Below are 230,686 nucleotides of genomic sequence, written 5' to 3'. Positions count from 1 at the left end.
GACGCTTGGTGTACGCAACATCGCATTCTGCGCAAGGATGCGACTGCAGAAGCAAAGATTTTGATCAACGAGTATAAGCGCGGTAATCGCTCGCAGATCAAACTCATCGATGCACTCATCAACAGCACTACGCACTAACGGGAAGGCGTCCCGGTTACGTCGAGAACCCGGCTTCACACCAGCCGGGTTTTTTAATGCCAGAAGTGCCGCTGTACCGAATATCGATGGCCTGAAACTGCGGCGTCGGTTCGAGACGGTTGGCCGCCGATAAAGATCTTCGTAACGCCCGGATATCGCAGAACAGATGTCGATGCTCTACCGGTAGAAGCACCCTTCATGCTGAAGTTCACGACCAGCAACAGGTTCACAAATTGAATAGTTGTTGTCAGCGGTAGGAGGGTCTGCATTCAGATCGCGTGGAAACCGGATCTTCTTACCAGCGTTATCGTCTCGTGTTTCCTCATGATGTCCAGATAGGTGGCGACGATATCGATAATATAGACAGTGCGGCGGCTCCTGGGGACCTCGTTTCGTTCCCTGATAACAGGCTCATTGTCGATCAGTTTCGCGCGATTCCGCGTGTGTACGCTGGGCGAAATGACGACCTTCGCTACGGAAGTTGAAGATCGGGCCCCTTCGCGTTCGGGCGGGGGGAGGGAGGCGGGGCTAGGCGTTCCACGCGATGCCTCGGGGAACGAAAAAAGCGATACGGTCAGTCGGGCTTGGCGTTTTATTGCTTCCACTGGCTCTTCCCTTCAAGCGTGCGATGTTTCCATCTGTAAGGCCGTCACAGCCTCTTCCAGATCATCGAAAATCATGGCGGGACCTATTCTGGCAAGGACGCCGGAGCGTTCGAGTATCGCAAGGGGCGCACTGTGGAGATCGACAAGTGCGAATTTCATGCCCCGTTCTCCTGCCATTGCCCGTATTTCGTCGAGTATAACGGCTGCGGTGCTGTCGATGAGGGGGGAGGCTCCCGCATCGAAGATGAATCCTGTCGTATCAGGCCCCAGTTTTGCAAAAATGTCCTCAATCCGCCGCTTGACGTAATCAGCATTGAAGAAAAGCAGACTGCCTTGGAGGAGATAAATCGCCAGACCGGGAACCGGCTTCGCCTGCGCATGCCGATGAAGCTTGTAGAAGCCGCCGCGTCCCGGAATACGCCCCAACATAGCATCTCGCGGCGTCATTCCCTGCATGACAAGGTAAAGCAGAGTGGCAACCACAGCGACGATCACACCCCTTAAAACACCCAGAGCGAGGACACCCATAATACTGATCAGCGCAAAGAAAAACTCTACACGGCTGACCCTCCATAAGGCTCTGAGCGCTTCAAGATCGATCAGGCCAATCGCTGCCGACGCAAGAACTGCTCCTAGTGCAGCAGTTGGGAGAACGGCCAGTGCATCGGACAGAAACAGGACCGTGAGCGCCAGGGCGGCGGCGGAGAACAGAGCCGCCAACTGCGTCCTGCCACCCATCATATCGTTGATTGCAGTGCGGGAATCCGACGCGGTGACAGGAAAGCCGCCGAACAATCCCGAGGCAAGATTGGCACCTCCAAACCCGAGAAGTTCACGATTTGCGTCGACGGGGTATTTGTTCTTCGTACCAAAACTGCGCGCCGTCAGAATACCCGATCCAAAGCTGACGATCAGCACGGCCCCGGCACCAAAGATGAGATCACCAATGGCGACGCGCTGCGGAATTGGTATCGACGGGAACGGTAGATGCGAGGGTACGACGCCGACAACACTGATCCCAAGGGCCGCAAAATCAAAGGCGGACGACAAGGCGGTGGCGAGCGCCACGACGACAAGGGGTCCAGGAATTGACGGCACCAGCGCGCCCAACAAGCGGAGCAGAACGAACAGTCCCAATCCCAAACCAAGGGTCGGCCAATGGATTAGATCTGATTTCGCAGCGATTTCAAACAGGGGAGGGAAGAGCCCATCGCTTTCGATCTTTACTCCGGTGAGGCGGCCTATCTGCCCGACCAGGATTGACAGCGAAATACCCGTCATGAAGCCGATCAGGATCGGACGCGAGAGAAGATTGGCGATGAAGCCGAGCCTGAGGAAGCTTGCCAGAACACAAAGCAGGCCAACAATTGCCGCGACGGCCGCAGAGGCTACTACGTTCTCTGCAACTGTTGAGAGGCCGAAGGAAACGAGCACCGCCGCAAGTACCGTTACCGTGGCTGCGTCCGGCCCGACGACGAGCTGCCGCGACGACCCAAGAAGAGCGTAGCCGAGCACCGCCATGATGCTCGCATAAATGCCGACTTCCGGCGGCAAACCCGCCAGTGCTGGGTAAGCGATCGCACTCGGGAGACCGACCGCCGCGATGGAAAGTCCTGACGTCAGATCATGCTTAAGCCAAGCGATCCGATATTCCCTTAGGCTGGCGATCAATGGAAACGTCGGCATGGCGGCGGTCGACTCCGGAGGTAACTCTGATGCTTTCGCTTAAGCGATTTCCGATCACCAACGACCGAAAGCCGGCGTCGTTCAGCCATTCAAAGCGGCCTGAACAGAATGTTGTCCATGCAGACCGGCTGACGGCCATCTCAGATGTTGATTTTTCGCCGCAGCACGGCCGGGAGCAGATTGGCTACGATCACAGCTCCTTCGGTTTGCTCCATCCAAGGAACATGCCGACATCGCCCGGCATTCCATGCGGCCATTCGACGATCGAGGCGGTGAGGCGGTAGCCCGCGGGCTTCAACCGGTCCCGCCATGCCTCATAGGCCTGCCGGGGAACACCCGTGAGCGTGTCGGGCCATTCGGGCTCGTTGTTGTTGATCGCGCGACCATCGTCAGTGCAGATTTCTACTGGAAACTGAAGCACCATCAGTTCGTTTTTGCCTTCGGCTGCTGCCGCCTTGACGCGGGAAAGAATGCTCGCCCGCATCTGGTCGGTGACCTCGATCGGTTTGGACATTCTCTCCATAACGATCTTTCGCGCATCCTCCGCGTTCTTCATTCCGTCGAAAGCCTTCGATGCACGCGCGGTGTCGATTGTGTCGGCATAGTCCCTAAGTTCGTCGGCCGTCATGAACAGATTCTTGTTTGAAACGTTGTCGCCTTGCTTACTCGAAATCGTCATTTTACCCCCCTCTTTTATGGCGCTTCGGCTGTCGAAGCCGAGCTGCACCACTCTCCAATTGGATAAAAGTCTATCTATGTAGTTGAATTAAAGGATCGTCTGGCTATTGTCGTATTTGATGATAGCATAATTTAGTAACAAGGAAAGAAGGTGGCTTTGCAAATCCGGGGCTGTTGACGGCCCCGTTTGTGAGAGGGAGAGAGCGCAATGAAACTCGACGTGGACTTTGACAAAAAGCGAAAGATACCGGTCGGCGAGAGCGGCCAGGTTAAGTTCCGATTCCGCGACATAGCAGTCGAACCCGGAAAGGCCGTGTCGCTGAAGAGGGACTTCGATCCCGATTTCACGGGCGGATACGACGACAAGGCCGGGGCCTTGCAAAAGGTCGCCTCGAACGTCCAGCGCCTCTCCGAAATGCAGCAGGTGCTCTACGCGCAGGACACATACGCCCTGCTGATCATCTTCCAAGCGATGGATGCCGCAGGCAAGGACGGCGCGATCCGCCACGTCATGTCCGGGATCAATCCGCAGGGCTGCCACGTCACGAGCTTCAAGTCCCCCTCGGCCGAAGAACTCGACCAGGGATATCTCTGGCGGGCATCTAAGGCGCTACCGGGCCGGGGAATGATCGGCATATTCAACCGCTCGTACTACGAGGAGGTTCTCGCCGTCAGGGTCCATCCAGAGTTCCTTGCAAAACAGAAGCTTCCCCCGGAGGCGATCAAAGGCAACATCTGGGAGAACCGTTTCAAGGAGATCAACAACTTCGAGAAGTACCTTCGTCAGAACGGCACAATCGTCCTGAAATTCTTTCTAAACATTTCCAAGGACGAGCAGAAAAAGCGGTTTCTCTCGCGCATCGACGAGCCCGACAAGAACTGGAAATTTTCCGCCGCGGACTATGAGGAACGGAAATACTGGGATGACTACCAGAAGGCCTTCGAGGACATGCTGGAGAACACCAGCACGGACTGGGCACCCTGGTTTGTGATTCCCGCCGACAATAAGTGGTTTGCCCGGCTGGCCGTCTCCGAGGTCGTCTCCTCGTCACTCGAACGCCTTGATCTGAAAATGCCCGTCGTGGACAACAAACAAAGGGAGCGTCTGCAGGGCATCCGCGGCCAGCTTCTTTCGGAATGACTAGTCGCTGACTGACGGGAAGGGCGGGTCCCGGCGGTGGCGTCGCGCTACGGCCGTGACCCTCTTTCTCGTTATACCTTCTCGGAGAACATCAAAAACGCCGAGCCTGAAGGGACAGGCAAATGATGCAAGGTACACTTTCAATTGGCATTCTATCATTTCTCATGCTCATCGACACTGCGCTTGCCGCAGAGCCGACGTTCGCAAACCTTCAATCCATGTGCCGAAACAAAACGGATCCATCGCAACAAGGATACTGTTTAGGGTTCGTCGAGGCGATCGCCCTGCGCATCGCCCGTGATGACAAAACGTGCGAATTCCTCCGGCAATACATCGATCAGGCAAACGCCGATCTCGCGCTCCCGGATCTGGTCGCCGACATCAATCCGAGCGGATACTCGAAGAAGGCGATCGAAGCAGTTGAAAAATTCTTATATAACCGGGGATGCACATAATCTGAACGGCAATTTCTGTGTGGTACCAAAGACCCGCGAACCTGTCGAAGTCGCACCCAGTTGTTACAGCGGCGAACGAACAGGCGATTGGACTTTCCGAAGTCAATAGCTGTCAATCAAATGGACCAGGTCACCCAGCAGAATGCAGCCATGGTGGAAAAAGCGACCGCTAGCACCAGCAAGTTGGCAAATGCGGTTGTCAAATTGTCCCGACTGATTCCCGCTTCAAGGTCGAACCCGGGGGCGCCGCACGCTCTCTGTAGTCAGTGCAGAAGACTATCACGCGCCCTTATCCTCTCCGGCGCGGGCACTCCACAAGACGGTAGAAAATGCCGTGGGACAAAGGATGCGTTAGCAAACTCCTGCCGAAGCGCCCAGTCCAAACCGCCTTTTCAGACATTTGGCTGTAAGGGGGCGTACAGGAATTCGGTGTCTCGAAAGCGGCCGCGCGACACAGTCTGATTGTTGCTGGCATAGTGCGTCCGCTTGATCTGATAAGCCCGCCCGCGACAGGGATGGAATAGGCAGCTCTCGACAATACGGGGCTTGAGGCTCGACTTGCCTCAAGACGAGCCAAGGTTTCTTTGTCGGTAAAAGCAGGCTCAATATTGGCCGAGTGCTTTGACCAACCGTATGAATTCTGCTTCGAAACCTTCCCGAGCGTAGAAATTGATTGCGCGCTTGTTGTCAGCGAATAGGCCGAGGCTGAGCAATCTTTACCGTTCCATCGCCGAAGACGTCACGGTCGCAGAAGATGGCGTCCACCTTAGAGCTTCCGTCCATCCACGGCTTGATGAAAGGCCGGATCGACGGCGAAGGGCAGGGGGCCGGCCTTGAACTGGGCAGATCGGTTGCGCCGATCATAAGGACGCCTTTAGCCCAATCGTCGACCTGCTTCATCGAAGAAGTGGAGGCTTTTGAAGTCGGCGTGAACCCTCATGAGATCATCGATCGCGATCCGGGAACGGCCGGCCACACGAAAAACCACGGGATGCCGGTCCGCCAAAAAGCCATGCACATAGCTCTCGGCGCCCACCAGCTCCACGGCCGCAACTGTGACATCGATACTAAAACCATTTCCGGATGTGCCAGGCTCCGGAAGATGCAAATCTTCCGGACGCACCCCGAGTGTTGCCGTGCCCACGGGCAGCACAGCGTTTTCAGCGAGAGACTGATGTCTCGTTATTTCAATTGGTAGGAGATTCATCGAAGGGGAACCGATAAAAGTTGCCACAAATGTCGTCGCGGGTTTCTCGTATAGCTCGATCGGAGTGCCGAGTTGTTCTATGCGACCGGCATTCAGCACGACGAGCCGATCCGCAAGCGTCATGGCTTCCATCTGGTCATGGGTGACGTAAACGCTGGTGGTGGCTAAGGCGCGTTGGAGGCGCTTGATCTCGACGCGCATCTGAACGCGCAGTTTCGCGTCCAGGTTCGACAGGGGCTCATCGAACAGGAAGGCGGCCGGTTCACGAACAATGGCGCGGCCCATGGCGACGCGTTGGCGCTGGCCGCCGGAGAGCTGTCGAGGCTTGCGCTCGAGGAAGGGCTCGATTTCCAGTGCCTTTGCGGCACCGGCAATCCGACGGTCGATCTCATCCTTTGGCGTATTGCGGTTTTTCAGCCCATAGGCGAGATTCTGGCGGACTGTCATGTGCGGATAGAGCGCATAGTTCTGAAACACCATTGCGATGTCGCGTTCCGAAGGCTCGAGATCGTTGACGATGCGCCCGGCGATTTCGATCGTCCCGGCGGTGATGCTCTCGAGGCCGGCAATCATCCGCAAAAGCGTTGATTTTCCGCAGCCCGAAGGGCCGACGAGGACCACTAGTTCACCATCCGATATATCGAGCGAAACGCCCTTTATGACCTCGACGGAACCATATTTCTTGCGAGCGTCTTTGAGTACAATATTAGCCATTATTTCTCCGTCTCCACGAGACCCTTGACGAACCACCGCTGCATCAGCACGACGACGACGATAGGGGGAATGATGGCGAGGATCGCCGTGACCATGACGTAGTTCCATGGCGTCGAGGCATCGGTGAAGTCAACCATTCGACGCAGCCCTATGATGATCGTGTTCATCTTTGCGTCGTTGGTCACCATCAGCGGCCAGAGATATTGCGTCCAGCCATAGATGAAGAGGATGACAAACAGGGCCGCAATATTGGTGCTCGACAGTGGTAACAGGATATCGCGCATGAAGCGGAAAGGGCCTGCATTGTCGATGCGTGCGGCTTCGACCAGTTCGCCGGGAATGGTAAGGAAGAATTGGCGAAACAGGAAGGTTGCGGTGGCTGATGCCATTAGCGGCAGCGTCAGCCCGGCGTAGGTATCGATCAGCCCGAGATCGACAATCACCTTATAGGTCGGCAGGATGCGGACCTCAACCGGCAGCATCAGCGTCACGAAAATCATCCAGAAGAACGCCATGCGAAAGGGAAAGCGGAAGAAGACGATGGCGAAGGCAGAGAGGAACGAAATGACGATCTTTCCGACTGCGATCGCGATGGCGACGAAGAAGGAATTGAACAGCAATCGCTCCAAACTGACGCCGACGACCCGCTCGACACCTCCGGACATGGCCTCCTTGTAGTTCTCCACCATGTGACTGCCCGGCAGAAGCGACATCGGCGGACGGATAATCGCCTCTGATGTCGTAGTCGAAGCGATGAAGGTATAGTAGATCGGGAAAGCTACGACGATTATGCCGATGATCAGGATAAAATGGCCAACCAAACTGGCGATAGGACGTTTTTCGATCATCTCTTGCCCTCAACCATAATGCACCCGTTTCTCGACGAAGCGAAACTGGAAGGCAGTCAGCGCGATGACGATGACCATGAGGATCACCGACTGCGCCGCTGACGAGCCGAGGTTGAGGTTTACGAAACCGTCATTGTAAACCTTGTAGACCAGCGTTTCAGTCGCCTTCGCCGGGCCACCGCCGGTTACGGAATGGATGATGCCGAACGTGTCGAAAAAGGCATAGACGGTGTTGACGACAAGCAGGAAAAACGTCGTGGGGGCTAGAAGCGGGAAGACGATGGTCCAGAAGCGCCGGCTGCCGCGCGCGCCGTCGATGGCGGCGGCTTCGATCAGCGATTTTGGAATGGCCTGCAGGCCCGCAACAAAGAACAGGAAATTGTAGCTGATTTGCTTCCAGGAAGCGGCAACGACGACGAGCGCCATTGCCTGATCGCCATTCAAAAGCGGATCCCAGGCAAAGCCGTTGCGACGCAGCAGATACGCAAGTGTGCCCATTGCCGGATTGAACATGAAAAGCCAGAGCATGCCGGCGACGGCGGGCGCCACCGCATAAGGCCAGATCAGAAGGGTGCGATAAAAACCTTGACCGCGAACCACCTTGTCGGCCGCGGTCGCCAGAAGCAAGGCGACGCCCATTGCGACCGCAGCCGTCAAAAGGGAGAAAACGACCGTGACCTGCAGCGCGTGTATATAGCTCGGATCGGACAAAACATTTTTGAAATTGGCGAAGCCGACGAAGCCGCTTTTCAGACCAAACGGATCTTGGCGCACCATCGACTGATAGAGCGCCTGACTGGCTGGCCAGAAAAAGAACACGACGGTGAGAATGATCTGGGGCGCAACAAGCAAATAGGGCAGAATCTTGTTTGGAAACGCGATGTTGTGCACTGGGTACTCCTGCCGGCGGTGGGAAAGCGGACGAGGTGGTCCGGACGTCGCCCCGCATACGGGATGCGAGCGACGTCCGATCAGGTATGCTAATTGCCCACGGCCTCGGCTATCGCCGCATTGCCCCGCTCGACGGCCTTGTCGAGTGCGGACTTCGCATCCTGCTGGCCCGCCAGCATGGCTTCGAATTCCTCATTCATGATGTCGCGAACCTGCGGCAGGTTGATGAGACGCACGCCCTTTGAGTTTTCTGTCGGGGCCTTGCCCATCATTTGCAGGATTGGCGTTTCACGGCCGGGGTTCTTGTCGTAAAAACCCGACTTTTTGGTTTCCTCGTAGGCCGCGTTCGTCACCGGCATATAACCCGAAACCTGATGCAGTTTGGCCTGTATCTTGGTCTGCGACAGGAAGTTGAAGAATTGCGCGACGCCCTTGTACTCCTCGTCGCTCTTGCCGGCGAACACCCAGAGGCTTGCACCACCGGGAATCGTGTTTTGCGGCCCATGTCCCTCATAATAAGGCAACTGGCCGATCCCATACTTCACGCCGGATTTGATGATGTCGCCGAGACCACCGGAGGATTCCGTGAGGATCGCACATTCGCCGGACATGAACAGTTGCTTGGCCTCGGAGGTACGGCCGCCATATCGGAACGTCCCATCCTTGGCGAGGTCGGCGATGGCTTGGAAATGCTGGACGAAAAGCGGTGCGTTGAATTCCAGCTTCACATCGTTTCCGCCAAGACCGTTTTCCTGGGTGCCGTAGGCTACGTTGTTCCAGGCGGCGAAGTTTTCGGTCTGGATCCAAGTCAGCCAGGTTGAGGTGAGGCCGCAAGCAGCGCCACCTGTTTTAATTTTCTTGGCGGCTTCGAACACTTCAGGCCATGTCTTTGGCGGGTTCTCGGTGTTGAGACCAGCCTTCGCGAACATGTCCTTGTTGTAATACATGATCGGCGAGGAGGAATTGTAGGGAAAGGACAGCATCGTTCCATCCGGCTTGGAGTAATAAGCGGCGATGCCTGCGAGATATTGCGACTTGTCGAAGGTAAACCCGCCCTTTTGCAGTACGTCCGCCGCCGGAACGATCGCACCTTCGGCGCCCATCATGACACCGCTGCCTGCGTCGAAAACCTGAATGATGGCAGGTGCTTGTTTCGAGCGAAAGGCCGCAATACCGGCGTTCAGTGTCTCTGGATAAGTCCCCTTGAAAACCGGCGTGATGGTGTAGGCATTCTGGCTCTCGTTGAATTCCTTCGCCAGTTGATTGATAACCTCGTTATTGGCGCCGGTCATCGCATGCCACCACTGCAGATCGAACGCGGCATAGGTATTTGCCGGTAGTGCCAGCGTTAGTGCGAAAAGCGCCGTCGATGCGGCCAAAGAACGTTTGAACATGGTTTTCCTCCCGGTGATAAAACAGAATGCATTGCTCTTTTTTCACGACCTGATTGCGGTCCTCCCGACCGTTACCAGTAGTCGTCGTATTGAAGCTCGCCCGGCGACGCCAAAATGCTTCCCTCTGCGCTTCGATATTGTCACATAGAAGCGAAATGGCATTTGTCCACATGTCCAACCGGAACCGACTGGCTTATATGTTAGCAATACCGTCCCGACAGGTTTCTCACGGCTCATCGGTATCACTCAGGGGGCTTCAACAGCGGCGTAGGATTTTACCACTTCATCAATGGCTTTCATTTGGCTTAGAAAAGGCTGGGAGCTTGTCTAGTGGTAAAGCGCTAGGTCCGCCGCGGCTGCGCTGACCGATTACGGCGACGCGCTCAGCGGAAAGATAATCATCGATATCACAAACCCGGTCGCTGCCGACCTTCAAGCCTTGTGACACCCAGCGGAAGCTCAAGTGCGCAGGAGCCGGCCAAGGCCCTTCCCGCAAGTTCGCATGTCGTGAAGGCCCTCAACACCATTTTCGGTCATGTCCTCGCGAAAGGCGGACGTCTCGATGCGTTCATCGCGGCCGACGATGCGGACGCGAAGGCACGCGTCTCGACCCTTCTTGAAGGCCTCGGCCTGCCTCCGCTCGACATTGGCGGAGCACGTGGCCCCGACGCTCGAGTCGCTCGGCCTGATGATGATCGGTTTGGCCAAAAGCGGTGCTGGCACCTGGGACCTTGCTCTGAACGTGGACATCGGTTGAGCCGTCGCCACCACATTCATACTGAGGTCTCCATACAGCGTGTCCGGCAGATCAGACACGCTGTAATCAAGAACGATGAAGAGATTTCGAGGAGCATCGAAGAGAATATCCAGACCGTGAAGGACTTCTTCGCAGCGATGGGCCGCGGCGACAAGCGAGCTTTCCTGGCCTTGTCTGCCGAGGATATCGAATGGATTATTCCAGGCGAGGACTGGCTCCTGGCGGGCACGCACCATGGGCGCAGTGGACTTGAGTTCTTGCTTCGGACATCCGCGGAGGCGATGGAAGCCGTTCTCAAAGCCTCCCGAGTTCGTGGCGCAGGGAGACAGGGTCATGGTCGTTGGGGTCGCCACCGGAAAGGTCAAGGCGACCAACAAGCCGTGGGAGGACGACTGGGTCTTCGCCATGACTGTCCAGATTGGCAAGCTGACGCACATTCGGAAGTAGGCCGATACACAGGCGCTGGCCCGGGCATCCACAATGGACCCGAGCCTGTCTTAATATTTTCAACCAGCGCGCAGGGACAAAGCAAATCGGCCAGGTCTGGCGTCAGTTGTGCGTTACCGATCCATTTAGAAGCGGAGCGTAAGCGGCGAGCCTTCGGGATACGAACTCCGTGAACAGCCGTACGCGCTTCGACTTTCGTGTCTCCCCCTGGGTAAGAAGCCAGACCGTTCCATACAGGTGCAGGTTTGTATCCGGTACCCTCACCAGCAGGGGATCGGCGTCACCCACGAAACACGGCAGCGTCGTAATGCCGATGCCCTGTCGTACCGCCGCGATCTGCGCCTCGAAGTCCGTGGTCCTGAACAGAGCGCCAGTGGCGCGAACTTCTCCCTCGCGAGCCCAGTCCGGAACTCCATGGCCGCTGATCGCGATCCATCTGAGCTCCGGCCCGCCCGCGCGCCGCGCGGCCAGCCGATCAACGGAGATGTAGATACCTCCGAATATCTCCGCTCCCTTTAGGCCGTGCAGATTGGGCGGCAGGGTCTTGCGGTCGTACACGACGCGGATCGCCACGTCAGCCTCGCGGTTGGTGAGGTTCGCCAGTTCCCCGGACGACACGATATCCATCTCGATGTCCGGATACAGGCGCGCGAACTCGGCGAAGTCGGGCATGAGCAGGTGTCCCGAGAGAGGCGATGGCAGTGTCACGCGAAGAAGCCCCCGCACGCTCTGATCACGACCAAGGACGCGCGTTTCCAGCTGGCGCGACGACGCTTGCATCTGGTCCGCGAACTCCAGGATTTCCTCGCCAGCGTCCGTCAGGCGGTATCCTGAAGGGAGCTTTTCGAACATCTGGGCGCCGAGGCCTGCCTCGAGTTGGGCGATACGTCTCAATACCGTCGTGTGGTTTACGCCAAGGCGCTCGGCCGCGGCCCGCACCGAGCCTTCGCGCGCCACGGCGAGAAAATAACGGATGTCATCCCAATCGATCATGGTGCAATCCAGCACCTCACGGTGCGCCTTTCCCTACATCAGCCTGGCCGGCATCATAGCTTATGTTGGGCCATCCGGTACTTTCTGCTTCGTGGAAGTAGCTTGTAGCGACTAGAGGGGCAACTCCCCCGGATAGATTTTGCACCACCCTTGTGCACGGAACCACACTCCAAGCGTCGCCTGATTGATCCTATCTCTAGGTTCTGGAAGGCGAGCCCGAAAGACTCACAGGCAAGCCCGGCAGAGAGATCACCGGGAAATCGAGGATGCCTATCTCCTCTACTCCCGCGAAGCAGCAAAGAAGGATGCACAAGATGACCAGACTGAATGGAAAGACCGCCGTGATAACTGGGGGCGCTACGGGTATCGGCCGCGCATCGGCGAAACGCTTCGTCGAAGAAGGAGCCTTCGTCTTCATCTTCGGACGGCGGCAGGATGCGCTCGATGCGGCTTTGGCCGAGCTTGGGCCGAATGCCCGCGCGGTGAAAGGCTCTGTCTCCGATGAGGCCGATCTTGATCGGCTCTACGCGACGGTCAAGGCCGAGCGCGGTGCGCTCGATATCGTATTCGCCAACGCCGGGGCCGGAAGCCAGCTCGCGCTCGGCAAGATCACCGCGGAGCACATCGACGAAACCTTCGACACCAATGTCAAGGGTACGATCTTCACAGTCCAAAAGGCGCTTCCGCTGATGGGCAAGGGCGGCTCGATCATACTGACCGGATCGAGCGCCGGCACCACGGGTGCTCCGGGGATGACCGCTTACAGCGCCAGCAAGGCAGCTGTGCGCAACCTGGCGCGGACCTGGGCGGAGGACCTCAAGAGCACTGGCATCCGCGTGAATGTCCTGTCGCCTGGAGCGACCGCGACCGAACTCGCCAAGGAAGCACTCGGCGAGGAAGGCCAGAAGGTCTTCGCCGCGATGACACCGCTCCAGCGTATGGCCGATCCATCGGAGATCGGGGCGGTTGCCGCCTTCCTCGCGTCTGATGACAGCAGTTTCATGACCGCCAGCGAAGTCGCCGTCGATGGCGGGCTGGCCCAACTCTAAGACCTCACGCCCTTTCCGCGCTCCACTCATCATCCGGGGGCGTGGGAGCAAGATGAAACAAAGGAGAATGGATATGAGCTACGCAATCATCGGCTTCGGCAAGATCGGTCAGGCCCTAGCCAAGGCATTCGCCCGCAACGGCATCCAAGTATCGGTCGCCACAACGCGCGATCCGGCAAGTTTCGCATCAGCCGCGGCCGCGATCGACCCCACGATCGTCGCCAAGACACTCGAGGAAGCCGTCAAGGCAGACATCATCTTCCTGGCCGTCCCCCTACGAGGCGCATCAGGACGTCGCGAAGGCGCTTTCTAACTGGGCAGGGAAAACGATCATAGACGTGACCAACGCATATGGCGTGCCACCCGAGGACTTGGGAGGACAGCCTTCTTCGAAGTTCGTTTCCCAGGCATTCACTGGCGGAAGGCTCGTCAAAGGCTTTAACCACTTGGGTGCGACGGTGCTTGGCCATGATCCGGCTGTGAATGGCGGCAGAAGGGTTGTGTTCCTGGCAAGCGACGACGACAGCGCGGCGGCTGAAATCGGTGCGCTCGCGGAGAAGCTCGGTTTTTCTGCCGTTGCACTCGGGGGGCTTTCCGAAGGTGGCCTGCTTGTCCAGGCGCGCGGAAAAAGCTGGGGCCGACTGATCTTCAAGGACTTGGTCAAGTTCGACTGATTGGTGGTGATCGCCATACCAATGTGGTCCGTCTCACCTCTGAAACCGCAGGGTGTCTCACGGTTTGGACACCCTGCGGCCTGGACAAAAAGGACAAATGACATGAACATCGAAGCGAACACTCAGATCGTGAAGGACTTTTCGTGGCGGTCGGGAAGCACGACGAGCAACATCTTCTGTCATTGGTCGCCGAGGATATCGAGTGGATCATATCGGGTGAGGGGTGGCCGTTAGCAGGCACGCACCGCGGGCACGAGGAGCTGGCTGCCGTGCTTCAAAGATTTCCCCGCTGCGGATCGCCGAGTTTGACATCGGGGTCGACACGACCTCCTGATAACGACCGGTATCAAGGTTCGCGGTCGTTGGACATATCTCTATCGGGCCATCGACAGCAACGGATGCACAGTCGAGTTCTGGCTCAGCGAGCATCGTGACCTTTCTGCCGCCAAACGCTTCTTCAAAAAGGCGTTCGCTCGGCATGGCCGGCCGGAACGCGTCGTTATCGACGGCAGCTAGACCAACCGTGAAGCGATCATTTCCTGTGACACCATCAGCCGCCTCCAGGATCGTTCGCGCCGCCGGCTTGAACCCGTCCGCATCCGACAAAGTCAGTATCTGAACAACGGCATCGAGCAGGATCACCGGCGGATCAAGCGACGCGTCAAACTGATGCTCGGCTTTAAGTCTTTCAGATCCGCAGTTGCAACATTGTCTGGCATCGAGATGATCCACATGCTGCGCAATCACACTGCCAGCTTGTCGATCGCCAAACAGTTCGAAACCCTCGTCGCCGCGATCTGAGCAGCCGCAGAAATCGCCAAGCCTCGCGGATAACTCAAATTTTGCAACAGAACCCATCGCGTCCCACGATCACACGGCGACCATTGGCGCTGACAACCTCCATAAGCCCACTTTGTGCCGTCGAAGAATTGGTCGGCGCAACAACCGGCACGCCTGGCTCCGGGACCAACAGTGCAGGAATAAACCCTTCACTCCCCCGGCCATTGCCGAGCCGTCCCTCAAGAGCTGCTTTACGCCAATCGTTCAACTGAAAGCGTGTGATCCCATGGCGACGTGCTGTTGCCGTGACCTGACGCGGGGCGGAATAACTCTCCGCCACGATCGCAAGTTTGGCCTCGTTGCTGAAACGGCGACGCCGCCCGCTATCGACAATCTCCATACGGCTAACTTGCGGCCGCTTCTCTATCGTTAAATCCACGGTTCTCACTCTGTCTATATTGACGTCCATATAGACAGAGCATCCAGTTCGCCTCACTTGTTAGCAAGGCGGCCCTCCTCGGATGCGTGCGGTAAGGAGATGCGGCGGGTGCCTAGAGCAGGTTATTCAGGAAACCGCGTATTCCCTCACCAGACAACCTGCAAACACTCTCCGCTGTGGTGGGCAATGCGATTTCCACTCCCTCTAAATTTTGCGTATCTGCAGCCCCATTTCACGATGGGATTCCATCGCCGACTGGTGAATGGCGATGATGTTGCGGGCGGGCCAAGGGCGGTGTCCAAGGACGGAATTCGCATCAAACGACGTGACCTCATACAGCGCAGTCTGAAGGGGGTGGTAATAGAAGAACCGATACCCGTATGTGGCAAGCTTCGCGTACCACGGTAGGGACCCCAGGCCGAGGAGCATGACCAGCACATCTGCGCCGCCGCCACGGAGAAAAGCATCTGCGCCCTCGATCACCTGTGGTTCGAATCCTGCAACATTAATCTTGAGAACGGAGACACGATTCAATCCGAGGCGCTGAAAGTCAGTGGTTAACGTGCGAACCGACACGGGTTCCGTGCCGCTTTCACTCAGCCCGCTCAACCAAGTGCTTGCTGTCGTTTGAAAATAAGCTTCAGATTCAGTGTTCGAATAGGCGACCCTGTGCACTTCCACCCTATCGCGCACGCCATTACGGTCGATGTTGCGCACCAATGCCGCCACGTTTGCCGAACTCGGCTCAAATGCATGGACCTTTGCGGACGGTAATGTTGCAGCAAACAGGGTAAACTGCCCAATTGCGGCACCAACGTCTGCAACGATCCAGCCCGGTCGATATGTTTTGCGGAGAAACGCAAACTCGGGATCGATGAAATCTCCAAACGTCAGGAGAGCTGTCGGAACTTGACTTGGGAACGCGAATTCAAGGATCTGGCCAGATCGCAACTGAACTTCACTTTTGCTAGGCCGGCGCGCGTACAGGTATCCCAGTCTGACTGCGCCTCTCGTGGTTGCGCCTACGCCCACCACTCTTGCCCCCCACAGCATCTTGTCACCAAAATTGTGGGCTTTGCGGAGAAGTGAGCGGACTGAGGTCATCGTGAGGGCACATCCATCAAAGGAGGTTTGTCTGAAGGATCCAAGTTAGCAGGTGTACGGCTACTTCAAAACTCGGGAGCAAGATGTAGCAGAGGCACATCAAACTGTTCGCCGTACATCTATCGGATTAGCTATCTCGCGTAGGCTACGCGGGGATCCGTCCAATGCACAAGAGGGGCAGCAATTCGACCAGTTTGACGCACGCAAGATTTTCCTGCTGGGTTACGTCATAGCGCCGGCGCGCGAGCGTGGATTTAACAGCCACATATTCGGACCGGCTAGACGGGTGGAGTGGCGCAGATGATGAGAGCCCCGGCTCGACCAAGGGTCAGTTCGTTTCACGTTCGCCCGACGGCAAACACCAGTCGTTCAAGGACGGTATCTCCACAGAAGGAGGTTGTTCCCACGACGCAGCGAACGAAGCTCCCCCTGTTTGCCTCGGCTTTCCTGGTGTGCGTGTTTATTCCTTGGCTATGGACTGTTGGGTCGCTGGTGCTCACCCCTTACCGTGTCGTCCTCCTGGTTGGCTTTGTGCCGTGCATGTACCTGTGGCTCTCTGGAAAAGCCGGCAAAGTTAGCGCTGCCGATATTCTGATTATTCTTTACTGCCTATGGTCTGCCCTCAGCCTGTGCATGGTGCATGGCGCGCAAACTGCAGTTCAATCGGGCGGAGTAATAATATTAGAAACTGCGGGCGCGTATTTTTTCGGACGTTGTTTTATTCGCGGGCCTGACCAATTTTACGGCATGGTGCGATTATTCCTGGTGATCGTCGCGATCATGTTTCCCTTTACGCTTTTTGAAACTCTATCGAACCAAAACATAACCCTCGAATTGTTTTCTAAGCTTTTTGCAGTTCCTCCGGAAGCCTTCAAGGAAGCAAGATGGGGGCTTCGGCGGGTCCAGGGCGTCTTCGAGCACCCGATACTTTTTGGCGTTTCCTGTGGCGCCATGCTTTCGCTCGTGCACATGGTCTACGGCTTTGAACAGACGACGGCGAGACGATGGTTTGCTTCCACCCTCGTATTTACAACGGCTTTCCTGTCTTTGTCGTCAGGTCCAATTACGGCGCTCATAGCCCAAACATCGCTTATTTTCTGGAACTGGTTCCTTGCTAAGGACCCACGGCGTTGGCAATATTTGTGGATCTTCTCCCTGTCGATTTATGCGTTCATTGCCCTTGCATCCAATCAATCTGTGTTTCAGTTTCTGCTTTCTCGCTTTTCGTTTGAACCGGTATCCGCCTATTACCGCGTTCTGATATGGGAATTTGGTACCCACTCCGTGGTGAATCATCCGCTTTTCGGAGTTGGCTATGGGAGGTGGGACCGGCCGGAGTGGATGCCCCCGAGCATCGATATGTTCTGGCTTTATCACGCGATACTGTTCGGACTGCCGGCTGCAATATTCATGATGGGCGGTTTTCTGACCATGTTTATGAAAATCGCTTTCAAAAAGGAAAGTGACACGCTGCGCCTCCGCTATCGGATCGCCTATCTTATTATGATGACGGGATATTTTCTCGTCGGATGGACAGTTCACTTTTGGAACGCGACATACGTACTTTTCCTGTTTCTACTCGGGAGCGGAAGTTGGCTGTTGGATGGTCGGGATAGCGAAACGCGATCAAAGCTGCGCGGCCTTGAGCCGTCTTTGCGAATACAAGCGAGAAAGACCATGGCGCGAACATTTTAACGACGTGCACGAAGGAAAGACATCGCAGCAGGCGTGCAAGTCTAGCTATGGGTTCCCATCAGCTATCTGCTCTCAAGCCGAATCTGGCAAACCTGGTCGATTCCTGGTCGCCCAGACCGATTTAGTTGCAGGTTCGGTATTGGTAAACCCCCGTCACTCCTTCTGAGTTTCAAAATGTTCATAGCGACACTTCAAAGATAGTTTGCGAACGGTTATTCGGTGCGCGGGTACGAGTGGTTGCTCATACGGCCACTTTCACTGATGCATGAGGCTCTGGAATAGACCGTGACTTCACATTTGCTATTGCAGATCGCGACACTTCTTGGGGCCAATGTGGTGACGCTGGTCGTCATGCAGCTCGTCACTTTCTTTCTAATGAACATAAAGAAACCTGATGACATCGCGCGCTCAGTGCTCCGCCGCGAAGCCTCCCACGATGAAATCTTGATGTTCGAAACCGGACCGAGGGTTCGTGACGCCACCGGCCCCATTCGGGGACTACTCATGCGGGCCTGGAAAATTCTGTCTCGGATCAAGAGGTGGGCATTACTGCGTCGATGAAGACCAGACGCTCAGGATCGGGGTCGAGTTGGCTCGCGAACCAAGCTTGGGTTAAATCCACTCTCGCTGCCCCCGGCGCTTTGGCGGCTGAGCGTATGTCTGCGGATGCATTGGGATCAATCTGAAGATGGCGTTGCCGTCGGGCAGCGTGGTGAATGGCTTTCCGTCAAACTTGGGAGGAACAGGGGGCAACATTGCCTTATGCGACAGTCATCCGCGGCCGTCACCCATCGCGCAAATGGAGTTCGGGGCGGTACATCAAAGTCCGTCGCTCCGCGACCGGACAACCGAGGTGGACGGGTTTCCCGTAGGACGATGATCGCTTTGAGCTGGTTTAATATCGATCACGCCGTTCGTCGCTATGTGACTGATAAGTAGCACGGTAAGTGGCACGGGCGAAAATAGCTCTTGCTCGAATGATAACGAATATCTCTATTGAGGTGGTTCCCACCTCTGAGAACCATAAATCGGCTATTTGACATATGAGGCGGCTTTGGCCAGTTCCATCAATCTGAGTGTGTACAGCGATGTAATGGTGGTTCTGGCGACCGCAGGCGTGATCGTACCGGTAGTCAGCAGGCTGGGCGCGAGTCCGATTATTAGCTATCTCGTGTTAGGTGCACTATTTGGCCCGTTGGGCCTTGGCTCAGCTATGGATCAGATACCGTTTCTCTATTGGATCACGATCGTAGAGCCGACGAACGTCGCTGGCATCGCCGAATTCGGCGTTGTGTTTCTGCTTTTTTTGATTGGGCTCCAACTGTCGTTCTCCCGGCTTCTAGCCTTGCGTCGGCTCGTATTCGGGCTTGGAGTCCTGCAGGTTGTGATCACGGCGGCAACCCTGACGTTCATAGCGGTTTTGTTAGGCGTCGATACACAGCAGGCATTGGTGGTCGGTTTAAGCTTGGCCCTTTCCTCGACCGCCACTGTGGTTGAATTGCTTTCTACCAAGCGGCGGATGTCAACGACGACAGGACGCGCCACTTTCTCGGTGCTTCTCGCTCAAGATCTAGCCGTGGTGCCGCTGCTGCTGCTCGTGGGAATCCTTGCTTCAGGCACCAGCGCTAATGTTGCCACCAATGTCGGAATAGCCTTACTGCAAGCCGCTGCAGCCCTCGGAACGATTGTTTTATTTGGCAGAGTCTTTCTGAGATCGCTTTTCCAACTCGTGGGGTCATTGGATTCTACAGAGGTTTTCTTGGCAGCAGTTTTGTTCATCGTCGTAGGTGCCAGCTTTGCGACCGCAATGTTTGGGCTGCCTATGGCATTGGGTGCTTTCGTTGCGGGGATACTCCTCTCGGAAACGGAGTATCGCAAGGCCGTCGAGGCAATCGTTGAACCTTTCAAAGGCCTGCTTCTCGGTGTCTTCTTCTTCACCGTCGGCATGTCAATCGACATCGTCGAATTCATTGTGACACCAGGCTTGATCCTTTTGCTCGTGTCCCTGCTGATAATAGTCAAGATTATCGTGCTGGCGCCATTGGCGCAGCTATTCGGATTTTCCCTGCCAAAGGCGATTGAAATGGCGATGCTATTGGCCGCCGGTGGAGAATTTGCCTTCGTCGGCATTGGAGCCGGTGTTGCCGCCGGAATCGTATCGCCTCGTGTGTCCGGTTTGATTTTAACGGTAGTGGCAATCAGCATGGCCCTAACGCCACTCTTAGCCATATTGGGTGAAAAATTGGCGAAAGTGATTTCCAAAACCGAGCATGGACCCGAGTTGGACGAAATACCTGATGCAATGACGGGGCATGCTGTTGTCATCGGCTACGGACGCGTCGGTAAAGTGGTAGCCGGTATGCTTGAACGCCACGGATTGGCGTATGTGACGGTTGATTCTGATCCGACACTGGTTTCCCGTGAAAGGCGCAAGGGCAACGCGGTGTTTTTTGGCGATGGGGCTAACAACAATTTCCTAAGGGCATGTGGCCTTTCTGAAGCCAGTTCGCTCATTATTACCATTCAAGATGATCATGCGACGGACCGGATGATCGAAATTGTACGGGCATCAAGACCCGACCTGCCAATCGTTGCCCGCGCCAGAGATGCCACCCATGCTCGGCATCTTTACGCCATGGGCGTATCAAACGCTGTACCTGAAACAATTGAGGCGAGTCTCCAATTGTCGGAAGCAACTTTGATCAGCATGGGCATCCCGATGGGTAAGGTTATTGCCAGCATCCACGAGCGGCGGGACGAGTTCCGGAAGGAGTTGAAATAGACGCCTGATTGTAATCGAGCAATCGGATCGACTCTGGCTCGCCCGGGTTGCTTCCTTGCAAAACACGCGACGACCCCATCAGGCCAAGTGGCCAAGCAGCGCTCCTCGCCCTGCTTCTTTGCTTGTGACGGCAGTTGAAAAGAGGCGGATTGTTGAGGAGCCAGGCTTCCTGGGAATGCTGTCGCAGACGTTGCCCGTTGACGTGGTGAAGTCGAAATCAACGGTGCAGGTCCACAAGACGACTTTCCGTGCGGCAGGCCAAGGCAATCCGCCACGCGCGCTATCTCCCAAGGGGTACTCGACGTCACGCTTATAACGCCCCGCTCACGTTCTACCTAGCGTACGATTTTCGAGCAAATCTTGTTCCGACTCCAGCACTGAAAGTAGGATCAGTGCCTCTGTTCCAGAGCGAGCGTCGCGCAGAGCCGAAAGCAACTTCTTGGAGCGAAACAGACGACACTGTTGGGCAAGTCCGGGCAAGAAACTCTCCTGTTGGTCGTGCGGCCATATAACCGCGAGGAAAACATCGACAGGCTGGTCATCCGGCGCGTTGAACTCAATAGCTGCGCGCAAGGTGACAAGAACCTTGGCTGGTGAAGCAAGGTTCGGCACAAGCGCATGCGGCAAGGCAAAACCAGCACCGAAACCTGTAGATCCGAGGGCCTCCCGGTCCATCAGGTCGGCGAAAATGGCCCTCGGGTCGAGTCCCGTCATGTCAGCCAGATGAGACGCGATTGCCTGAAAGACCGACCGTGTATCTTGGGCAGGTATTCCCAGGATCACATTCTTGTCCCAGCAGAGGTCATTGTCTTGCATTGCTCCCCTCCCATGTGTTGCTTGGCATCCGAAAAATGTTTTTTCGTCTCCTTTGCGTCTCAAACGAGTTAGTGTGTTTCCTGCCAGTGTGCATCGGAAAAGCGTTCCTTACAAAAAGTTCCTTGAATCGAACTGGCGTGTTCCGGCGGCGTTTCAAGCAACACGGCCAGCAATAGCTCGCTTGTTCGAAAAAATTCGCGGCGGTTCGCAGCAAGCAGGCCGCCTCCAAAAAGATCGCTCTCATTCGCGGGCGGATTTTCGTTGGAGCGAGAAACAGCGATGCCGCGCGTTAGTCGGGATTAAAAAGCGGGATCGGGTGGACCTTGCCGCCGCACGCTCTATGCCAAACAGTGAGAGCGACAACAGGCCGAACATATGCACGCAAGCGATCCGATCAAAATCACTGCCAAAACCTTGCGAGGAGGGGGTCGTCCACATATGCGCCACCGCGAAGCGGGGATCAATTACGAATCTTGTGGCGAGCCACAAGATGAGCGGTCGGTGCGCGCCGCAACCGAACTACAGGCTCTCTCCACTTTCCCTGTCGAACACATAGACAAGGTTGTGGTCGATGCCAGCGCGAAACGGCGTGCCGTGACGGGCGGGATGATCGCCGTCGACCACGGCGGTCATTGCTGCCCGGCGAATTCGAACAGCACATGCGTCTGCGCGCCCGTCGGTTCCACCAGCAGCGTCTGCCGCCGATGCTGTCGCTACCGCCGGCCGTCAGGTGCTCGGGGCGCAGCCCGATCTTGACGCTCTGGCCGCGGCGCACCTTGCGATCGGGCGAGATGGCGATGGCAGCGCCTTCAGCCAACCGCACCACGGGATTGTCGGTCTCGCCATCGACCGTTCCGTCGATCAGGTTCATTGCGGGCGAACCGATAAAGCCCGCGACGAACAGGTTGGCCGGGGTTCTGTAAAGCTCCATCGCGTGCCCGCCTGCTCAATGCGGCCGGCATTCAGGACGACGATGCGGTCGGCCAGCGTCATGGCCTCGATCTGGTCATGCGTCACGTAAATGGAGGTTGTGCCGACCTTTTGGTGCAGCGACTTGATTTCGGTGCGCATCTGCACCCGCAGCTTGGCATCGAGGTTAGACAGCGGTTCGTCGAACAGGAAGACGGCCGGATCGCGTATGATGGCGCGGCCCATGGCGACGCGCTGGCGCTGCCCGCCCGACAGCTGGCTGGGCTTGCGGTCAAGCAAGTCTTCGAGCGCCAGCATGCGGGCGGCTTCGCCGACACGGCTGGCGATCTCTGGCTTGGCGACGCCGGCGAGCTTCAGGTTGAAGCCCATATTCTCGCCAACCGTCATATGTGGATAGAGCGCGTAGGACTGGAAAACCATGGCAATGTTGCGCTCGCGCGGCGTCATGGCGTTGACCACTGTGCCGCCGATCGTCACCTTGCCGTCGGTGATGTCCTCCAGGCCGGCAATCATCCGCAGAAGCGTCGACTTGCCGCAGCCGGAAGGGCCGACCAGCGCGATGAATTCGCCGTCGTCGACGGAGAGCGACACGTCGTGTACCACTTGCAGTGCGCCGTAGCTTTTGCGGATGCGTCGAAGACCGACCGATGCCATGATGCTTGCTCATTGGAGATCAGGACTTGACGGTGCCAGCCGTCAAACCTGCAATGATATGTTTCTGAGCGAGGAAGAACACGATGACCGTCGGCAGTATGGTCAGCGTGATGAATGCCAGCACCAGCTGCCAGTCGGTGCCGAACTCGCCACGATAGACCATAATGCCGAGCGGCCAGGGTATTTGCTTTCGGTGTTCAGCATGATCAGCGGCAGGATGTAGCTGTTCCAGCTGCTGACGAATGTGACGATGCCAACGGGCGACGCAGACGTGTCTCGGCCTTCAGCGCGCAACTTCGCAGTTGCTGTCGACTTCGCGATCAGCTCGGCAATGCTTAGTTCGCTACGAAAGAAATAGATCGATTGTGCATCTACAGTTAGCCCTCGCAGGGTTAGAACTCCGTCAGCAACGAAGGTCTGCAACCGTTTGATATCTCAATCTCTTTCATCCCGCGGCGTGCACTTAAGCTCATTTTTTGTCTGTCTGCTGGTCGCGTATTGCTACCAGCAACAAGTAGGGATTCGCGGCCAAGCCTACGATTGCTTCTTTGCCCGATTTCCTGATATTGTTAGCTATTATCGGTATGGTTGGAAAGATGACTGGAAAAGTTCTCGTAATCGATCCCCTAGAGCGGCAGGACATCATCAGGGGACTGGCCAGCGAGGTCCGTGTCAATATTCTGAGGATTCTGCGTTCAGGCGCAAAGAACGTCAACACGATTGCCAGTGAACTGAACCTGCCGCAGTCGACGGTGTCGGCAAACCTTCAGATCCTTGAGGATGTCGGGCTCATCACCACCCAAGGTCAGAAAGCGAAAAAAGGTAGCCAGAAAGTCTGCCAATCCGCGTTCAAGGAAATCCTTGTGGCATTTCGCGAGGACGTTGCGGCAGCCAAAGATGATTCTATTGAGGTCTCGATGCCAATTGGTCTTTACGGCCAGTTCGAGATCATGGGGCCATGCGGTCTCTGTTCCAAGGAAGGGGTAATCGGCCTGCTCGACGTACCAGACACCTTTCTGGATCCGGACCGAATGAAGGCAGGTCTGTTATGGTTTACGTGCGGTTTCGTTGAATATCAGTTCCCGAACAATACGCTTCTGACTAAGGCAAAGCCTCGAGCTCTCGAATTCTCCATGGAACTCAGCTCCGAAGTCCCTGGCACGGCCGTAGACTGGCCGTCTGATATTTTTATGGAGGTCAACGGGGTGGAAATAGGCCGATGGACATCCCCTGGGGATTTCGGTGACAAGCGCGGCGTTTATACACCTGGTTGGTGGAAACTGGCCGGATCACAATACGGCAAGCTGAAGAATTGGCGCATCAACCAGGAGGGCAGCTTTATTGACGGCATCAAGATCTCCAACATCACTTTGGAGGACGTCGCACTCGAAAAGCATCGCTCGATCCGCTTGCGGATTGGTGTGAAGGAAAATGCCGAGCATCCAGGGGGGATTAACATCTTTGGTCGCGGCTTCGGGAATTACGACCAGGACATCGTCTTGCGCATCCTGGTGTAATGCCGTTTGCGATACCCTCTTGACGAATGCGACCTCTCGGCGCTTACTGTACCGTATTGACGGATAAGAACCGGATATTCTGGTACAAATAACCGATGGGGTGAGCATGGAGGCTCGGGTAACAGCGCACGCGCGCTATACGATCGCGGATATCGACAAAAGGCTCTACGGATCGTTCCTCGAACATCTGGGTCGCGCAGTCTATACGGGCATCTACGAGCCCGGCCATCCCACGGCCGATGAAAACGGCATGCGTCGCGACGTTCTCGATCTGGTTCGCGGACTGGACACGCCGGTCTGCCGCTATCCCGGCGGCAATTTCGTTTCCGCCTATAATTGGGAAGATGGGATCGGCCCAAAGAGCGAGCGGCCCACCCGTCTCGATCTGGCCTGGCGCACCGCCGAATCTAATCAAGTCGGCATCCATGAATTCGCGGACTGGGCGAAGGCTGCCGGCACGGAAATGATGCTCGCGGTCAATCTCGGCTCCCGTGGGTTGGATGCTGCCCGAAACTTCGTCGAATATGTCAACCATCCGGGTGGAAGCTACTGGTCGGACCTCCGCCGCAAGAACGGCCAAGCCGACCCGTGGAATGTCAAGCTCTGGTGCCTCGGCAATGAGATGGATGGGCCTTGGCAGGTCGGCCACAAGAGCGCGGGTGAATATGGCCATCTGGCGAACGAGACGGCCAAGGCATTGCGTGCCTTTGATGACAGTCTGGAACTCGTGGTATGCGGCTCGTCGCACTCCGACATGCCGACCTATCCGCAGTGGGAGGCGACGGTACCTCAGCTGCTGTCGGCGAGGCGCCCGATATCATGACTTACCACGCCAGTCGCATTCCGCTAGCGGTCAAGCAGGGCATTCTTCAAGAAATTGCCGCCGACGATTGGACTAAGATGGGTCTCTCAAAGGACTCCTATGCCGATGCCACCTGGGGCGCTGTATCCGTTGACAACAAGCAATATGCAGTTCCTTTCGATACCCACCCGATCGTTCTCTATTACAACAAGGATGCGCTCGCCAAAGCGGGACTGCTGACAGAGGATGGAAAGCCGAAAGGGCTAGACAGCCGCGAGAGTTTCGAGGCGACCCTGAAAGGACTAAAGGACGCAGGCGTGAAGTACCCGTTGGGATCGGTTACGGCCGACGGCAACTTCATGTTCCGGACGATCTACTCTTTCATGGGCCAGCAGGATGGGGAGCTTTTAACCGACGGTGAATTCCTCGCTGGCGACAACGGGGAAAAGCTGCAGAACGTGCTCGCGCTCCTCCAGGGATGGACCAAGGACGGGTTGCAATCCACCTACACCGATTATCCCGCGACAGTAGCACTGTTTACCTCCGGCGAAGCGGCCATGATGATCAACGGTGTCTGGGAAGTGCCGACCATGGTCGATCTTCACAAGCAGGGCAAACTCTTCGAGTGGGGTGCCGTGGAACTGCCAGTCCTCTTCGATCATGCCTCAACCTATGCGGACAGCCATGCCTTTGCCATTCCCGCAAACAAGGGCAAGGAAATGACCGCCGAGAAAAGAGCAGCCGTGCTGGAAGTCATTTCCTGGCTCTCAAAGAACTCGCTCAATTGGGCCAGTGCCGGTCACATTCCTGCCTATGGCCCGGTGACTGCCTCTGCCGAATACAAGGCCATGGAGCCTAACGCGACCTACTCCCCGCTGACGGCCAACATGATCTTCGATCCCAAGACGCCGCTAGCAGGCGTTGCCGGGCCGATCTTCGACATCATGTCTACCTATTTCGTACCCACGCTCAACAATGAGATGGAGCCGGCCAAAGCCGTCGAAGAGATCAAGGTGGAACTGAACGAGCTGTGATCTTTCCGTGACTGGCCGGGGCGAAATGCCGTAGCCAGTCGTGCCGCGCTATCGGAATGACGGGAGATTACGAACGCTATGCTCAGGAACAAGCGAAGTGAAGCCTGGATCGCCGCTACGCTGGTGGCGCCCTTTTTGGCGATATACGGTCTGGTCTTCATCTATCCGACGATAAAGCTCTTCATGATCAGCTTCACTGATGCGCCGCTGATCGGTAGCGGCGCCTTTGTCGGGTTTGAAAACTATGCCCGTCTTTGGGGGGAACGACGGTTCAATGTCGCTCTGTGGAACACTACCTATTTCGTCATCCTGACGGTCGTGCCGGGTACGTTCGCGGCCTTCGCAATGGCGCTCGGCATCAATCGCCTTGCCGGCCGGCTGCAGACTTTCGTGCTGGCGCTGTTCTTCCTGCCCTATATCCTGCCCGTGTCGGTCGTGTACCTTATCTGGGACTGGACACTCAATTTTCAGTTCGGCATCGCAATGCATTTCTTTGACACACTGGGTATAAACCGCGTGCCGGTGTTCAAGTCGACGACCTGGTTCATGCCGGCCGTCGCGTTCATCACGATTTGGTGGACTGCAGGCTTCTCCATCCTTCTCTTTCTTGCGGGCCTGCGTGCGATCCCCTTCGAGATCTATGAAGCCGCCGCACTCGACAGCGCAGGGCGCTGGGCCACGTTCCGGCGGATCACCTGGCCCTTGATGTGGCCGATCACGGCTCTAGTGTTGACCATCCAGTTGATCCTGCAACTGAAGATATTCGACCAGGTCTACCTGTTCTCGACTGGGGGAAGGCCCAATGACAACCTCGTTCTCGTCTACTATGTCTTTCAGCGCGCCTTTCAATCCGACCAGGGGGGCCGAGCGGCTGCAGCGGCAGTTGTGCTGTTCCTGATCGTAATTGTCGTTTCGGCGATTAACTTCCAGCTCACACGGCTGTCAAAAGGAGGTGCGCGATGACTCCAGCGACAGTCAAAGGGCTGAACCTGGCAGGCCTCGCCATTACGCTCACAACGGTTTTTGTCGCGGTACTTTGGGCATTTCCCCTTTACTGGGGCGTTGTCTCTTCGTTGAAGCCGGAAGACGAAGTGGTCCGTCCATATATCGAATTATGGCCTGACACTTTCACGATTTCTCACTATGTCTTTGCCCTGACGCAAACGCAGATCGGTACCTGGTACTTGAACTCGATCGTAACCGCACTCGCGATCACCGTGCTTACCGTCGCATCCTCGCTCCTTTGCGGCTATGCAATCTCGCAGCTCCAATTCCGATTCCGGCGACCACTCTGGTGGTTGATCCTGGCGAGCTTCATGGTCCCGATGCAGACCATGATTGTCAACCACTTTGAACTTGTCGCCAGCCTGGGGCTACTTAACACATGGGCCGGTATAGTGCTGCCGCAGTTGATCCATCCAGTGATCATCATCGTCTACAAGCAATTCTTCGACGGAGTTCCCAAAGACTTTCGCGAAGCCGCCGTAATGGACAATGCCTCGGAATGGCGCATTCTCACGCGAATTTACCTGCCGATGAACTGGGGAATTACCACAGCACTAGCGATCGTCACCTTCATCTGGTCCTGGAATGCCTTCCTCTGGCCATTCCTGGCCGTGACCCAGACCGACATGATGACGATCACAGTTGGCATCACCCAGGTCAACGATGCCTTCGGGGTCTACTACGCCCGCCAACTCTCCGCAGCCGTGCTCGCCGGCTTGCCGGTCGCTATAGCCTATCTCGTGTTCCAGAGGCGCGTTACCGAAGCGATTACATTGTCTGCCGGCATCAAAGGATGAAGTGGAGGGGCTTGCGGCAGGTTCTTACTTCTTCTTGACCTAGCCACTACAGCGTCACTGCACGTGATGCGCCTTACCCTCCTGATCGAATAGGTGGACAGCACTGGTGTCCAAGGCGATTGACACCGTTTCGCCTGGCTGGACCGCACAACGTCCGACATCCTGCGCGATCACCTCCGTGCCATCTTTCAAGGTGCAATAGAGCAGCGTACGGTCACCCAGCCGCTCGACCACACCGACCTTGGCCGGACTGCCCTGCGCGCTGGCGCCTTCACCTTCCAAGACTCTCACGGCTTCCGGCCTGATCCCAAGTTCGTAGCGTCCGGGGCCTGACGGCGGTGGAGCGATTTGCAATTCGGCCCCGTCTCCCAGTCGCAGGGTGCCCCCGGACAGCAGGTCTACGGGCAGGAAATTCATCGCCGGGCTGCCGACGAAACCGGCAACAAAACGCGAGGCTGGCTTGAGGTAGACCTCCATCGGCGTGCCGATCTGTTCTATCCTGCAGTTGTTGAGTACGACGATCCTGTCGGCGAGTGTCATCGCCTCAGTCTGGTCGTGGGTGACGTAGATCATCGTCGACTTCATTCGCTGGTGAAGCTCCGCCAGCTCGACGCGGGTGCGAACCCGAAGCGCCGCATCGAGATTGGAAAGGGGCTCATCAAAGAGAAACGCCTTGGGATCCTTGACGATGGCCCGGCCGATTGCAACGCGCTGGCGCTGCCCGCCCGAAAGTTGGGCAGGGCGCCGCGCAAGCAGTTCATCCATCTCCAGCATCTTCGCCGCTTCGGAAACGCGAGAGTCTATGTCCTTTTCCGGCATGCCGACATTTCGCAAGCCGAAAGCCATGTTCTCCTTGACCGTCATGTGCGGATAAAGGGCGTAGTTCTGGAAGACCATAGCCAAGCCGCGCTGACCCGGTGCGAGCGTTTCGCTGCGTACCCCGTCGATACTCAATGCGCCGCTGGTGATTTCCTCAAGCCCGGCAATCATCCGCAGCAGGGTCGATTTGCCGGAACCCGATGGGCCAAGAAAGACCATGAACTCACCGGATCTGACTGTCAGCGATATGTCCTCGATGACTTTGACGCTGCCAAAGTTTTTAAAAACGTTCTCAAGCTTGATCTCTGCCACGCAATCCTCCCCGACTTTTAAACCATTCTTTCTGGTATGTACCGGAAGTCAAGATACCAATGCACTGCGCTGTAGACGATAGCGCCGGAGCTCCAACTCCCTGAAAAGGAAATATCATGAAAACCATTACCTCCGCGGTCGCCTTCCGCCCTGAGCCTGGCGGTTGGTAACGCTTCTACAGCCGATCGGCCGGGCGTCGAACACAACATAGCAAAATTCTTGCAATCCCTTGAAGGCGGCAAGACGCTCGACACCATGACGCCTGTCGAGGCCCTGCGCCGCGTTGGCAGGTGCCCAGGCTGCGCCCGAAGTGGCCTTGCCGGACGCTGACGTCAGCGAGAAGACGATCCGCGTCAATGGCAGCGACTTGAAGCTGACGATTGCATTGCAGTCCTAGAGACGGCCACCCTTGGAATATCTTGGACTAGCTGGACAGGTCCACGATTGAAATCTGTTGGTGGGCCATAGCTCAGCCATTGCGACCGACATCAGCGTGGCGAGGTCAAGCCATCCAGTTTCCAGCCTTCCCCCCTCAGAGTCCTTGCAACATCCGGCTTCCTGCAAATGGGCAGTCAAGATGCAATTCGACCTAGGACCATCCGGCGAGGGCTAATCGATCAGAGCCCCGAGGTCGCGCAACGACCGCATCTGTTGTTCTGTATGCACACCATCGATGAACACGCGGAATGCTTTGCCTTGGGATCTCAGTTCTTGGGCCGTCTTCACCGCGTCAGGGTAAAGAAGCTTGGGTTCGTCACGGGTATCACGGCCATCAGGATCGAGCGAACTGAGTGAAATAACCTGGAATGTGGTAGCCATCATGCTTTTCCTTTGGGCGTCGTTCTGCAAAGAGGTTAGCCCTCGTTTCCATCTGATACGAAATTCTTCGGAACCGCTTCCCGCGCGTCTCGACGCGCATCTGCCGGATCCAGCCACTTCTTTTTGAGAACAGAGTAGATCGCGAAAGCAACGTCGTCTGTACTGAAGTCAGCATCTACCATGTCGAGTATGAGGGCCGTTAGTTTCTGGTCGACGATGTCATGCAGTTCCGCCACCTGAGGATTGTGTTCAATTTTCATTTGGAATGACCTTATCGCCTGAACGTCCGGATACCCGGATTGTGCCAAGTTGGCCGAATGGTATCGTGCCGGCGTCCGCCATCGATTTTCTCCTTGATGTTATCGCTCAGTGAAGAACGCCGCTAGCGCTGGAGAGTTTCATCGGAAGTGCGTGCGCTCGTGTTGACGCAAAGGTATCCCCACGGTGACGGCCGTCTTGTGATGTGAAGCACATTGGAAGTCCTAGGGTCGAGACTCAATCGGCCCACCATATGAAGATGGCGGCGATGTAGCATGTTGCCGTGAAGTTGGTAGCAAGCTTGGCGTATCGGGTTGCGACGCGTCTCCAATCCTTGAGGCGGCAGAAGGTTCGTTCGACGAAGTTTCTACGTTTGTACGCCACACGCTCGGACGCCACGACTGGAACTGAGCTTTCATATCGTCAGGATGCTGATCAACAACCTGTTGGTCGGCCCGCTCTGGCAACTGGTGGATCGCGTTTCCTCGTCGACTGAAGGTCGCCGTCCCTGCGATCAGGTATTCCTGATGGAGAGATGCGGTGGCGATGATCTGACATGCAGGCGCGCCGCGGATTCGGCCGCTTCGCTGTTGCGAGCCAGCAGCGTCGCGTTGACGATCTCCTTGTGTTCCTGGTTGGCGTCGGCGGCCCGCGTTCCCCGCGACAGCAGACTTGTCATTTCCCTGCCACCTCAGATTCGAAGACGGACAGGCGGTCTTGGTTCCTTCGTCATTCGATAAACGAGAGGGAACCAAACCGGTCGATAAACCTTTAGCGAAGGCGGCAATCCAAATGGAAGGTTGCAACTATTAGAGTTGAACTTCCACGGAAGAATTGTTGTGCCATGATTCTCGAATTGCAAAATGTCATTCTGGAAATGATCGCCAAGGGCGAGCCACTACAAGATACGATAGAGCGGCTGTGCCTGCATGTAGAGGCCATAGTCCCTTCCGCGGTATGCACCGTTGTCGCGATTGCAGGAAGCCGGCTCCATCCTCTGGCCGCCCCCTCTCTTCCGGACTATTATTCGGCAGCTCTCAACAATGTGAAAGTCGGTGCTTTAGCTGGCTCCTGTGGTACGGCGGCTCATTACGCGACCGCGGTCGCCGTAACCGATATCGAGCACGATCCACGATGGGCAGACTTCAAGCACTTAGCGATGCCCCTGGGTTTCAAAGCATGCTGGTCGACGCCGGTCTTTAGCGGAGATCGTGTTGTCGCAACATTCGCATTCTACTACCGGGAGAAAAGGGGTCCAAGCGCGCTCGAAAAGACGATCGTCGATGCCTGCGTCCATCTATGCGCGATCGCAATTGAGCGGGATGAACGTGTTCGCGAGCGCGAGCGCCTGACCTATACGGATGCGCTGACAGGCTTGCCGAACCGCGCCAAATTCAATCAGGCCCTCTCAAAATGCGCCTCCGGCGAGTATGATACCTGGGGTATCATACTCGCTGATATGGATAACCTGAAACTCGTCAACGACACATTTGGCCACTCTACGGGTGATGATCTCATCCAGATCGTAGCTCAGCGGATTGCGTCGGTAATGCCTCCTGAAAGAAGTTTCCGCATCGGCGGTGACGAGTTTGCGGTGTTGGTTCAAGATACATCATCGCTCAACATCTCTATCGAAGCTTGCAAGATAATCACGGCCTTGAAAGGGGCGGCACACTGTAATGGCCACGTCATTGTTCCCAGTATAACTCTTGGCGGATGTATTGCAGATCGCGGTGACAGCCCGGATCAGGTGCGCCAGTGCGCCGATGTTGCGCTCTATCACGCAAAAGATAGCCATCGAGGACAGTTTATTGAATACGCACCGGGGCTTGGCACGGTGTTTACCAGGCGATTTCGAGCGATCCGTGACGTCAGTCTGGCCTTGGCCGAAGACCGTATCGACGCATACTATCAGCCGATTATTCGGCTCGATACAGGCGAAGTGGTTGGCTTCGAGGCCCTTTGCCGCATGATGACCGCATCGGGAGACATCATCGCTGCTGCCAATTTCCACGAGGCGACCAAGGACGCGCATGTTGCGGCAGTTCTGACACAACGCATGCTCACAAGGGTCGCTGCCGACGCGCGCAGATGGCTCGATCTGGGGCTGCCTTTCCAACATGTCGGCATTAATCTGGCGGCCGCGGATTTTCATGCCGGCAATCTGCAAGAGCGGCTTTGCGGCGTGTTTTCGGATGCGGGAGTTCCTCTCAAACACATCATTCTTGAGGTGACTGAGTCCGTGTATCTCGGACAGCGTGATCATGTTGTGGCCGACGAAATCAAAGCGCTGAGAGAGCGGGGAATGCGTGTCGCCCTCGACGATTTCGGGACCGGATTCGCTTCACTGACTCACCTTCTGACCGTCCCGGTCGACATCATCAAGATTGACAAGTCGTTCGTCGAGCGGCTTGTACCGGGCGACGCCGCCGTAATCATCGTCGAAGGTGTGATGGGTATCGCAAATAAACTGGGGTTCCGTGTCGTAGCGGAAGGCATTGAAACCGGCGCGCAATTGGACCAGCTTCTGAAGTTTGGGTGTACGCTGGGGCAGGGCTACCTATTTTCTAAGGCTGTTGACCGAGACGCTGCCACATCTTTGTTAACGCGTTTTGGACAACGAACTGCAGGGGGTTACCAGCCTTTGCGCGCTTAAAACCAGACAGCCGACACCTGGACGCTCCACTCAGTCGCAAACACTACGCATTGCTTACTCCCGGCAATATAAGGCGTTTCAGAACGATCCAATTATTTTGGAGATTAGTAATACTTATGGGGGAAGGTCCGCCCATCCACGCTTGAGCACCCTGGGAGACAAGGATGAGGAAACGGATAAGGCTGCATCAAAGTCCGTATGGGCATGTACGTTGAGGAGCTTGAGGGCGCGGTAGTGGTGCCATCACGCATCGTTGGGCCCATCTTGTCTCCTGCTGATATCGACCTCATGATGAACAGCCGCGCGATGAGCGTCGTTATCGATACGCGGAAAGGGCTGGATGTCGATCAAGGTTCACGGGATGGCGTCGAGAGTGACTTTGTCAGCTATGCGTCCGATCTCAATTCAAGGTTCACTGCGGAGAAAATCCGGCTCGCAAGAGAGGCGATCCAGGATGTGCGACCTTGTATGAGAGATGTCCTCGTGGAGGCTCGCGCTCGAGGGAGCTTTCGTCTCGACGCGGCCGATAAGGCCGTAGAGCGGATCATGTTGGAGGCCATGACCAATGCCGGCGCAATGATCGCTGTGGCAAAACTCAGGGAGAAGGACGAGGGAACCTTTCTGCACTCCTTGGCCGTGAGTGCGCTCATGGTCACCTTTGGGCGAACTCTCGGGATGAGTGAGCAGGCGGTGCGGCTACTTGGCATAGGTGGGCTGGTTCACGATCTAGGTAAAACGGTGTTGCCAATCGAATTGTTGCGTATGGCTGGGAAGCTGACGGCCGACGAACTCGAGGTTATTCGGACCCACCCTACTCGAGGATATGAATTGGTGAAACAGATCGATGGTATGCCAGAACCTGTTCTCGACATATGTCTGTATCACCATGAGAAATTCGATGGCACAGGTTACCCTCACCAATTAACGGGACCGGCAATACCCCCGGCTGCACGCATTGCGCCGATCTGCGACGCCTACGACGCCCTGACGTCGGTTCGGCCTTATAAACGCGCCTGGTCGCAGGCCGAAGCCATCAAGACTATGACGCGGTCCCGGGGTCATTTTGATCCCGACCTGCTGAACGCGTTTATTTCGAAGATGGTGATCAACGGGACAATCCATTGAAAGCTCGCTTGGGGGAGCCTAAGACGGTGAATTTAAAGCAGCATTGATGGTTTGAGGTCTAGTACCGGGAGCGCAGCGCCTGAGACCAGCGAGTTGACGGCTTTAATTTCGGCCTAAATATAATGGTGGCAATTGGGCCATTGCCCCCTGGAGAAAACATGAAAATTGACATTCTGATAAATGAAAAACCTTGTGAAGAGGAGGTCTTGAGGATTTATAAAGCCAACGGCTGGTCATCTGCACAGAAACCCCAAAGCTTACTGGCTGCCCTACACAATTCGCACACTCTGATAACGGCGCGTTCCAATAATCTGTTGATCGGACTGGCAAATGCCATTTCCGACGGGCACCTCGTCGTCTACTTCCCCCATTTGTTGGTGCATCCTGACTATCAGAGACGCGGCATCGGTCGTAAATTGATGGTCGCTCTGCTCGAGAAATATGCTGACTTTCATCAGATAATGCTCACTGCGGACGGGAACTCCGTTCGCTTCTACGAGGGCCTTGGGTTTGCCAAAGCGGGCAGCACCGTTCCAATGTGGATCTATGCCGGTACAGACCATTAATCTAGCGCCCCTCCTGTTCGCGACCACGTTCAGTCCGTTGGCTTATAGTGCACTCGGACCCTAGTATCGCGGCGAGGGTCCTCATGAGATTGGCGAGCTGGCGAAGCGTTCTGGGCTGTCGGCCCAAACCATCCGCTACTGTGAGTGGATTGGGCTGCTTCCTTATGCACACAGGGTCAAAGAACCATGACGCAGCACCACCAGAACACTGACGGAAGCCGGCTGGAACCCGATAAACGGGCACTCGCTGACGCCAGGTCAGCCGGAATCGCGCGCGCCCACCAAGGTTGATCTCCCGATCGTGCCGTGTTTTGTATCGACATCCCCGCGAATAGAAAGCCTGACAGGATACGAAGGAGTATTCCCGTTCTTGGACTTTCAGTCACGGGCTCGCTGACGTCATGAGTGGGATGTTACGCTGAGCTTTGGTGATTACGGCATCCCCGTAATTTCGTTGTGCCCGGCAAGGTAGGTGCACGCCATTACCGCACAAAGTGAATGTGCGGCTTCGAATGATATGGCGAGCTTTCAACCCGCGCATCGACTGAGAACACGTCATGCAGCAAGCCCTGTGTGATCACCTTCTCCGGCGCTCCCGATGCTACGATCTTCCCGGTCTGCATCACGATCAGATCGTCGCAGAACATCGCTGCGTGATTGAGGTCATGGAGAGCGATGATGCTTGTGATCGGCAAGGTCGATACCAGCCGCATCAGGTTGATCTGGTGGTGGATGTCGAGATGGTTCGTCGGCTCGTCGAGGATCAGCTCCTGAGGCGATTGCGCCAACGCCCGCGCAAGGTGGGTGCGCTGCCTTTCTCCTCCTGAAAGGCTCTGCCACCGGTCGTTTCGCTTTGCCGTCATTTCGGTCCGCATTGCTCATGTTTCGGCATGCTGCGCTTTGCTGCGTAGTCGTCTTGAACGCTGGCGTTCCCTCGTGCTCCCGACAATCAACGGTCGCTCACCAAGAATCGACCGAGCTCACGCGTCATGTCGGTCCTCCGGCTTTTGTTGCCGCCCCGAAAGCCTGCATCCCATCGCGGCGAGTTGTCTTGCCGCTGCGCAGGTCCTCGTGCTCCACTTTCTCGGAGGCACGAGCGGCTTCCCACGCTGATGCAAATCGACTGAAACCGAGAAAAAGGCTGGTCGTGGCGCATCATATTGCAGGATCTGGCGATGCAGCACTTTGGTTGACGCGGTCGGCTGTGTTTCCGTGGACAGACTCCAGCCATTCCGCGGAAGCCTGGTTTCTCGAAACCCAGGAAGCAGAAGAGGGACCGGATTGCCGTCAGCGGAAGGTTATAGGTCGCAGGGCTGGCGTGGCGCTCGGAGTCCAGATCATCAAGGAATGCAACAACAGGCTCCCCATCGAAAGCCTCCAGTCGAAGATCAGACGGAAATTTGCCGATCCGAGGATGTGCGAACTTCACGAAAAGCGTGAACTGTGAAGCGCTGTCTGAGGGAACTAAAGCAGCTCGTCGGCATTTTTCACCTTTGGCAGGAGAGATTGCAGATGGCACCACGCGCGAACTGGAAAGGGTTTCTGAAGATTGGTGAGCTCACGTGCGCTGTCGCCCTCTACACCGCAGCTTCGACATCAGAGCGAATTGCCTTCCACACCCTCAGTCGCAAGACCGGAAATCGCGTCCGACGAGAGTTCGTTGACAGCGAGACCGGAAAGGTCGTGGAGCGGGATGACCAGGTGAAGGGTTATGAAGACGCCAACGGGCACTACATCGTCTTCGAGCCGGATGAAGTTGCCGCAGCGGTTCCGGACGCCGACAAAATGCTGGACGCGGACATGTTTATCAGTTGCGATGACATCGATGATGTCTATTTCGACAAGCCTTACTACCTTACCCCGGCCGACAAGCAGAGCCTCGAAGTCTTCACCCTGATCCGTGACGGCCTTGAAAAGAAGAAGGTAGCAGCAATTGCTGAGACCGTGCTGTTTCGCCGTGTCCGCAAGCTTTTGATCAGACCGCATGGAAAAGGGCTGGTGGCATCAACTCTCAATTTCGAATACGAGGTCCGCTCGGCCGAGGATGCTTTCAGCGAAACGCCGAAACTAAAAATCGAAAAGGAACTGCTCGATTTGGCCGATCACATTATCGGTGGCAAGATGGGCGAATTCGATCCCAGCAAGTTTGACGACCGTTATGAAGAAGCGCTGACGGACGTGGTGAAGGCCAAGCTAGAGGGACGGGAGATCAAGCCTCGCCCGGCTCCGGAACCCACGAAGGTCGTGGATCTGATGGATGCCTTGCGGCAGAGTGCGGGCCTCAACACTGCAGCGAAAAAGACGAGCAAGAAATCGGCGAAGACTGTTGACAGTCAACCGAAGAAAAAGGCTCCGACCCGGAAGGCGGGCTAACGACATAGGAAGTCATTTTTTCTTGGAGGCCTCCAGGCTCTTTTTGAGCGCGTCCATGATGTTTATGACGTTACTCGGACCCTTGCTCTCGGCCTTCGGGGCGGCCTTCTTCGATTTCCCCTTTTTCTTGGCAGCGATCATGCCCAGGATCCGGTCCTGGACCGGGTCATCAACGATTGAAGGGTCCCAAGGCGTCGAGCGCGCCTCGATGAACTTTTCCATAAGCTGCATGTAGTCGGATTCAGATTTCTTGAGCCCGATCGCTTTGAAGTATTCGTTCGGATCACGCACTTCGTCACCATATCGCAGGGTCCATAGAACGATGCCATTGTCGCGTGGCTCGAGCATGACAGCCCGTTCGCGCCGATACATGACAAGGCGAGCAATTCCGACCACACTCTTTGTTGCCATTGCCTCGCGAATGACGGCGAACGCTTCCTCTCCGACCTTGTCACTCGGTGTCAGATAGTGTGGCGTGTCGTACCATATCCATTCGATCGAATCCTTCGGGACGAAGGTCTCGATATCTATCGTACGGGTGCTTTCGAGGGCGACGGCGTCAATCTCATCGTCTTCAAGCATCACGTATTCGTCTTCGCCGCGCTGGTAACCCTTGACCTCGTCGTCTTCATCAACCTCGCGTCCGGTTACGGAATCAACATAGCGGCTGACGACGCGGTTTTCTGTGGCACGGTTCAGGGTGTGGAACCGTACTTTTTCACTTTCGGTTGTCGCTGGGACCATGGAGACCGCACAATTGACCAAAGATAGCTTGAGATAGCCTTTCCAGAACGATCGAGGTGCCATGCCAAATACTCCGTGGGAATTCTTCGTGAACGGTATGACGACGGGTTTGTTCCTCATCTGTGGCGCCTTTGGCTGAAGGCAAGCGGAAATTATGCAAGCGAAGGGTTTTTGACGCATCTTTTGCTGACGCCGCGCGTTATGGCCATCATCATCGCAGGTCTTCCGAGGTTCCGATGTCAGACGACAAGCTTTCCAAATACAAGGCGAAACGTGATTTTAAGCTGACGAAGGAGCCGAGCGGAGCAGTCAAGTCAAACGCCTCCGGCCGTCTGCGCTTTGTCATCCAAAAGCATGACGCCACGCGTTTGCATTATGACCTCCGACTTGAACTGGACGGCGTCTTCAAATCCTGGGCGGTAACGCGCGGACCGTCGCTCGATCCCCAGGATAAACGTCTTGCCGTCGAGGTTGAAGACCATCCCCTCGATTATGGCGACTTCGAGGGAACGATCCCTAAAGGACAATACGGCGGCGGAACCGTGATGCTCTGGGATCGCGGCTACTGGGAGCTCGAGGGAAAGAAGACCCCACAGCAGGCGTTGGAAGACGGCGACTTCAAATTCACGCTGGAGGGAAAGCGCCTCCACGGCAGCTTCGTCCTTGTCCGGATGAAACATGATCGCAATGGCGGCAAGCGCACCAATTGGCTGCTTATCAAGCATCACGACGAGCATTCGGTGGAAAGCAAGGGCGAAGCTATCCTTGACGATGCCACCTCCGTCGCCTCCGGGCGCACCATGGATGTCATCACCAGTGGCAAAGGCCGCCAGCCCAAGCCGTTCATGGTAACGGGTGACGCCGCCCCAGCCGATGCGGTTTGGGACAGCAGCCATGGGCTCGCCGCTGACGAACGGAAAGGCCGAGTGTCGAAACCGAGTCGGACGACATCACCAAAAAAGCCGGCCTCGACAATGCCTGAGTTCATCCAACCGCAACTCTGCGAGAGCGTGGCTCGCCCGCCCTCGGCCGATGGTTGGATTCACGAGATCAAGTTCGACGGTTACGCATCCAAGCGCGGATGGTCGACGGCGAGGTAACTCTGAAGACCCGTAAGGGACTGGATTGGACGGTAAAATATCCAGCGATCGCGAAATCTCTTGCAGCACTGCCCGACACGATCATTGATGGTGAAATTTGCGCACTCGACGAGCATGGCGCGCCGGACTTTGCCGCACTCCAGGCGGCAATGTCCGAGGGAAAGACAGACGATCTCGTCTATTTCGCCTTTGATCTGCTTTTCGAAGGAAACAAGGACTGGCGCGACAAGCCGCTAATCGATCGGAAACAACGCCTGCAGGAGGTCATGAAGGAAAGCGGCGACGATCCTCGTTTGCGATTTGTCGATCATTTCGAGACGGGCGGCGATGCGGTTCTCAAGTCGGCTTGCAAACTGTCTCTTGAAGGCATTCTTTCCAAGCGGGTCGATGCCCCGTACCGATCTGGCCGGACGAAAACCTGGGCCAAATCCAAGTGCCGCGCGGGCCACGAGGTCGTTATCGGCGGTTGGGCCAAAACCAACGGAAGGTTCCGTTCTTTGCTCGTCGGCGTCAACCGAGGTGACAGCTTCGTATATGTCGGCCGGGTGGGAACGGGGTATGGAGAGGCCAAGGTCGCGACGCTGGTGGCGAAGTTGAATGAGATCGAGGCGAAATCCTCGCCGTTTACCGGGCTCGGAGCCCCGAAGCGGGAACCCGACGTCGTTTGGGTTAGACCGGAGCTCGTCGCCGAGATCGAGTTCGAGGGATGGACCGCAGACGGAATGGTCCGGCAGGCTGCTTTCAAGGGGCTGCGGCAAGACAAACCTGCATCGGAAGTGGAGGCTGAGCAGCCGGCGAACCCGGAAACGACCGATATTCCTGAGCCGCAGAAGGATGCCAAATCGCCCGGCCGCCGCGGCTCGGGTGCTAGGGCGAGCGTAATGGGAGTGATGATTTCAAATCCTGCCAAGCCGCTCTGGCCGGATGCCAACGATGGGAAGCCCGTCACCAAACAGGACCTCGCCGAATATTTTGAAGCGGTTGGCCCCTGGTTGATAGATCACATCAAAGGCCGACCGTGCTCGATCATCCGCGCCCCCGACGGCATCGATGGCGAGCAGTTCTTCCAACGACACGCGATGATGGGGACGTCCAACCTTCTCGAACTCATCACGGTGTTTGGCGACAAAAAGCCTTATCTCCAGATTGATCGCGTCGAAGGATTAGCGGCAGTGGCTCAGGTGGCCGCGCTTGAGCTCCATCCCTGGAACTGTGAGCCAAAAAAGCCGGAAGTCCCAGGCCGCCTCGTATTCGACCTTGATCCCGGCCCTGACGTTCCATTTTCCACTGTGGTGGAAGCAGCCAAGCAAATGCGCGATCGTTTGGATGCCCTGGGGCTCGTAAGTTTCTGCAAGACGACAGGCGGGAAGGGGCTTCACGTCGTGACGCCCCTTGAGGTTGGAAAACGCAGCAAGCTGACCTGGCCGGAAGCCAAGGCGTTTGCCCACGACGTCTGCCTCCAGATGGCGCGCGACGAGCCGGACAACTACCTTGTGAAAATGGCGAAGAAACTTCGCAGCGGCAGAATATTCCTCGACTACCTTCGTAACGACCGCATGGCGACCGCCGTAGCGCCCTTGTCGCCACGAGCACGGCCTGGCGCAACTGTGTCCATGCCTTTGACATGGTCCCAGGTAAAATCCGATCTTGACCCAAAGCGGTTCACGGTGCGCACCGTGCCCGCGCTACTGAAGAACACGAGGGCATGGGAGGACTACTGCGAAGGCGAACGGCCGTTGGAGAAAGCGATCAAGCTTCTGGCGAAGTCAAACCGGGTGGCCGCATAATGTCGAAAGCGAGTGCACAAACGACGTCTTCCGTAATATTCGGACTTCCTATCGATATCGAACCAATGGAAGCTCGGTCGGCCGCGGCCCTTCCCTTTGATGGAGGATGGCAATACGAGCCCAAATGGGACGGGTTCAGATGTCTTGCGTTCAAGGAAGGTCCCAACGTCGATCTGCGCGCCAAATCGGGGAAGCCTCTCGCCAGGTACTTTCCGGAGGTCGTTGCATTCTTGGCGGGGCTCTCAGTTGAGCGATTTGTCGTCGATGGCGAGCTGGTGGTCGAAGAGGCAGGAAAACTGTCCTTCGATGCATTGCAGATGCGCCTTCATCCCGCCGAAACCCGCATTCAAAAGCTGTCAACCGAAACGCCAGCAAAGCTTGTGCTGTTCGATATGCTGATGACGCCGAAAGGAGACGACGTTAGGAACGACGCACTCTCCCGGCGGCGTTCGGGACTGGTAGCATTTGTCGGACCCGACATTGACCAAAGACGTCTAGCGTTATCCCCTTGTACGGATGATATCGAGCAAGCAAAACTCTGGCTGTCAGACGCCGGGAGCGGATCGACTGATGGTGTGGTTTGTAAGAGGATCGATGGGCCATATATTCCTGGCGAACGCGCGATGATGAAAGTGAAGCGATTGCGAACTGCCGACTGCGTCGTTGGAGGTTTCCGTTATGAAGCCGACAGCAAAAATGTCGGGTCGCTCCTTCTTGGATTGTACAACAGTGCCGGAAAGCTCGATCACGTCGGTTTCACCTCCGCGATCAGCAACGACGAGCGGGGCGACTTAACAAGGAAGCTGGAGCGATTGCGCAAGCCTCCGGGCTTCAATGGCAAGGCTCCTGGAGGACCCAGTCGCTGGAGCACCGAGCGCAGCGCCGAATGGGTGCCCCTGAAGCCAGAGCTTGTCGTGGAAGTGAGGTTTGATCACGTCACTGGCCATCGCTTCCGCCACGGCACTAAGCTGATGCGATGGAGGCCCGACAAAAAACCGTTGCAATGCACGTTCGAGCAGATCGAGGCTTCCCAGCCCGACGACCTCACAATCTGACGATAAGGCGGAGGATGCTCACCGGAAACTGCCCGTCGCGACCGGATACCTTGAGGCTGATATTTCAAAACGAGCCTGAAACGCGTCTCGCGCGCCGAGGTGCTTCCGCACCCGCTATAAGTCGAATTCTCGGTCAAGGCTCCCTTGCACTCCAGACTTTCAGCGCGAGGCGCTAGCGAACGGCTGGCGCAACGAGCGCGCCGGAACCAATGCTGCACCCAATAGTTCATACCTTTCATCGCTAACAGGGGCATTTGTTAAAAATGGTGACGAGGGTCGGATTGGTCACAGGAGCGGGTTCCGGAATTGGGCGGGCATCCGCTCTTGCGCTTGCTGCAGACGGATATGCAGTTGGAGCCTTGGGCCATGGCAGAGCTGAACTGGCCGACGTCGTCCGGTTGATCGAGGATGAAGGACACGACGCGTTGCTGCTGAACGCCGACATCTCCGATCAGGTGCAAATGCGCGCGGCCGTTACCACCCTCATCGAGCGTTATGGCCGTCTGGACGTTGTCGTTGCCAACGCCGGCATCAACGGTGTTTGGGCGCCGATCGACAACCTCACTCTTGAGGAGTGGAATAAAACGATCCTGGTCAATCTCACCGGAACCTTCCTGACAATTAAAACAACGGTCCCGCATTTGAAGGCGTCCGGTGGCGGCTCCATTATCGTGGTGTCGTCGATCAATGGGACCCGAACGTTCACAACCCCTGGAGCGACTGCATACACGGCCACTAAGGCCGGGCAGGTGGCCATGGTTCAGCAGCTCGCACTGGAACTTGCGCGCTACCATATCCGCATCAATGCAGTTTGCCCCGGCGAGATCGATACTCACATTGAGGCCAGCACGTCTCTTCGCTTTGAAGAGGAAACGGCAATACCCGTGATCTGGCCGGAAGGGCAAGTTCCGATTACAGGAGGCAGGCCCGGCCGCAGTGAGGACGTCGCCGACGTTATCGCGTTTCTAGCGTCAGACAAAGCTCGGCACATTACCGGGTCTCCGATCTGGATCGACGGCGGACAGGGGTTGCTGCGATGAGTGCCGATGTCACAACGTTTGGGCATCTATGCATAGCCACCGTGCAGGTTGGCTGCAGATGACCCGTTGGGCATCATCTACTGTGCGGGTGTACGCACCAAAACCGGAGCGGTAGCTTGGTAGACCCCTCTCCCGAAGCCGTAGCCGAGCGACGTGCACGACGGGCCGAGCGTCGGCAAAAGCAACGTGATGCAAACATCGGCCGTGCCGACAAGATGAATCTTGTCAGGCTCGCCGCTCGTCATGGCGAAGTGGGTTCAGACGGCCTGCGGGCGTTATCAGGCCGGACACATATAGGCTGTTCAGGCTGGTACTATTGGCACTGGAAGGGGCATTTCTATCCAGCCGATACGCCCTCAAACCAAATGTTCGACATCTACCAATCTACCTTCAAGACCGTAGAGCTCAATGCGCCGTTTTACTCCTGGCCGACCATCGCTGCCGTCAAGACTTGGGTGCGGCAAGCGGCGCCAGACTTTGTCTATACCGTCAAGGTTTGTGAACTCATTACCCACGTAAAGCGTTTCGAAGACACTGAAACCCTGGTGGAGGACTTCGGTTATATCGCCGATCTGCTCGGTCAACAAATGGGATGCTTCCTTTTTCAACTGCCGCCCAGCGTTCGGTATAGTGCCGAGATGTTGCATCGAATCCTGTCGCAACTGGACCCCTCACATCGAAACGTTGTCGAGTTTCGTCACAGGAGTTGGTGGAGTGAGGAGGTCTTCAATGCATTCAGAGCTGCCGGAGCAATCTTTTGTTCCTGCAGCGGCCCGCGATTGCCGGATGAACTGGTCCGGACCGCGGATGATATCTACGTGCGTTTTCACGGAACAACGCAATGGTATCGCCATGACTATAGCGACGAGGAGCTGCTGGTCTGGGCCGATCGGATCCGCGCGAGCGGTGCTAAGACGACCTGGGTATATTTCAACAACGACCGTGACGGCTATTCTATAAAAAATGCAAAGCGACTGGCACACCTGTTGGAGGGTTGACGCTTCGACCAGATGTCGTCGGACGGACCAGCAAGCCACGGCCTAAAGTTCGCAGTCCGACCCTCAATCATTCGTGGGTTCGCAGACGAACGTCTTCGCCACCAACAACTTTATCCGGGCGATCTGCGATCGCCTATCGCTCACTCGAAGATCGCCGTTGAGCCAGCCAATCCGGTTGATTAAGTTAAGTCGAGCAGGGCGATAGCAAAGCCCAGCGCACACTGGGTCCGTTCGTAAATCAATCGGACCGCCGTCATTCCAGCGAGTTTGACGACCGTGTTGCCGTCTTCCATCGGCCGGTAGCACATGTCTCTAAAAGAAGCTGCCTCAGGTGGAGGGGTACTCGATATTGAGGGTCAAGCCGACCTTCGCCGACACAATACCCGCGGCATTAACGACCTCCACCGTCATTGAAGCGCCAGGCGCAGGCGGGATCCCGTCGAGCGCCATTTCTGCAAGAACCCGTTTGGCTTCTTCAATAGCTTCAAACAGATCTGGGAATTCATACACTTCGTCCGGGGCGACATCCCCCACACGATCGGAAAAGCGGAATTGAAAACCCGACATTGAACCCTCCTTACTCGACCTGAGAACCAAGCCCTCATGTGATGGTCCCGTCCTCATTGAGAAAATCATCGCGCCGACGCATCTTTTTGGAATCTCATGCGTTTTATGGCGACACGCACAAAGGATCGAAACCATGGCCAGACGTGGATCTATCAACCCCGGGGCCCATAAACGCGGGTTCGCCGCACGAAGATGCTTCAAGGAATTGGTTGTTGTCGGCAAGTCCCTAGCAACAGATCGCCGGACGACGTCCACAACGGCGAAACCCGGCCGGCCATCAAGGCGATGGTCACCCATCGAAAGAGGAGTTCTGCCATGTTGTTGAGAAGAGCGCACATCCCGCAGGAGGAGGTCTTCCTCGTCGGTATCGAAGATGTTGTCGTCATTGACGACAGTGTCGCCACAGCTGCAGACCGAGCACGCCTTCAGCACGAACTGCTGCAAAAGGAACTCGATCTCCTGCGCGCAAGGCTGGAAATTGTCCGATCGCAAGTTGGCGTTGTGGCGAAATCAGGCGTGACTTGGGTCAATGCGAGCGCACGGTCGCAACTCGGCTCCTATCCGTGGGCGAAATTTGCCGCGCTTGCCGCAAGCTCGTTCCTCGTGACAACGGCCGTGCGGAAGCTTTCGTTCGGGTCTATTACCGCAGCAGCCATTCCTCTAGTGACTGCGGCTATGAAGAAGAGCATGCGTTGAGGTGCTTACACCTGACGGGCGGAGAGAGGTATTTGGCGATCAGCCGCGACGGTTTGCCCCTGGACTACAGGACCGAGATCATCAATCGCCTACGCCATGTTTCCTGTCGAGGCCGGTGCCTATCGTGTGACCTAGGGCCGGCGCGAAATCAGCGACGCAAGTGACGTCCGGTGACCTAGAAGTGAAACGACAATCGGGTAAACAGCCCGTGCTGCGTGGCATCGTAGCGGAAACCGTCGTCGCTGTAGTCGGTATAGAGCGCCCGGTAGCCGAAGGACGATGAGATCGTGTTGGTCCACTTGTAGCCAACCGTTACCGCTCCCTGTGCGGTGAAGTCCGAGGCGACGCCGAAGCCACCGACGTCGGCCATCACATCGAGGAACCATCGGTCATTGATGTCGTAGTGCAACGCCATGCCGACGATCGGGTCGACCCAGCTCTGCGACCCGCTTCGACTGGTTCCCGGAAAGAAAACCGGGTCGATGGAGAGGTCGACGCTGTAGTGCTGATAGCGCAGGCCGCCTGTGGCGTAGAGTTGCAGGTTCTGCACGTTAACCGGAAGTTCGTAGCCGACGAGTGCGGTGAATAGTATTTGCTCCTGTTCGAAGTCCACGTTTCCGCCGAATGGGCCGACATCGGCGTCAGCCGAGATTTTCGCCCACATGAAATCGGAGTAGAGCAGCCAACTGTCCCCCGTCGCCTGGAAAGACCCCGCGAATACGCCTTCGAGGTGTTGGAGCGCGTCGAGTGCCGATACGTTCACATCCGCCGCGGGAAGACCGCGCAAGCCGATACTGCCGTCCAGCGCGGTGAACCAACCGTCGAGCGACACCTGGTAGTTCCAGCCGCTGTCAATCGGAGGAGGGCCGTAGGTATCGGACGGGTCGGCAGCGGCGGCGGGTCCTGCCGCGAGCGTCATTGCAATTCCAAGGATTCTAAAACTTTGGACGGTCATGCAAAATCGCTCCGTGCTCCTAACGCCTCGATTCAGACGTCCTAATACTGCCATGATAGCACCCCCCTGAGAAAATGCATGTGTGTTCGGGTATCAGCTAGTTTGAAGGGTTGGCGGCATCGTGGCGGTCCACAAGCGCCATGCACCTCACCCGCGAATTCAAACTGCGGTGGCAAAAGGATGTCGAGTTCTTAATTGAACAGCATATCCACGTGATCTCCGTCTTTGCGATGTCGATGAGGCATCGCGATACGTCCAATGGTAGTATTGGATGTCGATCGCTGCAATTCGATTCGAATGCGACCAGAGAGTCTTGCCGCGTCAATTTCCAAGAGGCATGGGAGGCAAGTCTGGGGTAGCCAAGAGTGTGGCTCCATCGTCGCGCGGCTTCCGCATGCATAATGATTTCAGATGCTTAGGGGTCCCTGAAAAAGGTATGGAATAAATAGGCGAAGTTCGAAAAGGGAAGACGACAAAATTGAAACAGGGAGTAAGTCCTTGAATACATTGAAACGGCCTGAAAAGGTACGTGACAGAGATCATGACTATCTGTCGGATGAAAGACCGGAACAAGATGGGGTGGCCGCCCTCTCCAGACGGCATCGCAGCCTGCCAGAGTTGTGATCTTTAGAGACCGCGCAGCGGAGCGGACGGTATGAAGTATACAATGATCGGGGTTGATCTGGCACAACTCAACGGCGTGCATCGATGACGGGCGAGGTGCTGTTTCGCAAGAAGCTGTCGCGCGGCGAGTTTCTAAAGTTCATCGGACGTCATCCCGCCGCTCTTGTCGCCGCACAGGCATGTGGCAGCGCCCATCGTTGGGTGCGTGGGTTGATTGCGCCGGCCCGCAATACGTGCGTCCCTTTTTGAAACGCCGAACGAACGATGTCGGCGCCTCGATATAGGCAGACAAGCGCCACAAGGCCGAACACGACGTCAAGCCGGGCAAGGGCGACAAGAACGACCGCACGTCTAAATTTAGAATTTTCGATCGCCCGCCATTGCCGCTCTGCCTGCGACTGCGCCTTAGGCGCTTTCCCCCTTCGCGCCCCGTCGAATGGACGGGAGACCCAGGCCAGCAAATGCGGTTGTACGGCGACATGTCAGACGTTGTCGGTCCGAGTCCAGGCCCGGTCGTTTCGCGCAACGTGCCCGATGGAGGATGAGGTGGTTGACCTATGATCGGGCGATCCAGATACTGCCGTTTTGCCTTTAAGCTTCATGAGAGAGCCTGCCATGACGGTGGCTGCAAAACAGAACGCGGATGACTTCGTCTCCACGCCTTCGGCGCGAACGCTGTTTGCCGAACTTTTGCTGCTGTGCGCTCGTATCGGATATTCACCGCACCGGTCCGTTTGATCCCGTTTCACGGCAATCAGATATTCAAGGACACGGATCATGACCTTATCCAATCATAAATATTCCCTGCAGCAGTTGCAGGCGCTGGACGCCGCCCATCATCTCCATCCCTTCACCGACCACAAGGAGCTGCGATCCACCGGTTCGCGCATGATCGTGCGGGGTGAGGGACCTTTCATCTACGATAGCGAAGGCTTCGAGATTCTCGATGCAATGGCTGGTCTCTGGTGCGTCAATATCGGCTACGGACGCGACGAGCTTGCAGATGTTGCCGCCCAGCAGATGCGGGAACTGCCATTCTACAATTCGTTCTTCAAATGCACGACACCATCCCCGGTGCAGCTTTCCGCCAAACTTGCCGAACTTGCGCCACCCAATATGAACCAGGTTTTTTACGGTTCCTCCGGCTCCGAGGCGAACGATACAGCACTTCGCCTCGTGCGCCATTACTGGTCGCTTGAGGGCAAGCCTGACAAGAATATCGTCATCTCGCGCGACAATGCCTATCACGGCTCGACGGTCGCAGGCGCATCGCTGGGCGGCATGACACATATGCACAAGCAGATGGGCGGCGTGGTCCCCAATATCGTGCATGTCATGGCGCCCTATGCGTATGGTTTGTCGTTGCCCGGTGAGAGCGAGCATGAATTCGGCCTGCGGGCGGCCCGTGCCATCGAGGACGCCATCCTTGCGGCAGGGGCCGACAAGGTTGCAGCCCTTATCGGCGAGCCGATCATGGGGGCAGGCGGCGTCAAGATACCACCGGCAAGCTATTGGCCGGAGGTTCAGCGTATCTGCAAGAAATATGACGTGTTGCTGATGCTTGACGAGGTAATTACCGGTTATGGCCGCACCGGTGAATGGTTCGCTGCCACCACATTCGGGATCGAGGCCGACACGATCACCACTGCCAAGGCTCTGACATCAGGCTATCAGCCCCTGTCAGCGCTGCTGGTCGGGGATCGGATTGCCAGCACGTTGGTCGAGAAGGGCGGCGAATTCTACCATGGCTACACCTATTCCGGTCATCCGGTGTGCTGCGCCGTTGCGCTGAAAAATCTGGAAATCATTGAGAACGAAGGCCTTGTCGAGCGCGTTCGCGACGACACCGGCCCCTACCTCGCCGACCAATTGGCCAGGCGTCTGAACGGTCATCCGCTTGTCGGTGAAAGGCGATCCGTCGGCATGATGGCAGCCATCGAGATCGTCAGCGATAAAGCAGCGCGCAGCCGCTTTTTGCCTGCCGGCTCCGCCGCCGGCAAGGTCCGCGATCACGCCATTCGCAATGGCCTGATGGCGCGCGCCACCGATGACACCATCATCATGTCGCCGCCGCTGATCTGGACCCGCCACATGATCGACCTTGCATGCGACCGCCTTCTTACTGCCCTTGATCTGGCCGAAGCCGATCTCGCATCCCAACGCGCGTGATCCGAAGCGGTCGCTGCCGGATGGGTGGCGACCGCTATGATCGGTGGGCATCATGATGTCGCATCCTAGCCCTGCGTGCCGGCCTGGCGGCGTATCCGGCATTGTTTCATCACCGCAATCCTATTGGAAACAGTCATTTATCAGTCGGCGCGGGACTAACTCTGGTTTCCCGCCGAATACCTGTTGACAGAAATTGAATACCTCATATTCTGTTATAAGAACACATATAACATAATAGTGGAACAATTGGGAGCTCCAACTTGAAAACGATCACAGCGCTATTACTTGGAACGGCACTGACAGTCCTTCCGTCCAGCCTGTTTGCGCAGGAAAAAGGCGGCATCGTCAACGTCGCCACGATCGGGGAGCCGCCAACGCTCGACCCGATGTCGTCGACCGCTGATCTTGTCGGCATCGTCACGCAGCACATTTTCGAAACGCTCTACACATTCGACAAGAACTGGAAGGTCACTCCGCTTCTGGCCGAAAGCCTGCCGGAAATCAGCGCCGATGGCAAAACCTATACGATCAAGCTGCGCACCGGCATCAAGTTTCACGACAATACAGACATGACGTCCGACGATGTCGTCGCGTCCCTTCATCGCTGGGAAAAGATCGCGTCGCGCGGCAAGCAGGTAGCCGGTTTCATCACCTCTATCGAAGCCGTCGATCCTGCCACCGTTAAGATCACACTGACACAACCCTATGCGCCGCTGGCCTCGTTGCTCGCCTTCAACAATTCCGCCGCGATCATCATCCCGTCCGAAAAGCAGGATGATGTGATGAAGGACTTCATCGGCACCGGTCCCTATCTGCTGAAAGAGCGCAAGGCCGACCAGTATATCCAGCTCACCCGTTTTGATGGCTACACCTCGCGCGACGGCGAAAGCGATGGTTACGGCGGCGCCCGCCACCAGTATCTCGACGAAATCCGGTTCGTGCCGGTTCCTGATCCAAACACGCGCGTCGAAGCCGCGGTTTCCGGCCAATATGACTATGTCGATTCCATCCCGGTGGAATCCTTCGACAAGATCAAGGCCGCCGCCGCAACGCAGCCGATGATGCTGAAGCCGTTCGGTTATCCGGTCTTCGTCTTCAATACAGCTGAGGGCGTGAGCAAGAACGTCGCCGTGCGCAAGGCCATCCGCCAGGCGCTCAGCATGGAAGATATGATGGCGGCCGCTTTCGGTAGCCCGGATTTCTTCTCGCTGGACGGTGCGATCTATCCGGAGGCCTATTCCTGGCACACGGAAGCAGGCACCGACGGCGCCTATAATGTGGCCGACCCGGAAGGGGCAGCGGCCGCGCTGAAGGCCGCCGGTTACAATGGCGAGCCCCTGCGCATTCTCACCAGCCGCCAGTATGAGTTCCACTACAAGATGGCTCAGGTTGCTGCCGAATATTTGAAACTTGCCGGCTTCACCGTCGATATGCAGGTTGTCGATTGGGCGACGCTGACCCAGCGCCGTGCAGATCCGAAGCTGTGGGACATCTACATTACCCATAGCCCCTTTCTGCCAGAACCAGCGCTGATCGGTTCGCTCTCCACCAGCTCGCCGGGCTGGTGGGACACGCCAGCCCGCAAGGCGGCAGTGGATGCCTTTACGGCTGAAGTCGATCCCGGCAAGCGCGTTGCGCTCTTCGCCGACGTCCAGAAGGCCATCTATGACGATGTTGCCTTCATGAAGATCGGCAACTTCAATGCGGTCGCCGCCAAGTCGACCAAGCTCGATGGCGTCGATCCGGCTCCGTGGCCATACTTCTGGAATGCATCGATCGCGAAATGATCATCCGATAATCGAAGACACCGGCTCATCAGGGCCGGTGTCCGTTCCGGGCCTTCAGGGCTCCGGAGCATAAGGATCAGGCTTTCATGATACGGTATATTTTCCAGCGCCTCTTTGGCATGATCGTCGTGATGTTTCTCGTCGTCACGATCGTCTTCGTGATCGTGCGTGTCACACCCGGCGACCCGGCTGCAGTCATGCTCGGGCCGGACGCCACCGCCCAGGATATCGCCGACCTGCGCACCCAGCTCGGTCTCGACCGCTCGCTCGGCGTTCAATACCTCTACTACATGGGGCAGTTGCTAAGGGGTGATCTCGGCCAGTCGATCTTCCTCAACATGCCTGTGACGTCGGCACTGCTCGACCGGGCCGAACCGACCTTTTTCCTGACGCTGTTTTCGTTGCTGATCGCCAGCGCCATTGCCCTGCCGATCGGTATCTATGCGGCCTACCGGCGTGGCTCGATTTTCGATCAGGCTGCGACCGCGCTCGCAATGCTGGCCGCCAGCATCCCGAGCTTCTGGCTCGGCCTGATCATGATGCAGGTCTTTGCCGTCCGCTTCGATCTGTTTCCTGTGTCCGGCTATGGCGGGCCTGGATCGACCTTTGCGGATCGGATGTATCATCTGGCTTTGCCGGCGTTTGCACTCGGGATCGTCTCCTCGGCGCTTGTCTTGCGGTTTACACGTGCCTCGATACTCGATGTGCTCGGCGATGATTATATCCGCACCGCCCGGGCCAAGGGCCTGATCGAGCGCCGCGTCATCCTCAAGCACGCTCTGAAAAACGCGCTGATCCCGATCCTGACCGTGATCGGCCTGACGGCTGCGGTTTTGGTCTCTGGCGCTGTCGTCACCGAGACCGTTTTCGGCCTGCCGGGCGTCGGCAATCTGGTGGTATCCGCCGTGCTCCGGCGCGACTATCCAGTGATCCAGGGAGCATTGCTGGTCATCGCTGCGCTCTACGTCCTGATCAATTTTGCCATCGACATGCTCTATCTGCTGGTCGATCCGAGGGTGCGTTACTGATGACAGCAATCGTCTCCAAACCGGCGCTCAGCGAGCGCAACAAATTCATCCGGCGGCTCTTGAAACGCAAGACGGTGGCATTCGGGCTGATCGTTTTGACGATCTTCGTGCTCTTGGCCATCTTCGCGCCGCTGATCGCACCCTATTCGCCGTCGAAACTGTCAATCATCAACCGGTTGAAGCCGCCCAGCGGCACCTTCATCTTCGGCACGGATGAATTCGGCCGCGACGTGTTTTCGCGCACCATCTATTCGGCACGGCTGTCCTTGCTGGTCGGCGTTGCGGTGGTGACCCTATCGGCTGCGATCGGTGTGACGCTGGGGCTGGTCGCCGGGTTCTTCAAACAATTCGATGCGCCGATTGCCCGGTTGATCGACGCCATGATGGCCTTTCCTGACATTCTGCTCGCCATCGCGCTGGTGGCAGCCCTCGGGCCGTCGCTGACCACCGTCATTATCGCGCTCAGCATCGTTTATGCGCCGCGTCTGGCGCGTATCGTGCGCGCCTCTACGCTGGTGATCCGCGAACTACCCTACATCGAGGCGTCCCGTGCACTCGGCATTTCGACCCGGCATATCATGACCCGGCATGTGCTGCGCAACCTGTTGTCGCCAATCCTGGTGCAAGGCACGTTCCTGTTTGCAAGCGCCATGCTGGCGGAAGCGGGCCTCTCTTTCCTCGGCCTTGGCGTCAGCCCGGAAATCCCCACCTGGGGCACGATGATTTCCGCCGGCCGGCAATATATCGGCCAGGCCGACTGGATGACGCTGTTTCCGGGCTTTGCCATCATTCTCTCCGTGCTGTCGCTGCAGATGGTTGGCGACGGACTGCGTGATCTTCTCGATCCAAGACTTCGAAAGGACTTATGAATCATGTCTTTTGGATATGAGGCGAAGGGGCCCGTGCTTCTCGCCAACGTCAAACCCATGGCTTTCGGTGCCGGTGCACCCAACGGCATGATCGATATTCTCATCAATGCGGATGGCCGCATCGCCGAAACCGGTCCGTCGCTTGCTGTGTCTGCAGATGTCCAGCGCGTTGATGGCAAGGGGGCGTGGATTTCGCCCGGCTGGATCGATCTGCACGTCCACATCTGGCACGGCGGCACGGATATTTCGCTGCGCCCATCCGAATGCGGCGCCGAACGTGGCGTCACAACACTGGTCGATGCGGGCTCCGCCGGTGAAGCCAATTTTCATGGTTTCCGCGAATACATCATCGAGTCGTCGCGCGAGCGTATCAAGGCGTTCATCAATCTTGGTTCCATCGGCCTTGTTGCCTGCAATCGCGTGCCCGAACTCAGAAGCATCCAGGACATCAATCTCGACCGCATTCTGGAGGTCTATGCCGAAAACAGCGAACATATCGTCGGCATCAAGGTGCGGGCGAGCCATGTGATCACCGGTTCCTGGGGCGTGACACCGGTCAAGCTCGGCAAGAAGATCGCCAAGATCCTCAAGATACCAATGATGGTGCATGTCGGCGAACCGCCGGCGCTCTACGATGAAGTGCTCGAAATCCTCGGCCCTGGCGACATCGTCACCCATTGTTTCAACGGCAAGGCCGGCTCGAGCATCATGGAAGACGAGGATCTGTTCGACCTGGCCGAGCGATGCGCCGGCGACGGTATCCGGCTCGACATCGGCCATGGCGGCGCTTCCTTCTCGTTCAGGGTTGCGGAAGCGGCGATCAAGCGCGGCCTTCTGCCATTCTCGATCTCGACCGATCTGCATGATCATTCGATGAATTTTCCGGTCTGGGATCTGGCAACGACGATGTCGAAACTGCTGGTGGTCGGAATGCCGTTCGACAAGGTGGTGGAAGCCGTCACCCAGGCGCCGGCATCCGTCATCAAGCTGCCGATGGAAAATCGCCTCACGGTCGGCGAACGGGCCGATTTCACCATCTTCGATCTCGTCGATTCCGATATCGAGGCAACAGATTCGAACGGTGATGTCTCGGTGCTCACTCGTATTTTCGAGCCGCGCTATGCCGTCATCGGTGCCGAGGCGATCTCTGCCAGCCGCTACAATCCCCGCGCCCGCAAGCTGGTGCGCCACAGCCATGGCTATTCCTACCGGTAGCCGTGCCATTTCTTAAAGTCTTTGCAGGACACAGGAGTTCGCGTGAACAGTTCCCCAGCAACCGCCGACAGGACAGGCTCGCCCGCCGAGCGGCTGGCCTCGCTCGGCCTCACGTTGCCGCCGCCGCCGCCGCCGATCGCCAATTTTGTCACGCATGTACGCGAAGGCAATCTGATCTATCTCTCGGGCCAAGGGCCGCGCGAGGCGAACGGCTTCATGCATACCGGCAAAGTGGGCAATGGCGGCGTCAGTGTTGCCGATGCCTATGGCCACGCAAGGCTGACCGGCATCAATTTGCTGGCCGTGCTGCAGGACGCGCTGGGAGACCTCGCGCGGGTGCGGCGGGTGGTCAAGCTGCTGGGTATGGTCAATGCGGAACCCGATTTCGAGGATCATCCAAGCGTGATCAATGGTTGCTCCGACCTCTTCATCGAGATCTTTGCAGATGCCGGACATCATGCGCGCTCGGCCGTCGGCTTTGGGTCATTGCCGGGCAACATCACCGTCGAGATCGAAGCGATCATCGCCCTTCACGGCTAAGGAGCAACCCGGCATGTCAATGGCTGCGCCAGCCCATCAAGGTTTCGATCCGTTCCGCCGAAGCGCGGACATAGGAGGTGTAACGCGTCTCGTCGGAGAAAGCCTTCTGCTCAGGCAGGACAATGGAGATCGTGGCGACACACTGGCCTTCGCGGTCACAGATCGGCGAGGCAATGCAGGCAACGGCATAGTCGGATTCGCCAGCCTGAATGGAAAGCCGGACGTGCATGGCATCCGCCGCCGCGGCAGCCAAGGTTGCCGGATCCACATCGGCGCGGCCGGTGGGCGAAGAGCGGGCACAGCGCTTGAAAAGTTCGATGCGCTCATCATCGGGCAGGTGGCCGACCAGAAGGCGGCCAGACGCGGTCCAGTTCAATGGCACCCGGGTTCCCACCCGCGACGTGACTTGAAAATGACTTGGACCCGCCGCCATGGCCAGCACCAGCATATGATCGCCATCGCGGCCGCAGACCTGTACGGTTTCGCCGGCCTCACGGCACAGGTCATGCATCTCATGGGTGGAGACAGTCATGAAATCGAGCGATCGGGCATAGGCCAGGCCGTAGTGGTAAAGCCGAGCGCCGAGCCAGATCAAGCTGTCTGCATCCCGCGTCAGAAGGTTCTTTTCCACGAGATCGTCAATGATCACGTAGACAGTAGACAGCGGTGCCCCGATCGCCTTGGCGATGGCGTAAGCGCCGCACGGCGTCCCGGTCTCATAGAGGTAATCAAGCACCTGCAGGGCGCGATCGATGCCGCTAACGCGCGAGCGCTTTTCGCCTTTGGCGTTGTCCAGGACGGCGGTGGAAACGGGCTGGGTTTTGGTATCCAAGACAGAAGCTCACATTGCGATTTTGATACGCTATTACATTATTATGGCATAGTTGTCGACCGTTGGAAGACTGTGTCTTCCGATTGTGACAGCAAAATTTTCGGAGAAGACAATGCCCACTGAAGACATCCACACATCGCTTGGCCTGCGTCCGGTCATCAACGTTTCCGGCACGATGACCAGCCTTGGTGCCTCCATCGTGGTGCCGGAAGCTATTTCTGCGATGACATCGATCCTGCCGCAATTCGTCGAGATGAACGATCTGCAGCGCAAGGCAAGCGCTGTCATCGCGCGGCTGACCGGGGCGGAGGCAGGCTTCGTGACGGCGTCGTGCTCTTCGGGCATCAGTCTGGCCGTTGCTGGAACAATCACCGGCAATGATCTGCTGGCAATCGAGAAGCTACCGGATGTCAGCACAGAAAAGACAGAGATTCTGGTGCAGATGGGCCATGTCGTCAGCTATGGCGCGCCGGTCGATCAAGCTGTCCGGCTGGCAGGCGGCAAAACGGTGATGATCGGTCAGGCAACCTCATGCCACCGGTACCACATGGACAATGCGATCACCGAAAAGACGGCAGCGGCGCTCTATGTCGTCTCGCATCATGTCGTTCATTATGGCCTGTTGAGCCTCAAGGAATTCGCCGATATCGCCCACGCAAAGGGGGTGCCTGTCATCGTCGACGCCGCATCGGAATATGACTTGCGCGTTTTTCTCGAGCAGGGCGCCGATATCGTGCTCTATTCAGGCCACAAGTTCCTTGGTGGCCCGACATCCGGAATTGTGGCAGGCAAGAAGGAACCCGTTCGCAACGCCTTTCTCCAGAACATGGGGATCGGCCGGGGCATGAAGGTCGGCAAGGAGAGTGTCTTCGGCGTAATGGCGGCCCTCGACGCCTGGGAAACGCGCGATCACGACGGCATCCGCGCCCGCGAAACAAGCTATCTGCATCTGTGGCGCGACACGCTGGAAGGCCGTCCGGGTGTCCAGGCGCTGATCGAGCCTGATCCGACCAGCAACCCGCTTGACCGTATGCGCGTGATCATCTCGGCGCCGGACGCTCATATCACCGCCTGGGATCTTGCCGATGCGCTGGCGCGCGGCACGCCGCCGATCATCGTGCGCGATCATGAAGTCGAGCACCGCTATTTCTATCTCGACCCCTGCAACCTGCACCCTGGTCAAGAGACGATCGTTGCCAGCCGTCTTGCCGAGGAACTCGACAAGGCCAGGGCCTCGAACGAGATCATCGCCACGCCGCTGGAAAACCGCAGCAAGCACCGTTTCGACAGCGCCTTGCGCTGGCCGGATTGATCCGGCCGCTCTCGCTCTGAACGCAAAAAGGATCCCGCCATGGCCAGTTCACCCGCCCCAAAGATCGATCCCGCACGGCCCGTCCTGTCGGTGGAGAACCTGACGACATCGTTTATGGTCGACGGGGAGTGGAAACCGGTCGTGCGCGACGTCTCCTTCGCAGTCTCCCCGGGCGAAACGGTGGCGATCGTCGGTGAATCCGGCTCCGGCAAGAGCGTCACATCGCTGTCGATCATGCGGCTGCTGCAGGCCGATACCAGCCGTATCGAAGGCAGTGTCATGCTTGACGGGCGCGATATCCTGAAACTGCCGGAAACCGCGATGCGCAAGGTCCGTGGCAATGATGTCGCGATGATTTTCCAGGAGCCGATGACGAGCCTCAACCCGCTCTTCACCATCGGCGACCAGATCTCCGAGGCACTTCTCTGCCACTCGGCGATCAGCAAGCGCGATGCGAAGGCCGAAACCATCCGGCTTTTGGAGAAGGTGCGTATTCCCGCCGCTGCTTCCCGCTTTGACGAGTATCCGCACCGGTTTTCCGGCGGCATGCGCCAGCGCGTGATGATCGCCATGGCGCTTGCATCCCGGCCAAAGCTCCTGATTGCTGACGAGCCGACAACGGCGCTTGATGTCACCATCCAGGGGCAGATCCTCGACCTCATCAAGACCCTGCAGGAAGAGGAAGGCACCTCCGTTCTCTTCATCACGCATGATATGGGCGTCGTCGCCGAAATTGCCGACCGGACGGTGGTGATGTATCGCGGTGAACAGGTAGAAACCGGCCCGACAAGCGACATCTTCTTTCGTGCAAAGCATCCCTACACGCGGGCGCTCCTGTCCGCCGTCCCCGTTCTCGGCTCGATGAACGGCAAAGACCGGCCGCTGCGCTTTCCCATCGTCGATGCGGCAACCGGCGTGTCCGACGGTCCTGTCGAGACGGCCGATACGGTGGCTTCCGGCAAACGTCCGGTGCTGGAAGTGAGGAACCTCACCAAGCGTTTCGACATTCATTCCGGCCTGTTCGCCAGGGTGACCAGCCGTGTTCACGCCGTCGAAAACGTCTCCTTCGATCTGCACGCCGGCGAAACCCTGTCGTTGGTGGGCGAATCGGGCTGTGGAAAATCCACCACTGGCCGCGCCATCATGCGCCTCATCGAGCCGCAGGCCGGCTCCGTTCGGGTCGATGGTACGGACGTCCTGACGCTGGACAAGAACGGCATGCGCGCGATGCGCAAGACCGTCCAGATGATCTTCCAGGACCCCTTCGCGAGCCTCAATCCGCGGATGCGGATTGGCGCAGCGATTGCCGAGCCCTATCTCGAACACAAGATGGGAACAGACAAACAGGCGCGCGATCTGGTGGCCGATCTGCTGGTCAAGGTCGGGCTGACAGCTGACATGGCGTCGCGTTATCCGCACGAGTTTTCCGGGGGGCAGCGTCAGCGTATCTGCATCGCCCGCGCTCTGGCGCTCGATCCGAAGGTCATTGTTGCGGACGAAAGCGTCTCGGCTCTCGACGTCTCGATCAAGGCTCAGGTGATCAATCTGCTGCTCGACCTGCAGCAAAGCCTCAACCTCGCCTTCCTGTTCATTTCTCACGACATGGCCGTTGTCGAGCGCGTCAGCCATCGCGTCGCCGTCATGTATCTGGGTGAAATCGTCGAAATCGGCCCGCGCGCTTCAGTCTTCGGCAATCCGCAGCATGCCTATACGAAGAAACTGATCTCGGCGGTCCCGATCCCCAACCCGGACCGGCGCCGCGAAAAGGGTAAGATCAGCAATGAGGAAATCAAAAGCCCGCTGCGGCCGGCGGACTATCAGGTCGTGCCGATCGAGTATCGCGAAGTGTCGCCAGGCCATCTGGTGGCGAATACCTAATCTTCTCGAACGATAATGATGATGGCCGGGGAGCGATCGCACGCCCCCCGGCCATCATTGATATCATCGATCGCCCCCCGGCCGGCTGTTCATGCCTCGAAGCGAGCAATCTCGGTACCGGCCTGCAGGTAGCTGCCGGCTTCAGCCTTGATTCGGATCGTACCGGCGCGGGACGCCGTTACCTGGGTTTCCATCTTCATCGCTTCCATGACTGCGATCAGGTCGCCTGCCGCCACCTCCGCGCCGTCCTTCACCTTGAAGGCCTGCAAGGTACCGGAGATCGGGGCCGTGACACTCAGCACGTCCTCCACCGTGGCGGCAGTGGCCGTGCCGGCACCCGCGCTCGAAAGTCCACCGAGACCAGCGAGCAGTGAGGCGGGGATAGCGAGCTCGTGGCGCTTGCCGTCGATCTCCACATGGGTGCGGACCAGCGATGTATCCGCTGCCGGGGCGGGGCGGGCTTCCGCCTCAAGCCGGCTGGCAAAATCGGTCTCGATCCAGCGCGTATGGACCTTGAAGCCATTTTCGCCGGTGAAATCGTCCGTCTCTATCGCGGCGCGATGAAACGGCAGAACCGTGGCGATACCCTCGATCCTGAATTCCTTCAGGGCCCGCCGCGCCCGCTTCAACGCTTCCTCGCGGGTGGCGCCCGTGACAATCAACTTGGCCATCAGCGAATCGAAAGTGCCCGGTACCGTCGAGCCGGAAACGACGCCGCTGTCGAGGCGAATGCCAGGGCCTGAAGGTGCCTCGAATACCGTGATCGTGCCGGGGGTCGGCAGGAAGCCACGGCCTGGATCTTCGGCATTGATGCGGAACTCGATCGAGTGGCCCCTGGGTACCGGCGTTTCGGTGACGCGCAGCGGCAGGCCGTCGGCGATACGGAACTGTTCGATAACGAGGTCGATACCTGTCGTTTCTTCGGTCACCGGATGCTCGACCTGCAGGCGCGTGTTGACTTCGAGGAAGGAGATCGTGCCATCGACCCCCAGCAGGAACTCGACCGTGCCGGCACCGGAATAGCCGGCGGCGGCGCAGATCCTTTTCGCGGCGTCATGGATCGACTGGCGCTGGGCGTCACTGAGGAAGGGGGCAGGAGCCTCTTCGACGAGCTTCTGGTTGCGCCGCTGTAGCGAACAGTCACGCGTGCCGAGCACCAGGACGTTGCCATGCTTGTCGGCGATGACCTGCGCTTCGATATGGCGCGGACGGTCGAGAAATCGTTCGAGGAAGCATTCGCCACGCCCGAAGGCGGCCTTGGCCTCGCGCACGGCCGATTCGTAGAGTTCGGCGATCTCTTCCATTTTCCACGCGACCTTCAGTCCCCGCCCACCGCCGCCATGGGCAGCCTTGATCGCGACCGGCAGGCCGAATTCTTCTGCAAAGGCGATAACTTCCGCAGCCGTCCCGACCGGGCCGTCGCTGCCTGCAACCAACGGTGCACCGACGCTTTTGGCGATCCTGCGGGCCTCGACCTTATCGCCGAGCGCTTCGATGACGTGTGGATCGGGACCGATCCAGATCAGGCCGGCATCGATCACGGCGCGGGCAAATTCCGCCCGCTCGGAGAGGAAGCCATAGCCGGGATGAACCGCATCCGCACCGCAGCGCTTGGCGATGCCGATCAGTTTCTCGATGTCGAGATAGGTTTCTGCCGGCTGCGCGCCCGAAAGCCCATAGGCCTCGTCGGCGAGCTTGACGAACAGGGCGTCCATATCCGGATCGGCATAGACAGCAACGGATTGCAGGCCGTGGTCGCGGCAGGCGCGGATGATACGCACGGCGATTTCGCCGCGATTGGCGATCAGGACTTTTTGCATGAAGGTCTCCTCATTGTTTTCAGCGGCCCACGTCTGCGATTTCAGCCCTTCGACGGCTGGATATCGGCAAAGGTCGTGACTGGCCGGAAGCGTATGCGGGCATTGACCGGGATCTGCCCGGCCAGATCGAGATGGTATTCGGCCACTGTGCCGATGACGGGATAGCCGCCTGTCAGCGGATGGTCGGCGAGGAACAGCACCGGCTGGCCGCTATGCGGCACCTGGATTGCGCCAGTGGCGGTGCCTTCGCTCGGCAACTCCGCCTTGTCCTTGCGTTCAAGCGCGTGCTCACCAGCAAGGCGAATGCCGACGCGGTTTGATTGCGGCGTCACTGTCCAGAGCTGGTTGGACAGCGTCGCAAGCCCGGCCTGTGTAAACCAGTCGCTGCGTGGCCCCATGATCACATCGAGCGTAACGATCTCGCCAGAGGCAGGATGGGCGAAGGCCGGCGTTTCATCGAGCGAAACGGCCGACAGACCCTTGGTTTCGCCGTTGACCGCGAGCATTGCGCCCATGGTGACGGGATCGGGACCGACGACGGCGAGGGTGTCGGTGGATGTGCTGCCCAGCACCTGGCTGACGGCAAATCCGCCGCGCACGGCAAGATAGGTCCGCATACCGGCAGGCGCATGACCAAGCGTCACGACATCACCGGCTTCAAGCGCGGTCGAACGATAGGTCGTAGCGCTGACAGTGCGGCCGGACGCATCACGGATACTGACAGGGCAGGGGGCACCGGTGAGCGCGATGACCGCGCGGCCGGAGATCTCGAACGAGAAACCTCCGGGGATAATTTCCAGACATGCCATGCCCGTGGGGTTGCCGACCACGCGATTGGCGGCTTTTAGTGCTGCCTGATCAAGCGCACCGGAGGCGGAGACACCCTGGCCGGTTTGGCCGAAACGGCCGAGATCCTGAAACAGCGCCGGCATTGGAGCTGCAAGGACTTTCAGCGTCACAGAACCGGGGGCTTGATGCGTGGCCGGCACCTCCCGAATCTCGGGTCCTCGCTCGGTAACGGGCACAGTTTTCTTCGCCATGTCGAAGAAGCGCACGCGATAGCCCGGCTGGAAAAGGGCGGGTGGGTCTCGCGAAAGGTCCCACATCTTTTCCGGCGTCGTGCCGATGATCTGCCATCCGCCCGGACTTGCCTGGGGATAAACGCCGCTGAACGCGCCTGCCAGGGCAACAGAGCCGGCAGGGATCTTCGTGCGTGGGCTCTGGCGGCGCGGCACCTGAAGGTCCGGATCGCCGCCGACGAGGTAGCCGAATCCCGGTGCAAAGCCACAAAAGGCGACGGTAAATTCACTGTCGGTATGGCGGCGGATAACCTCTTCGACCGACAGGCCGGTCAGTCCCGCGACATCGGCCAGATCCTCGCCGTTATAAGTGACGGGGATTTCAACGAGTTTATCCGATGGCGCAATGCGGGCCGAGAGATCGCGGGTAACGATCTTGGCAGCCAGCGTTTCCGCTGTTAGCTTTTCCGGCCGGAAACCAATCATCAGCGTGCGGGCGGCAGGCACCATATCGGTGACGCCCTCGACGGGATCGGCTTCAAGCGACGCAAACAGCGCCAGCGTCTCATCGAGATCGGCGAGTTCGACGGTAAGGGTCGTCAGGCTGACGGGCAGAAATCGCATCGGAACCTCAGGCGTGGTATGCTGAATCGGGAATGTCGGTGATGAACATGTGCCCCGGCGCATGGGTAATGGCAAACGGGACGCCCGACGCCATGACGGCGGCCTGGGGCGTGACGCCACAGGCCCAGAACACCGGCACTTCGCCGGGCTCGATGCGAACGGCATCGCCGAACTCCGGCTTGGACAGATCCTCAATGCCAATCTCCTGCGGGGCTCCGACATGGACCGGAGCGCCGTGCACGGCCGGGAAACGGCCAGAGATCGTCGCAGCGTCGGCGACGCGTGAGGCGGGGATCGGCCGCATGGAAACGACCATATTGCCATGCAGGCGCCCGGCCGGACGGCACGGCGTATTGGTCAGATACATCGGCACATTGGACTTGTCGGTGATGTGGCGGATCTCGATGCCGGCTTCGGCCATCGGCGTTTCGAAGGTGAAGCTGCAGCCGATCAGGAAGCTGACGAGATCGGAGTGCTCGGCCCAGGCAGCGGTTGCATCCGCCGTCTCTTCGGAAAGCTTGCCATCGCGCCAGATGCGATAGAGCGGTAAGTCCTTGCGCAGGTCGGCACCCGGGGCGAGCATGGTCGCGTGCGAGCCCGGATCCGACACGTCAAGAACCGGGCAGGCCTTGGGGTTGCGCTGTGCGTAGAGCAGGAAATCGAAGGCCCAGTCGCGCGGCAAGACGATCATGTTGGCCTGAGTAAAACCCGGTGCGACGCCGGACGTCGGCTCGATACTGCCGGCACGATACCGTTCGCGGGCGATGCGGGCCGGTTCAGCGTTGACGTGGCGAAGATGGTCTATTGCGATCATGGTCTCTCTCCCGAAAACGTTGATCAAGCAGACAGGAACGAACGGATGGTAATGCCGTCCGCCTCGAAGGCGCGGCGGATTTCCTGGGCAATTGCGACAGCACCCGGGCTATCGCCATGCACGCAGATCGACTGGGCATCGATCTTGATGGTGGATCCGTCGATCGCCTCAAGCGTGCCTTCGCGGGCAAGCTGCAGCATACGGCGGGCGATCAGCTGGGTGTCGTGCAGGACGGCACCCGGGTCGCGGCGCGAGACCAACTGGCCATCCGGCGTATAGGCGCGGTCGGCAAAGGCTTCGGCGACAACCTTGAGGCCTGATTTACGGGCCAGTTCGAGGATCGGCGCATTGGCAAGCCCCATCAGCGTCAACGCGGGATCGATGGCCTTGATGCCGTCGATCACCGCCTGGCCCTGTTTCGGATCATTGGCGATGCGGTTGTACAGTGCACCGTGCGGCTTGACGTAGCCGACGGTCACGCCTGCCGCCGCCGCAATGCCTTTCAGCGCCCCGATCTGGTAGATGACGTCGGCGATAAGTTCGCCACTCGTCACATCCATGTCGCGCCGGCCAAAGCCGACGCGATCTGGATAGGAGACATGTGCCCCGATCGAAACACCCTTCTCGGCTGCCGCCTTGACGGTCTTCCAGATACCGGCGGGGTCGCCGGCGTGGAAGCCGCAGGCCACATTGGCGCTCGAGACGATGGCAAGCATCGTCTCGTCGTCGCCCATGCGCCATGCGCCATAGCTTTCGCCGAGATCGCTGTTCAGATCGATAGCAGTCATGTCAGGCTCCTTAGACGGCTGTCAACAGGGCGAAAATCGGGCCGATCGACTTGTAGCCCATATACCAGGTGAGCGCGCAAGCCAGCACGCCCAGCACCAGCAGCCAGCGCGGATAGCGATAGCCGGCCATGAGATCGGAACGCGCCCAGGCCGCGTAGATGAAGATCGAAAGGCCGATCGGTAGAATGAGGCCGTTCAGTCCGCCAACGAAGATCAGCATCTGTGCCGGTGGCGTCGTGATGACCACAAAGAAGAACAGCGAAACGGCGATGAAGATGACCGTCGCGATGTTGCGGGCGCGTTCGCTGATGTCCTTCTTGAAGACGGTGATGAAGGACACCGATGTATAGGCGGCGCCGATCACCGAAGTAATGGCGGCAAACCACAGGACGGCACCGAAGATGCGGTAGCCGACATCGCCTGCAGCGGCCTGGAAGGCCTGGGCGGCTGGGTTGGCGCCCTTGCCGGAAACATCGATGACCACGCCACTCGCGACCACGCCGAGAATGGCAAGGAACAGCACATAGCGCATCAGGCCGGTGACGGCGATGCCGGTCAGCGCTGCACGGTTGACAGCGCCGAGGTTCTCGATGCCGACGGTGCCCTTGTCGAGCAGACGGTGCGCACCGGAATAGGTGATGTAGCCGCCGACGGTGCCGCCAACGATGGTGGTGATCGTGGCAAAATCGATGGTGGACGGCAGGAAGGTCTGGAACAGCGCATCGCCGACCGGTGGGGCGGAGACGATCGCAACATACAGCGTCAGAAGGATCATCAGCACGCCGGCCACTACGATCAGCCGGTCAATGGCAACGCCGGCGCGCTTCGAACTGAAGATGCCGATGGCGATCAGGGCGCTGATTGCGCCGCCCCATTTCGGATCGAGACCGAGCATGGCGTTGAGGCCAAGGCCCGCGCCGCCGATATTGCCGATATTGAAGAACAGGCCACCGACGATGACGAGAACGGCCAAAAGGTAACCGGTGCCTGGAATGGCCGCGTTGGCAATGTCGGATGCGCGCATTTTGGTGAGCGTCACGATCCGCCAGATGTTTAGCTGGACGACGAAATCGATGAGAATGGAGGCGAGAATGGCGAAGGCGAAGGCCGACCCAAGCTTGCTTGTGAAAGTGGCGGTTTGTGTGATGAAGCCCGGGCCGATGGCCGAGGTTGCCATCAGGAAGATCGCGGCAATCAGCGCCGCACGGCGCGACTTGACCGACATTCCTCCCGGGTTACCGTTCCCGGCCGGTTTAATCTGCTGTTCCATGTCACCCTCTTTTCTGTTCCCAATTGCCTTGGGCTGAATTGATTATCAACCGGCTTAAAGTCGCCGTGTTTCACAATTCTGTCAACATTGTTCAACGATTTTATTCTATCGTTCTACTAAATTGTTCAAATGTTGGGCAATTTGACACTTCTACGGGCACAGAATCGCCATGTTGCCGACATTTTCTGTTGGACATTAAGGCGGCCGTTGCGTCTCCGACGTTCCGCTCACGCGCACCAAGGTGGTCCGTAATGTTGCTTTATGTCCGTGTCATGCGCCCGGTTTGCGAACGATGTTTGATAACGTTATGGTTTGCCTGCCACATTGTCTGTCTCTCGGTTCCCAAGGTCAGCGAACCGGTATATCGATGCGCACAGGACGCGGGTGGTTCATTCGCCTCCATGCATGAGGGGCTTTGATGGCTGAGCAGGATACCACATCGGCGCTGGCGCCACGACTGGCGGACGAGATACGCGACAAACTGATCGCGGGCGAACTGAAACCCGGTCAGCGATTGTCGGAGGCGGCGCTCAGCGACGGCCTGGACGTATCGCGCAATTCGCTGCGCGAAGCGTTTCGGCTTCTGACCAAGGAAGGCCTTTTGCGGCATGAGCCCAACCGCGGCGTCTTCGTCGCAACGCCCAGCATGTCGTCGATCATGGATATCTACCGGGTGCGTCGCATGCTCGAATGCCAGGCTGTTGCCAAGGCCTATCCCAATCATCCGGCAGTTGCCCGCATGCGCGCGGCCGTCACGCGCGCCAAGGTCGCACGTGACGCCAAGGCCTGGGGTACGGTTGGCAGCGAGAACATGATGTTTCATGCCGCTATCGTCGATCTTGCCGACAGCCAGCGGCTGAATGCTTTCTACGCTCAAATCGCCGCCGAACTGCGGCTGAGTTTTGGCTTGCTCGACGACCCGGAATTGTTGCACGCGCCTTATGTCGACCTGAATGCCGCGATCCTTGAAAAACTCGAAGCGGGGATGAACGCTGAGGCTGCTGCGGCTCTGGAAGCCTATCTCGCCCAGTCCGAGCGGACCGTCCTTGCCGCCTTCTCGCGCATCGATCCGGCGAACGGTGCAAAATAGCCGGCACGTCCCGTGCTTTCAGGGCTCGATGCTGAAGACTGCCCGTCACTTAAAGACGCCAGCGATCGCTCCTGCAGCGGCCGCCGGTGGAGAGCTGGCTTATCAGTGGTTTGCCAAGATCGGTTATCCCAAACGGTTCAAGGCCGACATGCTTCAAAGGCTGATGGGAGGAAGGCGCTGTCGAAGGCACGTGCACCGAAGGCAGACTGTCAAAGCGCCATGGATTGTCGATGCGGCTCCTGAACGAGGCTGCCGGAGCGGAAGAGATATCCAGCATGTTGCAATCTACGGCTCGCTCGAGCGCTGAGCGGTGCGACACTGGCAGGGCAGGCCGGTTGGCCAAAGCCCTGTCCTGTCGTCTTGGTTTCAGGGGCCTATCAAAATGGGTTGCATATGGAGATAGCGCGCGACCTTGCGCTTGGATTGAATGTCGCTCCAGACTGCCTCGACCTGAGCGGCTGAAAGTGACGTGGCCGCGCCGATCTCTGCCGCAGCAATGCCGTTTTCCAGGCCGTAGAGGCAGATATCCATCTTGGCATAGGGCAGCGCGAAGTAGAATTCCTCCTGCGTCTGGGCCAGCGAATAGGTGTCCGTGGTCGGTGGACGCGCGCGCACCTCGCCAGGCACGCCCAGATAGGCGGCAAGCTGGTAGACCTGCGATTTGTAGAGATGGGCAATCGGCTTGATGTCAGCGGCGCCATCGCCGTTTTTCACGAAGAAGCCTTGGTCATATTCAAGCCGGTTCGGCGTGCCGATCACCGCAAAGTTAAGCCGGTCGGCGTGATAGTATTCGAGCTGTTTGCGCGTGCGCTGCTTCATGTTGGTCGCAGCAACGATGCCGAGATAGACATGTGCCGGCAGACGGAGCTTGATCGTTTCGCCTTGCGGCGATTGGACGACCAGTGACGAAATATTGTAACCGCCCGTCGTCAGCGCGTTGTCGAAGACGATCTTGGATGCCCATCCGGGACCGTACTCGGGTACGACCTCGCGAATACAACCATCGCGCCGCGCGTAGCAGCCCATCGCGGCCAGGGACGGCCCGATATCTTCGACAACGCTCTCCAGGGCAAAGGTCTCGGCCACGCTCCTGCCCAGCCTCAGACTATCGGGATCGGAATCGTTTTCCGGCATGAACAGGCCGAAGACATTTTTCGGGCCAAGCGCACGTACAGCCAGAGCCGCGCAGACACTTGAATCGATCCCGCCGGATATTCCAAGCACCAGCCCGCGCTTGCGCAGGTCACCGCGCAGCTTTTCGCGGATCCCCTTGACGATGCGGTCGGTCTCAGTGGCGGCGTCGAGTTCAAGTGCAGTGACAGAAAAGGGAATGGTCACGGGGCTGATCCTGTTTGTTCGGACATCTCGGCAGCAAGTCTCGCGCTGAGCTTGCCAGTATCGGTTTTTGGAAGCGAGGCGTGGAATTCAACGGATTTCGGCACCATGAAGTCTTCAAGATGCCGCGCGCAGTGGCGGATAACGTCACGCTCTGTCAGGGCCGGATCGGTGGACACAACGAGCGCCTTGATGGCTTGACCCAGAATGGGGTCTGCGACGCCGAAGACGATGGCTTCGGCTATGCCGGGCAAACGGTGAAGAGCGGCTTCGACCTCTTTCGGCGCGACCTTTTCGCCGCGTGATTTGATAATGTCATCCTTGCGTCCAATAAAGGTGAGGAAGCCGTCAGCGTCGGCTTGAAACAGGTCGCCAGTATGGAGACGCAGTTCTCCTGTTTTCGGGTCCGGCCGCAAGACACGGCTCGTCGCCTGCGGGTTCTCCCAGTAACCGCGCATCAGATGCGGCCCGTAGACGACAAGCTCGCCCGTCACTCCGGGGCCGGCGTTGTCTCCGTCGTCATTGGCGACTGCGACCCGCGTGCCCGGGATGGCGATTCCGACAGAGCCGGGATGGCGGTCAAGTTCGTCTGGCGGCAGCCAGGTGGCGCGGGTGCACTCGGTCTGCCCATACATGGAATAAAACCGAGCGTGCGGCAACAATTCCCGAAGTCGCGCGAGATGGGTGACAGGCAAGGCCGCCGCGGCATTGGTCAGATAACGCAGACTGCTAAAAAGTGCTGGGTCAAGGTCATGCATCTGGAGCATCATGGCAACCATCGACGGCACCAGAGGGAAACCGGTGACCTTCTCGTCGCGGATGCGTTCGAAGATGGCGTAGGGAAAGGCGAAGGATTTTTCGATCACCAGCGTTGCACCGAGGCGCACGCTCATCAGCAACTGATAGAGCCCGTAGCCGAAAGCCATCGGCAGTACGGTGAGAATGATGTCTCCGGCCCTGCCATCCAGATAGGATATGATGGAACCGGCGGCAGCATCCATGCTGCGATGTGTCATCATCACGCCCTTTGGCTCCCCGGTCGAACCGGATGTGTAAATTATCATCGCCAGGTCATCAGCGGTTTGGCTAGCCGGAGCAACAGGCCCTGTATCGACCGCAAGCAACGTATTGAAATCCAGCACGCCCGGTGTTGGAACATAGGGTGGCGTCAGGGTGATTTTCGGCGATACAGCCATCCCCGCGACCGCTTCCGTTAAAACGCTCGCGAGCTTGCCTTGAGCGAGTACCGCGACAGGGCGGCAATTTCCGATGATGAACGCAAGGCGTCCAGACTTGGTCGAGGCATTGATCGGGCACAGTACGCCGCCGGCTTTCCACACCGCGAAGATCGAAACAGCTGCTTCCAGGCTGTTTTCCATGAAGACCAGCACCCGGTCGCCCTGCTTGACGCCGTCTTTCTGCAGGGATGCAGCAAGCCGATCGGAGAGACTGGAAAGTTCGCCATAGCTGACGCGCTTGCCCCCGGCAACAAGCGCGATCTTGCCGCCGTTCGTGACGCTGCTGTTGCGAAGATAGTCATCGATCCGCATCGCCGGATACCCCTGGGCGTGTCAACTTGCCTGTTTGCGAGCGACAAAGGCGGCAATCTTGCCGATTGTATCGAGATTGGCCGGAACGATATCGGCATCTGCGATCTTCACTGCAAAACGCTCTTCGAGAAAACCGACCAGCTCGAGAATGCCGGTGGAATCCACCAGGTCATTGTCGATCAGCGACATGTCGTCCGGTAGCGGCTGGCTGTCATCACCGAACAGGAAACTCTCGATGATGAAAGTGCGGATATCGGCATTAATACCGTCGGTCATGGGTAGAGGTCCTCTTGTTGTTTCGTTTGGGCGGTTGCGGGAAACTCTGCTAGCCAGAGTTGTGTTGATAGAATGCCCATGAAGGCGGTGTTGTCGCGGAAGCTTGTCGCCTGCCCACCCAGAACCTTGTCTTTCAGCTTGCAAACAGTTGCCGGATTGAACAGACCGCCCTGCGAAAGCGCGTGTGGTGAGAGTGCGCTGTCCAGATAGGCAGGGACCGGGCGGGTTGCGAACGACTGGGCGTCCGGCGCCCGGTAGGGTTGTTTGGCACGGTCGATCACCGCTTCCGGAATGAGGCCACGCGCTGCCTCCTTCAGGATATGCTTTTCCCGAAGGCCCTGCAGCTTCAAGTCTGGCGGAAGACGGGAGGCAAAGCTGACAACGCGGTGATCGAGAAAGGGAAAACGGCCCTCGACGCTGTTTGCCATCATCACCCGGTCGCCTTGGCTGGAGAGAATGTAACCGGGCAACAGAAATGTGGTTTCCAGATATTGAGCCTGGTGAAGCGGGTGCCAGCGTTTGAAATCGGCCGGTAGCTGCGCGGCAAGGTCGGCCGCTGCATCATAGTCACCCAGCATTGCCTTCAGGTCGCCGGAGTAGAAGATTTTGGCTGCCGCTGTAGACCGGAAACGAGGGCGATGCGAAAACAGCGGATCATCCACCGCATCGGCACCTGTACCAAAGAACCGCGCAAGATATTCCGGTGTCTGCTGTTGCAGACCGGGCAAGTATGGATAGAGGCGCTGGAACAGCTTCGGACGCCGCACCGATTGAGGCTGGCGGCCGCAGAAGCGACGAACTTTGGCCTCGCGGAAAATATCATAGCCGGCAAAAAGCTCGTCGGCGCCTTCTCCTGTCAGGACCACTTTCATTCCGCGGTCATGTACCAGCTTCGACAGCATCTGAAGCGGTGCGGGTGCCGCGCGTAGCACGGGCTGTTCGATGTGCCGGACAACATCCGGAAAAAGACTGGCAATGTCGCCCTGGCTGCATCGGATGGCAGAATGCGTCACCCCCAGGGACTTGGCCATCAGTGTCTGCCAGTTGCTTTCGTCGTGCTCGTCGGTCTCGAAAGTCACCGAAAATGTCTGCAAGCGATCGGGGACCGCACGGGCGGCAAGGGCCGAGATCAGCGACGAATCCAGCCCGCCCGACAGATAGGAGCCGACGGGGACATCGGCCCGTAACCGCAGACGCGTGGCGTCATCAAGCAACGAACGCAACTCTCCGGCCGGTTCGGCAGGGGCCTCCTCGGTGCCGCGATCGGCAAATTGCAGTTTCCACCACGGCCGTATCGTCCGCTGACTGCCTTCGCACAGCATCATATGGCCCGGTGGAAGCTCGCGAATATTGCGGAAAGCCGTCCGCGGCGGGATCGGCGTCCAGAGGGTGAAAATCTGATCGAGGGCAATCGGGTCGATTTCCGCCCGCACACCCGGCGCCTTCAACAGCGCCTTGACTTCTGACGCGAAGAATAGGGTCGTATTTTGCTCCGTGTAGAAGAGTGGCCGGACGCCCATGCGGTCGCGTGCCAGCATCAGCCGCTGCCTTCGGTTGTCCCACAGCGCGAAGGCGAAGTCGCCGTTGAGCTCATTGAGGCAATCGGGACCGAGTTCCTGATAAAGATGCAGGATCACTTCCGTATCGGACTCCGTGCGGAAATGCCGGCCCTGCGCAATCAGGGCGTCGCGAAGCTCCACATAGTTGAAGATTTCACCATTGTAGCAAATGACCAGCGCGCCATTGTCATGGCTCATCGGCTGCTGACCATCGGCAAGCCCGACGATGGAAAGGCGCTTGTGGGCTAACCCCACACCATCGGCTCTGTAGATGCCCTGTTCGTCCGGTCCGCGATGGGGCATTTCCCCGGCCATACGGCGCAGGAGAGTTGCCGCCTCATCCGGGTGCACGCCTGTTCCAAGATATCCTGCAATGCCACACATTCGCTCGCCCCGCCCTCAATCAAACCGGTCGCCGATAAGGCGCGTCCAGCCTTCACCGGCAAACCCGTTGAGGAAAGCATGACCGGAAGTGACCGCTTCGATCAGCTCCGGCCGGCGTGAATGAACCACGGTGGACGATGCGTGAACGAAGGCGAATTTCCGCCCGAGCATGGCTTCAAGCAAAGCCGGTTGGGTGCGCCCGCGCATTGCGGCCATGCCTCGCTCCTCAGCGTGTCTCAGCAACCGGTCGATGACTGTCGCTTCTTGTCCGGTCACGGCGATAATCTGCACGACGCGGCCAATCCGCCCGGGATCGCCGTAGTAGATGAAAAGGCCGATTGGTTTCCCCGACCCCGTCCGGACGATCCTCAACACCCGCTCACCGTGCACTGCCTTGGTGCGCGCGTGGAGCAGCATCGCTTCGAGCTGCTGCGGGGTCCATTGCGGCCGTAGCGCAAACGATGCAAGAAGGTTCGGTATCAAGGCGGCGACTTCCGTCTCGCTCGCCTGCGTGTCGGTAAAAGCGTCCGCCTTGCCGGCAAGCGGCACATAGTGAGACCATGTCTGACGAGCGCGTCTCGGCCTGCCTAACGTGTCGAAGGGCGATACAAGCGGTTTGAGATAGCGCAGGGCCGCAAAGTGGGCGGCTCCGACTTCAAGCAGGAACGAGGCTGGTCTCATGACGCGAAGCCATTCGAGGCTATAGGGCGCAGCGACAGTTGCCCGCATCTTGCGCCACATGGTGGTGGAGATATCATTGGATGTCTCGCTGAAGGATAGATCCTGAGGGCCAGACAGGACCTCCCGCAACAATCGGGCCCCGGCGAAGGGATCTTCTTCATGCGCCTCCACCATGAAGCTTCCGCAGATCGCCGCACGCACGGGCTCTCCGCGTAATTCCATTCGTAGCGGCAGGACGCCCATGAAACCGGATACACGCCCATCGCTGCGTACATGCACCTTGGAAGCAAGTTGCGGATCGAAGTAAGGCGCGTCCAGAAATATTGCCTTCAGATAGGAGGGAAGAGAAGGCGTTGCCGGGATGCTGTTCTTACGCAAAATCACCCGAAACATGTCGGCGATAGCGGGCAGATCATGTTCCTCAAGGGGCCGGATTTCCGACATTTCGCTCAATCCAAACAATAAAAATGTGTTTTCCCTGAAAACCGCGGGAAAAATCTATCTTTGGATAGGGCTAGCAAAAGAAGCACAAAAAAAAATAAACGGCGGGCCCGGACAAACCAAATTTCGACGTTTTGCTTGCGGGCGGCCAAAAACAGGGTTTCGACCGCCCGCGGGCAGCAAGGAGAGCTTAAAACCTCGCGCGGGAATGAACGCAAACCGTCTTTCGCGGCCATTTTCACCGGGCGCTGATATTGTCAGTGCGTCTAGAGGGACAGGAGTTTCATCAGGCTGCGAGATATTTCTTCAGGAAGGCCCGGGTGCGGTCCTGGGTCGGGGCGCGGAAGATTTCGCTCGGCGGGCCTTCCTCGACGACGACGCCGCCGTCCATGAACAGGACGCGGTCGGCGACTTCGCCGGCAAAGCGCATCTCATGGGTGACGATCAGCATCGTCATGTGCTCGGCAGCCAACTGCTTCATCACGGCGTTGACCTCGTCGACCAGCTCAGGGTCAAGCGCCGAGGTCGCCTCGTCGAACAGCATCACCTTCGGCTGCATGGCAAGCGCCCGGGCGATGGCAACGCGCTGTTTCTGGCCGCCGGACAGCCGCGACGGGTAGGCATCGACCTTCTCCGCCAGCCCGACCTTCGACAACAGCTCGATGGCAAGTTCGCGGGCCGCCTTCTTGGCCATGCCCTTGAGAATAACCGGGCCCATGGTGATGTTTTCAAGCACCGTCAGATGCGGGAACAGGTTGAAGTGCTGGAACACCATGCCCATCTGCTGGCGCACTGCGTTGATATGGCGCTCGAATGCCGCGCCACGCAAAGGCTGATTGACCTGTACGCCGTCAAGCCAGATCTCGCCGCCATTCAGCGTTTCAAGGTGGTTGATCGAGCGCAGAAGCGTGCTCTTGCCCGAACCGCTCGGGCCGATAATGGCGACGATCTGCCCGCGTGAGACGGATAGATCAATCCCCTTGAGAACTTCGAGCGCGCCATAGGCCTTGCGGGCGCCCTTTACCTCGACCATGGGCCGCTGGACGGTCATCGGGATACCTCCACTTGTTTTTCGACCTGCCGCAAACCGGTTTCGAGGACGAGATTAAGTATATAATACAGTGCTGCCACCGTGATGTAGAACTCGAATGGCCGGAACGTTTCGCTGATTGCCAGTTGGGCCGAATGCACGAGTTCGGCAATGCCGATGATCGAAACCAGCGACGATTCCTTCAACAGCACGATCAGGTTGTTACCGATCGAGGGCAGGGTGTTGCGCACGGCTTGAGGTATGACGACGTAGCGCAGCGTCTGGAACCGGCCAAAACCGATACTGCGCGCACCTTCCGTCTGTCCGACATCGACCGAGACGATGCCGGCGCGCATGACGTCTGCATTGTAGACGGCAAAGTGCAGTCCAAGACCAATGATGCCGGCGGCGAGCGCCGGGATGTTGATGCCGACCTGCGAGAGGCCGAAATAGATTAGGAACAGCTGCAAAAGCAGCGGCGTTCCCATGAACAGCCACATGAAGAAGCGGATCGGATAGGCAATCACCTTCGGTGCATGGAGCACCGCGACGGCAAAGAAGATGCCGAAGAAGTAGCTGATGATGGCTCCGGTGACCGTCAGGACCACCGTCCACCACACGCCTAAGAGAAGGATGTCGGTATAGGGCGTGACGACGCTGAAATCGAGACCTTGCATGTGCGCCCTCCCTCAGTTGATTGCGTAGCGGCGGTCGAGAACATCGACCGCGCGCGACACCGCATAAACGATGATCATGTAGAGCAGGGCGGCGATGCCGAAGATCTCGAACGGCTTGTAGGTGGAACCGATGAAGCGTTGCGCCGTATAGGTGAGTTCGACGACCGAGATCGTCGAGACCAGCGCCGACCCCTTGATCAGGCCAATGGCGTTGACGCCCAGTGGGCGGATCATCAGGCGCGCTGCCTGCGGCAGAACAACAAGACGCAGCGTCTGCAGCCGGCTGAAGCCGATGGTGCGTGCCGCCTCCACCTGGCCGCGATCGACGCCAAGAATGCCGCCGCGAATGGATTCAGCCATGTAAGCGCCGATATTCAGTCCAAGACCGATCACGCCGGCGGCAAAAGGATCGAGATTGATACCGACTTGAGGGCCGCCGAAATAAAGGACGAACAGCTGGATCAGGCACGGCGTGCCACGAAACACGCTCACATAGAAACGTCCGAATGTCCGCAAGACGAACGAGCCCGACATCTTCGCCGAAGCGATAACGGCTGCGACCGCAAGGCCGAGCAGCAACGAGAGCACCGATATCTGCACGGTGACCCATGCGGCTTCCACAAAGAAGGGGAAGACGCGCAGCATCAGCGGGAAATCCATGGGAAAAACTCCGGGAGAGGCCTGCGAACGGCATTTGGCCGGCTTGTCCTAGCCGGCCAAATGCGTCTGTTATCGATCGATCACCGGATGTCGCTGCCGACCCATTCCATGGCGATCTTCTCGTAGGAACCGTCCGCCATCATCTCGTCAAGCGCCTTCTGCATTGCAGCCTTCAGCTCCGGATTGTTCTTGCGGATGGCGATGCCGATGGAGACGCTGCCGCCTTCGATGTCAGGCGTTTCGAGACGGCGGACCTTTTCGCCGGTTTCCTTGACGGCAACCATCACCGGGATGTTGTCGACGACGATGGCGTCAACGCGGCCGGCCTTCAGTTCGAGCAGCAGCTCAGGCAGGCCCTTATAGGTGCGCACATCCCAGCCGCCCTGTTCGCGGGCCCATTTCTCATGCGTTTCGCCAAGCGTGACGCCGAGCGTCTTGCCCTTCAACTCGTCCAGCTTCTGGACCGCCGAGGCTTCGTTGACGAAAACCGCCCGGCCGGCGTGGTAGTACGGGCCGACGAAATCGACAACTTTCTCGCGCTCCGGCGTAATGGTCATCGAGCCGACGACCGTGTCGAACTTGTTGGCGAGCAGACCGGCAATGATGCCGTCCCAAGCGGTGGTCACAAGCGTTCCCTTGACGCCGACGCGTTCGGCGATCGCCGTTCCGATCGAGGCGTCGAAGCCGACGACTTCGTTCTTCTCGTTGACAAAGTTGAAGGGCGGATACTGGCCGGACATGGCGATGCGGATTTCACCGGAGGACTTGATCGCCTCGAGATCGTCGGCGCTGGCCGAAAAAGCGGTAAAGCTGGCTGCAAGGGCCAGGGTGGCGGCCAGAAGGCCTGAAATAAGTGTCTTCATGTTGCTGGTTTCCTCTGGATGAAAGCGCATTCTCTGTCGCTTGGGTTACGCGTGGACGCGCCTTCCGAATTTGATGATTGCCTTTGTGCTATTATTGCGCAAATAGATAATGTAAATAGAAGGCATAGATTTCAGGAATGATACCGCCGCGATCCGACAGGCTGGTCTGGGAACTCGACTGGAATCTCCTGCGAACCTTCGTGATTATCGCCGAAGTCAAAAGCATTACCCGCGCCGCCGAACAGCTCAACCTCAAGCAACCGAGCGTCAGTAATGCCCTGCGCCGGCTGGAAGACCGGGTTGGCCGGCGCCTGGTCGAGCGCGACGCCACCCGGTTTGAGCTGACCGATGTCGGCCAGCTGCTCTATGAGCAGAGCATCGAGGTCTTCGGCACGATTTCGCAACTTCCGCAGCTGGTGCGCGGCGTTGGCGACGATGTGACGGGCCATGTCACGATCGCGGTCGCCAGCCATGTTGTCTCGCCGATCTTCGACAAGGCGCTCACCGCGTTTCATCGCAGCCACCCGCGCGCGACGCTGACCATCGCGGTCGCAACCAGTGGCGACGTGACCCGGCAGGTCCGGGAAAAGAGGGCATCGCTGGGGTTGTGCCTTGTCAGCAACCGCGATGCCGCCCTCGATTACACCATGGTGTACCGGGAATTTTTCGGTTTCTTCTGCGGCCCAGATCACCGCTTCTTCGGACGGCAAGACTTGAAGCTCGCCGATTTGAAGGGCGAGCCTTCCGTCTCGTTCCACACGGACAATGTTGCGGATGTGCTACGGCCTGTGGCCCTTCTGCGCAGCGAGGCAAAGCTGGCCAGCAATGTGGTCGGTGTATCGTCAAGCCTTGAGGAGGTGCGGCGTATGATCGTGGCAGGGCTTGGTATCGGCCCACTCCCGGTTCACGTCGCCAAGCGCGATGTGCAAGATGGCTTGCTGTGGCGGCTGCCACCTTATGAGGCGCCGCCCGCGATCGACGTTTTCCTGCTGGTAAACCCGGAAAAGATCATCAACCGCGCGGAGAAGGCGCTCCTCACCGGTATCCAGACCGCAATCGCCGAAACGCCGCTGGATGAGCGCATCTACGGCGCTTAACCCGCACTGTTTTCGTTGGCCGCTGCCTCTCCCTGCAGCGCCTCGGCGCGCGTTCGTATGTCGGCGTCAATTGCAACGGCGACCCGCCCGACAAGGTCGAACCGGACGCTGACCGTTTTGTTGACGGCGTGAACCACACCGTCCAGCGAACTGGACATGACCTGCTCGAACGTCACCGAACTGCGGCCGGCCTTGATCACGCGAGAATGGATTGTCAGCAGCGCGCCAGCCTTTGTCTCATGCCTGTACTCGACCTCGGAGCGAACATCGGCCCACCCGCGGCTTGTGTCGGCGTGACCGTCTATACCAGCGATGTGGCCAAGAAGCTGGAAGCTGGCATCGTCGAACATCGCGGCATAGTGGCGAACATTCATATGCCCCATGATGTCGCACATCCACGGATGGACAACGCCGACAAAGGTGACAAGTGACTGACCGGACATCGTTTCCTCCACGCGTATCGCCGGACGGGCAGTTCCCCGCCGTTGGCGCGACGAAGGCTTAGCGTAACCGTTGGGTGCCTGCAACACGTCGCCATACGAGATATGGCCGCTGAGAGCGCCCTTTCCGACAAGAGCCGCAGCGGCCTGTATTACCAAATCTGCTCAGTTTATTCGCCGGGAATTGGTGCGGTGGGTGTTCGTCACCGGTGTGTGACCTCAAATCAGCTTCCGGTGATGAAGGACGATTGTCACACCTAAAGCCATGAACGCCAGAGAAAACCAGGTGATAGCGTAGACAAGATGGCTGTTGCGGAAGTGGATCAACGTCAGGCCGCCGACCGGAAAGCCGCCGGGATTGGGTGTCGCATCGGCGTCTATGAAATAAGGCGCGACTGAAGAGCCAAGGCCTTTGGCGAGCGCGATGGCAGAGACGTCGCGCGAGTACCAGCGGCCATTGACCGGATCGTTCGAACGCAGGAATGCCCCGCCGGGTTCGCTGATGCGCAGGAGGCCGGTAACCGTGACAGGCCCGGCGACGATTTCGCTCGCGGCGCGCGCAGCGGGCTCGCTTTGGCCAGCGGGCAGGAAGCCACGATTGACGAGGATCGTCGACGAATCCGCAAGATGCAGCGGTGTCAGCAGCCAGAAACCCGCACCGCGCTCGGTGACGGCCTGAACGAGGACCGACTTGCCATGCTCGAGGGTACCGGTCGCGGTGACGTGGCGGTATTCGTCTTTTTCCGTGTTGATTGTGCGCCATTCTGCCGGCGGTGGTGCCGGCACTGGGTCGGCGTGGATGCGGGTTTCCAAGCGGGCGATGAGGTCAAGCTTCCAGAACAACCGCTGAACTTGCCAGGTTCCAAGCCCGATGAAAACAGCAGTCAGCACCAGCATGGTGCTGACGAAAAGCAAACGGGCGCGGCGCGAATGGCCGCTGGCGTCCGTTGTCACGCAATATTCTGTGGTCACCGTTGTCACCCGTCAGGGCATATTCTTCATCATCTCCGGCGACATGGGCATCATGTTCGCATTGAGATGGTGCATAACCCAGAGCGAGCCGGCGAGCGTGATGCCGACGATGACGAGCGTGAAGAGCAGCGCCATCATCGTCCAGCCGCCTTCAGAGCGGGGGCTCATGTGCAGGAAGTAGACCATGTGGACGATGATCTGGACGACGGCAAGCGCCATCACCAGGAAAGCCGTGAGCAGTTTGCTGTCGAAGACCCCGGCCATGACGAGAATAAACGGGACGGCCGTCAGGATGACGGAAAGTCCGAAGCCGATCATGTAACCCTTCAGCGAGCCGTGGCCCGCCTCGTGGCCATGACTGTGAGCGTGGTGGGTGTTGGCTGCATCTTCATGAGCTGGGGCTTGCGGGTGTGAGCTCATCCGAGGACTCCCATCAGATAGACAAAGGAGAAGACGCCGATCCAGACAACGTCAAGGAAGTGCCAGAACATTGACAGACACATCAGCCGGCGGCGGTTTTCCGGGATCAGGCCATGTTTCGACACCTGGACCATCAGCGTGATCAGCCAGATGATGCCGAAGGTCACATGCAGGCCATGGGTACCAACCAGTGTGAAGAAGGATGACAGGAACGCGCTTCGGGTTGGCCCGGCACCTTCGTGGATCAGATGGGCAAACTCGTAGAGCTCAAGTCCGATAAAGGCTGCGCCGAACAGGCCGGTGACGGCAAGCCAGAACAGCGTTTCGGCCTTGGCGTTCCTCTCCATCTGCAGCATCGCAAAGCCATAAGTAATGGAGGAGAACAAAAGCATGGCCGTGTTGATCGCCACCAGCGATAGGTCGAACAGGTCGGCGGGCGAGGGGCCGGCCGCATAGTTGCGGCCGAGCACGCCATGGGTTGCGAACAGCACTGCGAAGATCAGGCAGTCGCTCATCAGGTAGAGCCAGAAGCCCAGATTGGTGCTGCCTTCTGGATGGTGATCTTCCGTCAGGTAGAAGACCGGCTTTTCACCCTCTTGCACTTGAATGTCGTTTGCCATGTCAGGTCCGCTCCGCGAGCAGCTTGGAGTGCGCATCTTCCGTTGCGGAAACGGTTTCCGCCGGAATGTAGAAGTCGCGGTTGTAGTTGAACGTATGGCCGATCGCGATGGCGACGAGACCGATGAAGGAGACGATTGCCAGCCACCAGATGTACCAGATCATCGCAAAGGCAAACGCGATGCTGATGGCAGCCAGAATGACGCCGGTGCCGGTGTTCTTTGGCATGTGGATCCGCTTGAAGCCGGTGAGTGGTCGCTCGTAGCCGCGGTTCTTCATGTCGTACCAGCTGTCATGGTCATGGACGACCGGCGTGAAGGCGAAATTGTAATCCGGCGGCGGCGACGACGTCGACCATTCGAGCGTGCGGCCATCCCAGGGGTCGCCGCTGCAGGCCAACTGGTCACGCCTAAGATAGCTGACGACGAGCTGGATGATGAAGGAAGCAATTCCGAGCGCGATCAGGACGGCGCCGAAGGCTGCGATGACGAACCAGATCTGCAACGATGGATCTTCAAACTGGGAAACGCGGCGCGTCACGCCCATCAGGCCGAGCACGTAGAGCGGCATGAAGGCGAAGAAGAAGCCGATCTGCCAGAACCAGAAGCTCATCTTGCCCCAGAAATCGTCGAGCTTGTAGCCGAAGGCCTTGGGCCACCAGTAGACGATGCCGGCCATCAGTCCGAACAGCACGCCGCCGATGATGACATTGTGGAAATGGGCGATGAGGAAGAGCGAATTGTGTAGCACGAAGTCTGCCGGCGGTACCGCGAGCAAAACGCCGGTCATGCCGCCGATCACGAAGGTGATCATGAAACCGATCGTCCAGTACATCGGCAGTTCGTAGCGAATGCGGCCGCGATACATCGTGAAGAGCCAGTTGAACATCTTGGCCCCGGTCGGGATCGAGATGATCATCGTGGTGATGCCGAAGAAGGCATTCACAGAAGCGCCCGAACCCATCGTGAAGAAGTGGTGCAGCCAGACGAGATAGGACAGGATCATGATCACGCAGGTCGCGTATACCATCGAGGCGTAGCCGAACAGGCGCTTGCCGCAGAAGGTCGCGACGACTTCTGAAAAGATGCCGAAGGCCGGAAGGACAAGGATGTAGACTTCCGGGTGGCCCCAGATCCAGATGAGGTTGATATACATCATCGGATTGCCGCCGAGGTCATTGGTGAAGAAGTTGGTGCCGGCGTAACGGTCGAGTGTCAGAAGTGCCAGCGTCGCGGTCAGGACCGGGAAGGTGGCAACGATCAGGATGTTGGTGCACAGCGAGGTCCATGTGAAGATCGGCATTTTCATGAAGGTCATGCCCGGCGCGCGCATCTTGACGATGGTGGCGATCAGGTTGATGCCCGACAATGTCGTTCCCACACCGGCGACCTGAAGCCCCCAGATATAATAGTCGACCCCGACGCCTGGACTGTAATCCGAGCCGGACAACGGCGGATAGGCGAGCCAGCCGGTCCGCGCGAATTCGCCGACGAACAGCGACATCATGATGATAACAGCGCCGGCCGTCGTCATCCAGAAAGAGAAGTTGTTGAGGAACGGGAACGACACGTCGCGCGCGCCGATCTGCAGCGGCACGACATAGTTCATGAAGCCCGTGACAAACGGCATCGCTACGAAGAAAATCATGATCACGCCATGGGCGGTAAAGATCTGGTCGTAGTGATGCGGATTGAGGTAACCCTCATTGCCGTTGAAGGCGATCGCCTGCTGGACACGCATCATGATCGCATCGGCAAAGCCGCGCAGCAGCATGATGATCGCCAGGATAATATACATAATGCCGATCTTCTTGTGATCGACGCTGGTGAACCATTCCGTCCAGAGATAACCCCAGAGTTTGAAACGGGTGATGAGCCCGACAACGGCGATGCCGCCCAGCGCCACGCCGAGGAACGTCACGACCAGGATGGGCTCGTGATAGGGGATGGCTTCCAAGGTCAGCCGCCCGAAGATGAATTCCGTCAAAGTATTATAGCCGAACATGGTTTTGTCCAAAATGTCGCGGGCGCGGCCTTACGGCTGCGTCGTGCTGTTGGTGTTCAGTTGCGCCGGAGCAGGGCTGTTCTGATCATTTTCGGGCATGGAGTGGCCCTCGTGCATGGAGTTGTTCATCGGCTCGCCGTCATCCACGCCTTCGGCGGGCTGATCGCTGCGCGCCGGATTGCCGGTTGCCGGAAATGTTGCAGCGGGAGCCTCATCGGTGCTGTGGCGATTGTCATAATCCAGCCGCGCCCGGTTTTCGGCGCTCTCGGCGCCGCCACCGCCCATCATGTCGATATGCATCATCTCGCTCATGCACATCTTGCCGGGATGAGCGCACATATTGAGCACGGCGTCGTAGAGCCCGTCGGCGACGGTTGCATAATAGCGCACCGGTTCCTTGGTGCTCGGCTTTTCGAGTTTGAGATAGGCGTCGCGGTTAAGTGCGGTACCCTGCGTCTTGACCCGCGCGACCCACTGGTCGAAGCCCGCCTGCTGCAGGCCATGGAATTTGAAACGCATATGCGAAAAGCCGTCGCCGCTATAATTGGCGGACAGGCCGTCATACTCACCTTGCCTGTTGATCACGGCGTGAAGGCGCGTCTGCATGCCCGGCATGGCGTAGATCATCCCGGCAAGCGCCGGCACGTAAAAGGAGTTCATCACCGACGAGGAGGTGATTTTGAAATTGATCGGCACATCGACGGGTGCCGCCATCTCGTTGACTGTGGCGATGCCATAGTCCGGATAGAAGAACAGCCATTTCCAGTCCATCGCGACCACCTCGACGGTGATCGGCTTTGTCTCGGCAGGAATGGCGCGCTCGGCGTCGATCCGGTCCAGCGGGCGGTAGGGGTCGAGCTTATGGGTGCTGATCCAGGTCACCGCACCGAGCGCGATGATGATGATCAGCGGCGCCGACCAGATGACCACTTCGAGTGCAGTCGAGTGATGCCACTCGGGGTCATATTTGGCGCTGGTGTTGGAGCCGCGGTACCGCCAGGCGAAAAACACCGTCAGGAACAGCACCGGCACGATGATCAAAAGCATCAGCACCGTCGAGATGACGATGAGGTCCCGCTGTTGCATGGCGATATCGCCAGACGGGGCCATGACAACCATGTTGCACCCGGCCAGGACCAGGAGTGGCAATAGGGCGAGAAAGCGGCTGGCGGTTTTCCATTTGGACATAGCGGGCTCGAGTTTTTGCGTTCCGTCTGGTCCGCACTAACGAAGCACCTCCGATGACGGAATGAGGTGTGTCGTCGCAGTGCAGCAATTTGTCGCATTGCAAAAAGTATGGCTGCGATCGAAGTCGAATGTCTAGCTGAGCTAGGGTATAAACGGTCTTTGCTTGAGGTCAAAGCATCTGTGGCATTCCTGAACGGCACCATCGTTTATAGGATGGACCGCAGCGGTTTTGCACCATATTCTTGATCATGGTCCGGCCTGGGTTCACACTGTGAAGAAATCGGAATCCCGCGAGGAGAAAAGATTATGGGCGTAGTGGCAAATCCTTCGTCATCGGGGCTGGAGCAGGACGCCCGGCGGATGCATGGCGACAAGCCGCTTTCGGCAGGCAGCATTGCGCTTGGCGTGATCATCGGCCGCATGTCGGAGTTTTTCGATTTTTTCGTCTATGGTCTTGCCTCCGTCCTGGTCTTTCCGCGGCTGATCTTCTCGTTTGCGCCCAACCCGGTGGCGGCGACGATGATGTCCTTTGCGGTTTTCTCGCTGGCGTTCCTGGCGCGCCCGGTCGGCTCCTTCGTGTTCATGTGGATCGACCGCAATTATGGACGCGGCACGAAGCTGACCATCGCTCTCTTCATCCTGGGCGGTTCTACAGCCTCCATCGCCTTCCTGCCCGGCTATGAAACCGCCGGATACTGGTCGGTAGCGCTTCTGGCGCTGTTCCGGCTCGGCCAGGGATTTGCGCTCGGCGGCGCGTGGGACGGCCTTGCATCCCTTCTCAATCTCAATGCACCACCAAACCGCCGTGGCTGGTATGCCATGATCCCGCAACTCGGTGCGCCCATCGGATTTGCGCTGGCAAGCACCCTGTTCGGCTATTTCGTTGCCAATCTGTCCGACGCGGATTTCCTGTCGTGGGGATGGCGCTACCCGTTCTTCGTAGCATTCGCGATCAACGTCGTGGCGCTGTTTGCGCGCCTGCGCATCGTGGCCAGCCAGGAATTCGGTTCAGCGCTGGAAAACAATGAGCTGCAGGCCCGGCCGGTTTTCGAGATGCTGAGCAAGCACTCCTCCGACGTTCTGCTGGGAGCGTTCGCGCCGCTGGCGAGCTTTGCCATGTTCCACCTTGTCACGATCTTTCCTTTGAGCTGGGTAACGCTGTTCGGCGGCCAGTCGGCAGCACAATTCCTGTGGGTGCAGGTGGCGGGTGCAGCCGTCGGCTTTGTCGCCATAATCCTGTCCGGCGTCATCGCCGACCGTATCGGGCGCCGCAACCAGCTGATGATCGGCGCGATCATCATCGCCATCTTCTCCTTCTCGGCGCCGTTCCTGCTGGATGCCGGCCGGTCGGGTCAGGATGCCTTCATCATCATCGGCTTCGGTATCCTCGGCCTGTCCTTCGGCCAGGCATCCGGCGCCGTCTCGTCGCGGTTCGGCCAATATTACCGCTATACGGGTGCAGCACTGACCTCAGACCTTGCCTGGCTGATCGGCGCGGGCTTTGCGCCCCTGGTCGCACTCGGCCTCGCCAGCAATTTCGGCATCATCTTCATCGGCGGCTACCTGATATCCGGCGCGATCTGCACGATCGTGGCGCTGAGTGTCACCCGGGCGCTGGATATGAGCGGCGAACCGGATGCGAAACCCCAAGGACAATAAGCCTATCGAGGCCTCGTGCTGACCGCCTTGAATTATTTTAGGATCTCAGGTGTCATGCAAGCACCCTTTCACGGTCGTCGTCCTGGCGCTTTCGCCCTTGGCCGAATTCTTCCTCGACAGCCTTTCGCCATTTTGAGAGATCTGTGTTCAATGCAGAACGCCAATTAAGATCGTTGCGCACGATGGCGGGTCTTACCCGGCGGGCCACGCTAAGGCTTATGCCTGGGTCGCCCGCATTGAGCACTGTATCATCCGGCCCAGTGACCTGAACTTCGGCACTTCCGGACAAAATCAGTGCGTCGACGTCCCATTGTTCGGGTCGGCTCCAATCCGTCAATAGGTTTCCGCCGAGGATTTCCGTCGCCGCCGATTCCAACGTCAGTCCGTCCACGTCGAAGGTCAAGTTTCCCCTTTGAACTCCCGCCGGTTTGAGAGGCTCGCCGAGATGGGTGGAGGATAAGGACCAAAGCGCTGGCCATTCGCTCCACCGTGCTGGCGTCTCCGTCCCAAGGGTCAGCTTTGATGGTGCCGATGCTGCCTAGCAAGGCCAAGAAGTCGCGGCGAAGGGCTGGTGAGGCGTCGAGAGTCGCGCGCCAATCATTCCACGTAGCAAGCGTCGCTTGCAGGACATCCTGAGCGATGTGTCCAAGCCCGAAACATTTGCCGGCTACCTTGGTCTTCGAGAGCATAACATCCAGCTGGCGGACGAGGGACGCATCAATGGACTCACTGATGCAAAAACTGCCAACCTCGCAATAGGGATAACGTGACGAACTGGAGTGGGCGACAGGCGCAAACGGCAGCTTCCCCTGCCAGCTTGATTTCACGGCCGCGCCGACGCTCAAAGATATTTTCCCACCGCTTGCTCTGCTCAATCTGACATTGTTCCGGATGCATGGAACAAAAACCAAACTTGGCGCGTTAATTACTATGATCGAAGCGTCACGCGGTACGCTCTTTCTGGATTGACGTGCTTCACACCACGACGTCGAAGCACCATCCGCCGATCGGGACCCATTTCATGACTTTCATTAAAACAGCGGCAACCGCCGTGCTAGCCTGTGCTCTATTCAGCGCGCCTGTGCTTGCCGCATGCAACATCTCCGACGCCAAGCTCGAAGAAGCGATATTGCAGAAACCAGAGCTGCGTGATCCGAATAATCGCTACCTCGTACTTGACCTGCGGACCATGCGGGATGCAGCCTTTCTACTTTGGACCTATGGCCTCGAGGATGATTGTGAGCGTCTCCTTGGCAACATTCGCGAGTTGATCGCTGCGCCGTCCCTCGGCGAGCGTGCTACATCCGACGAGGATGCCGTCGATCAGCAGCAGGCCGCAGGTGAGCCCCTGCAGCAACGACTTGGCAAAATAAAGGGTAGCCGCGGCACTCTCAATGAAGGCCCTCTTGTGCCGATCAGCGCGCTGGATCCCGGCCTGCTTGTCAACGAAATTGTCGGGGCAGAAGTGCGGACCTCCGACGACCGCATCGTCGGTGAGGTCCGCAACGTCGTCATCGGAACGAAAGACCAGAAAGACTACGTGATTGTCGCCTCTGGCGGGTTTTTCGTGCCGGGGAAAGATAGTCTCGTGGTTCCGCTTTTGTCGCTGGTCATCGACCGCGCACGGACGAGCTTCTTCCTGCCGATTTCCAGCGCACAGGTGAAATCCGTGCCCCTGATGCCTGACCAGGACTACCTCTGGCTCGACGACAAGGCATGGCGCGCAAAGAACGATGCCATCTTTCAGAGCCTGATGTTGAAGACAGCGCGCCTTGACCAAAAGGCTACACCGAAGGCGGACAAGAAGTGAGTGCCCCGATCGGCATCGCACTGGTAGTCGAGGACGAGGCCCTGATTGCTCGCTTGCGACTTGCTCCATGACATGGGGGCTATCGTTTTTGAAGCGCGGACCTACAAGAAGGCGATGGCGTACCAGGATGTCATTGACCTCTACAATCGCGTTCCTGAAGTCGCTCGCATCGTCAAGCAGTGACAACTTGCCAATTGCATAAATTGGGGGGAGTACTTTTTCACAGGCAATATCTGTCTACACATCCCGTTGCGCACTCGCACTTTCACCACTATCGGCAGGGGATCGTTATTCGGCCGGTTTTGGCTGAATAAGAAAAATCGGCAGTGACCAGGCGTCTAGCCGTGCCTCCTTGCGCACGCGTAAGGGTGACCAGAACAATTCGACGGAGCGGCAGTTTCTGGCCTGGTCTCCCTATCCACTGCTGCCGTCGTTCAATCCGCTGGAGAACAGGGAATTCACGGAACGGATGACCGAGATTGTCGTCATTGTGGCTTTGATGGGCGCCGGTCTCAAAATCGACCGACCCATCGGGTGGCGACGCTGGAGAACGACCTGGCGCCTGCTGGGCATCGCGATGCTGCTCACGATTGGCGCCATCGCGTTTCTCGGGTTCTCGATACTTGGCCTTGGGCTCGCGTGTCCACTTTTGTTGGGTGCCGCACTTGCTCCGACAGATCCGGTTCTTGCCAGCGATATCCAGGTTGGACCACCAGGAAGCGGGATCGAAGATGAAGTTCGGTTTGCACTGACATCCGAGGCTGGCCTGAATGACGGATTGAGCTTTCCATTCGTCCATCTTGCCATCGCCATTGCGCTCGCCGCCAAGGACGGCTCGGCGGTTTTCCAGCACTGGGCTGCCGTCGATATCCTTTGGCGGCTTGGAGGATTGGGATGGGGGTCTGGAAAACTGTTCGGTTGGCTGGCGTTTAAGATTAGCGTGAGAAGTTTGTCGCGGACCAAAGACCGGTTTGTCGCGCTGGGAATACGTTCACGGCCTATGGACTTACTCAGCTCCTGGGCGGCTACCTCGCCGCCTTTCTGGCAGCAGTGGCTTTCCGTCAAGCCGAAAGGGAACACGACTTGGTGTGGCGGTCACACCGACCATGCGATGGATAGATCGAAAAATGGCGCACGCCCGCCGAGCAATACCTCGCCGGCAGGCCCTCGGAGCGAGTGAGAGAACTCAGGCTTTGCGGGCCTTGCGGTTTAAGGCCAGGCAATGTGCCTGACCTCGGTTGGTAATTTGCTTTCGTCAGTGCCACTACATCCGTGGTCAAGGGAAAGCAGATGCCGATTTAAGCAGCCTGAAGATTGCAGGCCGACATCTTGCCCGACTTGCTGTCGCGCTCCATGTCATAGCCAATCTTCTGGCCTTCGACGATTTCGCGCATTCCGGCGCGCTCGACGGCGGAGATGTGAACGAAGGCGTCAGCGCCGCCGTTGTCAGGCTGAATGAATCCGAAGCCTTTGGTGGAATTGAACCATTTAACTGTGCCAGTGGTCATGGTGAACCCTTTCATAGCAATAATAGACGACCGCGACGAGAAAGCGCTGCGGATGGTGATAGCGATTGTTTTAACGGGGAGGGTTCGTTCAAAGCGCGGTGCTAACGCGCGGTACCCAAAGCTCAGCAAGAAAATATCGATGGTGGATGAATTTCGATCTGCAACAGCAATGTCAACTTTTACTTTTGGAAAAAATGTGAAACGGGTTTGCAACACGACACACCGGGCGGCATAAACCTGTTGTATCATCGTACCGACAAACCCATTTCGTGACCATGACAACAGCGACGCCACCAACCTTTGTTCACCCTATCAAGATCTCTGTGGCCGAGATAGACGCTATGGGCCACGTCAACAATGCCGTCTATCTACAATGGGTGCAGGAAGCTGTCGTGCACTACTGGCAACACGCCTCTCCACCGCACGTCCAAACCCGCCTGCTCTGGGTCGCACTGAGACACGAGATCATCTATCGCATGCCGCTCTTCCTTGACGACAAGGTTTCGGCTCTTGTCACGGCGACTGGCACGCGCGGATCAAGGGCAACCTTCACAACGCTGTTCAAACGCGGGGAGGATCTGGCCACGGAAGTCCGCAGCTCCTGGTGTTGCGTGGACGCGACGACCCGAAAGCCACGCCGGATCTCTGACGACATAGCACGAGCATTTTTACCAATGTGACTGACGTGCGAGCGCATGCGGAACTACTGCGTCGGGTTCAACTTCAGTGGGATAAAATTGCCATGACGGACAAAATAGCGATCCGGCGCGCGACGTGACAAGGTTGGAAAAGAACCCCGACTGATGAACTATCCCGCTGACGACTCGGTCGCTTCCGACATCGTAGCGTTGCGTGCCGCACTCCCGACCTGGATTGTCAGCACATTCTAAAAGCAACGCTGGACGCCTCCATGATGAGGCGAACGCGGCTGCGGCCCAGCTCAACCTTTTTGACTAAAGTCTTTACGCGGCCAAACGCGTCGGGTCGACCAGCAGGGTCACGACAAGGCCGTCTTCTGCCCAATTGTAGTTGATCGTACCGCGCAGATGACCGGCGACACTACGCGCCACAAGCTTGCTTCCATAGCCCCCCATGCCCTCAGGCGCCTTGATCCTTGGGCCGCCACTCTCCGTCCAGACAAGGGTGACGGCTTCGTTATGCGCTGAACAGGAGACATCGAGCGTGCCCGTATCGACAGACAGTGCGCCATATTTGAGGGAGTTCGTTGCCAACTCGTGAACGATCAGCGCGACGATGGTCGTCGCGGCTTCCCCGACACTCATTCGAGGCACCGACACGCGGATACGACCGCTAAAGGCCCCCAGATCGTCATAAGGGGCAAGCAGCACGGTCAGCAAATCGCCGAGCAGCGCCGAGGGGGCTTCCGTCTGACCGGGTACAGGCCGGACGAGATCGTGAGCGCGCCCCAAAGCGGTCAGCCGAAGCGTCAATTCGCGCGCCATGTCGCCGACAGTCGTTGTCGATCGGGATGTGATCGCCGTTAGGCCGGAAGCGATAGTCAGGAGGTTTTTGACCCGATGGCTCATTTCGCCCGCGAGCAGTTCCCGGCCTTCCTCGGCTTGCTTGCGACCCGTGACATCAATGAAAATGCCAAACATGATGCGCCGGACCATTCCCACATCGTCACCTTGGCCCCGGGCGGAAATCCACTTGAGTTCGTCCCCGATCATAATCCGGAAATCGATTTCATACGCACCGATGATAGCACGCGTGGCCGTGAAGGCAGCCCGCACCCTGTCGCGATCGGCTGGATGTATGTGTGCGGAAAGATCTTCGAAGGTAACGTCGACGCCGCGTGGAATTCCCCAGAGGTCATACGAATGGTCATCCATCGCAAAGGCGTCGGTATCGACATTCCAGGACCATAGTGTGACGCCGGCCGCCTCGATAGCGCGGATGAGGTTTTTCGGTTCCCACAGAAGGGGTTTAAGGGTCTCGGGCGTCGTCGTCATTAAAGCTCCAGAATTTCGGTCATGGGTTTGCGAGATCGAAGACCGTCGGCACACCCTTTTCATGCTAGCGAACTGTATAACCAAAACTGGCTTCGTATGTCGAGATACACACATCAGGGTGGTGCCAACGCACTCCAGCGGATCGTGACCCTGCGCTCTTTGGCCGGCTGGTCTATTCCTGGTGCCGACAACGCTCAGCTGCGAGTGGACAAAAAGACGCCCTTCAAGGCATTATCCTAGTGGTGTCCAGTCCGATGACAAGCCCACATCAAGAACGCTCCACCGCTTGCAGACAAGCCGACCGGCGATATTAGCGGAAAAGTTGTTTGTATTTATTTCGGAATTTGTCGTAGGTCGGCAGGACGCGGTCAGACTATCCGCCTCGGAGAATACATTGGAACAAATCAGCACATTGAGAGTTGCAAAGTGTCAACGGCAGGCGAATACCAGGCCAGGCCCTCTCTAGGCGGGATTTTTGGTGGCGCAATCAGTCCCGTTCAGAAAACAGGTCGTCCTCGTGGTAGAAGATGAGCCGCTTTTGATGATGATGGCATTGATCTCGTCGAAGAAGCGGGGTTTCAAGCGGTAGAGGCAACAAACGCTTTTGAAGCTGTTCAGATCCTTGAAGCGAGAACTGATATCCGCATCGTTTTTACAGATATCGATATGCCGGGAAGTATGGATGGTATGACGCTCGCGGCTGCGGTGCGGGATCGTTGGCCGCCCATAGAAATCGTCATCGTATCGGGCCACAGACGTCCGAAAGAGGCTGACTTACCGCTCCGAAGCCACTTTTTCAGCAAGCCGTATGAGGCGCGAGACATCGTTGATACGCTTCGAAAGTTGGGCTTATAGCGGGAATACCTCGTGGCTGAGCCGAATTCATTCGCAATGGTAGGTCGCACCAGTCGCCCTACTGGTTGTCGAGACTGGAGGTGTTGGCAGATGAGACCTGCTTGATGATCCAGAGCCTTGCGTTTCTCTTAATGTGTTTTGCGTCAGACGTGTTATAGACTTTCTGTTGATCATGGCCGTTGGCCGGTTGGCAGTGCTGCCGAGTGATGACTTGCTTCGCGAGTCTCCGGCCCATGAGGGCCTATCCATGCCAAAACCGCCCATTGTAGCATTTAAGGCCGCAACAGCGTTTAACGGCGTGGCTAGCGAATGGGAGATTTCGAGCATCCGACCACATAATAGCGACATCAAGCAGTCGAAACAAACGAAACAACACCTAGTCGTCAACGCGCCAATTTTTGACGAGCTAAGTGGGAATGAGCCTTCGCGACCAGCTTTCGGATCGGCAGTTCGGAATGGATAAAGAACCATCCGGCAAACGGGCCGATGGCCAATCGCCCCCGAAGGGCGACGGCCGTGCAAGCGCAACCAAAATCGCGCATACTCCCCCTTCCGAAATTTCGAAGGTGCCCGTTATCGGGATCGGTGCATCGGCTGGCGGCATCAAAGCGCTTTGCCAGTTCTTCGACGCTACGCCTGCCCACAATGGCTGCGCCTTCATTGTGGTGCTGCATCTCGATGCCAAGCATGAAAGCGAACTTGCGCACGTTTTGAGCGCCCATACGGCTATGCCGGTCTTCCAGGTAACCGACGGGGTGGCGGTGGCCTGCGACCACGTCTACGTCATCGCTCCGAATACCGATCTGATCGTTCGAGACGGAAGGCTGCACATCGCCCAACCTTCGGCTTCGCATGGTCATCCGGTCGATGTACTCTTTAGCTCCCTTGCTCTGGATCAGGGTGAAAGGGCGATTGCGATCGTGCTTTCCGGAACCGGAAGCAACGGAACGGAAGGTCTCCGGGCCATACGGGCCGAAGGCGGAATGAGCCTGGTGCAGTCTCCGGAGACTGCTGAGTTTGACGGGATGCCTAGGAGCGCGATTTCTGCTGGCATGGCCGACCACATCCTCCCTCCCGAAAAAATGCCGGCTGCCCTGTTTGCGTTTGTAAAACATGGCTATGTCGCCCGTCCCGCCGAAACAGATACCGCTTTGCCGGGCAGCCGGGCTACCCTTGGCAATGTCCTGGAACTCCTTCGCGCGCGCGGCGAATACGATTTTCGTGGTTACAAGCATACGACACTCGGCCGGCGGGTCCATCGACGCCTCGGTCTGAAAAATATCGACACGCTGGACAGCTATGTCGATGAGCTCAGAACCAATCCGCATGAAGTTACGATGCTGGCTGGTGACCTGATGATCAGCGTTACAGGATTTTTCCGCGACCCCGATGCGTGGAAGGCGCTGGCCGAACTTGTCGTAGCCCCGATTATCACGGAACGGGAGACAGGCGCTTCGATCCGCATCTGGACACCGGCCTGCTCCACGGGGGAGGAAGCCTATTCTATTGCCATGCTGGTGACGGAGATGGCTGAAGCTGCGGACAAGCGTTTCGAACTAAAGGTGTTCGCCACCGATGCCCAGGACGATAATCTGAGAAAGGCGCGGGAAGGGATATACCCGTCTGCTGCACTAGCGGACTTTCCCGACGGCCGCGTCAACCGCTTTTTCGAAAAGCACGACAGCACGTATCAGGTCAGCAAGGAGCTACGCGACATGGTCGTGTTTGCGTCCCAGAATCTGTTACGCGATCCACCGTTCTCGCGTCTCGACCTGGTTACCTGCAGGAATGTCCTGATCTATCTCGACGCGGAGGCACAACAGCGGATCATTTCGCTTTGTCATTTCGCGCTGCGGCCAGGCGGGCATCTTTTTCTTGGCAATGCCGAAACGATCGGTCGGCATGACAACTTATTCGAAACGGACTCGAAGAAATGGCGTATCTACCGCAAGCGCGGTTCTACTCGGCATACCGCCATCGAGTATCCGTCGACGCGACCGCCAACGGGACCACTGACAATCATGGATAAATCCTCACCGTCAGCTCATGAGCCAGGTCTCCCAGCAGGAGAACTTGCGCGCCGTATACTTCTCGATCGCTACGCGCCAGCATCGGTGCTGATCGACGAGAAAGCCCATGTGGTATATTTTCATGGGCCGACAGGGGATTACCTGGAGCACCCTACCGGCGAGCCGACCAGAGATCTGCTCATGATGGCCCGCGAAGGGCTGGTCCCAACGCTTCGCGCCGCGATCCGGGAAGCAACCAAATCCAAAACCACAGTGACAATGGACGCTGTGCTGCGCGAGGGGCAGCCCGTTCTTTCCGTGACCATAATAGTGACACCCGTGCCTGATGCAGCGCCGGGTGGCAGCTTCCTTCTGATCAGTTTTACATCCGCTTCACCGCAGCACGATCTCCCTCGAATGCAGACCGGCGAACCCTTGCATGACGCCTCAGAGCGTGAACGGGCCCTGCTTGAAGAATTGCGGGCAACGCGCGGCGAGTTACAGAATACCATCGAGCACCAGGAAACCACCAACGAGGAACTGAAGGCATCCAACGAAAAAGCGACTTCCATGAATGAGGAGCTTCAATCCACCAACGAGGAACTTGAGACCTCAAAGGAGGAGTTGCAATCTTTCAACGAAGAACTGAACACCGTCAACAGCCAGCTCCAGTACAAGATCGGTGAACTGGAGAGTGCGACAAACGATCTCAACAATCTCCTGGAAGGGTCGGAAACAGCGACGGTCTTCCTCGATGAGGAGTTCCGCATCCGATGGTTTGCGCCAGCGAGCAGAGACCTGTTCGATCTGTCCCCTTCGGACATCGGCCGCCCGATTGCCGCGTTTGCGCAAAAATTCTCCGATGAAAACTTTCTAACGGACGCGGAAACGGTGTTGAAGAAACTGTCGCCGATCGAGGAGGAGGTCCCTAGCCATTCCGGGCGGTGGTACCTGCGGCGGATGCTGCCCTACCGCACCCAGGATAATCGCATTGCGGGCGTGGTGGTCACGTTCCACAACATCACCGACCGCAAGCGTGCCGCCGACGAAATCGACGACGCGCGGCTCTATGCGGAGACGATCGTGCGAACGGTCCAGCATCCCTTGCTGGTGCTGAACCGAGATTTGCATGTCCAGACCGCCAACACCGCCTTTCGCGAACTGTTTGCCGTATTCGACGAAGAGCCAAAAGGCCGCCTGATCTTCGAACTCGGGACAGGCGAGTGGAATAGCCCCCCGCTTCGAGGGCTCCTGGATAAAGTCCTTTCGGCCGGCGAAGAAATCCACAACTTCGAGATCGAACAGGAGTTCCGCCTAAGCGGGCAGCGTATAATGCTGCTCACCGCATGCCGATTACCCCAGGAAGGGGGCCGGGATGAATTGATACTGGTGGCGATCGAAGACATCACCGAGCGCAGGCGCGCAGAAGAACATCGGGAAATTCTCGTCGGCGAGCTCAATCATCGAGTCAAAAACACCCTGGCCGTCATCCAGTCGATCGCCAGCCAGACCCTTGGTCACGCTTCCACGATCGAGGGAGCGCGCACAGCGTTTAGCGCGCGTCTGATTAACCTTGCCAAGGCACATGATGTGCTTACCCGTGAGAATTGGGATGGGGCAGACCTCGTCAACGTCGTCACGGACACCGTCGGACCCCATGCGGAAGGGAATCGGTTCCAGATCGAGGGTGAACATGTTCGCCTTGGACCAAGCGCATCGCTGGCAATTTCCATGGCGGTACACGAGCTATGCACCAACGCGGCCAAATACGGAGCTTTATCCACAGAAGCAGGAAAGGTGTCCATCACCTGGCGGCTGGTCGGCAGTGGAGAAGACCGTCGTTTGAATCTGACCTGGTCGGAGAGCGGCGGGCCGCAGGTTGAGACTCCAAAGCGCAAGGGTTTCGGCTCCCGTCTGATTGAGCGTGCGCTGGCACAGGAACTTGGCGGCACGGTGAACGTTTCGTACGAGCCGTCCGGTGTCGTATGCACGATCGACGCGCCAATGCGTTGAGGGGAAAATGGAACAACAGGTGAGCGAACCGAAAGTGAAACGGATTCTTGTCGTCGAAGATGAGGTCTTGCTTGCAATGCAACTGGAGGACCTGCTCATCGAAATGGGCCACGAGGTCGTGGGGCCCGCCATCCGCATTCCCGAAGCGTTGGAATTCGCACGGCAGGCGCATTTCGATTTTGCGGTACTCGATATCAACGTGGCAGGCAGCCAGTCCTTTCCTATCGCCGATATTCTAAGTGCCCGAGCCATACCTTTTGTGTTCGCTACGGGGTATGGCGCAGAGGGTTTCCCTCCAGAATATTGCGACCATCCGACGCTGCAGAAACCCTATGAACCTCGCGAGCTGCAACAAGCAATCGAATCGGCGCTGGCCTTGTCAGTGTAAATGCTTCAGTTCGAATGCACGCGCCCATCGCGCTCCGCGACCACATGATTTGTCTCTGGCGTAAGCCAATCCTGTTCGACCAGATCGCGAAGCTTGTAAGCGCGATCCAGTGCCTGCTTGCTGGCCTCGTGCCATTGAGACGACTGGGCAGGCTCGGATCGATGGAAGAGCTCGGCCATCTGCAGGCAAAATTCGGCGCGCTCGTTCAAAAACCTCACGGCCGCGCGTATGACCTTCTCCATTTCTTCAAATTGGGCCGATTCCATGATCTCGGCCGTATAGGTATGTCCAATGTGGCAGCCAAATTTGATGATCGATCCGTGTTCGAATTTTTTAAGCGCCCCGCCGCAGTCCGGGCAGGTCACGGTAATTGGGCGATTGAATATTCCGCTGGCTACAATCTCTGGCTCTTGTTCGGTCTTGGCTGCAGCAAATTCATTCATCACCGCAGGCTCCTTTGCTGTTTTCCTTTCTACTAATTTTTGAAGCAATCCCGCTAACTCCGCCAACGGCAGGCAATAGTCCAGCGCAACATGGGCAGCTGCGCTAGTCGGCATGGCGGGATAGGCCGCATCATACGCGGCCTGGGCTATGGCAATCCCCCCGCGGCGTTTGATTTCGTAGAGACCAGCCGTCCCGTCATTCAAATTCCCCGTCAAGATCACACCGACCGCAGCAGGACCGTAGCTCTCAGCTACGCTCCGGAACAGCGGGTCCACAGCTGGTCGGGCACAGTTCTCCTTCGGACCACGCAGGAGACGGATCGATCCGTTGTTTACGATCATATGCCTATCCGGTGGTGCCAGGTAGATTTGACCGGGTGCGATCTTTTCACCGTCCTGGGCGTGCTTGGCCGGTATGGGACCTGAGGCGGTTAAAATCGCAGGTAACTCGCTTCGATGGGCACCGATGTGCAGCACTATCAAAATGGAGGCCGAGAATGACGCTGGTAGTTCCGAAACGAGGGAACGTAGGGCTCCAACACCGCCGGCCGACGCCCCAATTGCGACAACGTTAATGGGAGCCATAACAACCTCATCTTTGCGGATAGAGTAATCTTGTTCAACGCGGGAACTTGGCGAAAGTCGATACAACTCAAGGTCGTTTATGAAGTATCAGAGGTCTTACCACTGCCACTCCAAGTCGTCGAAGCCGTGTGCGAGTCCTCCTGCCTAACGCAATTTCTGCCGGCACGCTTAGCCTTGTAGAGGGCCCTGTCCGCACGGGCTAATGCTGTATCTATTGTCAGATCTTCACTTCTGATTTCAGCGACACCAAAGCTGGCAGTCACGGACACCACCCCGCCGTCGATCCTAACGACGCTATCCTCTACCGATTTGCGGAATGCCTCCGCGACGACGGCAGCGTCTATCGCACCGGTTTCTGGCAGTAGGATAATAAACTCCTCCCCTCCGAACCGAGCCATGACACCACTCTGCCGCAGACGTTCAAAGCAGCCACGGCTGATGGATTTCAGGACCTCATCCCCAGCCGGATGGCCGTGGGTGTCATTGACCGTTTTAAAGTGATCGACATCGATCATAACAAGTGAGGCCTTTGTATTAAACCTGCGCACTTTTTCGAGCTGGATGTTGGCCCTGTCCAGAAAATAGCGTCGATTGGGAAGCCCGGTCAACGGATCCGTATCCGCGAGCTTGGCGAGTTCAATTTCCAGAACCCGGCGACTGGTGATGTTCTCATGCGAAATGACCGCACCCCCGTCCGGCAAGTTCAGCGGGGTCACGCGACCCAAAAACCATCTGAAGGCTGTCGGCGAATGACACGGATACTCCAACTGAAAAAGCGGAGTTTTACGGTCAAGGACCGCTTGCACGCCAACTGCAAAGTCGTCTGCCTCTACAGCACCTGGCCCTGATGAGCTTCGACATATCTGCAGGTAATCCTCCCCGATGTCGGAATCCTCGGCCCCATGCGCGTTTTCGGAGCCAAACTTTCGCCAGGCCCGATTAACCGCCAGGATCACCCCTTGGCGATCCAAGACGCAAATGTGCGCCGAAAGGGCGTCGATCACGGCAACGGCAAAGCCTGTTTTATGTAGCGCTGAGGCGGTCATTCTGAAACCTCGGTATCAACCTGCGTCGCACGCCCTGGAGCTTGGGCGACTAGCAATGCCTCGATTGCTTCTGAATTTACTGGCTTGCTAAAATGGTACCCTTGAATTTCGTCGCACTGGTTTTCGCGCAGGAACGTCAATTGTTCATCCGTCTCGACGCCCTCAGCGATGACTTTCAAATTGAGCTTCTGCCCAAGCGAGATAACCGCGGCGGCGATCGTCCTGTCGTCTTCGTCCTGCGCCAAATTGCGAACGAACGACTGATCGATTTTAAGCCGGGAGACCGGCAAGTTCTTCAATGCACTTAAGCTGGAATAACCCGTTCCGAAGTCGTCGATGGCAAAAGCAATTCCGGCGACCTGAAGATCTTTCATGGTTGCTATCGCCCGTCCGACGTCACGCATGACAAGGCTCTCCGTCAGCTCCAGCTCTAGGTATTTTGGATCCAGTCCGGTCTCGGACAAAGCGCGCAGTACACGATCTGTCCAGTTCTCGTCCTGAAACTGGCGCGCCGACACGTTGACACAGACGGTGATGGGTACATGACCCTCATCCTGCCATTGCTTGTTCTGCCGGCACGCCTCATGCAGCACCCAATCCCCTAGCGGCACGATGAGCCCTGTCTCCTCAGCAAGGGGGATAAACTGGATTGGAGATATGACGCCGAGTGTCGGATGTTGCCAACGGACAAGAGCTTCGACAGCGAACATCTGCCCGGATTTCAGGTCAACCTGAGGCTGATAGACCAGATAGAATTCCGACCGCGCGATGCCCTGGCGGATACCGTCCTGCAGTGCCAACCGCTCATGTGCCCGCGTATTCATTGCGGCGGTAAAGAACTGGAAGCTGTCGCGGCCGGCATCCTTGGCCTTATACATGGCGGCGTCCGCATTCGCGATCAGCGTTTCCGCCTCGGTTCCGTCATGTGGAAACGTCGCGACGCCCATGCTGCAGGTGATGTGCAAGGCTTGGTCGTTTACACTGATCGGTTCTGCTATTGCCATCTTGATCTGATGCAGGGTCGCAGAAATTGCGTCCGTGTTTGCAGGCATGTCGGTCAGCAAGATGATGAACTCGTCACCGCCGAGGCGGACCACCGCGTCTGTTGAATGGACGCAATCCAACATGCGTTGGGCAACTGTTTTGAGGACTTTGTCGCCAGCGTTATGACCAAGGCTGTCGTTCACAAATTTGAAATTGTCGAGATCGACAAAAACAACTGAAACCCACGGATTATGGCGCTCTGTCTGCAGCATCGCTTGAGTAAGACGATCTGTGAGCAAACTACGGTTGGGAAGTCCGGTGAGCATGTCGTGATGAGCCATGAAGCTGATCCGAGCTTCCGCATGCTGCCGTTCGATCGCGATGGCAGCGATCCGCGTCGTCATTTGGAGAAGATTTTTCTCGGTTGTTCCGGGATGACGGACCACATCGGCGTAGATCGCGACGGTACCCAATACCCCACCCTGATGCGACATGATGGGGCTGGACCAGCAGGATCGCAGATTATGCCGTAGGGCCAGGGTTTGGAGATCCGTCCAGAGGGGGTCGTCAGCAATGTCCGATACCACGATCCTTTCGCGATGAGAGGCGATGGTCGCGCCAATTCCCGAGTCGATTTCGATACCGTCAATCGCTCGGCAGTATGCCAGCGGCAGCGTAGGTGCTGCTCCTTGTCTCAGATATTTACCGGCTTCGTCCAGTAACAAGATCGAGCCGAGAACACCGTCAAGCTGGCTTTCCATCAACAGAACGAGCCGGTTTAAAATTGCTTCCAGTGGCAAGTTTAATGCGATCATTTCAAGCACCGCCGCTTGTTCGTCCCTTAAGAGGTCATCCTTCTTCCGGGCGGTGATATCGCGGGAAATACCAACGAGGCCGACGACGTCATCGTTCTCGTCGCGCATGGGCACTTTTGTTGTCGAAAGCCATTTTTTTGCACCGGTGTTGGCATCGACGACAAGCTCTTCCATGTCGATCATCGCCCGTGTCGAATGAATCACATTTTGCTCGATGTCGAAAAATATCGCGGCGCTTTCGGCATCATGGAGATCGAAGTCATTCTTGCCGATCAACTGCTCCGGGGCGTCAAAGCCATGGATATGGACGACGGCTTGGTTGACCATGACAAAGCGGCCTTTGAGGTCCTTGACGAAAAGATAATCGGGCACTTGGTCGATCATGGCCTTGAGCAGCTTACGCTCGGCAAGCCAACCGCCTTCTACAGGCTGGAGCACCTCGGATTTTGACATTGGCTTATTATCCCTCCTCGGGCTGTGACACTGCAAGTCGTTCAGGCCAACTGTGGCAGCGCACAGGGAATGTGCGACTTCACTATCTGCGACGCAAAACAGGCGGGATCATCGGTTGATTCTCAACCGTTTGAAAAATTCCCATGCTGTTCGATCGTTTCGGCTCCCATAGCCACCAAAGGTATAAAAGCCTAACAGGTACAACGCAGGGTGAGGAAGAATGATCCATGAAAACGAAATAAACTTGAGCCCCCGCCGCTGCAGCGATTATCTTCCTCTTTTAAGGGCAGGGCAGCTCATGAGTGCGTGATAAAAACATACTCCTCGACACCAGCTACCAGTTTGCCAAATCGTCCGGCTCTAATCCTGCTTGCGTTCAGAGCGCGCGATAGCGCAAATCGGGTCGACGACGACGACGCTGAGCGTTACTCTGCTTTGAAAGCGAAAGATGGATGCAACGGTGACCGGTCAAATAAATCATATTCGGCATGGAAGGGCGCTGCTTGCGCTGAGACGTCCCGAGTTGGGAGCGCTCCCAAACTTTGCTTGCTGCCTTTCCGAGCTGTGTGAAGCCTACACGCTGGCGGTTATTCACCTTGCCAAGCTTCGCATCGGCCAGGAGGCTCCGGAAGCGATCGCAGAATATGAAGACGTCTGTTCAGGCATTGAAAATGAAGTTTACACTTACCTCTCAGACTATCGTAAATGAGTGAGGCGTATGAACACCCAGGCTTGGCTATGCCGACAAGAAGGGCCGGTTCCGGGCGGCCCTCCGATACCCCCCTGTTTGTGTGTCCGGCGTGTTTAAAGGGATTGGAACGGAAAACACCGGCCGCCACTTCAAAGTGAAATAGCCGGACTGTCGCTTGGCTGGACGTTTTTAGCCCGCGTCGACGATAAACATGCGAGCTTCCTGCTCGTCTTGGCGGGCGACCTTGATCGATAAAATGCCTTCGCATCGGCAAGGGTGGCGAATCCGAAAATGCCGGCGATAGGTAGTGGCGATGCATCTCCTTCCAGCATTTGGACCACCGGACCAAAGTGAAGGATACGGCCTCCCGCCGCATGCAGCGCTGCCTGAAAGCGAAGCGCCAATGCGGCTTGCTTGGCTGCATTCTTGATGCGCAGATTGACGTGAACATAGGCAGGCATGTGCAGCTCCCCGATAATACTGTATATGCATTATTCTGCGATTGGATTATTGTCGAGACCCGCAAATGACAGATGCTTCTGACTTCTATCGCCGCATGGAAAGCGATTGCCCAGCGTTTCAAGCGCGCATCACCGCAAGGGCGCTGACACGCTACTACAATGCTTGTTTTCGGACGCTAGGGATCACCGCAGAGCAGTTTAGCCTTTTGGTGGGGATTGGCGGTAGTTACGAGCCGACGCTTGCTGGATTGGCGGCACGTGCCGGGGTCGATGCTACTACTCTCAGCCGCAACGTAAAAAGCCTCGAACGGAGCAATTTCGTCCACAGCCACGGCGGGCGGGGCAGGGCCGGCAAACGGTTGATACTTACTGACGAGGGCAGCCAGTTGATGGAAGAGTCCATGGCCATCTGGGAGCTCGCCCGCATCCGCTTGGCTGAGGCTCTCGGGGAGAAGACATCAAGTGCTGTGGCGAGCGTCATGTCCCAGCTTGCTGTCGCCGCGAAAAATGCGACTTCGGCAAACAATGTCGCGATGCCCTGCAACGCTGCGGAATGACCGGGCTTTGGACGCTTGGTGCTGCTATGGCCGCTCATGCCGCCCCGTTTGAAGGTATTGATGTGGAGCCAACAGCAAAGCCCCGAAAAAGGCTAAGAATTCATAATAACCGGTGCAGAAACCTAGCCGACAAACTCCCCTGGTTCTCAGTTAATACGGAACCTGGGAATGAACATGCTAATCGGCTACATGTGCGTTTCAACCAGCGAGAAAAATCTCAATACGCTTTTCCGGATTTCGTCGAATGAGGGGAGTTGAGAGGCCTGCGCAATCCAGCGAACGCCGTTAACGAACATGGGTGAAATCCTGATGTCGGTTTTCTGCCCGTTGCTTCTCAAAACTAAGATGTTCGCGGTTCTGCCCGACCGTGAGGATCCAGAATGCTGGCTTAACGTGTGTGGTCAAAAATCGTTGCATCCGGCCTACGCGAGCTGGCGACCGAGAAGGCGCGTCCGAGGAGCGGGTATTCATCGGGAACTTTCCTGTGGGCGAAAGGTTTTAGGCAACGAGAATAACGCTGCTGTCAGCATAGGTGGATGTCATGCCTCTCAAAGCGATTGCTCTGAACGGAACCCTGAAAGCCTCGCACGCAAGCGAGAAATCCTCGACCTCCCATATGTTGACACTCATCGCGGATGCGCTGTCGGAACACGATGTTGATACCGAGTCGATCTGGCTTGCAGATCACAATATCAAGCCGGGAGTGACCTCTGATGAAGGCGAGGGTGACGAATGGCCGGCTATCAGGGGCAAGATTTTAAATGCGGATATCCTCCTGATGGGAACGCCCATCTGGATGGGCCAGCCAGGCAGTGTCTGTAAGCGCGCGCTGGAGCGCATGGATGCATTCCTTGACGAGACCGATGAACAGGGACGCATGGTCTCCTACGGGAAAGTGGCGGCGGTCGCGGTGGTGGGCAACGAAGACGGCGCGCATCATGTCTCGGCGGAACTGTTCCAGGCACTCAACGACGTCGGTTTCACGATCCCCGCCAATGCGGTGGCTTACTGGGTGGGCGAAGCGATGGGATCCATCAATTTTGTTGACCTCAGGGAAACGCCAGACACCGTTAAAACCATGATCTCCATGCTGGCGCGAAACACCGCGCACCTCGCCAACCTGCTGAAGTCCAACTCTTATCCAGGCGAGAAGAAATAGTCTCCAACGAGAGCTTGATTGAGGACCACACGCGTCTGGCAGAGACGAACGGAACGATCAACAATCAAATTTACTTTTGAGAGGCCGCATCATGAAAACCAAGGTGTTCGCAACGATCTTGTACATTGCTTCGCTGGCCGTCCAGTCACCAGCTGTGGCGCGTGACTTCTTTTCAGATCTTTCCGGCGGGGGCTTCGCGATAGACAGGAAAGAGAGCACGCGCAGAGCGGTCAAATTCCGACGCGACGACGACATCGTGATCGTGATTCATGAGGGCGGAGGATCGTTCGACGCCCGTTCGGACGCCAAGGGCGACGTCTTCGCGCTTGCAAGTTATCTGAACGGGAGCGGTTTTGAGAAGCTCTGACTGCTGTCGGCGACCTGGTCGCGTTCAGAGAACTGCACCTGTTTGGGAAAAACCTGTCGGCACGCAAACACTGGCTTCGAGTACTGACCGCTGGAATCACCGCAGACGGCCGTGGCGGGCGTCTGCGACCTGGATTTACCTCCGACAGGACCGGGCGTTGCCATGGCAGGTTGTCTCCGCGGCGATCGAAGCGGATCTATTGAGGGAGGGGCCGTACGGCTCCATGTGGGCAAAGCACGTCGATGAGGCTGGCTCCGTCATCGGCTGGGAAGAGCGCGGCCCGGACTGGCGCGGGTTTTCCACCGGCGGCGCCAAGGTTCTCTTTCGGTTTGGAATGAACGACGCTCGTCGGATCTGTGTGACGGAGGCAGTGATCGATGCGCTCAGCCTGGCCGCGATTGAGCAGACAAGACCGGACACGCTCCATGTCAGCACCGGAGGCGGTTGGTCGACGGCCACGCGCCCACCCCAGACGCTAAGTTTTCCAACGCGAGCGCGGTAAGCGATGGTCGATGCGTGTTGAAGATCGGCAGGCAGCACGGTCGCTGGCTGCCGATCGCACTTGACTTACTGTTTGCGCGGCCAGGTGTCCGCCAGACGGTAGCCTGCCGGCCAGGGGTCAGCTGGGTCGAGCATGACCTGATGAGTGCCGGTGACCCAGGCGCGGCCTGAAATTTCGGGCACGATCGCCTTTTGGCCGCCGACCTTCGTTTCGCCGACAATCTGGCAATCGAAATGCGAACCGATGATCGATTCGCCGCGGAACTTCTGTCCCAGCTTGATCTGACCGCGAGCATGCAGAACGGCCAAACGTGCCGAGCATCCGGTTCCCGTCGGTGAGCGGTCGAGTTTGGCTGGCTGAATCACGACCGTGTTACGCCCATGCAGCATGCCGTCGCGTTCTTCCACAGGCAGGGTCAGCTGGCAGAAGGAAATATGTTTCCACTCGGGGTTCTCCGGGTGGGAAAAACCGAGCTGCTCGTTGGCAGCGCGGGTGATTCTGATGCCGGTTTCTGCGAGCTCGCGGGCCTCGTCAGGGGTGACTGCAAATCCCAGGGCCCGGGCATCGGTAATCACGAAGCTGTCGCCGCCATAGGCCGTATCAACACTTAAAGTGCCAAGGCCTTCAACCTCAAGCTTGGCGTCGAGCTTTGACGCGAATGAAGGCACATTGGTAACGGTGATCCGTTCCGCCTTGCCGTTGCGGCAGGCGGCAACCACATTGACCAGCCCGCCCGGTGCTTCCAGCACCATTCTGGTTTCCGGTTCCTGCATCGGCACAATGCCGGTGTCGAGCAGAACGGTCGAGACGCAGATAGAGTTGGAACCGGACATCGGCGGCGTATCCTCCGGCTCCATAATGATGAAGCCCATCGTCGCGCGGGGGTCCTTCGGCGGCACTAGCAGATTGATATGCCGGAATACGCCACCGCGCGGTTCGTTGAGCACGAAGTTTCGCAGCGTCTGATCCTCGGCAATGAATTTCCGCTGTTCCCAAAGGGTCTTTCCGGGTGGAGGGGCCACGCCACCGACGATTACGTCGCCCACTTCACCCTCGGCGTGACAGGAAACGATGTGGATTACCTTGCTGGTGCGCATAGTCCTCTCCTTGTGATATCCGGCGCGTGCCCAGCGTAATGGCGTTTCCATCTGGCTGCCGGCAGTATTTCGATTTGATAAAAAAATTGGATCCAATATACAATATCAAATTCAGCTTACTCGAGATTTTCCGCTCAGTTGCCTGAATATCGAATTGCACCTATGACCCAAGGACAGGTGCTGACAGCGCGCACCGCGTACAAACAACGGGATTTGAATCAATGAAACTTGCCGCCGTCGATGTCAGGCAGGCCGCATCCGCAGCCGATATTGTCTATGACGCGCTGCGCAAGGCAATCATCGAGGGTGACCTGGCCGAGGGCAAAAATCTCAGGCAGGACCAGATCGCCCAGATGTTCAACACCAGCCGGATTCCGGTCCGTGAGGCTCTGGCGCGGCTGGAACAGCATGGGCTGATTACCAACGAGCGCTACAAAGGTGCCGTGGTCGCCGGGCTTTCGATCGAAGAGATCGATGAGATTTTCGAATTTCGTGCCTTTGTCGAGGCCGAGGTCATGCGGCTTGCCGTGCCCAATCTGGATCAGGACGCGCTGGCTGCTGCGCGCAGGTACTGCCAAGAGTTTGGCAACGAACCCGATTCCGCCCGCTGGGGCGAAATCAATCGGAGTTTCCACTACACGCTCTATGCTGCCTCCAGACGGCCCTATTATCTGCAGATCGTTCGAACATCTCTCGACCGGATCGATCGTTACCTGCGGGCGCAACTGACGCTGACGAATGGTGTCATGCGGGCGGATCGGGAGCATCAGGCAATCCTGGAAGCTTGTCTTAACGGAGACGCCGCCCTCGCATCCCGGCTGACAAGAGACCATGTGCTGGATGCAGGCCGGTCTCTGGTCGTCTTTCTCAAGAATCAGCGATCCTGATCGCGCCGTATCTGGCGGTTTTTGGCCTTGGAATGGCCGCACGGGCTGGTTGAAGCGCGCAAAAGCGCTTCGTCAGCAGGTTTATTGTAGCGTTTTCCGATAAGGACTGCGGAAACGGTTGATCCCGTTGACTGGGAAAAGTATTCCTTTTGTCGACAAAGGATTGATGACATGACAGATATCGACACCAGCCCCATTCCCGAACGCAAGCGCGGCTCCGGCGTCAAGATGGTCTACGACCTCTTGCGCGACGAGATTCTCGATCTGGTGTTACCGCCCGGCAGCCCGATCGACGAGGTGCAACTGGCCGAACGCTTTAAGATGTCGCGCACCCCGATCCGCGAGGCCTTAGTTCGGCTCGCCGGCGAGGGCTTGATCGACACGCTGCCAAACCGTTCAACGATGGTGGCAAATATCGACTTCCTCAACATGCACACGTTCTTCGACGCGCTTGTTTTGATGTACCGCGTCACGACGAAGCTGGCGGCGCAGTATCACCGGCCTGAAGACCTGGAGGTGATCCGCGCGCACCAGGCCGAATTCGCCGCTGCCGTGCAGGCGCAGGACGCACTGGCAATGATCGCCACCAACGCAGCATTTCACTCGGCTATCGCCGAGGCCGGACGCAATACCTATTTCACCGGGCTTTTCAACCGGCTGCTGGATGAAGGGCGCCGCATGCTGCGGCTCTATTACCAGTCCTACAACGACAGGCTGCCGCAGCGCTTCGTCGAGGAGCACGATGACATCATTGCCGTCATCGCCAGGCGCGATGTCGAAGAAGCCGATCGGCTGGCGAGATTGCATGCCGAGCAGATCGTCCATCAGATCCAGAAATTGTTTGCCCGCGAAGACAGGCTCGACATGGCGCTTTGACCGCTAAAATTCTTGTCGACAAATAATATACAACGTGCAATATGGCTCCAGAGGCACAGGATTGGGGCATCAAAGGTGCGCGCCGTTCTCTGCCTGTCCGGCAAGGTCAAAAGGAGTTTGTTATGACGGCCAAAATCTTTTCTGGCGTGATCCCCGCGCTGATGACCCCTTGCAAAGAAGACCGTACCCCGGACTTCGACGCGCTCGTGCGCAAGGGAAAAGAGTTGATTGCCCACGGAATGTCGGCCGTTGTTTATTGCGGCTCGATGGGTGACTGGCCGCTGCTGACGGACGCGCAGCGCATGGAAGGCGTTGAGCGCCTGGTGAAGGCTGGTGTCCCCGTGATCGTCGGCACCGGCGCTGTAAACAGCGCGCTGGCCGTCGCACATGCAGCCCATGCGCAGGCAGTTGGCGCACAGGGCCTCATGGTCATTCCGCGGGTTCTGTCGCGCGGCTCTTCGGTCGTTGCCCAGAAGGCGCATTTCAAGGCGATCCTCGCTGCCGCACCAGACCTTCCGGCCGTTATCTACAACAGCCCCTATTATGGCTTCGCCACCCGCGCCGACCTGTTCTTCGCTCTGCGCGCTGAACATCCGAACCTGATCGGCTTCAAGGAATTTGGCGGCGCAGCCGACATGCGCTATGCAGCCGAGCACATCACCAGCCAAGATGGCGTTTCGCTGATGATCGGCGTCGATACAGCCGTTTTCCACGGCTTCGTCAACTGTGGCGCGACCGGTGCCATCACCGGTATCGGTAACGTTCTCCCCAAGGAAGTCCTTCACCTTTGCAACCTGTCCCAGGCTGCTGCCGAAGGTGACGCCGATGCGCGTCTGCGCGCGCTCGAGCTGGAACAGGCGCTCGCCGTCCTGTCCTCGTTCGATGAAGGTGCGGATCTCGTCCTCTACTTCAAGCACATGATGGTGTTGAAGGGTGACAAGGAATACACGCTGCACTTCAATGCGACCGACGTGCTCACTGAAAGTCAGCGTGGATATGTCGAAGTCCAGTTCAAGCTGTTCAACAGCTGGTACGGCGAATGGAGCAAGCTTCCCGGAGCTGTCCAAAAGTACAAAGGATGAGCTGACGCTCTGTGAAATGACAAAGGCCCTCCGAATTTTGGAGGGCCTTTGCATATATAGGTCGGCTGCAGATGCGCAGGCCGGCGAAGAGGCGGATTAAACCGCATTCAGTCCGAGTGAATGAAGCCGCGCGAGCTGCTCCATTTCGGACGCTGTCAGCACGATACCGCCAGCCTCGGATTTTGCGCGAGCGGCATAGCGGCGCTGCGAGGGCAGGCGGGCGCCTTGTCCGAGCATTGCCTCGAACAGGATTTCGGCCCGGGCAAACGGATTGCCTGGACGATCAGCGCCAAAACCTTCCGGGGAGAAGGCGATGATCAACTCGCCATGCGCAGGCGCAAGAGCGGTCGAGCCAAGTGCTTCCAGCACTTCCGGACTGGTCAGGTCACCGATCATGATACCGGCGAGAAGTTCGATCATCGTCGAAATGGCCGAGCCCTTGTGTTCGCCGAACGGCAGCATTGCCCCTGCAAGGGCGGCTTCCGGGTCGGTGGTCGGCTGACCATTTGCATCAATCGCCCAGCCCTCCGGCAAGGCTTTTCCGGCGCGTCTGTGCAGCTCGATCTCGCCGCGCGCCGCAACCGATGTCGCGAAGTCGAAAACATAGGGCGGCTTGTCGGTGCGGGGCCAGCCAAAAGCCAACGGGTTGGTGCCAAGCAGCGGTTTCGTTCCACCACTTGGCGCGACCGTGGCATAGCTGGGGCACATGACGATGCCGGCAAGACCCAGCGCCGTCAGGGCCTCTGCTTCTGGCCAGAGCGCGGAGAAATGCGTGCAGTCGTTGATGGCAAGCGCTGCAATGCCGCTGGAACGGGCACGTTCCGCCAGCACCGGAAGGCCAAGTTCGAAGGCGGCATTGGCAAAGCCGCCCTTTGCATCGACCTTGACGACCGCGGACCGCAGCTGCGGAAGAAGTTCGGGCTTGGCAACGGGGTTGACCTTACCGGCCTTGACGGTGCGTAGTGCGCCTTCAATCCGGTAGATCCCGTGCGATTTGCAGGCATCCCGTTCTGCCGCAACGATCACCCGGGTGATGGCCGCGGCTTGTAGCGCGCTCAGCCCGCCCTTGAGGAAGATGGCTTTTACGCGCTCTTCCAGATCGGCAATGGTCAGGGTGTGGGTATCGCTCATGGTGTGCCCCTCCTTTTTTAGGCGCAGTAACATTCAAATGAGTTGATATCCTGCATACAAAAAGTATACAAGTTTGCCAAACATAATCCGGCACTCGGCACTGTTGCTGCGTGCCCGCGCGTTTGAGAAAAGGATCTAACCATGCCCTTCATCCCCAGCGGAAAACATCTTGTCGCAGGCGAATGGCTCGATGGCGCCGGCACTTTCTCGACTTCGCCGGCCAAAGGCCCGGTGCACCAGTTTGCCGTCGGCACCGAACAACTGGTAAACCGCGCCTGCGAGGCCGCCGAGGCTGCCTTCTGGAGTTTCAGTGCTTCCGATCGCTCTACACGCGCTGCCTTCCTGCGCGCCATCGCCGACGAGATTGACGCCCGTGCCGACGCGATCACAGAAATCGGCAGCCAGGAAACCGGCCTGCCCGAAGCGCGCCTGATCGGTGAGCGCGGCCGCACGACCGGACAGTTGCGGTTGTTTGCCAGCCATATCGAAAGCGGTGACTATCTCGACCGCCGCTTCGATGCGGCATTGCCGGACCGTCAGCCTGCGCCACGCACTGAAATTCGGCTGATGCAGCGGCCCGTCGGCCCGGTTGCTGTTTTCGGCGCGTCGAATTTCCCGCTAGCCTTCTCGACCGCGGGTGGCGATACCGCGGCTGCACTCGCAGCCGGTTGCCCGGTCGTTGTGAAAGGGCATTCCGCCCATCCGGGCACGGGTGAGATCGTTGCACAGGCGGTTGAAGCGGCCATCCAACGCACCGGTGTTCATCCGGGCGTCTTCTCCCTCATTCAGGGCGGCAACCGCGACGTCGGCCATGCACTGGTAAAGCACCCGCTGATCAAGGCGGTCGGCTTCACGGGCTCTCAGGCCGGTGGCCGGGCCCTGTTCAATCTTTGCGCCGCCCGGCCTGAGCCGATCCCGTTCTTCGGTGAACTCGGCTCGGTCAACCCGATGTTCCTGCTACCTTCGGCAATTGCCGAAAAGGCTGAAACGTTGGGGCAGGGCTGGGCAGGCTCGCTTGCCATGGGGGCTGGGCAGTTTTGCACCAATCCCGGTGTTGCCGTCGTTATCGACAATGAGGATGCCGACCGTTTTGCGGCGGCCGCTGTCGAGGCATTGGGCAAGGTTGCACCGCAGACCATGCTGACCGATGGAATTGCCAAGGCCTATCACGACGGACAAGCCGGTTTTGCTTCCCGCAACTCCGTCAAGCCGTTGTTGGTCACTGAATCGTCCGGCCGCTCCGCGTCCCCCAATCTGTTCGAGACAACCGGCGAACGGTTCTTGTCCGACCACGCTCTGAGCGAGGAGGTCTTTGGACCGCTTGGGCTTCTGGTACGCGTGCAGTCAGCAGAGGAAATGGAAAGCGTCGCGCGGGCGATCGAGGGGCAACTGACGGTGACGTTGCACATGAACGACACCGACATCGATGCGGCAAAACGCCTGCTTCCGTTGCTGGAGCGAAAGGCGGGGCGCATCCTCGTCAACGGCTTCCCGACGGGTGTCGAGGTTGTCGATTCCATGGTTCACGGCGGTCCTTACCCGGCCTCCACTAACTTCGGGGCAACCAGTGTCGGTACGATGTCGATCCGCCGCTTCCTTCGCCCGGTATCCTACCAGAACCTGCCGGATGCACTGCTCCCCAAGGACCTGCTTTCCTAATCGTGCGGTAAGGCAGGCGTTGCGTTGACGATTGTTGCGCGAAAGTTAGAAAATACGAATATTTGTGTACTTTTTGTATACTCTTTGTATTTTGTGATTGATTTGCGCGCGGGGAATCGAAATAGTGCGCCTGCCGCAGATCGGCACATCAATCTAGGGAGAGAGATTAAGATGAAACTTTCGGTCCTCGCGTTCAGCCTCTTGGCCGCAACCGCTCTGACCAGCCAGGCTCACGCCGACAAGCTGGACGACATTATCGCCTCGGGAACATTGCGTTGCGCCGTTGTGCTGGATTTCCCGCCAATGGGAGCGCGTGACGAAAGCAACAACGCCATCGGCTTCGACGTCGATTATTGCAACGATTTGGCCAAGGCCCTTGGCGTCACCGCCGAAATCGTTGAAACCCCATTCCCCGAGCGTATTCCTGCCCTGATGTCGGGCCGTGTCGATGTCGGCGTTGCCTCGACCTCCGACACGCTCGAGCGTGCCAAGACCGTCGGCATGACCATTCCTTACTTCGCCTTCGAAATGGCCGTAACTGCCAACGAAAAATCGGGCATCAAGTCGTTTGAAGACATGAAGGGCAAGGTCGTCGGCGCCACAGCCGGTACTTATGAAGCCATTGCGCTGGAAGAACAGGTCAAGGCCTGGGGCGCTGGCGAATTCCGTCCGTACCAGACACAGGCCGATGTGTTCCTGGCGCTGAGCCAGGGCCAGCTCGACGCGACCGTGTCGACCTCGACCGTGGCGCAGGCCAACGTCAAGACCGGCAAGTTCCCGGGCATCGCTGTCGTCGGAAAGGCGCCGTTCGACATCGACTATGTTTCGCTGTTCACCAACCGCGAGGAATATGGGCTCATCAACTTCCTCAACCTCTTCGTCAACCAGCAGGTTCGTACCGGCCGCTATGCGGAGCTGTATGAGAAGTGGGTCGGAGGAGAAGCTCCGAACCTCTCTGTCAACGGCGTCTACCGCTAATTAAATCGTTTCGCTGGCGGCGCGGGTAAACCCCGCGCCGCTGTCCTTCTTCAGGAGATGAAACGGCGATGTTGAACTATACTTTTCACTGGAATCAAGCGCTCAAGGCCCTGCCGCAGATGCTCGATGGCGCGGTGGTCACCCTGCAGATCGCGCTTCTGTCGATGGTCCTCGGGGTAGCGCTTGCCCTGACCCTGACTGCATTTCGCCTGTCCGGCAGTCGTATCCTCCGTGGATTTGCGACCACCTGGGTCGAGATTGCGCGCAATACGCCCGCCCTGTTCCAGATCTACATGGCCCATTTCGGGCTCGGCAATTTCGGCATTCATCTCAGCCCTTACACGGCGCTTCTGATCGGGATTGCCTTTAACAATGCGGGCTATCTGGCGGAAAACTTCCGCGGCGCACTCAAGGCTATTCCCGATACCCAGGCCCGCGCCGGGCGTTCACTTGGCATGACACCGATCCAGGCCTTCCGGCTGATCGTCCTGCCGCAAATGCTGCGCGTCGCCTTCCTGCCGGCCACCAACCAGATGGTCTGGGCCATCCTGATGACGTCGCTTGGCGTGACAGTCGGCATGAACACCGATCTTGCCGGCATCACGCAGGAACTCAACGCGCGATCCTTCCGCACCTTCGAATTCTTCGCCCTTGCTGCGGTGATCTACTACATCATCGCGAAACTCGTGACGCTGGCTGCCCGTCTGGTTGCCGCGCGCATGTTCAGATATTGAGAGAGGTGAGAGATGTTTGATACTGCCCTCACCTGGAGCGACCTCGCGTTTCTGGCGCAAGGCGCAGCGATGACCCTCGCGGTCACTGCTGTGTCTGTCACTGCCGGCACCGTGCTCGGAATTATCTTCGGTGTTCTGCGTGTTCAGTTGGGCGCCATCTGGTCGGCTCCGCTGACCTTCGTGCTCGACGTGTTCCGCTCCGTACCGCTGCTGATCCAGCTTGTTCTCGGCAATGCGCTGCAATCCATCGCCAAGCTAGGCTGGGCGCCGTTCACCACATCCTGCGTGGTGCTGTCGCTCTACACCGCAGCCTATTGCTCGGAAATTATCCGCGGCGGCATCGGTGCCGTCCCGGCGACAACGCGCCGTGCAGCCCGCTCGCTCGGCATGACCTGGTGGCAGGACATGCGCTATATCGTGGCACCTCTGGCCACCCGCGTTTCGCTTCCTGCCTGGATCGGCCTGACGCTCGGCGTCATGAAGGATTCCGCACTGGTGCTCTGGCTCGGCCTCATCGAGCTTCTGCGCGCCTCGCAGATTCTCGTCACGCGCCTGCAGGAGCCGCTGTTCATTCTGATGATCTGCGGCGTAATCTACTTCGTCATCAGCTTCCCCATCGCCCGGCTTGGCGGGTATCTCGAAAGACGGTGGTCCCCCAATGATTGAAATCAAAGATGTTCGCAAATCCTTCAGCACCCTGGAGGTTTTGAAGGGGATCAACCTCACCGTAAACAAGGGCGAGGTCGTCACCATTATCGGTGGGTCCGGATCGGGAAAATCGACGCTTTTGACCTGCATCAACGGGCTGGAGCCGATCAACGCGGGCCAGATCACCATCGACGGCACCGATGTCCACGGCAAGCAGACCGATCTCAACAAGCTGCGCCGCAAGGTCGGCATCGTCTTCCAGCAGTGGAACGCGTTCCCGCATCTGACGGTTCTTGAAAATGTCATGCTGGCGCCGCGAAAGGTGCTGGGCCTTGCCAAGGAAAAGGCCGAGGAGATTGCCGTCAAGCAGCTCACCCATGTCGGCCTGCGCGAAAAGCTGTCGGTCTATCCGAACCGCATGTCGGGTGGACAGCAGCAGCGCATGGCGATTGCCCGGGCGCTGGCCATGTCGCCTGAATATATGCTGTTCGATGAAGTCACCTCGGCGCTTGATCCGATGCTGGTCGGCGAAGTGCTCGACACGTTGAAAATGCTTGCGGAAGAGGGCATGACGATGATCTGCGTCACCCACGAAATGGCCTTCGCCCGCGATGTCTCGGACCGGGTCGCCTTCTTCCACCATGGTGTCATGGCGGAAATCGGCACGCCGGATCAGCTCTTCGGGGCGCCGCAGCATCCAGATACCCAGGCATTCCTGGCGAGCGTCCGCTAATGGCCCACCCGGACGTCATTGTCGTCGGTGCCGGGGTCGTTGGGCTCTCGGCGGCGATCGCCGCCCAGGCGCGCGGAATGACGGTTATGGTCGTGGATCGCGAAGGACCGGCAGCCGGCGCTTCCGCAGGCAATGCCGGCGCTTTCGCCTTTACGGATATCCTGCCGCTTGCCTCGCCGGGCATCCTGAAAAAGGCGCCGAAATGGCTGCTTGATCCGCTTGGGCCGCTGTCGGTGCCGCCGGCCTATGCGTTCAAGATCGCCCCTTGGATGTTCCGCTTCTGGCGGGCCTGCTCGCCCGAACAGGTCGCAAGATCCACGACCGTGCAAACCGCGTTGATGGACCTTTCGAAGGCGGAGCTTGAACCTTTCCTGCAGCGTACGGGCACTTTTCCAATGCTGCGCAAGGACGGCAATCTCCAGGTCTATGAAAGCGCCGCTGAACTGAAGGCCTCGCTGCCCGGATGGAAGGTCCGCGAAGCGCATGGCATCGAATTCGACCATATGGACGCTTCCGGCATGGCCGGCATCCAGCCGGGGCTTGACGCGCGCTTCACCCATGGCACCTTCACGCCGGGATGGTACTCGATCGCCGACCCGAAACTCTATACGCTCGCGCTGGCGGATTATTTCCGCAGCCAGGGCGGCATCCTGGAGCGCACCAACGTCACGGCGCTGCGGCCCGTCGAGGGTGGGGTCGAGGTCTTGAGCGAGGGCGGTGAAATCCGCCGTGGGCTGCAGGTCGTTCTCTCGGCAGGTGCCTTTTCCCACCGCATCGCCCGCAGCCTTGGTGAGCGCATTCCGCTGGAGACCGAGCGCGGCTACAACACGACGTTGCCGGCTGATGCGTTCGACCTGCGGACGCAGATCACCTTTGGCGGTCACGGCTTCGTCGTCACGCGCCTGTCGACGGGGATCCGCGTTGGCGGCGCCGTCGAGCTCGGCGGGCTGGAACTGCCGCCGAATTTCCGCCGCTCAGAGGCCATGTTGAAGAAAGCCAAGGATTTTCTGCCCGGGCTGAAGACGCAGGGCGGCACGCAGTGGTTTGGCTTCCGCCCCTCGCTGCCCGACAGCCTGCCGGCCATCGGCCGCGCCCGGGCAACGCCGCGGGTTATTCATGCCTTTGGCCACGGTCATCTCGGCCTGACGCAATCGGCCGGAACTGCCCGGTTGGTTGCCGATCTTTTGACTGGTAAAACACCGTCGATCGACATCGAATCTCTTTCGCCTCAACGCTTCTGACAAGGGTCCTTCCCCATGGCCACCTATACCTTCTCCTGCCTTGACGGGCATACCTGCGGAAACCCGGTCCGCCTTGTTTCCGGCGGCGGGCCGCGCCTCGAGGGCGCCAACATGCTGGAGAAGCGCGCCCATTTCCTGCGGGAATTCGACTGGATCCGCACAGGCCTGATGTTCGAGCCGCGCGGACATGACATGATGTCGGGCTCTATCCTCTATCCGCCGACCCGCCCCGACTGCGACGTGGCGGTCCTCTTCATCGAGACCTCCGGATGCCTGCCGATGTGCGGCCACGGCACTATCGGCACCATCACCATGGCGATCGAGAACGGCCTGATCATGCCGCGCGAGCCCGGCAAGCTGTCGATCGACGCACCCGCCGGCAAGGTCGATATCACCTATCGCCAGGAAGGCCGCTTCGTCGAGGAAGTCCGCCTGACCAACGTCCCCGGTTTCCTTTTTGCCGAAGGCCTGACGGCCGAAGTCGAGGGGCTGGGCGAGATCGTCGTCGATGTCGCCTATGGCGGCAATTTCTATGCGATCGTCGAGCCGCAGAAGAATTTCCGCGACATGGCCGATCACACGGCAGGCGAACTCATCGGCTGGAGCCCCAAGCTGCGGGCTGCGCTGAATGCGAAATACGAATTCGTTCATCCAGAACATCCCGAAATCCGGGGGCTGAGCCACATCCAATGGACGGGAAAGCCGACGGATGCCACCGCCCATGCCCGTAATGCCGTCTTCTACGGCGACAAGGCCATCGACCGCTCGCCCTGCGGCACCGGCACCTCGGCGCGCATGGCGCAGCTCGCTGCCAAGGGCAAGCTCGCCGTCGGCGATGAATTCATTCACGAGTCGATCATCGGCTCGCTGTTCAAGGGCCGGGTCGAGGCAGCCACCAAGGTTGCCGATCGCGATGCCATTATCCCCTCGATCGCCGGCTGGGCCCGGATGACCGGGATCAACACGATCTTCATCGATGACCGCGATCCGTTTGCCCATGGTTTCGTCGTCAAATGAGTGATCCGATCCACGCTTCCAGCATCCTCGGCGGCAATGCCGAGGGGCCGATCATCGCATCGGCCGAACCTCTGAGCTTCTGGGGCGGGGTCTCGCCCGCGACCGGTACCATCATCGATGTGCATCATCCCCTCCACGGCGTCTGTCTGACCGGCGGCATCCTGATGATGCCGTCGAGCCGGGGGTCCTGCACCGGATCGGGCGTGCTTCTCGATCTTATCCTGACCGGCCGGGCGCCGGCAGCACTGGTGTTCAGCGAAGCCGAAGATGTGCTGACGCTCGGCGCGCTGATCGCCGCCGAAATGTTCGGCAAGCCGCTTCCCGTTCTGCGCCTGGCGCCGGAGAGTTTTGCGAAACTGTCGCGAGCCAAAACCGCGCGGATCACTGCAGCATTGATCGAGGCGGACGGTGTCGTGCTTCCCGTCATGCCTCCACGTATTGCGACGCTTGATCTCAGCAGCGCCGATCGTGCAATGCTGGAGGGCGAGCAGGGGCTGGCGATCCAGCAGGCGATGCGGATCATCTGTGCCATGGCTGCCCAGCAAGGCGCCAGCTGTCTGGTCGACGTGACGCAGGGGCATATCGATGGCTGCATCTATGCCAGCCCGGCAAATCTGGTCTTTGCCGAAAGAATGGCAGACATGGGCGCGCAGGTTTGCGTGCCGACCACCATGAACGCGATCTCGGTCGATCTCGCCAACTGGCGCACACAGGGTGTGCCCAGCGCCTTCGGTGATCCGGCCGCAAGGCTCGCCGATGCCTATGTCCGCATGGGCTGCCGGCCGACCTTTACCTGTTCGCCCTATCTTCTGGCCAGCGCGCCGCAGGCAGGCGAAGCGATTGCCTGGGCGGAATCCAACGCCGTGATCTTCGCCAATACGGTGCTTGGCGCCCGCACGCCAAAACACCCGGATTTTCTCGACCTGTGCATTGCACTCACCGGGCGCGCGCCCTTGTCTGGGGTCTACTTGACGGAAAACCGCAGGGCGCTGTCGATCATCGATGTCGAATTGCCTGACAATGTTGATGACGCTTTTTGGCCGTTGCTCGGCTATCTCGCCGGTCGTGCCGCGCCGGACAGCATCCCTCTCTTGCGCGGTCTCGCTTCAGCGCGCCCTACCAAAGACGACCTCAAGGCGCTCTGCGCTGCTTTCGGCACCACGTCGGCCGCCCCGATGCTGCATGTCGAGGGCGTGACGCCTGAAGCCGAAGGTCCAGCCGCCGCAGGCGCTGAACAAAAAACCATCACCTGCGCTGAAATGGCCGACGCCTGGACACGGCTGAATGCCGGGCCGGACGAGGTCGAACTTGTCGCCATCGGCAGCCCGCATGCCTCGCTGACCGAATGCCGGGCACTGGCGGCAGCACTTGACGGGCGTAAACGCCACCCGGATGTCGCCGTTATCGTCACGGCGGGCCATCACGTCATCGCCGAGGCGCGTAACGACGGCACGCTCGAAAAGCTTGAGCAGAGCGGCGTGCGGATCGTGCCGGATCTCTGCTGGTGTTCGATCAGCGAACCGGTTTTTCCAACGCGCACCCGCACGCTGATCACCAATTCCGGCAAATACGCCCATTACGGCCCCGGCCTCAGCAACCGCGTCGTCCGCTTCGGCAGCCTTGCCGATTGCGTCGAAGCAGCGGTGTCCGGCGGCGTTCCCGCGCGGCTGCCCGTCTGGCTGCGGTCGGCGCCTTCGCGGCTCAAGCCTGGCGCCAGCCGCATGCTGCCAGGCTAAATCGCCGCGTCCGCGCTATTGTTGACGGTCAGCACCGTCAGGCGATGGCGCCGCTCATCGCGCGCGGTCCACTCGATCGACTGTCCTTCCGACAGACCGATCAATGCCGTGCCGATCGGCGTCAAAATCGAGATCTTGCCCTGGGCGATATCGGCTTCGCCGGGATAAACGAGGGTGACCTGACGTGAATGGCCGTCTTCGGAACTGTATTCCAGCTCTGATCCCATGCGTACGGCATTGGAGGGCATGGCATGCTGCTTGACGATTTTTGCCCTCTCAAGTTCGGCCAGAAGCTCGTCCGCCAATGCCGGCATCCGGCCGGCCACTGCGACGGCAAGGCTATTCAACCGCTTTTCATCGACATCGCTGACGATGATCTTGGGTTTGTTGCGGCGAGCATTTGATACATTTGTTGTCATTGGCGTTCCTGACCCACCGCGCGCACTGTGGCGCGACCGGCGCGGTCTATTTCCATGCGAAGGGATGGTTCGATCGATCTGCCGCGGTCTTATAATCGCGATCGAAAACACGGCATTTCGGCGGTTTGTGATTTGCACGTCACCCCCGCGCACGGAGGTTTTTCTGCCGGGCCGGGGGCTACAATCCTGCGATCGGGAAAACCCGATTGGCAAGGTTGAGCAGACGAGGGGCGGGCAGTGGTTTCATGGCCACCATGCTTGGCGTATTTGCTGTTGTTGTCAAGTGGAGGAGATGCCGCTCGGCTTGACTTCGAACAGGGTTTGGCTAAACCCAGCGGCATGATGTCGAATATCGTGATCCACCCTTGGCGAGAGTCTAAACTCTCGAAAACCGGCACCTAGCCCGGACGTTGAAGAAGCCCTGGCTTGACGTTCGGGACGGCCAGGTTTCCGATACCCTTCATTCGACAGCTGTCGTGCACCCGGTGCAGTTCTCCGGGTTTCAAATACCCGCAAAGTTTGATCCCGCCCGTAGAATGACGTGCGGATGCAGTTGTTGCGTCGTGGTTTGCACACTTCAGACAGCAAAGCTTCCGGAATATACCGCCGTGGCAAAACGTGCATCCGATAACAACGGCACCCGTGCAACCATCTGCCGTGCCATTTCCAAACTGGGCTACTGTTCCCGCACGCAAGCCGAAGCGCTTGTTGCCGAACGGCGCGTGACACTGGGTGGCCGGGTGGTCACTGACATTCTGACATGGGCTGACGTTCATTCGGATGCAATTGCGGTTGATGGCGTTCGGCTTGTCGCGCAATCCAGTATCTATCTGGCGCTGAACAAGCCTCGTGGCATGGTCACCACACGTGTCGATCCGCAAGGGCGCCCAACGGTCTTCAATTGTCTGGCGCATATGGATAATCCGTTCCTGTCGCCGGTTGGGCGGCTGGACAAGGCGAGCGAGGGACTGCTGCTGTTTACCAATGATACGGTGCTTGCGCAGCGCCTGCTCGACCCCGTCACCAATATCGGCAAGATCTACCATGTGCAGGTTAAAGGCACGCCGCCTGAGGAAGTGCTCGTCCGGATGCGCGGTGGTCTTTGCGACAATGGCGAGATGTTGAAAGCGTCGGTTGTCCGGGTGTTGCGTTCGGGCGAAAGAAACGCCTGGCTTGAGGTCGAGCTTAGGGAGGGCCGTTACCGGCAGATCAGAAGAATGCTTGAGGCAGTGGATACGGAATGTCTGCGGCTCGTCCGTGTCGCGATCGACGCCATAAAGCTGGGCGACCTGCCGAAGGGGGCGGTCCGTTCTCTGACGCAGCGGGAGGTCGAGACATTGCGCCTACGGACCAGGATGGCCTGAGTGCATCGACTTGGCCAACGCGATGAAACGCCGGGCGCGATATTTGCTCACCTGAGAGCGCTTCTCTCGCCATGATGTGCGGTTCGCTCTAATTCATCTCGCGTCAACCGCTCGCAGCAGATATGCTTTCCGGTATGGATTCGCGTCACAAGCCCGCACCGTCAATTCCCATCCAGACACCTCAGGTGCCCGGTTGGGCGACCCTGCGCGGCGCGCCGAGCGATGGCGATGCGGCTTTCCTGGCCGGCGCAGCCCTGAATTCCCTCGATAGCCTGGTGCGTTCGGAGGCTGTCTGGGCCGGGGCATGGCGTCAGCGCCTGGGGCTTCGTTCGGCTCTTGCCGCACTGCGATTGATGGGTCGCTCGGAAGAGGAAGGCGCGTTGCGCGATGCTGTTTTGTTGCCGGCGCCAGGCGGCGATCCAGGCCCGGCCGGAAATGTGCTTGTCGCCTATAAAAAGCTATCCAGCCGTATGATCTCCATCAACACTAAGACGCTGCATGAAATCGCAGATCTTTTCGCGCTGCGCCGGGACGATGCGTTGGAACAGGTGCCGGGCGTGATCGATGACGTACTGCGGGACGGCCGGACAGCGCCCTTTGCCGTCGCCAGGCTGGTGACGGCAGTCTGCGAACTGCGCCCCGACGCGGAAATACTCGCCTGGTGGCTTGCTGACTGGATATTGGCCAAGAAACTGGGTTGGCAGTATCCAGTCCCCCTGTTGATGGCCGAGCGTTATGGGGCCGTGTTCCGGACCGGAACGGGCAAGGGCAGAGTGCGGCCCGGTGACGAAACCTTTGAGCGGACTGTCTGCCTGGCCCTGGTCCAGGGCGTATCGGAAGCGCTGCGTCAGGCCACCGAAACGCGCCGCCGGGCCGAACAGCTTCTTGCGGTGGCAGCGAAGGTGCGAACCAAGGGCGCTGAAACAGTCATTCGTCAGTTACTGAACGAGGATGCACTATCCGCCTCTGCGCCAGGAACCAAGCTCTCCCGCTGGGCTAGCCGGCGGCTGTTCGAGAGGCTGGAAACGCTGGGCGCGGTGCGCGAACTGTCCGGGCGCTCGACGTTCCGGATCTACGGGTTGTGAAATGGCAGGACAAAGCATAGCCAAGTCGCAAGGGCGCGCAAAGAGGACGGCGAAAGGAGACGAATCCGGTTTCGATCGCGAACTGGAAGATCTGCCCGCGGACCTGCGTTGGCGCGAGTGGATGATGCGTGCCGAAGCGGTGATATTTGCGTCCGCCGTGCCGGTCGACCGCGACGCCTTGGCGCGTGTGGTCGGCAAGAACTGCAGCATCGACCTCCTGATCGACGATCTGCGAGAGGAATTGCGCGGCAGGCCCTACGAGCTGGTCTCGGTCGGCGGTGGCTGGCAGCATCGTACACGCTCTTCCTACGCCCGCATGATTCAGGCATCGGCGGCGCCGACACGCTCAGCTGCTTCCGCCTTATCGCAGCATGAGGCAATGGTGCTGATGGCGGTGGGATATTTCCAGCCGGTGACCCGTGGCGAACTGTCGGCAATGTTTGGCAAGGATGTCAGCCGCGATACGATTGCCGGGTTGCGCCATGCCCAGTTCATCGCGCCTGGCCCACGCAGTCCGACACCGGGCGCACCCTATACCTTTATTACAACCCCCTTTTTCCTCTCGGCTTTTGGCTTCGATACGTTGCGTGATCTTCCGGATATCGAAATGCTCGAGGATGCCGGCCTGTTGAACAGGAAGAGCGTTACGGCGGAGATGATGGGGATCGTGTCTGCTGATGATGACGAAGAGGACTGACCTGATCATGCTGCGTGACGCTATGGGATTTTTTCCGAAAGTCGGCGCGCGGTTGTGCGCTGTAATCGCTTGCCTTTCCGTATCCCCGGGTGTGGCGCAAGCAGACTGGCAGGCCACCGAAGTGGTGCAGCCCTATTCGATCAGCGGTAAGACCGGGCCGGAGCTCTATGCGTCGATTGGCGAGCGGGGGCCCAGTATTGGTGGCAAGGGCCGTGCGATCGCGCTCACCAATTTCAAGCTGACATGGACCCGCAAATATGAGCCGCAGGGCCATGCCTGCGTCCTCGTTTCGGCGAAGCCGAAATTGACGATCACTTACATCCTGCCGAAGCCGGCGCAGCGTTTGCCGCCCGCGATGGCTGAGGGCTGGGAAACGTTCATTAACGGCGTGCACAAACACGAGCTGGTGCATGGCGACCTCATCAAGGACATGGTGAGGAAGATCGAAGCGGTGTCTGTGGGGCTATCTGCCCCTGGCGATCCGAAGTGCCAGAAGGTCCGCGCGAACTTGACGGAACGCCTCGGCGAGCTTTCGCGCACACAGCGGCAGCAAAGCCGCGATTTCGACCGGGCCGAACTCAGCAACGGCGGCAACATTCACCAACTCGTTCTCGCTTTGATCAACGGACAATAGAGTAGCCTAACAAGAGCGGTCTGCAAAAACGCGACGCCTGTGCTGTGCGTGGAAATCCGACGGCACATTCAGCCTCGACACACGACGTGTCCCGCCGACGACGTTCTTCGGCAGGCCCCATGGATTTGGCCGCAACTCAGAGACGTCGAGCGTCCAGACATGGATTGTTTTCCTTGTTCAGCGGTGATGCCCATGGGGTTTTATGAAAATGAATTTCATAAAACTGACAATTTTGCGGATTCCGGTTGACGAGTTTGAAAATCTGCCTCAGTCTGAGAAAATAAATTACGACAATAAACGGGGAATACCAGAAGAATGAAAGTTGGCATTATCGGGCTCGGATTCCGTCTTGGCTATCTGGGTTATGTCTTCAAGGCCATGGACGAGAGCTTCGAGATCGCGGGTTACGTTGATCCGAATCCGGCTGGTTTGCCCGGCCTTCTGGAAAAAGGCATCTCTGCCGGTACCGCCTATGCGACCCCCGAGGACCTGATTGCCAACGAGAAGCTCGATCTTTTGATGATCGGCTCGCCCAATCACATGCATCTCGATCATATTCGCATCGGTCTGGAATCCGGCCTCAAGGTCTTCAGCGAAAAGCCCATCGTCTCGACGGTCGAAGAAAGTGTTGAACTCGCCCGCCTGATGGCGAAATACGGCCATGAAAGGCTGATGGTCGGCCTGGTCCTGCGATATGCGCCGATGTATCGCGACCTGCGAGCGGCACAGGCTGCCGGCACGCTCGGGCAGATCGTCTCGATCGAGGCGTCCGAGCATATCGAGCCCTATCACGGCGCTTTCTTCATGCGCGACTGGCGCCGCTACGAACGTTACTCCGGCAGCTTCATGCTGGAAAAATGCTGCCACGATCTCGATCTTTACAACGGCATTATCGGCGCACGGCCGGAGCGGGTCGCAAGCTTCGGCGGCCGCAAGAGCTTCGTTCCGGAGAATGATCCGGCCCGCGAAGGCATCAACGACCTTGAACTCTTCCATCGCAAGCCGAGTGGCTGGATGGGCTCCGACAAAGTGTTCGACAGTGATGGCGACATTATCGATTACCAGGTGGCGATCGTCGAATATGCCAACGGTGTCGGCATGAACTTCCATACCAATTTGAATGTGCCCGACCAGTTCCGCCGCTTCTGCATCATGGGTTCGCGCGGCATGGCCGAGGGCGATTTCATTCGCGGTTATTTCGACGTTCACGAAATGCTGACCGGCAAGAAGGTCGTCGAAAACAAATATGCCGCAACAGCGCTGTCACAGCACTACGGCGCCGACGAGCAGATGGCCACCGACATCATCGGCCATGTCCGCGATGGCCGCGCGCTGCCGGTGTCGACGATCGATGCGCTCGAAGCCGGCATTCTGGCGTTGTCGATGGATGAGGCGCGCCGCAAGCGCACTGTCGTCGATCTGCGGCCGGTCTGGGATCGCTTTGACGAGGCGCTCCACTCCCGTGCGGCATAAGGAGAGCGCAAGATGAACGTTCAGCGTAGCACTCTCATCTTCGCCTGGATGCTTCTGCTGCCAGCCGTTCTCTATGTCGTCGTGATCGTTGCCTATCCGCTTCTGGACACGTTCATCCTGTCATTCACCGACGCCTCGTTGAAGAAGACGACCAACTGGGTTGGCTGGATCAACTACGAGAAGATTTTCAACACGACCTTTGCCGAGGTCATCATCCGCACGTTCGTGTGGACCTTCTTCTCGGTGGCGATCAAGATGATCATCGGCGTCTTCGGTGCCTGCATGCTGAATGCGGCGGTTCCCGGCCGGGCGCTGTTTCGCGTCTTGACCATGCCACCGTGGATCGTGCCGATGGCTATCGGCATCTTCATGTGGGGCTGGATGTATAACGGCCAGTTCGGCATGATTTCCGGCGTCCTGCAGAACTGGGGTATCATCGATGGCCCCATCGCATTCCTTGCCCGCGGCTCGACTGCTTTCTGGGCGACGATCATTACCGACGTCTGGATCGGGGTGCCTATGGTGACACTCTATATGCTGGCGGCGATGCAGGCCGTGCCGCAGGACCTTTACGAGGCTGCTTGGACCGACGGGGCAGGGCGCTTCTACCGCTTCCGCCGCATCACCCTGCCGCTGCTGATTCCGTCAATGATCACCATGTCGATGTTGTCGCTGATCTCGACGTTCAATTCGTTTGATATCATCTGGATCCTGACTCAGGGCGGGCCGAACGGTGAAACGACGACGATGATCATCGACACCTACCGTACGGCAATCGGTTCGAAGAAATACGGCGAGGGTGCCGCCCGGGCAGTTCTGATCTGCATTTTCCTGTCGATTTTCTGCTTTGCCTATTTCCGGGTGACCAGCCGGCTTTCTGCGGGAGAAACCAACCGATGAGCACGCAACCCGCGATGATCAACCGCTACCGTTGGTATGAGCTGATCAGCATCTATGCCGGAATCTTCGTCTTCCTGACGTTCATCCTGGCGCCGTTCGTCGAAGGTTTTCTCGTCTCGCTGAAGCCGCTCGGACTGCTGTTTTCCTCGCCCTATAAGTTCTGGCCCGAAAACGGGTCGTTTACCGCCTACCGGACGATGTGGGTGAGCGTGCCTGGTTTTGCCCGCTATATCTTCAACTCGTTCTTCATCTCGATCATCGTCACCGCAATCGTGCTGATCCTGGTCGTACCGGCGTCCTACGCCTTCGCCCGGTTCAAATTTCGCGGTAGTGGACTTCTGCTTGGCGCGTTTCTCGCGGTGACAATGTTCTCGGGCGCAGTCCTGCTCATTCCGCTGTTTCGCCTGATGCGCACATTCGGTGTGCTGAACACCTATTTCGCCATGATCGTGCCGGGGGTTGCATTCCTCATTCCGTCGGCAATCTGGCTCTTGCGCACCTATATGATGCGCATCCCACGCGAGCTGGACGAAGCGGCCTTCGTCGATGGTGCCAGCCATTTCTATACGCTTCGCCGGGTCATCCTCCCCATCGCCATGCCCGGCATCACCGTCGTAGCAATCACGACCTTCATCGGATCCTACGCTCAGCAATTCATCTTCGCGCTGACCTTCAACTCGAAGACCGAATACATGCCGCTGCCGGTTGGGCTGTTTGCCTATTTCGGCCGGCAGGAAGTGATCTGGAACGAGTTGATGGCGGCGAGTTTCGTCGGCATCACCCCGGCCATCATCGTGATCTTCTTCCTACAGCGCTATCTCGTCAGCGGGCTGACCGCTGGCGCGGTGAAACAATAAAAGCAATCAACCACCAGAGAAACGGGAGCTTCAAACGTGTCAATTCAACTCAAGACGGGGTTACTTGCCCTCGCCCTGCTCGGCTCAACCGCGCTTAGCGCCATGAACGCCAAGGCGGCCGACCAGGAGATCAGCTGGATCTATTGCGGCGACGTGATGGACCAGGTTCACGAGAAATACATCAAGCAATGGGAAGAAAAGAACCCGGGCTGGAAGGTTACCCCCGAGGTTGTCGGCTGGGCGCAGTGCCAGGATAAGGCAACGACACTCGCTGTTGCCGGCACGCCGGTCGCCATGGCCTATGTTGGCTCGCGCACGCTCAAGGAATTCGCCCAGAACGATCTCATCGTTCCGGTGCCGATGACGGAAGACGAGAAGAAGAGCTACTATCCAAACATCACCGATACGGTCACGTTCGACGATAATCAGTGGGGCGTTCCCATCGCATTTTCGACCAAGGCGCTTTACTGGAACAAGGACCTGTTCAAGCAGGCAGGCCTTGATCCTGAAACGCCGCCGAAGACCTGGGCCGAAGAAATCGCCTTCGCCAAGCAGATCAAGGAAAAGACCGGTATCGCGGGTTACGGTCTGCCTGCCAAGACCTTCGACAACACCATGCACCAGTTCATGCATTGGGTTTACACCAATAATGGCAAGGTCATCGACGGCGACAAGATCGTCATGGACAGCCCGGAGGTTCTCGCAGCCCTTCAGGCCTACAAGGACATCACGCCTTATTCGGTCGAAGGTGCGACAGCTTACGAGCAAAACGAAATGCGCGCCATCTTCCTTGATGGCAAGGTCGGCATGCTCCAGTCCGGTTCGGGTGCCGCCGTTCGTCTCAAGGAAACCAAGGTCAACTGGGGCGTTGCCCCGCTGCCGCTCGGCCCGTCTGCCAAGGGCGAAGGCACTCTGCTGATCACCGACAGCCTGGCGATCTTCAAGGGCTCCGGCGTCGAGGAGAAGGCAATCGAATTTGCAAAGTTCATTACGTCGCCAGGACCGCAGGGCGAGTATGAGTTGCAGGGCGCCGCTGGCTTGACACCGCTGCGCCCATCGCCGCTGGTCGATGAGTTCGTCAAGAAGGACCTCTACTGGAAGCCATTCATCGATGGCATCACCTATGGTGGCCCCGAGCCGCTCTTCACCGACTATAAGGGCTTCCAGAACGTCATCATCGAAATGGTCCAGGCCGTCGTCACGGACAAGGCCGAACCCGCGGATGCCCTGAAGAAGGCTGCTGCCGACCTCGAGCAGTACAAGTAAGACCATCGGACCGCGAACCGGTCGCTGGTTCGCGGTCCACTCCTTTCCTGCTACGAACGGGTCGCTTTTCGCCGGCGGCCGGAGACAGTTTCTTGGGACAGCTCAATCTCAACAAGGTTCAGAAATTCTACGGGACGTTCGAAGTGCTGAAAGGCATCGAACTGGAGGTCCGCAACGGCGAGTTCGTCGTTTTCGTCGGCCCGTCCGGATGTGGCAAGTCGACATTGCTGCGCATGATCGCCGGTCTCGACGAGACCAGTACGGGCGACATCATGATTGACGGCAAACGTGTCAACGACCTGCCGCCCGTCAAGCGTGGCATCGCCATGGTATTCCAGAGCTATGCGCTCTATCCACATATGACTGTGTTCGAGAACATCGCCTTTCCGCTGCGCGTCGAAAAGATGCAGGAAGACAAGCTGAAGGCGAAAGTCGAGAATGCGGCGCGCATTCTTCATCTCGACCAGCGCCTCCAGCAAAAACCCGGAATGCTGTCCGGCGGCCAGCGCCAGCGCGTCGCTATCGGCCGGGCGATCGTGCGCGAGCCGAAGATTTTTCTATTCGACGAACCGCTGTCCAACCTTGATGCGGCGCTGCGCGCCGATATGCGCATCGAACTGGCGAAACTGCACAAGCAGCTGAAGGCGACGATGATCTACGTCACGCACGACCAGGTCGAGGCGATGACGATGGCGGACCGGATCGTTGTGCTCAATGCCGGTGAGATTTCTCAAACAGGAGCGCCGCTCGAACTCTATCACAAACCGGCCAACATGTTCGTTGCAGGTTTCATCGGCAATCCACGCATGAACATGCTGCCCGTCACCTGCAAGGCAGTCAGCGATGCCGGCGTCGAGATCGGATTCAAGGGGCAGTCGGCGACAATCCCTGTCACCGGCCGGGCCGATCTGCTCGGTCAGCCACTGACCCTCGGTATTCGTCCCGAGCATATCCAGTTCGGCAAGGCTGATCTGTCGATGAACCTGACACCATCAGTGATCGAGAGACTTGGCGCCCAGACTGTCGCCTATGCTTCGCTTGACGGCGAAAGCGAGAATTTCTGCGCGATGCTGCCCGGCAGCGCGCCGATCCGGACCGACGAGACGGTTCCCATCGGCATCGGTGCCGCTGATTGCCATCTGTTCGATGCTTCCGGCATCGCGCTTGAGCGACGGGTCGCACTGACCGATATCGATGTCGGCCTCTTGAAAATCGCCGGCGGCTGACGTCGCGACGATCCGCCAGGCTTCGTTGAATGCAAAAGGGACGCTGAAAATGCGTCCCTTTTGTTTATCCTGTCGGTCATGCTAGCCGCAGGACTTGAATCAGCAAACTCAAGCCGCTCCTGTGTCCAACCCATGCGGATTGTCCACCATCGGCCAGATATCACGCGGTGCCCGGCGGTACGGCGTGCGGGCCGGGTTGTTCGGATAAGGTGTACCGGCCGAGCAATAGAGGATTTCCGCCGCGATCACCGCGAAGGATGCGTAGAAGTGATTGGTCGACTTGATGACCAGTATCTTCTTCGATGTTGGGTCGATGCCCATCACCGAGAACAGACTAGGGTCGAAGCTCTGCGCCCGGGTAGAGTTGAGGATGATGTCTATGCCATCGAAACGGATATGCGCGGCGTCGCCGAAGGGCGCATAGCTTTCACCGAAGCGCATTTCCGCGTTGCGCACCAGCTTGACGACCTTGACGATGCCGTCGATCGGATTGCCGGTTCCCGGTGCCGATTTTGCGCCGAAACGCAGTTGGATCTCGGCGCCTTCGCCGGCGGCCACGCAGATCTGCACTGCCATCGGGTCCCAGATCGTCCCGACAGCCGTATCCTTGGCACCCTGTGCCAGAAGCTCGGCCAACAGAACCGTCGCATCACCCGCCGTGCCGCCGCCGGGATTGTCCCAGACGTCGGCGATCACCACGGGGCCGTCGGCTGCGGCGAGCGCCTGGGAAACGGCTTGCTTTTCATCAATCTGCGGCATGATGAACGTGCCACGCCTGGAAAAGAGTTCGAGGCCGAGTTCGCGCGAAAGCGCATCGCCCTTTTCCGGCTTGCCATCGGTGACGACGAGCACCTTGGTTCCCATTTCCGGGACATCTCCGGCCATGAAGCCGTGGATGACAGAAATGGACAGGATGTCCGGGTCTTCCGCTTCGATCCGTATGATCTTGTCGACGAACGAACGCATCGGATCGCGCGAGGTCGGATAAACATCAATCATCCGGCAATCGAACACCGCCATGACGGGTTTGATGCGCCCAGCCAGCGTCTCGAGCGCGATGCGCCACAGATCCTCGGCACGATCGACGAAGTCCGTATGCGGAAATTCCTTGAAGTAGACGAAGAAATCCGCCGCCGCCCGCCGCTTGGCCGTCAGGTGGCTGTGCGGGTCGAGTTCAGCACAGACAAGGATGTCGGGGCCGACAACGGTGCGGACACGCGTCAGGAAATCGCCCTCGGTATCCTCATAGCCATCGGCAACCATGGCGCCATGAAGACCGAGAACCACGGCGTCCACCGGCAGCGCTGCCCGCAGCTGGTCGAGGATTTCGTCGCGCAATCCCTCATAAGTCAGGCGATTGACGAGACCGGCCGGATCGGCCCAGGTAGCCGTGCCCTCGATCAGCTCGAAGCCCTTTTCCACAGCAAGCCGGCGGCCGACCGTAATCGGCGCTGAACAGAGCGTCGGTGTTTCCGGATGCTCGCCTGGCGGGGCATAAAGCGACGCCTCGAAGGCGCGGCGATCAACGCAGATCGGTGAGAAAGTGTTGGTCTCGGTCGCCAGGACGGCGGTGAAAATGCGCAATGCCTTTGCCTCGTTCTCGCCGCTCAGGCCGCGCCCATCGGATTGGGTAGATATCCCGTGAAGCCGCAGATTTTCCAGCGCCCCTGATGAAGACGGCAGTAATAGAGCGTCTGCCACTTGAGACTATCGACGCTGCCGTCCGACTTTTTCAGGCTGCCGTCAAACCTCTTGCGGACAAGGGCCATGTCGCCTTCGATCTCGATGTCTTCGAGTGTCGTGGTGGTGAAAATGGCATTGCGTGTATCGTCGGCAAACGACTGCTGGGCAAAATCCTCAGCTTGGCGCAGCCACTCGTCGCGATAGGCCGTCAGGCAAGGAAAGGCAAGGCGCCACTTGTCGGGGCTTGTTTCCCGCTTGGCGTCGATACCGATGAAGCCTTCCTCGACAAAATCACCGGCGACCTTCGACCAGTCGGCGGCTAGAAAGGCATCAATGTCACGCTCGACCAGCATCTGCCAGATCGCGTGACGGGCGGCATCGGAAGAAGGGAAAGGATTGCGGAAGGGATCGCGCACGAATGCTCCGTGTATTGAAATTCTTTTCATAAATGGCGTTTTTCTCTGGTCAAATTCCGCTTTCTATGGTCATTTGTCAACGGAGCAAGAAAATAATTTGCAAGGACGGACATATGTCCATTACACGTTATGGCACCGTACAAGTGGGTGCAGGCGGCAAAGCGCTGCCGTTTGCGCGCGCGGTAGAGGCGAATGGCTGGCTTTATGTGTCCGGCCAGGTTGCAATGGAAAATAGCGAAATCATCGAAGGCGGCATCATTCCGCAGACACACAAGACCATCGCCAATCTGCTGGCTATCCTGAAGGAGGCCAATTACAGACCTGAGCACATCGTGCGTGTCGGTGTTTGGCTGGATGATCCGCGCGATTTCTGGACCTTCAACAAGATCTATCAGGACTATTTTGGTGAACATCCACCGGCGCGGGCCTGCGTCCAGGCGTCGATGATGGTCGATTGCAAGGTCGAGATCGACTGCGTCGCCTATAAGGAAAAGACGTTCTAAGGGTCAGACGATACGGAAACGGGTGGACAGCACGTGAGAATCGTATGCCAGATCGCAGCCTTGCCGCGGTTTCAGGAAGCCTCCTTGAGGCGGCCTGGCGATTTCATTGAAGGTGCTCTCTGATGGATATTTTCTCGACACTTCAGGAAGAAAAGGGACGGCTTTCTCCGGCCGAAAGCCGCATCGCTGAAATATTACTGACTGATTTCGAATTTGCGGTGAATGCCTCGATTATCGAGCTCGCCGGCAAGGCCGATGTTTCCCCCCCGACCGTCACACGCTTCTGTCGCCGGCTCGGCTGCGACAGCTTTTCCGACTTCAAGGTGCAGCTGGCGCGCACGGCCTATGTCGGCATGCGCTACCTCAAGCCCGAGCCGAAGAGCCGGGAACCAGCCGATGTGGCGCAGGATATCGTCTCCAAGGCACAGAATGCGCTGTTCATGCTGCACCGCAGCCTCGATCTCGCCGCGATCGAACAGGCGACCGAAAAGCTGGCCGGCGCCAATATGATCTATGCGTTCGGCTCCGGCGGCAATTCCTCGATGATCGCCAGCGAATTGCAGAACCGCCTGTTTCGCCTGGGGCTGCGCATTACCGCAAGCTCCGATCACAGCATGCAGATGATGATGGCGGCTGCCGCCCGGCCGGGCGACGTTGTCATCGGGTCGTCGTTCTCCGGGCGCAACGCCGAACTGGTCCGATCCTTCACGCTCGCCCGCGACCAGAAAGTGACAACCATCGCACTGACGCAGAGCGGCAGCCCGGTTGCCCGCGCCGCCGATATCACGGTGCCTGTCGATTTGCCGGAAGGGACCAACATCTATCGCCCGACATCGACCCGCATCGCCTATCTTGCAGTCCTCGATATCCTTGCCAGTCTCGTTGCCTACCACATCCAACCCCAGGCAACCGTGACGTTGCGGCGCATCAAGCAACAGCTTGTCGCCCATCGCGACGGCGACGACCGCCAGCTTCTCGGGGATTGATTTCACCATGCTCATAAGGGACCCGTCATGACTTCATCGGTCGCAATCGTAACGGGCGCCGCAGGCGACATCGGCCAGGCCATCACCCGCCGCCTTGGCGAAGACCATGATGTCGTGCTGATGCCGGATCTGGATGGTGAAGCGGTTGAAAAAGCCGCCGCGTGCCTTGGCAATCCCGATAAGTTCGTTGCCCTGGCCTGCGATATCACTGATGTGGCAAGTGTCTCTGCGATGGCCGCCCGGGCGGCGGAACTCGGTCAGGTTCGGACGCTGGTCAACAATGCCGGTGCGGCGCGCGCCGTCAGCCTGCACGACACGACGCCGGAAATCTGGCGCATGGACAATGCCTTGAACCTGGAGGCTGCCTTCCTCTGCTTTCGCGCCGTCGAGGATGCGTTGAAACAAAGCCAGGGCTCGGTGATCAACATCGCCTCGGTCAACGGCACCAATGTCTTCGGTCATCCCGCCTACAGCGCCGCCAAGGCCGGTCTCCTGCACCTGACGAAGCTGATCGCCGTTGAATACGGCAAGTACGGTATTCGTGCCAATGCGGTCTCGCCCGGTACCGTGCGGACGCAGGCGTGGGAAGTCCGGGCCGCCGCCAATCCGAATGTGTTCGAAGACGTGCGCCGCTGGTATCCGCTGCAGCGGATCGCCAATCCAGACGATGTGGCCAATGCCGTTGGTTTTCTGGCAAGCCCGCTGGCCTCGGCCATCACCGGTGTTTGCCTGCCGGTCGACTGCGGTCTGACGGCAGGACAGGCCGAGCTTGCCCGCACCTTTTCCCAATCCGAAAACTATTAGACATCAAAGGAATGGACATGCAATCGGCGTCCTATCGTCTCGAAAGCGCGTGGCATCCGCAGGGCGGTCCGCACGGCCGCTTCGTTTTCAGCCTGTTCAACCTGTCGAACGAAGCCATTGAAGGCTTTACCGTCGTCTACACGTCGTTAACGCGGGTGATCGACAAGACGGCCTGCGAGAACGCTGTCTTCGTCAAGCGCAACGCCAACTATCACGAATTTGCACCCCCGGCAGGTTTTGTGCTTGCCCCCGGCGCATCCTGGACCTTCACCGTCAGCGGCCTGCATCGCAAGGCCGTGCACTGTACCGATGGAGCGAAATCCGCCTATCTGACGCTCGCCGATGGATGCCATGTGCCGGTCGCGGTCTCCGACCTTTTGCTGGAGGGCCGGACCAGTGAGCCGCCGCCGGTGCTGTTGCCGGAGGGCAAACTCGATCTGCCGTTTGCTCTGCAGCCCTGGCCGCGCCAGATCGATGTGGAGCCTGGCGATGGTTTCCCGGTTTGTCTCTATCCCGCGCCCGGCGCCTCGACGGAGGACCTCAAGGCGATCGATACGGTGATCGGTTTGTTCCGCCGCCTGTTCGAAGCGGACCACGCGCCACTCAGCCTGGCGGGGAACGGCCAGGGCAGGGTTCTACATCTGAAGCAAGATGCGTCGGTGGCAGCGGAAGGCTATGCGCTGGCCTTTTCGCCAGAGGCCGTCACGCTCAACTATGGCGGAGCCGCCGGCCGGCAATACGGCTTGACGTCGCTGGCGCAGCTCCTGAACGGCGCCCGCCGCGAGCCAGGGAAATTCCGCTTTCCGGTCTCCGGCACGATTTCGGATCAGCCGCGCTACGGCTGGCGCGGCTGCCATCTTGACGTTTCCCGCCAGTTCTATCCGGTTGCCGATGTGGCGCGGCTCATCGATATCCTCGCCTGGTTAAAGCTCAATATCTTCCACTGGCACCTGACCGATGATGAAGCCTGGCGGCTGGAGATCAAGGCCTATCCGGAACTGACCACGGTCGGCGTTGTCCGCAACCCGGATGGTCCGCTCCTGCCGCAACTCGGCAATGGGGCGGAGCCGGTCGGCGGGTTCTATAGCCAGGATGACGTTCGTACGCTGGTCGCGCACGCGCAGACGCTGAATGTCGAGATCATTCCGGAGATCGATGTTCCCGGCCACAACTCGGCAACACTGGTTGCGCTGCTCGACCTGTCCGATGGCCAGGAAGCGCCGGAAAGCTATCATTCCGTGCAGGGCTATCCGAACAACGCCCTCAACCCGGCCGTGGCGTTCACCTATGAGTTCCTTGGAAAGGTCTTCGATGAGATGATCGAGCTTTTCCCATCAGCCTACATCCATATCGGCGGGGATGAAGTGGCGAATGGGGCCTGGCTTGCCTCGCCGCTGGCCCGCAGGCTGATGGAAAAAGAAGGCATTGAAGGCACGTTCGCTCTGCAGTCCTATTTCCTGAAACAGGTCAAGGAGATGCTGACCAAGCGCGGCAAGAAACTTGCCGGCTGGAACGAGGTCGCCCACGGCGGCGGTGTCGATACAGTGGAAACCCTGCTGATGGCCTGGGAAAAGCCCGAAGTCGGCATCGAGCTTGCTCGCGAAGGCTACGACGTGGTGATGACGCCGGGACAGGCCTACTATCTCGACATGGTGCAGGGTGAGGAATGGCAAGAGCCTGGCGCCAGCTGGGCCGGTACCGTGCCGCCGGCCCACGCCTATGGCTATGAGGCGGAAGGTGATTTCCCGGAAGAACTGAAAGACCGGATGAAGGGCGTGCAGGCCTGCATCTGGTGCGAGCATTACCTGTCGCGTGGTTATTTCAACCGCCTGGTCTTCCCGCGTCTTCCGGCGATCGCCGAAGCTGCATGGACGCCGAAAAGTCAAAAAAACTGGCTCCGTTTCGCGGCCATCGTCCCGCTCAGTCCGAAGCTGTAACAGCTGATATCATGGGGAAAACAATGCGCATCGCCGTCGGTGGTATCCATACTGAATGCAGCACCTATTCGCCGGTCCTGATGACTGCCGAGGATTTTCGCGTGTTGCGCGATGCCGAACTGCTCGGCGCTGAGTATTTCAATTTCCTCGCTGCCGCCGGGATAGAACATGTGCCGTTGCTGCATGCCCGCGCCGTGCCGGGCGGTCCGGTTTCGCGTGCTGCCTATGAGTTGTTCAAGGCGGAGTTCCTTGAAAGACTGCAGGCGGCATTGCCGATCGACGGGGTTTATCTGGCCATGCATGGCGCCATCAATGTCGAGGGCATGGACGACGCCGAGGGCGATTGGATTTCCGCCGCCCGCGCGGTCGTCGGGCCGGCTTGCCCGATTGCGGCGAGCTACGATCTTCATGGCAATGTCAGCCAGAGGATCATCGATCAGCTCGATATCTTCGCCGCCTATCGCACCGCGCCGCATATCGATGTGCGCGAAACCATGGTGCGGGCTTGGTCCATGCTGGTGGAGACGCTGCGCACGGGCATTCGCCCGGGCGTAGCCTGGGCCAAGGTGCCGCTGCTTTTGCCCGGCGAATGTACCTCGACGGAGGATGAACCGGCCAAGTCGATCTATCTCGGCCTTCCCGCATTCGATGTGCAGCCGGGCGTTCTCGATGCCAACCTGATGATCGGCTATGTCTGGGCCGACGAGCCGCGGGCAACCGCCTGTGCCGTCGTGACCGGCACCGATAGGCAAGCGGCATCGAGGGCCGCCGAGGAAATTGCGCAACAATACTGGAACGCGCGTGAAAATTTCGGCTTCGGGCCGGTCACGGGACCGCTGGAGGAGATGCTCGATATTGCTGCTTCTGCCACGACATCCCCGGTCATCCTTGCCGATTCCGCCGACAATCCGACCGGTGGCGGGGTTGGCGACCGCGCCGATGTTTTGCGTGCGCTGATCGCCCGCAACTGGCATGGCGCGCTGCTCGCCGGGATCACCGACCGTCCGGCTGTCGAGGCCTGTTTCGCCGCTCGGGAGGGCACCTCGCTCTCCCTGCGGATCGGCGGCAGTCTCGATCCGGCCAGCGTTCCGGCGGAGGTGACCGCGAAGGTCCTGCGTCTGGACGACAGCGGTGCGGCAGCGGATCGTCAGGCCGTCGTCGAAGTTGATGGAGTTACGATCGTGCTGGCCGCGCGCCGGCGCCCCTATCACAATATCGAGGATTTTCGGCGGTTGGGGCTTGATCCAAAGGCCGTACGGTTGCTGGTGGTCAAGTCCGGCTATCTATCGCCGGAACTGGCGCCGATCGCCAATCCCAACCTGATGGCGTTGACGGGCGGCGTCGTCAATCAGGATATCGCCAATCTGGCGAGCCGTCGCAGGGCCAGGCCGGTCTTTCCCTTCGACCGCGATTTCGACTATGCGCCCGCAGCGGCATTCTCGGTGCGCTGGCGGGAGTGACGCCAGCTTAGTGCGCCCGGTGCGCGCATTTCTGTCCGGATTTCCGGGCAGCCTTTAACCTCATTTCCGGTGTTCTCATCATGACGTCAACGCTGTCGATCGCCTTCCGCCACCCCGTGGTCCGGCTGAGCATGATCGCGATCTTTATGTTCGGCTTCACCGGGGCTGCGACAGCGCCCTACCAATCGGTGATCGGCATCACCGAGCTCGGATTGAGCAATGGCTTCTATTCGATCCTGATTTTTGCGGCGGCGGCCGTCAACGTCATCGTCAGCCTCTGGGTCGGAGTTCTCGCCGACCGGATCGGCAATTACCGGATCCTCCTAATGACCGTCATGTCGTTCGGGGTATTCGGTTACGGTCTCGTTTATGCCGTCCCGGTTCCGGCCAGCTTCGTCTTCTGCACGCTGGTCATGCTGCCGGTCTATAATTCGATGACATCGCTGCTGTTCGCCAACGTCCGCGCCATCGCCAATGCCGAGGGTGGGCGCGACGCGGCGGCGATCAATTCCGGCGTGCGCGCGGCGATTTCGGTGTCCTGGGTTCTGGTGCCGGGACTTGTGGCTCTGGTACTGGTCGGGCGCGGCAGCATGCTGCCGGCCTATCTGCTTGCCTGTCTCGGCTGCATCGTCAATCTGACACTGGTCTTCTTCAAGTTGCCGGCGGCGAATGGTCCGCCACCGACAAAAAGTCACCGCCATTCATACCTTGCGTCCTTCGGCGAAGTTCTCGCGCCAGCTGTCTTCGTCCGCTTGATGGCGATCTCGCTGATCACCTCGACGCTTCATGTCAACGCGGCGGTCCAGCCGCTGATCATTACAGGTGCCGCTGGCGGAACCGTGACGGACATCGGCGTGGTCGTCGGCATTGTCGCGTTTCTCGAGGTTGTATTCATCTTCGTCTGGGCCCGCATCCAGGTTCACGTGCATGCGGTAACGGCGCTTGCAATCGGCGCGGGGCTTTATACGGTCTATCTCACGTTCCTAGGTCTCGCCTCCGCCCCCTGGCATGTCTATGCACTGACGCTTCTCAGCGCCTTTGCCGCAGCCGCGCTCATCAGTATCCCGATCACCTATATCCAGGACCTCATCGCCGACCGCCCGGGTCTCGGCAGTTCGCTCATCTCGGTGAACCTGTTTCTGAGCGGTGGGCTGAGCGCCATCCTTTTCGCAATCGGTACCCGCTATAGCGATTATTCGGGCACGTCGATGCTCGGTGCGCTCGCCGGAACGATTGGTCTTGGTCTGTTGCTCTATCTCGATAGTAGCGGGCGGGGCGCACGCCCCGATCCAAGGTGAGACGGGAAGCGACGGTGCCGCCTCCCGTCACTCAATCACCGGCCGCGAACGCGCAGCGGCTTGGAGTTCGCAGGTGCCGGGAATTTCCGTACTTATAAGTCAGGCACATTGTCATCCAGCACCAGCGGTTCCGACACCTTGCTGCCATCGCGGCGGACAAGCTGGAACGCGTGCCGCGGCGCCCACATTGCCGCCGAGTGATCAGCAGCGTGAGCAGCTTCGTGGTGATGGTCTGGCTGCGGAAACTGCCGATCTGGGTGGCACTTTGATAGCCGAATTTGTAGGAAAGCGTGCCGGTCACCTAGGGCCAGCGCATCGTTCCAATAGGCGCCATGGGTGAAACTGGGATGCCTTTTGCTTTCGTCGCGCCCAGGCGCTACCCATCTGCATGACAATTCTGATTTCGTGATGAAGAGGCGTGGTGATGATCAATTTTCGGCAGTTGGAAGTTCTCAAGACCCTGCTCGCGACGGGATCGACGATCGCGACGGCGAAAAGCATGGGGTTGAGCCAGTCCGGTGTCAGCCGACTGCTTGCGCAGCTGGAATCCGATCTGTCTCTCAATCTCTTCGCTCGCGACAAGGGGCGGCTGATACCGACACCGGAGGCGACCATTCTTGCCCGTGACGCCGAGAACATCCTGTTGGGGCTGAACCGGTTTTCCGGTCTGGCCGAAGACTTGCGCAGTGGTGCAACAGGTCCCGAGGTCGTCCGCATCGGACTGCCAAGCAGCATGTGGGAGGATTTCGCCCCGGCGATGCTGATGGATTACGCCCGGGAATTCCCCAGTGTTCGCATCGAGACTTTCTTCGAAACAACGACCGCGATCACGCGGCTGGTCGAACAACGAGTGATCGATTTCGGCTTTCTGCGCTACGAGGGCGAGGTGGGGCCGGCCATCGAGATGGAACCGGTGGCAAGCGGCGTCAGTGTCTGCGTCATTCCGGAAAACCACCCAATGGCGGAACTCAAGCAAATTACCCCGAAGGACCTGCGCGACATTCCGCTGATCCTGATCGGTCGGCAGCGGCCGACACTCATGCTGCTCGACCAGACGTTCAAGCGGGCGGGCGTGAAGCAGAACGTCAAGATCGAAACTCATACCAATAGTTCGGCCTGCGCCTATGCCGCCCACGGTCTGGGCATCGGCATCATCAGCAGCTTTTACGCCAATCTCTACCGGCACCTTCGAATCGTCCAGCGCCCGTTCATTCCTGTTTCCACGCAGGAATTTGGACTTGCCAAGCCTGCAGGCGTTCCGCCGTCGCTCGCGGCCCAAGCTTTAATGGATGCGCTCAAGCGTCAAATCGCGCTGTCGCAGGCACTGCGCTAACTGGGTTTGCCCGTTGCGCTTTCCGGATATCAGGCGCAGAGCGGACGGCACCGCAACTGCATAGGGCTATGACAAAATAGCATAATATTGCGCATATTTGGCAAAACCATCATAGTTCGATCACAAACAAGCCGGTCAACGGCAGCGATCCCGCATCCAAATCGTGTTCAGGGGAACCGATGCTCCGATTTATTCTAAACCGCCTGTTCATGGCGTTGCCGACCGTGGTGATCGTCTCCATCACCGTGTTCGCGCTGATCCGCTTCATTCCCGGTGACCCGGCAGCATTGATGCTCGGCGATATGGCGCAGCCTGAGCAGATCGCCGAAATGCGCTCCGAGCTCAGCCTCGACAAGTCGATGCCTGAGCAATTCCTGATCTGGGGCGGCAATGTGCTGACCGGTGATTTCGGCCGGTCGATCGCCAGCGGCGAGCCGGTTCGGCAGCTCGTCGTGTCGCATTTTGCCGTCAGTGCCCAGATCGTGCTTGTCGCCGTACTGCTGGCCAGCCTGATCGCCGTTCCGGCCGGCGTCATCGCCGCCTGGCGGCAAAACAGCCTGACCGATCTTGCACTTGTCGGCACCGCGACCGTGCTTTTGTCGATCCCGACATTCTGGCTCGGTCTATTGCTACTTCTTTTCTTCGGGCTGCAGCTCGGCTGGCTGCCGGTGCTCGGCTATGTCTCGATCGGCGACAATCTCGTCGGCGGGCTGCTTTATCTGGTCCTGCCGGTGATGACGCTGGTCATCCACGAGATGGGCGTGCTGATCCGCATGGCACGCGCCTCGACGCTGGAAGTGCTGAGGCTTGATTACATAACCCATGCACGGGCAAAGGGCCTGTCCGAAAGTGCTGTTCTTTGGAAGCACGCCTTCAAGAACGCTTTTGGTCCGACCTGGACGATGATCGGCCTGATCCTTGGCAATCTGCTGGGCGGCATCGCCGTCATCGAAACGGTCTTCACCATTCCGGGCCTTGGCCGGCTGATGGTCGATGCCATCTTCCAGCGCGATTACCCGGTCATCCAGGGCTGCCTGCTGTTTGTTGCGCTGTCCTACGTGCTCGTCAACCTGATCGTCGACCTGCTCTATCCCCTCTTCGATCCGCGCGTGGTAGCCGAATGAAAAACTATACTTTCAACGGCCTCATCGGCGGCGTTCTCATCGCACTCCTGCTTATTGTCGCAGTGCTCGGTCTCTTCTGGACGCCGTACGACCCGATGAAGCTGAGCTTCACCGCCCGCCTGGCAGCGCCCAGTGCGCAGCATTGGCTTGGAACCGACGAGTTCGGCCGCGACGTGCTGAGCCGCATCATCGTCGGCGCCCGCGCCAGTGTCTGGATCGGGGCCCTCACGGTCTCGCTTGCTGCGATTGCCGGCACGCTGATCGGTCTGGTCAGTGGTTATGCGCGTGGTTGGGTCGATGCGGTGATCATGGCGGTCAACAATGCGCTTCTGGCCTTTCCGGGAATTCTCTTAGCGCTCGGGCTGCTCGCCGTGTTCGGGGCAAACCAGTACGGCATTATCTTTGCACTCGGCATTGCCTACACGCCGTCGATGGCGCGTGTCGTTCGTGGCGCCGTGTTATCCCTGCGTGAACGCGAATTCATCGAAGCCTCGAAGATCATGGGCAACAGCGAAATCTTCACGATGCTGCGGCACATCCTGCCCAATTGCCTGGCGCCGATCACCGTCCTGTCGACGTCGATGTTCGGCTGGGCGATCCTGTCGGAGAGTGCCCTGAGTTTCCTTGGCCTTGGCGTGCCGCCACCGGCACCCACCTGGGGCAACATGCTGGCCGCTGGCCGGCCATTCATCGAGCAGGCCGTCTGGCTCGGTCTCTTCCCCGGTCTCTGCATCGCGCTGACGCTGCTTGGCATCAATCTTCTCGGCGACGCGCTCCGCGACAAGCTCGATCCCCGCATGCGAGGTCTAAAATGACACAGGAAAGACTTCTCAGCGTACGGGACCTCTCGCTCAAGGTCGCCCAGCGTGGCGTCGAGGTGGTGAAGAAGGTCAGCTTCGACATCGAGCCGGGTGAGATTTTCGGCATCGTCGGCGAAAGCGGTTCCGGCAAGTCACTGGCGACGCGCGCGATCATCTCGCTTCTTCCTCCGGCGATCAAAGTGACGGGCGGGCAGGTGACCTTCAAAGGGCGCGACGTCCTGTCGATGAGCGAGGCCGGACTTCGCGAATTGCGCGGCGCGGAAATCGGGTTGGTCTTCCAGGAGCCGATGACCTCGCTCAATCCATCGATGAGCATCGGCCGGCAGCTGGAAGAGGGGCTGACGCTCCACACCAACATGCCGCCCGCCACGCGGCTCGAGCGTATCCTCGCCATGCTCCTGCGTGTTGGCATCCGTGATCCCGAGGGCGCACTTTCCGCCTATCCGCACGAATTTTCCGGCGGCATGCGCCAGCGCATCATGCTTGCCTCCGTCATGCTCCTGAAGCCGGCGCTGCTGATTGCCGATGAACCGACGACAGCGCTCGACGCGGTCATCCAGCGCGACGTCATGGAACTGATGGTCGAATTGACCAAGGCGGAAGGCACGGCCGTGCTCCTGATCAGCCACGATCTGCCGATGGTGGCGCGCTATACCAGCCGGATTGTCGTGATGGAAAAGGGCGCGCTGGTCGAACAGGGAACGACCGAGCAGATCCTCGAAAAGCCGCAGCATCCCTATACGCGCAAGCTGCTTTCATCGCTGCCGATCCGCGGTGAAGTCCGCACTATCGATACCGTGTCTGCGCCGATGATTTCGGCGCGCAACATCGTGGTCGATTATCCCGGCCGCAAATCGTTGTTCAAAAAGGGCACGCCGAAGCGGGCGCTGCACGGCGTCAGCATCGATATCCATGCCGGCGAAGTGGTGGCACTGGTTGGCGGCTCCGGCTCGGGCAAGACGACGCTTGGGCGCACCATCGCCGGACTGGTCAACCAGAGCTCGGGCGACATCCTGTTTCAGGGCCGTGAACGCTCGGCGGATTGGCGGGATTATAGGTTGAACTGCCAGATGGTCTTCCAGGATCCGTATTCGTCGCTCGATCCGCGCATGACGATCCTTTCGCTGGTCGAGGAAGCCCTGCGGCTGGTGCCCGGAATTGATCGAACCGCCAAGAAGAAGCGGGCTTATGAAACGCTGGAGGAAGTCGGTCTCAGTACCGAATACGCCCTGCGCTATCCACACGAACTGTCCGGCGGCCAGCGCCAGCGCGTTGCGATCGCGCGCGCCATTGCCCGGCGGCCGAATTTCCTGATCGCCGACGAACCGGTCTCCGCACTCGATGTGACCGTCAGGGCTCAGGTGCTGGCGCTCTTTTCCGACCTGCAGAAACGCTATGGCTTTTCCTGCCTGTTCATCAGCCACGACCTTGGCGTCGTCGAACAGGTGGCCGATCGCGTCGTCGTCATGCAGGACGGCCGCATCATCGAGCAGGGCGACCGCAACACGATCTTCGACAAGCCGAAGGAGGCCTATACGCGGCGTCTTCTCTCGGCCATCCCCGCGCTCGATCTCAACGAGACCGGCGGGGTCAAACTGAAATGGCGTCTGGAGGCCTGATATGAACACGATGACGACTTCGAGCAAGGCAGCCGACCGGCTGGAGGCGATCTGCGACGCGCAGTCCTTTGTCACCCGCTACTGTGTCCGCAATCTCCTGACCGGCGAAACGTTTGGCCGGCGCGCGGACGAAGAGACCCCGTCCGCCAGCACGCGAAAAACCTCTATCATGATGGCGGCGCTGAAGGCCGTTGGCGAAGGCCGCCTCGATCTCAACGAACAGATCGTCTACGAGGAGCGCTTTGCCGAAGAGGTGGCAAGCGGTATCTTCCGTTACCTGACGCCCGGCATCATCATCTCGCTGCGCGATGCAATCACCGGCATGATGGTGCTGAGCGACAATGTCTGCACCAAGATGGTGTTCGAGCGGCTGACGCTGGACGAGGTCGATCTCTACTGCAAGTTGATCGGCATGAGCGGCACCCATCACCGCTTCCTCATTCCGCCTTTGGCGCTGTCGCCGGATCATGCGCTCGGCGCGGTGACGACAACGACGGCAAGCGATCAGGTCATGCTGTTGCAGACCATTCTCGATGCGCAGACTTCAAGTGCGGCCGCTGCCAAGCTCGGTTGCCCGACAGAGCTTTGCCAATTCGCTCTGCAGACGTTGAAGAGCCAGGTCCTGCGCTATGGCATTCATTCGCGCCTGCCATTCGAAACCAAGGTTGCAAGCAAGGGTGGACGCGGCAAGCGCGGCCGCATGGATGCAGGGGTGGTCTACCGCGATGGCGCGCCCTTCTACATCATCGCCGCCTATACCGACCAGGTGCCGCAGGCAATGCCGGACGGGACGCCCGGATACACGATGTCGCTTGAAACCATCGGCAGGCTGTCGCGCGCCTGCTGGGACGAATTCCAGTCATAACCAACCAAAAAAGAGGGTAGAACAATGAAGACAATTCTCCTGGCCAGCACCATGCTGGCGGCACTGGCCGGCACCGCGGCCGCCCGCGATATCGTCGTGGCGCAGAGCTCCGACCTGCGCAGCAACAATCCCGGCGTCAACCGTGACGGCAATACCGACAGCATCATCCTTCATATCGTCGAGGGTCTCGTCGGCTACGCAAACAATGGCGAGGTCAAGTCGCTTCTGGCAGAAAGCGTCGACATGGCGCCGGATGGCCTCAGCTACACCTTCAAGCTGCGCGGCGACGTCAAGTTTCACAACGGCAAGCCCCTGACGGCCGAAGATGTCGTCTGGAACTGGAACCGCTACATGGATCCGGCAACCAAATGGACCTGCCTCAAGGATTTCGATGGCAATGGCGCTGCCCATGTCACCGGCATCAAGGCCGAGGACGCCTCGACCGTGACGATGACGCTTGAAACGCCCTCGGCGGTTTTCCTCGGCCTGATGTCGCGCCCGGAATGCGGCTACACCGGCATCATCTCGCCGGATTCGGTTGCAGCGGATGGTACGTTTGACAAACCGATCGGCACTGGGCCGTTCCAGTGGGATGAGTGGAAGAAGGGCGAATACGTTCACCTTGCCAAATACGACGGCTATGTCTCGCCGAAGAACGATGGCAAGCCCGATGGCGTGGTCGGATCGAAACGGCCGCTGGTCGATGGCGTTAAGTTCATGGTCATCCCGGATGCCTCGACGGTCAAGGCCGGCCTGCAATCCGGCGTGCTGGACACGGCCGAAATTTCCCCCGATCTCATCCCGGAATTCAAGGACAGCGACAAGACCCAACTGATCATTTCCCGCAACAACGGCAAGAACCTGTTTTATATCCAGACGCGCGATCCGGTGCTGAGCAAGCCTTCCATCCGCCGCGCCATGGCACAGGCTCTCGACCTCGACCAGTTGGTGGCCGCTGCCTCGAACGGTACCGGTGACGCGAACGGCTCGATGATCTCGTCCGATTCCGTCTACTACAGCGACGTACAGAAGAAGCGTCTACCCTATGATCTGGAAGCCGCGAAGAAGGAACTCGACGCTTCCGGATACAAGGGCGAGCCGATCAGCATCATCGCCAACAAGCGCGGCAACGTGCCGAGCTTCCCGGCTGCCGTGATGGCGCAGGCGATGCTTCAGCAGATCGGGCTCAACGTGCAGATCGAGGTGCTCGATTATGCAACGCAGGTCGATCGCCGCCGTTCCGGCAAATATCAGATCATCTCGCAGTCCGTCACGCCGCGTCTCGACCCGGCGCTGATGTACAGCTTCTATGTCGGCGACAAGGACAAGAACGCGTCCTTGATGTGGGACGATCCGAAGGCGCGCGAACTGATGAAAGCGGCCTATGCCGAGATCGACCCGAAAAAGCGTCAGGCGATCTTCGACGAGTTCCATGAACTGATGCTGCAGGAAATGCCCGGCATCTTCCTCTACGATATGGTCGATGTCTGGGGCGCGACCAAGGCGCTGAAGGGCCAGCCGGTCTGGCAGTCCAACGCCCGCCTCTGGGAAGTCTCGGTCGACGACTAAGCGCCCGCGCGCCGCTCCGGCGGCGCATCACCTTCTCCTTTTGTATGAACGGAACCGGCGGATTGCGATCCGCCGGACAGGATTTCCCGCGCCAAAATTGCGCTGATGTGAGGATAGCCATGCCCGACAAATCTTCCCTGCTTTCTCTGGTAAATGCCATCGATGCCATGGCACCGCAGTTTACGGCGCTCAGCGATGAGATCTGGGACTTCGCCGAACTGAAGTTCGATGAACACCGCTCCTCGGCGCTGCTGATCGAGACGCTGGGACAGTACGGCTTTTCCGTGCGGACAAACGTCGCGGATATGGAAACGGCGTTCATCGGCGAATTTGGCAGCGGCAAGCCCGTCATCGCCTTTCTCGGCGAATTCGATGCTCTGGCTGGCATGAGCCAGATCGCGGGTGTCGATACTCCGCAGGCCGTGTCGCCGGATGGCACAGGCCATGGCTGCGGTCATAATCTGCTCGGCGCCGGCTCGTTGCTCGCAGCGATCTCACTTGCGAAACACCTTAAGGCCGCAGGCCTGCCGGGGACTGTCCGCTATTATGGCTGCCCCGGAGAAGAAGGCGGCTCGGGCAAGACGTTCATGGTTCGCGCCGGTGCCTTCGACGATGTCGATGCTGCGCTGACATGGCACCCTGCACCCTTCAACGGCGTTCGCTCGACCAACAATCTGGCGGTGCTCGAAACCTTTTACCGGTTCAAGGGCGTGGCCGCACACGCCGCCAACAGCGCCCATCTTGGCCGTTCCGCGCTCGATGCGCTCGAGCTGATGAATGTGGGCGTCAACTTCCTGCGCGAGCACATGCCGCAGGATTGCCGTGTCCACTATGCCATCACCGACGCCGGCGGCCGGGCAGCCAATGTGGTGCAGGCCAAGGCCGAAGTACTCTACCTGATCCGCGCCCCGGACATGGCGCAGGCGCTGGCCCTTGCCGAGCGGGTGGGCAAGGTGGCGCAAGGCGCCGCCACGATGACGGAAACCGAGGTCGAGACTATCTTCGATACGGCCTCGACCAATCTGCTGCCCAATCTGACGCTTGAGAATGCCATTCATGACAATATGGTCGCGCTCGGTCCCGTGCTGTTCGATGCTGATGACATCGCTTTTGCAAAGAAGATCCAGGCGACCTTTACCGATGAGGCGGTCAAAAGCAGCATTCGCCTGTACCAGATCAAGAGCGATGTTTTCTCCAGCGACAGGATCGACGGCTCAACGGCGCTGCATCTGGGCTTACGCGCCTTCGAAGGCCAGTCGCATTTTCGCGCCGGATCGACCGATGTCGGCGATGTCAGCCGGGTGACGCCGACGGCGCAATGCTGGGCGCCCGCCTGGGCCATCGGTACAAATCCCCACACCTGGCAAGTAGTGGCGCAGGGCCGCAGCCCGGCAGCCCACAAGGCCATGGTGCATGCGGCAAAGGTTCTGGCGGCCACCGGCCTTGATCTGGCAACGTCGGAAAAGCTGCGTGGCGAGGCAAGGGCCGAGTGGAACGACAAGATGGACGGCCAGCCCTATGTCTGCCCGATCCCGGTTGACGTCAAACCGGGACAGCACTGACCCAACCGCCATACCCGCCGGTCAGAACGTCGGCGGCGTGCAGGCGCTGATGATTTCGCACGCCACCGGACCGACGCAACGGAACCGGTGGGGCCGGCGGCTTTCGAAATAATAGGCGTCGCCCGGTCCAAGGATCCGGCGTTCGTTATCGACGGTGACCTCAAGCCGCCCGGACAAAACGATCCCGCCTTCTTCGCCGTCATGCACCAACGGCACCTTTCCGGTGTCCGCGCCCGGCTGATAACATTCCTTCAAAATCTGCAGGCTGCGCCCGAACAGATTGTCGCCGATCTGCCGGTAGGAAATCGGCCCCTTGCCGATTTCCACCAGTTCGTCGCCGCGGTAGAAAGCCTTCTTCGGACGGTCCGGCTCGAAAGCGAAAAACTCCGCAAGACCGATCGGAATGCCATCGAGGATGCGCTTCAAGGCGCCGACGGAGGGATTGGAGGAGTTGGACTCGATCAGCGAAATCGTCGAGTTGGTCACGCCCGCCCGCTTGGCCAGTTCCCGCTGCGACAGATTGTTGAGCAGGCGCACATGGCGCAACCGGTTTCCAATATCCACCGACATTGCTCATCCTCTGTTGCGCATGTTCGAAATATCACAACTATTACAATACGAATTCCGCATTTTCAATAGCTTACAGATGACCAGAAAAGGACTTGTTTCGACATTTGAAATCGTGGCGTCATCGCTCTCTCACAGGAGGTCGCCATGAACCATCACAGCAAACCAAACACCCCGGCACTCGATAGCTACTGGATGCCGTTTACCGCCAACCGGCAATTCAAGGCGGCGCCGCGCCTGCTCGCCTCGGCTGAAGGCATGCACTATACCAGCGTCGATGGGCGCAAAATTCTCGACGGGACAGCAGGCCTGTGGTGCGTCAATGCCGGTCACGGCCGCCGCCAGATCGCATCCGCCGTCGAGCGCCAGCTGCTGACGCTGGATTTCGCGCCATCCTTCCAGATGGGCCATCCGATCGCGTTCGATTTTGCCGAGCGGCTGGCCGAGATCGCACCAGGCGGTCCGGACGAAAAACTCGACCGCGTCTTCTTCACCGGCTCCGGCTCGGAGTCGGTCGACACCGCGCTGAAGATTGCCGTCGCCTACCAGCGGTCGATCGGGCAGGGTACGCGGACACGCCTGATCGGCCGGGAACGCGGCTACCACGGCGTCGGCTTCGGCGGCATTTCCGTCGGCGGTCTCGTCAACAACCGCCGGGTCTTTCCGCTGATCCCCGGCACGGACCATCTGCGTCACACCCATGATCTGGCAAAGAATTCCTTCGTCAAAGGCCAGCCGGAACACGGCGCCGAACTTGCCGACGATCTCGAAAGACTGGTCGCTCTGCATGGCGCCGAAACTATCGCTGCCTGCATTGTCGAACCCGTCGCCGGCTCGACCGGTGTGCTGATCCCACCGAAAGGCTACCTCGAACGGCTGCACAAGATCTGCACCACCCACGGCATTCTGTTGATTTTCGACGAAGTCATCACCGGCTTCGGCCGCCTCGGCGCGCCGTTTGCAACCGACTATTTCGGCGTGACACCGGATCTCGTTACAACAGCGAAGGGCCTGACCAATGGCGCGATCCCGATGGGTGCCGTCTTTGCCAGCCGCAAGGTCCACGATGCGCTGATGCATGGACCGGAAGGCCAGATCGAGCTGTTCCACGGCTACACCTATTCCGGCCATCCCGCAGCCTGCGCCGCCGGTATCGCGACACTCGAGATCTACCGCGACGAAGGATTGCTGACACGCGCTGCCGACCTGCAGGACGATTGGCATGAGGCGATGCATTCGCTGAAGGGGCTTCCCCATGTCGCGGACATCCGCACGATCGGCCTGATTGCCGGCATCGAGCTTACCTCCCGTGACGGCGCGCCCGGTGCACGCGCCTACGATGTGTTCGTCGATTGTTTCGAGCGCGGCCTGCTGATCCGCGTTACCGGCGACATTATCGCCTTCTCGCCGCCGTTGATCGCCGAAAAATCCCATATCGAGGATCTCGTCTCGATGCTCGGCGATGCCCTGAAGCGAGTGCAGTAGTCCACACGTGCTTGAGGTGCCCGGATCCTTTCCGGGCACTTTGCCTGATTTGCCTGTGAGTTCACTTCTCCTCCGTCCCGAACAAACACGACGTTCAGGTCTCTGTCAGCTTTGTCTGTCCTTGATGGTTCAAGGTGGGAGCACTCAGCGAAAGTGGAATGATGAACAAGGCCTTGAACATTGTCCTCCAGACGGAGCGAAAAGATACGGTCTTTAGCCAGGATGAACCGCCGGTCGGAGATTTTTCCTTCAATGCAAAGGTCGCTGACGTTTTCGACGACATGGTCAGCCGCTCCGTGCCGCATTACGAAGAAATGCAGCGTATGGTGTGCGAGTTGGCGCGGGATTTCGCCAAGCCCAATACCAGCCTCTACGATATCGGCTGCTCGACCGCGACGACGCTTCTGATGCTCGACCCGATCCTCGATCCGAGCGTTACGTTCGTCGGCGTCGACAACGCGCCCGATATGCTGGAAAAAGCGCGGGAGAAGATCGCCCAAGCCGGTACACAACGGCCGATTGAGTTGCAGGCCGCCGATTTGCACAAAGGCCTCTACATGGAGAATGCCAGCGTCGTCACGATGCTGCTCACCTTGCAGTTCATCCGGCCGCTCTACCGCGAGCGGATGATGAAGACGATCTATTCCGGCCTGAACGACCAGGGCTGCCTGATCCTGATCGAAAAGCTAACCAGCGAAGACACGACGTTCAACCGCCTCTTCATCCAGCATTATTACGACTTCAAGCGCCGCAACGGCTATTCGGACATCGAGATTTCCAAGAAACGTGAAGCGCTGGAAAACGTGCTTATCCCTTACCGTCTGGAAGAAAACGTCATGCTTCTCAAGGAAACAGGGTTCCGGCACGTCGAGATCTTTTTCCGCTGGTACAATTTCTGCGGGATCATCGCAGTCAAGTAATCGAGAGACCCATGACATCCCTGATGATATCCGCCGGAAACTTCCTCTTCCGGTACCGCAACCAGGTCTTCCCGCTGATCATTATCGCGCTCTTCCTCTCCGCGCCACCTGCCAAGGAAATAGCCGGCAGCGCTGCGCTTGAGAATGCCGCGAATATTGCCGGCTGGCTGATTGCCGGTCTGGGCCTGCTGTTTCGCGCAACGGTGATCGGATATGCCTATATCCATCGCGGCGGACTGAACAAAAAGGTCTATGCCAAGAATTTGGTTACCGAGGGCATGTTCAGCATCTGCCGCAACCCGCTCTATGTCGGCAACGTGCTGATCTATACCGCGGTCTTTCTCCTTCACGGTAATCCGGTGGTGATGACCGCCGGCATCCTGTTGTTCTGCTTCATGTACCAGTGCATCGTCTATGCTGAGGAAGCGTTTCTGGAGGGCAAATTCGGCGAAGGGTACAAAGCCTATTGCGCCGATGTCCCGCGCTGGATTCCCCGCTTCGGGAAATTTTCGCAGGCAACGCATGGCATGGCGTTCAACGTCAAACGCGTCGTTGCAAAGGACTATTCAACCGCGTCGGCCACGCTGATCACGTTGCTGCTGGCGCAAATCTATCAGCACGCAGTGGGGCCTGGCGGGAGCGACATACGTCATCTCCTTACTCTTGCTGTCCTGATCGCGCTGACGGGTTTGGCGACGGCACTTGTCAGCCGTTTGAAGAAGCGTGGCATTTTCAACGAGAACAATACCGCCTGACAAGCGCGGGTTGCCCGTTCACACGGTCAATCTTGCTGCGGCACAGTCCATTACCTGTCCCACAATGATTGCCTTGAAATGGGATTGTTTAGCCGCGTGTTAACATCCTTCCCCAGTTTTACGTGCCAGACAGCGATCCCTGGTTGGGGAAATGCTGCGCTGCAGTAGAGTGCGCGCAGCCAAGGTGCCTGCTTTCATTGTCCAAACAGGTTCCTGCCGGCTGTCGCACAGTTACTGACAGGAGATGGTCATGCGGAAAACTGTCCTGAATGCCTTGGGGCAACCTCTCTATTATAGCGATGTTTCCACCGGGTTCTTTTCGGCGACTGGCTCCGGCCCGGTCTTGCAGGGAACGGCGGGCAACGATTCGATCTGGGGCGATAGTGCCGTCAACGTCACCATGACTGGTGGTATGGGCGACGATATCTATTACCTCTACTCAGCGATCAATCGGGCTTATGAGGCAGCGGGGCAGGGTGTCGATACGATCAGCACCTGGATGAGCTATACGTTGCCGGAGAATTTTGAAAATCTTACCGTCACAGGCAATCAGCGCCATGCGTTCGGAAACTCCGCCGATAACATCATCCGAGGGGCCTCCGGACAGCAGACGCTGGACGGCGGCGCGGGCAATGACGTGCTGACAGGCGGGGTAGGGGCGGACACGTTCATTTTCGCCAAGGGGAATGGCAGTGATCTGGTCACCGATTTTGGTGCCGATGATACCGTCAGGCTGAACGGCTATGCGCTGACGTCGTTCGACCAGCTGCTCGACGTGGCCACGCAGGAAGGGGCCAATCTCAGGTTCAATTTTGCTGACGGGGAAAGCCTGGTTTTCGCCGATACGGACATCGCCGATCTGAGCGCCAGTCAATTCGAGCTCAGTCTCGACCGGTCCGGTTTGATCCAGACATTTGGGGATGATTTCAACACGCTTCAACTGATCAACGGGACGAGTGGCGTATGGCAGGCCAAATATTGGTGGGCCCCGGAAAAAGGTGCCACCCTGTCAGGAAACGGCGAGCTTCAATGGTACGTCAATCCCCTCTATGCACCGACATCCGCCGCCAACCCGTTTTCCATCGATAACGGCGTGCTGACGATCACCGCGGAGCAAACGCTCGCGTCGATCCGCTCGCAAGTTGAGGGATACGCCTATACGTCCGGCATGCTGACAACACACGGCTCATTCGCCCAGACCTATGGCTATTTCGAAATCCGCGCGGATATGCCTGAAGATCGCGGTGCTTGGCCGGCTTTTTGGCTGTTACCGGAAGATGGTTCCTGGCCGCCAGAACTGGATGTCGTGGAAATGCGCGGCCAGGACCCGAATACGGTGCACGTGACCGTGCATTCGAACGAAACGGGGCAGCAGACCTCCGTGTCCACTGCTGTCAGCGTGGCGGATACCGGCGGCTTCCATACCTACGGGGTCCTGTGGGAGGAAGACGAGATCGTCTGGTATCTCGATGACGTCGCGGTCGCACGTGCTGATACGCCCTCCGACATGCATGAGCCGATGTATATGCTGGTCAATCTTGCTGTGGGCGGCATGGCGGGAGCCCCGAACGGTGGTCTGCCAAATGGTTCGGACATGAAAATCGACTACATCCGAGCCTACACTTTGGACGACCTCGCCTGATATCTGCGGCCGCCTGATGCGGCGGTCGAGCGCTCAAGGTTCGCGGATGGCTGTGTCGAGGCCGCGCAACAGGGGATAGAGGAAGTAGGAGATCACTGTCCGGCTTCCGACCTTGATTTCTGCGGAAACGGTCATTCCCGGCAGGAGCCGCACAGGTTCGCCCGGCGCTTGCAGAAGAGCACTGGCGAGGGGAACGCGCGCCTTGAAGAACGGTGTCGCAGGTTGCCCCTCTGTGGCCGTCCCTTTCTCCGGCGGTGGAAAGGCGTCGTTGCTGATGATTCTGACGGTGCCGGTAGCCGTTCCGAATTTCTGGAACGGATAGGCATCCAACTTGACCCGCACTTCTTTGTTGACCGCCACTCGACCGATATCCTGCGAGCTGATCGAGACTTCTGCTTCCAGCGGGACGTTGAGCGGTACCAGCGTGACAATCGGTTCGGCTTCGCGCACCACCGATCCGATCGAACGCTGTGCGAGGTCGAGCACGACGGCATCCTCTGGCGCAGTCAAGGTGACCATATTGCGCCGGAGGGTCATTTTCTTCAGTTCTTCGTTGACAGTGTCGCGCTGATTGCGCAATTCGACGAGCTGTTCCATTGATGCGCGCCGGAAATCCTCGATAAAGGCCTGCCGGTCCGCCGTCAGCTTAGCCAGTGAGTGTCCAGCTTCGGCCGCCTTCCCTTGCAACGCTGATATATCGGTGTCGACATCAAGACGGGCATCGCGCGAACCGAGGAAGGCGACAAGTGATCCGGTGTCGTTCTTGTAGAGCGTCTCGCGCGCATTCTCGATCAGGATCAGGTTGTCGCGACGTGCAGTGAGAACGGTTTCCTGATCCTTCCCTGCCTTCATCGCCGCGGCCTGACCGGCGATCTGCTGGCCAAAATTCTGCAATTGAGCGGTATAAAAAGCGTGGCGCTGAGCAAAGAGCTGCACCTGCAATACCTCATCGGAGGACTTGCCAGCCAGCTTGGCGTAGTCGGCGCCTGAGAGTTCCGCCTCGATCCGCTTGACCTGCGCGTTCAGCGCTTCAAATTTTGCGTGCTGCTGATCGACATCCGCCTGGCTGAAGGTTGCGTCGAGCGTTGCAAGTGTCTGACCGGCTTTCACTACGTCGCCAGTGCTGACATCGATCGTACGGATGATGGATGTTTCGAGCGGTTGGACGATGATGGTCGGACGGGTCGTGATCAGCTTGCCAGGTGCAATGACGACTTCATCGATTTTCGACACGCAGGCCCAAACTACTGCGCTCAAAATCAGTGCCGTGATGCCATAGAGCGTGAGTCTGGCGATTTTCGGTGGCACGCGCTCTTCCAGTTCCACCGCGTCGGATTGAAATTCGGCGATGATCGGCGGCAATGCGCGCTTCAGGACAATTTCGGTTCCCGACTTTTTAACCGGAACGGGCAGGTTCTTGTGAAGCTTCTCTGGGCGGGCGTTCATGCGGATTGCCTCGTTTGCTGCGTCCACAGATGGCGATAGGTAATGCAGCGCGACACAAGCTGATCGTGGCGTCCGATATCGGCAATCTTGCCGCGATCCACCACCAGGATGGCATCGGCATCGACCAGCGTCGTCAGACGGTGGGAGACGATGATGACGGTGCGACCGGCGGCGATCTTGCTCAGGTTCTGCCGCAGGATTGCCTCACTGTCGGGGTCCAGTGCACTGGTGGCCTCGTCAAGAATGAGCAGCTTCGGATCGGTGATCAGCGCCCGGGCGATGGCGAGGCGCTGTTTCTGCCCGCCGGACAGGTTGGACGCGTTTTCTTCCAGCATCGATTCAAACCCGCGTGGCAACCGTTCGATAAATTCCTCGGCGCCGGCGATACGGGCAGCTTCGATAATCTCTTCTATGCTGGCATCGGGCTTTGCCGCGGCAATGTTGTCACGGACGGATCCCCGGAACAGGAAGTTATCCTGGAGCACCACACCGATGCTTGAGCGCAGATGAACGAGGTCGATTTCCCGGCTGTCGTAACCGTCGACCCGCACCAGCCCCTGCTGGTTCTGGTACAGCCCCTGGATCAGCCGGGTCACGGTGGTCTTGCCGGATCCGCTTTTGCCAACGATGCCGAAGACGGAGCCTGCGGGGACCGTGAAAGACACATCGTCAAGTGCCGGCGGGCCGTCGGGTCCGTAGCGGAACGTCACCTTGTCGAATTCGATGCGGCCCTTGAGCTGCGGCCGGATACCGCGGCCGCGGCCGAATTGTTCGGGCTTCTGGTTCATGATCTCGCCGAGCATGCGGACTGAAAGCGCCACCTCCTGGTATTCATGAACCATTGTGACGATCTGGACCAGCGGCCCGGAAACCCGGCCAGCCAGCATGTTGAAGGCAACGAGTGCGCCGATCGTCATGGAGCCGCTGAACACATCCAGCGCACCAAGTCCGATGATGGCGACGCTCATCAGCTTTTCCAGGAGCCCGGTCAGGGCCTGCGCGACGGTGGAGATTTTATCGACGCGGAACCGAACGGAAATTGCCTGTGCGGACTTATCGTCCCACACCTGACGTTGCCGAGGTTCAAGCGCCAGTGACTTGACGGTGCGCATGCCATGTACGGTCTCGACGAGCAGAGCCTGCCGCTCGCCTTCCGCCTGATAGAGCGATTGAAGCCGCCGCTGGAAAGGTCCCACCAGTACCATCACCACAAGGCCGACAAGGGCTGCAAATCCAAGCACAACAAAGGTGAGCTTGACGCTATAAAGCAACAGAATCGGCACGAAGACCAGAAGCGAGAGAGCATCGAGAAGGGTCAGGAACAGCCGCCCTGTCAAAAATTCGCGGATCCGTCCCGTCTGCTGCATGTGCTTGACCAGCACACCGGCCGATGCTTGTTCGAACAGTGCGATCGGTAAATTGAGGAGATGGGCGAAAGTACGGGTCGCGACCCTGATATCGATCTTGTTGGTGGCGTAGAGCAGCAGGTATCGCCGCAGAAATGTGAAGGCCGCGTCGAAAATCAACGCGATACCAATTCCGATGGTGAGGACCGCAAGCGTCGAGTAGCTTTGATGGACAAGGACCTTGTCGATGACGAGCTGGAAAAAGATGGGTGTTGCAAGTCCAAGCCCGTAGAGAACGAAGGCCGCCAGCGCCACGTCCCGCAGCAGGCCGCGCTGGCGCACGATTTCCGGAATGAACCATCGAAAGCCGAACGGCTGGTCATTGTCAGAAAGCTTGTAGTTCCGTTTAACCAGGATGACCGATCCGCGCCAGCTCTTTGCAAACTGCGCTTCATTCAAAAGAATGAATTCTGGGCGCTGTGCTAGCGGATCGAGGATCCGGATCATTTCGTTTTCGCCTTCGCCGGAAGCACCGGCGATGACGATCCAGTTGCCGTTCTCGAGCTCGGCAATTAAAGGGTAGGCCTCACCCATTTGGAACAGCGCTCGCCACGTCGTGTGAATGTTTCGCGCACGCAAACCCGCATCTTTTGCCATGCGAAGGAGTTGCCGCATGGGAACCGCCTGCTCGCCGACGGCATACTCGTGGATCAGCCTTTCCGGTGACAAGTCGACACCATGGTGGCGGCCGACCAGCACCAGACACTGGAGATTTGTGTGCGCGAATGTACTCATGGCCTCACTTGAAAAACAATGGCGTTACATGGTCAGTTGAAGTTTGGCGAAGCGTTCGCCGACGACGCCGGCTGCTGCACGGCATCGCTTGCGGAAATTTGCCCTATATCGCCAATCCGGCGGATGGCGCCGGCCTCCACGAGGCCTGTCATGGCTTTCTGCATGAGATCGACTGCATTGGCGAAGGCGTCCACCGGCATGATGATCCGCTGACGGAAAACCGGCCTTGGATTGTTGTCCGCATCGCGTTCGCTTGGAGAAAGCGACATCAGGTCGATCCGTACAATCGTTCCGGTGACGGTGATTTCGCCAATTCCATCGGCGTAGAGTTCGTTTGTCATTGTCATCTCCTGCGTTGCCTGTTGGTGTGAATTATGCCGCATGTGCATGTTGCCAGGTGGGGAACGGATCGACGAGATCGCGGCCAACCTGCGGATCGAAGCTGTTCTCATCGCCGATCAAACAGCCGTCGAGCGCTGAGCGGATAGCGCTTTCGGCAAGACCGGCGCCGATAAAGACGAGTTCCTGCCTGCGGTCACCCCAGACGGGGCTCCAATGGCTGTTGAGCAGCGTCAGGAACTGAGGGTGTTTCGGCCAGTGCGCCCGCGGGACATTAACCCACCACAGGCCCTTGGATTCCACCCGGCGCTGTGTGCCTGCAATCGAAAGCAGGCCAATCCAGTCAGGGCGGGTAGCTAGCCAGAAATGACCTTTTGCACGGATCAGACCGGGCCAGTCTTGCGCAAGGACATCCTGGAGTTTGGCGGGGTCAAAGGGGCGGCGTGCCCGATACACGAAGCTCGTAATGCCGTATTCCGCCGTTTCAGGGACGTGGTCTCCCCAGCCGTAAAGCTCCTTGTGCCAGAGCGGATGTCTGGCCGACTTCGCTTCGCTGAAAAGGCCCGAGTTGAGGATGGCCGCAAGCGGCAACTGTCCGAAGTCCGTTTCAATGACGCGGGCATCGGGATTGAGCGCTGTGATGATCCGGCGCACGGCTCCCAGCGTTTCAGCCGAGACCTCGGATACCTTGTTGACGACAACGACATCGGCGAATTCGATCTGCTCGACAAGCAGATCGACCAGTGTTCGCTTGTCGTCCTCATCGCGTGTCGCGCCGCGGTCGCTGAGAAAATCCGCGCTGGAATAGTCGGACAGCAGATTTGCCGCGTCGACGACGGATACCATTGTGTCAAGTCTGGCTATATCACAGAGGGCCGCACCGGTTTCATCCCGGAACGAGAATGTGGCCGCGACCGGCAAGGGTTCGGCAATGCCGGTCGCCTCGATCAGCAGGTAGTCGAAACGCCCCTCCGTGGCGAGCCGGCGGACTTCGCTCAGAAGATCGTCCCGCAGGGTGCAGCATATGCAGCCGTTGGTCAGTTCAACCAGTGTTTCGTTCGTTCGCGACAAATCCGCGCCGCCGTCGCGAACGAGGTCCGCATCGATATTGATCTCGCTCATGTCGTTGACGACGACGGCGACGCGCAAGCCTTCGCGATTGTGCAGGACATGGTTCAGTAAAGTCGTCTTGCCCGCTCCGAGAAAGCCCGAGAGCACCGTTACCGGTAGCCGTTTGTCGTCCGTCATCACATTCATCTGTTCTACGCCGCCAATTGCTGTCTGAATGCCACATCCACGTAGTAGTTCGAGCTGTTAAAGCTGCTTGCTGGGAACAACCCGCTCGCGCCATATGCGTAGACGCCGTTACCGCCGCTGAGCGCGGAGGACAGAGCGCGAAGGTTGCCGTTGGTTACATCGGCCGTGAAGAAATTGTTGGTGACCGAGTATCTGCCATTGCTGCTGTAGGAGACGACGTAGGTCGTGTTCGCCTGGATCTGGACCTCTTGACTGAGGTTGGCCGATTGCCAGCCGCTCGCGGTTTCGCCCGCAAAGGTTGCGGTACCGAGCAGCGTTCCGGTCGAGCTCCAGAGATAGCCCGTGTGGGTCCCTGTGTTGGTCGCACCCTTGTAGAATTTGATTGCGGAGATCCAGCCTGCCGTATTGGCCTGGAACTTCATGCCGAGATTGACCGGGTTGTTATCGTTGACCGAGATGACCGTCGGCGCGCTGTTGGCGGCGAAGACGCTTTGTGTCGTGCTCTGGGGGGCTACGGTCATCGAAACCTGTGCTGACGCCGTACCGCCCCTTCCGTCGGAAATGGCATACGTAAAGCTTGCCGCTCCTGAATAGTTGGCCGTCGGCGTGAATGTGACGGTGTTTGCCTGCGTGTTGAAGGCGACGGACCCATTGACCGCACCATTGGCGCCCGTGATGGTCAGCGTATCGCCATCGGCATCCGTGTCATTTGCCAGCAACGACGACGCCTGGATGACGAGAGCTGTGTTGGCGGTTGCCGAATAGCCTGGATCGTTGGCCGCGACCGGTGGGGTGTTCTGTGCCGGCGTAGCCTGGTTGAAAAGCACATCGACCCAGTAATTCGAAGCGTTATAGGTTCCCGTCGGGAATACGCTGGCTGTTCCGTAAGCGTACACGCCATTGCCACCGCTCGTAGAGCTGGCCGGTGCGGTCAGTGGACCGTTGGTGCGGCTGGTTGCGAAGTAATTGGCCGTTATCGCATAGTTGCCGTTGGTGTGATAGCTCGCCACATAGGTCGTGCCGGCCGTGATGGTGACCGGTTGCGCGAAGGTCACGCTTTGCCAGCCGCTTGCCGTTTCATTGGTAAAGGTTGCGGTCGCAAGCCGCGCACCCGTGCTGCTCCAGATTGAGCCGGTGTGGGTCCCGGTATTGGTGGTACCCTTGTAGAAGCGGACCCCGGTTACCGTGCCTCCAGCCGAGGCGATAAATTTCATGCCGAGTTCCACGGAACCTGGATCATTGACTGCAGCGATTGCCGGAGTGTCGGCCGCGGTGAACAGGCTCACCGCCGTAGAGGGCGGGGCAACCGTCATCGAAACCTGTGCTGAAGCCGTACCGCCCCTTCCGTCGGAAATGGCATAGGTAAAGCTTGCCGCTCCGGTGTAGTTGGCCGTCGGGGTGAACGTGACGGTGTTCGCCTGCGTGTTGAAGGCGACGGACCCATTGACCGCACCATTGGCGCCCGTGATGGTCAGCGTATCGCCATCGGCATCCGTGTCATTTGCCAGCAACGACGATGCCTGGATGACGAGAGCTGTGTTGGTGGTTGCCGAATAGCCTGGATCGTTGGCCGCGACCGGTGGGGTGTTCTGTGCCGGCGTAGCCCGGTTGAAAAGGATATCGACCCAGTAATTCGAAGCGTTAGTGGTTCCCGTCGGGAATACGCTGGCTGCTCCGTAAGCGTACACGCCATTGCCACCGCTCGTGGAGCTGGCCGGTGCGGTCAGTGGACCGTTGGTGCGGCTTGTTGCGAAGTAATTGGCGGTCATCGCATAGTTGCCGTTGGTGTGATAGCTCGCCACATAGGTCGTGCCGGCCGTGATGGTGACCGGTTGCGAGAAGGTCACGCTTTGCCAGCCGCTTGCCGTTTCATTGGTAAAGGTTGCGGTCGCAAGCCGCGCACCCGTGCTGCTCCAGATTGAGCCGGTGTGGGTCCCGGTATTCGTGGTACCCTTGTAGAAGCGGACTCCGGTTACCGTGCCTCCAGCCGAGGCGATGAACTTCATGCCGAGTTCCACTGAGTTAGGATCGTTCACTGCAGCGATTGCCGGAGTGTCGGCTGCGGTGAACAGGCTCACCGCCGTAGAGGGCGGGTTGACCGTCAGGTTGACGAGCGCAGAGGCGGTGCCCCCCCGTCCGTCCGAAACGCTGTATGAGAATCTTGCGGTGCCGGTGTAGCCCGCCGTCGGCGTAAAGGTAAACGTGTTGTTTTGGGCGCTATAACTGATCGTTCCGTTGACGGCGTTGCTGGCGCCGGTGACGGAGAGCGCGTCGCCATCTGGATCGGTATCATTGGCAAGCACGTCCGTTGCCGCGATCGTTATCGCCGTGTTCTGGGTAGCACTGAATCCGTTGTCGTTGTTGGCAACAGGAGGGGTGTTGACCGTCGATGCGTTAAAGACGACATCGACCCAATAATTGGCGCCAGCGTAGGTGCTGCCGGGGAATGTCGAGGTCGCTCCATAGGCATAGACACCACCATTTTGAGCAACCGTCAGGGGCCCTTTCGTATAGGCATTACTGAAATATCCCGGTGTTTGCGAATAATAGCCGTCGGTGTGGTAGGAGGCGACAAAGGTTGTGCCCGCCGTGATTTGAATTGGACTGGAGAAGGAAACCGACTGCCAGCCGGTGATCGACTCTCCCGTCGACAGAGCCGTTGCAAGCAACGTTCCACTGCTCGTCCACAGGCTAACCTTGTGCTCGCCGATATTGTAGAAGCCCTTGTAGAAGCGGATGCCCGAGACGGTACCGCTGGTGCTCGCCTGGAAGCGAACGCCCACCTCGACGCCTGCTCGATCGACAACGGTTTCTTCCGCTGGCTTTGATGCCATCGTCCACAGATTGGAGAACGAGGGTAGCGAGACGGTGACCTGCTTTCCAGCCGTTGACGTCTCCATGTTGACACTGTCATCGACGGCGCGCGACCGGATCGTGTAGGTGCCGCTGGCCTGGACGACCCAGTTATAGCTCCAGTTTTCCCGCCCGGTTGCCTTGAACCAGGACACGCCGTTATCGGTAGAGACCTCGACGCCGGCAATAATGCCGCCGCCGAAGTCCTGCGCGGTTCCGGTGACCGCGACATGCTGTCCTTCAAGGAAACTTGCACCAATGATCGGGGACGTAATGGTCGAGGTGGGCTTGACCTGGTCCGGGGACTGTGTGGAAAGAATCAGGCTTGCATCGAGCGTTGCGGGCTGAATGCCCATATCGGCGAACATGTTGACCATCGCCTGCTGCACGTTCTTGTCGGTCGGCGTGGCAGCCCCTTCATGGTTCGCGCTCAGGCCCCAGGACCAGAAAACCGTACCGGCGCCGAACACGAGCGCGCCGCTTTCCGCGCGGTACATGGTCAGGCTGTGCGTCGCATTGCCCGGGCCGACCGTCGTGCCATAGTCGCGCAGATAGGTATCCACCGCGATGTTTGACAGCGAAAGGTTGATCATGCCCGCCGGACGGAAGCCGTTTTCAAAATCGGAGTCCCATTCGTACCCGAGAAGGTTCTTCACGAGTTGGAAGGTTTGACCTGGCAGAATGTTGGCGACGTCCGTGTTGCGCCAGAAACGAAGGTTGGAATAGTCGTAGGGGATCGAGATTGCATCCTGCCGGTAGCTGTCGACGCTGAACATCTGCCCGGTCAGTGCGTTCTCCGGCTTCTGCCCCGGGTCTGCATAGCGCGGATCGCGCCATGTGCCGGTGCCGATGTTGCTCGGATCGGTGCTGGTACCCCACGTTTCCTTGTAACAGACCATGGTACGGTAAGGCGTGCCGTTGCCATCGATGCTGTTTTCCCAGCGGACTTTCCAATAAATTTCGTTCCCGCTCCAGAAGGCAAGGTTGACGCCGGAATCGCGCGCCGCTTCGACATTGGTCCGTTGCTCCGCTGACCAGTATTCGTCATGCCCGACGGAGAGAAAGGCGCTATGATTAAGCAATTGGCTGCCGTTTCGCGCGGTATCGACGCCCGAGATGTAGGAAACGTCGTAACCGTTCTGCTCGAGCCATTCGATTGCCGAGGATTCGGCGCCGAATAAGTAGTCGTGCGTGCCCCCTCTCAGGCTGGTATTGGTGACGAATGGACGATTGTAGCTGACCGCCGATGCACGGCCGATCGCTGTCACGCCGCAGCTGCAGTTTGGCGGCAGGTAGCCGATCAGATTGGCAGGATCGACAGGCACCTCGCCGAAGTAAAGGCTGGCGCCACCCCAAGCGTTGTAGGCCTGCCAGGTGGTGTCGGACGTCTGGAAAACGATATTGCTGGTGGAGCCGTCCTCGCGCACGATGAACGGAACCATGCTTTGCCCCGCTGTACCGTCTTGGCGAACCAGCTTTGCGAAATAGACACCGGAAACAGCGTCTGCCGGAATTGTCCAGCTCGCCGACACCGACCAGTTGCCGGCATCGATTAACCCGATCGATATGTCGACAATCGGATGCGGCTGGACCTGTGCAGTCGTGAGCGACTTGTTGATCGTCGCGACCTTGCGGGCCCCGTCGCCGCCGTAATAACCCAGCCGGTAGATGTCCAGGCGGTAATTCGTCGAATTGGTTGCGATCTTGAAATCGACGGTCTGTCCGATGTTCGAGCTGATCTGAGTCGCAAACCCCTGGATATTGCCGTCACCATCACCCTCGACAGTCCATTCGCTGCGCGGCGTGCCCTGCTTCATGTTTTCAGCCACGATCTTATTGGTTGCAGTCGCAGCCAGGGTGGCATTGCTTGTGGCAGCGGCCGACTCTGCAGACGGCGCTTCGGCTGCAGCCATACGAGCGGTGAACGCGCTGAACGTTGAGGCCCCGCCCGTCATGTTCGTGCTGCTGCTGGCCGGTTCAGCCGCACTCGTGCTGGTGGGGCTTCCAGAGGGGCCGGTAATGGGTCCAATAACAGCCTCGTTGGTCAGTCGGCCTTCCGATGGTGTCGGGTCGAGGGTTGCCGGCGAAGAACTGGTGGCAGCGACCGTCTTCGTCAGGTTGGCGATTTGCGTGTTCGACAGGTCTTCAACGCTGCTCGATGAAGAGGTGGCGGGCGATTTGGCGACCGTTACAGCCACGGGCACAGCCACGGGGGGAAGCATGGTATCGACGGTTTCGCCTCCCGCCGGGTTTTCCGCGGACGCTGAACCGGGCATCGACGAGAGTGCACCGATCGAAGACAGGAGCTTCACGGCTGCCGTGGGATGATCACTGGTAGCGTCCGGCGCGCCGACCTTCGATGACTTTGACGATGCCCGATGGACGACGGTGACGCTTGCGGCAATCGTTGCAGCGGTCATGTGTGAGGAAACCCCGGCCCACGCAGCAAGCGAGCTGTAAACGCTCCGGGCGCCTCCGGACACGCTCAAATACTTATCGCTTTTAACGTTGATCTTAATCATGCAGCACCGCTCGATCGCCAGATTGAGATTGATTTCTCTGTCCGTCATCTTGCCAACTTTCTTGGCTCCGCGAACCACACCAATCGGTGGTACGCCCCGTAGCGATAGTATCCACCGATGTGATGAGGGCGTCGCCAGAACAATGATGACAAATGCCTGTTTCGCGCTGTGGTCCACGGCCGAAAGGGCAGAGGTTTATCGAGCCGCCAGCCGCTTGCCGGCATGACAACTGTCAAAGCCAGGCGATCAAGCAGGCAGAATCGGCTAAAAGTACCGCAGCCGGACGAGGCTTAGTTTCTGCTGCAGGTAACAGTTGCACAGCTGGCTGTCGCAGAGCCCTTCATTCGTCCTGGAATGCCAATGCTTCGTCACACAAACCGATTTCCGAGGGGAAGGCGTTATTTTGTTTGCATTTGAGAGGGCGCGAGCTCAGCCCCGGCCTTGGCGGCAGCGATCGGCGGCACGCGGTCAGGGCGGAGACGGGGAATAGGCGAAATGCGTCTGTGTGAGGTCGGCGATATGTTTGCCGATCGGAAGCGCCGACGTGGCTGCGGGGGAGGGCGCGTTGAGCACATGGATGGTGCGCGCTGTCCGCTCGATCAGGAAATCATGCACCAGGCGCCCATCGCGGCTGACCGCCTGCGCACGGATGCCGGCCGGGTGCGGGTGCAGATCGGAGAGTTCCAGTTCGGGGCAGTAGCGTTGGCACAAGGCGAGATAGCGCCGGCGGCTCAAGGAATTGGCCATCTCGGACAATCCGTAACGCATATTGTCCGTCATGACGCGGCGAAATCCAGGAAAGCGCACCATCTCCCAGAGATCTCTTGGGGCAATCTTGCCAAAGCGATACCCGTCGCGGGCAAATGCTAGCACCGCATTTGGACCGACGGTGACGAACCCGCCGATCATTGGCGTCAGGTGTACACCGAGGAATGGTAGAGACGGTTCCGGAATGGGGTAGATAAGATGGTCGACGATCTTGTTCTTGTCGGCGCCGAGGCGAAAATACTCACCGCGGAAAGGGATAATCGCAATATCTTTCGCCAGTCCGCACATGCGCGCGAGACGGTCGGCATTGACCCCGGCGCAGGCAATAACATGCCGCGCGCTCAGCAGCATTCCAGTGTCGAGTGTAATCTCCACGCCATCGGCTTGTTCGTTGATCTGGAGGACCTCGACATCGGTCAGGATGGTGCCGCCAGCTTCGATGAGCATCGCCCCCATGCACCGGGTAATTTCACCATAATCGACAATTCCGGAAGCAGGGATGAACAGCGCCGCAAGCCCGGCAATATGCGGTTCGCGTTCCGTCAGTTCGTCCTTGCTAATCCGGTGAACCTCGAGCCCATTGGCAAGTGCGCGCGCATGGAGCTTTTCCATGCGCGGCAACTCGTCCTGACTGGTGGCTACCAGCATTTTCCCACGCTGGTCGAAGCGAATGCCGTATTCCTTGCAGAACTGCATTGTCGCAGCGCTGCCCGCGCGGCAGTATGTTGCCTTCAGGCTGCCGGGCTCATAGTAGACGCCGGCGTGGATCACGCCACTGTTGCGCCCCGTCTGATGGCTGGCCAGCATCTGTTCCTTTTCCAGGACGGCGATAGCCAATCCGGGAAAACGCTGTGATAGCTGCATGGCTGTCGAGAGGCCGACGATGCCGCCACCGATTACCACAATATCGAAATCTACTGCTCGCCCGACATTCATCCTGCCTCGTTTCCGTCATGTGAACCGGCCCCGGACGGCCAGCGCAGTCTTATCCTGCGCAGAAGGCTTTCTGGTGTCTTGCCGATTGAGGCATGTCTCTAGTGCCAGGCGCCCCGGGTGTCGTAAATGACCTTGCCGCCTAGACGCGTGTGCCTCATGGCTTTGAAAGGTTCGTGTTCGACCAAAAGGACGACAATATCCGCGCGCTCCACGGCCTGATAGGCACCTTCCAGGTGGAGGTTTTCATATTTGGTCAGCAACGCGGGCATCGTGCTGACATAGGGATCCGACACAAGAATATCGACGTCCGGCAGTGCCTTTGCGATCAGCCCGACAACTTCGATTGCCGGACTTTCCCGCACGTCGTCAACGTTCGCTTTGAAGGTCAGACCCAGGCAGGCAACGGTCGGCGAGCGGAACCTCTTGGCTTTTTCGACGACCTGTTCAGCGACATGATGCGGCCGATGGTCGTTAACCTCGCGGGCCGTGCGGATCAGGCGCGAGAGGGTCGGTGCCGCGGAAACGATGAACCAGGGATCCACCGGAATGCAATGGCCCCCGACGCCTGGTCCCGGGCTGAGGATGCTCACGCGCGGATGCCGGTTTGCGAGGCGGATGACCTCCCAGACGTCGATATGAAGGCTTTCACTGATGAGAGAGATCTCATTGGCAAAGGCGATATTGACGTCGCGATAGGCATTTTCCACGAGTTTGGCCATCTCGGCGCTGGCAGCATCGGTCAGCAGGATTTCACCCTGGGCAAACAGCCGATAGATCGACGCTGCCTTTTCGGCGCATCTGGGCGTCAGACCACCGATGACACGGTCATTGGTGATCATCTCGATCATGATGCGGCCAGGAAGAACACGCTCCGGGCAATGCGCGATGAAGACATCCGCACCGGTTTCGCCGTCACGTGGCATTCTTAGGTCCGGGCGAACGGCACCGATCCAGTCGCCGATCTTCTGCGTCGTGCCAGGAGGCGACGTGGACTCGAGCACGACGATGTTCCCCGATTTCAGTTTGGGGGCGATCTGCTCGGCGGCGGCCTTGACATAGGAGAGGTCGGCCGTCCGGTCTTCATTGAAGGGCGTCGGCACCGCGATGATGAAGGCGTCGGCTTCGGGTGTCTCTGTGGTCGCGGTCAACCGGCCCATGGCGACGGCACCGCTGACAGCCACGGCAAGATCCGGCTCGACGAAAGGAACCTCCCCGCGCGACAAGGCGGCCACGGTAACGTGGTTGATATCGACACCGATCACGTCGATCCCGCGGGTAGCGATTGCCACCGCGGTGGGCAGGCCGATATACCCCATTCCCAAAATGGCCAGTCGGCCCTTGAATATTTCAGTCATCAGCAAGACTCCGAACTTGTGTGCTGGTGGCCATTGAACCGCTCGGCATGGCATCCGAGTCCCGGCCGGGCTTGAAGGCACGGGCCGGATTGATCATTTCGCGCGCGGTGAGTTGGACGAAACTGGTGTTGGTTTTCAGATAGCGCCACCATAGCCGCCGTGGCTCCTGCAGCAGTCTATAGGCCCATTCCAGGCCTGCCTTCTGCCAGGCAACCGGCGCGCGCCGGGTAATGCCGGCCATGATGTCGAAAGAGCCGCCGACACCGTGCAGCACAGGAACATTCAGAGATGCGCCATGGGATCCCAGGAATATTTCCTTCTTGGGTGACGTCATGCCGAGAAACAGCATATCGGCGCCGGAGTCGCGGATATCCGCGGCAATCTGAGCCGTTTCGGCTGCTTCATAATATCCATGATGGCTGTAGGCGATCCGCAAGCCGGGAAAGCGTTGACCAATAACGCGCTGCATTTCAGCTAGGACGTCCGGCTTGGCGCCCAGGAGCGCAATTGACCGGTCGTCGCGATGCGCCAGAAACAGCAGACGTGTGAAGATATCGATGCCGGCGATGCGCTCCGGCAAGGGTCGCCCGAGCAATTTGCTTGCCCAGACCACGGACTGGCCATCGGCCAAAAGGAGATCACATTCCATCAGGGATTCGCGCAAGAGTGGGTTTCTGCGCAGTTCGACGATCTTGGCTGCGTTGAGCACACCAAGCAGGACCCGGCTGCGCGTGGCGAGCGCGGTGCGGCAGCGGTCGATCACGTCATCCATGCGCATGGCATCCATGTACATCCCAAAGAGAAGCTGGCGTTGCCGATACATCTCAATTCTCCTTGAAAAGGGTGGGCGTTCCCCCGGCAAGCCCAGGCGCGAGCCTCATAACTGCGCCGCCGCCAAGCCACGCATACATCAGCCACCCCAGTTCATAGGGACGGCATTCGTAGTCCACTGTGGTCGGTGGGAAGAGCATCTCAATCCCGGGGGCGTGCAGGCCGGGCACCAGCGCAGTCGTGACCGCCGATATGGCTCGCACCGCTTTGCGCGGCTCCCGGCGCGCTACCTTGCGCCAGATCACACCCTTTTCGGGAACGACGAGTGCGGTTGGCACCTCCGGACGTTTCTCCAGCCACTGCATGCCTTTGATGATGGCTTGCGAATGGTCGGTACCGCCGGCCTCCCGCAGGTCGAACAAGGCCATGGGTGCCATCGCGTGCTGGTGAACGCTATAGACCGGATACCCCTCGACCACGCCGCCGCTGCGGGCATCATAGTGCCACCACCATTGGCCGGCCGGCCCCTGCAATGCGCAAATACGCTCGGCACAGGCTTCTGCAGCTGACAATGCCAAGGCATTCGGCTGTGCGGCATGGAGACGGGCGAGGGCTTGTATGGTGTAAACCTGATCGGCAAAGCACCCGACATGCGCACGCAAACGTCCGCTGGCCGATGCAGGCAGGTTGTGGGGCAACAATCCTGTCGATGACAGTCCCGACATCAACCTCTCGGCTGCAAGCGAGACGACACTACGTGTGTCTCCCAATCGTGCGGCTGCCAAGGCCGCGGTGAGCGCCCAGGCGCACTGAACCGTCGCGATAGGTGCACTTGAGGCAAGCCGCAAACCGAGCTGCTTGAACAAAGCCCCAGCATGAAAATGTCCGGCCTCCGCTGCGGCCCAGGCGGCCAGCGCGACCGCTCCTGTATCCAATGATTTTTCGGCTCGGACAGCGCATGTCCGGGCCAGATCGGCTGCAGTGCTGCCGGCGAGGATCTGTTGCTGCGTCGTGGTGCCGGTATAGGAGAGCCCGAGAGCAACGATTGCCGCGTAGCGAAGGCTATCTCCCTCGAGCTGCTCGGACCAATGCGAATTTTCCCTGACGGCGCGCAAGGTATGGCCGAACACGCCGCCCTTGTGCATGCGCGGAAGGCCACGTTCGGCAATTTCCAGGTACCAATCTGCCTGGACGCGCGTTGAGCGGGAGACCACTTCCATGGCATCGAGCCTGGTGTGCGCGTCTGCGGAGCACTCTTCAGAATGCCGATTCCGGTATCCATTCCTGTCTGACGCAGCATGTTGTGTTCGCGCGGGCAATGACTGCTGAAATTCAATCGGCATGAAAGCTCCTGATGCCTTGCCGTTTCAGTGAAAAGGCGGTTGATCAAAGGTCGGGCGAGCTTGTCTTTAAAAAATACATAAATCTCGATCGTCGAATTCTGCCGTATGCTAGAAAATCCCCACAGATATGCCAGCGCACTCAAAGACTTATGAGATCCCTATCCGGCATGTCGCCGATGGTACCGGTATGCGCCGATAGGATGAACCGAGCCGGGCAGCACTCACCTTTCCGGCTTAGCGGTTGAACGGAACGGGACTAAGGCTACGTCTCTCTGCAGTCTTTCAGCATGTCCCCTTTTCCGGCATGGATTGCGGACGTCCCGTTTCGGGAGGCCGCTGGATATGAGAGCGCGACATGGACGCATCCATAAAACAAAGAGAAACGCTCAACGGCAACGGCACTACTGGCAGACCTGCGCCGGCACTGGCAGTTGTCACCGTTGCCTATAACAGCGCCTCCGTTCTGTCCGGGTTGCTCGATTCCCTATCGGCGGGGCTTGAGGGCATCGCTGAGTATGAAGTGATCGTCGTCGATAACGATTCTCATGACACTTCCGTGGAGGTGGCGCTTGCGCATCCGATCGGGGCAAGAATTATTCGAACAGGCCGCAATGGTGGCTATTCCGCGGGTATCAACGCGGCCGTGGCGACAATTGCCCCCGCGGCAGATTTACTCGTTCTCAACCCGGATATTCGCCTGCAACCCGGTTCCATCCGCAACTTGTATGCCGGTCTGCGGAATTCTTCGGGCGGCGTGGCCGTACCGCAGGTGCGCGGTGAGGATGGTACCGTTTCCAAATCCATCCGCCGTGAGCCCTCGATCGTGACGGCGTGGTCCGAGGCATTGCTGGGGGGCACATTGGCCGCCCGCGCAGGGCTAGGCGAGGTCGTCGCCGATCCGGTTCCCTACCAAAATGGGGGCGCCATCGAATGGGCAACCGGCGCAATCCTTTTGGTTTCCGCCGAGGCCCGCCGAACAGTCGGAGATTGGGACGAGAGCTTCTTTTTGTATAGTGAAGAGGTCGATTATCTGCAGCGCGTTCGCGGGGCCGGTTTCGACGTGCTGTACGTTCCCGCGGCGCAGGCCGTCCATATCGGCGGCGACTATCACAGCAGCGATTTTCTCACGGCCCTCATGACCGCCAACCGTATTGTCTATCATCGCCGCCGCCATGGTTTTCTGTCTTCGGCTCTATTCCGGTCGGGTATCGCCGTTGGGGAAGCGATACGCCTGGCTGTGGGATCCGGCCACCTGTCGGCGCTACGTGCGGCGCTCGGCCTCTGGCGTGGCCGATAGACACGGGCAGCAACGGTTCTCCTCACGCGTCTTTTTGAAGGCTTGCGCCAGCGAATCATCCGAATGACGAGAGAGTCTGAGTTACCCCTTTTGCCGGATTTGCGTTCCCTTCTGGGTCTTAAAACGCGTCAAGGCGATTGTGTTGACCGGAAAACATGATCCACGGTTGCAATGAATTAATTTTCCAAATTTTTTTTTCCAAAAACCTTGGTTTTTCTTCCCTCGGCTGAACCCGGCTCCCCCTCATCCGGTTTTTTCATATCTTTTCAGTGTTTTCGGGTTACTTCAGGTTGCAAACGTTGTGACTGTTGTAAATAACCCATGAAAATTTGTATTTCTCTCAAGCAGCAAAAATTCATTAAATATTTCAAAATGAAGCGCCCTCCTAGGGTTTTTGTGGCGATAGTAGGGCCAGAATCAGGCATGCTGCCCTAATATGCATAGACAATTTCGTTCCATTGCACCCATTCTGAAGTTGCATTACTCATCCCTATTGTAGGTCCTGCTTACCAAATAAGAGGTAGGCGGATTTGCAATCGGCAAACTTGAAATGGGGTTCAAGGGCTGAGGAGAAAGGCAATAGAACAGTGGCAAGAACAGTATTCAACGCAAGCAACGGTGGTTTTTTGACAGAGAAATACAGTGAGGGAAAACCTCTGGGCGTTATCGATCTAGAAACAGCGAGCGCAACGAATGGAGCAACGGTTCCATCCAGAGTTACGCTGAAAGACGCCTTCGATACTGCTGATCATAGTGTGATGCAAGGTTTTGGCGCGCGTGACGCACGCCACAGTGAAGAGACTTCCGAACATCGGGCAGTCAAATTCGATAGTAATCCGTCGGTGGCCGACGCTGGAAACGTTGACAGTGGCAAGGCCGGCCTCTCCCATGCTGGCACTGACCAAACCGATTCCGCAGCTACACCTGTTTCTGCAGTTACCCCTGTCGAAACAGCACTTAACACCCAAGACAATGCGAGCGGTCAACCTGCCGCAAAGTCCGCTGCGACAACGAGCGTGCCGAGCACAACTGCAACGGCGGCTGACGCCGTTCCTGCAGCTGCAGCTGCAGCGCAGGTTTCGGGCTACCCGGATGCAAGCAACACGGGCGTGAAGGCCGGCGTTGCGTTGACCAAGTATAACGGTACGCTTCATATCACGCAGGACAATGCCGTTATCAGTAATATGGAAGTTAACGGCGATATCGTTATCGACGCGAAGAACGTCACGCTGAGCAACATCAAGCTCGTGTCCAATGGCGGGTTCACCGCGCTCAGGGTCACGGACAAAGCCACGGGTTTCACGCTGCAAGACAGTGAAATCGATGGTAATGCAGGGTCCAACGGTGTTTTTGGCCACGGTACATTCCTGCGCAACAACATCCACGATGTCGAAAACGGTTTCAACCTCAGTGGCCCGGCCGTCATCCGGGATAGCTACATCCATAGCCTGCGCGGTGGCCCGGAAGCGCACTTCGATGCCATCGAAATCAATGGCGGTCACGATATCGACATCATCCACAACACCGTCGTCAACGATCACGACCAGACAGCGGCCGTGATGATGGCGAACGTATTCGGTGGTCTGTCGAACATCACGATTGACAGCAACCGGCTGGTGGGTGGTGGCTACACCGTTTACCTAGACGGACGGTTTGGTGGGGGTACGGTCGATGACGCTTCGATCAAGATCACCAACAACCAGATCGGCAACGGTCATTGGGGTGATATGGCCTTGTATGACGACAAGCCTGTCGTGCATGGCAATACCGGCCTGGATACCATTCCGACGGGCACGCAGCCACCGGTAACAGTTCCGCCAGTCGAAATCCCGCCAGTCGTAACCCCGCCGGGAGAAACCCTGCCGGACCCGAAGCCACCAGTCACTTCGACCGAGCATATCGGGACTGCAGGGGATGATACCATGCCTGTCGCCGGCAAAACGAATGCGGGCGCCGAAACCTACAAGGGTCTTGCAGGAAACGATCTGATCAAGGGCGGCGCCGGTGCCGATATCATCGACGGTGGTACCGGAACAGATACGGCAAGCTATGCCGGATCGGCGGCCGTGAATGTCAACCTTCAGACGGGAGCCGCTTCCGGGGGGCATGCTACAGGCGACAAGCTGGCCAGCATTGAGAACCTGTTGGGCTCCAGCTACGGCGATACCCTCACGGGTAATGGCGGTGGCAATGTGCTGAACGGTGGCGCGGGTGCCGATAAGCTCGATGGCGGAGCGGGGACAGATACCGCGTCCTACTTCGGTGCAGCGGCTGGCGTAACGGCAAGTCTCGCCACCCCTTCGATCAACACCGGCGATGCCAAGGGCGACGCCTATGTGTCGATCGAAAACCTGTCCGGTTCTAGCTATGCTGACAAACTCTTCGGCAATAGCGCCGACAACAAGCTGACGGGCGATGCCGGAAACGACCTGCTGGACGGCGGTCGCGGTATTGACGTGCTTGATGGCGGTGCCGGCAGTGACATCCTCGATGGCGGCCGTGGCGCTGATGATCTGACCGGCGGTGCCGGAGCAGATACCTTTGTCTTTGAACGCACGGCGGACTCGACGTTTAGCTCAATTGGTCGCGATACGATCTTTGATTTCTCGGGCACCAGCGGTGACCGGATTGATTTGGCGGCGATCGACGCGAATACGAGGGCTACCGGAAATCAGGCGTTCACGTTTATCGGAACATCTGGCTTCACCGGCAAGGCCGGCGAGCTGAACTACAGCAAGCAGGCTTCGGATACCTACGTCTACGGCGATACCAACGGAGACAAAAAGGCCGATTTCGCCATCCATCTGGATGACGCGGTCACGCTGTCGAAAGACTACTTCCTGCTGTAGCAGGAAGGGGCCGTCTAGGCGGCCCGCGTCTTACTTTACATCTGAACAATACCAGAGGCGGCCATTGGCCGCCTCTCGGCTTTCCGGCATCGGTTAAGCCTGAACGGTTCTATGCGGCGACTGAATCCTCGCGGACTTCGGGCCGTGTATCGAATTCGGCCGGCCGCTCTCCCAGATCAAAAAAGTGCTCGATAGCCTGGACCGACCGCGCTGCGGCCATTCCGTCGCCATAAGGGTTCACCGCGCGCGCCATATCCTGATAGGCCTGCCGGTTTGTCAGGAGGGTTTTGACCTCCTCGACAATGCGGTCCTCATTCGTTCCGATCAGGCGTACGGTGCCCGCGGCGACCGCCTCCGGACGCTCGGTCGTTTCGCGCATGACAAGCACCGGTTTGCCGAATGTCGGTGCTTCTTCCTGAACGCCGCCGCTATCGGTTAGAACAATCGAGCAGTCGCGCATGGCCCTGACGAAATCACCATAATCAAGCGGTTGAGTGATCAGCACGTTGTCCAGATTGGCAAGCGGCGGCAGCAGAACCTCCCGCACGGCCGGATTGAGATGTGCCGGGAGTAAAAATGCAATCTCGGGAAACATCCGCGCCAGCCGCGCAATCGCGCGCGCAGTCTGTGCCATGGGTTCGCCCCAGGATTCGCGACGGTGCGCAGTAATGAGGACGCTGGTCCGGGCCGCAATCCGTTCGATATCCTGGTTCTTGACCGGGTTATTCTTGTCGGAAACACGCAGCAACGCATCGATGACGGTATTGCCGGTCACGACGATATCGCGTTCTGCGACGCCGTCTTTCAGCAGGTTGCTCTTTGACGTCTGCGTCGGAGCCAGGTGCAGGGCAGCAAGCTGAGTTGTGAGCCGACGGTTGATTTCCTCCGGGAAAGGGTTGTGCCGTTCGCCCGTTCGCAAGCCTGCTTCAAGGTGGATCAGCGGAATCTTACGGTAAAATGCGGCCAGCGCTGCAGCAAAGCACGTCGTTGTATCGCCTTGCACAACCAATGCATCCGGCGCCTCGACCTCGATCAGGTTGGAAACCCCGGCGAGAACCCGAGCGGTGATGGTTTCAAGACTCTGCGCTTGTGTGATGATGTTGAGATCGTGATCGGGCCGGATCCCGAACAACTGATTGACCTGATCGAGCATTTCGCGGTGCTGGCCCGTGACGGCTACGATCGGTCTGCAATGGCGCGAGTGGGCAAGCTCTTCGATCAAGGGGGCCATTTTGACCGCTTCAGGGCGCGTGCCATAGACAACGAGCAACTTGCGCATGGCATTTTCCTTTTTGACAGAGTGATGGCGGGTCTTTGAAAAGGGCAATCGCCAGCGATGCCCGTCACGTGTTCAGTAGTCGGTGCAGTAACGGCACTTGTTGAGGACGACCCCGAGCATGTTGGTTCGCTCCGAGAGATAGCGTTCGCAACGATCAACCTCATCTGCGGTGCTGTATTCAGCGGCCGCGACCAGGACGGCGCAATCGACGCTTGGCAAGAATGCGGTCACGTCGTCGCTGGAGAGCATCGGAGGCATGTCGAACACGATGATGTCCGGCCCCATCCTTTGCTGCAGGTCCTGCAAGACTTTCGCAGTCTCCAGGCTCTGCAGCAGCTCGGCGGAAAACTCCACGGCTTGATGGTTCGGAGCGATCGCCAGATTGGCACCGTAGCGCAGGAAAATATCGTGAATTGGCACATTGCCTTTCAGGAACTCTTCCATTGACGCCGGCGCTTTAACGCCAAGCATATCCCCGATATCAGGACGCTTGAGGTTGAGATCGACCAGAAGAGTGCGGCAATCCTGCTGGTGAGCCAGGCTGAACGCGAGGTTGAGAGCAACAAGCGACGCTCCACAGGAGGCCGTCGGCGAGGTTATCGCCACGGATGTCCAGCTATTTTGCCGCATCATCTGCAGAACCCTGGTCCGCATCATGTCAAACGGGGCATGAGCAGGATCGGACCGGTCGATCGTTACGATACGATTCTCGATGATCTTTTCGGGATCCGGTTCGAGCGGCAACAGGTTTTCCCAGGTGATTTCCCGACCGAGCCGCGTGCACGCCTGTATCGCCTGCTCCGCAAGCCGGTCTGCGCTTTGGAACCTCAAGGTTTCCTGTAACGAGGTCGAAATTTGTTCCATGGCTAATCCTGACCGACGCGGTTGTTACTTGACGGGAACGAAGAAGGCCGCCGTTTATCTATCCAATACCGGGAATAGAGCCGGAGAAAACGGAACGAAGGGACGTCAAGGCTGTATCGGCTGACACCACAATGATTGGCATCACCCCGGCAGCAACCCGCCCCGCTAGTCGATGCCGCAGTTTTGGAGAGCGGCTTGGCTCGAAAGCCCGGATATTTGGGATCGTTGCCAGAGGCTGCGACTGGAGGAGCTGCGCCAACTCGACGGGGCGCCGGATTGTCTTGTTGAGCAATTCCAGCAAAACGATCAGGGCCAGGCCGAGGCCGATGCCGGCGACGGTGCCGAGGCCGATTGTCTGCAGACGCCTGGGGCTGATCGCGCTGACGGGCGCCGTGGCAGGTTCGAGAAGCGAGAACCTCCCGCCATCCGAGCGCATCTCGATCTGTTCTCCTGTCAACGCTTCCGCGCGTCTTGCGATGGCGGCATTGTACTGCATCTGAATATTCTGGCGATTGCGTTCAAGGGAGTTCAGCACGGTCTCGCTGGCTGGTGTCCCCGTGATCGAGCGGTTGAGATCATCGATACTGCGCGAGACGGAAACCTTCTCGGCATCTATGGCCGTGAGGCGCTTATCGATGTCCGACAGCTGGAGATCGAGCCCGAACGGCGCGTTCTTCTCAGCAGTAGAACTGGCTTTATCCTGATTTTCCTTCGACGAACCAGTCATGAGGCGGCCTTGCAGCGCTGCTATTCTGGTACGAAGCGCGACAATGTTCGGGCTGGTTTCGGAGAATATCGCCAACTGTTCAGCCAGGGCACGATTGAGATCCATAAGGATCTGCTGTTCCGGCGTCAGCGGAGCGGCGCCCACGACTTGCCCGGCATTGGTATAAGTCGCGATGAGGCTGCCACGTTTGGTGTGCAGGTCGGACTCCTCGCGTTGAAGCGAGATCATTCTTTCCTGCAGACTGCTTTGCTGAGCGCGGCGAAAATCGAGGCTTTCCGGGAGAGTGTCCTTGTTCTCCGTTTTGAATTTGAGAATGTCGGCTTCGAGCCGGTTCAAGTCGGATGCCAGTCTCGTGACACTCTGGTTGAAAAAATCCAATGTGCTTCCAGCGCGATCGGTTCGCTCTCGCTGGTTTCTGGCGAGGATCATCGTTGCAAGCTCATTGGATACGTCAGCCGCGATGTATGGTTTCTCTGCCGCAAAGGACACATTGAAAACAGTTGCTCCCTGGTCACGACCGGGCGTGTCGAATTGCATCTGCTCGAATCTAATTCGCGTACGCATGTCCTTGACGACGTCTTCGCTATGCTGCGTCAGCACATCATCGGCATAGATATCGAACTTCTTGGCCAGCGCGATGATGTCGTCGCGTGTCGTGATCTGCTGCTGAAGGATCTGCAACTGTTCTACCGCGCCGAGCGGTACAGTCGTGCGTGCGAGCTCAACCGGTATCTGCGGCGCCTCGGCCAGGATCTTGGCACTGGCACTGTACACAGGCGGGATGAAATATGTTGCCGTCACGCCGGCAATTGAGCCTATAGCTGAGAACGCCAGCAAATATGGCAGTCTGCGCCGCAGGATCGAAAGATAAAAGCCCAAGTCTATGTTGCTCATTACGCAGACACCCAACTCCTGAAACAGATGGCTCTGAGACCATGGTCATTGTTCAGTGGTTCGGAATGACGGAATAGATAGTCAATGGAGGGTGCGCGGGCGGCCCCTGTTAGCAAGACTAGTCCTTTTGGACGGCGTAACCCTCCCTATGCTGTAGACCCTGTTTTAAGTTGTCTAACCGCTGTGCTCCGGGAACGTTGCGTGCCCCGGCTGGCTTGACGTTTCCGGTCGCGTCGCTGGACATGTGCGAATTGGGGATTTGCGGCCGCACCATCCGTCGAAAGGCGTAGGGATAGCCAAGAAACCGTATGCTTTTCCCCCAAGTTGCCTAGCCCGCTCTAGCCGCCCCTGCGCCTCAAGACGGGGAGCGTAACGTCTTCCTACGCGCGGCCAATCTGTCCATGATGTGTCTCGTAAAGAAACACCGGCTGCCGCGCTGGAACTGATGGATTTGTGCTGATCCGTCGGTGACATCGATAAAAGACTTTGATCGCGCTTTAATGAAACAGGAAAGACTGATGACCCTTCCTTTGCAACTGAGCGTGATCATCCCGCATCTGAACGAACCGGACGATCTGCGCCGATGCCTTGTTGCCTTGGATGCGCAGCGCGCTGATGGGATCGCGTTCGAGATCATTGTCGTCGACAATGGTTCGCGTGAAATGCCGTTTGGGCCGTGTGCGGGAATTCGCGATGTCCGGCTGGAGCGCGAGGCTATTCCCGGTCCAGGACCCGCACGCAATCTCGGCGCTAGCCTCGCACGGGCCGAGCTGCTGGCTTTCATCGATTGCGATTGCGTTGCGCAGCCGGGTTGGGTACGCGCGGTCGTCGGAATGATGGAAAAGAGGCCGGATATCGATCTCGCGGGCGGCGATATCGGAATATTGATGGCCGACCCCAAATGGCCGAGTGCAGTTGAATCCTACGAGAGCATTTATAGCTATCGGGCGCGCGCTTATGTCGAGCGGTATGGCTTTGCGGCGACGGGCAACATGGCGGTCAGGAGAGAGGTCTTTCGTTCCGTTGGTCCGTTTGGCGGCATTGGAACAATGGAAGACACCGAATGGGGGCAGCGGGCAACGGCAAAGGGGCACCGGATTGCCTTTCTTCCGGAAGCGCGGGTGTTGACGCCGTCGTGCAAATCCTTTGCCGAGCTGGCGCGTCGTTGGGATCGGCACGTGGCACATGAGTTTCGACGGGTCGCCGGCCATCGTATCGCCACTGCACGATGGCTTGCCGGCTGTGCGGTCGTTGTCGTTTCGCCTGTGGCCGAGAGCTTCAAAATACTGATGACGGATCGCGTTTCGGGTGTTCGCAATCGCCTGCTTGCATTGAGCTGCCTGACGCGGATTCGCTTGCATAGGGCCAGGCGGATGTTCGGGTTGGCGCTCTACGGCGATGCGCACCGGTTTGTCGAAACCTGGAACCGCGACGGATAACGCCGTCCTGCTGTCAACTCTGTGTTGAGCGATCACCAATGCATCGCGTTCCTTGGGTACGGTGCCCGCGGATCTACCGCAATCTCCTCTGCCGCAGCTTTCCTGCAGCAAGAGCGTCGCCTCTACGTGTTCAGAGATCGTTATCTCCGGTGCGAAATGTGGCACTCCTGAAGCCGTCAGTGGTGGGAAGCCAGGCGCCGTGGCCAGATCAGGCGCTGCGGAGCGGCAAATTTGGCCCGTATAGGGACCAACTGCGCTCATATTCTCAAAGCAACTCAAACTAACATCGCCGCTGATGCCGCGGACTAAATCGAATTGTTTAGATTAGATTTATTGAGATTTCGTCTACATTGGTTAAGATATTACTAAGTTGAGCCAAATACGAAATTAGAAAAAATGCATCTACGTAAAAATTGGCCAACTTCGCAAAACTATATTTCAGATTTGCGAAGACGTCAGTCGTTTTCTAAAACTAGATCAATTTTGGAGGCCTCATGTCGGAAGGCGATCTACGATACCCTTTGCGGACTATCGAACAGAACCTATCGAGCAACCGGGCGATCAAATCTCGCTCAGTCTACCTTGCGACTAAGCGTCTCTTTGATGTCGCTGTCACATTGCTCATGGCGCCGTTTGCGATTCTGATTGTTGGCATATGTGCATTGCTGATCAGGAGGGACGGTGGAAATGCGTTTTTCTGCCAACCCAGGGTGGGGAGAGGGGGGCGAATATTCAAGCTTTGGAAGCTACGGACCATGGCGTCGAATGCGGATATCCGGCTGCAGGAACATTTGGCAGCCGATCCCATGGCCAGATTGGAGTGGGACGCGAAACAGAAGCTGAGAAACGATCCGCGCATTACAACAGTTGGACACTATTTGCGGAAATACTCGATCGACGAGCTCCCGCAACTGCTGAATGTGTGCCTTGGAGATATGAGCCTGGTTGGTCCGCGTCCAATGCTGCCGGAGCAAAGGCAGCAATATCCCGGCACCGCCTATTTTGACCTGCGTCCCGGGTTGACTGGGCTTTGGCAAATCAGCGAACGCAACAGTTGTACTTTCGTTGAGCGCGCTCTGCATGATACGCGCTACTCAAGCACGATGTCCTTTGGTGTCGACCTCTGGATCTTGTCGCAAACGCCAATCGTTGTTCTGAGAGGAACCGGCCTTTGACACAGCGCATCACAGCCAGAAAAAGTAAAGCACCCGGTTAGAGGTGCTTTACTTAAACTTAGAAAAAACTATTTACAGATGCTTCCGCGTAATTTATCGAGTTAATGTTCAACTCCTTTCATGCCCTCGACAGCAGACATCGGGAAGAGATCCTTGATCTTGTACGCAACTTCGGTTCTGTTGGTCGCCTTGACCTTTTTCATGATGTTGCGAATGTGAACCTTGACGGTACTTTCCCGCAAATTAAGTTCGTAGGCGATAATTTTATTGGCTTTTCCGCGTCTAAGTGCCTCGACGACTTCAGCCTGACGCTCCGTGAACATGCCTGCCAACGGCCGGGCAGCTGGGTTGCCTGATTCCAAAGCCTGCCGCATTGCGAAAACACTGCTGGCCGGGACGAAAATGCCGCCTGCCATGGAAAGTGCTATCGCTTCGATGCAAACATCGATGCTGACCGAAGAAGGGATATAACCCTTTGCCCCGCATTCGAGCGCCTTCATGATCTGAGAAAGCTCGTCCGTGTCGGCCAGGACGATAATCGGTGCTTCTAGCGTAGAGGAAAGTTTCTTGATTTCTTCACCGACGGCCGGGTCGGAGATTTTCTTGCCACCAATGTTCAAGAGAATGGCGGCAACCGCAGGATAATCATGACGCTTGCGCTCCCATTCGGTCATCGATCCGAACGCAAGAACGTCCATATCCATCTTGTGAGCTGAAATACAGTAGGCGAGACATTGCCGATCAAGTGCACGGTCATCGATGATTAGAAGTGAACGACCCCGGGCAGTATTAATTGGAACCTTATCATTTTCAGTATGGGTATGTTCGACTTGTGTAGAATGAAAACTATTATTTGATATATCTTTGCCGTTTGTCATCATCAGTGAATTCATAGGTACTTTACTCCCTTAAATGCACATGCATGCCGCCCCTAGGAAATAAGAGGCATTTAAAAACGCATGCGCCACCCCAGCCATTTGTTAATTTCGCTCGATGTGAGCTAGTACAGTCCGAATTAAGAAACACTTGTATGCATAATTTCTGATATTATCTGATAATTATGGGTTTGCCCAGTATGGGTACGAAATCGTGAACGATTTGTTTTCCATATTCTCAAACACTGGTTTAGCCTATGGGGGTAGCATCGGCATCCACCATCGAATTATACCCCTACCAATTTGGGGGAACTTAAACGTTCAAAGCCCTTTTGGCCCGCGTGGAAATCGATTTTACCGATTTTTGGGTGGCGTAGACAAATGAGTTAACTTGTAAAAGGCACCCCAAAAAGTATTAGTTCACGCTTTTGTTTTCTTTTTTTAATATTACTGATGGTTAATTTTGAGCGTGTAATGAATAGATTAAACCTGCGCGTCATGCGATTGACATAGTATTGGAGCAACCTATCAGGTTAATCGATAGGAATGAATCCGTGCATCCTTCGCTGCTGGCTTCGACTTATCCGCCGGACGAGGCCCTTTACGATTGCCCCCTGTAGAATGCCGTGCATTACCTTTCCACAGCTGTTCCCGACTGATCGTCGGTGTTTCGGGAAAATACCGGTGAGCTGTTGCCGATGACGGCATATCCATAATAGCCGCGTCCAAGCCTGTTATCCGTCATGGAGATATTTGACATGGTGCCGCCATCGAACTGGTCGTCCGCATAGATCGTATATCCGCCGCCGATCAGCCAGTTTTCTTCAATACGGACGTCGGAAACAGAGCCGGAGTAGTTGCTAAGCATGATCGCGGATGTCTGCGCATGGGGATTGATGACTGTATTACCCCGGATGAGAACGTCGGATATGCCGCCATCCGTGGCGATTCCATCAAAATGGGGACTTTCCCATTGCGATTGGAGATCGTGTATATAATTGTTTTCAATATATATTTTTGATGACCCCGTAAGATAGATGCCATCTTCGCTGCTATGGATGTTGCTGTGGCGGATCTTGACATTGTTGCCGGAAACGCTGATCCCCCGAATCCCCGGGGCCCGCTGGCCGTCTATTTCGCAATTTTCGACCGTCACGCCATCGGCGCGGATGTCTAGGGCAGCCCAGCCACTTCCCGTTATCCGGCAATTCATGAGTTTCACATTTGCAGCGGTGATCGCCACGGTACCTCGAAAATCGAGGCCACTCACCGTCGCACCTGCAACGTCAAGCGTGAAGGTGGTTGCGGGCGTAAGGTTTAGTCCCGCGGGTACGCCGGTATTGGTTTCATTGGGATAGGCTGTGTCTAATATTTTGCCGGCAGACGCCGGTACCGCAGGCAGCATGGCCTGCGCGAATGCACTGGGCGTGGCCTCTCCGTCGACCAAGGCAAGGACCCAGCAGAGGGCGAGCCAATGACGCGTGACAGCAATCCTCACGGCAATCTCGTCAACGTTCGCGCCGCCCGTCTCGTATGCAGTCGGGCACCCGTCGTTTCCCAAGGCTCGATATCCAGCATCCAGGATGCACTCCCCAGGTAAAACATGATCAGCAGGTAAGGGGCGTTCCACAAGTGAACGGTCCAGCCGACAGTGAAGATACCGATCATGGACCGCCGCGCGGGGGCGCCGTTGACGGGCATCAAAGGCACACCTGACTTCTTGGCAGCCTAAAACCTATCATTCCATGCAAGGTGGACAGTACGGCCGCAAAGAAATCCGCCACAAGCTTTCTCCTCATGTCCCTGTCGTCGCAGGTCTTCCCAGACACCTTGGGACACGCTGGCAGCTTGGCGAATTCCATGTGAAATATGAACCTGAATTTAGGTCGAGGCGGAGCGTGGTTTTGACGGACGGGATACGCCTTATGCCTGTTTGCGGCACGTAACGGGATGCCGAAAACGCCTATTGGCCAGACAGTGTATAAGCCAAAGGGGGAAGCCCGTAGGCGGTAGCGTATCCCCGCCTAACCTGATGGCGATACAGCTGCGAATAAAGCTAGATTGTTTCGTTTCGCGCGTTCGCTTACCGACAAACGACTGGACCGGCAAACGACTGGGTTTTTGCATCGCGTTCGGGATGAGAGTTAAGTTCCGGCGCCAACGGGACGGGACTGCCCAATCGGAGGACGGCTTTGAAACTCTGGAAGTTCATTGAATGACAATATCGGTCATACTGCCCACTTACAACAGAAGCGGCACCCTTGTCGCCGCGATGAACAGCGTGCTGGCGCAGTCGCATGAGGATCTGGAACTGATCGTCGTCGACGACGCCTCGACGGAGGACATCGAAAGCGTCGTCCGCAGTGTCGGCGATGATCGGGTGCGATATGTAAGGCGCCCGAGAAACGGCGGCGCCGCTGCTGCGCGCAACACCGGCCTTGGCCACGCCAGAGGCGACTACATCGCCTTTCAGGATAGCGATGATTTATGGCTGCCTGGAAAACTGCAGAAGCAGTTTGCGCTGTTTTCGTCTATTCCCAGCCATGTCGGCGTCGTCATCGGCGCAAAGATCATCTACGGCCGCGACAATCAATGGAATTACGGGCCGGGCCGCGTTGCTTACGCTCCTCTTCCTGCCGGACGGCTGCGCCTTGACGAAGATCAGCTTGGGCGGCTGCTGACGGAAAACCGTATCAGTCTGCAGAACGCGCTGTTCCGAAAGAATTGCATTCCCGATGTCGAATGGTTCGATACATGTGCGAGAGCCAATGAAGACTGGGGTTTTGCCATCAGGCTGGCCCAGCACACGTCGATCTACGAGGATATCGAGCCAGTGGTGTTGGGGTTCATCTCCCCTGACAGCATATCATCGAACAAGCGTAAGGAGATGATGGGTCTGCTGCGTATCATGAGGAAAAACAGGGAGGTTTTGCGCACGCGCAAGAAGCAGAGATCCCTGATGCTGATTGATATCGGCAGGTATTTTTACACTGTGGGAAAAACGACGAAGGCAATGCGGTTTCTCGCCGCCGCGATAAGGGATTATCCGCCTCACGTGGAGCTGATTGGCTTAGCTCTACTCGGAAAATTGTTCAAGCGGCCGCTGAAGCGTGCCGCATCATAGAACTTCAATATGATGGGAGACGCCGGCCGCTGACGGCCGGCGCTCGACAGAAAGCGTGTCACCCCTTCTTGAACACCTCGTAATACTCATCTGCCATCGCGCGCAGCGAGCTGCCGATGGCGGCGTATTCGAATTCGTTTAGATTGGCGAGGGAGGCACGTCCGACCGGTTGCCGCGTGCCAAAGCCGCGGTGAGGCTACCGGCTGCGATGCCTGCGCCAGCCCCTTGTCGAGGCCAGACAATCTTGCCCAGAACGACAACGGTCAGCAGACCGCTGGTGGCGAGCACGGCGGCCATGACGATTTCGCGTATCGATTTGCGCCCGAGCGAGCGGAAGAATTGCGGACCGATCTCGAAGCCGACGGCATAGATGAACAGCGCAAACAGCACCGCCTTGATGCCATTGTCGATGGTGATGCCGATCTGGCTGAGCACGACCGCGACCAGAAGCGAGCCTGCGACACCGCCGAGCTGGAATTTTCCGAACTGGAGCTTGCCGAGCCAGTACCCACCGGCCAACGAAAAAAGATCGATTGCAGGAAGGACATAGGCCCTCCGTATTAATGCCGATTGCGCGCCGGCATCCGATCAAAAGGGCGGGTTGCGATGGGGTCAACCGAAACTTGTGCGGGAAGATTAACGCACCTCCGATTCTGTGCAGATTTGAGGCTCATTGCAAAAAAAATCCCCCAGAGCAGGACCATATGGCAGCGCCGGCTCAAACGAAAACGCCCGGCATTTTCGCCGGGCGTTCATTCTGCAGGACATGAGGGAGGATCTACATATTCTGCGGAAGGGTTTTGATCAGTGCGTCACTTGCCGGCATCGAGACGGTCGATCGCGTCGACATTGCCGGCCGACGAGCCGTTCGGATCGAATTCGGATTTCAGCCACTTGTCGACAATGGCCTTGGCCAGTTCCGGCCCGATGACGCGGGCGCCCATGGTGATGATCTGGGCATTGTTGGATTTGGCGGCGCGCTCGGCCGAATAGGTGTCGTGGGTGAGGGCTGCGCGGATTCCCGGCACCTTGTTGGCCGAAATCGAGACGCCGATGCCGGTGCCACAAATCAGGATGCCGCGGTCGTTCTGACCGTTGACGATGGTTTCGGCCAGTCCCTTGGACAGGTCGGCATAAAAGCCGGACTGGCTGAGATTGGAGACTTCAAGGCCGCTCTTGGTGGCGAGATGGGCTTCGATAATGTCGAGAAGCGGCTTGCCTGCGCTGTCGGCGCCGATTGCGATTTTCATGGCTGGATCCTTCCGTTGACGGTGGTTTCAGAGCGCCGAGGCGACGCGTTTCAGAATGTCGAGATAGCCGGCCACGTCCCAAGCCGAGCGGCCGATGAACAGACCGTCGATATGGGGCCTGGCAATCAGCTCCTCACAATTGCCGGGATTGACGCTGCCGCCGTAGAGAACCGGTACGGAAACGCCAAGGCTTGCCTTGGCCCACTCGGCGATTAGGGCGTGGCGCTCATCGGCATAATCGGATGAGGCGGGAATGCCGTTGACGCCGATTGCCCAGACGGGCTCGTAGGCAAGTAAAACCGGCTTGGCCTTGTCGGCTCCTTCGAGCAACGCAAGGGCGCCTTCTACCTGGCGGCGCAGGACGATATCGGCCTGTCCGGCTTCGCGCTCCGCCAGCGTCTCGCCGATACAGATCAGCGGGGTCAGGCCATGGCGGACAGCGGCGGCCGTCTTCAAGCCCACCGTGCGGTCCGTTTCGCCAAAATGTTCGCGCCGTTCGCTGTGGCCGAGCTCGACGATATCGAGATTGCAATCCTTGAGCATGACCGGCGAGATTTCTCCGGTCCAGGCGCCCGCATCATCCCAGTGCATGTTCTGTGCGCCGACCTTGACGCTGGTTGCGGCAAGCCGCTCCTTCACCTGGCGCGTGGCTGTGAAGGGAGGAATGACGAAGCGCTGGATGCGGCTGTCGCGCGCCGCGTCAGCTTCTGCCAGTCCGTCGGCAAAGATTATGGCCTCAGTGAGCGTCTTGTTCATTTTCCAGCTGGTTCCAACCCAGACGGATGTCTTTGTCATGCCGTGTCCTCCGCGGTTTTCCCGCCAATCTTCTGAAGTTTGATGCCGGCGTCCTTGAGGCCTTGTTCGAAGGACGGTTCGATTTCCGAGCCTGTCAGGACCATGTCGAACGCGTCGAGCCCGGTCAGGAAATGCAGGGCTGATTTGCCGAATTTGCCGTGATCGACAAGCAGGACGCTGCGTGCAGCCGACTTCATCATTTGCCGCTTGGTCTGCACGACTTCCTGATCCTGATGGAAGGCGGATGCGCCATGGATGGCGGAGCTCGACAGGAAAGCCATGTCGGCCCTCAGCGAGCGCAGGGCCTCCTCCGTGGTGATGCCGAAGAAGCCGTTGAATTTCTTTGAGTACTGGCCGCCGAGCGAGATCACATCGATGCCGGCGACGGCGGCAAGCTTGTTGATTACACTGAGATTGTTGGTGATGACCGTCAGCGGCCGGATGTCCTTGACATAATCCGCCACGCCGCCCGCCGTCGAGCCATCGTCGATGATGATGATCTGGCCGGGCTCGATCAGCGTCGCAGCGTGCTGCGCCAGCCGCCGCTTTTCCTCTGCCGCGATCTTCTCGCGGTAGCGAAAATCGCTCTCGAACTGCGGGCTGGACTGGATCGATGCACCGCCATGCACCTTGCGCAGCAAACCGGCTTGCTCGAGATCGTCGAGATCGCGATGTACCGTCATCTTGCTGACACCGAAACGGCTGGCGAGATCTTCCACGGAAGCTGAACCGGCCTCCATGAGGATATCCATAATTTCCTGCCGCCGGTCTTCAGGCTTCATAGAGCTGCTCTCTGCTGCGGCCCCATGCCGCTGTGAGAATAAATTATCACATTATATTCGATAAAAACAATCATAATTGTGTTATTTTGTGGTTTAATCATGCAATATTACGGCCGCCGCCGAACGTTAGACGGTTTTCAACGACCTGTTTTTTCTTCCGATTCTTTGATTTATGTGGATCTCGCTATCGGGAGAGATTTGCGCTTCGTCCTCAAATTTACCTGCGTCTCTCGGCTCGGCTCGGCTGGGAGTAATGCGACGGGCGACTTCGCGGAAACCAGACGCTTAAAGAGCAAATGATCGTTATCTGGCTGGATCTGGGATATTCCATCATTCCCACGCTCACGCTTGAGCTAAGGCATGGGACTATCGCTGCAAGGACCCGCCGCGCGGAGCGGCGGGGGTGCCGCGCCGTTTGCTCGTTCAGCGCCATGTCTGCTCCAGGCACGGCCCCGACAATCTCCCCCCAAGCAGCATTTTCTCAGTCTCACCAAACTCAGCGGAACCGGAAATACTGCTAACCTGGCGTAACCTTTTCCTTCCCTGTTTCTCGCATCAGCGGTTGCAGCGGAGCGGAAGGACGTGCCATGTGTTTCGGTATCGAAACTCCAAATGCGCATGCCATTGGAATCTAAGGAATGAACCACATATGCAGACGACGTTGACGGGCGGCGCAAGGGGAGCTTTTGCATGACCAAGACGGACATCGCTCGCCGGGTCTACAACAATGCCTGGAAGCTCGACCCGGTGGTGCGCAGCCTGCTCGATACGGATTTCTACAAGCTTTTGATGCTGCAAATGATCTGGCGCCTCTATCCGGAGGTCGATGCAACCTTCTCGGTGATCAACCGCACCAAGACAGTCCTTTTGACCGACGAGATCGACGAGCAGGAACTGCGCGAGCAGCTGGATTATGTCCGCGGCCTGCGGTTCACCAAGAAGGAGATGATCTGGCTCGCCGGCAACACGTTCTATGGCCGCAAGCAGATCTTCGCACCGGATTTCCTCGCCTGGCTCGTCGATTTCCAACTGCCGGACTACGAATTGTCCCGCAAACACGGTCAGTACGAGTTGACCTTCCCCGGCAAGTGGACCCACACCTCCATGTGGGAAATCCCGGCCCTGGCGATCATCAACGAGCTACGCTCCCGCACCGCCATGAAGGACATGGGGCCATTTGCGCTGGACGTGCTGTATGCGCGCGCAAAGGCCAAGATGTGGTCGAAGGTCGAGCAGCTGAAGGCCCATCCGGACCTGCGCATCTCCGACTTCGGTACACGCCGCCGCCATAGCTTCCTGTGGCAGCGCTGGTGCGTCGAGGCGCTGAAGGAAGGCATTGGCAAGTCCTTTTCCGGCACCAGCAACGTGCTCCTCGCCATGGATACCGACCTCGAAGCGCTCGGCACCAACGCACATGAGCTGCCAATGGTCGTGGCGGCGCTTGCGCGCAGCGACCAGGAACTCGGCCTGGCGCCTTATAAGGTTCTGCAGGACTGGAACCAGCTCTATGGCGGCAACCTGCTGATCGTTCTGCCCGATGCCTTCGGCACGGCGGCTTTTCTGCGGAATGCCCCCGATTGGGTTGCCGACTGGACCGGCTTTCGCCCCGACAGCGCCCCGCCGATCGAAGGTGGTGAGAAGATCATTGCCTGGTGGAACAAGATGGGACGCGATCCCAAGGAAAAGCTGCTGATCTTTTCGGATGGTCTGGATGTCGAAACGATCCTTGATACCTACCGGCATTTTCAGGGACGTGTACGCATGAGTTTCGGCTGGGGTACCAACCTGACGAACGATTTTGCCGGCTGCGCGCCGACCCAAATCAGCGGCCTCAATCCGATTTCCATCGTCTGCAAGGTCAGCGATGCCAACGGCCATTCGGCTGTCAAGTTATCGGACAATCCGCGCAAGGCGACGGGCGAGCCTTCGGAAGTCGAACGCTATCTCAAGTTTTTTGGAACGGAAGATTTTGCCGAGTTGGACGTCAAGGTCTGAACGGTAAGCCGCCAACGATTATCTCCACAAACAAAAACCCAGCCGGCGGAGGTGCCCGGCTGGGTCTGTTTGCGCATTCTTTTGAGGGATGCGCCGGGAGAACTGGTTTCGTTACGCGCTCATACGTAAGCAGTCGGAGCGCGAAGCGAGCGGATGGACCATCGACAGCAGGCGGCGCTTGGGAGCCGCGAGCAGGTTGGCCGTATGATTTTTGGCGCTCACCGTTCCCGGCTGCATCTGGCGAAGCGCACTGGCAGCAGAGTAGAGAAGCGTTTTCATTTCATTGGTCGTGACGCCATCCGCACGCATTACGGCACGGATCATCGGGTCCGTCAGGACCTCAAGGATGGTCAGATCGCTGTTTGCCTGGTGCATTGGGGTATTCCTTCGGGTTCATCGTCTTTTCCGGCGGGCGATCCCGGCCGGTGTCTTAAACTTGACATCGTTTCATAGCGGTGTTACTACTAAGTAACATTCGAATAGTTACCGACCGGTCACACCTATGTCAAGAAGCCTTGTCAATAAAAATTCGAAATCCGTATCTTCTGCGAAACCGGCAGATGTAAGGCTGGAAAGAGGTGACTGTGTGCAAGTGCGCCAGGCGCCGCGAGATCGTATTGTTTCAACGGCTTGTGAGCTGTTTCGGCAACACGGCATCCGCGGTATCGGCGTCGATGCGATCGCCGAAGCCGCCGAGACCAACAAGATGACGCTCTACCGTCATTTCGGATCGAAAGATGATCTCATCTGCGAGACATTGCGATTTACCTCGGAAAAAGCCGCCGCCTTCTGGGATCAGCTCGAAGCCTCTTTTCCAAACGATCCGATGGCTCAGCTTCACAGCTGGGTAAAAGCCCGGGCACAGTGTCTGGCCGACGATAAATACGGCTGCGACCTTGCTAATGCGGCCGTCGAACTCAAGGAGCAAGGCCATCCCGCCCATGCGGTGATCGAAAATTTCAAGCGTGAGCAGCAACGCCGTCTTGAAAAGCTCTGTCGCGATGCAGGTGTGAGCGAACCGGAGCTGCTTTCCGATACTCTCTCGATGTTGATGGAGGGTGCCCAGGTGAGCAAGCTCGCGACGGGTAGCGAAGGTCCGTCGATGCGCTTCATGCGCGCCTGCGAGGCAGCCATCGCCTCATTCCGGCAGCGCGCAAAAAGCACCGCCGAAATAGTCTGAAGGTTAAAATTTCGGCCGCCTGTACGATATTGCCCGCATAGGCTGATGACCCGCAACGTCGAAGCTTTCGATGGAACAAACGCGCCTCGCATCCATTTACTCGTTGATTGAAAAGCGCAGCTTTGCCACTGCCCGCCAACGAGAAGGACAGCATGTCCCCCTTACAGGAATTCATTGTTAATTCAGACCCAGAGGACTGGTGGTCGGCGCATCGCGGTGCCTCGCCGATTGTTGGCACGGCCATCCACAACGGTCATCATATCCGCAGTAATTTGCAGGAATTCCTTGGCCTGAGCGCCGATCAGCGGCTGCGCGAAGAAGATCCCTTTACCGAATTCTTCATACGCGACCTTCCCAACCGGATCGTCTTTCATCGCTCCCGTTTCGAGATCGACATCAACCGTGCCCGTGATGGCGCAATCTATCTCAAGCCGGAACAGGCTTGGGGTTTGAAGGTCTTCGCGCGGCAGCTGCCCGACACTGCCATTGCTTCGTCGCTGAGCGTCCACGACGCCTATTATGCCATGCTGGAAACGTACCTTCGTGGCCTTGATCAGCAATACGGTGCCTTCGTCGTCCTGGACGTCCACAGCTACAATCACCGCCGTGACGGTCCCAACGGTTCAGAAATGCCGTTCGACAAAGCGCCGCAGATCAATATCGGCACGTCCTCGATGGATCGCGAACGCTGGGCACCGGTACTCGATCCCTTCCTTGAGCAACTGCGTGGCTTCCAATTTCGCGGCCAGCGGATGGATGTGCGGGAAAACGTCGCTTTTCAGGGCAAGGGCGAGCAGACGCGTTTTGTCCATGAACGGTTTCCAAACACCGGCTGCGCCATCGCCATCGAGTTCAAGAAATTCTTCATGGATGAGTGGACCGGCGAGCCGGACATCGAAGCGTTGAAAGCGATGCGGGAAATGATCCGCCTGTCGCTGCCGCTTCTGCGTGAGACGCTGCGGGCGCGGTCATGACCAGCCAACGCCGCAACCATCGCCAGACCACCTCCGGTTATCCGCAATGGCTGGGAGAAACCCTGGAGAGCATCCGCCTCGGCAAATCGGTGCGCAAGGATTTCGGCAATGGCGGCCGCCTTCACATCGACCGGCCGTTGCCCTTCCTGTCCGTCCATATCGGCAAGGGCAGGGACGATCTTGCGGCAAGAGATATCGCCGCTGCCAATGCGTCCTATCTGGTGGTCGACGACATCGAGGACGCCCTGCCGATCATAGAGGCGGTGGGGGCGGTTCTGAACGAGCGTTTTGGCGCGTTCCTGCTCTTGGACATCGACGAACTCGATCATGACACGCTGATCACCGATGACGCGCCTTATCTGCCACCCTTCGAGATCCGGATTGCTTCGACAGATGACATGGCCGCTCAAAAAGCGGCGACGGCGTTGGCAGAAGGCGCCGACCTGCGACAGGTCAAGTTCCGGACCCCGCACGTCGATCGGGTTAAACTCGAGGCGGTTTCCCAGGCAGCGACCCTGGCCGGGCAAACCGGCTTCCCGCTTGTCGCCTTCCGGTTCGCGCCGATCTACCGGCAGCCTGAATCAGGCCACATCTATCCCGACTTGCGCGAACGGCTCGTCGCCAACATCTTCGACGCCGGCCTGAAAGCGTTCGCGGCCTTCGTCGGCGCGACGCAAAGTCTGAAGCTGACGACGCACCGGGCGCTCGGCCGCAAGGCTTTCGTCGACGCCGTCAGCCGCGCCGACCGCCGCATCGATGACGTTGCTTCAAGCTTCGATTTCCTGCTGGCGGTCACCCCCATCAATACCGATGCTGCCTGGCAGGGGTTCAAGGCGGGCAAGTTCAAAAAGGAACCGCAATTTCTTTACCGGCCATTGTCGGTACAGGTGGAGGCCGAGAAACGGAAACTGTTTTCCGTCGCTTTCGATCGCTTCGAGGATCCGGTTCTCTACCATCTCTACCGTGAGAAGCAGCAAGAACTGGATCTGCAACTGTCGCTGATCTCAGCGCGCGAAACCGGCCGCTTCGTCGAATATGGCCGTGCCCTCTATGGTCCGGTGGAGCTGTCGCTCTATCGGGCGGCCACCGAGATCCTGGCGAAAACGGCAGTGCTCGGTGGCGATGGGGATGATATCGAGAGCGATCCCCACACCGCCGATTGTCATGAGGTCGAAGCTGCCGCCCGCGCCATGATCGCAGAGTATCACCGCCAGTATCCGGGTTTTTCGGCCGAGGTCGAATTGCGCGACGACCTGCCGTCCGGCATGCTGGTGTCGGGCGAACGCCTGTTGATTTCCCGCCACACCCTGATGCCGAAAGCCCGCGTTCATGCGCTATTGAGTCACGAGATCGGTGTCCATCTCCTTACCTATTTCAACGGTTCGGCGCAGGGGCTGCGGCTCTTCCGCTCCGGCCTTGCCGGGTACGAGGGCATGCAGGAAGGCCTTGCCGTGTTTTCCGAATACATGGCCGGCGGTATGACTGTCGGGCGGCTACGGCTGATCGCCGCCCGTGTGGTAGCCTGTTCGGCGATGCTGGAGGGACGTCCGTTTACCGAGACCTACGCCATGCTCGTCGATGAACATGGGTTCGGTCCGGTTGCCGCCTTCCACCTGGCCATGCGGCTCTATCGGGGCGGCGGGCTTGCCAAGGATGCGATCTATCTGCGCGGCCTGCTTGAATTGCTCAGCCACCTGAAGTCGGGCGGTGCGCTCGACCCATTCTGGATGGGCAAGATTTCCGCTTCGCATTTCCGGGTGATGCAGGAGTTGAGCCTGCGTGGCCTGCTTAAGGCGCCGGTCATCCGCCCGGCGTTTCTCTCTCATCCGCAAGCACAGGTCCGCCTCGACAAGGCGCGGGCAGGACTGAACCCGTTGGATATGATCATCAGTTAGGAGCCACCATGCGCGTCGCATTCTTCGTCAACTCGATCGAGAGTGAGGAACCTTTTTTCAGCACCACCGCATTGGCAATGGCGGCGCTCGCCCGTGACCATGACGTCTGCTACATCGCGCCGGGCGATTTTGTCCTGCGCCCGGATGATAGCCTGATGGTGCGGGCGACGACGGTTGCCGCCGGAAAATACAAGAACGCCCAGGCTTTCCACGACCATTTCCAGGGCAAGGACGCCAAGGTCCAGACCATCGATGTCCGCGAGGTCGATGTCATCTTCCTGCGCAACGATCCGTCGCTTGATTCCGACGACCGGCCGTGGGCTGCCCATATCGGCGCGATGTTCGGGCGGCTGGCGAGCGAAAGGGGATCGATCGTCGTCAACGACCCCGCTGGTCTGGCGCTGGCTCAGAACAAGCTCTATTTTCAGGGTTTCCCCGAGGCGGTGCGTCCGGAAACGCTGATCTCCAAGAGCATCGAAGAAATCCGCGCCTTTATCGCCAATCATCGCAAAGGCGTTATCCTGAAGCCGCTTCAAGGGTCCGGTGGCAAGAACGTCTTCAAGATCGCCACGCCTGACGACGCCAATCTCAATCAGATCTTTGAAGCCGTCAGCGGCGAAGGCTACCTGATCGCGCAAGGCTATCTGCCTGAAGCCAAGGCAGGCGATATCCGGTTCTTCATGATGAACGGCAAGCCGCTGCAGCGAGACGGTGCCTATGCCGCCTTCCGCCGGGTTCCGGCCAAGGGCGAGGTCCGTTCCAATATGCACGCGGCCGGCACGGCTGAGGCCGTCAAGATCACCGACGACATCCTCGCGGTTGCCGAGATGGTTCGTCCGAAGCTGATCGAAGACGGCATGTTCCTGGTCGGGCTCGACATCGTCGGCGACAAGATCCTCGAGATCAACGTGTTCACGCCGGGCGGGCTTCCGGAGATTGCCGCCATGCACAAAGTGGATTTTTCCGAAGACATTATCGAGGCGCTTGAGAAGAAGGCCGCCATCCGCAAGGCCTATGGCGGTGCCATGTCGAACCGCGCATTGGCGACGCTTTAGGCTGTTTTCGAGGCCCATTTGTGCTATCGCGGACGCCTCAACCGATTGGAAGCGCCCGTGATACCCTGGACCCTGATTGACACCGCGATAATGCCTGATGGTGGTGGGAAACTGCGCCTGAAACAGCGCGGCAGCGAATTCTCCATCATGCTCGGCGCAATTGAACTGATGAACAGCCGGTTGAGCGGTTCGGAAGAAGCATTGGCTCGCCTGTCCTATGAGCGCGTTCGCAGCCATCCACGACCGCATATGCTGATCGGCGGGCTTGGCATGGGGTTTACGCTCAGGGCCGCACTCGCTGAACTGCCCTCCGATGCCCGGATAACGGTCGGCGAACTCGTGCCTGCTGTCGTCGCCTGGGCGCGTGGCCCGATGGTGGAGGTTTTTGCCGGTTGCCTGGACGACACAAGGGTATCGATCCGCGAAGGCGATGTCGGTCGTCTTATCCAGTCTGCGACCGGCGAATACGACGCGATCCTGCTTGATGTCGACAATGGTCCAGAGGGGCTTACCCGCAGCGCGAACGATGATCTCTACAGCGTCGCCGGTCTGCGCGCAGCGCGCACGGCACTGAAGCCGAACGGCGTTCTCTCCGTGTGGTCATCGGCGCAGGATACAGGCTTCACCCGTAGACTGAAGGAAGCCAGCTTTGCTGTCGAGGAACTGTCGGTGCGCGCCAGCACCACGGGCCGCGGCGCCCGCCATGTGATCTGGATGGCGACCAAGACGGGACGCTAACCGGGGTCCAGCCGTTAAAGGCCTTCGCGTTGCAGCAAGATGCGCACCTCGTCGAAGCGGCGCTTGTTTTCCTCGTTCTTCTCGGCAGCGGAATAGCAGGTACTGGCCAGACAAAGCCGTTTCAGCCCGAACGGTGCCTTGGCGCTGTTGAACTGGCATTCGATCGTATCGACCATGTTCTTCTTCTCGACCCCGTCGCGGGTCGAGTAGGTCATGCGTGCGCCTGGTGGTTTGAGTTCGGGGAAGGACTGGACGACGCCGGTATGGAACGTTTCGGTCATCAGCAGATGTTTTGCCACTTTCACGCAGATATCTTCGATCTTCACCGATTGGGCAGCGGCGGGTGACACGGCCAACAACGGCGATGCAACCAGCACGAGGGCAACAAAAATTTTTCTCATGGCACACTCCTGAAACGCCGGCCCCCAAAGCCGGTGCGCTCGTCATAACGGCGCTCACCGTCTTTGGTTCCAACAAGATGGTGCAAAAACGCCTTCCGTAGTTGTGAAAGCCATCGACTGCACGCGAATTGGGCGTAGGATCGCGGTGCGAATGTTTTGGACGGGTCCATTTCGCAATCTTGGGAGCGCGTAAATCCTGTGTGAAATTCCTGGTTTTGCAGCCCCGGACATTCCACCCGTTAAAATCTCGTGAAGGGCTTTTCCGGCGGAACCAAGCGCTCTCGTCCCAGTTTCTATTTGGCCACTTTGACAAGGGGAGAAGCAGATGACGGATATCAGCGAAGACGACATCAGAATGCGGGCCTACGCTTTGTGGGATGCCGATGGCCGCCCAGAAGGCAGCCATGACCTGCATTGGCTGCTGGCATTGCGGGAATTGACGGAGGAGGCCAATGCCGCGGCTAAGGAAATTCCACACACGCCGGTTAAGACCTCCAACATTTCCGTCGTCAAGAAGGAAGCACCAGTAGAGCCTGTTCCTCGTAAGCGCAGCAAGTCGGCTTGAATTTTTGACGTTTCGTGGGTTGCCGGGTGATCGGCAGCCCACGTCTCGAGGCTCCGATCCCGCGATCCCGCGCGTCAGGGCGAGCGCGTTAGGCGGAAATTCTCCCTTTCCGGGTGCTTGATTTTGCGGCGCAAAATTTTTTGCAGCGCGGTGCGTTTTTCTGCGGACATCGGCCTCGCTTTACAACATCATGGGGTTCGCCGACATGCGTCGTGAAGCTGCGTTGCAGTGCTAACCGGTGGTACAAGGAATGTGGTCTGCGTGAAGATACTTTCGGTGACGTCGGAAATTTTTCCATTGATCAAGACCGGCGGTCTTGCCGATGTGACAGGCTCGTTGCCGAAGGCGCTTGAGAGCTACAACTGTCACACACGCACGCTGGTACCCGGCTATCCGCAGCTGTTTGCAAAGCTTCCCGGTGCGCGTCAGGTCTATTTTTTCCCCGACCTGTTCGGTGCCCAGGCCTCGCTACTTGAAGCCCGGTACGAGCAGCTTGATCTGCTGATCCTGGATGCACCGGCCCTCTACAATCGCCCCGGTGGTCCCTATCTCAACGAGGCCGGCCAGGACCATCCCGACAATTGGAAACGGTTTGCCGTCTTATCCTATGTGGCTTCCGCCCTTGCCGGCGGATTGCTTGCGGACTGGGCTCCGGATGTGGTGCACACCCACGACTGGCAGACCGCACTGACCTCGGTCTACATGCATTATTCGAGCAATGCCAAGAAGGTGCCCAGCGTCCTGACGATCCACAACCTGGCATTCCAGGGGCAGTTTCCAACCTCGGTCGTCAGCCAGATCGGTCTGCCGCCGGAAAGCGTTTCGCTCGACTGCCTCGAGTATTATGGCGATGTCAGTTATCTCAAGGGTGGCATCCGCACTGCCAGTGCCATCACGACGGTCAGCCCCACCTATGCGCGTGAGGTCATCGGGCCGGAATTGGGAATGGGCATGGCCGGAGCGCTGAGTTCGCGTCCGCGCACTTTGACGGGCATCGTCAACGGCATCGACATGGAGATCTGGAACCCGGCGACGGACGCCTACCTGCCGGTCAACTACGATCACAAGCGCATCAGGCTGCGGGGGCAGAACCGCGCCAAACTGCTGGAGACCTTTCGGCTGGACTACGGCCCCGGACCGGTCTTTGCTGCCGTGACGCGGCTGACCTGGCAAAAAGGCGGCGACATGCTGGCCGAGGTGGCGGAGGAAGTTGCTGCCCTCGGCGGCCGGCTGATCGTGCTCGGCAAGGGTGAGGAGCATATCGAGACGGCACTTCTGGCCATCGCCGGCCGGCATCCCGATCGCATCGGCGTTCGCATCGGCTATGACGAGGCCACTGCCCATCTCATCCATGGCGGCTGCGACGTCATCATCCAGCCGTCGCGCTTCGAGCCTTGCGGTCTTACCCAGCTCTATGCCCTGCGTTATGGCGCGGTTCCGGTGGTGTCGCGCACAGGCGGCCTGTCGGAAACCATTATCGATGCCAATGACGCGGCGATTTCCGCGCGGGTGGCAACCGGCTTCCAGTTCCATCCGGCGACGGCCGAGAACCTGCGGCTCTCCATCCATCGCGCTTTTTCTGCCTATCGCGAGCCCAAGAAATGGGCCCGTCTGCAGAGCCAGGGCATGAAGGCCAACTTCTCCTGGGAGCGGAGTGCTGAACAATATGCGGCGCTCTACTCCCAGCTCATTCCCAGCCGCAAGACGCGGCCTGTCCAGCGGGCAAAGGCTGCAGAGTAGCGGCGCCCGCCCGGGCGCCGCTACTCTGGTTAGCCATCGTGTCGTATCACGCGGGATGAAGTAGAGTGAGGCTGCGGGCTGGAAGCTCCAAGACGGTGTGCACATCCGGGCTTGTCCCTGTTTCCGCAATGGCCGCTGTCGTCAATGCGCAGGCCCAGGTGCCGGAAGGTGAATCCGGCAACGTGAAGGGCACAGGCCCATCATGCGGGTTGAAGAGGATCAGGGTGTCGGACCAGACGCCATCCACGTGTTTGAGGTCTTCACGGGAAAGACGCACGCCGAGCGTCGTGCCGCCCTCGTCCTGCCAATGCTCTTCCGTCTGCTCACCACCGCCGGGATTGAGCCAGGTGACAGTCATGCCATCGCGCCAGCTTTCGCGGCGCAGCAACGGTTGAGCGGCGCGCAGCGCCGTGAGCTGCCGGACGAAACCACGCAGCTCTTCGGCACCGCCCGGCAGGTTCTCCCAGTGCACCCAGCTGATCTCGCTGTCCTGACAATAGCCGTTGTTGTTGCCCATCTGGCTGCGTCCAAATTCGTCGCCGGCAAGCAGCATCGGCGTGCCGTGTGAGAGCAACAGCGTGGCAAGCAGATTGCGCTTCTGCTGGTCGCGCACCGCGTTGATAGTGGCATCGTCGGTCGGGCCTTCCACGCCGTAATTTTCGCTGCGGTTGTCGCTATGTCCATCCTTGTTGTCTTCGCCGTTCGCCTGGTTGTGCTTCTCGTTGTAGGAAACGAGGTCGTTCAGGGTGAAGCCGTCATGGGCGGAGATGAAATTGACGCTCGCCCAGGGGCGCCGACCGCGCTGGTCGTAGATATCGCCGGAGCCCAGCAGGCGCGCTGCGAAATCGGGCGCGGTCCCGTCGGTGTCCTTCCAGTAGTCGCGCACGGTGTCGCGGTACTTGTCGTTCCATTCCGCCCAGCCCGGCGGAAAGCCGCCGACCTGATAACCGCCGGGGCCGATGTCCCATGGTTCGCCGACCAGCTTGACCTTGGAGAGCACCGGATCCTGCGACACCGCATCGAAAAAGCCGCCGCGCTGGTCGAAACCTTCCGGTTCGCGGCCAAGGATGGTGCCGAGATCGAAGCGGAAGCCATCTATATGCATTTCTTCGACCCAATACCGCAGTGAGTCTGTCACCATCTGCAGCACGCGCGGATGCGAGGTGTTCACCGTGTTTCCGGTGCCGGTATCGTTGATGTAGTAGCGGTGATCATCAGGCAGCGTGCGGTAGTAGGAGAAATTGTCGATACCCTTGAGAGACAGGGTCGGCCCGAGCTCGTTGCCTTCGGCGGTGTGGTTGTAGACCACGTCAAGGATGACCTCGATGCCGCCGTCGTGCAAAGCCCGCACCATGTCGCGGAAACCGTCCATACCGCGCGGGCCGTAGTAGCGCGTTGCGGGTGCAAAGAAACCGAGGCTGTTATAGCCCCAGAAATTGCGAAGTCCTTTTTCGGTGAGATGGCTGTCATCCGGGAAGAAATGGATCGGCAGCAGTTCGACCGAGGTGATACCGATGCTTTTCAGATAATCGACGATCGCCTCGTGACCAAGCCCCTCGAATGTGCCGCGCAGGTTTTCCGGAATGGCCGGATGCAGCTGTGTGAAGCCTTTCACATGGGTTTCATAGAAGATTGTCCTCGACCAGGGGATACTGGGGCCGCGATCGGCTTTCCAGTCATAGGCTTTCGGGTCGACGATCCGGCATTTCGGCATGCCCGGCGCGCTGTCGCTGTCACTGAAGGACAGATCCTTCTCGTCTGCATCGATATCATAGCCGAAATGCGCCTTCGACCAGGCGACGTCACCAACGAGTTCACGGGCATAGGGGTCGATCAACAGCTTGTTGGCATTGAAACGATGGCCGTTGGCTGGATCGTACGGGCCGTGAACGCGGTAACCGTAGAGCGCACCGGGCTTCAGGCCAGGAATGAAGCCGTGCCAGACTTCATTTGTGTATTCCGGCAATTCAATCCGCGCCGTCTCGATTGAGCCGCTGTCATCGAACAGGCAGAGTTCGACCCGCTCCGCATGGGCTGAAAATAACGCAAAGTTCACGCCATCTTGATCCGGAACGGCGCCCAGCTGCTGCCATTCGCCGGCTTCTATTCTGTACTGGTCCAATTTGGCATCCATTGCGGAAAATCCCTTCTTTGCAAAATCTGCTCGAGGTAATTGTGCAGCGCACTGTTTGTTCCACCCGACGGTGCTCGAATGGAAATATTGTAAGGAGTTGCTGGGCTCGGCTCCACTCTTTGCGCGAGTATCGATCCCCACCCGAGACGCCAAGTCAAGATCTTTGCCGCCACTGTCAAAAACGGCAAAATTTGTCGAAGCGCGATTGATGTGCCCATGAAACGCGCTATCTAGCTTTTGCTGACGATTGATTTCGCAGTTGGGGCTCCTCTTTCATTTCAGGATTTCATGCAACCGCCTGCATCCGACACGCGCTACCCGTTCCTGGCCGAGGGGGGCGAGATCGCGTCGCTAATCCATCATTTCGACTGGGCGAAGACATCGATCGGCCCGCTTTCGAGCTGGCCCGGAAGCCTCAAGTCCGTCGTTGCCATCATCCTGCGCGCCAAGGTGCCGATGATCCTGCTCTGGGGCGAAGATGGCGTGATGATCTACAATGAAGGCTATGCCGTGTTTGCCGGCCAGCGCCATCCGATCTCGCTCGGCTCGAATGTGCGGGAATATTGGCCGGAAGTCGCGGAATTTAACGCCAACGTTCTTAAGGTCGTGCTAGGTGGCGGCACACTTGGCTATCGCGATCAGCACCTGGTTATTGAGCGCAACGGTTCGCCGGAGGATGTCTGGCTCAATCTCGACTACAGCCCGGTGCCGGACGAAAATGGCGTGCCGGCCGGCGTGCTGGCGATCGTCAAGGACACCACCCAACGCGTCCGCACCGAACAGCGGCTGCGCATCGCCCAGGAAGCGGGCGGTATCGGAACGTTCGAATGGTATCCGCAAACCGGCATGTTGGATGTCTCCGACGAATATCGGCGAATCTGGGGCCTCGCCCCCGATGTCTTGGTAACGGACAAGCTTCTGGTCGGTCTTCTGCATCCTGACGACCGCGCCAAAACCGGTCCGGCAAAATTGAGCCAGAGCAATCCGCTCGACTATGTCGAATATCGCCGGATCGATCCCAAAACCGGAGAGGTCCGCTGGATCGCCCGGCGTGGCGAGGTCGTCTCCAGCCCGGAAAGTGGGCAAAGGCGGTTTATCGGAATCGCCTTTGATATCACTGACCGCAAGTGCGCGGAGGCTGCTGTTCGCGAAGGCGAGGCGCGCTGGCGCGGGCTGTTTGAGCAGATGCAGGAAGGCTTCTTCGTCGGCGAGGTCATCCGGGATCGCGAGGGCCTGATCAACGATTTCCGGTTTGTCGAAGTTAATCCTGCTTTCGAAAAGCACTCCGGGGTGCCGGCCGACAGCGCACTGGGGCGCAGCGTCCGCGAAGTCATCCCGACGATTTCCGATGACGTCTTCGAAGTCTACGCACAGGTCGTCAATACCGGGTTAGCCCGGATTTTCGAGGTACAGGTAGAAGCGTTAGACGGCCGCTGGTTCGAGGTCCGGGCACGCAAGGCCGGGCCGGACAGATTTGCGGCCCTGTTCGTCGATATCTCCGGCCGCAAGCTTGCGGAAAAGGCGGTCGCCGAGAGCGAGGCGCGGTTCCGCAATCTGGCACAGTCGATGCCAAACCATGTCTGGACCGCCCATCCGGATGGCCAGCTGGACTGGTTCAACGACCGGGTCTACCGTTATAGCGGCACGCCTGCGGGCACGCTCGATGGGGATGGCTGGGGAGCGATTGTTCATCCGGACGACATCAACGACGCTGCCGAAGCCTGGGCTGCGGCGCGCCTTACGGGTGACCAGTACGAAACCGGGTTCCGGCTGCGCCGTCATGATGGTGCCTATCGCTGGCACATAGCCCGTGCCGTTGCGCTGCGTGATCGCTCAGGCAAGATCGAAAAATGGATCGGCACCAATACTGATATCCAGGAGCAGAAAGTCGCCGAAGCCGCCCTTGCGGAGCTGGCCGCGACACTCGAACAGCGGGTCGAAGCGCGGACATCGGAGCTGATCCAGACGCAGGATGCCTTGCGCCAGAGCCAGAAGATGGAGTCGATCGGCAATCTGACCGGCGGCGTCGCGCACGATTTCAACAATCTCCTGCAGGTAATCAGCGGCAACCTTCAGCTACTGGTCAACGAGGTGCCGGGCAATGAGCGTGCCGAACAGCGCATCCAGAATGCCATGGCCGGGGTTGCCCGCGGATCCAAACTCGCCTCACAATTGCTGGCATTCGGCCGTCGCCAGCCGCTTGCCCCGAAGGTGGTCAATATCGGCCGTCTCGTGCGCAATCTCGATGACATTCTGCGCCGATCGCTTGGTGAGGCAATCGAGGTCGAGACGATCGTTGCCGGCGGCCTGTGGAATACCCATATCGACCCGGGCAATGTGGAGAACGCCATCCTCAATCTCGCCATCAACGCGCGCGATGCGATGAACGGCAGTGGAAAACTGACGATCGAGGCCGGCAATGCGTATCTCGATGCCAAATATACCGAGGTGTATGCCGATGTTTCACCGGGACAATATGTCTTGCTTGCAGTCACCGATATGGGAACGGGTATGTCGCCGGAAACGCTGGAGAAGGTCTTCGAGCCGTTCTTTACCACCAAGCCGGAGGGCAGGGGCACCGGGCTAGGCCTGTCGATGGTCTATGGTTTCGTCAAGCAGTCCGGCGGTCACATCAAGATCTACAGTGAACTGGGCCATGGCACGACGATCAAGATCTATCTGCCGCGCTCGACGCAATCGGAAGACCTGATTGTCGAGCGCGATGTCGGACCCATCACAGGCGGCAGCGAAACGATCCTTGTTGCAGAAGACGATGAAGCCGTGCGCGAAACCGTCGTCGCCATCCTTACCGATCTCGGATATCGGGTGTTGAAAGCCAAGGATGCGCAAAGCGCATTGACGGTTATCGAAAGCGGCGCCTCCATCGACCTGTTGTTTACAGACGTCGTCATGCCTGGAACTTTGAAAAGCCCGGAACTGGCCCGCAAGGCTCGGGAGCGGCTGCCGCACCTGAGCGTCCTGTTCACCTCCGGTTACACCGAAAACTCGATCGTCCATTCCGGACGGCTCGACGAAGGGGTCGAGCTGTTGAGCAAGCCTTATACACGCGAGGCGCTTGCCCGCCGGATACGGCATGTCCTTGCAAAGGCGTCGGTGGCTGTATTGCCTGTGGAACCGCCGGTGAAACAGGTTGAGGGGGGCCGGCAACCCGACGGAAAACAGACGATCCTAGTCTGCGAGGACGACTGGCTGATCCGTGCGAGCACGGTCGACATGCTAGAAGACCAAGGCCATACCGTGTTCGAGGCCGCCGACGCCAAGACGGCGCTCGCAGTGCTGTCCGAACGGTCCATTGATGTGCTTGTCACGGATGTCGGGCTTCCCGACATGTCGGGGGTGATGCTGGCGGAGCGCGCCAAGGCCCTGGTTTCCGGATTGCCGGTGATCTTTGCCACCGGCCATAGTGAGGTCGAAGGCGTGATGCCGGGGCCGAACGTGCAACTGGTCGTCAAACCCTTTTCCGGCGAGACGTTGGCTGCAGCCATTGCCCACGTCACGAAAGGGTAGGGCCTGCGGAGGCCCCACAACCCAAAACCGGCCGAAACGGCGCAAAATACCGTGCGTCATGTTTGGTCGCGCGGATGCAGGTGACAAAGTTCCCGGGCAATGCTCTAACTCTCTAAAATGCACGTAAGTGCATGAGGGACGGTATGAGTTGAGGGGTTCGGCGCGTGAAAAAGTCTCGTGATATCCGGCTGTTAGTGTTGCAGTTTGGATTTGTTGTGGCCTTGGCGTTCGGTGCTGTGACGGCTTTGATCCAACCTGTCCTTGCACAGGCTGCAAGTCCGCCGGCATCGGCGGACAAAGTTGATCAGCTGATCAAACTGCTGGACGATCCAGAGATTCGCGCCTTGCTCAACAAGCAGTCGGCCGCACCGGTTATCGAGCCCGATACAGACATGTCAGCCACAGCGTTCAACGCCTGGGGCGACCAAGTCCGCGATCATCTTCGTCGCATCGGAGAGGCCATTCCACTGGTTCCCTCTGAGTTTATGCGCGCAGGCACAACCATCGCATCCGATATCAACGGCCACGGTCCCTTCGGCGTTTTCGTGCTGTTTCTCGCGCTGGTGCTGATCGGATTTGGTGCTGAATGGCTTTTCCATCGCATCGCGCGTCGAAGCCGTGTTCATGCCGCCTTGGTCCATGCCGATGGTGCGCCCGAAAACCCCTTGTACGCCGCCGGCCGTCATCTGTTTGCCTTGCTGGCGCCCCTCGTCGCCTTCAGCCTCGCAAGCCTTGGCTTGTTCATGGCGCTGACATGGCCGCCGCTGCTCGACGCGCTGATGCTGCCCTTGCTTTTGGGCGTCATTGCCTGCCGCTTCGTAATCCGCATCGCCAGGCTGGTGCTGCTCGGACCTGATACAGCCAAGGGCGTTGAAGCTACAGCTGGTCTGGTGTCGGCCGATCGTGCGTCCGGGGCCTTCTGGTACAAACGCATCTTCTGGTTCGCCTGCATCCTGTTTGCCGGCTGGGCGCTCGCCGGCGTGATGGCAGCGCTGAACTTTATGCCGGCGGTGAGGGGTGTGGTCGTTTATGCGGTAGGTCTTGGACTGCTGTTGGTTGCCATCGAAACCGTATGGAACCGGCCGGCTGCGATCGTACGTCCGCATGGCCGTGGGGCGATGGAATGGGCGCTGACATTTTATCTCTGCCTGCTATGGGCGCTGTGGGTCGCCGGTCTCGTCATCGTTCTCTGGCTGGGTATCTACGCACTCATTCTGCCGGGGCTTTTGAAAGCGACCACCGCGATGGCCAGAAACGCGTTTGCAGACAAACCAGACATGCCCAGTAGCGGCAATCCTGTCATCGAGGTGCTGGTGGAACGCGGTGCTCGGGCGGTTATTATCACGCTCGCGGTTCTCTGGCTCGGCTTCATCGTCAGCAAGCGATCCTCGATGTTTACCGGTGAGGCGATGACCAATCGCCTGATTCAGGGTGTTCTGGCGGGCGCGGTTATTCTGCTTGTCGCCGACATTCTCTGGCAGATCGCCAAGGCAGTGATCAACCGCACGATGGAGCAGGCGCGGGCTTCCGCTACGGGCGATACTGCACATGCGGCGCGAAACGGACGGCTGCTCACACTGTTGCCGCTGCTGCGGACCGTGCTGGCCGTCATTATAGCCGTGATCGCGGTGCTGATGGTTCTCTCCGGTCTTGGCGTTCAGGTGGCCCCTCTGATCGCCGGTGCCGGCATCTTTGGCGTCGCAATCGGTTTTGGTTCACAGACCCTGGTCAAGGATGTGATCAGCGGTGTCTTCTACATGATGGACGATGCTTTCCGGGTCGGGGAATACATCCAGAGCGGCAGCTACAAGGGGACGGTTGAATCCTTCAGCATCCGCTCGGTGCGGCTGCGCCACCACCGTGGCCCGGTTTTCACCGTACCTTTCGGCACGCTGGGTGCGGTCCAAAACATGAGCCGCGACTGGGTGATCGATAAGTTCACGATCTCGGTCGGTTACGACACCGACATCAACAAGGTCCGCAAGATGGTCAAGGGCGTCGGTGCGGCACTTCTTGAGGATGAGGAATACGGCGCGATGATCCTGGAGACGCTCAAGATGAAGGGCGTCGAACAGTTCGGCGATTATGGCATCAACCTAAGCTTTGCGATGATGACCAAGCCAGGCTACCAGACGACGATCCGCCGGAAGGCCTATATGATGATCCGCGAGGCGTTTACCCAAAATGGCGTCGTCTTCGCCTCGCCAACGGTTCAGGTCGCCAGCAACGACCCATCGGCGGCGGCGGCGGCAGCTGCAACCGTGAAGGCGGCGATGGACCAGAAAAAGTTGGCAGAAACCGGGGAGGGTGTCTGAGGCATCTATCCGTCGTAAAGCTCTCGCAGCATCCTTAGCGTTTGTCTGAGGACAGCGGCTGGGATGCTACTCAGACGTTTGACGAGCCGTTTTCTATCGAGGGCGCGGGATTGTTCCAAGAGGATAAGCCCAATCGTGGGATCGAGTGCTGCAGCCAAACCTCACCGCGCGTCACCATGTCAGGGCAGCATCGTCTTCGTTGCCAAATTCAGGCCACTCGGGGATATCGTTCCCGGACGCAGCCAGTTTCTTGGCATCCTCGGCCCAGCCTGGCGAAGTGGATTGATCACACGCTCGATGACGATCCGCGTGGCTTCTACCTTGAGCTCGACACTGTCGCCGGCTTCGACACCAAATTCGGGAAGAAGCGGCTTGGGAATGATGTCCAAACGGCATCGTTACAACAATGTGTTAACGGACCGTAGCAAGGGTGAGTTTTCGGCTATGGAGTCAATGAGGAGGCCGGACGTCGGTCCGGCCTTCACTCTAATTAGCGCTGGCGGGCCTTGCGTGCGGCATAGCGGCGATCGCGCTCGGCCTTGCGTTCGGCTTCGTCGGCGACAACGCGGGCGATGCGCTCGCGGGCGGCTTCTTCTCGGGCCGTTGCTTCGGCTTTCGATTCCAGCTCTGCGGCTGCCGTCAGTGCTGCGGCTTCAGCGAGCTGACGCTCGTTTTCTTCCTGCTTCAGGCGGTCGCGCTCGGCGCGGCGGGCTTCGCGAGCAGCCGTATTAGCCTGCCGCTCGGCGAGCTTGGCTGCCAGTTCCGGGTCGTCAGCCTTCGGTGCCGTTGCAAACTTCTTCAAAAGCTGCTGCTTAGCTTCGGCTGCGGCTTTGCGCCGATCGGCAAAGCCATTATCGGATGCGTGTCTCAATCTTCGTCGTCCTTGTTTGCAGATCTATGGTTGGCCGGGCATGGCCGGTGAAAGAATTCGTCGCCGTGCCAGCCGACATATGTCTCGTTTCGCATTTTGCGCATTCCCAAGATAGAGTGGAAGCGGCAAAAAAATAGATAGGCCGCCGTCTTTTTCCGTCCTATTTTATTAAGACTGAATGATAACAGCCATCTGGGGGCCGCGGAAGCCGCGCCAAACCGTCAGCGTTTCGCTGATTTCTCTGATGCCGCAGCCTTGGCGGTTGCTGCAGCTTCCTTTTCCAGCCGCAATTCCCGCAGCCGCTGTGTCTTCGCATCACGCTCGGCAGCGACCGCATCGATTTCAGAAATCGTCCGGGTGCGGGCCATGAACTGGGTTTGTGTGCGGCTGAATGCCGATTCCGCGTGATCGCGGGCTTTTGTAGAATTATCGGTCACAATCATATCCTGGTGCTGTCGCACCGGCGTTTCGTCCAGATCATTCTGTCGAAGACGGTGCGCATATTGGCTGTTTAGCCAAGAAAAAAGGCCAGGCGATTTGCCTGACCTTCAATTGGATTTCACCTCATCAACGATGCCAGTACATCCGTGGTCACCGGAGAGGCTCAATCCGATTTAAGCAGCCTGAAGCTGGCAAGCGGACATTTTGCCCGACTTGTTGTCGCGTTCCATCTCGTAGCCGATCTTCTGGCCTTCGACGATTTCACGCATGCCGGCCCGCTCGACAGCGGAGATGTGGACGAAAACGTCCGGGCCGCCGTTGTCAGGCTGAATGAAGCCGAAGCCCTTTGTGGAATTGAACCATTTAACTGTGCCAGTGGTCATAACGAACCCTTTCAATAGCAACATGCATCCGTCACCGTACGACGCACGGCGATCAGTAGTCTCGATTTTTGAAGGGGGAAGTTCGTCAGAGACGCGCAAGCGCGGGCAGAAACAAATATCAGTCAAACAACTATCGATGTATGTTGATATAGATGGTCTTTTTCGTCTTGTCAACTTTTAGTTTTTCTTGCGGCTTCTGATAATCCTTTAGATTGTATTTCACTCTCGTCTTCCCGCGTTTTCGATGACCCGTCAAACCACGTTCCGGCAAGCGAGCGCGCCTCCATCGACCTTATGCTCGACGTGAAAATCCAGCACAATAAATCAGGGCTTCCTTGAACAGTGATTTTCAACTGTTCAGCAAATGAAGACAATGCGTCCAGCTCCGCGTGTCTATCGCTGCTGCCAAAAGAGGCACATCTATATCGGCGACACGAAGCCCGGCTCGGGCAGAAAGGGATCAGATCATGCTCACTCAGATCAAGGGACTGCATCACGTCACCTCGATGGCGGCTGACGCGCGTACCAACAATCAGTTTTTCACTGACACACTCGGCCTGCGCCGCGTCAAGAAGACCGTCAATTTCGATTCACCGGATGTCTATCATCTCTATTACGGCGACGAGACCGGTACTCCCGGTTCGGTGATGACCTATTTTCCGTTCCCCGATATGGGGCCGGGCCGCCCGGGAACTGGTGAAGTCGGCACCACGGTGTTCTCTGTTCCTGAAGGTTCGCTCGGTTTCTGGAGCGACCGCCTGTCCAAGCGCGGCGTTTCGGGGCTCAAGGCGGAAGAGACCTTTGGTGAAAAGCGCCTGAACTTTGCAGGTCCGGATGGCGACGGTTTTGCACTGGTGGAAGTCCGCGACGACGACCGTCCGGTCTGGACCGCCAACGGTGTGTCCGGGGATCACGCGATCCGCGGCTTCCACTCGGTTGCCATGCGCCTTCGTGACGAAGGGGCGACGGCCGAGCTTCTGAAGTATATGGGATATGAAACGCTGGAGGCCAAGGATGGCGTCACCCGGCTGATCGTTTCCGGCGGCAACGGAGCGGGTCTTATCGACCTTGAAACCATGCCGAACATCCAGCGCGGCCTGCAGGGTGCAGGCTCCGTGCACCACGTTGCCTTCTCGGTCGAGAACCGCGAAAGGCAGCTGGAAGTGCGCCAAGCCCTGATGGATACGGGCTACCATGTGACGCCGGTGATCGACCGCGACTATTTCTGGGCGATCTATTTCCGCACGCCGGGTGGCGTCCTGTTCGAGATCGCCACCAACGAACCGGGCTTCGACCGTGACGAGGAGGTGGCGCATCTCGGCGAAGCGCTGAAACTGCCACAGCAGCACAAGCACCTGCGGCCGATCCTCGAGCAGCACCTGCAAAAGCTGGAAGGCTAAGGGAGAACAGCATGACCGATTATGGCTATGTGCACCGGTTGAAGGCCGGTGCCCCCGGAAAACCGATCTTCTTTGTCTTTCATGGAACGGGTGGCGACGAGCGGCAGTTCTTCGACTTCGGTGGCGATGTCCTGCCGGATGCGACGATCGTCTCGCCACGCGGCGACGTATCCGAGCATGGCGCGGCACGCTTCTTCCGCCGCACCGGCGAGGGCGTCTACGACATGGCAGACCTTGCCCGGGCGACCGGGAAGATGGCGGCGTTCGTCAGCACGCTCGCGCAAGAACACAACGCGTCCGAAGTGATCGGCCTTGGCTTCTCCAACGGCGCCAACATTCTCGCTAACCTGCTGATCGAGACGAACCTGTTCGACAAGACGATCCTTCTGCATCCGCTCATTCCCTTCAAACCGAAGGACAATGCGTTGCTGGCGGGAAAAAAGATTCTGATCACCGCCGGCCAACGCGACCCGATCTGCCCGGCCCCGTTAACGCAGGCTCTTGCCGACTATTTTGTGGCACAGAAGGCGACCGTGGAAACGGAATGGCACACTGGCGGCCACGATATCCGGCCGAACGAGGTTGAGGCGATCAAGCGGTTTCTGGGGTGATCAGCTCCGCCCTCTTCTTCAGTAAAGGAGAGGAGGGCTCGTTCGTTGCCGAAATACGTGGGCGCTGTCATGCCTCGATGCTGAAAGCACTCTAGTTTGGCCCAACGCCAGACAACGGCGCTCGATGATTTCCGTGGTTCCAAAACGGGCGGCAATGTCAGGGATCGCCTTGCCCAGCGGATTAGGTCTTGAGGACGTTCTTTGGGTCTGCCGTTCTGTTCGATGTTGATTGTCGTCGTCATGGTATCGGTCTCCTGAGGTCTCGTTTCAATTGGGTTTGCAAACCCGCTGGTGGGCGAAGCCCCTCCTTTGGTCCGAAGGACGTGCTCACGCGTTCCTCGAAACGATGGGAGGGGGCCCAAGCCCGCTCCCGGTAGGGGGGGATCGGGTCATGGGTCGGACGGGCAGAAAAAAACGGAAGGTTCAACGCCCTGGCGGTGAAAGCCGTTTTTGCTTCACGGCCGACAGCGCCCTGGCGCGCTTGCCCATTGGCGCGAGCACCGGCCTATCGAAAGAGCGGCAATCTTAGGCACATGATGCCCATACGCTCCTGCGGATGCTCCTTGCAGACGTTAGCGCGTGGTCGCGCTCTCAATATCTCGCCAGTCGACACTTGGACGAGCCGCAAGAGATCGTTTCTCGAATCGGGAAACCAGTTCTATGGGGTTGGATGGGCCCGAACACGGCGTGACGCTTTATTCGTGAGATGCGCTGCCATCGCAGCCGCAGATCTCAACGCATCTATTCCGTTGGGCGAGTACCACGTGACACCGGCACATTAGCAAGATTGCGAACACAGCACCATATGTACACACCAAGGATGTACATATTTCAAATAATGGAGTATGGTACATCCACGTACACACAAGGATGAACGCCATGCACACAACGAAAGCCTTTAAGAACGGAAATTCCCAGGCTGTGCGTATCCCCGCCGAACTGGCGTTTGACCGGACCGATATCGAGTTGGAGATCGAGCGCGTGGGCGACGAGCTTCGCATTCGTCCGGTGCATCGCTCCCTGGCCGGCGTTCTGAATGTATTCGCCCGCTTCTCTCCGGATCTTATGCGTGACGGAAGAGAGTCCCATGAGCAAGACGAGCGGGATAAGATCTGATGGCGCGCTACATGCTCGATACGAACATGTGTATCTACCTGATGAAAAACCAGCCGGAGCAGGTCGCACGCCGCTTTGCCAGTTGTTATGTCGGAGACGTGGTCATGTCTGCCATCACCTTCGCCGAACTCGAGTATGGTGTATCCGCATCCGATGATCCCACACGGGAACTTGATAATCTCGCAGCCCTGGCCGAACTGATCATGGTAGAGCCGTTCGGGATTTCAGCAGCGCGTGCCTATGGTCCAGTTCGAATGGCGACAAGAGACCGGAAGAAAGATCATCTCGATAAACTGATCGCGTCGCATGCAATCGCCCTTAACACGGTGTTAGTGACCAACAATACGCGCGACTTCCTGGCGTATACCGGACTGAAGCTCGAAAACTGGCTGGATGCGTAACGCAGAGAAACCAATTAACCCGTCCCAGCGGCTATGCCCTGAGGGGCCGGGAAGGGGACCTGTCCGGCGTTCGTGCCGGTGCGAGTGCCAACGACCAAGGCACGATCAGCGAAAAATGAAGAGTATCGGGTCTGGGAGCTCGTCGGCTTTGATTGGCCCCTTCGTCTCGCCTTCACTGTCGCCAAACCGAAGTACATGCGGGGCATCGGCGAGAATATTGGATTCCTCCCGATTGAGCCGAAGGGTTGACCAGTCCTATTGAGCGGCAAGCGTGCGTTCGGCCTCGCCCAGCACGCGGTAGTTGCTTTCACCTTGTGCTGAACGCCGCCGGAATGGCGCACCTTGATGGCATCGATCGTGCCGGTCTGGGTGACCAGAGAATTGGACGGCCCGAGCAAACGGAATCATGCCGTAGACCAATGCGACAGAGGTATTTACCGCTCAGAGCATTCCGATGCGCTTGACACCTGAGACGATAGAGGCGCCCAGCCTGAAAACTTTGGGAACACCCTCATGCGGGGACTGTTCACGAGGTCTTGGTCATGAGACAACTTACCAGCGCGCAACTCTCTTGCCTCGCGTCGATGGAGCCGATCTTGACCTCGCTTAAGCGAGGTTTTTTTGAACGGTTGGTTCCGAAAACATCCACACAGGAGCCAGAATAGCCGCAGATCACGACACCGCGATTGCTTGTAGAATCGAGGCGAGCCAGATGACGATCGCGGCAATCGCGACCACTTTTTCTGGATTTTTGAAGAGAAACGAAACTTGCATGGCATGTGCTCCTTGAGTTGTTGGAGCCTCAATAATCCAGAATAGATTGGCTTATGGTTACCGGAGGAACAGCCATCGCTTGGATCGAGCATATCTCAAGCGACGTCGCCTCTGATGTCGAAGCGAGCCTCGTAATCGGCGGTCCAAGCATCGACCAAACCTCGATCTGGCCAACCCCTCAGTCTCGGTTAAAACGCTGCCATAAGAGGGTGGGCTAAGGCAGTCACCCACTCAGAACGTTTTTGTTTAAGCAGGGTCCGCCGTCTCAATAATGTCCATCTCAGCCGTAAAGGTCGTCCCGTCATTCCTTTGGTAGATGAACTCGCCCTGCAGCTGCGACACAACCCCCTTGATGAGACGAGAACCCATTCCAGAGTGCATGTTTTCGCGGTCGAACCCCACACCGTCGTCACTGATGACCAAGCATGCCCTGCGTTTGGACAACGCCTTCAAGGTCACGGCTATTTTTCCGCCCTGGGTATTTGGGAACGCATACTTGAGGCTATTTGTGACAACTTCGTTGGCAAGAAGCGCCAAAGGCGTGGCCGTGTCGGCCGAGACATCGATGTCCTCAATGGCATATTCGACTTCGACTGAGTTCCCGTAGGACTTGACGAGCATATCGACCACCGCAGTGAGGAGATGCTTAGCCGACACCTTTGCGTATTGATCACGACTGTAAATCTGCTCGTGGACGGCTATCATCGCGGCGATGCGGTCGAACAGGGACTTCTGCGCTTCCGAAGGCAGCTGCTGCATCCTAATGAGCGACTGCACAGACTGGAGGTTGTTTTTAACGCGGTGATGGATTTCCCGGAGTAGTAGCTGGTTTTCTTCTAAAGCCACTGAAAGGGCCGTCGAACGGGCGATGTCTCGCGATAATAGGTGCGTGATCCAGCTAGCAGCCGCGATCAGCCCGATCGCCGCGAGGCACAGCACTCCGACAGCGATCAACAAGTCGTTCCAGAAGGACCGCATGCCCGCCTGATATCCGGCGGAACTGACGGCGATGAAATCTGTCCCCTCAACCGACCGATATCCCACGGTCCGGGCGACGCCGTCAGCCGGGGAAACCGCGAAATATGATCCGGTCGGAAATTTGGGAAGATAGTCCGTGAACAGGACATAGCCGCTCATGTCGAGTGGCCCGCTTGCCAGCGGAAACCGAGCAACGAGCTGGCCATCGCGACGGATGATTCCAACTGTTGAATCGGGCCCCAAATCGGCGGACTCCAGAATGTCCGCGAAGATGTCGACCTCGAAAGAAACCATCGCCGCGCCGGCGAACGCGCCATTCCGTTCAATGCGGCGACTAAAGACGAAAATCTGCTGAGCGTTCTGACGACTGACAAGCAAAGATGAAACGTGTTTGCGCGCGCCCTTTTTAAGCTCCGCAAAATACGGCCTGTCCGTTATCGGAACTGGCTTGACCGCAGGATCGGTGGAAAGAAGCGTCGTTCCGTCCCGGTCAACGACATAAGCCTCCACCTGACCAGGAAGGTTTTCCACCGCCTCATTGATGTCCCTTACCTTAGATTTGTCCCCGACGCGGACATCCGAACCGAGCGACTCATCGATGCGCTGAAGAGCTTGCCAGGCGAGGGCGTCAATCCACTTCGCATTGGTAGCAACGATCTTGGCGGCGGCGACGGCTTGGTCCTCCGTCCGTTGCTGGGCGGAGGACCAGCTTTCGTAGAGCCATAGTCCCAGTAGCAGCAGCGACCCTACAAACATCGTCCCCATGACGGCCGTCGCGGCTTTCGACACGGTCGCCGTGTGTAGTCCCTCGAATTTCATAGTCGCCCCGTTCACCCCTTGCGATACGATCCGTCGCGCGCGCGAACACAGTAGCGAAGCTGTGACGACAGTTCCAGCGACGTGCCGAGGGCGGGAACTTAACCGTCGGCGATCACAAAAACAATCTAAGCCACGGGCGGATAGCGGACGCGGCGCTTCGACATAACAGTGCGACGACCCGACGACTGGCTTACGCCGCGCAAACGTCGATGGGCATTCCTGCGGTTGCTTGATCCCCGTGCGAGGTCACAAAAGACGCCTTCAACTCAACCACTGCTAATCATTTCCTTTACACGAAGGGCTAGCGCTTCACTCGTGAAAGGCTTCGTCAGCACCTGCATGCCACGATCAAGGTGTCCGGAGTTGAGAACGGCGTTTTCAGCATACCCGGTAATGAAGAGAACTTTGAGCTCAGGCAACGTTCCGCGCACCGCATCAGCGAGTTGGCGACCGTTCATTCCGTTTGGAAGCCCCACATCAGTCAGAAGCAGATCGATGTCCGTTCTTGTGCGAAGCACCGCCATAGCGGTTGGGCCGTCTCCGGCCTCGATTATCTCGTACCCTAGTTCCTCAAGAGTCTCGACCGCGACCATCCGGACGAGGGGTTCGTCGTCGACGACAAGGATAGTTTCTCGCCCGGTCGCGCGTGGGGCAACGGTCGTCTCCAGCGTTTCGTCGTCAACGTGTTTACCGACAAAACGCGGCAGATACAGGCTAATCGTCGTGCCTTTCCCGACCTCGGAGTGAATTTTCGCGGTGCCCCCAGACTGGCCCGCAAAGCCATAAACCATCGACAGCCCAAGTCCCGTGCCCTGACCCGTAGGCTTTGTGGTGTAGAAGGGGTCAAATGCGCGCGCGACCACGTCCTTTGTCATACCTGTCCCGGTATCGCTCACACCAAGCCAGACGTACGCCCCAGCCGACAGTCCCGGTTCCCTCGCTCCTCGTTCGTCGAGCATTCGGTTCCCTGTCTCGATAGTGAGTTGCCCGCCGTCAGGCATGGCGTCCCTTGCGTTGATGCAGAGGTTCAGGAGGGCGTTTTCGAGTTGGCCGACATCGACGAAGGTGGTCCACAGCCCGTCCATTGCCACGGTCTCGACTTGAACGGCCGGTCCGACGCTTCGGGATATCAGGTCGTGCATGCCTGAGACGATCCGATTGAGGTCAGCGGCCTTAGGATCTAGCGTTTGCCGCCTTGAGAACGCGAGAAGCCGCTGGGTCAGCCCCGCGGCTCGCTTAACAGCGGATTTTGCCCCGACCAGGTAGCGGTCAATATCGGCAATGCGTCCCTGCGTCAGCCGCGTCGTCATCAACTCGAGACTGCCGCCTATCCCTGCCAGAATATTATTGAAGTCGTGCGCGAGGCCGCCCGTGAGTTGGCCGACGGCTTCCATCTTCTGGGAGTGACGAAGAGCTTCCTGCGCGTTCAGGAGCGCCTCTGTCCGTTCTTCGACATGAGCTTCAAGGGAGGCGTTGAGCTCGGCCAGAGCCGCAGCGGTTTCACGCAGGTTGGCCTCTGATCTGACGCGCTGGATGTGCGCCCACGATCGCTCGGTCACCTCTCTGATCAATGCCAGTTCTTCGTTCGACCATACGTGCGGCACCTTGTCGTGGATTGCCATCAGCGCCGTTAGCCTGCCCTCCCTGACCAAGGGCATGCAGATCGTCGCCGCGATACCGATATCCTGAAAGGTCTTGGCCTCCTCGGGCGCAATTTCAGCGAGATTGTCGTTGATGATCAGGGGGAATCCTCGGCTGAGGTTCCAGACAGCAAGCTTACCAAAATCTGCGAGGCTATAATGACCGACGATGGACGGCGAGCCCTCCGCCGCCCAGTCGCCCCGAATTGTGAAACCGTCCTCGTCCTCGTCCATGTCAGCGTAGGCGCAGTTCGAAAGTGAAAGATGCTGACCGACCATTTTTGTCGTAATAGCGAGAATGGCGTCGGCGTCGCGACGCATTCCAGTTTCTCGCGCCAGGTCGTCGAGAAACCGCAATCGGGATTCTGATTGCCGAAGCGCGAGGTCGGCCGCTGTGCGCTCGGTGACGTCCACGCCCGACAGGAAGATGTCCGTGACGTTCCCGGAACTGTCCTTAACTGGTTGACAGGCGAAATCGACAAAGCGGTTCTGGACCGCGCCGCCCGGCATTGCCTGAACAGCAAAGAGTGCTCCGTCAGCTGAATACGGCTCGCCAGTTCTTCTGATGTCGTCCAGTATTGCGAGATAGCCCTGTTCAGCTACTTCGGGCACAGCGTCTCGCAACGACCTGCCGACAACATCCCGGTGCCTGACGAGTTCGAGATATGCCTGATTGGCGTACTGTATAACATGATCAGGCCCCGACAGCATCGCCATGAACCCCGGTGCGTTCGCGAACATCTGGCGATAGCGCTCGGTCTCGGACAGAAGCCGTTGCCGTCCCTCGACCGCTTCCGTCGTTTCCACGACAGTATCGATAATTCCGACGACTGCGCCACTCTCGTCACGGATCGGGCTGTAGCAGAACGTGAAATACGCAGCCGCCACCTGACCGTTTATCGTCGTCTGTAGAGGAAAGTCCTCATAATAGACGGCGTCACCGCCCATAGCTTTTTCAGCGATCGGCTTGAGTTCGTCCCAGATTTCGCTCCAACCGGCGCGCAAAGGCTTGCCCAACGCTTCTTCCTTGGCACCCAGCATCGGCAGGTAGCCGTCGTTATAGATCGCAATCAGATCAGGACCCCAGAACAGGCACTGCGGAAACCTGCTGGCGATCATAGCGTCGACGGTGATCCGGAGGGCGGGAGACCATTTTTCAATAGGTCCCAGCGACGTCTGGTCCCATGGAAACGCGCGCACCTTGTCAGCCATCACGCCAGTGGACGAAGGAAATGAATTCAATGGTATCGCGCCCCGATTAATTGATTGAGGATTAAATAGAGAAGCTCGAGGCAAATGGAAGAGTGGACAGTTGGGGGCAAGCACCAATGGCAATGCAGTATTTCTTGCGGGTCGCTCTAAGCATTCAACACAGATGTTCAAGTGCCGACGCCAACATGGCTATCAGTAGTGCAAGCCTGACCGAGGGGCGGCTGGAAATTTCACTGAAAACCGGGTGCCTTTATTGCCCTCCGCGTTCGCAGCGTAAAGCTGGCCGCCGAGCTGCGCTGACAACGCGCGCACCACTCTCATACCAAGACCACTCAGCGATTGCGAGACATCGAAGTCGTCGGGCAACCCTTTACCCCGATCGGAAACCGCGAGTTCCTGCATTCCTGACTGCTCTTGGTAGGAAACAGTAATCGGTTCCGCCCCGTGCTTAACGGCGTTCATCACGAGCTCGTTGACGATCAATCCGATCGGTTGAATCAACGCATGCGATATTATGCCGTTACCGCAGACCAGCTGGACCGGGGCGCTCACAATACCTGAGATGTCCGCGCAAAGTCGCCCGAGGTATTCGGATGCCAACATGTCACCAGCGACGTCCTGAGCGTATGCGTGACGGTGGACGCGGGCCACGGCAGCAACTCGGTTTGCCGCATCTTTGAGTTCGGCAACAGCTTGCGAAGCGTGCGGTAATTTCCCTTGCATGGTCAGCATCGACGAGACGAACTGCAAACTGTTCATCACTCTGTGGTCGATTTCCTTGGCGAGCATTTTCGAGGTCGCGATCGCCCGTTGTGCTGACAGTCGCAATTCAAGGTGATCCATGACGATAGATGCCATGTCTTTCAGGTCGTCAATCTGCTTCTGGTCGATGGCCCGCACTTCTTTGTCGAGGATGCACAGGGTTCCAAGGTTGTAGCCATCAAGCGTCCGCAACGGCACGGCAGCATAGAAGCGCAAGCCGAATTCTCCCGCGACGAGGGGGTTGGCGAGCGACCGAACATCCTTGGCTGCGTTTTCCAAGATATATGCATCGTCACCGAGGATTGCGGAGGCGCAAAGTCCGGGATCGCGATCGATTTGTTTGACCGGAACACCGTGGTGCGATTTGAACCAGATGCGATCGGTATCCACGATGCTCACAATAGCAATCGGCACGTCAAAGCGACGAGCCGCCATTGCGGTGACCCGGTCGAACATTCCGTCCGGAGGCGTGTCGAGGATATCGTACCGGCGCACAGCGGCCATGCGCGAAGACTCGTTGGATGGAACGATGCTCGGATCGACTTGGAATTGTACCACGCTTGAAGCTCCATTCACGCCATCCGTCGGCGAAGTCCACCAATTCGGTTCGAAGTTATTGCAATCATAACCAAACGTTCGGATTCCAAATGTGTTCCTGGCAGGTTCGCCGCAAACCACGGAAACGAACGTCGCTAATTATTGAACATCCGATCGCCGGAAGGATGGGCGGCTCGTTTTGGGCAAACAAAAGAGGCCGCTTGAAAGCGGCCTCTTTCTATTGCGCGAATGTCGTATCAAATTATCTCGGGCTTTATCGAAGGAACAGATTGGCGCCCCCCGGCTTCAGAGATATCATCATCGGCTGGGATTGTACCGTTCGGCGTCAGTTCATCGACAGCTTTGGGGAGGTCGCGGCTTAGACGGCTTAGTATTTCGTCAGGCGACAATCCTGTTTTCGCTGACAGATCGGCAAGCACACCCGGTCCGAGTGCCTCCGACAACTGACTGTCGTTGATTTCGGCATTTGGCCCCGTTTCGACCCACGATTTCGCTGTTTCGCCGTGTCCGTTCTGCTGGAACTGTTTCAGCAAATCGCCGAGACCTCCGCTTAGAACACCTCCGGCGGAAGCGCCGCCCAAAAGACCTCCAAGGCCTCCTACACCGCCAGTTCCGCCGCCCAAACCACCGAGCAATCCGCCAAGACCGCCCGACTGTTGACCTGGCGTCCCATCACCTTGAGGGTTCTGGAGCCCACGCAGGAGTTCTCCGATCTTGTCCCTGTTTTGAAACCCGGCGACCGCCAGGACTGCGAGAAGTGCCTTCAACGCGCTGCTTGCCATTTTACCTATCTCCCGTTGTTTGTCGGTTGGATCAACCTTCGGCCTTCTGATTTACGACGGAGGTCGCGATAGCGGTAAGTGCGAGGTCCGTAGTGATTGTTCCTGAAACGCACTGGGACCGCACAAGTTCCTGTTGCGGAAGCGAGGTTATGTGAGGCGGTAAGGCCAGACGCCGCCTTTCACATGTGTAACTTTGTTTCGTGGGATGCGGACGATTCACCCTCACGGCAAGAGAACGCAAATCTCCAACACCGCCCGCCGACGACCCAATTGCGATAATGGTAGCGGAGCCATGAGTGCCGGGACATCAAGGCGCGGTTTCTTGCGGTTTGCCGCGTTGTTACCTGTGTTACAGGCGCCGTGACATCAACCTGTTACGTCATTGTGGTAGAGGTCGCGGAAAGATGGGAGGTCGCGTTGGCACAAGAATTGACCATGTCCGAGGTGTTGCGAGACCCGATGATACGCCAGCTATTGCGAGCAGACGGTATTTCCCTCGGTGCGTTCGCTCTCATGCTCGAAAAAGCGGCAAACAGGCGAAACGCACAGTCCGTTCCTAGGGTTTCCTCGGCTGTGGTTGACGCGGACACTTCACATTTAACCCATCAGTGATTTATCGCAAGCTTTGAGATGCTGCGGTTCGCGGGCGCCTTTGCGCCTGCGCGACCGTGTTCCAGTTTGTATGTCGCCACTGCTTCGAAAGTGTCCGCATGTCGAAGCAGCCGATCAAGCGCGGCTTCAGGCGGGAGCGCTACGTATTCTAATGCCTCACGGGTGACGATGACCAGCCAGCTTGCGGTTCCGTCTGCCATTGGAATGTGCCCGTTCTCGTCCCTTACGAACAGCAGTAGGCCCAGGCGCTTTTTTAATGTCATAGCCTTTGGTCGGAAAAGGCGGGAAACCCAGCTGCGTCATTTTTAAGGTCCATCTTGCGGAAAAAAACGTTGCCGAGCCGCAGACGTGGTTGCTTCAGCACGCGGCCAAACATCCCCAAAGTCCTTCACGCCAGAAAACGGACAGCCCCGATGGATCGCTACGTGTGAAGGAGTTGGGCAAATCGAGCGTTCATTTTGCAGCACGTTTGGATGTGTATGGGCAAATCTACGCTGCTTTTTTGCACTCGGGATGTGCAAAGCACCCTAGTTTGGCCCAACCCCGATTTATCACCCTCCTAACCCATTGATTCTACCGGGTTCCCATTAGCTCCGGCAAGGCCCCCGACCCAATCGGAACGCTCGTTTTTCCCAAGCTGCTGAACAAAAAAATAGCCGGGTGGAAACCCGGCTATTTTTGTTATCGGCGAACCATTCAGTTTAGGTCGACGGGAAATACATCTTGGCGCCGGTAGATGTTCAAACTGATATCCGCGCTTTTGATCGCTGGGACGACCCCGCGTTTACGAATTTCGGTTTCAAACGCGAAACGATATTTGCGAACCCGGCGCAACTCTGGCTCCGAAATGTATTCGCGTTGAAACCGAACAACCTCGCGGGCGTGAATACGGAAACCCGTGTTGTTCACAGGTGCAATGGTTTCCGCCAGATATCCTTCGCTGATGAGTCTTTCGACGACCGAAGTGGTAAACCCGGTTCGCTTGAGGGCTTCATCCGGGGTCAAGTAATCCTTCGCTAGGTAGGGGGTGGCCGACCAGTCCCGCTTTGCTCCCCGCATCCGCTCTCTCCGTTCGCACAAGACTCCGGCGCCATCGTTTTTTCTCTGACAACAACGGCGTGATCGCAGCAACGGCCTGTTTCACATCGTACATCCACGGGCCGTCAGCGCACCGCTGGATTGGTTTAACGCCGTGCTTCACCAAGGCGGCGCTCACGGCGTTTACGGGGGTCGAGAACTCATTCGAGAGGGAATGCACAGTGTGAAATCGGCGCGGCGCGGGGGGGCCTAGAAACTCGTCGGTCGAACTGAGGGGAAGTGATTGAAGTGCGGTTTTACGAACGAAATTGATCATGTCACGGTAGCCGGGAAGATTTCCCCGACGTACGAGCGGGGTGATCAAATTACCAAAGATAATTCCGCATGATTGCGTGGTATCTACTCTACTCCGTGTCAGCGATCCTCGCCGGAATCTGCCTAACGAATGGCTTGGCCCACCTGAAGGTCATGCGGCAACCGACTTGGGCATGGGATCAAATCTTTCTGCCGATTTCTGCCGCTCTGGCGCTGAGCTGGTTTACGCTTTGACCGCCTTCACAAGGAGCCAACCGCCTACATTGTCAAAGGCGTAGGAAACTACGGAGAGATGTTCGAGCGCAATCTGGGAGCACAGTCGCCCTTGAAAATAAAGCGCGGCGCAAATGCCCTTTGGAAGGACGGTGGTTTCCAGTACGCGCCACCAATCCGCTAAACAGGTTCGATACGTCAGAGCCAGAGTAATCTGGCTCTGACCGTCTAAATGGCAAGCATTTTTCGTGGGAGCGCCGACCATGTCTCGACTCAAGCAAGGCGGCGACGCGTCGCTATGGACAAACGCGAAGGCTAGGTCTGTTTTCATGCAGGCTTGCGCAGTTATTGTTCTCATGTATTTGCTTTTTGAAATGTTTCAGAACACTGGTTCTAATCTCGCGAGGATGAACCAAGACTTGGGATTTGCCTTTCTGTCGAAATCGGCCGGTTTTGATATCGTGCAGGCGCTCGTTCCGTACTCAAGCGGATCAAGTTACACGAGGGCGTTGCTCGTAGGCTTTCTGAACACTTTACTTATCTCGGCGCTTTGCATCGTGGCTGCCACAATTCTGGGCTTTTTTATTGGCGTCATGCGCCTCTCAAAGAACCGCCTGGCCTCGGGTGTGGCGACGCTCTACATCGAGTTTTTCCGCAACATACCCGTGCTCTTGCAGATTTTCGTATGGTATTCGTTGGTTATTTTGCAAATCTTGCCAGCGCCGAGAGACGCTTTGTCGGTGTTCGACCTCGCTTTTCTTTCAAACCGCGGTATGGTCATGCCAATGCCGATTTTCGGTGAAAGCGCGATCTACGGACTGCTAGCCTTTGTTATAGCGATCGTAGGGATCTTCGCACTGATTTCGTGGGCAAACCACCGGCAAAATTCGACGGGAAAACCGTTCGCAAAATTTTGGGGTTCACTTGCTCTCATTGTTCTTCTCCCAATTTGCGGCTTAGCCGTTGCGGGATTTCCAGTAACATTTGACGTTCCCGTCAGGACAGCTTTCAATTTTTCCGGTGGCTTACTTATTGTGCCAGAGCTCATGGCACTGTTTCTCGCACTATCAATTTACTATGCGACGTACATTGCCGAAGCCGTCCGGGCAGGGATACAGGCCGTGAGTCACGGGCAGTCTGAAGCTGCTCATGCTCTCGGTCTCACCCTTGGGCAGACATTGCGCAAGGTGGTGATACCCCAAGCCATGCGGGTAATCGTGCCTCCCCTTATCTCGATCTACCTTGGTATCACCAAAGCTTCCTCATTGGCGGTTGCCATCGGCTATCCCGATTTGATCGCCGTCGGGGGCACCGTGCTGAACCAGACGGGCAGGGCGATAGAGATCGTCTCGATCTGGATGATTATCTATCTTTGCATCAGCTTGATCATGTCCTCGCTGATGAATTGGTTCAACAACCGCATGAAGTTGGTGGAGCGTTAAAATGGTCTTTGTAAACTATGTTCGGGGTTTGGAAGCGCCTCAACTACCTCCTCCGGCCAACTTGAAAACCATTCGGCACCATCTTCGTGAAAACTACTTCAGCTCTCTTGGAAGCGGTTTTCTTACGGTGGTCCTTGGCACGCTCGTACTCTGGCTAGCCTGGCGGATACTTGGCTTTGCAGTCGTGGATGCGGTATGGGCCGGCAATGACCGCGCCGCATGCCTCGCGACGGAAGGAACCACAGAGGGAGCATGTTGGCCAGTTGTTATCCAGAAATTCGGTCAATGGATCTACGGCTTCTACCCAGTCGCGGAACGCTGGCGGATAAACCTCTGTGCGGTGGCATTTGTGGCTGGGCTGGTTCCGATGCTTACCCCGTCAGCTCCCTACAAAATGACGAACGCGATCTATCTTCTGCTGGTGTTTCCGCTTGTGGCTTTCGTTCTATTGACGGGCGGTAACTTCAACCTATCGCCTGGGAATTACGCAGGCGTGATTTGCCTAGCCTCACTAATCGCCGCAGCGCTCCCCCTAGCAATATTCGGCGTCGACGAAGGCACAAAAAGGAATTCGTTAGGCCTCGCGTTGGCCGGAGCGTCCTTAATCGTCTGGGGATCCTCTTTTATTGCCCGAACAGACATTACGGTCTTCGGCATCTCGTTCGATAGTGGGCTTCTATCCATCGCAAGTGGGTTTGTATCGTTGTGGGTGGTCCTCTCAGACCGTGTCGCCAGAACAAGCAGGCCATTCCGCATTTGGGGTGTCGGGGTCACGACGCTGTTGTGTGCGATGCTTCTCATCGACATCGACTTCGGACTTGTTCCCGTCGAAACCGCGCAATGGGGTGGCCTTACAGTTACACTGGTTGTTTCGATCACCGGAATAGCGGCCTCGTTGCCACTGGGCATTCTCCTGGCACTCGGACGCCAGTCGAATATGCCGGCAATTCGCATCATGTCGGTTGTTTTTATTGAATTCGTACGCGGCGTACCGCTGATCACCGTGCTTTTTATGGCGAGCGTGATGTTGCCTCTGTTCCTGCCTCCGGGCATGAACTTTGACAAGTTGCTCAGAGCATTGGTTGGAGTAGCACTTTTCTCGGCTGCGTATATGGCCGAAGTGGTTCGCGGCGGGCTGCAGGCAGTACCCAAGGGCCAATATGAAGGGGCGACAGCACTTGGGCTTTCATATTGGCAGATGATGGCGAAGATAATTCTGCCTCAAGCTCTCAAAATTTCGATACCAAACATCGTTGGCAACTTCATCGTCTTGTTCAAAGACACGACTTTGGTGCTGATCATCGGTCTGTTTGATCTGCTTGCCATGGCTCAGACCGGGCTTCGAGATGCCGCTTGGGCTACCCCCGTTACCGCACCCACAGGGTATCTGGCGATAGCGCTTATTTACTGGGCTTTCTGCTTCAGCATGTCGCGATACGCGATTTTTACTGAGCGTCGGCTCCACACAGGGCATAAACGATGAAAGAACGTGTCCCCATGGAAACTGCCCCCACGACTACGATTGACACCGTCTCGTCTACCGACGTCGCCGTCAAACTCTCCGGCATGAACAAGTGGTACGGTGGCTTCCACGTTCTGCGTGACATCAACTTGCAGGTTATGCGTGGAGAACGCATCGTCGTTGCCGGCCCGTCTGGTTCTGGCAAATCGACGATGATCCGCTGCATTAACCGGCTTGAGGAACACCAGAAGGGCAAGATCGTCGTTGACGGAATCGAACTCACCAACGACCTGAAGAAGATCGACGAAGTGCGGCGCGAAGTCGGCATGGTGTTCCAGCACTTCAACCTCTTCCCGCATCTGACCATCCTGGAAAACTGCACGCTCGCGCCGATCTGGGTTCGCAAGATGCCGAAGAAGCAGGCGGAAGAAGTCGCCATGCACTTCCTCAAGCGCGTCAAAATCCCCGAGCAGGCCCACAAATATCCGGGCCAGCTCTCCGGTGGTCAGCAGCAGCGCGTTGCGATTGCCCGCTCGCTGTGTATGAACCCGCACGTCATGCTGTTCGATGAGCCGACCTCGGCGCTCGATCCGGAAATGATCAAGGAAGTGCTCGACACCATGGTGGGTCTTGCCGATGAAGGCATGACGATGATCTGCGTTACCCATGAAATGGGCTTCGCCCGTCAGGTCGCCAACCGCGTCATCTTCATGGACCAGGGCCAGATCGTCGAACAGAACGAACCGGCTGCCTTCTTCGATAATCCGCAGCACGAGCGCACCAAGCTGTTCCTTCAGCAGGTTCTTCACTAGCAACCGTTAGTCAACCTTCCACGCGGACAGCGCCGGGCGCGGCTTTGTACCTTCATTCGAGGCGTGCCGGGGAGCCGCATAAGAAACAATGGAACTCTTGTCATGAAACGTGCCTTGATCCTGCAGCATGTCGAACGGGACAACCCCGGGCGTTTTCTCGATTTTTTCGCGGAGGATGACATTATGCCCGAGTTCGTCAGGCTTTGGGCGGAGGAAGAGATTCCAACCCTATCGTCCTACGATATGATGTTTGCCCTTGGGGGCCCGCAGGATGTCTGGCAGGAGGCCGACTTTCCGTGGCTCCAGATGGAAAAGGAAGCCATTCGCGAGTGGGTATCTCAGCGCGCCAAACCCTTCTTTGGAGTTTGTTTAGGGCATCAGCTTTTAGCCGACGCCCTCGGTGGCGAGGTTCGCCTCGTTGAAAAAGGAGAACATGGCGTGACGGGCGTCAAACTTCACACCGACAGGGGCAATCCCATACTCTCGGGCCTGGAGAGGAACCAAAAAGTTATTCAGTGGCATATGGCGGAAATAACGAGGGTGCCCGACACGGCGGAGGTACTAGCCTCGTCTGAGCTGACAGCGGTGCAGATAATGGCTGTCGGCACCCATGCTGTCAGCACACAGTTTCACTGCGAGTGTTCGCCGCAGTCGCTGTCCGCGTGGACCTCGACACCAGGCTACATTCAAATCTTCGAAAAGCACAAAGGCGATGGCTCATATCGTCGTTTTCTGGAGGAGGCTTATCCTCTGATGCGTGAAATGAACGCTATGACAAAGCGCCTGTATGACAATTTGGCGATGAGCAACGGGTTACGGAAGTAACCCACTGCGGCTAAGGGCTCTTTTAACGCCAAGAGCTTTGAGGAGAATGGCGGGTGGCGGCAGCATCCAGGACAGGAATTCCTTTACGTCCTTTCAGCACGGTTGGAGCTTCAAACCGTTTACTGCGAACCCCTGGTTCTCTCATAGGGCGACAGTATCCTTTTCGATGCTCATCAACCGCATGCTTATGTCGCGCTTGAAGGTGATGCCGAGATGCTCATGGTGAACAGCGTCACGGAATTGAACTAAACAGGACGAATATCGCGCACCTCAACCGCACGGGCGACCTCTGTGTCAGCGCTGACATCGCCATTACAGCGACCAGTCGCATTCTCGGCTAACTTTCCACGATTACTCGGCGGGCAGGCGAGCGGCGTTTTTTAATCTAGCGGCCACACGGGCTTCTTCCGCAAAGGCTTTCACCAGGCGTTCGTTCGGGGTCAGTCTCGGAAATATTATCCCCACCCCCCGAAAAGGGGCTCCGTCCAAGGCTATCTTCCTCAAGAATAGGCCCTCTGGCCATGGAGGCAACCAGTCCGGCACTAGAGATACGCCCAACCCTTTATTGACCAAGACCGCAATGGCCTCCAATGAATCAAGTTCGTACTTTTCTTGAAGGTTGATTCTCAACCGTCTCAGGTAAGTTTCCGCCGATCGACCGCCCCAATGTTTTCGGTCATAGCGTATGAAAGGGGCGTTTTTTATAATCGCTATGGGATCATCCCCCGTTTCATCAATACTGCAAAGCAGGACGAGCGGGTCCTTTCGAAGCTCATGCCAAGTGAACTCTTTGGGAATGGCGAACGGGGGCTCGACTAATATCGCCGCATCCAGATTGCCGTCGATCATCCTTTGAAACAAATCGGACGACTGACCAGGTTGCACCTCGACTTGTATCCCGGGGCGCTTATCTTTCATGGAGCTGAGGATTTCCGGAAGGAGCCCCGTCGTCATCGAATGAATAATACCCACGCGGACTCGGCCGATCTCTTCATTCTGATTTGCGAGGCCGGGCAGGCTGTCCGCCATTGCCACGATGCGCCTCGCGGTCTCCACAACTGCTGTTCCTGCTTCCGTGGCACGCATCGAATGGCCCGCTCTCCTAACCAGCGGCGCGCCGATCTCATCCTCCAACGCTCGTAGCCGTTGAACGACGGCTGAAGGCGTCAGGTTTTCCTTCCGCGCAGCGGCGGCAATGGAATTCGAGTCGATCACCGAGAGCAGTGTCTTCAGGAAACGCGTTTCCATTATTAAGACTTTCTGAATTTCAAACACACGAAAGCGCATGTTTTCTCACGTTGCGGCGCGTGTCAATGTTCCAGCTGAGAATGAGTACGGATAGGACCCCTACGATGACTATGCGATTTGAGCCAACCAGTCTTTCGGAGCGGTTGAAAACGGTGAAACCTTCGCCGACAATTGCAATTACGCGTTTGGCGGCTGAGCTTCGTCGCGGCGGAGCCGATATCATCGCCCTATCCCAAGGCGAGCCTGATTTCGATACGCCGGACCACATTAAAGCTGCCGCAAAAAAGGCAATTGACGACGGTGTGACAAAGTACACCGACGTTGATGGGACGCCGGAACTCAAGCGGGCTATTGTTCAAAAATTCAAGAACGAGAACGGCCTTGAATATGAAACCTCGAACATTTCCGTCGGAACTGGCGGAAAGCAGGTGATTTTCAACGCTTTCTCCGCGACGTTGGACCAAGGCGATGAAGTCATCATTCCTGCGCCTTACTGGGTCTCGTATCCGGACATGGTTCTGCTCACGGGGGGAGTTCCGGTAACCGTCGCGTGCGACGAAGATAGCGGCTTCAAGCTCACCGCCGCGGCGCTGGAGAATGCGATCACTCAACGGACAAAGTGGCTGGTTCTCAACTCGCCGAGCAATCCGACGGGAGCGGGGTACTCCACCCAAGAGCTCAAAGCGATTGCAGAGGTTCTCCTGCGCCATCCGCGTGTTCTGGTGCTGACGGACGACATGTACGAGCACATTCGGTACGACGGCTGGGAGTTCAGCACTATCGCAGCAGTTGAGCCTCGTCTTCGCGAGCGTGTCCTTACATGTAATGGCGTCTCCAAGGCGTATGCGATGACCGGGTGGCGTATCGGCTATGCGGGCGGACCTGCCGAATTGATCAAGGCAATGGCGACGATCCAGTCGCAAAGCACGACCAATCCGAGCTCTGTTTCACAGGCAGCCGCTGTTGCCGCTCTTACTGGCCCTCTGGATTTTCTTGCAGAACGAAATGCCGTTTTCCAGGAGCGTCGTGATCTGTGTCTTTCTGCCTTCAATTCGACAGAAGGCCTGACCTGCCGTACGCCTGATGGCGCGTTTTACCTCTTCCCGTCCTGCGCGGGAGTTATCGGCAAGAAGCAACCCAACGGAAATCTGATTGAAAGCGACGTTGGGTTCGCGACCTACCTGTTGGAATCGGTCGGAGTCGCAGTCGTTCCCGGCTCCGCGTTCGGCCTTGGACCCTATTTCCGGATCTCGTTTGCAACTTCGACTGATCGCCTTCGGGCAGCATGCACACGAATTGGTGAGGCATGCGCGTCCCTTCGATAAACACAGTGAGGACTGAATAAAATGGATTTGGGAATTAACGGAAAATGCGCACTGGTTTTGGGTGCTGGCGGCGGGTTGGGCGGAGCCATCGCGCAGACTTTGGCAGCTGAGGGTGCAAAAGTTGTCGTTGCAGATATTGATGTCGATGCAGCGGAAAAGACCGTTGCCGAAATCAAATCTTCTGGCGGCGACGCATTCGCGATAAAGTGGGACATTAGCGATCTGTCGGTCATCGAGAGCAATGTTGCGCGGATCGAGGGTGAATATGGAAATATCGCGATCTTGGTGAACAACACGGGCGGTCCGCCGCCAACTCCGGTCTCCGGCCAGTCTCCGGACCAGTGGTCGAAGTTCTTTCAATCGATGGTCCTGTCGGTAATCGCTCTCACCGACAGGGTGCTTCCCAACATGCGCAGTGCTGGGTGGGGCCGTATCATCACCTCGACGTCCTCCGGCGTCGTTGCTCCGATCCCTAATCTGGGCCTGTCGAACGCGCTCCGTTCCACTCTTTTGGGCTGGTCTAAAACACTTGCGAAAGAAGTCGGTGGAGCTGGAATCACATCGAACATCGTCCTTCCCGGCCGCATCGCGACTGCACGGATTACCTTCCTGGATGAGCAAAAGGCGAAGCGGGAAGGTCGATCCGTGGAGGACGTTGCCACGGAAAGCACAGCCTCCATCCCGGTCGGTCGCTACGGCAAGCCTCAGGAATACGGCGACGTGGTCGCATTTCTCGCCAGTGAGCGTGCGTCGTTCATCACCGGAAGCGTTATTCGCGTCGACGGCGGAATGATCGCAAGCATCTGACAAATCCAGTGTCTCGAAAGGTAAAAGCAATGGCTACTGATGCAGAAATTAGAACTATCCTTGCAGGTGTCACAACCGCGACTTTGACGACGATCCTGTTGAAGAAGGGACTTCGCAATGTCTGGATGCGCGGCGCATTGCCGATCAAGCCGGGGCAGGGGCGCATCATCGGCCGTGCGTTCACGCTGCGGTTCGTTCCCGCACGTGAAGATCTCGCCACGCCTGAGTCTTGGTCGTCTCCAAAATCCACGCGGGCCGCAATCGAGGCAATGCCGGATGGCTGCATTGCCGTGGTGGACGCTATGGGCATCACCGATGCTGGTATCTTCGGAGATATCCTGTGCGCCCGTATGGCAAAGAAGAATGTTGCGGCTCTCGTAACTGATGGTGTCGTAAGAGATCTCGACGGCGTTCTGGGCACTGGCTTGCCCGTGTGGTGTGCGGGCGTAGCAGCTCCGCCATCGGTGGCCGGACTTACGTTTGTGGACTGGGACCAGCCTGTTGGATGCGGCGGAGTTGCCGTCTTCCCGAACGACATTATCGTGATTGATAACGATGGTGGCGTCGTGATCCCGGCGGCCTTGATTGACGACATCCTCGAGCTCGCTCCGGAACAGGAACGCCTCGAAGGCTGGATTATGCAGGAAGTCAACAAGGGTGCCGCTTTGCCGGGCCTATATCCCGCAAACGCCGAAAACAAAGCTCGCTACGAAGAGTGGAAAAAACAGTCTGGCAACTGACAATGACATTGGTGAGCGTCGGATTGCGTTCTCCTGTAATCTAGCGAACACTCACCTTGAGACGTCGTGTCACCCCATCGGCACGGCGTCTCGTTTTGTTTACTTGGGCGGACGAACATTTCAGAGCGTCCTTGCCGTCTAGAAGGAGGATCTTGTGCTACTCGACCATACGGCAAAAGGCGTCTTTGCGATCGCGGCAACTCCCTTCCATCCGGACGGAAGTTTAGATCCCGTCTCTCTCGACAGGCTTACTGACTTTTATATAGCTGCAGGTGTCTCCGGACTGACGATTCTCGGCATTATGGGCGAGGCGCACAAACTGGAGCCTGAGGAGTCGATAGCCGTAGCGCGCCAAGTGATAGCCCGCGCCACAGTGCCAGTTATTGTTGGTGTGTCTGCACCCGGTTTGGCCGCCATGAGGTCGTTAGCAAAAAGTGCGATGGAACTCGGTGCAGCAGGGGTAATGATCGCTCCGCCTTCGACCCTCCGCACTGATGATCAAATCGTGACCTATTATTCTCAGGCAGTCGAAGCGATCGGGACCGACGTCCCATTCGTGATTCAAGATTACCCACTCATTCTAAACGTTGTTATGAGCGCAAACGTTATCCGTACCATTGTAAACAATCACTCCTCCTGCGTGATGCTAAAGCACGAGGACTGGCCGGGACTGGAGAAGATCTCGACGCTTCGTGCATTCCAGAAGAAGGGTGAGATGCGCGATATTTCCATCCTTTGCGGAAACGGTGGTCTTTTTCTCGATTTTGAAGGAGAACGTGGAGCGGATGGTGCGATGACGGGGTACGCTTTCCCAGATATGCTTGCTGATCTCGTCCGCCTTCAACAGAGCGGCGAGCGTGATTCGGCTCACGACCTCTTTGATGCTCATCTGCCGCTCCTTCGCTATGAGCAACAGCAAAACATCGGCTTGGCGGTGAGAAAATACGTCCTCCAAAAGCGAGGCGCTATCGCTCACGACACCCAGCGCAAACCGGGCGGGGCCCTTAGCGGGACTGGCAAGACGGAGGTAGATTACCTGCTGGCTAGATTGGCAAGGTACGATCCACGAGCAGAGCTTTAACAAAGCCTGCCGACCCGAGATGCGGCATTGTCAGCGCCCTCCACGGCGGATCTAACGTCCGCACTCATCGCGGGTCTCGCTTCACCATCGTCTTTTTTGGGGGGAGCAACCATCGCATTTTGGATTTTATCAAGTTTTCACGGGAGCATTGGCTCGCGGTTAACGTGACGCGAGCAATGACGATTGTAGCCAGGGCTGATGGACTACATCGCAACACGGACGAGGGGAGAACGTGCCGCATGTACGTTGAGAAGCCATGGTTTATGTTGAACCATGGCTTCTTAATTCGCGACTGGGAGGATTTCTTTATCTAGCGCTTTCTGCGCGCTCATATCGCCATTAGGCCAGTCAGTTAGCCCATTCGCGCCGCCACCGTAATAAGTATTCCGCGGGGCGACAGTGAGCGGGACGCCACGGCGCAGGCGTTCCACTAGATCGGGATTTGCAATGAATGGGCGACCGAACGCCACGGCATCCACTTTGTTCTCGGCACGACGAGCGATAGCAAGTTCCAAATCGTAGCCATTGTTACCGATATAGGCCCCTTCGAATTGTGCGCGAAGCGCATCCAGATCAACTCCGGCGGGGACTGCGCGCGGCCCAGCAGTGGAGCCTTCGACAAAGTGAAGATATGCGAGATTGAAGCGGTTCAGTTTCCGGATGAGATGGCCGTAGGTTTCCATCACGGTGCTATCCATCGGGGTATTGCCCGCGTCTGGCGTAGTCGGCGACAGGCGGATACCGACCCGACCCGGTTCCCAAATGCCGAGAACGGCCTCCACCACCTCTTGCGTCAAGCGCGTCCGGTTCTCGATCGAGCCGCCGTAGCGGTCGGTGCGCTGGTTGGTGGAATCGCGAATAAACTGATCGAGCAGGTAGCTATTAGCCGAATGAACCTCGATCCCGTCGAATCCAGCGCGTTTCGCGTTGGCGGCGGCATGGACATAATCCGCAATCAGCCCCGGAATTTCGGCTGTCTCAAGGGCGCGGGGCATCGAAACATCCACCATCCCTTCGTTTGTGTAAGTCTGCCCCTCCGACTTAATGGCTGAAGGCGCGACGGGTGCTTTGCCCTCGGGCTGAAGATCAACGTGGCTGAAACGGCCGACATGCCATAGTTGGGAAACGATCTTGCCACCAGCCGCGTGGACCGCGTCGGTGACCCGCTTCCACCCAACGACCTGCTCATCGGTCCAGATGCCCGGCGTAAGAGCATAGCCGCGACCTTGGGGCGAGATGTTGGTCGCCTCCGCGATAATGAGCCCCGCCGTGGCGCGTTGCGCGTAATAGCTAGCGTGCAGCTCGGTTGGGACGCCGTCGTCGCCAGCGCGGCTGCGTGTCAGCGGAGCCATGACAATACGGTTGGAAAGCTGGAGCCCACCCAGACGAGAAGGCGAAAACAGGTCGGTCTTTGTGCTGTTGTCAGTCATTGTGTTTGCTTTCAGTTTGTTTTCTAAGAGAAATGGATCAACTCGCTTTCGCGCGGAGAGCCATGAAATGGACTGGTACGGCGTCGCTACGCAAAACGACCGCCCCAGAGCACATGGCTTCGGTGGAAGGCGCGCTGCCTCTACCAGTTTTGGCGGGTTGGGGAGATGATGATGTCGTTGATAGTGACATTTTCAGGCTGGTTAAGGGCATAAATGACCGCACGGGCCACATCGTCTGACTCGATAGCAATCTTGTTCAATTCCTGGGCGGCCTTGCGTCCTTCAGGATCCGTTACCTTTTCAGCCCATCCCGTGTTGATGACCCCTGGACTAATCGTGTTTGCACGGATCCCGTAGTTTACGCCGAGATCCTTGCGCATCGATTCAGTCATGGCCTGGACAAAAAACTTCGTCGCGCAATAGATGCCTGCGGCCGGATCGACCTGATGGCCTGCAACCGAATCCATGTTTAGAATCTGACCCGATTTTTGTTCGAGCATGATCGGTAGAACGCCAGCAATTGCATTCAGGTAGCCCTTGATGTTCGTATCGATCATCCTATTCCAGTCATCGATCGCGAGATCGCTCCAGTAAGAGAACAGCATCAGGCCAGCGTTATTGACGAGAATATCGACGGACCCGTAGGTTTCCTTCGCAAATTCCCCGAGAGCTTGCGCCTCAGCCAAATTGGTGACGTCGACCACGCGCCCGGTCGCCTCGCCACCGGTAGACCGGATTTCAGCGATGAGCGCATCGAGACGCTGCTGATTGCGGGCCGCAGCGACGATCTTTGCTCCATGGGCGGCGAGGGCCTTTGCAGACGCTGCTCCGATGCCGGACGATGCGCCCGTCACGATGGCGGTTTTGCTCTGAAGATAGTTCATAAGATTGTCCTCTTCGGTTCGGTCGGAGGCGTGATCACGCCAAAGCCGTACGTTGATGCGTCATGATTTCGACTATCTGCGCCCCGGAAGAAGAGCGCAGTCCTGCCTAAAATCGTGGGTGTCGGGCTATGGTCGCCAAAATAGGCCAGAGGTGGTGAAGCTACCCGGAATACGTCACTTCTGCAGTCCACGCGGCCCTATCTTGGCTGTAAAGCTTCCAGTACTCTTCGCCGATCGCCACAGCTTCTTTCGAGCCCGCCTCGATGAGGGCGGCAACTGTTACCGTGGCGACATGAACGCCTTGATCCTTGTGTCCATCAAAGAGACCCAGAGCAAGGTTGCGTATTCCCGCCTTGCCAATGCTGAGGGATGAGAAGTCCGGATTCGGCGTAAGGCCGAAGAAGCCCCCGGTGAAGAATATCGCACCATCACCGCGCTCGATCATTTTTGAAGAAACCGCCTTGGCCGCAGCCATAGCCCCGCCAATGTTAACCGCAAGGTCACCAAGGAAGGTATCGGTCGGCTGATCCAGAAGCGTTGCCTGGCGCAGGCTGGCGGCATTGTAGTGGAGGACATCGATCCTGCTGTGGTCGCGTTCGATCTTTTCGACCAAGTTCGTCAATGCGGAAATATCGCTGGCGTCAACGAAGTGCGCTTCCGCGCTGTAGCCTTCCTCCTTCAGATTCCTCGCAAGTTTTGAAACCTTGTCGGCATTTCGCGCCGTGAGGACTACGTGAAAGCCCCCCTTTGCAAAACGTTCCGCGGTCGCCAACCCGATGCCAGGCCCCGAGCCGATACTAAGAAAGACTTTCACTTTGCAAACTCCTTCGTTTTGATGTTCCCCCATGATGTAACAACTCAAAACAGCTATATAATTGGCGGTTTTCGCATTATACTCGTGCATATGATGCAGGAATTAAATGGCCGTACCGGGCTAGATGAACTAACCGCCTTCCTTGCGGTCGCCGAGACCGGAAGCTTTGTTGAGGCCTCCAAAAAGGTCGGTCGGGATGCGTCTATCCTGTCGCGTCGGATCAGCCATCTCGAGGCAAGACTGGGTGTGCAGCTTCTTTCCCGGACGACAAGGCAAGTTTCGCTAACTGAAGCGGGCACCCTATACTACAGTCGCGTACGCGGCGTGATGGACGAACTGGATAGCGCAAACCTTGAGGCGACCAACTTAGCGGCGAGCCCCCGCGGCCTGCTGCGCGTCTCACTGCCGGTAACGTTCGGTCGCCAAAGGGTCTCACCGATACTGCCCGGCTTTCTCAGAGATCATCCCCACATCCAGTTGGACGTGCGGTTTGTCGATCGTTTCGTAGACGTAGTCGCCGAAGGCTATGACGTGACTATACGGGTTGGCGTTGTGCGCGACAGCGCGCTGAAGGGTCGAAAGATCGCATCCTTTCGCAACTTACTCGTGGCATCGCCGGGCTATGTCGAGGTTCACGGCCAACCAGCCAAACCCGAAGACCTTTCGCACCATACTTGCCTCGGGTTCACCAACCATCCGACCTGGCCCGAATGGTCACTCAAGAAGGAGAGGGTGGTGAAAACCGTTCGCCCTTCTGGCCCGCTCGTCGCCGATAATTCCGAAACATTGATGATCGCCGCGCTTGACGGCTTGGGAATTATCCTAACACCCGATTGGCTTGCCGGACCTTCAATCAATGACGGAAAGCTCGTTCAGATCCTGCCGGGTTGGAATGGCTCTGAAGAGGGGAGCGTATTTGCGATCATGCCGCCTGGTCGACTTATTCCAGCGAAAACAAGGGTGTTTGTTGACGCGGTCGCTCGTTCAATCAAAGCCGGGTGGGGGACGTAAGTGGTGAAGCGCTCTCTCCCGCCGACTTCAATCATTACAGCGACGGGTCGAAGTTGATATTCGAGGGTTACGAGACGCTCTTCATCGTCCGCGTCTTCGCCGACTCGTAGCGCCCAGCCAGGGCGCGCCATTTCACTTAATCGAACCTGAGAGGGAGACGCGTCCGCAGGATGCTCGCGTGGTACGAATCGTATCGTTTGACGCTAGTTAAAAAGCGCCGTCTCGCGTTCAAGAAAAAATTACAACAAACACAACCAAGAATCAAAAATTATTACTTATTATTAAAAATATAATCTAAGCGTCTGCGCGGAAAGGTTTCGAACTTCCGCTGCAAGCAAGAGGCCACAAACCCCGCGAGAGCAATCAGAGTTTTTCAAGTTCTATGAATTTTTGTTCGTCGCTAGCTAAGATGACTCCCCTAAGCCGACGGCGTAGGGGACTGGACCGTGCTGTGATGGGAGTCTAGACCTGGGGCACAGTAACGGCTATCTGCAGGACCTGCTGCTATGCTGAACACTTCGCTGATACATCACCGCGGAAATTTCGAGGCTACATTTATTGAAAAAAGTCCAACGCAGTTTCGTTGTTCCTGGATGGCAAAACCCACGTAGAAATTCAGTTTACTCTCCAGCAGCCTGAAAATATCCCCGTATGATCTCGTCATCACGGCACTCGAGGTCGAAGCCGTGTCTTCCAGAAGTTTCAGCTCGGCCCCCAAGCCGTTCGCGGCACAATAATCACGGGCAATACTAACCCGCTCATCCAAAGCCGCTCTTTCACTTTCTGTGCTGGCATACCTGACATTGGGAGCGCCATTGACTTCGTAACAGACAGGGCACTGACCTTCACGTGGGCTGAGTTGATTACCGCATACGACGCAGTGCATTCTTGACCAATTTGGCTGATGGGTTGTCGATTCCAGAGATTTTCGCTCTTCGCACGAATATCTTGATTCTACAGCAAGAAATATACCTCTCGGCAGATCTAGCAGTTGGAACTGGCGCTTGAGGATCTGTTGATCGCCGCTGCTGAGGGCAATACGGCCCCGATCCATGAAACCGATGAGACGGCGTCTGTTGTGCCCCTGGCGGATGCGTCGGAAAAGATCATGCGCCGGCGCCCACGCGTGTCCGAC

191 protein-coding genes and 15 pseudogenes (1 of these 206 cut by a window edge) are annotated in these 230,686 nt (G+C 58.1%); 113 read left to right on the top strand and 93 right to left on the bottom strand.

The window, feature by feature from the left end:
• A protein-coding gene (locus ACP7E0_RS08995; RefSeq protein WP_426124375.1) for a hypothetical protein crosses the window boundary here: on the top strand, positions 1–138 show its 3' portion. Its footprint begins 63 nt before the window's first position; only the last 138 of its 201 coding nucleotides appear in the window; its start codon lies beyond the left edge, outside the window; the stop codon is at positions 136–138.
• A gap of 617 nt (positions 139–755) precedes the next feature.
• Here the strand turns inward: ACP7E0_RS08995 and ACP7E0_RS08990 are convergent.
• Positions 756–2,429, bottom strand: a complete 1,674-nt coding sequence (locus ACP7E0_RS08990) for a SulP family inorganic anion transporter (protein WP_426124373.1) — start codon at positions 2,427–2,429, stop codon at positions 756–758.
• Between the two features lie 190 nt (positions 2,430–2,619).
• On the bottom strand, positions 2,620–3,108 hold the full coding sequence (locus ACP7E0_RS08985) for a hypothetical protein (RefSeq protein ID WP_426124372.1): 489 nt from the start codon (positions 3,106–3,108) through the stop codon (positions 2,620–2,622).
• A gap of 207 nt (positions 3,109–3,315) precedes the next feature.
• Between ACP7E0_RS08985 and ACP7E0_RS08980 the strand changes: the two genes are divergently transcribed.
• Together ACP7E0_RS08980 and ACP7E0_RS08975 are read left to right on the top strand one after the other, a co-directional pair.
• Positions 3,316–4,248, top strand: a complete 933-nt coding sequence (locus tag ACP7E0_RS08980) for a polyphosphate kinase 2 family protein (RefSeq protein WP_426124370.1) — start codon at positions 3,316–3,318, stop codon at positions 4,246–4,248.
• A gap of 122 nt (positions 4,249–4,370) precedes the next feature.
• Positions 4,371–4,703, top strand: a complete 333-nt coding sequence (locus ACP7E0_RS08975) for a hypothetical protein (RefSeq protein WP_426124369.1) — start codon at positions 4,371–4,373, stop codon at positions 4,701–4,703.
• Between the two features lie 874 nt (positions 4,704–5,577).
• Here ACP7E0_RS08975 and ACP7E0_RS08970 read toward each other — a convergent pair.
• From ACP7E0_RS08970 to ugpB, 4 genes are all read right to left on the bottom strand, one after another.
• Positions 5,578–6,624 carry a sn-glycerol-3-phosphate import ATP-binding protein UgpC gene (locus ACP7E0_RS08970; RefSeq protein ID WP_426124541.1) on the bottom strand — a complete coding sequence of 349 codons (1,047 nt, stop codon included), beginning with the start codon at positions 6,622–6,624 and terminating at the stop codon, positions 5,578–5,580.
• A complete protein-coding gene (ugpE, locus tag ACP7E0_RS08965) occupies positions 6,624–7,472 on the bottom strand; it encodes a sn-glycerol-3-phosphate ABC transporter permease UgpE (protein ID WP_426124367.1) in 849 nt (282 codons plus the stop codon). The genes ACP7E0_RS08970 and ugpE overlap by 1 nt, the downstream gene beginning before the upstream one ends.
• Before the next feature lie 9 nt (positions 7,473–7,481).
• The gene (gene ugpA / locus ACP7E0_RS08960; RefSeq protein ID WP_426124365.1) at positions 7,482–8,363 is read right to left on the bottom strand and encodes a sn-glycerol-3-phosphate ABC transporter permease UgpA; all 882 of its coding nucleotides are present in this window, start codon (positions 8,361–8,363) and stop codon (positions 7,482–7,484) included.
• A gap of 89 nt (positions 8,364–8,452) precedes the next feature.
• Positions 8,453–9,757, bottom strand: a complete 1,305-nt coding sequence (gene ugpB, locus ACP7E0_RS08955; protein ID WP_426124363.1) for a sn-glycerol-3-phosphate ABC transporter substrate-binding protein UgpB — start codon at positions 9,755–9,757, stop codon at positions 8,453–8,455.
• Positions 9,758–10,651: 894 nt separating this feature from the next.
• On the opposite strand from ugpB, the pseudogene ACP7E0_RS08950 reads away from it, so the two are divergent.
• Positions 10,652–10,961: pseudogene (locus ACP7E0_RS08950) on the top strand (nuclear transport factor 2 family protein).
• Between the two features lie 102 nt (positions 10,962–11,063).
• Here ACP7E0_RS08950 and ACP7E0_RS08945 read toward each other — a convergent pair.
• Complete coding sequence (locus tag ACP7E0_RS08945; protein WP_426124361.1) at positions 11,064–11,954, bottom strand: LysR family transcriptional regulator; 891 nt, start codon at positions 11,952–11,954, stop codon at positions 11,064–11,066.
• Positions 11,955–12,268: 314 nt separating this feature from the next.
• Here ACP7E0_RS08945 and ACP7E0_RS08940 point away from each other — a divergent pair, with 314 nt between their 5' ends.
• From ACP7E0_RS08940 to ACP7E0_RS08930, 3 genes and pseudogenes are all read left to right on the top strand, one after another.
• A complete protein-coding gene (locus ACP7E0_RS08940) occupies positions 12,269–13,003 on the top strand; it encodes an SDR family NAD(P)-dependent oxidoreductase (protein ID WP_426124359.1) in 735 nt (244 codons plus the stop codon).
• 73 nt (positions 13,004–13,076) lie between these two features.
• A pseudogene (locus tag ACP7E0_RS08935) lies at positions 13,077–13,677 on the top strand (NADPH-dependent F420 reductase).
• A gap of 339 nt (positions 13,678–14,016) precedes the next feature.
• Positions 14,017–14,478 (top strand): annotated as a pseudogene (locus tag ACP7E0_RS08930) (IS6 family transposase); the annotation flags it as partial.
• A gap of 34 nt (positions 14,479–14,512) precedes the next feature.
• On the opposite strand, the gene ACP7E0_RS08925 reads toward ACP7E0_RS08930, so the two are convergent.
• On the bottom strand, positions 14,513–14,926 hold the full coding sequence (locus ACP7E0_RS08925) for a transposase (RefSeq protein WP_426124357.1): 414 nt from the start codon (positions 14,924–14,926) through the stop codon (positions 14,513–14,515).
• Between the two features lie 174 nt (positions 14,927–15,100).
• Positions 15,101–16,000 (bottom strand): FkbM family methyltransferase, encoded by a 900-nt coding sequence (locus ACP7E0_RS08920; protein WP_426124355.1) that lies wholly within the window; start codon positions 15,998–16,000, stop codon positions 15,101–15,103.
• Positions 16,001–16,300: 300 nt separating this feature from the next.
• Between ACP7E0_RS08920 and ACP7E0_RS08915 the strand changes: the two genes are divergently transcribed.
• From ACP7E0_RS08915 to ACP7E0_RS08905, 3 genes are all read left to right on the top strand, one after another.
• On the top strand, positions 16,301–17,695 hold the full coding sequence (locus ACP7E0_RS08915) for an O-antigen ligase family protein (protein WP_426124353.1): 1,395 nt from the start codon (positions 16,301–16,303) through the stop codon (positions 17,693–17,695).
• 285 nt (positions 17,696–17,980) lie between these two features.
• Positions 17,981–18,256 (top strand): hypothetical protein, encoded by a 276-nt coding sequence (locus ACP7E0_RS08910; protein WP_426124351.1) that lies wholly within the window; start codon positions 17,981–17,983, stop codon positions 18,254–18,256.
• Between the two features lie 493 nt (positions 18,257–18,749).
• Entirely contained in the window at positions 18,750–20,477 is a 1,728-nt protein-coding gene (locus ACP7E0_RS08905; protein ID WP_426124349.1) for a cation:proton antiporter, read from the top strand.
• Positions 20,478–20,801: 324 nt separating this feature from the next.
• Here ACP7E0_RS08905 and ACP7E0_RS08900 read toward each other — a convergent pair whose 3' ends face one another.
• From ACP7E0_RS08900 to ACP7E0_RS08890, 3 genes and pseudogenes are all read right to left on the bottom strand, one after another.
• Positions 20,802–21,293, bottom strand: a complete 492-nt coding sequence (locus ACP7E0_RS08900) for a PTS sugar transporter subunit IIA (RefSeq protein ID WP_426124347.1) — start codon at positions 21,291–21,293, stop codon at positions 20,802–20,804.
• Between the two features lie 519 nt (positions 21,294–21,812).
• Positions 21,813–22,877 (bottom strand): annotated as a pseudogene (locus tag ACP7E0_RS08895) (ABC transporter ATP-binding protein).
• Between the two features lie 19 nt (positions 22,878–22,896).
• Positions 22,897–23,135 (bottom strand): annotated as a pseudogene (locus ACP7E0_RS08890) (carbohydrate ABC transporter permease); the annotation flags it as partial.
• A gap of 338 nt (positions 23,136–23,473) precedes the next feature.
• Here ACP7E0_RS08890 and ACP7E0_RS08885 point away from each other — a divergent pair.
• The 5 genes and pseudogenes from ACP7E0_RS08885 to ACP7E0_RS08865 all read left to right on the top strand — a co-directional run bounded on the left by ACP7E0_RS08885 (position 23,474) and on the right by ACP7E0_RS08865 (position 28,032).
• Positions 23,474–24,394, top strand: coding sequence for an ArsR/SmtB family transcription factor (locus tag ACP7E0_RS08885; RefSeq protein ID WP_426124540.1), 921 nt, complete (start codon positions 23,474–23,476; stop codon positions 24,392–24,394).
• Between the two features lie 106 nt (positions 24,395–24,500).
• Positions 24,501–25,181: pseudogene (locus ACP7E0_RS08880) on the top strand (alpha-N-arabinofuranosidase); the annotation flags it as partial.
• A pseudogene (locus ACP7E0_RS08875) lies at positions 25,181–26,230 on the top strand (extracellular solute-binding protein); the annotation flags it as partial. The pseudogenes ACP7E0_RS08880 and ACP7E0_RS08875, both read left to right, overlap by 1 nt.
• A gap of 78 nt (positions 26,231–26,308) precedes the next feature.
• On the top strand, positions 26,309–27,193 hold the full coding sequence (locus ACP7E0_RS08870; RefSeq protein ID WP_426124346.1) for a carbohydrate ABC transporter permease: 885 nt from the start codon (positions 26,309–26,311) through the stop codon (positions 27,191–27,193).
• Positions 27,190–28,032 carry a carbohydrate ABC transporter permease gene (locus tag ACP7E0_RS08865; protein WP_426124345.1) on the top strand — a complete coding sequence of 281 codons (843 nt, stop codon included), beginning with the start codon at positions 27,190–27,192 and terminating at the stop codon, positions 28,030–28,032. The genes ACP7E0_RS08870 and ACP7E0_RS08865 overlap by 4 nt, the downstream gene beginning before the upstream one ends.
• Positions 28,033–28,086: 54 nt before the next feature.
• Here ACP7E0_RS08865 and ACP7E0_RS08860 read toward each other — a convergent pair whose 3' ends face one another.
• The 5 genes from ACP7E0_RS08860 to ACP7E0_RS08840 all read right to left on the bottom strand — a co-directional run bounded on the left by ACP7E0_RS08860 (position 28,087) and on the right by ACP7E0_RS08840 (position 30,919).
• Positions 28,087–29,163 carry an ABC transporter ATP-binding protein gene (locus ACP7E0_RS08860; RefSeq protein WP_426124343.1) on the bottom strand — a complete coding sequence of 359 codons (1,077 nt, stop codon included), beginning with the start codon at positions 29,161–29,163 and terminating at the stop codon, positions 28,087–28,089.
• A gap of 609 nt (positions 29,164–29,772) precedes the next feature.
• Positions 29,773–29,985 carry a hypothetical protein gene (locus ACP7E0_RS08855; protein ID WP_426124341.1) on the bottom strand — a complete coding sequence of 71 codons (213 nt, stop codon included), beginning with the start codon at positions 29,983–29,985 and terminating at the stop codon, positions 29,773–29,775.
• A gap of 32 nt (positions 29,986–30,017) precedes the next feature.
• Positions 30,018–30,242: a hypothetical protein gene (locus ACP7E0_RS08850; protein WP_426124340.1), complete on the bottom strand. Its 225-nt coding sequence runs from the start codon at positions 30,240–30,242 to the stop codon at positions 30,018–30,020.
• Between the two features lie 235 nt (positions 30,243–30,477).
• Positions 30,478–30,639, bottom strand: a complete 162-nt coding sequence (locus ACP7E0_RS08845) for a transposase (RefSeq protein WP_426124339.1) — start codon at positions 30,637–30,639, stop codon at positions 30,478–30,480.
• A 115-nt stretch (positions 30,640–30,754) separates the two neighbouring features.
• A complete protein-coding gene (locus ACP7E0_RS08840) occupies positions 30,755–30,919 on the bottom strand; it encodes a hypothetical protein (RefSeq protein ID WP_426124337.1) in 165 nt (54 codons plus the stop codon).
• A gap of 165 nt (positions 30,920–31,084) precedes the next feature.
• On the opposite strand from ACP7E0_RS08840, the gene ACP7E0_RS08835 reads away from it, so the two are divergent.
• The 4 genes and pseudogenes from ACP7E0_RS08835 to ACP7E0_RS08820 form a co-directional block, all read left to right on the top strand.
• Positions 31,085–32,896: a sensor domain-containing phosphodiesterase gene (locus ACP7E0_RS08835; protein ID WP_426124336.1), complete on the top strand. Its 1,812-nt coding sequence runs from the start codon at positions 31,085–31,087 to the stop codon at positions 32,894–32,896.
• Between the two features lie 198 nt (positions 32,897–33,094).
• The gene (locus ACP7E0_RS08830; RefSeq protein ID WP_426124335.1) at positions 33,095–34,021 is read left to right on the top strand and encodes an HD-GYP domain-containing protein; all 927 of its coding nucleotides are present in this window, start codon (positions 33,095–33,097) and stop codon (positions 34,019–34,021) included.
• A 158-nt stretch (positions 34,022–34,179) separates the two neighbouring features.
• Entirely contained in the window at positions 34,180–34,587 is a 408-nt protein-coding gene (locus tag ACP7E0_RS08825) for a GNAT family N-acetyltransferase (protein ID WP_426124333.1), read from the top strand.
• 88 nt (positions 34,588–34,675) lie between these two features.
• A pseudogene (locus ACP7E0_RS08820) lies at positions 34,676–34,762 on the top strand (MerR family DNA-binding transcriptional regulator); the annotation flags it as partial.
• A 307-nt stretch (positions 34,763–35,069) separates the two neighbouring features.
• On the opposite strand, the pseudogene ACP7E0_RS08815 reads toward ACP7E0_RS08820, so the two are convergent.
• Positions 35,070–35,459: pseudogene (locus tag ACP7E0_RS08815) on the bottom strand (ABC transporter ATP-binding protein); the annotation flags it as partial.
• Positions 35,460–36,099: 640 nt separating this feature from the next.
• On the opposite strand from ACP7E0_RS08815, the gene ACP7E0_RS08810 reads away from it, so the two are divergent.
• Positions 36,100–36,960 (top strand): Ku protein, encoded by an 861-nt coding sequence (locus tag ACP7E0_RS08810; RefSeq protein WP_426124331.1) that lies wholly within the window; start codon positions 36,100–36,102, stop codon positions 36,958–36,960.
• A 12-nt stretch (positions 36,961–36,972) separates the two neighbouring features.
• Here ACP7E0_RS08810 and ACP7E0_RS08805 read toward each other — a convergent pair whose 3' ends face one another.
• Positions 36,973–37,767, bottom strand: coding sequence for a Ku protein (locus ACP7E0_RS08805; RefSeq protein ID WP_426124329.1), 795 nt, complete (start codon positions 37,765–37,767; stop codon positions 36,973–36,975).
• 173 nt (positions 37,768–37,940) lie between these two features.
• Between ACP7E0_RS08805 and ligD the strand changes: the two are divergent.
• The 4 genes and pseudogenes from ligD to ACP7E0_RS08785 all read left to right on the top strand — a co-directional run bounded on the left by ligD (position 37,941) and on the right by ACP7E0_RS08785 (position 43,684).
• Positions 37,941–40,591 (top strand): annotated as a pseudogene (ligD, locus tag ACP7E0_RS08800) (DNA ligase D).
• Positions 40,591–41,646: an ATP-dependent DNA ligase gene (locus ACP7E0_RS08795; protein ID WP_426124328.1), complete on the top strand. Its 1,056-nt coding sequence runs from the start codon at positions 40,591–40,593 to the stop codon at positions 41,644–41,646. The pseudogene ligD and the gene ACP7E0_RS08795 overlap by 1 nt, the downstream one beginning before the upstream one ends.
• A 263-nt stretch (positions 41,647–41,909) precedes the next feature.
• Positions 41,910–42,686 carry an SDR family oxidoreductase gene (locus tag ACP7E0_RS08790; RefSeq protein WP_426124538.1) on the top strand — a complete coding sequence of 259 codons (777 nt, stop codon included), beginning with the start codon at positions 41,910–41,912 and terminating at the stop codon, positions 42,684–42,686.
• Positions 42,687–42,802: 116 nt separating this feature from the next.
• Complete coding sequence (locus ACP7E0_RS08785; RefSeq protein WP_426124327.1) at positions 42,803–43,684, top strand: DUF72 domain-containing protein; 882 nt, start codon at positions 42,803–42,805, stop codon at positions 43,682–43,684.
• A 327-nt stretch (positions 43,685–44,011) separates the two neighbouring features.
• Here the strand turns inward: ACP7E0_RS08785 and ACP7E0_RS08780 are convergent, their stop codons facing one another.
• Entirely contained in the window at positions 44,012–44,251 is a 240-nt protein-coding gene (locus tag ACP7E0_RS08780; protein WP_426124326.1) for a DUF6894 family protein, read from the bottom strand.
• Between the two features lie 315 nt (positions 44,252–44,566).
• Between ACP7E0_RS08780 and ACP7E0_RS08775 the strand changes: the two genes are divergently transcribed.
• The gene (locus ACP7E0_RS08775; protein ID WP_426124325.1) at positions 44,567–44,947 is read left to right on the top strand and encodes a hypothetical protein; all 381 of its coding nucleotides are present in this window, start codon (positions 44,567–44,569) and stop codon (positions 44,945–44,947) included.
• A gap of 175 nt (positions 44,948–45,122) precedes the next feature.
• Here the strand turns inward: ACP7E0_RS08775 and ACP7E0_RS08770 are convergent, their stop codons facing one another.
• Complete coding sequence (locus ACP7E0_RS08770) at positions 45,123–45,902, bottom strand: outer membrane protein (protein WP_426124323.1); 780 nt, start codon at positions 45,900–45,902, stop codon at positions 45,123–45,125.
• A 1,401-nt stretch (positions 45,903–47,303) separates the two neighbouring features.
• Here ACP7E0_RS08770 and ACP7E0_RS08765 point away from each other — a divergent pair.
• The 6 genes from ACP7E0_RS08765 to ACP7E0_RS08740 all read left to right on the top strand — a co-directional run bounded on the left by ACP7E0_RS08765 (position 47,304) and on the right by ACP7E0_RS08740 (position 54,134).
• On the top strand, positions 47,304–48,695 hold the full coding sequence (locus tag ACP7E0_RS08765) for an aspartate aminotransferase family protein (protein WP_426124321.1): 1,392 nt from the start codon (positions 47,304–47,306) through the stop codon (positions 48,693–48,695).
• Positions 48,696–48,955: 260 nt separating this feature from the next.
• Entirely contained in the window at positions 48,956–50,482 is a 1,527-nt protein-coding gene (locus tag ACP7E0_RS08760) for an ABC transporter substrate-binding protein (protein WP_426124319.1), read from the top strand.
• A gap of 86 nt (positions 50,483–50,568) precedes the next feature.
• The gene (locus ACP7E0_RS08755; protein WP_426124317.1) at positions 50,569–51,510 is read left to right on the top strand and encodes an ABC transporter permease; all 942 of its coding nucleotides are present in this window, start codon (positions 50,569–50,571) and stop codon (positions 51,508–51,510) included.
• Positions 51,510–52,379: an ABC transporter permease gene (locus ACP7E0_RS08750; RefSeq protein WP_426124316.1), complete on the top strand. Its 870-nt coding sequence runs from the start codon at positions 51,510–51,512 to the stop codon at positions 52,377–52,379. The genes ACP7E0_RS08755 and ACP7E0_RS08750 overlap by 1 nt, the downstream gene beginning before the upstream one ends.
• A gap of 3 nt (positions 52,380–52,382) precedes the next feature.
• On the top strand, positions 52,383–53,594 hold the full coding sequence (locus tag ACP7E0_RS08745; protein ID WP_426124314.1) for an amidohydrolase/deacetylase family metallohydrolase: 1,212 nt from the start codon (positions 52,383–52,385) through the stop codon (positions 53,592–53,594).
• Positions 53,595–53,636: 42 nt separating this feature from the next.
• Complete coding sequence (locus ACP7E0_RS08740) at positions 53,637–54,134, top strand: RidA family protein (protein ID WP_426124312.1); 498 nt, start codon at positions 53,637–53,639, stop codon at positions 54,132–54,134.
• A 16-nt stretch (positions 54,135–54,150) separates the two neighbouring features.
• On the opposite strand, the gene ACP7E0_RS08735 is transcribed toward ACP7E0_RS08740, so the two are convergent.
• Positions 54,151–54,966 (bottom strand): IclR family transcriptional regulator, encoded by an 816-nt coding sequence (locus ACP7E0_RS08735; protein WP_426124311.1) that lies wholly within the window; start codon positions 54,964–54,966, stop codon positions 54,151–54,153.
• Positions 54,967–55,078: 112 nt separating this feature from the next.
• Here ACP7E0_RS08735 and ACP7E0_RS08730 point away from each other — a divergent pair, with 112 nt between their 5' ends.
• The gene (locus ACP7E0_RS08730) at positions 55,079–56,278 is read left to right on the top strand and encodes an aminotransferase class V-fold PLP-dependent enzyme (protein ID WP_426124310.1); all 1,200 of its coding nucleotides are present in this window, start codon (positions 55,079–55,081) and stop codon (positions 56,276–56,278) included.
• Positions 56,279–56,317: 39 nt separating this feature from the next.
• Positions 56,318–58,156 carry a dipeptide ABC transporter ATP-binding protein gene (locus ACP7E0_RS08725; protein ID WP_426124309.1) on the top strand — a complete coding sequence of 613 codons (1,839 nt, stop codon included), beginning with the start codon at positions 56,318–56,320 and terminating at the stop codon, positions 58,154–58,156.
• 89 nt (positions 58,157–58,245) lie between these two features.
• On the opposite strand, the gene ACP7E0_RS08720 is transcribed toward ACP7E0_RS08725, so the two are convergent.
• Genes ACP7E0_RS08720 through ACP7E0_RS08700 form a run of 5 tightly spaced genes read right to left on the bottom strand, consistent with a single transcriptional unit; the run spans position 58,246 to position 64,491 of the window.
• Positions 58,246–59,976 carry an acetyl/propionyl/methylcrotonyl-CoA carboxylase subunit alpha gene (locus tag ACP7E0_RS08720; RefSeq protein ID WP_426124307.1) on the bottom strand — a complete coding sequence of 577 codons (1,731 nt, stop codon included), beginning with the start codon at positions 59,974–59,976 and terminating at the stop codon, positions 58,246–58,248.
• A gap of 41 nt (positions 59,977–60,017) precedes the next feature.
• Positions 60,018–61,619 (bottom strand): 5-oxoprolinase/urea amidolyase family protein, encoded by a 1,602-nt coding sequence (locus ACP7E0_RS08715; protein WP_426124306.1) that lies wholly within the window; start codon positions 61,617–61,619, stop codon positions 60,018–60,020.
• Positions 61,620–61,626: 7 nt separating this feature from the next.
• Positions 61,627–62,433, bottom strand: a complete 807-nt coding sequence (locus ACP7E0_RS08710; protein ID WP_426124305.1) for a putative hydro-lyase — start codon at positions 62,431–62,433, stop codon at positions 61,627–61,629.
• Between the two features lie 23 nt (positions 62,434–62,456).
• Entirely contained in the window at positions 62,457–63,221 is a 765-nt protein-coding gene (locus tag ACP7E0_RS08705) for a LamB/YcsF family protein (RefSeq protein WP_426124304.1), read from the bottom strand.
• 10 nt (positions 63,222–63,231) lie between these two features.
• On the bottom strand, positions 63,232–64,491 hold the full coding sequence (locus ACP7E0_RS08700; protein WP_426124303.1) for an NRAMP family divalent metal transporter: 1,260 nt from the start codon (positions 64,489–64,491) through the stop codon (positions 63,232–63,234).
• Positions 64,492–64,909: 418 nt separating this feature from the next.
• Between ACP7E0_RS08700 and ACP7E0_RS08695 the strand changes: the two genes are divergently transcribed.
• Positions 64,910–65,581 carry a GntR family transcriptional regulator gene (locus ACP7E0_RS08695; protein WP_426124302.1) on the top strand — a complete coding sequence of 224 codons (672 nt, stop codon included), beginning with the start codon at positions 64,910–64,912 and terminating at the stop codon, positions 65,579–65,581.
• Between the two features lie 366 nt (positions 65,582–65,947).
• Here the strand turns inward: ACP7E0_RS08695 and nadE are convergent, their stop codons facing one another.
• From nadE to ACP7E0_RS08650, 9 genes are all read right to left on the bottom strand, one after another.
• Complete coding sequence (nadE, locus tag ACP7E0_RS08690; protein ID WP_426124537.1) at positions 65,948–66,928, bottom strand: NAD(+) synthase; 981 nt, start codon at positions 66,926–66,928, stop codon at positions 65,948–65,950.
• Entirely contained in the window at positions 66,916–68,466 is a 1,551-nt protein-coding gene (locus ACP7E0_RS08685) for a class I adenylate-forming enzyme family protein (RefSeq protein WP_426124301.1), read from the bottom strand. Before ACP7E0_RS08685 ends, nadE begins: the two co-directional genes overlap by 13 nt.
• A gap of 21 nt (positions 68,467–68,487) precedes the next feature.
• Positions 68,488–68,742: an acyl carrier protein gene (locus ACP7E0_RS08680; protein ID WP_426124300.1), complete on the bottom strand. Its 255-nt coding sequence runs from the start codon at positions 68,740–68,742 to the stop codon at positions 68,488–68,490.
• Entirely contained in the window at positions 68,739–70,685 is a 1,947-nt protein-coding gene (asnB, locus tag ACP7E0_RS08675) for an asparagine synthase (glutamine-hydrolyzing) (protein ID WP_426124298.1), read from the bottom strand. The genes ACP7E0_RS08680 and asnB overlap by 4 nt, the downstream gene beginning before the upstream one ends.
• A gap of 15 nt (positions 70,686–70,700) precedes the next feature.
• Entirely contained in the window at positions 70,701–71,810 is a 1,110-nt protein-coding gene (locus ACP7E0_RS08670; RefSeq protein ID WP_426124296.1) for a hypothetical protein, read from the bottom strand.
• Positions 71,811–72,093: 283 nt separating this feature from the next.
• Positions 72,094–72,858: an amino acid ABC transporter ATP-binding protein gene (locus ACP7E0_RS08665; RefSeq protein WP_426124295.1), complete on the bottom strand. Its 765-nt coding sequence runs from the start codon at positions 72,856–72,858 to the stop codon at positions 72,094–72,096.
• The gene (locus ACP7E0_RS08660; RefSeq protein WP_426124293.1) at positions 72,855–73,514 is read right to left on the bottom strand and encodes an amino acid ABC transporter permease; all 660 of its coding nucleotides are present in this window, start codon (positions 73,512–73,514) and stop codon (positions 72,855–72,857) included. Before ACP7E0_RS08660 ends, ACP7E0_RS08665 begins: the two co-directional genes overlap by 4 nt.
• A gap of 12 nt (positions 73,515–73,526) precedes the next feature.
• Positions 73,527–74,174, bottom strand: a complete 648-nt coding sequence (locus ACP7E0_RS08655) for an amino acid ABC transporter permease (protein ID WP_426124292.1) — start codon at positions 74,172–74,174, stop codon at positions 73,527–73,529.
• An 80-nt stretch (positions 74,175–74,254) separates the two neighbouring features.
• Entirely contained in the window at positions 74,255–75,037 is a 783-nt protein-coding gene (locus ACP7E0_RS08650; RefSeq protein ID WP_426124291.1) for an ABC transporter substrate-binding protein, read from the bottom strand.
• Between the two features lie 137 nt (positions 75,038–75,174).
• On the opposite strand from ACP7E0_RS08650, the gene ACP7E0_RS08645 reads away from it, so the two are divergent.
• A complete protein-coding gene (locus tag ACP7E0_RS08645) occupies positions 75,175–76,134 on the top strand; it encodes a LysR family transcriptional regulator (protein ID WP_426124289.1) in 960 nt (319 codons plus the stop codon).
• Here ACP7E0_RS08645 and ACP7E0_RS08640 read toward each other — a convergent pair.
• The 6 genes from ACP7E0_RS08640 to cyoA all read right to left on the bottom strand — a co-directional run bounded on the left by ACP7E0_RS08640 (position 76,131) and on the right by cyoA (position 81,776).
• Positions 76,131–76,577 (bottom strand): acyl-CoA thioesterase, encoded by a 447-nt coding sequence (locus tag ACP7E0_RS08640; RefSeq protein WP_426124288.1) that lies wholly within the window; start codon positions 76,575–76,577, stop codon positions 76,131–76,133. The two genes, ACP7E0_RS08645 and ACP7E0_RS08640, sit on opposite strands and share 4 nt — an antisense overlap.
• Positions 76,578–76,793: 216 nt before the next feature.
• Positions 76,794–77,546, bottom strand: coding sequence for an SURF1 family protein (locus ACP7E0_RS08635; RefSeq protein WP_426124286.1), 753 nt, complete (start codon positions 77,544–77,546; stop codon positions 76,794–76,796).
• 12 nt (positions 77,547–77,558) lie between these two features.
• Entirely contained in the window at positions 77,559–77,966 is a 408-nt protein-coding gene (gene cyoD / locus ACP7E0_RS08630; RefSeq protein ID WP_426124285.1) for a cytochrome o ubiquinol oxidase subunit IV, read from the bottom strand.
• Entirely contained in the window at positions 77,963–78,586 is a 624-nt protein-coding gene (cyoC, locus tag ACP7E0_RS08625) for a cytochrome o ubiquinol oxidase subunit III (protein WP_426124284.1), read from the bottom strand. Before cyoC ends, cyoD begins: the two co-directional genes overlap by 4 nt.
• Before the next feature lies 1 nt (position 78,587).
• Positions 78,588–80,588, bottom strand: a complete 2,001-nt coding sequence (gene cyoB, locus ACP7E0_RS08620; protein WP_426124283.1) for a cytochrome o ubiquinol oxidase subunit I — start codon at positions 80,586–80,588, stop codon at positions 78,588–78,590.
• Between the two features lie 30 nt (positions 80,589–80,618).
• Positions 80,619–81,776: a ubiquinol oxidase subunit II gene (gene cyoA / locus ACP7E0_RS08615; RefSeq protein WP_426124281.1), complete on the bottom strand. Its 1,158-nt coding sequence runs from the start codon at positions 81,774–81,776 to the stop codon at positions 80,619–80,621.
• Between the two features lie 306 nt (positions 81,777–82,082).
• Here cyoA and ACP7E0_RS08610 point away from each other — a divergent pair, with 306 nt between their 5' ends.
• On the top strand, positions 82,083–83,435 hold the full coding sequence (locus ACP7E0_RS08610; protein ID WP_426124279.1) for an MFS transporter: 1,353 nt from the start codon (positions 82,083–82,085) through the stop codon (positions 83,433–83,435).
• Positions 83,436–83,487: 52 nt separating this feature from the next.
• Here ACP7E0_RS08610 and ACP7E0_RS08605 read toward each other — a convergent pair whose 3' ends face one another.
• Complete coding sequence (locus ACP7E0_RS08605; RefSeq protein ID WP_426124536.1) at positions 83,488–83,952, bottom strand: ABC-three component system protein; 465 nt, start codon at positions 83,950–83,952, stop codon at positions 83,488–83,490.
• A gap of 34 nt (positions 83,953–83,986) precedes the next feature.
• A pseudogene (locus ACP7E0_RS08600) lies at positions 83,987–84,262 on the bottom strand (ABC-three component system protein); the annotation flags it as partial.
• Between the two features lie 194 nt (positions 84,263–84,456).
• Between ACP7E0_RS08600 and ACP7E0_RS08595 the strand changes: the two are divergent.
• The gene (locus ACP7E0_RS08595; protein ID WP_426124278.1) at positions 84,457–85,245 is read left to right on the top strand and encodes a PRC-barrel domain-containing protein; all 789 of its coding nucleotides are present in this window, start codon (positions 84,457–84,459) and stop codon (positions 85,243–85,245) included.
• A 352-nt stretch (positions 85,246–85,597) separates the two neighbouring features.
• On the top strand, positions 85,598–86,425 hold the full coding sequence (locus ACP7E0_RS08590) for a cation:proton antiporter (RefSeq protein WP_426124277.1): 828 nt from the start codon (positions 85,598–85,600) through the stop codon (positions 86,423–86,425).
• A gap of 118 nt (positions 86,426–86,543) precedes the next feature.
• Here the strand turns inward: ACP7E0_RS08590 and ACP7E0_RS08585 are convergent, their stop codons facing one another.
• Positions 86,544–86,753 carry a cold-shock protein gene (locus ACP7E0_RS08585; protein ID WP_426124535.1) on the bottom strand — a complete coding sequence of 70 codons (210 nt, stop codon included), beginning with the start codon at positions 86,751–86,753 and terminating at the stop codon, positions 86,544–86,546.
• Positions 86,754–87,028: 275 nt separating this feature from the next.
• Here ACP7E0_RS08585 and ACP7E0_RS08580 point away from each other — a divergent pair, with 275 nt between their 5' ends.
• Positions 87,029–87,433, top strand: a complete 405-nt coding sequence (locus ACP7E0_RS08580) for an acyl-CoA thioesterase (RefSeq protein ID WP_426124534.1) — start codon at positions 87,029–87,031, stop codon at positions 87,431–87,433.
• 282 nt (positions 87,434–87,715) lie between these two features.
• Here the strand turns inward: ACP7E0_RS08580 and ACP7E0_RS08575 are convergent, their stop codons facing one another.
• Positions 87,716–88,726 (bottom strand): sensor histidine kinase, encoded by a 1,011-nt coding sequence (locus tag ACP7E0_RS08575; RefSeq protein WP_426124276.1) that lies wholly within the window; start codon positions 88,724–88,726, stop codon positions 87,716–87,718.
• A 552-nt stretch (positions 88,727–89,278) separates the two neighbouring features.
• Here ACP7E0_RS08575 and ACP7E0_RS08570 point away from each other — a divergent pair.
• From ACP7E0_RS08570 to ACP7E0_RS08560, 3 genes are all read left to right on the top strand, one after another.
• Entirely contained in the window at positions 89,279–89,581 is a 303-nt protein-coding gene (locus ACP7E0_RS08570) for a response regulator (protein ID WP_426124533.1), read from the top strand.
• Between the two features lie 416 nt (positions 89,582–89,997).
• A complete protein-coding gene (locus ACP7E0_RS08565; RefSeq protein ID WP_426124275.1) occupies positions 89,998–93,603 on the top strand; it encodes a CheR family methyltransferase in 3,606 nt (1,201 codons plus the stop codon).
• 7 nt (positions 93,604–93,610) lie between these two features.
• The gene (locus ACP7E0_RS08560) at positions 93,611–93,991 is read left to right on the top strand and encodes a response regulator (protein ID WP_426124274.1); all 381 of its coding nucleotides are present in this window, start codon (positions 93,611–93,613) and stop codon (positions 93,989–93,991) included.
• Between the two features lie 5 nt (positions 93,992–93,996).
• On the opposite strand, the gene ACP7E0_RS08555 is transcribed toward ACP7E0_RS08560, so the two are convergent.
• From ACP7E0_RS08555 to ACP7E0_RS08545, 3 genes are all read right to left on the bottom strand, one after another.
• On the bottom strand, positions 93,997–95,019 hold the full coding sequence (locus tag ACP7E0_RS08555; RefSeq protein ID WP_426124272.1) for a chemotaxis protein CheB: 1,023 nt from the start codon (positions 95,017–95,019) through the stop codon (positions 93,997–93,999).
• A gap of 77 nt (positions 95,020–95,096) precedes the next feature.
• Positions 95,097–96,065, bottom strand: a complete 969-nt coding sequence (locus ACP7E0_RS08550; protein WP_426124271.1) for a diguanylate cyclase — start codon at positions 96,063–96,065, stop codon at positions 95,097–95,099.
• Complete coding sequence (locus tag ACP7E0_RS08545; protein ID WP_426124270.1) at positions 96,062–98,317, bottom strand: sensor domain-containing protein; 2,256 nt, start codon at positions 98,315–98,317, stop codon at positions 96,062–96,064. Before ACP7E0_RS08545 ends, ACP7E0_RS08550 begins: the two co-directional genes overlap by 4 nt.
• Before the next feature lie 448 nt (positions 98,318–98,765).
• On the opposite strand from ACP7E0_RS08545, the gene ACP7E0_RS08540 reads away from it, so the two are divergent.
• The gene (locus tag ACP7E0_RS08540) at positions 98,766–99,026 is read left to right on the top strand and encodes a hypothetical protein (RefSeq protein WP_426124269.1); all 261 of its coding nucleotides are present in this window, start codon (positions 98,766–98,768) and stop codon (positions 99,024–99,026) included.
• Positions 99,027–99,157: 131 nt separating this feature from the next.
• Here ACP7E0_RS08540 and ACP7E0_RS08535 read toward each other — a convergent pair whose 3' ends face one another.
• Positions 99,158–99,469, bottom strand: coding sequence for a DUF1330 domain-containing protein (locus ACP7E0_RS08535; RefSeq protein ID WP_426124268.1), 312 nt, complete (start codon positions 99,467–99,469; stop codon positions 99,158–99,160).
• A gap of 65 nt (positions 99,470–99,534) precedes the next feature.
• Here ACP7E0_RS08535 and ACP7E0_RS08530 point away from each other — a divergent pair, with 65 nt between their 5' ends.
• The 3 genes and pseudogenes from ACP7E0_RS08530 to ACP7E0_RS08520 form a co-directional block, all read left to right on the top strand.
• Entirely contained in the window at positions 99,535–100,026 is a 492-nt protein-coding gene (locus tag ACP7E0_RS08530) for a MarR family winged helix-turn-helix transcriptional regulator (protein ID WP_426124267.1), read from the top strand.
• A 541-nt stretch (positions 100,027–100,567) separates the two neighbouring features.
• The gene (locus ACP7E0_RS08525) at positions 100,568–101,185 is read left to right on the top strand and encodes a flavodoxin family protein (protein ID WP_426124265.1); all 618 of its coding nucleotides are present in this window, start codon (positions 100,568–100,570) and stop codon (positions 101,183–101,185) included.
• 133 nt (positions 101,186–101,318) lie between these two features.
• Positions 101,319–102,012 (top strand): annotated as a pseudogene (locus ACP7E0_RS08520) (DUF3991 domain-containing protein); the annotation flags it as partial.
• A gap of 107 nt (positions 102,013–102,119) precedes the next feature.
• Here the strand turns inward: ACP7E0_RS08520 and ACP7E0_RS08515 are convergent.
• Complete coding sequence (locus ACP7E0_RS08515; protein ID WP_426124264.1) at positions 102,120–103,151, bottom strand: trans-3-hydroxy-L-proline dehydratase; 1,032 nt, start codon at positions 103,149–103,151, stop codon at positions 102,120–102,122.
• Between the two features lie 221 nt (positions 103,152–103,372).
• Between ACP7E0_RS08515 and ACP7E0_RS08510 the strand changes: the two genes are divergently transcribed.
• The 3 genes from ACP7E0_RS08510 to ACP7E0_RS08500 all read left to right on the top strand — a co-directional run bounded on the left by ACP7E0_RS08510 (position 103,373) and on the right by ACP7E0_RS08500 (position 105,996).
• Positions 103,373–104,038: a GntR family transcriptional regulator gene (locus tag ACP7E0_RS08510; protein ID WP_426124262.1), complete on the top strand. Its 666-nt coding sequence runs from the start codon at positions 103,373–103,375 to the stop codon at positions 104,036–104,038.
• Positions 104,039–104,209: 171 nt separating this feature from the next.
• Positions 104,210–104,914, top strand: a complete 705-nt coding sequence (locus ACP7E0_RS08505; protein ID WP_426124261.1) for a GntR family transcriptional regulator — start codon at positions 104,210–104,212, stop codon at positions 104,912–104,914.
• 122 nt (positions 104,915–105,036) lie between these two features.
• Complete coding sequence (locus ACP7E0_RS08500) at positions 105,037–105,996, top strand: dihydrodipicolinate synthase family protein (RefSeq protein WP_426124260.1); 960 nt, start codon at positions 105,037–105,039, stop codon at positions 105,994–105,996.
• 96 nt (positions 105,997–106,092) lie between these two features.
• Here the strand turns inward: ACP7E0_RS08500 and ACP7E0_RS08495 are convergent, their stop codons facing one another.
• Positions 106,093–107,127, bottom strand: coding sequence for an Ldh family oxidoreductase (locus tag ACP7E0_RS08495; protein WP_426124259.1), 1,035 nt, complete (start codon positions 107,125–107,127; stop codon positions 106,093–106,095).
• 141 nt (positions 107,128–107,268) lie between these two features.
• Between ACP7E0_RS08495 and ACP7E0_RS08490 the strand changes: the two genes are divergently transcribed.
• From ACP7E0_RS08490 to ACP7E0_RS08455, 8 genes are all read left to right on the top strand, one after another.
• Positions 107,269–108,786, top strand: a complete 1,518-nt coding sequence (locus ACP7E0_RS08490; RefSeq protein ID WP_426124258.1) for an aldehyde dehydrogenase (NADP(+)) — start codon at positions 107,269–107,271, stop codon at positions 108,784–108,786.
• A gap of 171 nt (positions 108,787–108,957) precedes the next feature.
• On the top strand, positions 108,958–109,764 hold the full coding sequence (locus tag ACP7E0_RS08485) for a transporter substrate-binding domain-containing protein (RefSeq protein WP_426124257.1): 807 nt from the start codon (positions 108,958–108,960) through the stop codon (positions 109,762–109,764).
• A 68-nt stretch (positions 109,765–109,832) separates the two neighbouring features.
• The gene (locus ACP7E0_RS08480) at positions 109,833–110,498 is read left to right on the top strand and encodes an amino acid ABC transporter permease (protein WP_426124255.1); all 666 of its coding nucleotides are present in this window, start codon (positions 109,833–109,835) and stop codon (positions 110,496–110,498) included.
• Positions 110,499–110,510: 12 nt separating this feature from the next.
• The gene (locus ACP7E0_RS08475) at positions 110,511–111,164 is read left to right on the top strand and encodes an amino acid ABC transporter permease (protein ID WP_426124253.1); all 654 of its coding nucleotides are present in this window, start codon (positions 110,511–110,513) and stop codon (positions 111,162–111,164) included.
• Positions 111,157–111,879, top strand: coding sequence for an amino acid ABC transporter ATP-binding protein (locus ACP7E0_RS08470; protein ID WP_426124252.1), 723 nt, complete (start codon positions 111,157–111,159; stop codon positions 111,877–111,879). The genes ACP7E0_RS08475 and ACP7E0_RS08470 overlap by 8 nt, the downstream gene beginning before the upstream one ends.
• Positions 111,879–113,120 (top strand): NAD(P)/FAD-dependent oxidoreductase, encoded by a 1,242-nt coding sequence (locus ACP7E0_RS08465; protein WP_426124251.1) that lies wholly within the window; start codon positions 111,879–111,881, stop codon positions 113,118–113,120. The genes ACP7E0_RS08470 and ACP7E0_RS08465 overlap by 1 nt, the downstream gene beginning before the upstream one ends.
• 15 nt (positions 113,121–113,135) lie before the next feature.
• Positions 113,136–114,137: a 4-hydroxyproline epimerase gene (locus ACP7E0_RS08460; protein ID WP_426124249.1), complete on the top strand. Its 1,002-nt coding sequence runs from the start codon at positions 113,136–113,138 to the stop codon at positions 114,135–114,137.
• Positions 114,134–115,873, top strand: coding sequence for an aconitase X (locus ACP7E0_RS08455; protein ID WP_426124248.1), 1,740 nt, complete (start codon positions 114,134–114,136; stop codon positions 115,871–115,873). The genes ACP7E0_RS08460 and ACP7E0_RS08455 overlap by 4 nt, the downstream gene beginning before the upstream one ends.
• On the opposite strand, the gene rnk is transcribed toward ACP7E0_RS08455, so the two are convergent.
• Positions 115,870–116,292, bottom strand: coding sequence for a nucleoside diphosphate kinase regulator (gene rnk, locus ACP7E0_RS08450; RefSeq protein ID WP_426124247.1), 423 nt, complete (start codon positions 116,290–116,292; stop codon positions 115,870–115,872). The genes ACP7E0_RS08455 and rnk overlap by 4 nt on opposite strands.
• A 608-nt stretch (positions 116,293–116,900) precedes the next feature.
• Here rnk and ACP7E0_RS08445 point away from each other — a divergent pair.
• The 9 genes from ACP7E0_RS08445 to ACP7E0_RS08405 all read left to right on the top strand — a co-directional run bounded on the left by ACP7E0_RS08445 (position 116,901) and on the right by ACP7E0_RS08405 (position 125,794).
• A complete protein-coding gene (locus ACP7E0_RS08445; RefSeq protein ID WP_426124245.1) occupies positions 116,901–117,656 on the top strand; it encodes a pseudouridine synthase in 756 nt (251 codons plus the stop codon).
• Positions 117,657–117,790: 134 nt separating this feature from the next.
• Complete coding sequence (locus ACP7E0_RS08440) at positions 117,791–118,741, top strand: DUF1403 family protein (RefSeq protein ID WP_426124244.1); 951 nt, start codon at positions 117,791–117,793, stop codon at positions 118,739–118,741.
• A 1-nt stretch (position 118,742) separates the two neighbouring features.
• Complete coding sequence (gene scpB, locus ACP7E0_RS08435; protein WP_426124242.1) at positions 118,743–119,438, top strand: SMC-Scp complex subunit ScpB; 696 nt, start codon at positions 118,743–118,745, stop codon at positions 119,436–119,438.
• A gap of 22 nt (positions 119,439–119,460) precedes the next feature.
• Complete coding sequence (locus ACP7E0_RS08430; RefSeq protein WP_426124531.1) at positions 119,461–120,072, top strand: DUF922 domain-containing Zn-dependent protease; 612 nt, start codon at positions 119,461–119,463, stop codon at positions 120,070–120,072.
• Between the two features lie 315 nt (positions 120,073–120,387).
• Entirely contained in the window at positions 120,388–121,545 is a 1,158-nt protein-coding gene (locus ACP7E0_RS08425; RefSeq protein ID WP_426124240.1) for a Gfo/Idh/MocA family protein, read from the top strand.
• A 12-nt stretch (positions 121,546–121,557) separates the two neighbouring features.
• Complete coding sequence (locus ACP7E0_RS08420) at positions 121,558–122,445, top strand: carbohydrate ABC transporter permease (RefSeq protein ID WP_426124239.1); 888 nt, start codon at positions 121,558–121,560, stop codon at positions 122,443–122,445.
• The gene (locus tag ACP7E0_RS08415; protein ID WP_426124238.1) at positions 122,442–123,302 is read left to right on the top strand and encodes a carbohydrate ABC transporter permease; all 861 of its coding nucleotides are present in this window, start codon (positions 122,442–122,444) and stop codon (positions 123,300–123,302) included. Before ACP7E0_RS08420 ends, ACP7E0_RS08415 begins: the two co-directional genes overlap by 4 nt.
• A gap of 36 nt (positions 123,303–123,338) precedes the next feature.
• Positions 123,339–124,568 carry an ABC transporter substrate-binding protein gene (locus ACP7E0_RS08410; RefSeq protein WP_426124237.1) on the top strand — a complete coding sequence of 410 codons (1,230 nt, stop codon included), beginning with the start codon at positions 123,339–123,341 and terminating at the stop codon, positions 124,566–124,568.
• A gap of 92 nt (positions 124,569–124,660) precedes the next feature.
• Positions 124,661–125,794, top strand: coding sequence for an ABC transporter ATP-binding protein (locus ACP7E0_RS08405; protein ID WP_426124236.1), 1,134 nt, complete (start codon positions 124,661–124,663; stop codon positions 125,792–125,794).
• Positions 125,795–125,902: 108 nt separating this feature from the next.
• Here the strand turns inward: ACP7E0_RS08405 and ACP7E0_RS08400 are convergent, their stop codons facing one another.
• On the bottom strand, positions 125,903–127,378 hold the full coding sequence (locus ACP7E0_RS08400; protein ID WP_426124235.1) for a M81 family metallopeptidase: 1,476 nt from the start codon (positions 127,376–127,378) through the stop codon (positions 125,903–125,905).
• Between the two features lie 23 nt (positions 127,379–127,401).
• Complete coding sequence (locus tag ACP7E0_RS08395) at positions 127,402–127,893, bottom strand: hypothetical protein (protein WP_426124234.1); 492 nt, start codon at positions 127,891–127,893, stop codon at positions 127,402–127,404.
• 113 nt (positions 127,894–128,006) lie between these two features.
• Between ACP7E0_RS08395 and ACP7E0_RS08390 the strand changes: the two genes are divergently transcribed.
• From ACP7E0_RS08390 to ACP7E0_RS08330, 13 genes are all read left to right on the top strand, one after another.
• On the top strand, positions 128,007–128,396 hold the full coding sequence (locus tag ACP7E0_RS08390; RefSeq protein WP_426124233.1) for a RidA family protein: 390 nt from the start codon (positions 128,007–128,009) through the stop codon (positions 128,394–128,396).
• A gap of 122 nt (positions 128,397–128,518) precedes the next feature.
• A complete protein-coding gene (locus ACP7E0_RS08385; protein ID WP_113315937.1) occupies positions 128,519–129,382 on the top strand; it encodes a MurR/RpiR family transcriptional regulator in 864 nt (287 codons plus the stop codon).
• Between the two features lie 27 nt (positions 129,383–129,409).
• A complete protein-coding gene (locus ACP7E0_RS08380) occupies positions 129,410–130,186 on the top strand; it encodes an SDR family oxidoreductase (protein ID WP_426124231.1) in 777 nt (258 codons plus the stop codon).
• A 17-nt stretch (positions 130,187–130,203) separates the two neighbouring features.
• Positions 130,204–132,123 (top strand): beta-N-acetylhexosaminidase, encoded by a 1,920-nt coding sequence (locus ACP7E0_RS08375; RefSeq protein ID WP_426124229.1) that lies wholly within the window; start codon positions 130,204–130,206, stop codon positions 132,121–132,123.
• A gap of 23 nt (positions 132,124–132,146) precedes the next feature.
• The gene (locus ACP7E0_RS08370) at positions 132,147–133,583 is read left to right on the top strand and encodes a M81 family metallopeptidase (protein WP_426124228.1); all 1,437 of its coding nucleotides are present in this window, start codon (positions 132,147–132,149) and stop codon (positions 133,581–133,583) included.
• An 80-nt stretch (positions 133,584–133,663) separates the two neighbouring features.
• A complete protein-coding gene (locus tag ACP7E0_RS08365) occupies positions 133,664–134,881 on the top strand; it encodes an MFS transporter (RefSeq protein ID WP_426124226.1) in 1,218 nt (405 codons plus the stop codon).
• A gap of 427 nt (positions 134,882–135,308) precedes the next feature.
• Positions 135,309–136,214, top strand: coding sequence for a LysR family transcriptional regulator (locus ACP7E0_RS08360; protein ID WP_426124530.1), 906 nt, complete (start codon positions 135,309–135,311; stop codon positions 136,212–136,214).
• Positions 136,215–136,393: 179 nt separating this feature from the next.
• Positions 136,394–137,338: an ABC transporter permease gene (locus ACP7E0_RS08355; RefSeq protein WP_426124225.1), complete on the top strand. Its 945-nt coding sequence runs from the start codon at positions 136,394–136,396 to the stop codon at positions 137,336–137,338.
• Complete coding sequence (locus tag ACP7E0_RS08350) at positions 137,335–138,153, top strand: ABC transporter permease (protein ID WP_426124224.1); 819 nt, start codon at positions 137,335–137,337, stop codon at positions 138,151–138,153. Before ACP7E0_RS08355 ends, ACP7E0_RS08350 begins: the two co-directional genes overlap by 4 nt.
• Positions 138,150–139,778 (top strand): ABC transporter ATP-binding protein, encoded by a 1,629-nt coding sequence (locus ACP7E0_RS08345; RefSeq protein ID WP_426124223.1) that lies wholly within the window; start codon positions 138,150–138,152, stop codon positions 139,776–139,778. Before ACP7E0_RS08350 ends, ACP7E0_RS08345 begins: the two co-directional genes overlap by 4 nt.
• 1 nt (position 139,779) lies before the next feature.
• Positions 139,780–140,643: a serine hydrolase gene (locus ACP7E0_RS08340; RefSeq protein WP_426124222.1), complete on the top strand. Its 864-nt coding sequence runs from the start codon at positions 139,780–139,782 to the stop codon at positions 140,641–140,643.
• Positions 140,644–140,667: 24 nt separating this feature from the next.
• Complete coding sequence (locus ACP7E0_RS08335) at positions 140,668–142,212, top strand: ABC transporter substrate-binding protein (RefSeq protein ID WP_426124220.1); 1,545 nt, start codon at positions 140,668–140,670, stop codon at positions 142,210–142,212.
• A 119-nt stretch (positions 142,213–142,331) separates the two neighbouring features.
• Positions 142,332–143,774: a M20 family metallopeptidase gene (locus tag ACP7E0_RS08330; RefSeq protein WP_426124219.1), complete on the top strand. Its 1,443-nt coding sequence runs from the start codon at positions 142,332–142,334 to the stop codon at positions 143,772–143,774.
• Between the two features lie 21 nt (positions 143,775–143,795).
• Here the strand turns inward: ACP7E0_RS08330 and ACP7E0_RS08325 are convergent, their stop codons facing one another.
• A complete protein-coding gene (locus ACP7E0_RS08325) occupies positions 143,796–144,344 on the bottom strand; it encodes a cupin domain-containing protein (RefSeq protein ID WP_426124218.1) in 549 nt (182 codons plus the stop codon).
• 144 nt (positions 144,345–144,488) lie between these two features.
• Between ACP7E0_RS08325 and ACP7E0_RS08320 the strand changes: the two genes are divergently transcribed.
• From ACP7E0_RS08320 to ACP7E0_RS08305, 4 genes are all read left to right on the top strand, one after another.
• Positions 144,489–145,826 carry an aspartate aminotransferase family protein gene (locus tag ACP7E0_RS08320; RefSeq protein WP_426124217.1) on the top strand — a complete coding sequence of 446 codons (1,338 nt, stop codon included), beginning with the start codon at positions 144,489–144,491 and terminating at the stop codon, positions 145,824–145,826.
• Positions 145,827–145,984: 158 nt separating this feature from the next.
• Entirely contained in the window at positions 145,985–146,746 is a 762-nt protein-coding gene (gene cmoA, locus ACP7E0_RS08315) for a carboxy-S-adenosyl-L-methionine synthase CmoA (protein ID WP_426124216.1), read from the top strand.
• Between the two features lie 11 nt (positions 146,747–146,757).
• Positions 146,758–147,501, top strand: a complete 744-nt coding sequence (locus ACP7E0_RS08310; protein ID WP_426124215.1) for a methyltransferase family protein — start codon at positions 146,758–146,760, stop codon at positions 147,499–147,501.
• A gap of 250 nt (positions 147,502–147,751) precedes the next feature.
• Entirely contained in the window at positions 147,752–149,143 is a 1,392-nt protein-coding gene (locus ACP7E0_RS08305; protein ID WP_426124214.1) for a family 16 glycosylhydrolase, read from the top strand.
• A 33-nt stretch (positions 149,144–149,176) separates the two neighbouring features.
• Here ACP7E0_RS08305 and ACP7E0_RS08300 read toward each other — a convergent pair whose 3' ends face one another.
• From ACP7E0_RS08300 to ACP7E0_RS08260, 9 genes are all read right to left on the bottom strand, one after another.
• Positions 149,177–150,589, bottom strand: coding sequence for an HlyD family type I secretion periplasmic adaptor subunit (locus tag ACP7E0_RS08300; RefSeq protein ID WP_426124213.1), 1,413 nt, complete (start codon positions 150,587–150,589; stop codon positions 149,177–149,179).
• Complete coding sequence (locus ACP7E0_RS08295; protein WP_426124212.1) at positions 150,586–152,730, bottom strand: peptidase domain-containing ABC transporter; 2,145 nt, start codon at positions 152,728–152,730, stop codon at positions 150,586–150,588. Before ACP7E0_RS08295 ends, ACP7E0_RS08300 begins: the two co-directional genes overlap by 4 nt.
• Positions 152,731–152,762: 32 nt before the next feature.
• The gene (locus tag ACP7E0_RS08290; protein WP_426124210.1) at positions 152,763–153,071 is read right to left on the bottom strand and encodes a hypothetical protein; all 309 of its coding nucleotides are present in this window, start codon (positions 153,069–153,071) and stop codon (positions 152,763–152,765) included.
• 31 nt (positions 153,072–153,102) lie between these two features.
• Entirely contained in the window at positions 153,103–154,317 is a 1,215-nt protein-coding gene (locus ACP7E0_RS08285; RefSeq protein WP_426124209.1) for a GTP-binding protein, read from the bottom strand.
• A gap of 14 nt (positions 154,318–154,331) precedes the next feature.
• A complete protein-coding gene (locus ACP7E0_RS08280) occupies positions 154,332–159,455 on the bottom strand; it encodes a DUF4082 domain-containing protein (RefSeq protein WP_426124528.1) in 5,124 nt (1,707 codons plus the stop codon).
• Between the two features lie 714 nt (positions 159,456–160,169).
• The gene (gene lhgO / locus ACP7E0_RS08275) at positions 160,170–161,405 is read right to left on the bottom strand and encodes an L-2-hydroxyglutarate oxidase (RefSeq protein ID WP_426124208.1); all 1,236 of its coding nucleotides are present in this window, start codon (positions 161,403–161,405) and stop codon (positions 160,170–160,172) included.
• Between the two features lie 98 nt (positions 161,406–161,503).
• On the bottom strand, positions 161,504–162,760 hold the full coding sequence (wecC, locus tag ACP7E0_RS08270) for a UDP-N-acetyl-D-mannosamine dehydrogenase (RefSeq protein WP_426124206.1): 1,257 nt from the start codon (positions 162,758–162,760) through the stop codon (positions 161,504–161,506).
• Positions 162,753–163,583 (bottom strand): WecB/TagA/CpsF family glycosyltransferase, encoded by an 831-nt coding sequence (locus ACP7E0_RS08265; protein ID WP_426124205.1) that lies wholly within the window; start codon positions 163,581–163,583, stop codon positions 162,753–162,755. The genes wecC and ACP7E0_RS08265 overlap by 8 nt, the downstream gene beginning before the upstream one ends.
• Position 163,584: 1 nt before the next feature.
• Positions 163,585–164,751: a hypothetical protein gene (locus ACP7E0_RS08260; protein WP_426124204.1), complete on the bottom strand. Its 1,167-nt coding sequence runs from the start codon at positions 164,749–164,751 to the stop codon at positions 163,585–163,587.
• 478 nt (positions 164,752–165,229) lie between these two features.
• On the opposite strand from ACP7E0_RS08260, the gene ACP7E0_RS08255 reads away from it, so the two are divergent.
• On the top strand, positions 165,230–166,171 hold the full coding sequence (locus ACP7E0_RS08255; RefSeq protein ID WP_426124203.1) for a glycosyltransferase: 942 nt from the start codon (positions 165,230–165,232) through the stop codon (positions 166,169–166,171).
• Between the two features lie 545 nt (positions 166,172–166,716).
• On the top strand, positions 166,717–169,020 hold the full coding sequence (locus ACP7E0_RS08250; RefSeq protein ID WP_426124202.1) for a hypothetical protein: 2,304 nt from the start codon (positions 166,717–166,719) through the stop codon (positions 169,018–169,020).
• A 109-nt stretch (positions 169,021–169,129) separates the two neighbouring features.
• On the opposite strand, the gene wecB is transcribed toward ACP7E0_RS08250, so the two are convergent.
• The 3 genes from wecB to ACP7E0_RS08235 all read right to left on the bottom strand — a co-directional run bounded on the left by wecB (position 169,130) and on the right by ACP7E0_RS08235 (position 172,226).
• Positions 169,130–170,299 (bottom strand): non-hydrolyzing UDP-N-acetylglucosamine 2-epimerase, encoded by a 1,170-nt coding sequence (wecB, locus tag ACP7E0_RS08245; protein ID WP_426124201.1) that lies wholly within the window; start codon positions 170,297–170,299, stop codon positions 169,130–169,132.
• Positions 170,300–170,371: 72 nt separating this feature from the next.
• The gene (locus ACP7E0_RS08240) at positions 170,372–171,163 is read right to left on the bottom strand and encodes a CpsD/CapB family tyrosine-protein kinase (protein WP_426124200.1); all 792 of its coding nucleotides are present in this window, start codon (positions 171,161–171,163) and stop codon (positions 170,372–170,374) included.
• A gap of 58 nt (positions 171,164–171,221) precedes the next feature.
• On the bottom strand, positions 171,222–172,226 hold the full coding sequence (locus ACP7E0_RS08235; protein WP_426124558.1) for a hypothetical protein: 1,005 nt from the start codon (positions 172,224–172,226) through the stop codon (positions 171,222–171,224).
• 195 nt (positions 172,227–172,421) lie between these two features.
• Between ACP7E0_RS08235 and ACP7E0_RS08230 the strand changes: the two genes are divergently transcribed.
• Positions 172,422–172,703 carry a hypothetical protein gene (locus ACP7E0_RS08230; protein WP_426124556.1) on the top strand — a complete coding sequence of 94 codons (282 nt, stop codon included), beginning with the start codon at positions 172,422–172,424 and terminating at the stop codon, positions 172,701–172,703.
• Here the strand turns inward: ACP7E0_RS08230 and ACP7E0_RS08225 are convergent.
• Positions 172,671–172,784, bottom strand: a pseudogene (locus ACP7E0_RS08225) (hypothetical protein); the annotation flags it as partial. The gene ACP7E0_RS08230 and the pseudogene ACP7E0_RS08225 sit on opposite strands and share 33 nt — an antisense overlap.
• A gap of 518 nt (positions 172,785–173,302) precedes the next feature.
• Between ACP7E0_RS08225 and ACP7E0_RS08220 the strand changes: the two are divergent.
• Both ACP7E0_RS08220 and ACP7E0_RS08215 read left to right on the top strand, forming a co-directional pair.
• Entirely contained in the window at positions 173,303–174,223 is a 921-nt protein-coding gene (locus ACP7E0_RS08220) for a glycosyltransferase (protein WP_426124198.1), read from the top strand.
• 494 nt (positions 174,224–174,717) lie between these two features.
• A complete protein-coding gene (locus ACP7E0_RS08215) occupies positions 174,718–175,398 on the top strand; it encodes a sugar transferase (RefSeq protein WP_426124197.1) in 681 nt (226 codons plus the stop codon).
• Between the two features lie 101 nt (positions 175,399–175,499).
• Here the strand turns inward: ACP7E0_RS08215 and ACP7E0_RS08210 are convergent, their stop codons facing one another.
• Positions 175,500–176,291: a LuxR C-terminal-related transcriptional regulator gene (locus tag ACP7E0_RS08210; RefSeq protein ID WP_426124196.1), complete on the bottom strand. Its 792-nt coding sequence runs from the start codon at positions 176,289–176,291 to the stop codon at positions 175,500–175,502.
• 613 nt (positions 176,292–176,904) lie between these two features.
• The gene (locus ACP7E0_RS08205) at positions 176,905–177,834 is read right to left on the bottom strand and encodes a right-handed parallel beta-helix repeat-containing protein (RefSeq protein WP_426124195.1); all 930 of its coding nucleotides are present in this window, start codon (positions 177,832–177,834) and stop codon (positions 176,905–176,907) included.
• A 654-nt stretch (positions 177,835–178,488) separates the two neighbouring features.
• On the opposite strand from ACP7E0_RS08205, the gene ACP7E0_RS08200 reads away from it, so the two are divergent.
• On the top strand, positions 178,489–179,397 hold the full coding sequence (locus ACP7E0_RS08200; protein WP_426124194.1) for a glycosyltransferase family 2 protein: 909 nt from the start codon (positions 178,489–178,491) through the stop codon (positions 179,395–179,397).
• A 138-nt stretch (positions 179,398–179,535) separates the two neighbouring features.
• Here ACP7E0_RS08200 and ACP7E0_RS08195 read toward each other — a convergent pair whose 3' ends face one another.
• The 4 genes from ACP7E0_RS08195 to ACP7E0_RS08180 all read right to left on the bottom strand — a co-directional run bounded on the left by ACP7E0_RS08195 (position 179,536) and on the right by ACP7E0_RS08180 (position 182,224).
• The gene (locus tag ACP7E0_RS08195) at positions 179,536–179,916 is read right to left on the bottom strand and encodes a hypothetical protein (RefSeq protein WP_426124193.1); all 381 of its coding nucleotides are present in this window, start codon (positions 179,914–179,916) and stop codon (positions 179,536–179,538) included.
• A 293-nt stretch (positions 179,917–180,209) separates the two neighbouring features.
• A complete protein-coding gene (locus ACP7E0_RS08190) occupies positions 180,210–180,647 on the bottom strand; it encodes an RpiB/LacA/LacB family sugar-phosphate isomerase (protein ID WP_426124192.1) in 438 nt (145 codons plus the stop codon).
• A 27-nt stretch (positions 180,648–180,674) separates the two neighbouring features.
• Positions 180,675–181,442, bottom strand: a complete 768-nt coding sequence (locus ACP7E0_RS08185; RefSeq protein ID WP_426124191.1) for a triose-phosphate isomerase — start codon at positions 181,440–181,442, stop codon at positions 180,675–180,677.
• Positions 181,439–182,224 (bottom strand): DeoR/GlpR family DNA-binding transcription regulator, encoded by a 786-nt coding sequence (locus ACP7E0_RS08180; RefSeq protein WP_426124190.1) that lies wholly within the window; start codon positions 182,222–182,224, stop codon positions 181,439–181,441. Before ACP7E0_RS08180 ends, ACP7E0_RS08185 begins: the two co-directional genes overlap by 4 nt.
• A gap of 690 nt (positions 182,225–182,914) precedes the next feature.
• On the opposite strand from ACP7E0_RS08180, the gene pncB reads away from it, so the two are divergent.
• Positions 182,915–184,219, top strand: a complete 1,305-nt coding sequence (gene pncB, locus ACP7E0_RS08175) for a nicotinate phosphoribosyltransferase (RefSeq protein ID WP_426124189.1) — start codon at positions 182,915–182,917, stop codon at positions 184,217–184,219.
• A 111-nt stretch (positions 184,220–184,330) separates the two neighbouring features.
• Here pncB and ACP7E0_RS08170 read toward each other — a convergent pair whose 3' ends face one another.
• Positions 184,331–184,594, bottom strand: a complete 264-nt coding sequence (locus ACP7E0_RS08170) for a hypothetical protein (protein WP_426124188.1) — start codon at positions 184,592–184,594, stop codon at positions 184,331–184,333.
• Positions 184,595–184,721: 127 nt separating this feature from the next.
• Here ACP7E0_RS08170 and ACP7E0_RS08165 point away from each other — a divergent pair, with 127 nt between their 5' ends.
• The 5 genes from ACP7E0_RS08165 (at position 184,722) to ACP7E0_RS08145 (ending at position 190,061) form a co-directional block, all read left to right on the top strand.
• Positions 184,722–185,399, top strand: coding sequence for a TetR/AcrR family transcriptional regulator (locus tag ACP7E0_RS08165; RefSeq protein ID WP_426124187.1), 678 nt, complete (start codon positions 184,722–184,724; stop codon positions 185,397–185,399).
• 152 nt (positions 185,400–185,551) lie between these two features.
• On the top strand, positions 185,552–186,373 hold the full coding sequence (locus ACP7E0_RS08160; RefSeq protein WP_426124185.1) for an N-formylglutamate amidohydrolase: 822 nt from the start codon (positions 185,552–185,554) through the stop codon (positions 186,371–186,373).
• Positions 186,370–188,268: a flavohemoglobin expression-modulating QEGLA motif protein gene (locus ACP7E0_RS08155; RefSeq protein ID WP_426124184.1), complete on the top strand. Its 1,899-nt coding sequence runs from the start codon at positions 186,370–186,372 to the stop codon at positions 188,266–188,268. Before ACP7E0_RS08160 ends, ACP7E0_RS08155 begins: the two co-directional genes overlap by 4 nt.
• A gap of 8 nt (positions 188,269–188,276) precedes the next feature.
• Positions 188,277–189,323, top strand: a complete 1,047-nt coding sequence (locus tag ACP7E0_RS08150) for a glutathione synthetase (protein ID WP_426124182.1) — start codon at positions 188,277–188,279, stop codon at positions 189,321–189,323.
• A gap of 57 nt (positions 189,324–189,380) precedes the next feature.
• A complete protein-coding gene (locus ACP7E0_RS08145) occupies positions 189,381–190,061 on the top strand; it encodes a spermidine synthase (RefSeq protein WP_426124180.1) in 681 nt (226 codons plus the stop codon).
• A gap of 14 nt (positions 190,062–190,075) precedes the next feature.
• Here ACP7E0_RS08145 and ACP7E0_RS08140 read toward each other — a convergent pair whose 3' ends face one another.
• Complete coding sequence (locus tag ACP7E0_RS08140; protein WP_426124178.1) at positions 190,076–190,462, bottom strand: hypothetical protein; 387 nt, start codon at positions 190,460–190,462, stop codon at positions 190,076–190,078.
• A 325-nt stretch (positions 190,463–190,787) separates the two neighbouring features.
• Here ACP7E0_RS08140 and ACP7E0_RS08135 point away from each other — a divergent pair, with 325 nt between their 5' ends.
• Together ACP7E0_RS08135 and glgA are read left to right on the top strand one after the other, a co-directional pair.
• A complete protein-coding gene (locus tag ACP7E0_RS08135) occupies positions 190,788–191,027 on the top strand; it encodes a DUF2934 domain-containing protein (protein ID WP_426124176.1) in 240 nt (79 codons plus the stop codon).
• A 261-nt stretch (positions 191,028–191,288) separates the two neighbouring features.
• Positions 191,289–192,767 carry a glycogen synthase GlgA gene (glgA, locus tag ACP7E0_RS08130; RefSeq protein ID WP_426124175.1) on the top strand — a complete coding sequence of 493 codons (1,479 nt, stop codon included), beginning with the start codon at positions 191,289–191,291 and terminating at the stop codon, positions 192,765–192,767.
• Positions 192,768–192,813: 46 nt separating this feature from the next.
• Here glgA and glgX read toward each other — a convergent pair whose 3' ends face one another.
• Positions 192,814–194,901 (bottom strand): glycogen debranching protein GlgX, encoded by a 2,088-nt coding sequence (gene glgX, locus ACP7E0_RS08125; protein WP_426124174.1) that lies wholly within the window; start codon positions 194,899–194,901, stop codon positions 192,814–192,816.
• Positions 194,902–195,189: 288 nt separating this feature from the next.
• Here glgX and ACP7E0_RS08120 point away from each other — a divergent pair, with 288 nt between their 5' ends.
• A complete protein-coding gene (locus ACP7E0_RS08120; protein WP_426124172.1) occupies positions 195,190–198,429 on the top strand; it encodes a PAS domain S-box protein in 3,240 nt (1,079 codons plus the stop codon).
• Between the two features lie 164 nt (positions 198,430–198,593).
• Entirely contained in the window at positions 198,594–200,744 is a 2,151-nt protein-coding gene (locus ACP7E0_RS08115; protein WP_426124171.1) for a mechanosensitive ion channel family protein, read from the top strand.
• Positions 200,745–200,749: 5 nt separating this feature from the next.
• Here the strand turns inward: ACP7E0_RS08115 and ACP7E0_RS08110 are convergent, their stop codons facing one another.
• The 5 genes from ACP7E0_RS08110 to ACP7E0_RS08090 form a co-directional block, all read right to left on the bottom strand.
• Positions 200,750–200,902, bottom strand: a complete 153-nt coding sequence (locus ACP7E0_RS08110; RefSeq protein WP_426124170.1) for a type II toxin-antitoxin system PemK/MazF family toxin — start codon at positions 200,900–200,902, stop codon at positions 200,750–200,752.
• A gap of 21 nt (positions 200,903–200,923) precedes the next feature.
• Positions 200,924–201,133 (bottom strand): AbrB/MazE/SpoVT family DNA-binding domain-containing protein, encoded by a 210-nt coding sequence (locus ACP7E0_RS08105; RefSeq protein ID WP_426124169.1) that lies wholly within the window; start codon positions 201,131–201,133, stop codon positions 200,924–200,926.
• 101 nt (positions 201,134–201,234) lie between these two features.
• A complete protein-coding gene (locus ACP7E0_RS08100; protein ID WP_426124167.1) occupies positions 201,235–201,615 on the bottom strand; it encodes a DUF6481 family protein in 381 nt (126 codons plus the stop codon).
• A 221-nt stretch (positions 201,616–201,836) separates the two neighbouring features.
• Positions 201,837–202,058, bottom strand: a complete 222-nt coding sequence (locus ACP7E0_RS08095; protein WP_426124166.1) for a hypothetical protein — start codon at positions 202,056–202,058, stop codon at positions 201,837–201,839.
• A gap of 171 nt (positions 202,059–202,229) precedes the next feature.
• Positions 202,230–202,439 carry a cold-shock protein gene (locus ACP7E0_RS08090; protein WP_037110252.1) on the bottom strand — a complete coding sequence of 70 codons (210 nt, stop codon included), beginning with the start codon at positions 202,437–202,439 and terminating at the stop codon, positions 202,230–202,232.
• Between the two features lie 467 nt (positions 202,440–202,906).
• On the opposite strand from ACP7E0_RS08090, the gene ACP7E0_RS08085 reads away from it, so the two are divergent.
• From ACP7E0_RS08085 to ACP7E0_RS08070, 4 genes are all read left to right on the top strand, one after another.
• Positions 202,907–203,839, top strand: coding sequence for a VOC family protein (locus ACP7E0_RS08085; protein ID WP_426124165.1), 933 nt, complete (start codon positions 202,907–202,909; stop codon positions 203,837–203,839).
• Between the two features lie 11 nt (positions 203,840–203,850).
• Positions 203,851–204,450, top strand: a complete 600-nt coding sequence (locus ACP7E0_RS08080; RefSeq protein ID WP_426124163.1) for an alpha/beta hydrolase — start codon at positions 203,851–203,853, stop codon at positions 204,448–204,450.
• 879 nt (positions 204,451–205,329) lie between these two features.
• A complete protein-coding gene (vapB, locus tag ACP7E0_RS08075; protein WP_426124161.1) occupies positions 205,330–205,566 on the top strand; it encodes a type II toxin-antitoxin system VapB family antitoxin in 237 nt (78 codons plus the stop codon).
• On the top strand, positions 205,566–205,967 hold the full coding sequence (locus ACP7E0_RS08070) for a type II toxin-antitoxin system VapC family toxin (protein ID WP_426124160.1): 402 nt from the start codon (positions 205,566–205,568) through the stop codon (positions 205,965–205,967). Before vapB ends, ACP7E0_RS08070 begins: the two co-directional genes overlap by 1 nt.
• A 1,020-nt stretch (positions 205,968–206,987) precedes the next feature.
• On the opposite strand, the gene ACP7E0_RS08065 is transcribed toward ACP7E0_RS08070, so the two are convergent.
• The 5 genes from ACP7E0_RS08065 to ACP7E0_RS08045 all read right to left on the bottom strand — a co-directional run bounded on the left by ACP7E0_RS08065 (position 206,988) and on the right by ACP7E0_RS08045 (position 215,163).
• Positions 206,988–208,538 (bottom strand): sensor histidine kinase, encoded by a 1,551-nt coding sequence (locus ACP7E0_RS08065; RefSeq protein WP_426124158.1) that lies wholly within the window; start codon positions 208,536–208,538, stop codon positions 206,988–206,990.
• Between the two features lie 266 nt (positions 208,539–208,804).
• Entirely contained in the window at positions 208,805–211,390 is a 2,586-nt protein-coding gene (locus tag ACP7E0_RS08060) for an ATP-binding protein (protein WP_426124157.1), read from the bottom strand.
• 192 nt (positions 211,391–211,582) lie between these two features.
• A complete protein-coding gene (locus ACP7E0_RS08055) occupies positions 211,583–212,656 on the bottom strand; it encodes a sensor histidine kinase (protein WP_426124156.1) in 1,074 nt (357 codons plus the stop codon).
• Positions 212,657–212,946: 290 nt separating this feature from the next.
• Positions 212,947–213,492, bottom strand: coding sequence for a YidB family protein (locus ACP7E0_RS08050; protein ID WP_426124155.1), 546 nt, complete (start codon positions 213,490–213,492; stop codon positions 212,947–212,949).
• 1,308 nt (positions 213,493–214,800) lie between these two features.
• On the bottom strand, positions 214,801–215,163 hold the full coding sequence (locus ACP7E0_RS08045; protein ID WP_426124154.1) for a hypothetical protein: 363 nt from the start codon (positions 215,161–215,163) through the stop codon (positions 214,801–214,803).
• A 550-nt stretch (positions 215,164–215,713) separates the two neighbouring features.
• On the opposite strand from ACP7E0_RS08045, the pseudogene ACP7E0_RS08040 reads away from it, so the two are divergent.
• The 5 genes and pseudogenes from ACP7E0_RS08040 to ACP7E0_RS08020 all read left to right on the top strand — a co-directional run.
• Positions 215,714–215,854 (top strand): annotated as a pseudogene (locus ACP7E0_RS08040) (amino acid ABC transporter substrate-binding protein); the annotation flags it as partial.
• Positions 215,855–215,933: 79 nt separating this feature from the next.
• Positions 215,934–217,112, top strand: a complete 1,179-nt coding sequence (locus ACP7E0_RS08035) for an amino acid ABC transporter permease (RefSeq protein ID WP_426124153.1) — start codon at positions 215,934–215,936, stop codon at positions 217,110–217,112.
• Between the two features lies 1 nt (position 217,113).
• Positions 217,114–218,595 (top strand): amino acid ABC transporter permease, encoded by a 1,482-nt coding sequence (locus ACP7E0_RS08030; protein ID WP_426124151.1) that lies wholly within the window; start codon positions 217,114–217,116, stop codon positions 218,593–218,595.
• Positions 218,596–218,609: 14 nt separating this feature from the next.
• Positions 218,610–219,386 carry an amino acid ABC transporter ATP-binding protein gene (locus tag ACP7E0_RS08025; RefSeq protein WP_426124150.1) on the top strand — a complete coding sequence of 259 codons (777 nt, stop codon included), beginning with the start codon at positions 218,610–218,612 and terminating at the stop codon, positions 219,384–219,386.
• Between the two features lie 102 nt (positions 219,387–219,488).
• A complete protein-coding gene (locus ACP7E0_RS08020) occupies positions 219,489–220,211 on the top strand; it encodes a type 1 glutamine amidotransferase (protein WP_426124149.1) in 723 nt (240 codons plus the stop codon).
• A 351-nt stretch (positions 220,212–220,562) separates the two neighbouring features.
• Here the strand turns inward: ACP7E0_RS08020 and ACP7E0_RS08015 are convergent, their stop codons facing one another.
• Positions 220,563–221,498, bottom strand: a complete 936-nt coding sequence (locus ACP7E0_RS08015) for a LysR substrate-binding domain-containing protein (RefSeq protein WP_426124148.1) — start codon at positions 221,496–221,498, stop codon at positions 220,563–220,565.
• A gap of 65 nt (positions 221,499–221,563) precedes the next feature.
• Here ACP7E0_RS08015 and ACP7E0_RS08010 point away from each other — a divergent pair, with 65 nt between their 5' ends.
• The 4 genes from ACP7E0_RS08010 (at position 221,564) to ACP7E0_RS07995 (ending at position 225,412) form a co-directional block, all read left to right on the top strand.
• Positions 221,564–222,784, top strand: a complete 1,221-nt coding sequence (locus ACP7E0_RS08010; RefSeq protein ID WP_426124146.1) for a pyridoxal phosphate-dependent aminotransferase — start codon at positions 221,564–221,566, stop codon at positions 222,782–222,784.
• Between the two features lie 21 nt (positions 222,785–222,805).
• Complete coding sequence (locus ACP7E0_RS08005; RefSeq protein ID WP_426124144.1) at positions 222,806–223,591, top strand: SDR family oxidoreductase; 786 nt, start codon at positions 222,806–222,808, stop codon at positions 223,589–223,591.
• A 29-nt stretch (positions 223,592–223,620) separates the two neighbouring features.
• Positions 223,621–224,331: a ribonuclease activity regulator RraA gene (locus ACP7E0_RS08000; RefSeq protein WP_426124527.1), complete on the top strand. Its 711-nt coding sequence runs from the start codon at positions 223,621–223,623 to the stop codon at positions 224,329–224,331.
• A 154-nt stretch (positions 224,332–224,485) separates the two neighbouring features.
• A complete protein-coding gene (locus ACP7E0_RS07995; protein ID WP_426124143.1) occupies positions 224,486–225,412 on the top strand; it encodes a dihydrodipicolinate synthase family protein in 927 nt (308 codons plus the stop codon).
• A 281-nt stretch (positions 225,413–225,693) separates the two neighbouring features.
• Here ACP7E0_RS07995 and ACP7E0_RS07990 read toward each other — a convergent pair whose 3' ends face one another.
• The 3 genes from ACP7E0_RS07990 to ACP7E0_RS07980 form a co-directional block, all read right to left on the bottom strand.
• A complete protein-coding gene (locus tag ACP7E0_RS07990; protein WP_426124142.1) occupies positions 225,694–226,842 on the bottom strand; it encodes an alkene reductase in 1,149 nt (382 codons plus the stop codon).
• Positions 226,843–226,982: 140 nt separating this feature from the next.
• The gene (locus ACP7E0_RS07985) at positions 226,983–227,726 is read right to left on the bottom strand and encodes an SDR family oxidoreductase (RefSeq protein ID WP_426124141.1); all 744 of its coding nucleotides are present in this window, start codon (positions 227,724–227,726) and stop codon (positions 226,983–226,985) included.
• Between the two features lie 160 nt (positions 227,727–227,886).
• Positions 227,887–228,540, bottom strand: coding sequence for an SDR family NAD(P)-dependent oxidoreductase (locus tag ACP7E0_RS07980; protein WP_426124139.1), 654 nt, complete (start codon positions 228,538–228,540; stop codon positions 227,887–227,889).
• 90 nt (positions 228,541–228,630) lie between these two features.
• Between ACP7E0_RS07980 and ACP7E0_RS07975 the strand changes: the two genes are divergently transcribed.
• Positions 228,631–229,551, top strand: a complete 921-nt coding sequence (locus ACP7E0_RS07975) for a LysR family transcriptional regulator (protein ID WP_426124526.1) — start codon at positions 228,631–228,633, stop codon at positions 229,549–229,551.
• A 529-nt stretch (positions 229,552–230,080) separates the two neighbouring features.
• Here the strand turns inward: ACP7E0_RS07975 and ACP7E0_RS07970 are convergent.
• Positions 230,081–230,686: pseudogene (locus ACP7E0_RS07970) on the bottom strand (hypothetical protein); the annotation flags it as partial.

The organism is Pararhizobium sp. PWRC1-1 (assembly GCF_049897905.1).
Taxonomy (GTDB): Bacteria; Pseudomonadota; Alphaproteobacteria; order Rhizobiales; family Rhizobiaceae; genus Pararhizobium.
This window is presented reverse-complemented; position numbering and strand designations above follow the sequence as displayed.

Coding starts and splice junctions, on each gene's coding strand:
- ACP7E0_RS07975 (WP_426124526.1), top strand. CDS start 228,631: ATGATGCAGGAATTAAATGGCCGTACCGGGCTAGATGAACTAACCGCC.
- ACP7E0_RS08065 (WP_426124158.1), bottom strand. CDS start 208,538: ATGAAATTCGAGGGACTACACACGGCGACCGTGTCGAAAGCCGCGACG.
- ACP7E0_RS07990 (WP_426124142.1), bottom strand. CDS start 226,842: ATGACTGACAACAGCACAAAGACCGACCTGTTTTCGCCTTCTCGTCTG.
- ACP7E0_RS08780 (WP_426124326.1), bottom strand. CDS start 44,251: ATGTCGGGTTTTCAATTCCGCTTTTCCGATCGTGTGGGGGATGTCGCC.
- ACP7E0_RS08650 (WP_426124291.1), bottom strand. CDS start 75,037: ATGAAGACACTTATTTCAGGCCTTCTGGCCGCCACCCTGGCCCTTGCA.
- ACP7E0_RS08135 (WP_426124176.1), top strand. CDS start 190,788: ATGACGGATATCAGCGAAGACGACATCAGAATGCGGGCCTACGCTTTG.
- ACP7E0_RS08885 (WP_426124540.1), top strand. CDS start 23,474: ATGACTGGAAAAGTTCTCGTAATCGATCCCCTAGAGCGGCAGGACATC.
- ACP7E0_RS08915 (WP_426124353.1), top strand. CDS start 16,301: ATGATGAGAGCCCCGGCTCGACCAAGGGTCAGTTCGTTTCACGTTCGC.
- ACP7E0_RS08160 (WP_426124185.1), top strand. CDS start 185,552: ATGTCCCCCTTACAGGAATTCATTGTTAATTCAGACCCAGAGGACTGG.
- ACP7E0_RS07985 (WP_426124141.1), bottom strand. CDS start 227,726: ATGAACTATCTTCAGAGCAAAACCGCCATCGTGACGGGCGCATCGTCC.
- ACP7E0_RS08000 (WP_426124527.1), top strand. CDS start 223,621: ATGGCTACTGATGCAGAAATTAGAACTATCCTTGCAGGTGTCACAACC.
- ACP7E0_RS08015 (WP_426124148.1), bottom strand. CDS start 221,498: ATGCGCTTTCGTGTGTTTGAAATTCAGAAAGTCTTAATAATGGAAACG.
- ACP7E0_RS08550 (WP_426124271.1), bottom strand. CDS start 96,065: ATGACCGCCTCAGCGCTACATAAAACAGGCTTTGCCGTTGCCGTGATC.
- rnk (WP_426124247.1), bottom strand. CDS start 116,292: ATGACAACAAATGTATCAAATGCTCGCCGCAACAAACCCAAGATCATC.
- ACP7E0_RS08945 (WP_426124361.1), bottom strand. CDS start 11,954: ATGATCGATTGGGATGACATCCGTTATTTTCTCGCCGTGGCGCGCGAA.
- ACP7E0_RS08170 (WP_426124188.1), bottom strand. CDS start 184,594: ATGCACCAGGCAAACAGCGATCTGACCATCCTTGAGGTCCTGACGGAC.
- ACP7E0_RS08320 (WP_426124217.1), top strand. CDS start 144,489: ATGAACCATCACAGCAAACCAAACACCCCGGCACTCGATAGCTACTGG.
- cyoB (WP_426124283.1), bottom strand. CDS start 80,588: ATGTTCGGCTATAATACTTTGACGGAATTCATCTTCGGGCGGCTGACC.
- ACP7E0_RS08060 (WP_426124157.1), bottom strand. CDS start 211,390: ATGGCTGACAAGGTGCGCGCGTTTCCATGGGACCAGACGTCGCTGGGA.
- ACP7E0_RS08005 (WP_426124144.1), top strand. CDS start 222,806: ATGGATTTGGGAATTAACGGAAAATGCGCACTGGTTTTGGGTGCTGGC.
- glgX (WP_426124174.1), bottom strand. CDS start 194,901: ATGGATGCCAAATTGGACCAGTACAGAATAGAAGCCGGCGAATGGCAG.
- ACP7E0_RS08265 (WP_426124205.1), bottom strand. CDS start 163,583: ATGTATCGGCAACGCCAGCTTCTCTTTGGGATGTACATGGATGCCATG.
- ugpB (WP_426124363.1), bottom strand. CDS start 9,757: ATGTTCAAACGTTCTTTGGCCGCATCGACGGCGCTTTTCGCACTAACG.
- ACP7E0_RS08830 (WP_426124335.1), top strand. CDS start 33,095: ATGGGCATGTACGTTGAGGAGCTTGAGGGCGCGGTAGTGGTGCCATCA.
- ACP7E0_RS08990 (WP_426124373.1), bottom strand. CDS start 2,429: ATGCCGACGTTTCCATTGATCGCCAGCCTAAGGGAATATCGGATCGCT.
- ACP7E0_RS08325 (WP_426124218.1), bottom strand. CDS start 144,344: ATGTCGGTGGATATTGGAAACCGGTTGCGCCATGTGCGCCTGCTCAAC.
- ACP7E0_RS08745 (WP_426124314.1), top strand. CDS start 52,383: ATGTCTTTTGGATATGAGGCGAAGGGGCCCGTGCTTCTCGCCAACGTC.
- ACP7E0_RS08775 (WP_426124325.1), top strand. CDS start 44,567: ATGTTGTTGAGAAGAGCGCACATCCCGCAGGAGGAGGTCTTCCTCGTC.
- ACP7E0_RS08300 (WP_426124213.1), bottom strand. CDS start 150,589: ATGAACGCCCGCCCAGAGAAGCTTCACAAGAACCTGCCCGTTCCGGTT.
- ACP7E0_RS08155 (WP_426124184.1), top strand. CDS start 186,370: ATGACCAGCCAACGCCGCAACCATCGCCAGACCACCTCCGGTTATCCG.
- ACP7E0_RS08685 (WP_426124301.1), bottom strand. CDS start 68,466: ATGCGGATCGATGACTATCTTCGCAACAGCAGCGTCACGAACGGCGGC.
- ACP7E0_RS08165 (WP_426124187.1), top strand. CDS start 184,722: ATGTCAAGAAGCCTTGTCAATAAAAATTCGAAATCCGTATCTTCTGCG.
- ACP7E0_RS08430 (WP_426124531.1), top strand. CDS start 119,461: ATGGGATTTTTTCCGAAAGTCGGCGCGCGGTTGTGCGCTGTAATCGCT.
- ACP7E0_RS08190 (WP_426124192.1), bottom strand. CDS start 180,647: ATGAAAATCGCAATCGGCGCCGACAGCGCAGGCAAGCCGCTTCTCGAC.
- ACP7E0_RS08070 (WP_426124160.1), top strand. CDS start 205,566: ATGGCGCGCTACATGCTCGATACGAACATGTGTATCTACCTGATGAAA.
- ACP7E0_RS08505 (WP_426124261.1), top strand. CDS start 104,210: ATGACAGATATCGACACCAGCCCCATTCCCGAACGCAAGCGCGGCTCC.
- ACP7E0_RS08920 (WP_426124355.1), bottom strand. CDS start 16,000: ATGACCTCAGTCCGCTCACTTCTCCGCAAAGCCCACAATTTTGGTGAC.
- ACP7E0_RS08285 (WP_426124209.1), bottom strand. CDS start 154,317: ATGACGGACGACAAACGGCTACCGGTAACGGTGCTCTCGGGCTTTCTC.
- ACP7E0_RS08010 (WP_426124146.1), top strand. CDS start 221,564: ATGACTATGCGATTTGAGCCAACCAGTCTTTCGGAGCGGTTGAAAACG.
- ACP7E0_RS08595 (WP_426124278.1), top strand. CDS start 84,457: ATGACTTTCATTAAAACAGCGGCAACCGCCGTGCTAGCCTGTGCTCTA.
- ACP7E0_RS08835 (WP_426124336.1), top strand. CDS start 31,085: ATGATTCTCGAATTGCAAAATGTCATTCTGGAAATGATCGCCAAGGGC.
- ACP7E0_RS08970 (WP_426124541.1), bottom strand. CDS start 6,624: ATGGCTAATATTGTACTCAAAGACGCTCGCAAGAAATATGGTTCCGTC.
- ACP7E0_RS08535 (WP_426124268.1), bottom strand. CDS start 99,469: ATGCCTGCCTATGTTCACGTCAATCTGCGCATCAAGAATGCAGCCAAG.
- ACP7E0_RS08480 (WP_426124255.1), top strand. CDS start 109,833: ATGTTGAACTATACTTTTCACTGGAATCAAGCGCTCAAGGCCCTGCCG.
- ACP7E0_RS08390 (WP_426124233.1), top strand. CDS start 128,007: ATGTCCATTACACGTTATGGCACCGTACAAGTGGGTGCAGGCGGCAAA.
- ACP7E0_RS08425 (WP_426124240.1), top strand. CDS start 120,388: ATGAAAGTTGGCATTATCGGGCTCGGATTCCGTCTTGGCTATCTGGGT.
- ACP7E0_RS08640 (WP_426124288.1), bottom strand. CDS start 76,577: ATGTCCGGTCAGTCACTTGTCACCTTTGTCGGCGTTGTCCATCCGTGG.
- ACP7E0_RS08840 (WP_426124337.1), bottom strand. CDS start 30,919: ATGACAAGTCTGCTGTCGCGGGGAACGCGGGCCGCCGACGCCAACCAG.
- ACP7E0_RS08805 (WP_426124329.1), bottom strand. CDS start 37,767: ATGGCACCTCGATCGTTCTGGAAAGGCTATCTCAAGCTATCTTTGGTC.
- ACP7E0_RS08460 (WP_426124249.1), top strand. CDS start 113,136: ATGGCCACCTATACCTTCTCCTGCCTTGACGGGCATACCTGCGGAAAC.
- ACP7E0_RS08030 (WP_426124151.1), top strand. CDS start 217,114: ATGGTCTTTGTAAACTATGTTCGGGGTTTGGAAGCGCCTCAACTACCT.
- ACP7E0_RS08375 (WP_426124229.1), top strand. CDS start 130,204: ATGCAATCGGCGTCCTATCGTCTCGAAAGCGCGTGGCATCCGCAGGGC.
- ACP7E0_RS08510 (WP_426124262.1), top strand. CDS start 103,373: ATGAAACTTGCCGCCGTCGATGTCAGGCAGGCCGCATCCGCAGCCGAT.
- cyoA (WP_426124281.1), bottom strand. CDS start 81,776: ATGTCCAAATGGAAAACCGCCAGCCGCTTTCTCGCCCTATTGCCACTC.
- ACP7E0_RS08465 (WP_426124251.1), top strand. CDS start 111,879: ATGGCCCACCCGGACGTCATTGTCGTCGGTGCCGGGGTCGTTGGGCTC.
- ACP7E0_RS08750 (WP_426124316.1), top strand. CDS start 51,510: ATGACAGCAATCGTCTCCAAACCGGCGCTCAGCGAGCGCAACAAATTC.
- ACP7E0_RS08810 (WP_426124331.1), top strand. CDS start 36,100: ATGGCACCACGCGCGAACTGGAAAGGGTTTCTGAAGATTGGTGAGCTC.
- ACP7E0_RS08120 (WP_426124172.1), top strand. CDS start 195,190: ATGCAACCGCCTGCATCCGACACGCGCTACCCGTTCCTGGCCGAGGGG.
- ACP7E0_RS08540 (WP_426124269.1), top strand. CDS start 98,766: ATGGATGCAACGGTGACCGGTCAAATAAATCATATTCGGCATGGAAGG.
- cmoA (WP_426124216.1), top strand. CDS start 145,985: ATGATGAACAAGGCCTTGAACATTGTCCTCCAGACGGAGCGAAAAGAT.
- ACP7E0_RS08095 (WP_426124166.1), bottom strand. CDS start 202,058: ATGATTGTGACCGATAATTCTACAAAAGCCCGCGATCACGCGGAATCG.
- ACP7E0_RS08020 (WP_426124149.1), top strand. CDS start 219,489: ATGAAACGTGCCTTGATCCTGCAGCATGTCGAACGGGACAACCCCGGG.
- ACP7E0_RS08045 (WP_426124154.1), bottom strand. CDS start 215,163: ATGCGGGGAGCAAAGCGGGACTGGTCGGCCACCCCCTACCTAGCGAAG.
- ACP7E0_RS08370 (WP_426124228.1), top strand. CDS start 132,147: ATGCGCATCGCCGTCGGTGGTATCCATACTGAATGCAGCACCTATTCG.
- ACP7E0_RS08825 (WP_426124333.1), top strand. CDS start 34,180: ATGAAAATTGACATTCTGATAAATGAAAAACCTTGTGAAGAGGAGGTC.
- ACP7E0_RS08025 (WP_426124150.1), top strand. CDS start 218,610: ATGGAAACTGCCCCCACGACTACGATTGACACCGTCTCGTCTACCGAC.
- ACP7E0_RS08790 (WP_426124538.1), top strand. CDS start 41,910: ATGGTGACGAGGGTCGGATTGGTCACAGGAGCGGGTTCCGGAATTGGG.
- ACP7E0_RS08365 (WP_426124226.1), top strand. CDS start 133,664: ATGACGTCAACGCTGTCGATCGCCTTCCGCCACCCCGTGGTCCGGCTG.
- ACP7E0_RS08985 (WP_426124372.1), bottom strand. CDS start 3,108: ATGACGATTTCGAGTAAGCAAGGCGACAACGTTTCAAACAAGAATCTG.
- wecC (WP_426124206.1), bottom strand. CDS start 162,760: ATGACTGAAATATTCAAGGGCCGACTGGCCATTTTGGGAATGGGGTAT.
- ACP7E0_RS08695 (WP_426124302.1), top strand. CDS start 64,910: ATGGCTGAGCAGGATACCACATCGGCGCTGGCGCCACGACTGGCGGAC.
- ACP7E0_RS08680 (WP_426124300.1), bottom strand. CDS start 68,742: ATGACCGACGGTATTAATGCCGATATCCGCACTTTCATCATCGAGAGT.
- ACP7E0_RS08305 (WP_426124214.1), top strand. CDS start 147,752: ATGCGGAAAACTGTCCTGAATGCCTTGGGGCAACCTCTCTATTATAGC.
- pncB (WP_426124189.1), top strand. CDS start 182,915: ATGACCAAGACGGACATCGCTCGCCGGGTCTACAACAATGCCTGGAAG.
- ACP7E0_RS08865 (WP_426124345.1), top strand. CDS start 27,190: ATGACTCCAGCGACAGTCAAAGGGCTGAACCTGGCAGGCCTCGCCATT.
- ACP7E0_RS08335 (WP_426124220.1), top strand. CDS start 140,668: ATGAAGACAATTCTCCTGGCCAGCACCATGCTGGCGGCACTGGCCGGC.
- ACP7E0_RS08150 (WP_426124182.1), top strand. CDS start 188,277: ATGCGCGTCGCATTCTTCGTCAACTCGATCGAGAGTGAGGAACCTTTT.
- ACP7E0_RS08725 (WP_426124309.1), top strand. CDS start 56,318: ATGGCCAGTTCACCCGCCCCAAAGATCGATCCCGCACGGCCCGTCCTG.
- ACP7E0_RS08210 (WP_426124196.1), bottom strand. CDS start 176,291: ATGAATTCACTGATGATGACAAACGGCAAAGATATATCAAATAATAGT.
- ACP7E0_RS08495 (WP_426124259.1), bottom strand. CDS start 107,127: ATGAGCGATACCCACACCCTGACCATTGCCGATCTGGAAGAGCGCGTA.
- ACP7E0_RS08530 (WP_426124267.1), top strand. CDS start 99,535: ATGACAGATGCTTCTGACTTCTATCGCCGCATGGAAAGCGATTGCCCA.
- ACP7E0_RS08710 (WP_426124305.1), bottom strand. CDS start 62,433: ATGATCGCAATAGACCATCTTCGCCACGTCAACGCTGAACCGGCCCGC.
- scpB (WP_426124242.1), top strand. CDS start 118,743: ATGGCAGGACAAAGCATAGCCAAGTCGCAAGGGCGCGCAAAGAGGACG.
- ACP7E0_RS08515 (WP_426124264.1), bottom strand. CDS start 103,151: ATGCGCACCAGCAAGGTAATCCACATCGTTTCCTGTCACGCCGAGGGT.
- ACP7E0_RS08940 (WP_426124359.1), top strand. CDS start 12,269: ATGACCAGACTGAATGGAAAGACCGCCGTGATAACTGGGGGCGCTACG.
- ACP7E0_RS08330 (WP_426124219.1), top strand. CDS start 142,332: ATGCCCGACAAATCTTCCCTGCTTTCTCTGGTAAATGCCATCGATGCC.
- ACP7E0_RS08185 (WP_426124191.1), bottom strand. CDS start 181,442: ATGACAAAGACATCCGTCTGGGTTGGAACCAGCTGGAAAATGAACAAG.
- ACP7E0_RS08350 (WP_426124224.1), top strand. CDS start 137,335: ATGAAAAACTATACTTTCAACGGCCTCATCGGCGGCGTTCTCATCGCA.
- ACP7E0_RS08870 (WP_426124346.1), top strand. CDS start 26,309: ATGCTCAGGAACAAGCGAAGTGAAGCCTGGATCGCCGCTACGCTGGTG.
- ACP7E0_RS08200 (WP_426124194.1), top strand. CDS start 178,489: ATGACAATATCGGTCATACTGCCCACTTACAACAGAAGCGGCACCCTT.
- ACP7E0_RS08255 (WP_426124203.1), top strand. CDS start 165,230: ATGGACGCATCCATAAAACAAAGAGAAACGCTCAACGGCAACGGCACT.
- ACP7E0_RS08610 (WP_426124279.1), top strand. CDS start 82,083: ATGGGCGTAGTGGCAAATCCTTCGTCATCGGGGCTGGAGCAGGACGCC.
- ACP7E0_RS08975 (WP_426124369.1), top strand. CDS start 4,371: ATGATGCAAGGTACACTTTCAATTGGCATTCTATCATTTCTCATGCTC.
- ugpE (WP_426124367.1), bottom strand. CDS start 7,472: ATGATCGAAAAACGTCCTATCGCCAGTTTGGTTGGCCATTTTATCCTG.
- ACP7E0_RS08665 (WP_426124295.1), bottom strand. CDS start 72,858: ATGACCGTCCAGCGGCCCATGGTCGAGGTAAAGGGCGCCCGCAAGGCC.
- ACP7E0_RS08050 (WP_426124155.1), bottom strand. CDS start 213,492: ATGGCAAGCAGCGCGTTGAAGGCACTTCTCGCAGTCCTGGCGGTCGCC.
- ACP7E0_RS08655 (WP_426124292.1), bottom strand. CDS start 74,174: ATGGATTTCCCGCTGATGCTGCGCGTCTTCCCCTTCTTTGTGGAAGCC.
- ACP7E0_RS08555 (WP_426124272.1), bottom strand. CDS start 95,019: ATGGCTCCCATTAACGTTGTCGCAATTGGGGCGTCGGCCGGCGGTGTT.
- ACP7E0_RS08080 (WP_426124163.1), top strand. CDS start 203,851: ATGACCGATTATGGCTATGTGCACCGGTTGAAGGCCGGTGCCCCCGGA.
- ACP7E0_RS08455 (WP_426124248.1), top strand. CDS start 114,134: ATGAGTGATCCGATCCACGCTTCCAGCATCCTCGGCGGCAATGCCGAG.
- ACP7E0_RS08385 (WP_113315937.1), top strand. CDS start 128,519: ATGGATATTTTCTCGACACTTCAGGAAGAAAAGGGACGGCTTTCTCCG.
- ACP7E0_RS08700 (WP_426124303.1), bottom strand. CDS start 64,491: ATGGAACAGCAGATTAAACCGGCCGGGAACGGTAACCCGGGAGGAATG.
- ACP7E0_RS08470 (WP_426124252.1), top strand. CDS start 111,157: ATGATTGAAATCAAAGATGTTCGCAAATCCTTCAGCACCCTGGAGGTT.
- ACP7E0_RS08340 (WP_426124222.1), top strand. CDS start 139,780: ATGAACACGATGACGACTTCGAGCAAGGCAGCCGACCGGCTGGAGGCG.
- ACP7E0_RS08380 (WP_426124231.1), top strand. CDS start 129,410: ATGACTTCATCGGTCGCAATCGTAACGGGCGCCGCAGGCGACATCGGC.
- ACP7E0_RS08705 (WP_426124304.1), bottom strand. CDS start 63,221: ATGACTGCTATCGATCTGAACAGCGATCTCGGCGAAAGCTATGGCGCA.
- ACP7E0_RS08310 (WP_426124215.1), top strand. CDS start 146,758: ATGACATCCCTGATGATATCCGCCGGAAACTTCCTCTTCCGGTACCGC.
- ACP7E0_RS08420 (WP_426124239.1), top strand. CDS start 121,558: ATGAACGTTCAGCGTAGCACTCTCATCTTCGCCTGGATGCTTCTGCTG.
- ACP7E0_RS08765 (WP_426124321.1), top strand. CDS start 47,304: ATGACCTTATCCAATCATAAATATTCCCTGCAGCAGTTGCAGGCGCTG.
- ACP7E0_RS08140 (WP_426124178.1), bottom strand. CDS start 190,462: ATGAGAAAAATTTTTGTTGCCCTCGTGCTGGTTGCATCGCCGTTGTTG.
- ACP7E0_RS08980 (WP_426124370.1), top strand. CDS start 3,316: ATGAAACTCGACGTGGACTTTGACAAAAAGCGAAAGATACCGGTCGGC.
- ACP7E0_RS08280 (WP_426124528.1), bottom strand. CDS start 159,455: ATGCCCGGTTCAGCGTCCGCGGAAAACCCGGCGGGAGGCGAAACCGTC.
- ACP7E0_RS08180 (WP_426124190.1), bottom strand. CDS start 182,224: ATGAAGCCTGAAGACCGGCGGCAGGAAATTATGGATATCCTCATGGAG.
- ACP7E0_RS08755 (WP_426124317.1), top strand. CDS start 50,569: ATGATACGGTATATTTTCCAGCGCCTCTTTGGCATGATCGTCGTGATG.
- ACP7E0_RS08055 (WP_426124156.1), bottom strand. CDS start 212,656: ATGGCCGCTGTGCGCCGGTACGATATCCTCGACACGCCTCCGGACGGA.
- ACP7E0_RS08490 (WP_426124258.1), top strand. CDS start 107,269: ATGCCCTTCATCCCCAGCGGAAAACATCTTGTCGCAGGCGAATGGCTC.
- ACP7E0_RS08260 (WP_426124204.1), bottom strand. CDS start 164,751: ATGGAAGTGGTCTCCCGCTCAACGCGCGTCCAGGCAGATTGGTACCTG.
- ACP7E0_RS08900 (WP_426124347.1), bottom strand. CDS start 21,293: ATGCAAGACAATGACCTCTGCTGGGACAAGAATGTGATCCTGGGAATA.
- ACP7E0_RS08670 (WP_426124296.1), bottom strand. CDS start 71,810: ATGTCGGAAATCCGGCCCCTTGAGGAACATGATCTGCCCGCTATCGCC.
- ACP7E0_RS08220 (WP_426124198.1), top strand. CDS start 173,303: ATGACCCTTCCTTTGCAACTGAGCGTGATCATCCCGCATCTGAACGAA.
- ACP7E0_RS08290 (WP_426124210.1), bottom strand. CDS start 153,071: ATGACAAACGAACTCTACGCCGATGGAATTGGCGAAATCACCGTCACC.
- asnB (WP_426124298.1), bottom strand. CDS start 70,685: ATGTGTGGCATTGCAGGATATCTTGGAACAGGCGTGCACCCGGATGAG.
- ACP7E0_RS08525 (WP_426124265.1), top strand. CDS start 100,568: ATGCCTCTCAAAGCGATTGCTCTGAACGGAACCCTGAAAGCCTCGCAC.
- ACP7E0_RS08240 (WP_426124200.1), bottom strand. CDS start 171,163: ATGGAACAAATTTCGACCTCGTTACAGGAAACCTTGAGGTTCCAAAGC.
- ACP7E0_RS08855 (WP_426124341.1), bottom strand. CDS start 29,985: ATGATGGCTACCACATTCCAGGTTATTTCACTCAGTTCGCTCGATCCT.
- ACP7E0_RS08575 (WP_426124276.1), bottom strand. CDS start 88,726: ATGACGACGACGCCCGAGACCCTTAAACCCCTTCTGTGGGAACCGAAA.
- ACP7E0_RS08215 (WP_426124197.1), top strand. CDS start 174,718: ATGTCGGAAGGCGATCTACGATACCCTTTGCGGACTATCGAACAGAAC.
- ACP7E0_RS08475 (WP_426124253.1), top strand. CDS start 110,511: ATGTTTGATACTGCCCTCACCTGGAGCGACCTCGCGTTTCTGGCGCAA.
- lhgO (WP_426124208.1), bottom strand. CDS start 161,405: ATGAATGTCGGGCGAGCAGTAGATTTCGATATTGTGGTAATCGGTGGC.
- ACP7E0_RS08565 (WP_426124275.1), top strand. CDS start 89,998: ATGAGCCTTCGCGACCAGCTTTCGGATCGGCAGTTCGGAATGGATAAA.
- ACP7E0_RS08770 (WP_426124323.1), bottom strand. CDS start 45,902: ATGACCGTCCAAAGTTTTAGAATCCTTGGAATTGCAATGACGCTCGCG.
- ACP7E0_RS08485 (WP_426124257.1), top strand. CDS start 108,958: ATGAAACTTTCGGTCCTCGCGTTCAGCCTCTTGGCCGCAACCGCTCTG.
- ACP7E0_RS08500 (WP_426124260.1), top strand. CDS start 105,037: ATGACGGCCAAAATCTTTTCTGGCGTGATCCCCGCGCTGATGACCCCT.
- cyoC (WP_426124284.1), bottom strand. CDS start 78,586: ATGGCAAACGACATTCAAGTGCAAGAGGGTGAAAAGCCGGTCTTCTAC.
- ACP7E0_RS08580 (WP_426124534.1), top strand. CDS start 87,029: ATGACAACAGCGACGCCACCAACCTTTGTTCACCCTATCAAGATCTCT.
- ACP7E0_RS08730 (WP_426124310.1), top strand. CDS start 55,079: ATGCCCACTGAAGACATCCACACATCGCTTGGCCTGCGTCCGGTCATC.
- ACP7E0_RS08645 (WP_426124289.1), top strand. CDS start 75,175: ATGATACCGCCGCGATCCGACAGGCTGGTCTGGGAACTCGACTGGAAT.
- vapB (WP_426124161.1), top strand. CDS start 205,330: ATGCACACAACGAAAGCCTTTAAGAACGGAAATTCCCAGGCTGTGCGT.
- ACP7E0_RS08440 (WP_426124244.1), top strand. CDS start 117,791: ATGGATTCGCGTCACAAGCCCGCACCGTCAATTCCCATCCAGACACCT.
- ACP7E0_RS08720 (WP_426124307.1), bottom strand. CDS start 59,976: ATGCAAAAAGTCCTGATCGCCAATCGCGGCGAAATCGCCGTGCGTATC.
- ACP7E0_RS08585 (WP_426124535.1), bottom strand. CDS start 86,753: ATGACCACTGGCACAGTTAAATGGTTCAATTCCACCAAAGGCTTCGGA.
- wecB (WP_426124201.1), bottom strand. CDS start 170,299: ATGCGCAAGTTGCTCGTTGTCTATGGCACGCGCCCTGAAGCGGTCAAA.
- ACP7E0_RS08560 (WP_426124274.1), top strand. CDS start 93,611: ATGGAACAACAGGTGAGCGAACCGAAAGTGAAACGGATTCTTGTCGTC.
- ACP7E0_RS08295 (WP_426124212.1), bottom strand. CDS start 152,730: ATGAGTACATTCGCGCACACAAATCTCCAGTGTCTGGTGCTGGTCGGC.
- ACP7E0_RS08355 (WP_426124225.1), top strand. CDS start 136,394: ATGCTCCGATTTATTCTAAACCGCCTGTTCATGGCGTTGCCGACCGTG.
- ACP7E0_RS08850 (WP_426124340.1), bottom strand. CDS start 30,242: ATGAAAATTGAACACAATCCTCAGGTGGCGGAACTGCATGACATCGTC.
- ACP7E0_RS08660 (WP_426124293.1), bottom strand. CDS start 73,514: ATGCAAGGTCTCGATTTCAGCGTCGTCACGCCCTATACCGACATCCTT.
- ACP7E0_RS08085 (WP_426124165.1), top strand. CDS start 202,907: ATGCTCACTCAGATCAAGGGACTGCATCACGTCACCTCGATGGCGGCT.
- ACP7E0_RS08795 (WP_426124328.1), top strand. CDS start 40,591: ATGTCGAAAGCGAGTGCACAAACGACGTCTTCCGTAATATTCGGACTT.
- cyoD (WP_426124285.1), bottom strand. CDS start 77,966: ATGAGCTCACACCCGCAAGCCCCAGCTCATGAAGATGCAGCCAACACC.
- ACP7E0_RS08715 (WP_426124306.1), bottom strand. CDS start 61,619: ATGCGATTTCTGCCCGTCAGCCTGACGACCCTTACCGTCGAACTCGCC.
- ACP7E0_RS08035 (WP_426124153.1), top strand. CDS start 215,934: ATGTCTCGACTCAAGCAAGGCGGCGACGCGTCGCTATGGACAAACGCG.
- ACP7E0_RS08345 (WP_426124223.1), top strand. CDS start 138,150: ATGACACAGGAAAGACTTCTCAGCGTACGGGACCTCTCGCTCAAGGTC.
- ACP7E0_RS08415 (WP_426124238.1), top strand. CDS start 122,442: ATGAGCACGCAACCCGCGATGATCAACCGCTACCGTTGGTATGAGCTG.
- ACP7E0_RS08090 (WP_037110252.1), bottom strand. CDS start 202,439: ATGACCACTGGCACAGTTAAATGGTTCAATTCCACAAAGGGCTTCGGC.
- ACP7E0_RS08925 (WP_426124357.1), bottom strand. CDS start 14,926: ATGGACGTCAATATAGACAGAGTGAGAACCGTGGATTTAACGATAGAG.
- ACP7E0_RS08545 (WP_426124270.1), bottom strand. CDS start 98,317: ATGTCAAAATCCGAGGTGCTCCAGCCTGTAGAAGGCGGTTGGCTTGCC.